Annotated in this window: 195 protein-coding genes, 1 tRNA gene and 3 pseudogenes; 106 read left to right on the top strand and 93 right to left on the bottom strand. The window is 64.7% G+C overall.

Annotated elements, in window-relative coordinates:
- The 5 genes and pseudogenes from ABWY06_RS05300 to thrS form a co-directional block, all read right to left on the bottom strand.
- Window positions 1-107: pseudogene (locus tag ABWY06_RS05300) on the bottom strand (phenylalanine--tRNA ligase subunit alpha); the annotation flags it as partial.
- A 107-nt stretch (window positions 108-214) separates the two neighbouring features.
- On the bottom strand, window positions 215-571 hold the full coding sequence (rplT, locus tag ABWY06_RS05295) for a 50S ribosomal protein L20 (RefSeq protein WP_007905879.1): 357 nt from the start codon (window positions 569-571) through the stop codon (window positions 215-217).
- Window positions 572-601: 30 nt separating this feature from the next.
- Window positions 602-796 (bottom strand): 50S ribosomal protein L35, encoded by a 195-nt coding sequence (gene rpmI / locus ABWY06_RS05290; protein WP_003442181.1) that lies wholly within the window; start codon window positions 794-796, stop codon window positions 602-604.
- 60 nt (window positions 797-856) lie between these two features.
- The gene (gene infC / locus ABWY06_RS05285; protein WP_172979313.1) at window positions 857-1,408 is read right to left on the bottom strand and encodes a translation initiation factor IF-3; all 552 of its coding nucleotides are present in this window, start codon (window positions 1,406-1,408) and stop codon (window positions 857-859) included.
- Entirely contained in the window at window positions 1,408-3,330 is a 1,923-nt protein-coding gene (gene thrS / locus ABWY06_RS05280) for a threonine--tRNA ligase (protein WP_353924521.1), read from the bottom strand. The genes infC and thrS overlap by 1 nt, the downstream gene beginning before the upstream one ends.
- Before the next feature lie 703 nt (window positions 3,331-4,033).
- Between thrS and ABWY06_RS05275 the strand changes: the two genes are divergently transcribed.
- The 4 genes from ABWY06_RS05275 (at window position 4,034) to ABWY06_RS05260 (ending at window position 6,479) form a co-directional block, all read left to right on the top strand.
- Window positions 4,034-4,384: a hypothetical protein gene (locus tag ABWY06_RS05275; protein WP_353924520.1), complete on the top strand. Its 351-nt coding sequence runs from the start codon at window positions 4,034-4,036 to the stop codon at window positions 4,382-4,384.
- Between the two features lie 690 nt (window positions 4,385-5,074).
- On the top strand, window positions 5,075-5,401 hold the full coding sequence (locus ABWY06_RS05270) for a hypothetical protein (RefSeq protein WP_353924519.1): 327 nt from the start codon (window positions 5,075-5,077) through the stop codon (window positions 5,399-5,401).
- Window positions 5,391-5,753, top strand: coding sequence for a hypothetical protein (locus ABWY06_RS05265; protein ID WP_353924518.1), 363 nt, complete (start codon window positions 5,391-5,393; stop codon window positions 5,751-5,753). Before ABWY06_RS05270 ends, ABWY06_RS05265 begins: the two co-directional genes overlap by 11 nt.
- Before the next feature lie 432 nt (window positions 5,754-6,185).
- Window positions 6,186-6,479, top strand: coding sequence for a hypothetical protein (locus tag ABWY06_RS05260; RefSeq protein ID WP_353924517.1), 294 nt, complete (start codon window positions 6,186-6,188; stop codon window positions 6,477-6,479).
- 57 nt (window positions 6,480-6,536) lie between these two features.
- Here the strand turns inward: ABWY06_RS05260 and ABWY06_RS05255 are convergent, their stop codons facing one another.
- The 5 genes from ABWY06_RS05255 to ABWY06_RS05235 all read right to left on the bottom strand — a co-directional run bounded on the left by ABWY06_RS05255 (window position 6,537) and on the right by ABWY06_RS05235 (window position 8,888).
- Complete coding sequence (locus tag ABWY06_RS05255; protein ID WP_353924516.1) at window positions 6,537-7,004, bottom strand: hypothetical protein; 468 nt, start codon at window positions 7,002-7,004, stop codon at window positions 6,537-6,539.
- Window positions 7,005-7,021: 17 nt separating this feature from the next.
- Window positions 7,022-7,261, bottom strand: coding sequence for a DUF2188 domain-containing protein (locus ABWY06_RS05250; protein ID WP_353924515.1), 240 nt, complete (start codon window positions 7,259-7,261; stop codon window positions 7,022-7,024).
- 446 nt (window positions 7,262-7,707) lie between these two features.
- Window positions 7,708-7,923 (bottom strand): hypothetical protein, encoded by a 216-nt coding sequence (locus ABWY06_RS05245; protein WP_353924527.1) that lies wholly within the window; start codon window positions 7,921-7,923, stop codon window positions 7,708-7,710.
- A 114-nt stretch (window positions 7,924-8,037) separates the two neighbouring features.
- Window positions 8,038-8,298 carry a hypothetical protein gene (locus ABWY06_RS05240; protein ID WP_353924514.1) on the bottom strand — a complete coding sequence of 87 codons (261 nt, stop codon included), beginning with the start codon at window positions 8,296-8,298 and terminating at the stop codon, window positions 8,038-8,040.
- Window positions 8,299-8,399: 101 nt separating this feature from the next.
- Entirely contained in the window at window positions 8,400-8,888 is a 489-nt protein-coding gene (locus ABWY06_RS05235) for a hypothetical protein (protein ID WP_353924513.1), read from the bottom strand.
- Window positions 8,889-9,161: 273 nt separating this feature from the next.
- Here ABWY06_RS05235 and ABWY06_RS05230 point away from each other — a divergent pair, with 273 nt between their 5' ends.
- Both ABWY06_RS05230 and ABWY06_RS05225 read left to right on the top strand, forming a co-directional pair.
- Entirely contained in the window at window positions 9,162-9,884 is a 723-nt protein-coding gene (locus ABWY06_RS05230; RefSeq protein ID WP_353924512.1) for a YajG family lipoprotein, read from the top strand.
- A 409-nt stretch (window positions 9,885-10,293) separates the two neighbouring features.
- A complete protein-coding gene (locus tag ABWY06_RS05225) occupies window positions 10,294-10,968 on the top strand; it encodes a hypothetical protein (RefSeq protein ID WP_353924511.1) in 675 nt (224 codons plus the stop codon).
- A 135-nt stretch (window positions 10,969-11,103) separates the two neighbouring features.
- Here ABWY06_RS05225 and ABWY06_RS05220 read toward each other — a convergent pair.
- Window positions 11,104-11,180, bottom strand: a tRNA-Val gene (locus ABWY06_RS05220).
- Between the two features lie 185 nt (window positions 11,181-11,365).
- Here ABWY06_RS05220 and ABWY06_RS05215 point away from each other — a divergent pair.
- The gene (locus ABWY06_RS05215) at window positions 11,366-12,649 is read left to right on the top strand and encodes an NAD(P)/FAD-dependent oxidoreductase (RefSeq protein ID WP_353924510.1); all 1,284 of its coding nucleotides are present in this window, start codon (window positions 11,366-11,368) and stop codon (window positions 12,647-12,649) included.
- A gap of 60 nt (window positions 12,650-12,709) precedes the next feature.
- On the opposite strand, the gene ABWY06_RS05210 is transcribed toward ABWY06_RS05215, so the two are convergent.
- A complete protein-coding gene (locus tag ABWY06_RS05210) occupies window positions 12,710-13,375 on the bottom strand; it encodes a PA2778 family cysteine peptidase (RefSeq protein WP_353924509.1) in 666 nt (221 codons plus the stop codon).
- 410 nt (window positions 13,376-13,785) lie between these two features.
- Here ABWY06_RS05210 and ABWY06_RS05205 point away from each other — a divergent pair, with 410 nt between their 5' ends.
- The 8 genes from ABWY06_RS05205 to ABWY06_RS05170 all read left to right on the top strand — a co-directional run bounded on the left by ABWY06_RS05205 (window position 13,786) and on the right by ABWY06_RS05170 (window position 22,178).
- Window positions 13,786-14,694, top strand: coding sequence for a glutamate/aspartate ABC transporter substrate-binding protein (locus tag ABWY06_RS05205; RefSeq protein ID WP_353924508.1), 909 nt, complete (start codon window positions 13,786-13,788; stop codon window positions 14,692-14,694).
- A gap of 130 nt (window positions 14,695-14,824) precedes the next feature.
- On the top strand, window positions 14,825-15,568 hold the full coding sequence (locus tag ABWY06_RS05200) for an amino acid ABC transporter permease (protein WP_353924507.1): 744 nt from the start codon (window positions 14,825-14,827) through the stop codon (window positions 15,566-15,568).
- Window positions 15,565-16,233, top strand: a complete 669-nt coding sequence (locus ABWY06_RS05195) for an amino acid ABC transporter permease (RefSeq protein WP_353924526.1) — start codon at window positions 15,565-15,567, stop codon at window positions 16,231-16,233. Before ABWY06_RS05200 ends, ABWY06_RS05195 begins: the two co-directional genes overlap by 4 nt.
- Entirely contained in the window at window positions 16,230-16,964 is a 735-nt protein-coding gene (locus tag ABWY06_RS05190; protein ID WP_353924506.1) for an amino acid ABC transporter ATP-binding protein, read from the top strand. Before ABWY06_RS05195 ends, ABWY06_RS05190 begins: the two co-directional genes overlap by 4 nt.
- A gap of 124 nt (window positions 16,965-17,088) precedes the next feature.
- On the top strand, window positions 17,089-18,996 hold the full coding sequence (locus tag ABWY06_RS05185; RefSeq protein ID WP_353924505.1) for a sensor histidine kinase: 1,908 nt from the start codon (window positions 17,089-17,091) through the stop codon (window positions 18,994-18,996).
- The gene (gene aauR / locus ABWY06_RS05180) at window positions 18,989-20,329 is read left to right on the top strand and encodes a two-component response regulator AauR (protein ID WP_353924504.1); all 1,341 of its coding nucleotides are present in this window, start codon (window positions 18,989-18,991) and stop codon (window positions 20,327-20,329) included. Before ABWY06_RS05185 ends, aauR begins: the two co-directional genes overlap by 8 nt.
- 285 nt (window positions 20,330-20,614) lie before the next feature.
- Window positions 20,615-21,124 carry a hypothetical protein gene (locus ABWY06_RS05175; RefSeq protein ID WP_353924503.1) on the top strand — a complete coding sequence of 170 codons (510 nt, stop codon included), beginning with the start codon at window positions 20,615-20,617 and terminating at the stop codon, window positions 21,122-21,124.
- 301 nt (window positions 21,125-21,425) lie between these two features.
- Complete coding sequence (locus tag ABWY06_RS05170; RefSeq protein ID WP_353924502.1) at window positions 21,426-22,178, top strand: carbonic anhydrase; 753 nt, start codon at window positions 21,426-21,428, stop codon at window positions 22,176-22,178.
- On the opposite strand, the gene ABWY06_RS05165 is transcribed toward ABWY06_RS05170, so the two are convergent.
- The 5 genes from ABWY06_RS05165 to ABWY06_RS05145 all read right to left on the bottom strand — a co-directional run bounded on the left by ABWY06_RS05165 (window position 22,153) and on the right by ABWY06_RS05145 (window position 25,377).
- Entirely contained in the window at window positions 22,153-22,944 is a 792-nt protein-coding gene (locus ABWY06_RS05165; RefSeq protein ID WP_353924501.1) for a DUF72 domain-containing protein, read from the bottom strand. The genes ABWY06_RS05170 and ABWY06_RS05165 overlap by 26 nt on opposite strands.
- A 3-nt stretch (window positions 22,945-22,947) precedes the next feature.
- The gene (locus ABWY06_RS05160) at window positions 22,948-23,379 is read right to left on the bottom strand and encodes an HhH-GDP family DNA glycosylase (protein ID WP_353924500.1); all 432 of its coding nucleotides are present in this window, start codon (window positions 23,377-23,379) and stop codon (window positions 22,948-22,950) included.
- A 72-nt stretch (window positions 23,380-23,451) separates the two neighbouring features.
- Window positions 23,452-24,213 (bottom strand): OBAP family protein, encoded by a 762-nt coding sequence (locus ABWY06_RS05155; protein WP_353924499.1) that lies wholly within the window; start codon window positions 24,211-24,213, stop codon window positions 23,452-23,454.
- A 226-nt stretch (window positions 24,214-24,439) separates the two neighbouring features.
- Complete coding sequence (locus ABWY06_RS05150; RefSeq protein WP_353924498.1) at window positions 24,440-24,976, bottom strand: hypothetical protein; 537 nt, start codon at window positions 24,974-24,976, stop codon at window positions 24,440-24,442.
- Between the two features lie 83 nt (window positions 24,977-25,059).
- Window positions 25,060-25,377, bottom strand: a complete 318-nt coding sequence (locus ABWY06_RS05145) for an I78 family peptidase inhibitor (RefSeq protein ID WP_353924497.1) — start codon at window positions 25,375-25,377, stop codon at window positions 25,060-25,062.
- Between the two features lie 207 nt (window positions 25,378-25,584).
- Between ABWY06_RS05145 and ABWY06_RS05140 the strand changes: the two genes are divergently transcribed.
- From ABWY06_RS05140 to ABWY06_RS05085, 12 genes are all read left to right on the top strand, one after another.
- Complete coding sequence (locus ABWY06_RS05140) at window positions 25,585-26,589, top strand: D-cysteine desulfhydrase (RefSeq protein WP_353924496.1); 1,005 nt, start codon at window positions 25,585-25,587, stop codon at window positions 26,587-26,589.
- 113 nt (window positions 26,590-26,702) lie between these two features.
- The gene (gene tcyJ / locus ABWY06_RS05135) at window positions 26,703-27,503 is read left to right on the top strand and encodes a cystine ABC transporter substrate-binding protein (protein WP_353924495.1); all 801 of its coding nucleotides are present in this window, start codon (window positions 26,703-26,705) and stop codon (window positions 27,501-27,503) included.
- Window positions 27,503-28,162, top strand: a complete 660-nt coding sequence (gene tcyL / locus ABWY06_RS05130; RefSeq protein ID WP_353924525.1) for a cystine ABC transporter permease — start codon at window positions 27,503-27,505, stop codon at window positions 28,160-28,162. Before tcyJ ends, tcyL begins: the two co-directional genes overlap by 1 nt.
- 15 nt (window positions 28,163-28,177) lie before the next feature.
- Window positions 28,178-28,936, top strand: a complete 759-nt coding sequence (gene tcyN / locus ABWY06_RS05125) for an L-cystine ABC transporter ATP-binding protein TcyN (RefSeq protein WP_353924494.1) — start codon at window positions 28,178-28,180, stop codon at window positions 28,934-28,936.
- Window positions 28,937-29,217: 281 nt separating this feature from the next.
- Window positions 29,218-29,838: a gamma-glutamylcyclotransferase gene (locus tag ABWY06_RS05120; protein ID WP_353924493.1), complete on the top strand. Its 621-nt coding sequence runs from the start codon at window positions 29,218-29,220 to the stop codon at window positions 29,836-29,838.
- 374 nt (window positions 29,839-30,212) lie between these two features.
- Window positions 30,213-31,505 carry an SfnB family sulfur acquisition oxidoreductase gene (locus tag ABWY06_RS05115; RefSeq protein WP_353924492.1) on the top strand — a complete coding sequence of 431 codons (1,293 nt, stop codon included), beginning with the start codon at window positions 30,213-30,215 and terminating at the stop codon, window positions 31,503-31,505.
- Between the two features lie 3 nt (window positions 31,506-31,508).
- Window positions 31,509-32,717, top strand: coding sequence for an SfnB family sulfur acquisition oxidoreductase (locus tag ABWY06_RS05110; protein ID WP_353924491.1), 1,209 nt, complete (start codon window positions 31,509-31,511; stop codon window positions 32,715-32,717).
- Window positions 32,717-34,102 (top strand): LLM class flavin-dependent oxidoreductase, encoded by a 1,386-nt coding sequence (locus ABWY06_RS05105; RefSeq protein ID WP_353924490.1) that lies wholly within the window; start codon window positions 32,717-32,719, stop codon window positions 34,100-34,102. The genes ABWY06_RS05110 and ABWY06_RS05105 overlap by 1 nt, the downstream gene beginning before the upstream one ends.
- Before the next feature lie 35 nt (window positions 34,103-34,137).
- Window positions 34,138-34,953 carry a MetQ/NlpA family ABC transporter substrate-binding protein gene (locus tag ABWY06_RS05100; protein WP_353924489.1) on the top strand — a complete coding sequence of 272 codons (816 nt, stop codon included), beginning with the start codon at window positions 34,138-34,140 and terminating at the stop codon, window positions 34,951-34,953.
- A gap of 26 nt (window positions 34,954-34,979) precedes the next feature.
- On the top strand, window positions 34,980-36,065 hold the full coding sequence (locus ABWY06_RS05095; RefSeq protein ID WP_353924488.1) for a methionine ABC transporter ATP-binding protein: 1,086 nt from the start codon (window positions 34,980-34,982) through the stop codon (window positions 36,063-36,065).
- Window positions 36,049-36,699 (top strand): methionine ABC transporter permease, encoded by a 651-nt coding sequence (locus tag ABWY06_RS05090; protein ID WP_353924487.1) that lies wholly within the window; start codon window positions 36,049-36,051, stop codon window positions 36,697-36,699. Before ABWY06_RS05095 ends, ABWY06_RS05090 begins: the two co-directional genes overlap by 17 nt.
- Window positions 36,700-36,918: 219 nt before the next feature.
- On the top strand, window positions 36,919-37,098 hold the full coding sequence (locus ABWY06_RS05085; protein ID WP_353924486.1) for a hypothetical protein: 180 nt from the start codon (window positions 36,919-36,921) through the stop codon (window positions 37,096-37,098).
- Between the two features lie 78 nt (window positions 37,099-37,176).
- Here ABWY06_RS05085 and ABWY06_RS05080 read toward each other — a convergent pair whose 3' ends face one another.
- The gene (locus ABWY06_RS05080; protein ID WP_353924485.1) at window positions 37,177-37,509 is read right to left on the bottom strand and encodes a transcriptional regulator; all 333 of its coding nucleotides are present in this window, start codon (window positions 37,507-37,509) and stop codon (window positions 37,177-37,179) included.
- A gap of 372 nt (window positions 37,510-37,881) precedes the next feature.
- On the opposite strand from ABWY06_RS05080, the gene ABWY06_RS05075 reads away from it, so the two are divergent.
- Entirely contained in the window at window positions 37,882-38,187 is a 306-nt protein-coding gene (locus tag ABWY06_RS05075) for a hypothetical protein (RefSeq protein ID WP_353924484.1), read from the top strand.
- Window positions 38,188-38,637: 450 nt separating this feature from the next.
- On the opposite strand, the gene ABWY06_RS05070 is transcribed toward ABWY06_RS05075, so the two are convergent.
- From ABWY06_RS05070 to ABWY06_RS05050, 5 genes are all read right to left on the bottom strand, one after another.
- Window positions 38,638-38,856: a DUF2188 domain-containing protein gene (locus ABWY06_RS05070; protein ID WP_353924483.1), complete on the bottom strand. Its 219-nt coding sequence runs from the start codon at window positions 38,854-38,856 to the stop codon at window positions 38,638-38,640.
- Window positions 38,857-38,882: 26 nt separating this feature from the next.
- Window positions 38,883-41,444: a DNA ligase D gene (gene ligD / locus ABWY06_RS05065; protein WP_353924482.1), complete on the bottom strand. Its 2,562-nt coding sequence runs from the start codon at window positions 41,442-41,444 to the stop codon at window positions 38,883-38,885.
- A gap of 228 nt (window positions 41,445-41,672) precedes the next feature.
- Complete coding sequence (locus ABWY06_RS05060; protein ID WP_353924481.1) at window positions 41,673-42,059, bottom strand: hypothetical protein; 387 nt, start codon at window positions 42,057-42,059, stop codon at window positions 41,673-41,675.
- A gap of 179 nt (window positions 42,060-42,238) precedes the next feature.
- Window positions 42,239-44,362 carry a tail fiber domain-containing protein gene (locus ABWY06_RS05055; protein WP_353924480.1) on the bottom strand — a complete coding sequence of 708 codons (2,124 nt, stop codon included), beginning with the start codon at window positions 44,360-44,362 and terminating at the stop codon, window positions 42,239-42,241.
- 26 nt (window positions 44,363-44,388) lie between these two features.
- Window positions 44,389-45,132, bottom strand: a complete 744-nt coding sequence (locus ABWY06_RS05050; RefSeq protein WP_353924479.1) for a hypothetical protein — start codon at window positions 45,130-45,132, stop codon at window positions 44,389-44,391.
- Window positions 45,133-45,444: 312 nt separating this feature from the next.
- Between ABWY06_RS05050 and tauA the strand changes: the two genes are divergently transcribed.
- From tauA to tauD, 4 genes are all read left to right on the top strand, one after another.
- Window positions 45,445-46,425, top strand: coding sequence for a taurine ABC transporter substrate-binding protein (gene tauA / locus ABWY06_RS05045; RefSeq protein WP_353924478.1), 981 nt, complete (start codon window positions 45,445-45,447; stop codon window positions 46,423-46,425).
- Between the two features lie 65 nt (window positions 46,426-46,490).
- Window positions 46,491-47,288, top strand: coding sequence for a taurine ABC transporter ATP-binding subunit (tauB, locus tag ABWY06_RS05040; protein ID WP_353924477.1), 798 nt, complete (start codon window positions 46,491-46,493; stop codon window positions 47,286-47,288).
- A complete protein-coding gene (tauC, locus tag ABWY06_RS05035; protein ID WP_353924476.1) occupies window positions 47,285-48,109 on the top strand; it encodes a taurine ABC transporter permease TauC in 825 nt (274 codons plus the stop codon). Before tauB ends, tauC begins: the two co-directional genes overlap by 4 nt.
- Window positions 48,110-48,153: 44 nt before the next feature.
- Window positions 48,154-48,981 (top strand): taurine dioxygenase, encoded by an 828-nt coding sequence (tauD, locus tag ABWY06_RS05030; RefSeq protein WP_353924475.1) that lies wholly within the window; start codon window positions 48,154-48,156, stop codon window positions 48,979-48,981.
- Between the two features lie 21 nt (window positions 48,982-49,002).
- Here the strand turns inward: tauD and ABWY06_RS05025 are convergent, their stop codons facing one another.
- The 8 genes from ABWY06_RS05025 to ABWY06_RS04990 form a co-directional block, all read right to left on the bottom strand.
- Window positions 49,003-49,446 carry a hypothetical protein gene (locus ABWY06_RS05025; RefSeq protein ID WP_353924474.1) on the bottom strand — a complete coding sequence of 148 codons (444 nt, stop codon included), beginning with the start codon at window positions 49,444-49,446 and terminating at the stop codon, window positions 49,003-49,005.
- Between the two features lie 132 nt (window positions 49,447-49,578).
- A complete protein-coding gene (locus ABWY06_RS05020; protein ID WP_502948149.1) occupies window positions 49,579-50,721 on the bottom strand; it encodes a MalM family protein in 1,143 nt (380 codons plus the stop codon).
- Between the two features lie 5 nt (window positions 50,722-50,726).
- Window positions 50,727-52,319, bottom strand: coding sequence for an outer membrane protein transport protein (locus ABWY06_RS05015; protein WP_353924473.1), 1,593 nt, complete (start codon window positions 52,317-52,319; stop codon window positions 50,727-50,729).
- Window positions 52,320-52,337: 18 nt separating this feature from the next.
- Window positions 52,338-53,342: a transporter gene (locus ABWY06_RS05010; RefSeq protein ID WP_353924472.1), complete on the bottom strand. Its 1,005-nt coding sequence runs from the start codon at window positions 53,340-53,342 to the stop codon at window positions 52,338-52,340.
- A 52-nt stretch (window positions 53,343-53,394) separates the two neighbouring features.
- A complete protein-coding gene (locus tag ABWY06_RS05005) occupies window positions 53,395-54,156 on the bottom strand; it encodes a C39 family peptidase (protein WP_353924471.1) in 762 nt (253 codons plus the stop codon).
- A gap of 116 nt (window positions 54,157-54,272) precedes the next feature.
- Window positions 54,273-54,737 carry a DUF6160 family protein gene (locus tag ABWY06_RS05000; protein ID WP_353924470.1) on the bottom strand — a complete coding sequence of 155 codons (465 nt, stop codon included), beginning with the start codon at window positions 54,735-54,737 and terminating at the stop codon, window positions 54,273-54,275.
- A 240-nt stretch (window positions 54,738-54,977) separates the two neighbouring features.
- Entirely contained in the window at window positions 54,978-57,707 is a 2,730-nt protein-coding gene (locus ABWY06_RS04995) for a helix-turn-helix transcriptional regulator (RefSeq protein ID WP_353924469.1), read from the bottom strand.
- Window positions 57,704-60,418 (bottom strand): winged helix-turn-helix domain-containing protein, encoded by a 2,715-nt coding sequence (locus ABWY06_RS04990; RefSeq protein ID WP_353924468.1) that lies wholly within the window; start codon window positions 60,416-60,418, stop codon window positions 57,704-57,706. Before ABWY06_RS04990 ends, ABWY06_RS04995 begins: the two co-directional genes overlap by 4 nt.
- Window positions 60,419-60,577: 159 nt before the next feature.
- Between ABWY06_RS04990 and pabB the strand changes: the two genes are divergently transcribed.
- Entirely contained in the window at window positions 60,578-61,933 is a 1,356-nt protein-coding gene (gene pabB, locus ABWY06_RS04985; protein ID WP_353924467.1) for an aminodeoxychorismate synthase component I, read from the top strand.
- 54 nt (window positions 61,934-61,987) lie between these two features.
- On the opposite strand, the gene thrH is transcribed toward pabB, so the two are convergent.
- On the bottom strand, window positions 61,988-62,605 hold the full coding sequence (gene thrH, locus ABWY06_RS04980) for a bifunctional phosphoserine phosphatase/homoserine phosphotransferase ThrH (protein WP_353924466.1): 618 nt from the start codon (window positions 62,603-62,605) through the stop codon (window positions 61,988-61,990).
- Window positions 62,606-62,790: 185 nt separating this feature from the next.
- On the opposite strand from thrH, the gene ABWY06_RS04975 reads away from it, so the two are divergent.
- Window positions 62,791-63,525, top strand: a complete 735-nt coding sequence (locus ABWY06_RS04975) for a phosphoadenylyl-sulfate reductase (RefSeq protein ID WP_353924465.1) — start codon at window positions 62,791-62,793, stop codon at window positions 63,523-63,525.
- Window positions 63,526-63,627: 102 nt separating this feature from the next.
- Here the strand turns inward: ABWY06_RS04975 and cysB are convergent, their stop codons facing one another.
- From cysB to ABWY06_RS04950, 5 genes are all read right to left on the bottom strand, one after another.
- Window positions 63,628-64,602, bottom strand: a complete 975-nt coding sequence (gene cysB / locus ABWY06_RS04970; RefSeq protein ID WP_353924464.1) for an HTH-type transcriptional regulator CysB — start codon at window positions 64,600-64,602, stop codon at window positions 63,628-63,630.
- A 124-nt stretch (window positions 64,603-64,726) separates the two neighbouring features.
- Window positions 64,727-65,227, bottom strand: a complete 501-nt coding sequence (locus tag ABWY06_RS04965) for a universal stress protein (RefSeq protein WP_353924463.1) — start codon at window positions 65,225-65,227, stop codon at window positions 64,727-64,729.
- 83 nt (window positions 65,228-65,310) lie between these two features.
- Window positions 65,311-66,237, bottom strand: a complete 927-nt coding sequence (locus tag ABWY06_RS04960) for a 5'-nucleotidase (RefSeq protein ID WP_353924462.1) — start codon at window positions 66,235-66,237, stop codon at window positions 65,311-65,313.
- Window positions 66,230-67,186, bottom strand: a complete 957-nt coding sequence (locus ABWY06_RS04955) for a putative 2-dehydropantoate 2-reductase (RefSeq protein ID WP_353924461.1) — start codon at window positions 67,184-67,186, stop codon at window positions 66,230-66,232. The genes ABWY06_RS04960 and ABWY06_RS04955 overlap by 8 nt, the downstream gene beginning before the upstream one ends.
- Window positions 67,186-67,521, bottom strand: a complete 336-nt coding sequence (locus ABWY06_RS04950; protein WP_353924460.1) for a YbbN family protein — start codon at window positions 67,519-67,521, stop codon at window positions 67,186-67,188. Before ABWY06_RS04950 ends, ABWY06_RS04955 begins: the two co-directional genes overlap by 1 nt.
- Before the next feature lie 50 nt (window positions 67,522-67,571).
- On the opposite strand from ABWY06_RS04950, the gene ABWY06_RS04945 reads away from it, so the two are divergent.
- Together ABWY06_RS04945 and ABWY06_RS04940 are read left to right on the top strand one after the other, a co-directional pair.
- Window positions 67,572-67,991 (top strand): PilZ domain-containing protein, encoded by a 420-nt coding sequence (locus ABWY06_RS04945; RefSeq protein WP_353924459.1) that lies wholly within the window; start codon window positions 67,572-67,574, stop codon window positions 67,989-67,991.
- A 195-nt stretch (window positions 67,992-68,186) separates the two neighbouring features.
- Complete coding sequence (locus ABWY06_RS04940) at window positions 68,187-69,263, top strand: 3-deoxy-7-phosphoheptulonate synthase (protein ID WP_353924458.1); 1,077 nt, start codon at window positions 68,187-68,189, stop codon at window positions 69,261-69,263.
- Window positions 69,264-69,325: 62 nt separating this feature from the next.
- Here the strand turns inward: ABWY06_RS04940 and ABWY06_RS04935 are convergent, their stop codons facing one another.
- Entirely contained in the window at window positions 69,326-69,607 is a 282-nt protein-coding gene (locus ABWY06_RS04935; RefSeq protein ID WP_353924457.1) for a GNAT family N-acetyltransferase, read from the bottom strand.
- 18 nt (window positions 69,608-69,625) lie between these two features.
- Window positions 69,626-70,903 carry an aq_1923 C-terminal domain gene (locus ABWY06_RS04930; protein WP_353924456.1) on the bottom strand — a complete coding sequence of 426 codons (1,278 nt, stop codon included), beginning with the start codon at window positions 70,901-70,903 and terminating at the stop codon, window positions 69,626-69,628.
- A 353-nt stretch (window positions 70,904-71,256) separates the two neighbouring features.
- Between ABWY06_RS04930 and oprI the strand changes: the two genes are divergently transcribed.
- Complete coding sequence (oprI, locus tag ABWY06_RS04925) at window positions 71,257-71,508, top strand: outer membrane lipoprotei OprI (RefSeq protein WP_353924523.1); 252 nt, start codon at window positions 71,257-71,259, stop codon at window positions 71,506-71,508.
- Between the two features lie 137 nt (window positions 71,509-71,645).
- On the opposite strand, the gene ABWY06_RS04920 is transcribed toward oprI, so the two are convergent.
- The 3 genes from ABWY06_RS04920 to ABWY06_RS04910 all read right to left on the bottom strand — a co-directional run bounded on the left by ABWY06_RS04920 (window position 71,646) and on the right by ABWY06_RS04910 (window position 73,659).
- Entirely contained in the window at window positions 71,646-72,605 is a 960-nt protein-coding gene (locus ABWY06_RS04920) for a L,D-transpeptidase family protein (protein WP_353924455.1), read from the bottom strand.
- Window positions 72,606-72,718: 113 nt separating this feature from the next.
- Complete coding sequence (locus ABWY06_RS04915) at window positions 72,719-73,000, bottom strand: hypothetical protein (RefSeq protein ID WP_353924454.1); 282 nt, start codon at window positions 72,998-73,000, stop codon at window positions 72,719-72,721.
- Between the two features lie 56 nt (window positions 73,001-73,056).
- Window positions 73,057-73,659: an arylesterase gene (locus tag ABWY06_RS04910; RefSeq protein ID WP_353924453.1), complete on the bottom strand. Its 603-nt coding sequence runs from the start codon at window positions 73,657-73,659 to the stop codon at window positions 73,057-73,059.
- A gap of 10 nt (window positions 73,660-73,669) precedes the next feature.
- Here ABWY06_RS04910 and ABWY06_RS04905 point away from each other — a divergent pair, with 10 nt between their 5' ends.
- The 3 genes from ABWY06_RS04905 to greB all read left to right on the top strand — a co-directional run bounded on the left by ABWY06_RS04905 (window position 73,670) and on the right by greB (window position 77,412).
- Complete coding sequence (locus ABWY06_RS04905; RefSeq protein WP_353924452.1) at window positions 73,670-74,347, top strand: ABC transporter ATP-binding protein; 678 nt, start codon at window positions 73,670-73,672, stop codon at window positions 74,345-74,347.
- The gene (locus ABWY06_RS04900; protein ID WP_353924451.1) at window positions 74,347-76,848 is read left to right on the top strand and encodes an ABC transporter permease; all 2,502 of its coding nucleotides are present in this window, start codon (window positions 74,347-74,349) and stop codon (window positions 76,846-76,848) included. Before ABWY06_RS04905 ends, ABWY06_RS04900 begins: the two co-directional genes overlap by 1 nt.
- 66 nt (window positions 76,849-76,914) lie before the next feature.
- On the top strand, window positions 76,915-77,412 hold the full coding sequence (greB, locus tag ABWY06_RS04895; protein WP_353924450.1) for a transcription elongation factor GreB: 498 nt from the start codon (window positions 76,915-76,917) through the stop codon (window positions 77,410-77,412).
- Between the two features lie 45 nt (window positions 77,413-77,457).
- Here greB and ABWY06_RS04890 read toward each other — a convergent pair whose 3' ends face one another.
- Window positions 77,458-77,772 (bottom strand): class I SAM-dependent methyltransferase, encoded by a 315-nt coding sequence (locus ABWY06_RS04890; RefSeq protein ID WP_353924449.1) that lies wholly within the window; start codon window positions 77,770-77,772, stop codon window positions 77,458-77,460.
- Between the two features lie 585 nt (window positions 77,773-78,357).
- Here ABWY06_RS04890 and ABWY06_RS04885 point away from each other — a divergent pair.
- Both ABWY06_RS04885 and ABWY06_RS04880 read left to right on the top strand, forming a co-directional pair.
- Entirely contained in the window at window positions 78,358-79,302 is a 945-nt protein-coding gene (locus ABWY06_RS04885) for a triacylglycerol lipase (RefSeq protein ID WP_502948147.1), read from the top strand.
- 65 nt (window positions 79,303-79,367) lie between these two features.
- The gene (locus ABWY06_RS04880) at window positions 79,368-80,399 is read left to right on the top strand and encodes a lipase secretion chaperone (protein WP_353924448.1); all 1,032 of its coding nucleotides are present in this window, start codon (window positions 79,368-79,370) and stop codon (window positions 80,397-80,399) included.
- A 44-nt stretch (window positions 80,400-80,443) separates the two neighbouring features.
- On the opposite strand, the gene ABWY06_RS04875 is transcribed toward ABWY06_RS04880, so the two are convergent.
- The gene (locus tag ABWY06_RS04875) at window positions 80,444-80,878 is read right to left on the bottom strand and encodes a DoxX family protein (protein WP_353924447.1); all 435 of its coding nucleotides are present in this window, start codon (window positions 80,876-80,878) and stop codon (window positions 80,444-80,446) included.
- A 99-nt stretch (window positions 80,879-80,977) separates the two neighbouring features.
- A complete protein-coding gene (locus ABWY06_RS04870; RefSeq protein WP_353924446.1) occupies window positions 80,978-82,387 on the bottom strand; it encodes an MltF family protein in 1,410 nt (469 codons plus the stop codon).
- A 182-nt stretch (window positions 82,388-82,569) separates the two neighbouring features.
- Here ABWY06_RS04870 and ABWY06_RS04865 point away from each other — a divergent pair, with 182 nt between their 5' ends.
- The 3 genes and pseudogenes from ABWY06_RS04865 to ABWY06_RS25850 all read left to right on the top strand — a co-directional run bounded on the left by ABWY06_RS04865 (window position 82,570) and on the right by ABWY06_RS25850 (window position 85,022).
- Complete coding sequence (locus ABWY06_RS04865) at window positions 82,570-83,397, top strand: TatD family hydrolase (RefSeq protein ID WP_353924445.1); 828 nt, start codon at window positions 82,570-82,572, stop codon at window positions 83,395-83,397.
- A gap of 143 nt (window positions 83,398-83,540) precedes the next feature.
- Window positions 83,541-84,152 (top strand): annotated as a pseudogene (locus ABWY06_RS25855) (HAMP domain-containing protein); the annotation flags it as partial.
- A 321-nt stretch (window positions 84,153-84,473) separates the two neighbouring features.
- Window positions 84,474-85,022 carry a methyl-accepting chemotaxis protein gene (locus ABWY06_RS25850; RefSeq protein WP_502948148.1) on the top strand — a complete coding sequence of 183 codons (549 nt, stop codon included), beginning with the start codon at window positions 84,474-84,476 and terminating at the stop codon, window positions 85,020-85,022.
- Window positions 85,023-85,173: 151 nt separating this feature from the next.
- On the opposite strand, the gene ABWY06_RS04855 is transcribed toward ABWY06_RS25850, so the two are convergent.
- From ABWY06_RS04855 to selD, 8 genes are all read right to left on the bottom strand, one after another.
- Window positions 85,174-85,974, bottom strand: coding sequence for an acyl-CoA thioesterase (locus tag ABWY06_RS04855; RefSeq protein ID WP_353924443.1), 801 nt, complete (start codon window positions 85,972-85,974; stop codon window positions 85,174-85,176).
- 82 nt (window positions 85,975-86,056) lie between these two features.
- On the bottom strand, window positions 86,057-88,069 hold the full coding sequence (locus ABWY06_RS04850; protein WP_353924442.1) for a transglutaminase TgpA family protein: 2,013 nt from the start codon (window positions 88,067-88,069) through the stop codon (window positions 86,057-86,059).
- Entirely contained in the window at window positions 88,066-89,019 is a 954-nt protein-coding gene (locus ABWY06_RS04845; RefSeq protein WP_353924441.1) for a DUF58 domain-containing protein, read from the bottom strand. Before ABWY06_RS04845 ends, ABWY06_RS04850 begins: the two co-directional genes overlap by 4 nt.
- 94 nt (window positions 89,020-89,113) lie before the next feature.
- Window positions 89,114-90,031, bottom strand: coding sequence for an AAA family ATPase (locus tag ABWY06_RS04840; protein ID WP_353924440.1), 918 nt, complete (start codon window positions 90,029-90,031; stop codon window positions 89,114-89,116).
- A gap of 140 nt (window positions 90,032-90,171) precedes the next feature.
- Window positions 90,172-90,450, bottom strand: a complete 279-nt coding sequence (locus ABWY06_RS04835; RefSeq protein WP_353924439.1) for a hypothetical protein — start codon at window positions 90,448-90,450, stop codon at window positions 90,172-90,174.
- 224 nt (window positions 90,451-90,674) lie between these two features.
- Complete coding sequence (locus ABWY06_RS04830; protein WP_353924438.1) at window positions 90,675-91,859, bottom strand: aminotransferase class V-fold PLP-dependent enzyme; 1,185 nt, start codon at window positions 91,857-91,859, stop codon at window positions 90,675-90,677.
- Window positions 91,860-91,886: 27 nt separating this feature from the next.
- A complete protein-coding gene (gene mnmH / locus ABWY06_RS04825; RefSeq protein ID WP_353924437.1) occupies window positions 91,887-92,987 on the bottom strand; it encodes a tRNA 2-selenouridine(34) synthase MnmH in 1,101 nt (366 codons plus the stop codon).
- Entirely contained in the window at window positions 92,987-94,021 is a 1,035-nt protein-coding gene (gene selD / locus ABWY06_RS04820) for a selenide, water dikinase SelD (RefSeq protein WP_353924436.1), read from the bottom strand. The genes mnmH and selD overlap by 1 nt, the downstream gene beginning before the upstream one ends.
- Before the next feature lie 110 nt (window positions 94,022-94,131).
- On the opposite strand from selD, the gene ABWY06_RS04815 reads away from it, so the two are divergent.
- Window positions 94,132-95,160 carry a patatin-like phospholipase family protein gene (locus ABWY06_RS04815; protein WP_353924435.1) on the top strand — a complete coding sequence of 343 codons (1,029 nt, stop codon included), beginning with the start codon at window positions 94,132-94,134 and terminating at the stop codon, window positions 95,158-95,160.
- Between the two features lie 91 nt (window positions 95,161-95,251).
- Here the strand turns inward: ABWY06_RS04815 and ABWY06_RS04810 are convergent, their stop codons facing one another.
- The 13 genes from ABWY06_RS04810 to ABWY06_RS04750 form a co-directional block, all read right to left on the bottom strand.
- Window positions 95,252-97,966: a calcium-binding protein gene (locus ABWY06_RS04810; RefSeq protein WP_353924434.1), complete on the bottom strand. Its 2,715-nt coding sequence runs from the start codon at window positions 97,964-97,966 to the stop codon at window positions 95,252-95,254.
- Between the two features lie 449 nt (window positions 97,967-98,415).
- Window positions 98,416-99,324, bottom strand: coding sequence for a glutaminase B (gene glsB / locus ABWY06_RS04805; protein WP_353924433.1), 909 nt, complete (start codon window positions 99,322-99,324; stop codon window positions 98,416-98,418).
- A gap of 177 nt (window positions 99,325-99,501) precedes the next feature.
- Window positions 99,502-101,082, bottom strand: coding sequence for a YdgA family protein (locus ABWY06_RS04800; protein WP_353924432.1), 1,581 nt, complete (start codon window positions 101,080-101,082; stop codon window positions 99,502-99,504).
- A gap of 59 nt (window positions 101,083-101,141) precedes the next feature.
- Window positions 101,142-102,221 carry an AI-2E family transporter gene (locus ABWY06_RS04795; protein WP_353924431.1) on the bottom strand — a complete coding sequence of 360 codons (1,080 nt, stop codon included), beginning with the start codon at window positions 102,219-102,221 and terminating at the stop codon, window positions 101,142-101,144.
- A gap of 51 nt (window positions 102,222-102,272) precedes the next feature.
- On the bottom strand, window positions 102,273-103,094 hold the full coding sequence (locus ABWY06_RS04790) for a DUF4892 domain-containing protein (protein WP_353924430.1): 822 nt from the start codon (window positions 103,092-103,094) through the stop codon (window positions 102,273-102,275).
- Window positions 103,091-103,756, bottom strand: a complete 666-nt coding sequence (locus ABWY06_RS04785) for a glutathione S-transferase family protein (protein ID WP_353924429.1) — start codon at window positions 103,754-103,756, stop codon at window positions 103,091-103,093. Before ABWY06_RS04785 ends, ABWY06_RS04790 begins: the two co-directional genes overlap by 4 nt.
- A gap of 52 nt (window positions 103,757-103,808) precedes the next feature.
- Window positions 103,809-104,672 carry an alpha/beta hydrolase gene (locus ABWY06_RS04780; RefSeq protein WP_353924428.1) on the bottom strand — a complete coding sequence of 288 codons (864 nt, stop codon included), beginning with the start codon at window positions 104,670-104,672 and terminating at the stop codon, window positions 103,809-103,811.
- Window positions 104,669-105,478: an alpha/beta fold hydrolase gene (locus tag ABWY06_RS04775; protein ID WP_353924427.1), complete on the bottom strand. Its 810-nt coding sequence runs from the start codon at window positions 105,476-105,478 to the stop codon at window positions 104,669-104,671. The genes ABWY06_RS04780 and ABWY06_RS04775 overlap by 4 nt, the downstream gene beginning before the upstream one ends.
- A 134-nt stretch (window positions 105,479-105,612) precedes the next feature.
- Window positions 105,613-106,056, bottom strand: coding sequence for a hotdog fold thioesterase (locus ABWY06_RS04770; RefSeq protein WP_353924426.1), 444 nt, complete (start codon window positions 106,054-106,056; stop codon window positions 105,613-105,615).
- A gap of 52 nt (window positions 106,057-106,108) precedes the next feature.
- Complete coding sequence (locus ABWY06_RS04765; RefSeq protein WP_353924425.1) at window positions 106,109-107,776, bottom strand: AMP-binding protein; 1,668 nt, start codon at window positions 107,774-107,776, stop codon at window positions 106,109-106,111.
- Between the two features lie 175 nt (window positions 107,777-107,951).
- Entirely contained in the window at window positions 107,952-108,413 is a 462-nt protein-coding gene (gene sixA / locus ABWY06_RS04760) for a phosphohistidine phosphatase SixA (protein ID WP_353924424.1), read from the bottom strand.
- Window positions 108,410-108,751 (bottom strand): DUF4389 domain-containing protein, encoded by a 342-nt coding sequence (locus ABWY06_RS04755; RefSeq protein ID WP_353924423.1) that lies wholly within the window; start codon window positions 108,749-108,751, stop codon window positions 108,410-108,412. The genes sixA and ABWY06_RS04755 overlap by 4 nt, the downstream gene beginning before the upstream one ends.
- A 51-nt stretch (window positions 108,752-108,802) precedes the next feature.
- Window positions 108,803-109,825 carry an NAD(P)H-dependent glycerol-3-phosphate dehydrogenase gene (locus ABWY06_RS04750; RefSeq protein WP_353924422.1) on the bottom strand — a complete coding sequence of 341 codons (1,023 nt, stop codon included), beginning with the start codon at window positions 109,823-109,825 and terminating at the stop codon, window positions 108,803-108,805.
- A gap of 215 nt (window positions 109,826-110,040) precedes the next feature.
- Here ABWY06_RS04750 and ABWY06_RS04745 point away from each other — a divergent pair, with 215 nt between their 5' ends.
- The 5 genes from ABWY06_RS04745 (at window position 110,041) to fabB (ending at window position 116,950) form a co-directional block, all read left to right on the top strand.
- Entirely contained in the window at window positions 110,041-112,158 is a 2,118-nt protein-coding gene (locus tag ABWY06_RS04745) for a TonB-dependent receptor plug domain-containing protein (RefSeq protein WP_353924421.1), read from the top strand.
- 22 nt (window positions 112,159-112,180) lie between these two features.
- A complete protein-coding gene (locus ABWY06_RS04740; protein WP_353924420.1) occupies window positions 112,181-113,083 on the top strand; it encodes an ABC transporter substrate-binding protein in 903 nt (300 codons plus the stop codon).
- On the top strand, window positions 113,080-115,005 hold the full coding sequence (locus ABWY06_RS04735) for an ATP-binding protein (RefSeq protein WP_353924419.1): 1,926 nt from the start codon (window positions 113,080-113,082) through the stop codon (window positions 115,003-115,005). The genes ABWY06_RS04740 and ABWY06_RS04735 overlap by 4 nt, the downstream gene beginning before the upstream one ends.
- A 196-nt stretch (window positions 115,006-115,201) precedes the next feature.
- The gene (gene fabA, locus ABWY06_RS04730; RefSeq protein ID WP_353924418.1) at window positions 115,202-115,717 is read left to right on the top strand and encodes a 3-hydroxyacyl-[acyl-carrier-protein] dehydratase FabA; all 516 of its coding nucleotides are present in this window, start codon (window positions 115,202-115,204) and stop codon (window positions 115,715-115,717) included.
- A gap of 12 nt (window positions 115,718-115,729) precedes the next feature.
- A complete protein-coding gene (gene fabB, locus ABWY06_RS04725) occupies window positions 115,730-116,950 on the top strand; it encodes a beta-ketoacyl-ACP synthase I (protein WP_353924417.1) in 1,221 nt (406 codons plus the stop codon).
- A 423-nt stretch (window positions 116,951-117,373) separates the two neighbouring features.
- On the opposite strand, the gene ABWY06_RS04720 is transcribed toward fabB, so the two are convergent.
- A complete protein-coding gene (locus tag ABWY06_RS04720) occupies window positions 117,374-118,744 on the bottom strand; it encodes a DUF1329 domain-containing protein (protein WP_353924416.1) in 1,371 nt (456 codons plus the stop codon).
- Window positions 118,745-118,776: 32 nt separating this feature from the next.
- Window positions 118,777-120,723: a DUF1302 domain-containing protein gene (locus ABWY06_RS04715; RefSeq protein WP_353924415.1), complete on the bottom strand. Its 1,947-nt coding sequence runs from the start codon at window positions 120,721-120,723 to the stop codon at window positions 118,777-118,779.
- Between the two features lie 358 nt (window positions 120,724-121,081).
- Here ABWY06_RS04715 and ABWY06_RS04710 point away from each other — a divergent pair, with 358 nt between their 5' ends.
- On the top strand, window positions 121,082-122,275 hold the full coding sequence (locus ABWY06_RS04710; protein WP_353924414.1) for an MFS transporter: 1,194 nt from the start codon (window positions 121,082-121,084) through the stop codon (window positions 122,273-122,275).
- A gap of 25 nt (window positions 122,276-122,300) precedes the next feature.
- Here ABWY06_RS04710 and ABWY06_RS04705 read toward each other — a convergent pair whose 3' ends face one another.
- On the bottom strand, window positions 122,301-122,765 hold the full coding sequence (locus ABWY06_RS04705) for a DUF3859 domain-containing protein (protein WP_353924413.1): 465 nt from the start codon (window positions 122,763-122,765) through the stop codon (window positions 122,301-122,303).
- A gap of 207 nt (window positions 122,766-122,972) precedes the next feature.
- Window positions 122,973-124,010, bottom strand: coding sequence for an amidohydrolase family protein (locus tag ABWY06_RS04700; RefSeq protein WP_353924412.1), 1,038 nt, complete (start codon window positions 124,008-124,010; stop codon window positions 122,973-122,975).
- A gap of 208 nt (window positions 124,011-124,218) precedes the next feature.
- Between ABWY06_RS04700 and ABWY06_RS04695 the strand changes: the two genes are divergently transcribed.
- Window positions 124,219-124,638: an OsmC family protein gene (locus tag ABWY06_RS04695; RefSeq protein WP_353924411.1), complete on the top strand. Its 420-nt coding sequence runs from the start codon at window positions 124,219-124,221 to the stop codon at window positions 124,636-124,638.
- A 136-nt stretch (window positions 124,639-124,774) separates the two neighbouring features.
- Window positions 124,775-125,638, top strand: coding sequence for a pirin family protein (locus tag ABWY06_RS04690; protein WP_353924410.1), 864 nt, complete (start codon window positions 124,775-124,777; stop codon window positions 125,636-125,638).
- A 79-nt stretch (window positions 125,639-125,717) separates the two neighbouring features.
- Here ABWY06_RS04690 and htpG read toward each other — a convergent pair whose 3' ends face one another.
- Window positions 125,718-127,622, bottom strand: a complete 1,905-nt coding sequence (gene htpG, locus ABWY06_RS04685; protein WP_353924409.1) for a molecular chaperone HtpG — start codon at window positions 127,620-127,622, stop codon at window positions 125,718-125,720.
- 90 nt (window positions 127,623-127,712) lie between these two features.
- Window positions 127,713-128,957: an MFS transporter gene (locus ABWY06_RS04680; protein ID WP_353924408.1), complete on the bottom strand. Its 1,245-nt coding sequence runs from the start codon at window positions 128,955-128,957 to the stop codon at window positions 127,713-127,715.
- A 320-nt stretch (window positions 128,958-129,277) separates the two neighbouring features.
- Between ABWY06_RS04680 and ABWY06_RS04675 the strand changes: the two genes are divergently transcribed.
- Window positions 129,278-129,535: a hypothetical protein gene (locus tag ABWY06_RS04675; protein ID WP_353924407.1), complete on the top strand. Its 258-nt coding sequence runs from the start codon at window positions 129,278-129,280 to the stop codon at window positions 129,533-129,535.
- A 138-nt stretch (window positions 129,536-129,673) separates the two neighbouring features.
- Window positions 129,674-129,964 (top strand): hypothetical protein, encoded by a 291-nt coding sequence (locus tag ABWY06_RS04670; RefSeq protein ID WP_353924406.1) that lies wholly within the window; start codon window positions 129,674-129,676, stop codon window positions 129,962-129,964.
- Between the two features lie 48 nt (window positions 129,965-130,012).
- On the opposite strand, the gene ABWY06_RS04665 is transcribed toward ABWY06_RS04670, so the two are convergent.
- From ABWY06_RS04665 to uraH, 4 genes are all read right to left on the bottom strand, one after another.
- Window positions 130,013-130,405, bottom strand: coding sequence for an MAPEG family protein (locus ABWY06_RS04665; protein WP_353924405.1), 393 nt, complete (start codon window positions 130,403-130,405; stop codon window positions 130,013-130,015).
- Complete coding sequence (locus tag ABWY06_RS04660; protein WP_353924404.1) at window positions 130,402-131,136, bottom strand: DUF599 domain-containing protein; 735 nt, start codon at window positions 131,134-131,136, stop codon at window positions 130,402-130,404. The genes ABWY06_RS04665 and ABWY06_RS04660 overlap by 4 nt, the downstream gene beginning before the upstream one ends.
- Before the next feature lie 93 nt (window positions 131,137-131,229).
- Window positions 131,230-132,543 (bottom strand): branched-chain amino acid transport system II carrier protein, encoded by a 1,314-nt coding sequence (gene brnQ, locus ABWY06_RS04655; protein ID WP_353924403.1) that lies wholly within the window; start codon window positions 132,541-132,543, stop codon window positions 131,230-131,232.
- 263 nt (window positions 132,544-132,806) lie between these two features.
- Window positions 132,807-133,160: a hydroxyisourate hydrolase gene (gene uraH, locus ABWY06_RS04650; RefSeq protein ID WP_353924402.1), complete on the bottom strand. Its 354-nt coding sequence runs from the start codon at window positions 133,158-133,160 to the stop codon at window positions 132,807-132,809.
- Window positions 133,161-133,567: 407 nt separating this feature from the next.
- On the opposite strand from uraH, the gene puuE reads away from it, so the two are divergent.
- The 8 genes from puuE to plzR all read left to right on the top strand — a co-directional run bounded on the left by puuE (window position 133,568) and on the right by plzR (window position 141,167).
- The gene (gene puuE, locus ABWY06_RS04645; protein ID WP_353924401.1) at window positions 133,568-134,500 is read left to right on the top strand and encodes an allantoinase PuuE; all 933 of its coding nucleotides are present in this window, start codon (window positions 133,568-133,570) and stop codon (window positions 134,498-134,500) included.
- Complete coding sequence (gene uraD / locus ABWY06_RS04640) at window positions 134,497-135,012, top strand: 2-oxo-4-hydroxy-4-carboxy-5-ureidoimidazoline decarboxylase (protein ID WP_353924400.1); 516 nt, start codon at window positions 134,497-134,499, stop codon at window positions 135,010-135,012. Before puuE ends, uraD begins: the two co-directional genes overlap by 4 nt.
- 33 nt (window positions 135,013-135,045) lie before the next feature.
- On the top strand, window positions 135,046-136,041 hold the full coding sequence (alc, locus tag ABWY06_RS04635; RefSeq protein WP_353924399.1) for an allantoicase: 996 nt from the start codon (window positions 135,046-135,048) through the stop codon (window positions 136,039-136,041).
- Window positions 136,042-136,124: 83 nt separating this feature from the next.
- Window positions 136,125-136,628, top strand: a complete 504-nt coding sequence (locus ABWY06_RS04630; RefSeq protein ID WP_353924398.1) for an ureidoglycolate lyase — start codon at window positions 136,125-136,127, stop codon at window positions 136,626-136,628.
- A gap of 48 nt (window positions 136,629-136,676) precedes the next feature.
- Window positions 136,677-137,999 (top strand): urate hydroxylase PuuD, encoded by a 1,323-nt coding sequence (locus ABWY06_RS04625; protein ID WP_353924397.1) that lies wholly within the window; start codon window positions 136,677-136,679, stop codon window positions 137,997-137,999.
- Between the two features lie 303 nt (window positions 138,000-138,302).
- Window positions 138,303-139,772 carry a nucleobase:cation symporter-2 family protein gene (locus tag ABWY06_RS04620; RefSeq protein WP_353924396.1) on the top strand — a complete coding sequence of 490 codons (1,470 nt, stop codon included), beginning with the start codon at window positions 138,303-138,305 and terminating at the stop codon, window positions 139,770-139,772.
- A gap of 70 nt (window positions 139,773-139,842) precedes the next feature.
- Entirely contained in the window at window positions 139,843-140,643 is an 801-nt protein-coding gene (locus tag ABWY06_RS04615; protein ID WP_353924395.1) for an outer membrane protein OmpK, read from the top strand.
- Between the two features lie 224 nt (window positions 140,644-140,867).
- Window positions 140,868-141,167: a PlzR type 4 pili assembly inhibitor gene (gene plzR / locus ABWY06_RS04610; RefSeq protein WP_353924394.1), complete on the top strand. Its 300-nt coding sequence runs from the start codon at window positions 140,868-140,870 to the stop codon at window positions 141,165-141,167.
- 21 nt (window positions 141,168-141,188) lie between these two features.
- Here plzR and ABWY06_RS04605 read toward each other — a convergent pair whose 3' ends face one another.
- The 6 genes from ABWY06_RS04605 to ABWY06_RS04580 form a co-directional block, all read right to left on the bottom strand.
- Entirely contained in the window at window positions 141,189-141,467 is a 279-nt protein-coding gene (locus ABWY06_RS04605) for a YceK/YidQ family lipoprotein (RefSeq protein WP_353924393.1), read from the bottom strand.
- Between the two features lie 181 nt (window positions 141,468-141,648).
- Window positions 141,649-144,648 carry a bpX6 domain-containing protein gene (locus tag ABWY06_RS04600; RefSeq protein WP_353924392.1) on the bottom strand — a complete coding sequence of 1,000 codons (3,000 nt, stop codon included), beginning with the start codon at window positions 144,646-144,648 and terminating at the stop codon, window positions 141,649-141,651.
- Window positions 144,641-146,470 carry a hypothetical protein gene (locus ABWY06_RS04595; protein WP_353924391.1) on the bottom strand — a complete coding sequence of 610 codons (1,830 nt, stop codon included), beginning with the start codon at window positions 146,468-146,470 and terminating at the stop codon, window positions 144,641-144,643. Before ABWY06_RS04595 ends, ABWY06_RS04600 begins: the two co-directional genes overlap by 8 nt.
- Window positions 146,457-146,909, bottom strand: a complete 453-nt coding sequence (locus ABWY06_RS04590) for a bpX5 domain-containing protein (protein ID WP_353924390.1) — start codon at window positions 146,907-146,909, stop codon at window positions 146,457-146,459. Before ABWY06_RS04590 ends, ABWY06_RS04595 begins: the two co-directional genes overlap by 14 nt.
- A complete protein-coding gene (locus tag ABWY06_RS04585; protein WP_353924389.1) occupies window positions 146,906-148,081 on the bottom strand; it encodes an AAA family ATPase in 1,176 nt (391 codons plus the stop codon). The genes ABWY06_RS04590 and ABWY06_RS04585 overlap by 4 nt, the downstream gene beginning before the upstream one ends.
- 266 nt (window positions 148,082-148,347) lie before the next feature.
- A complete protein-coding gene (locus ABWY06_RS04580) occupies window positions 148,348-150,054 on the bottom strand; it encodes a cation:proton antiporter domain-containing protein (protein ID WP_353924388.1) in 1,707 nt (568 codons plus the stop codon).
- A gap of 480 nt (window positions 150,055-150,534) precedes the next feature.
- Here ABWY06_RS04580 and ABWY06_RS04575 point away from each other — a divergent pair, with 480 nt between their 5' ends.
- From ABWY06_RS04575 to ABWY06_RS04560, 4 genes are all read left to right on the top strand, one after another.
- The gene (locus ABWY06_RS04575) at window positions 150,535-151,488 is read left to right on the top strand and encodes a DMT family transporter (protein ID WP_353924387.1); all 954 of its coding nucleotides are present in this window, start codon (window positions 150,535-150,537) and stop codon (window positions 151,486-151,488) included.
- Window positions 151,475-152,152, top strand: a complete 678-nt coding sequence (locus ABWY06_RS04570) for a nitroreductase (protein ID WP_353924386.1) — start codon at window positions 151,475-151,477, stop codon at window positions 152,150-152,152. The genes ABWY06_RS04575 and ABWY06_RS04570 overlap by 14 nt, the downstream gene beginning before the upstream one ends.
- A gap of 352 nt (window positions 152,153-152,504) precedes the next feature.
- Complete coding sequence (locus ABWY06_RS04565; RefSeq protein WP_353924385.1) at window positions 152,505-153,200, top strand: DUF2846 domain-containing protein; 696 nt, start codon at window positions 152,505-152,507, stop codon at window positions 153,198-153,200.
- 126 nt (window positions 153,201-153,326) lie between these two features.
- The gene (locus tag ABWY06_RS04560; RefSeq protein ID WP_353924384.1) at window positions 153,327-153,992 is read left to right on the top strand and encodes a hypothetical protein; all 666 of its coding nucleotides are present in this window, start codon (window positions 153,327-153,329) and stop codon (window positions 153,990-153,992) included.
- A 260-nt stretch (window positions 153,993-154,252) separates the two neighbouring features.
- On the opposite strand, the gene ABWY06_RS04555 is transcribed toward ABWY06_RS04560, so the two are convergent.
- Both ABWY06_RS04555 and ABWY06_RS04550 read right to left on the bottom strand, forming a co-directional pair.
- Window positions 154,253-154,777, bottom strand: a complete 525-nt coding sequence (locus tag ABWY06_RS04555) for a YcjF family protein (protein ID WP_353924383.1) — start codon at window positions 154,775-154,777, stop codon at window positions 154,253-154,255.
- Window positions 154,778-154,896: 119 nt separating this feature from the next.
- Window positions 154,897-162,480, bottom strand: a complete 7,584-nt coding sequence (locus ABWY06_RS04550; protein ID WP_353924382.1) for a non-ribosomal peptide synthetase — start codon at window positions 162,478-162,480, stop codon at window positions 154,897-154,899.
- A gap of 183 nt (window positions 162,481-162,663) precedes the next feature.
- Here ABWY06_RS04550 and ABWY06_RS04545 point away from each other — a divergent pair, with 183 nt between their 5' ends.
- The 14 genes from ABWY06_RS04545 to ABWY06_RS04480 all read left to right on the top strand — a co-directional run bounded on the left by ABWY06_RS04545 (window position 162,664) and on the right by ABWY06_RS04480 (window position 187,255).
- Window positions 162,664-163,404, top strand: coding sequence for a thioesterase II family protein (locus ABWY06_RS04545; RefSeq protein ID WP_353924381.1), 741 nt, complete (start codon window positions 162,664-162,666; stop codon window positions 163,402-163,404).
- Window positions 163,401-164,075: a 4'-phosphopantetheinyl transferase family protein gene (locus ABWY06_RS04540; RefSeq protein ID WP_353924380.1), complete on the top strand. Its 675-nt coding sequence runs from the start codon at window positions 163,401-163,403 to the stop codon at window positions 164,073-164,075. The genes ABWY06_RS04545 and ABWY06_RS04540 overlap by 4 nt, the downstream gene beginning before the upstream one ends.
- Window positions 164,063-165,229: a cytochrome P450 gene (locus ABWY06_RS04535; protein ID WP_353924379.1), complete on the top strand. Its 1,167-nt coding sequence runs from the start codon at window positions 164,063-164,065 to the stop codon at window positions 165,227-165,229. The genes ABWY06_RS04540 and ABWY06_RS04535 overlap by 13 nt, the downstream gene beginning before the upstream one ends.
- Window positions 165,226-166,140: a hypothetical protein gene (locus ABWY06_RS04530; protein ID WP_353924378.1), complete on the top strand. Its 915-nt coding sequence runs from the start codon at window positions 165,226-165,228 to the stop codon at window positions 166,138-166,140. The genes ABWY06_RS04535 and ABWY06_RS04530 overlap by 4 nt, the downstream gene beginning before the upstream one ends.
- Window positions 166,137-167,723, top strand: a complete 1,587-nt coding sequence (locus ABWY06_RS04525; protein WP_353924377.1) for an AMP-binding protein — start codon at window positions 166,137-166,139, stop codon at window positions 167,721-167,723. The genes ABWY06_RS04530 and ABWY06_RS04525 overlap by 4 nt, the downstream gene beginning before the upstream one ends.
- Window positions 167,701-167,964, top strand: a complete 264-nt coding sequence (locus ABWY06_RS04520) for a hypothetical protein (RefSeq protein ID WP_353924376.1) — start codon at window positions 167,701-167,703, stop codon at window positions 167,962-167,964. The genes ABWY06_RS04525 and ABWY06_RS04520 overlap by 23 nt, the downstream gene beginning before the upstream one ends.
- On the top strand, window positions 167,961-169,463 hold the full coding sequence (locus ABWY06_RS04515) for an alpha/beta hydrolase (protein ID WP_353924375.1): 1,503 nt from the start codon (window positions 167,961-167,963) through the stop codon (window positions 169,461-169,463). Before ABWY06_RS04520 ends, ABWY06_RS04515 begins: the two co-directional genes overlap by 4 nt.
- 2 nt (window positions 169,464-169,465) lie before the next feature.
- Complete coding sequence (locus ABWY06_RS04510; protein WP_353924374.1) at window positions 169,466-170,761, top strand: hypothetical protein; 1,296 nt, start codon at window positions 169,466-169,468, stop codon at window positions 170,759-170,761.
- A complete protein-coding gene (locus ABWY06_RS04505; protein ID WP_353924373.1) occupies window positions 170,758-174,171 on the top strand; it encodes a non-ribosomal peptide synthetase in 3,414 nt (1,137 codons plus the stop codon). Before ABWY06_RS04510 ends, ABWY06_RS04505 begins: the two co-directional genes overlap by 4 nt.
- The gene (locus ABWY06_RS04500) at window positions 174,168-178,190 is read left to right on the top strand and encodes a non-ribosomal peptide synthetase (RefSeq protein WP_353924372.1); all 4,023 of its coding nucleotides are present in this window, start codon (window positions 174,168-174,170) and stop codon (window positions 178,188-178,190) included. The genes ABWY06_RS04505 and ABWY06_RS04500 overlap by 4 nt, the downstream gene beginning before the upstream one ends.
- Window positions 178,187-182,539 carry a non-ribosomal peptide synthetase gene (locus ABWY06_RS04495; protein WP_353924371.1) on the top strand — a complete coding sequence of 1,451 codons (4,353 nt, stop codon included), beginning with the start codon at window positions 178,187-178,189 and terminating at the stop codon, window positions 182,537-182,539. Before ABWY06_RS04500 ends, ABWY06_RS04495 begins: the two co-directional genes overlap by 4 nt.
- Before the next feature lie 40 nt (window positions 182,540-182,579).
- Window positions 182,580-185,705, top strand: coding sequence for a type I polyketide synthase (locus ABWY06_RS04490; RefSeq protein ID WP_353924370.1), 3,126 nt, complete (start codon window positions 182,580-182,582; stop codon window positions 185,703-185,705).
- Between the two features lie 168 nt (window positions 185,706-185,873).
- Entirely contained in the window at window positions 185,874-186,080 is a 207-nt protein-coding gene (locus tag ABWY06_RS04485; protein ID WP_353924369.1) for a hypothetical protein, read from the top strand.
- Window positions 186,077-187,255 carry a prohibitin family protein gene (locus ABWY06_RS04480; protein ID WP_353924368.1) on the top strand — a complete coding sequence of 393 codons (1,179 nt, stop codon included), beginning with the start codon at window positions 186,077-186,079 and terminating at the stop codon, window positions 187,253-187,255. The genes ABWY06_RS04485 and ABWY06_RS04480 overlap by 4 nt, the downstream gene beginning before the upstream one ends.
- Before the next feature lie 411 nt (window positions 187,256-187,666).
- Here the strand turns inward: ABWY06_RS04480 and ABWY06_RS04475 are convergent, their stop codons facing one another.
- The 3 genes from ABWY06_RS04475 to ABWY06_RS04465 form a co-directional block, all read right to left on the bottom strand.
- On the bottom strand, window positions 187,667-188,791 hold the full coding sequence (locus ABWY06_RS04475; protein ID WP_353924367.1) for a TAXI family TRAP transporter solute-binding subunit: 1,125 nt from the start codon (window positions 188,789-188,791) through the stop codon (window positions 187,667-187,669).
- A 121-nt stretch (window positions 188,792-188,912) separates the two neighbouring features.
- Window positions 188,913-190,529, bottom strand: a complete 1,617-nt coding sequence (locus ABWY06_RS04470; RefSeq protein ID WP_353924366.1) for a cyclic peptide export ABC transporter — start codon at window positions 190,527-190,529, stop codon at window positions 188,913-188,915.
- Entirely contained in the window at window positions 190,526-192,172 is a 1,647-nt protein-coding gene (locus tag ABWY06_RS04465) for a cyclic peptide export ABC transporter (protein ID WP_353924365.1), read from the bottom strand. Before ABWY06_RS04465 ends, ABWY06_RS04470 begins: the two co-directional genes overlap by 4 nt.
- Before the next feature lie 344 nt (window positions 192,173-192,516).
- Here ABWY06_RS04465 and ABWY06_RS04460 point away from each other — a divergent pair.
- From ABWY06_RS04460 to ABWY06_RS04450, 3 genes and pseudogenes are all read left to right on the top strand, one after another.
- A pseudogene (locus tag ABWY06_RS04460) lies at window positions 192,517-192,867 on the top strand (transglycosylase SLT domain-containing protein); the annotation flags it as partial.
- 166 nt (window positions 192,868-193,033) lie between these two features.
- Window positions 193,034-193,486 (top strand): hypothetical protein, encoded by a 453-nt coding sequence (locus ABWY06_RS04455; protein WP_353924364.1) that lies wholly within the window; start codon window positions 193,034-193,036, stop codon window positions 193,484-193,486.
- A gap of 263 nt (window positions 193,487-193,749) precedes the next feature.
- On the top strand, window positions 193,750-194,040 hold the full coding sequence (locus ABWY06_RS04450; protein WP_353924363.1) for a hypothetical protein: 291 nt from the start codon (window positions 193,750-193,752) through the stop codon (window positions 194,038-194,040).
- Between the two features lie 167 nt (window positions 194,041-194,207).
- On the opposite strand, the gene ABWY06_RS04445 is transcribed toward ABWY06_RS04450, so the two are convergent.
- A complete protein-coding gene (locus tag ABWY06_RS04445) occupies window positions 194,208-195,050 on the bottom strand; it encodes a hypothetical protein (RefSeq protein ID WP_353924362.1) in 843 nt (280 codons plus the stop codon).
- A gap of 219 nt (window positions 195,051-195,269) precedes the next feature.
- Here ABWY06_RS04445 and ABWY06_RS04440 point away from each other — a divergent pair, with 219 nt between their 5' ends.
- A complete protein-coding gene (locus ABWY06_RS04440; protein ID WP_353924361.1) occupies window positions 195,270-196,817 on the top strand; it encodes a sensor domain-containing diguanylate cyclase in 1,548 nt (515 codons plus the stop codon).
- 10 nt (window positions 196,818-196,827) lie between these two features.
- Here ABWY06_RS04440 and ABWY06_RS04435 read toward each other — a convergent pair whose 3' ends face one another.
- Window positions 196,828-197,748: a LysR family transcriptional regulator gene (locus tag ABWY06_RS04435; protein ID WP_353924360.1), complete on the bottom strand. Its 921-nt coding sequence runs from the start codon at window positions 197,746-197,748 to the stop codon at window positions 196,828-196,830.
- Window positions 197,749-197,903: 155 nt separating this feature from the next.
- Here ABWY06_RS04435 and ABWY06_RS04430 point away from each other — a divergent pair, with 155 nt between their 5' ends.
- From ABWY06_RS04430 to ABWY06_RS04405, 6 genes are all read left to right on the top strand, one after another.
- On the top strand, window positions 197,904-201,230 hold the full coding sequence (locus tag ABWY06_RS04430; protein WP_353924359.1) for a carboxyl transferase domain-containing protein: 3,327 nt from the start codon (window positions 197,904-197,906) through the stop codon (window positions 201,228-201,230).
- 427 nt (window positions 201,231-201,657) lie between these two features.
- Window positions 201,658-203,280: a methyl-accepting chemotaxis protein gene (locus tag ABWY06_RS04425; protein WP_353924358.1), complete on the top strand. Its 1,623-nt coding sequence runs from the start codon at window positions 201,658-201,660 to the stop codon at window positions 203,278-203,280.
- A gap of 23 nt (window positions 203,281-203,303) precedes the next feature.
- The gene (locus ABWY06_RS04420) at window positions 203,304-204,461 is read left to right on the top strand and encodes a hypothetical protein (protein WP_353924357.1); all 1,158 of its coding nucleotides are present in this window, start codon (window positions 203,304-203,306) and stop codon (window positions 204,459-204,461) included.
- 11 nt (window positions 204,462-204,472) lie between these two features.
- The gene (locus ABWY06_RS04415) at window positions 204,473-204,877 is read left to right on the top strand and encodes a type 2 periplasmic-binding domain-containing protein (RefSeq protein WP_353924356.1); all 405 of its coding nucleotides are present in this window, start codon (window positions 204,473-204,475) and stop codon (window positions 204,875-204,877) included.
- A 393-nt stretch (window positions 204,878-205,270) separates the two neighbouring features.
- Entirely contained in the window at window positions 205,271-206,632 is a 1,362-nt protein-coding gene (gene chrA, locus ABWY06_RS04410) for a chromate efflux transporter (RefSeq protein WP_353924355.1), read from the top strand.
- Window positions 206,633-206,760: 128 nt separating this feature from the next.
- The gene (locus tag ABWY06_RS04405; protein ID WP_353924354.1) at window positions 206,761-207,756 is read left to right on the top strand and encodes a CE1 family esterase; all 996 of its coding nucleotides are present in this window, start codon (window positions 206,761-206,763) and stop codon (window positions 207,754-207,756) included.
- 154 nt (window positions 207,757-207,910) lie between these two features.
- Here the strand turns inward: ABWY06_RS04405 and ABWY06_RS04400 are convergent, their stop codons facing one another.
- Together ABWY06_RS04400 and ABWY06_RS04395 are read right to left on the bottom strand one after the other, a co-directional pair.
- On the bottom strand, window positions 207,911-209,014 hold the full coding sequence (locus ABWY06_RS04400) for a DUF2855 family protein (protein ID WP_353924353.1): 1,104 nt from the start codon (window positions 209,012-209,014) through the stop codon (window positions 207,911-207,913).
- A gap of 76 nt (window positions 209,015-209,090) precedes the next feature.
- Window positions 209,091-209,519 (bottom strand): nuclear transport factor 2 family protein, encoded by a 429-nt coding sequence (locus tag ABWY06_RS04395; RefSeq protein ID WP_353924352.1) that lies wholly within the window; start codon window positions 209,517-209,519, stop codon window positions 209,091-209,093.
- A 190-nt stretch (window positions 209,520-209,709) separates the two neighbouring features.
- Here ABWY06_RS04395 and ABWY06_RS04390 point away from each other — a divergent pair, with 190 nt between their 5' ends.
- The 11 genes from ABWY06_RS04390 to ABWY06_RS04340 all read left to right on the top strand — a co-directional run bounded on the left by ABWY06_RS04390 (window position 209,710) and on the right by ABWY06_RS04340 (window position 222,833).
- A complete protein-coding gene (locus tag ABWY06_RS04390; RefSeq protein ID WP_353924351.1) occupies window positions 209,710-210,336 on the top strand; it encodes a TetR/AcrR family transcriptional regulator in 627 nt (208 codons plus the stop codon).
- A gap of 866 nt (window positions 210,337-211,202) precedes the next feature.
- Window positions 211,203-213,041 (top strand): S8 family serine peptidase, encoded by a 1,839-nt coding sequence (locus ABWY06_RS04385; protein ID WP_353924350.1) that lies wholly within the window; start codon window positions 211,203-211,205, stop codon window positions 213,039-213,041.
- A 14-nt stretch (window positions 213,042-213,055) separates the two neighbouring features.
- Window positions 213,056-213,916 (top strand): cyanobactin maturation protease PatG family protein, encoded by an 861-nt coding sequence (locus tag ABWY06_RS04380; RefSeq protein WP_353924349.1) that lies wholly within the window; start codon window positions 213,056-213,058, stop codon window positions 213,914-213,916.
- A 64-nt stretch (window positions 213,917-213,980) separates the two neighbouring features.
- Window positions 213,981-214,229, top strand: coding sequence for a hypothetical protein (locus ABWY06_RS04375; RefSeq protein WP_353924348.1), 249 nt, complete (start codon window positions 213,981-213,983; stop codon window positions 214,227-214,229).
- A 431-nt stretch (window positions 214,230-214,660) separates the two neighbouring features.
- Complete coding sequence (gene arcD / locus ABWY06_RS04370) at window positions 214,661-216,088, top strand: arginine-ornithine antiporter (protein WP_353924347.1); 1,428 nt, start codon at window positions 214,661-214,663, stop codon at window positions 216,086-216,088.
- 24 nt (window positions 216,089-216,112) lie between these two features.
- On the top strand, window positions 216,113-217,369 hold the full coding sequence (gene arcA, locus ABWY06_RS04365) for an arginine deiminase (RefSeq protein WP_353924346.1): 1,257 nt from the start codon (window positions 216,113-216,115) through the stop codon (window positions 217,367-217,369).
- Between the two features lie 65 nt (window positions 217,370-217,434).
- Window positions 217,435-218,445 (top strand): ornithine carbamoyltransferase, encoded by a 1,011-nt coding sequence (locus ABWY06_RS04360; protein ID WP_353924345.1) that lies wholly within the window; start codon window positions 217,435-217,437, stop codon window positions 218,443-218,445.
- A gap of 92 nt (window positions 218,446-218,537) precedes the next feature.
- Window positions 218,538-219,467 carry a carbamate kinase gene (gene arcC, locus ABWY06_RS04355; protein ID WP_353924344.1) on the top strand — a complete coding sequence of 310 codons (930 nt, stop codon included), beginning with the start codon at window positions 218,538-218,540 and terminating at the stop codon, window positions 219,465-219,467.
- Between the two features lie 70 nt (window positions 219,468-219,537).
- Window positions 219,538-219,900 carry a DUF5064 family protein gene (locus ABWY06_RS04350; RefSeq protein ID WP_353924343.1) on the top strand — a complete coding sequence of 121 codons (363 nt, stop codon included), beginning with the start codon at window positions 219,538-219,540 and terminating at the stop codon, window positions 219,898-219,900.
- Window positions 219,901-220,539: 639 nt separating this feature from the next.
- The gene (potE, locus tag ABWY06_RS04345) at window positions 220,540-221,880 is read left to right on the top strand and encodes a putrescine-ornithine antiporter (protein WP_353924342.1); all 1,341 of its coding nucleotides are present in this window, start codon (window positions 220,540-220,542) and stop codon (window positions 221,878-221,880) included.
- 47 nt (window positions 221,881-221,927) lie between these two features.
- On the top strand, window positions 221,928-222,833 hold the full coding sequence (locus tag ABWY06_RS04340; RefSeq protein ID WP_353924341.1) for an amino acid ABC transporter substrate-binding protein: 906 nt from the start codon (window positions 221,928-221,930) through the stop codon (window positions 222,831-222,833).
- A gap of 240 nt (window positions 222,834-223,073) precedes the next feature.
- Here ABWY06_RS04340 and ABWY06_RS04335 read toward each other — a convergent pair whose 3' ends face one another.
- Window positions 223,074-223,562: a winged helix-turn-helix transcriptional regulator gene (locus ABWY06_RS04335; protein ID WP_353924340.1), complete on the bottom strand. Its 489-nt coding sequence runs from the start codon at window positions 223,560-223,562 to the stop codon at window positions 223,074-223,076.
- Between the two features lie 104 nt (window positions 223,563-223,666).
- Between ABWY06_RS04335 and fabF the strand changes: the two genes are divergently transcribed.
- Entirely contained in the window at window positions 223,667-224,935 is a 1,269-nt protein-coding gene (gene fabF, locus ABWY06_RS04330; RefSeq protein ID WP_353924339.1) for a beta-ketoacyl-ACP synthase II, read from the top strand.
- Between the two features lie 188 nt (window positions 224,936-225,123).
- On the opposite strand, the gene ABWY06_RS04325 is transcribed toward fabF, so the two are convergent.
- On the bottom strand, window positions 225,124-225,831 hold the full coding sequence (locus ABWY06_RS04325; protein WP_353924338.1) for a glutathione S-transferase N-terminal domain-containing protein: 708 nt from the start codon (window positions 225,829-225,831) through the stop codon (window positions 225,124-225,126).
- A 443-nt stretch (window positions 225,832-226,274) separates the two neighbouring features.
- Here ABWY06_RS04325 and ABWY06_RS04320 point away from each other — a divergent pair, with 443 nt between their 5' ends.
- Window positions 226,275-227,543: an alpha/beta hydrolase gene (locus ABWY06_RS04320; protein ID WP_353924337.1), complete on the top strand. Its 1,269-nt coding sequence runs from the start codon at window positions 226,275-226,277 to the stop codon at window positions 227,541-227,543.
- Between the two features lie 284 nt (window positions 227,544-227,827).
- Window positions 227,828-229,541, top strand: a 1,714-nt coding sequence (locus tag ABWY06_RS04315; protein WP_353924336.1) for a DUF6531 domain-containing protein, incomplete at its 3' end; no start/stop codon positions are given.

Raw genomic sequence — 229,541 nt, 5'->3', positions numbered from 1 at the left:
CCTTTCTTGCCAAGGTATTGAACCCGGATTTGCTCCAGGGCATTGATATCTTCAGCGCTCTGCACAGCCTCAAGAGCTTGCGAGACCAGCGCGTCCAGGTTTTCCATGTACAGACTCCAGATACGAAATAGGGGAAGAGCTTTAAGGCTCTTCCCCTATTTATGACGTTTAACACCGGGTCCGGAAAAACCGGAACCCGGTGATTGTCGGGGACTTAGGCCAAAGTGGCTTTAGCTTTCTCGACAATCGCAGCAAACGCCGCTTTTTCGTTCACTGCCAGATCAGCCAGAACCTTACGGTCGATCTCGATGGACGCTTTTTTCAGGCCGGCGATGAAACGGCTGTAGGACAGACCGTTGATACGTGCACCAGCGTTGATACGAGCGATCCACAGAGCGCGGAACTGACGTTTTTTCTGACGACGGTCACGGTAGGCGTATTGGCCTGCCTTGATTACCGCTTGCTTGGCAACACGGAATACGCGTGAACGCGCGCCGTAGTAGCCTTTAGCAAGTTTCAGAATTTTTTTGTGACGCTTACGGGCAATGACGCCACGCTTTACACGAGCCATGAGTTACTTCCTCTATTCTTGATCAAAAAATCAGCAAAGGCGCAGCATGCGCTTGACTTTTGCAACGTCAGACGGATGCAGCAAGCTGCTACCGCGCAGTTGACGCTTACGCTTAGTCGACATTTTGGTCAGAATGTGGCTCTTGAAAGCGTGTTTGTGCTTGATGCCGTTAGCAGTTTTCAAAAACCGCTTAGCTGCACCACTTTTAGTCTTCATCTTTGGCATGTTCGGATACTCCGCATTCAGTTGATAAACATAACCGCAAGGCCTGCCGTGCCCTGGTGGTCATTTCTTCTTTTTGGGGGCGATGACCATAATAAGTTGGCGTCCTTCCATCTTCGGATGCTGTTCGACCGAGCCGTATTCGAGCAGGTCACCTTCGACCCGCTTCAACAGCTCCATCCCCAGCTCCTGGTGGGCCATCTCACGGCCGCGGAATCGCAAGGATACCTTGGCCCTGTCCCCATCACTCAGGAAACGTACCAGGTTGCGTAGTTTTACCTGGTAATCCCCTTCTTCCGTCCCTGGACGAAACTTGATTTCTTTTACCTGAATCTGCTTCTGGTTTTTCTTCGCCGCAGCGACCTGCTTCTTCTTCTCGAAGATCGACTTGCCGTAGTCCATGACTCGGCAAACCGGCGGGATCGCATCCGCGGAAATTTCGACCAGATCCAGCTTGGACTCTTCGGCGATTCTAAGCGCTTCATCAATCGAGACGATGCCAATTTGCTCGCCGTCAGCGCCAATTAACCGAACCTCGCGTGCCGAGATATTCTCGTTGATCGGGGCCTTCGGTGCAGCTCGTTTATCTTGTCTCATTTCACGCTTAATAATAATTACTCCGAATCATGGCGACCACGCCGGGAAACCGCCTGAGCGAGGAAATCAGCGACTTGGGCGATGGGCATCGAGCCCAGATCAGCACCTTCTCGCGTACGCACGGCGACGGTTTGCATCTCCACCTCACGGTCCCCGATAACCAGGAGATAGGGAACCTTGAGCAAAGTATGCTCGCGGATTTTAAAGCCGATCTTCTCGTTTCTCAAGTCACACTTGGCACGAAAACCGCTTTGAGTGAGGTTTTTTTCCACTTCGAGGGCAAAATCGGCCTGCTTATCGGTGATATTCAGGATAACGGCCTGGGTCGGCGCCAGCCACGCAGGGAAAGCCCCCGCGTAATGTTCGATCAGCATGCCGATGAAACGCTCGAAGGAACCGAGGATGGCGCGGTGCAACATCACCGGCCGCTTGCGCTGGTTGTCCTCGGCGATAAAGCTGGCATCCAGGCGCTCCGGCAGGTTCGGATCGTACTGCAGGGTACCGCACTGCCAGTTACGCCCCAGGCAGTCGCGCAGGGTGAATTCGATCTTCGGCCCGTAGAAGGCGCCCTCGCCCGGCTGGTATTCCCAGGTCAGGCCGGACTCGTTCAGCGCGTCGGCCAAGGCCCCTTCGGCGCGATCCCACAGCTCGTCGGAACCGACGCGCTTGACCGGACGGGTCGACAGTTTCATGGCGATGTCGCGAAAACCGAAGTCGGCATAGACCTTGAGGGTCAGCTTGATAAAGTCGGCCGCTTCCTTCTTGACCTGCTCTTCGGTGCAGAAGATATGCGCGTCGTCCTGGGTAAAGGCCCGTACGCGCATGATGCCGTGCAGCGCGCCAGACGGCTCGTTGCGGTGGCAGGCCCCGAACTCGGCCATGCGCAGCGGCAGGTCGCGGTAGGATTTGAGGCCCTGGTTGAAGATCTGCACATGGCAGGGGCAGTTCATCGGCTTGACCGCGTAATCGCGGTTTTCCGACGAAGTGGTGAACATGTTCTCGGCGTAGTTGGACCAGTGGCCGGACTTCTCCCAGAGGATGCGGTCGACCACCTGGGGCGTGCGCACCTCGACGTAGCCGTTCTCGCGCTGCACCTGGCGCATGTACTGCTCCAGCACCTGGTAGAGGGTCCAGCCGTTGGGGTGCCAGAACACCATGCCCGGCGCTTCTTCCTGGGTGTGGAACAGGTCGAGCTGCTTGCCGATGCGCCGGTGGTCGCGTTTTTCCGCTTCCTCGATGCGCTGGATATAGGCGGCCAGCTGCTTCTTGTCGGCCCAGGCGGTGCCATAGACGCGCTGCAGCTGCTCGTTCTTCGAGTCGCCGCGCCAGTAGGCACCGCTGGTCTTGGTCAGCTGGAAGGCCTTGAGGAAACGCGTGTTGGGCACGTGCGGACCACGGCACATGTCGACGTATTCTTCGTGGAAGTACAGGCCCATGCTCTGGGTCTCGGGCATGTCCTCGACCAGGCGCAGCTTGTAGTCCTCGCCACGGGCGGTGAACAGCTCGATGACCTCGGCGCGCGGCGTCATCTTCTTGATGACGTCGTAGTCCTTGTCGATCAGCTGCTTCATGCGGGCTTCGATGGCCGCCATGTCGTCAGGGGTAAACCCGCGCTCGAAGGCGATATCGTAGTAAAAGCCGTCCTCGATGACCGGGCCGATGACCATCTTGGCGGTCGGATACAGCTGCTTGACGGCATGACCGACCAGGTGGGCGCACGAGTGACGGATGATCTCCAGCCCCTCCTCGTCCTTGGCGGTGATGATCTGCAGCGTGGCGTCATCGCTGATCAGGTCGCTGGCATCCACCAGCGCCCCGTTGACCTTGCCGGCGATGGTGGCCTTGGCCAGGCCCGCGCCAATGGATAAAGCCACCTCGGCTACGGAAACCGGGTGATCGAATGTACGCTGACTGCCGTCGGGAAGAGTGATAACAGGCATGGCGCTTCCTCTCCTAGTGGTGACCCCTACCAAAGGTCACGTGGGTTGGGTTGTGCCAGTACGCGATTCGGCGGCACCAACCCCGGGAAAACCGCGGCGCCAGGCCAGGTTCACTCCAGCCAGCGCGGACTGCCCCTTTCGGTGCATCCGTGCTGACCAGGCGTCGCCTGACCTAACGCGCTGCGTTTTCCCAGCGTCGGGTAACCCGCCTTACAGTGGCAGGAGCCTTGCGGCTAACCTGAACCGAACCGCAGTCACTGGAAATGGATAATACACAGGCTCCATAGCGCGCGAGAGGCGCCGCTTGCGCGCACCCCCTGATCGACCCGGACACGGCCGCCACAGCGACCGCAACGCGGATTCAACTCGTTGAAAACAAAGAATAAATAATCAACGACAGCGAAACAGAGGCGGTACTTTAGCACAGCCCAGCGACCAAGGTACGGTTGTTGGCATACAGCACCCGCGCCAGGCGCGCTACTACCACGACGGATATTTATTTTCTGCGACCTCTATAGGGTTTTTGCACAGCGAACCGATAAACTGCGCAACGCGAGATCACCGGGGCACAGGTCGCCTGGCGTACTCGCGCAAGCCCAGCTATAAAAATCGAGAAACCCAGGTTTTTGCGACGGCCTCGCGCCGTCGCCCGCCCCGGGTGGCCATAACACTGAATGCTCCATTTACCTCCCGAAGGACTCCCATGAAGCGCATTTTCTCTGTCGGCTTATCCCTCTCCATGCTGATTGCCCTGCCTGCGCTTGCCGCGGAGGTGAAGGTCAAGAACGAATCATCGTGGAACATCAACGAAGTCTATTTCGCCCCTAGCAGCGAAACGGAATGGGGCCCGGACCACCTGGGTGAAGAAGTGCTGATGTCCGGCATGACCCTGACCCTGACCGGCGTCACCGCCGGCAAGTGGGACGTGCGCCTGGTCGACGAAGAGCAGGACGTCTGCGTGGTCAAGGAAGTGAAGATCAAGGCTTCCGAAACCTGGACCATCACCGACGACGACCTGCTCGGCTGCCAGGCCGCCACGCCTGAAGAAGAATAACGGCGCGGCCTGACCGGCCAGAAGCCCACCCCACGCGGTGGGCTTTTTTTTGCCAGGTGCCTGCCTGCCGCGCATCTGGTGCATGCTCGCCCTCTCTTTGCCGGCCCTGCGTCGAGCGGGCAACGCCCACGAATCCTGACGACCTAAATGCGCGGGATTCTCCCGCCCTACCCAAGCGCCCCAGGCCGTGGCTCTTGTAGGGCGGGCAACGCCCGCGAACCCTGGCGAAATCGCCGCCCCTCCCCAGCCCCCCCTGCCTGCAGGCATGGGCAGACACCCTGCCCCAGGAGCGACAGCAGGTGGCGCCGGCTTCCGCCTGCCGGCGCCAGGCTGCTAGAGTGAAGGACGGCCGGCCATGGTCGACCGCTTCCAGGGGCGCAGGAGCGCCTTTTTTCACGCACGGACACGCGTATGCACAGACAGCCAACGCCCGCCCCAGCAGGGCCCTGCCTCCATCTGCCGCTCCGCCGCGCAGCGCGGTCGTCCAACGACCAGCCGCCCCGGCGCCCGCAGCATCGCCTTCCACACCCTGCCGACCCGGGCCCACCCAGCCCCGGACGCTATCCGCCGTGTGAACCCACGGCCGCGGCGCTCGCTCCCGAGCCCAAGCCGCCCGCCCCTGCCGCGACCCCGTTACTGCCCGCAACAAGACCCACGCGACTCGTCCGCTGCGCACAGGATGCCTTACCCATGGACCAAGAACCTCAAGACCAGATTTCCCTGAACTACCCGATGATCGAACTGACCTTTCCGGCCAGCAAATTCATGAGCTACCTGGCCTCGGTCGGGCGGGTCAATAAATGCCCGCTGTGCCCGCACGAGGGTGAATGGGTGTTTTTTACCGAAATCGACGGCGATGACCCGAATATGCTGGTCTATAAACTGCCCCAGGCATTCGGGCCGGCCGACTTCACCCCCTGCGCCTTGATGGAATGCCCGCGCTGCGGGTTCCTGGTGCACACCTCACTGATCAATGTCCACGCCCACTTCCAGATTGGAGGCCCCGATGAACCCTAATATCGCCCCCATCCGCAAAAGCATGGACTGGACCTACCGCACGCGTGGCGGTAACGTCGCAGGAGATAGTACCGGTGGACAACCGCCTGGAGACGGTGACTTGAAAGAGCGCGTGGAGAAACTCGAAGCTGTATTACCCGATATACAGCTTCGCTTGGTTCGCGTTGAAAGCAAACTTGACGCCCTGGGCGCCAATACCACCACCAAGGCGGAAATGGCCGCGGTCGGCATTATGATCGCAGAGCTCAAAGGCACGGTATCCGAGACCATGCTGGCGCAAACCAAATGGTACATTGGCACCGCTGCCGTACTGGCCGGCCTGGCCTTCGCCGCCGCGCGACTGGCAAGTTAGCTGCGTCGACAGCGGCCGTTACGGCCACAGGGTGCGAACGACTGCTGTTTCAAGGGGCAGGCTGCTTGTGTAGGCAGACCAATAACGCCGGCTCCTGCGGATAAGAAAACCGTTATTCCCGTATTTAAAATCACCCAGGACGAACAATCTCTTGCTTGTCCTGAGCGGCAGTCGAGATGGACGGCAACAGCACTCCGCTCACACCCCGTCGACTTATCGCCATCGTATTAAACCCAACGAAACATTAAATTGTCGGGCCACTCACGCTTAAACACGTGAACACCATCGGCCACACCACCCCTTACAAGCTTGGTTACGCCACGATTATTTTTATTATTGGCAAAATACAGAAACTCGGCCAATCGCCACTATTTACAGAATAACGCGTCCTGCTAAGTTTGACTTCTCAAGGCAGTCTTATCGGAGGCTTCCATGACTATCCAGCTTCATCCCCATGAAATCGAGAAACTGCTGGAAGAGTGCATGCCCAGTTACCAGGCGGTATGCAGTCGGCTGACCGATGGCAGTCTGGTTTTCCAGTTCAAGGGACGCGCCGACAATGACTCGTTCTCGATCGTCGGCATCCGCTCGGACGACTGCTGCAGCCAGGAGAAGGTGCGCTCGCTGGGCAAGGCCTTTCTTGAAGACCTGGCCTTTGCCCAGGCCGAAATCAGGACCCAACAGCCGAACCCGGCAAAGGACACCACGCTCGCAGCGGCACACTGACCCCCTGCGCTGCCCCGCGCTTGCGCCGGCCGACCGCACCAGTACCGCCCGACCGGGTTAGAATCCGATCTTGTGCTCGGCCAGCAAATCGATCGAATGGTCACAGCGACTGATCAGGAACCGACCCAACTCGGTGTTGAGTACGGTTTCATTGAGCGAAGCCAGCTCGGCGGTGAACTGGGTCGACTCACCCTCCACCCGCTGCTCATAAACAACCCGCCCCAACTGCCGGTCGGCTTTGATGCAATAACAATGCTGGGCCGGCTCGGGCTGATATACCCCAGCCAACTCGACACACAAGGCCACTCGCACCAGCCCGTCAGGCCCGGTACCGTGTAAGACATGAGCCGCGACACCCTGGGCATTCAATAATTGACGCGCCCGCTCGAATATCGGTAACGCTACAGCCTGCAGACGCTGCTCATACAACAGGGCAAACTCGGATTGCGCTGGGCTTGGCCAAGCGGCCGCCGACGACGGACCCCGATCCGGGTGCGCAGGCATACCCTCTGAATTAAGCACCATACTAGACTCCTGTACGGTTAAGACGCCGATGCCGAATCGAACGAACCGAACGTACCGAACGAACGCTCTTCCAGCAACGAGCCATCGGCACGGTAGATCTTGATGGAGTCGAACTGATCGCCCAGCAACTCAAAGGCCAGGCGAATAATTTCCTCTTTGCTGTCGGCAACGCGAGTTGCGCGGGGGTTTCCGCCCTTACGCAGCTTCCAGCCAAAAGGTGTTTGGTAAATACGATAGTGATCCGTTTCCCTGACCATAACTAATAACCTCGCGCGCTGAAGGTTATTTTTGGAGCACGGACCTCCTAAAGAGTTCGAGCGAAGTTTAATGGAGCATTAATATCATTATGATATTAAACATCGACGATGATTTTGATGCGCAGCCCTACCGCCCGAGGACAAGACATACGCCCCGCGTACAGCATGCCGCTGCGCAGATGTAGGGCGGTCTCGACGCGCCTTGGCGCGGCAGCCCGCCCCCGCTCCGACGCGCCGGTACCAACCCGCATCAAGCACCCCGGCGCACGGGCAAAAAAATACCCGGCGCGCGGGCCGGGCATAGGGAGCATGGATCACACTCAACACGTACCTACTCAGGGAATCAATCTGAGACCTTTTTTTGGACCGCAGCATCTTGTCAGCTGTCGGTAAAGACTAAGTAAAGAGCACAAATATGTCAGAACGGCGAGCGCTAGCCAGGCGCTTCACGCGCGGCGACTCGACACGTCCTGCACCTCGCCCTTGGCGACGCGCAACTCGTCGGCGTCCTGGTTGAGGCGATGCACCACATTCAACAGGCGCTGGCGCAGCAGTTCGTCGTCCAGTCGGTCGATGGCGCGCATCACCTCGAGCGCCGCACTCTCGTTGTGGCTGGCGACGGCGTCGAGGGTTTTGCGCAATGTGCGTACTGTTCGGCTCACGGGGGTGCCCTTGATAAGGTGAACGAGCAGTCTAGGACGTTCAGATTGCAGATAAATTTCAATGATCTGCATCTTCTCTCCTGCTCTCCAGGCGCCGCACATGAGGTGGCGCACTCAGCCGCCGCGCATCAGGCCACGCAGGATTCGCAGCGTCTCCGCCTGCGCACGCTCCTGGGCTTCATGCCCACAACAGAGTATGGCCATGGCCTCGATCAGCTTGTTCTGGCTCTGCTCGCTGAGCCGCTCCCAATCCTGCAGCAGCGCGAAGAACAACGCGTCAGCGGCCTTGTTGGGGTCCGAGGGGATATGCGCGGTGGTGCGAATGTAGTTGCGCACCTTGGCGATCAGCACGTATTTGCGGGTCTTGATGTCCATGTTCAGCCCTCGTCAGGGTGGCCTTCCTGGCCGACGATGCCCGGTGGCATCCCCTGTAGCGTAGCGCGCATGGGCGAACGTCACAGGCGAACCCTGACGCCCTACTTCAGCAGCAACTGCAGCGCGTACCCCTGGCCGTCCGGTGTATCGACCCGGGTCATATAGACGGAGCCGGAGCCGACCACGAACATGGTGGGCGCCACGCCGTCGGCAATCACCTTGCGCGCCTCACTGGACAGCGGCGCGCCAAGGACCTTGACCGCCATGTCCGAGGCCGCCGCCCCCAGGATGTTGCGCAAGCTGAATTCCTGGCTCGATCCGGGCAAACTCGGCATATCCAGCACCAGCAGAACCTGGGCCACCTGCGTGACATCCCCCGCAGCGGAAAAACTCAGGGTACTGTTGGTGGGCTCAAAGGCCACACGATCACTGGTGCAACTGAAGCCTCCTGCTCCCTCCTGCCACTCGCGCCCCTCCAACCCCAGGTTCAGCAACGTCGGGCAGACCTTGTCCGGTATGGACTCGACCAAACCGGCAACGGCTGGCAACGCCGCCCACACCCCCAGGGTAACGACCATAGCTTTCCACATACGACTGCTCCTGCCTTATTGAAATGCCCTGACCGCCCAGCCGCACCTCGCCGACCGGCCAAATACGCCGGGGCGCAGCTGAAGACCGCACGGCAGCTATACCTCGACCGTGCGTCGAGCAGCGCGCATGCGTTTTGGATTATAAAAACCCGAGCGCCCTATGGTAAATTGCCATTACCCAAATGCGTACCTGATCAGCAGCCGACGCAGTGGCCAAGGGCATGAGCCCCGCGACAGTCGTCGCGACGCTATTAAAGAAACGGGAGTGATGGGATGGCGATGCTCAGGGCGTTTTTGTTGCTGATGGCGGTTATGCAGTTGACCGGCTGCGCCTTTGGCCAACGCGTGGATTACACCCAGTCCGTCCCAACCCTGGCCCTCAACTCCGACAAGACCATTGCGGTGTCGGTGGTCGACGAGCGCCCCTATGTCCTGTCTGGCGGCAAGGAACGAAACTATGTCGGAACGGTACGTGGCGGTTACTACAACCCGTTCAATATGAATACCTACAGCGGCCTGCCGCTTGCCACGGATCTGCAGAAAGCGGTGATTGCCGGCCTGAGGAAGGCTTCGGTCAACGCCCAGGATCAGAATTACCCGGGCAGCAAAGCCGAAGACGCCAGCCAGCGCCTGCTGGTCCTGCGCATCAAGCAATGGAAGAGTGACACCTATATGCGCGCCCGCTTCGATTATGACCTGACAGCGTCCGTGTACAACGAGCAAGGTGAGCAGCTGATGACCCAGGACGCCACCTGGTCCGGCCAGATAACCGACTACCTGGAGGGCGGCCGCCAGGCCCTGGGCACAGTATTGAGCGGAGCCAAACTCAATGCTGCTCTCTCCACCTCCTCGCAGCTACCTGTCGCCACCACCAAGGCGCCACCCATGGGCACTGCAACCTCGCCAGGCTACGACCAGTGCATGCGGCGCGTGTTACGCATTTCCGACCCAGCGCTGCGCCTGCGGTCGATGCCAGCCTGCGACCAGGTGAAATAGCTCGGCGCACCCACCGCCGTACCCAGCAGCGCGCCGGCGGCCTACACCGGCAATGACGACTGCATGGCGCGGATCATGACCTCCTGTGACAGCGCCCGGTCATTCAGGCCGCAGCCCCCAAGAACCCGCGAGTGCGGGTTTTTTATGGGAGTTACAGCAGCTGCTTCCCCTGCTGCGACCCCAGCATGGATCAGGGCCGAGCAGGTTCCAGATCGACACCGCCTCAAGGCGGGGCTCCGCAGCGCCCAGGCCACCATCGTCTTTTCCGACAGCAGCCATTAGCATCGGCTTCCAACTTGATGGAAGAACCCGAATGAGCCTGGACCCGACTGAAAACCCAGACAGTGGGCCGGCGTGGCTGCCCGACCTCGCCAGGCGATTTATCGAGTCAGCCGTCGTGACAGGCGACATGGCGCTGCCCTTCCACTACCCACGCCTCTCGCATCTGGACGCCTGGCAGAGCGGGTTTCGCCAGCACGGCCTCACCGGCGAGAGCCTGCTGTCCTGCGCGCCGGGGGCCTGGCAGCCGGGCTGGCAGGTAATCGCGCTTAACGGCTTCGACGATCCGTTTTTCATCGACCTGGGCGAGCAGGCGCGCGGCTTTGCGGTGTACTACGCACCGCTCGGCGCGGGGCGCTGGGACGCGTCGGAGGTGGCGCCGAACATCCTCCGATTCGGCGAGCTGCTGTCGGCCCTGCGTGACCTGGCGCACGACGCCGCCGCAGCCCTGCACTACCTCGAAAGCGAAACCGGGCTGAACTGCGCGCTGTGGCGCGAGGTGCACGAAGAGCGACGCAGCCGCCCAGCCCTCGAAGCGGAACTGGCCCACCACGACACGCCGCACGACCCGCACACCTGGCAACGGGGTACCCTGGTCCTTATCGATGCCGGCCCGCAACGCATCAAGGTCGCGCAGGTGCTCAAGCAGCTGTTGGGCCTGTCGCCGCAAGGGGCCCTGGCACTTATGGCAACAGGGGACGTCATCCTGGCTGAGGGCCACCGGGTGCACCTGAGCGGCACCCAGGCCCAGCTGAGCGGCCTCGGCGCGACCCTGGAGTTCCGCGCGCAAGACCCGAGCCCCTAGACCCTGCGCCGGGAGGCATGGTGGCGGACCGCAGCGCGGATGGCCGGATTCGGCAGCAGGCTTTTGTTTCGACCACAAAAAAGGGCCCACCTTTCGGTGAGCCCTTCTAGACCGCCTTGCAGAGCGGATTTTGTTTGGTAGGCGCGATTGGACTCGAACCAACGACCCCCACCATGTCAAGGTGGTGCTCTAACCAACTGAGCTACGTGCCTGCAATGACGCGCATTATACGGAATCGGCCGAGGGTGTCAACCCCTTTTTTATCGCTAACCTGCTGAATAACCAAATTTTTTACTGTTGACGCGAATGTTCGGGATTTCCCACGGGCCACTAGCCGGGCATTTTCAACTCGGGTAGCATCCCTGAACCGTAAAAAATATAAAACAGAGGTTGCAAGATGGCACACACTCCCTATCCGCAGTCCTTCTATGCCGCGTCCGCCAACCCGGTGCCCGCGCGCCCCGAATTGCAGGGCGAAGTGGAAACGGATGTCTGTGTCATCGGCGCCGGCTATACCGGCCTGTCCACGGCGCTGTTCCTGCTGGAGAACGGCTTTAAGGTCTGCATCCTGGAAGCGGCCAAGGTCGGCTTCGGTGCCTCGGGCCGCAACGGCGGGCAGATCGTCAACAGCTACAGCCGCGATATCGACGTGATCGAGCGCAGCGTCGGCCCCAAGCACGCCCAGTTGCTCGGGCAGATGGCCTTCGAGGGCGGACGCATCCTGCGCGAGCGCATCGCCACCTACAACATCCAATGCGACCTGAAAGACGGCGGCGTGTTCGCCGCGCTCACCGGCAAGCAGATGGGGCACCTGCAGGCCCAGAAAAAACTCTGGGAGCGCTACGGCCACACCCAGCTGGAACTGCTCGACCGGCAGCGCATTCGCGACGTGGTGGCGTGCGAGAACTATATAGGCGGCATGCTCGACATGAGCGGCGGGCATATCCACCCGCTGAACCTGGCCCTGGGCGAAGCCGCCGCCGTGGAGTCCCTGGGCGGGACCATCTATGAACAGTCACCGGCCGTGCGCCTCGAACGCGGCGCCAACCCGCTGGTGCACACCCCGCAGGGCCGGGTGCGCGCCAAGTTTATCGTGGTGGCGGGCAACGCTTATCTCGGCAACCTGGTTCCGGAGCTGGCCGCCAAGTCCATGCCCTGTGGCACCCAGGTGATCGCCACCGAACCGCTGGACCCGGCGCTGGCCAGCAGCCTGCTGCCCCAGGACTACTGCGTCGAGGACTGCAACTACCTGCTGGATTACTACCGCCTGACGGCCGACAAACGCCTGATCTTCGGCGGCGGCGTCGTCTACGGCGCCCGCGACCCGGCCAATATCGAGGCGATCATCCGCCCGAACCTGATCAAGACCTTCCCCCAGCTGAAAAACGTAAAAATCGAGCACGCCTGGACCGGCAACTTCCTGCTGACCCTGTCGCGCCTGCCCCAGGTCGGCCGCCTGGGCGATAACATCTACTACTCCCAGGGCTGCAGCGGGCATGGGGTGACCTACACCCACCTGGCCGGCAAGGTGCTGGCCGAGGCACTGCGTGGCCAGGCCGAGCGTTTCGACGCTTTCGCCGGGCTGCCGCACTACCCCTTCCCCGGAGGGCAGCTGATGCGCGTGCCCTTTACCGCCCTGGGCGCCTGGTATTACAGCCTGCGCGACAAGCTGGGGTTTTAACGCCGAGGCCGTAGGGCGGCCTCGGCGCGCTGTCCAGCGTCAGCCCGCCGCGCTCCAGGATCAGGGAGCAGGCAAGGCGGCCGCCGCGCGGTAGGCATTGCTCGCGGCCAGGGCCTGGCCGGCGTTTTCCAAGTCGGCCGCGGCGGCTCGCCAGCGCAGCGGATCGACGTCGGCGGGCAGCTGCGCCGGCGGCTGGGCCAGCAGCGCCCAGTGCCCCTCGGCCTGCCAGGCCGCCTGGAAATCGTCGAAATCCACCACCCAGCGGCGGCTGGTGCCGGCTCGCAGCAACACGGTCTGCTCCCCCCGGTCATAACCGACCAGCACCGCATAGCGCGGCGCACCCATCCAGCTGCCGCCCTGGCCATAACGCACCAGCACCGGGAAGCCGGCTGCCACCTGGCTCAGCAGTTCGGACAGGCCACCGCTGAGCGGGTACACCAGCAGCCCGTGCCCACGCACCACCTCGGGTATGCGCTGCTGCAGCTGCGCCTCCTGCTCCGGCAGGTGCAAGGCCTTGGCGACCAGACCCGGCGTGGTGGTCACACCCTGTTGCAGCAACAGGATCGCCAGCGCGCCGGGCGCCCCCTGGTAAGCGGTCTGGGCGAAAAAGGGTACGGCGCTGAGTTCGACCCGCTCGGGCAGGCGCGCGATGCCCGGGGGCAAGGGGGCGCTGCTGCAGCCACCCAGCAGCAGGACCAGCAGCAAGCCGCAGAGATTTCGGGGCACGCAACGGGGGCGAGGCACAGGCAAGGTCTTCTCTCCGCAAGAGTGCCGGGGCAAGGAGCCGCCGGCGGGCACGACGATCATACGGCCTTGCGCCCCATTCCACTCCCGTTTCGGCGCTGCCCGGCGGCCCATTCCGTTAATCCCCCCATCGAGTCGTTCGGATAACCGAACGCCAACCCCGTCCGCATTCGGAAATCCGCGCATCGCGATCGGTATTGCCGCTGCACACTTTATAAATAACCTTATTTTTCAGTTAGTTACGAACTACCGATAAGCACCTGCGAACTGGTACGGTTTCTGCTCTAGGGAAAGGCGTGATAGCGATATGGCTCCCTGTTGGGGGCGAGACAGGAAGTCCGATCGGCATCGCACCCTGGCACACCTAAAAAAACAACAATTGAGGACACACCATGCGCAAGGCTCCCCTGCTGCTCAGCACCGCCATCGCGGTCGCCCTGCTTTCCACCCAGACCCTGGCGAACGAGCTGACCGGCACGCTGAAGAAGATCAAGGACAGCGGTACCATCACCCTCGGTCACCGTGACGCCTCCATTCCCTTCTCCTACTTCGGCAATGACCCGCAGCAGCCGATCGGCTACTCCCACGACCTGCAGCTGAAAGTGGTCGAGGCGATCAAGAAGGAACTGAACCTGCCGGACCTGAAGGTGCGCTACAACCTGGTGACCTCCCAGACCCGCATTCCGCTGGTGCAGAACGGCACCGTGGACATCGAGTGCGGCTCGACCACCAACAATATCGAGCGGCAGAAGCAGGTGGACTTCTCCATCGGCATCTTTGAAGTCGGCACCCGTCTGCTGACCAAGAAAAGCGCCGGCATCCAGGAGTTTACCGACCTGGCCGGCAAGAACGTCGTGACCACCGCCGGCACCACCTCCGAGCGCCTGATCAAGTCGATGAACGCCGACAAGGAGATGGACATGAACATCATCTCCGCCAAGGACCATGGCGAGTCCTTCCTGATGCTCGAGTCCGGCCGCGCCGCCGCCTTTATGATGGATGACGCGCTGCTCTACGGCGAAATGGCCAAGGCCAAGAAGCCGGATGACTGGACCGTGACCGGTACCGCCCAGTCCTATGAAGTCTATGGCTGCATGGTGCGCAAGGGCGACGAGGCCTTCAAGAAAGTGGTCGACGGCGCCATTGCCGCCACCTTCGCCTCGGGTGAAATCAACGTCATTTACGACAAATGGTTTATGCAGCCCGTGCCGCCGAAGAACCTCAACCTGAACTTCCCCATGAGCAACGAGCTCAAGCAACTGATCGCCAAGCCCACCGACAAGTCTGCCGAACAGATCTGAGTCGACCCCCGGCTGCCTGGCGGCATCCACCCCTGCAAGACAGCTCACCGAGCGGCCCCAAGGCCGTCCGGCGGGCCATCGGCTGGACGTTCGCCAGCACCTCTGCGCTTGAACCCGACGGGAGATCCGTATGACGTACAACTGGGACTGGGGCGTGTTCTTCAAAGCCACCGGCATCGGCAAGGAAATCTACCTGGACTGGTTTATCACCGGGCTGGGCTGGACCATCGCCGTGGCCGGCGCGGCCTGGATCATCGCCCTGCTGCTGGGTTCGCTACTGGGCGTGATGCGCACCGTGCCGAACCGCTGGATCGCCGGCATCGCGGCGGTCTATGTCGAAGTCTTTCGCAACGTGCCGCTGCTGGTGCAGCTGTTTCTCTGGTACTTCCTGGTGCCCGACCTGCTGCCCGAGCCTCTGGAAATGTGGTTCAAGCAGGACCTCAATCCGGCCACCTCGGCCTACCTGAGCGTGGTGGTATGCCTGGGCCTGTTCACCGCCGCACGAGTCTGCGAGCAGGTGCGCACCGGCATCGAAGCCCTGCCCCGCGGCCAGTTGGCGGCCGCCCGCGCACTGGGTTTCCGCATGCCCCAGGTCTACGGCAACGTGCTGCTGCCCCAGGCCTTTCGCATCGTGATCCCGCCGCTGACCTCTGAGTTTCTCAACATCTTCAAGAACTCCTCGGTGGCCTCGCTGATCGGCCTGATGGAGCTGCTGGCGCAGACCAAACAGACCGCCGAATTCTCGGCCAACCTGTTCGAGGCCTTCACCCTGGCGACGCTGATCTACTTCACCCTGAACATGGGGCTGATGATGCTGATGCGCGCGGTCGAGAAGAAGGTCGCGGTACCTGGCCTGATCACGGGGGCCAAATAATGGACTTCAGTGGAATCATTCCGGCGTTGCCGGGGCTTTGGGAAGGTCTGTTGATGACCTTCAAGCTGCTGGTGCTGGGCGTGCTGGGCGGGGTCTTGCTGGGCACCTTGCTGGCACTGATGCGCCTGTCCCACAGCCCCAAGCTGGCGCTGCTGGCGACCCTTTACGTCAACTATTTCCGTTCCATCCCACTGCTGCTGGTGATCACCTGGTTCTACTTCGCAGTGCCCTTCGTGCTGCGCTGGATCACCGGCGAGGACACCCCGGTGGGGGCGTTCACCTCCTGCCTGGTGGCATTCATGCTGTTCGAGGCGGCGTATTTCTCCGAAATCGTCCGCGCCGGCATCCAGTCCCTGCCCAAGGGCCAGATGTCCGCCGGCCTGGCCATGGGCATGCGCTACGACCAGGTGATGCGCTACATCATCCTGCCCCAGGCGTTTCGCAAGATGACCCCGTTGCTGCTGCAGCAAAGCATCATCCTGTTCCAGGACACCTCGCTGGTCTACACCGTCGGCCTGATGGACTTTCTCAACGCGGCACGCTCGCGGGGCGACATCGTCGGCCAATCCCACGAATTCCTGATCTTTGCCGGTCTGGTGTATTTCACCTTCAGCTTCGCCGCCTCACGGCTGGTGAAACGTCTGCAACTGAGGTTTGCCGTATGATTTCGATTCAGAACGTCAGCAAGTGGTACGGGGATTTCAAGGTCCTCACCGACTGCACCACCCAGGTCAGCAAGGGTGAAGTGGTGGTGGTCTGCGGGCCGTCCGGCTCCGGCAAATCCACCCTGATCAAGTGCGTCAACGCCCTGGAACCCTTCCAGCAGGGCGATGTGGTGGTCGACGGCACCTCGATCGCCAACCCCAAGACCGACTTGCCCAAGCTGCGCTCGCGGGTCGGCATGGTGTTCCAGCACTTCGAGCTGTTTCCGCACCTGTCGATCACCGAGAACCTGACCATCGCCCAGGTCAAGGTGCTTGGCCGCAGCAAGGACGAGGCCGTGGAAAAGGGCCTGGCCCTGCTCGACCGCGTCGGCCTCAAGGCCCATGCCCACAAGCACCCCGGCCAGCTTTCCGGCGGCCAGCAGCAGCGCGTGGCCATCGCCCGCGCGCTGGCCATGGACCCGATCGTCATGCTGTTCGACGAACCGACCTCGGCGCTGGACCCGGAAATGGTCAACGAGGTGCTGGACGTCATGGTGCAGCTGGCCCAAGAGGGCATGACCATGATGTGCGTGACCCACGAGATGGGCTTTGCGCGCAAGGTCGCCAACCGGGTGATCTTTATGGACGCCGGACAGATAGTCGAGGACTGCTCCAAGGACACCTTCTTCGGCGACGTCTCGGCCCGCTCCGAGCGCGCCCAGCAGTTCCTGGCGAAGATCCTGCAACACTGATGGTCCGCCCCGCCACGGCCGCCATGCCGCGGCGGGGTGCTGAGCTGGCCAGGCGTCCGCCCTGGCCACTCTTTCCTGCGCATCGGGCACCTATAGCCAAACTGGCCGCACCGGAGCGAGTATGATGCAATGCGTCTCCCCGCCCGCGCGCGCCATGCCCCCCGCCCTCACCGTGAAGCCTCGCCTGCTGCGCCATATGCTGTTGCCCATTCCGCTGATCGTGCTGATGCTCGGCCTGGGTTACCTCGGCTACCGGATCAGCGAGCAGCGCGGCATCGGCAGCCTGGTCGCCAGCGGCGAACGGCAGCTGGAACTGCACGCACGAGCGGTGGAAAGCGAGATCAACAAATACACCTACCTGCCCAGCCTGCTGGAGCTGCAGCGGGATGTCGCCAGCCTGCTGGAGGCGCCCACGCCCGGCGTGCGACGCCAGGTCAACCTCTACCTGGAAGGCCTTAACCAGCGCAGCGGCAGCCGCGCCACCTATGTGCTGGACACCCAGGGGCGGGTCCAGGCCACCAGCAACTGGCGCGACCCGGACAGTTTCCTCGGCGAGGACCTGGCCTTTCGCGCCTATTTCCAGGAGGCCCTGGCCGGTCGCCAGGGACGCTTCTACGGCATCGGCAGCACCCGTGGCGAGGCCGGTTACTACCTGGCCCATGGCTTGCGGGCCGGTGGCCGGATCATCGGCGTGGCGGTGGTCAAGATCCGCCTCGACGCGCTGGAAGCACGCTGGGCCCGCGCGCGTCTGGAAGCATTTGTCAGCGACGAGAACGGCATCATCATCCTCTCCAGCGATCCGGCGCGGCGCCTCAAGTCGGTGCGCCCACTGACCGCCGAAAGCCGCGAGCGCATGGCGCGCAGCCTGCAATATTACTGGTCGGAGCTGAACGAGCTGCAACCGCTGTCGCGCCAGCCCATCGCCGACGGCGTCGAGCAGCTGGATTTCGCCGGCCGCCCGCAAGCCGGCCGCGAACCCCAGGTGCTCAGCTACTTGGCGCAGACCCGACGGCTGCAGGACAGCCCCTGGGACTTCACCCTGCTCACGCCCCTGACCGACCTGCGCCGTGAAGCCACCACCCATGGCCTGTTGGCCGCAGCGGCGTTCGCCCTGCTGAGCATCCTGCTGATCGCCGGCAACGAACGGCGCAAGGTGCTGTCGACCCGCCTGGCGGCCCGCGAGGCGCTGCAGGAAGCCAACAACGAACTGGAGCGTCGGATTTCCGAACGCACCGTCGACCTGCAGGCCAGCAACACCCGCCTGACCGCGGAGATCCACGAGCGCAGCCAGGCCGAGCGGACCCTGCGCCGGGCCCAGGACGAGCTGGTGCAGGCCGGCAAACTGGCGGTGATCGGGCAGATGTCCACCAGCATCGCCCATGAACTGAACCAGCCCCTGGCCGCGCTGCGCACCCTGTCCGGCAACACCATTCGTTTCCTGCAGCGCGGCGCCCTGGACACCGCCAGCACCAACCTGGTGACCATCAACGAGCTGGTCGATCGCATGGGCCGCATCACCGGCAGCCTGCGCGCCTTCGCCCGCCGCTCGGACGACCGCGGCCAGGCCTCGCTGGGCCAGGCGGTGACGGCGGCGCTGGGCCTGCTGCAGACCCGCCTGGAGCAGCTGCCGGTGCAACTGCACCCGGACTTTAGCGAGGCAGCCCTGGCCATCGACCAGACCCGCCTGGAGCAGATCCTGGTCAACCTGATCGTCAACGCCCTGGATGCCCTGAACGGCCAGACCGATCGCCGACTGTGGCTGCAGGGGCGCGTCGACGGCGACCGTTACCGCCTGAGCGTGCGCGACAACGGGCCGGGCATCGCGCCCGACGCGCGGGTGCACCTGTTCGAGCCGTTTTTCACCACCAAGACCGGCGAACATGGCCTGGGGCTGGGGCTGACATTGTCCGCCAGCCTGGCCGCCGCGGCCGGCGGCAGCCTCGGGGTGCAGCACCCCGAGGACGGCGGCACCGCCTTTGTCCTGGAATTGCCCATGCTTTCCACCTCCGACCCGAGCCCCACCCATGACTGAACCGCTCTGCGTGCTGATCGTCGAAGACGACCCCCATGTGTTGCTGGGCTGCCAGCAGGCACTGGCCCTGGAAGACATCGCCAGCGAAGGCGTGGCCAGCGCCGAGCAAGCCCTGGCGCGGGTCGGTGAGGACTTTGCCGGCATCGTCATCAGCGATATCCGCCTGCCCGGCATGGACGGCGAAGCCTTGCTCGAACGGCTCAAGGCCCGCGACCGCAGCCTGCCGGTGGTGCTGATCACCGGCCATGGCGATATCTCCATGGCGGTGCGCGCCATGCGCAACGGCGCCTATGACTTTATGGAAAAGCCCTTCTCCCCGGAGCGCCTGGTCGAGGTGGCGCGCCGGGCCCTGGAGCAACGCGGCCTGGCCCGCGAGGTCACGGCCCTGCGCCGCCAGCTGCATGGCCGGCAGTCCCTGGAGCAACGCATCATCGGCCGTTCGCCGGCCATGCAGCAGCTGCGCGAGCTGATCGCCAACGTCGCCGACACCTCGGCCAACGTGTTGATCGAGGGCGAAACCGGCACCGGCAAGGAGCTGATCGCCCGCTCGCTGCACGACTTCAGCCGCCGCCAGCCCCAGCAGTTCGTCGCCCTCAATTGCGGCGGGCTGCCGGAGCACCTCTTCGAGAGCGAGATCTTCGGCCACGAGGCGCACGCCTTCACCGGCGCCGGCAAACGGCGGATCGGCAAGATCGAGCACGCCAATGGCGGCACGCTGTTTCTCGACGAGGTCGAGAGCATGCCGATCAACCTGCAGATCAAGCTGCTGCGGGTGTTGCAGGAACGCACCCTGGAGCGTCTGGGCTCGAACCAGTCGGTGGCCGTCGACTGCCGGGTGATCGCCGCCACCAAGGCCGACCTCGAGGCGCTGGGGCAAGCCAAGGCATTTCGTAGCGACCTCTACTACCGCCTGAACGTGGTGACCCTGGAGCTGCCGCCCCTGCGCGAACGTCGCGAGGATATCCGGCTGCTGTTCGAGCACTTCCTGCAGCAGTCGTCCCTGCGCTTCGACCGCGAGGCGCCGGCCCTGGACGCCCAGACCCTGTCGCGCCTGCTGGCCCACGACTGGCCCGGCAATGTGCGCGAGCTGCGCAACGTGGCCGAACGCTTCGCCCTCGGCCTGCCGGTCTTCAAGGCCAGCAGCCTGACCCCCGAGAGCGCCGGCCCGGGGTTCGCCGAGGCGGTCGAAGCCTTCGAGAAGCACCTGCTGCTCGAAGCCCTGGAACGCCATGCCGGCAACCTGTCCCAGGCCAGCCAGGCCCTGGGCCTGGCCAAGACCACCCTGTTCGACAAGGTAAAAAAATACGGTCTGCGCCTGCCCAGCGAGGGGTGAGCGGCAGCAGCTCCGGGCACGGGGCGATCTTCTCGTGATCGACTCAGGATCCGGTATCCGCAGGCCCGGGTCGCACAGCTACCCGGCATGCCAGGGCCTCGCGATTCAAGCGTGGCACTGGCTGCGCGTCACCGTGCCGCACCGTCCGTGCTTGCCGGTCCATCATGCTTACGCCATGGTGCTCGGCACGTATTAAGCATCAACAGGCGTGCATTGCCACACACCGGCAATAGAACACCCTGCTTACCGCTTCAAGCCATCGTTAGCACCTGATCGAGCTCGGCCATGCGCAAGAAAATCCTGCTGACCTGCACCCTGACGATGTTTCTCGCGGGCATCGCTTTGGCTGCAGCGCCATTTTTCTGGTCAATGGCGCCTTCCGCCAAAGCCAAGGCCGCCAGGTCTCAGCACGACATTTCCACCCTACAACCAGGCGACTACCGCTTTGAACCCTTTGGGCGCACGAGCCCATGGGACGAGATGGTTTTAATCATAAAGGACTGGGACGGCTCGATATATGCGCACCTCCTTCCCACGGACAAAGGCCGAGTCGTGTTACCCGAAAATTTTTGGGGACTGGGCTATTATTTTTGCGAAAAATTCGCCCCGGAAACCGTCCCCGACGGCAAACTCAAAAAATCAGGAAATATTAAATGTCATGACTCGAACCTTCCCGAGTGGAGCGAGGATCGATGGCAATGGTCATACAATGGAACATCGCAGAAGCGCTGGACTATTGACATGTACACACCCGGCCATGAGATCAAGGGCAACTATTTGTATATTGATAACTAGCGGGACCTCCAAGCCCGGAGCCTGCTCTGCAGTTCAAAGTCCGTAGGACAAGTGCCTGCCATAACACCCGGCCACGGAACGGGGCTCGGCACGCCATGCCCCATGCCGGCACGCGTTCACCAACCTACCCCTCTTTATACCGCCGATCGGCGCGGGGGCGATGCGCGGCGACCTCGCGCCTCAGGGCACCACAGCCTTGGCGCTTGTCGGCCGCTTTCTTATACCTAAATCATTGCCCCGCAGGCGGCCAATCCTGCACGGCGCGGCTATCGTTGCGGGCTCTGACACAGGAGGTGTAAGCATGAATAGGTTGAAGCTATCGTTCCCCTGGCTACTGGGCAGCGCCTGGCTGATCGCGGCCACCAGCGTAGCGGCCGAGGCCCCACACTGGGACTACCAGGGCCATGCCGACCCCAGCCATTGGGGCGAGTTGAGCCCTGACTACGCGACCTGCGCACTCGGCAAGATCCAGTCGCCGATCGATATCCGCGGCGCGGTCAAAGGCGCCTTGCAGCCCATCGAGTTCCACTACCAGGACAGCCACGTCAGCCTGTGGAACAACGGCCACACGCTGCAGGTCAACCCGGACCCGGGCAATTTTATCCAGGTGGCCGGGACGCGCTACGACTTGCTGCAGTTCCATTTCCACAGCCCGTCCGAAGAGCAGATCGAGGGTCGCGCCTTCAGCATGGTTGCGCACCTGGTGCATAAAAACGCCACGGGTCAACTGGCCGTGGTGGCCGTGCTGCTGGAAGAAGGCGCCCAGGACAACGCGTTTCTCCAACCGGTCTGGAGCCACCTGCCACCGACGCCATCGGAGCCCCAGCCGTTGGCGGAGCCAAAGCTGAACCTGACGCAGCTGCTGCCCCGCGAACAGGGCTATTACAGCTACCAAGGCTCGTTGACCACCCCGCCCTGCAGCGAAGGCGTTTCCTGGCTGGTACTCAACCACCCGGTGACGCTCTCGCCCCAGCAGCATGCCGCGTTCCAGGCACTGTTCAAGACCAACGCCCGCCCGATCCAGCCGCTTAACGGACGGGTGATCTACCAGTAGTAGCGCTCGACCCGCTGGCCGTTTCAGGGGCTGAAGCGGCCAGGGCCTTCAGCAGCGCGCACAGCGTCCGCGCATTGGCCAGGGCGGCGCCGTAGACCGTGTTGTCGAAGATGCACCAGACCTCACGCCCCGCGGTGGCCATGGGTCGCAGTCGCAGGCTGAGCTGCTCCAGGTAGGCCGCGCTGTAGGAAGACTGGTAGATCTTCGGCGAGCCGTGCAGGCGGTAATACACCCGTCCCGGCCAGCCGCCCGGCTGGCCGTCGCCCAGGGCGCGCGGCGGATCGGCCGCCACCCGCGCCAAGCGGTAGTCCTGCAGCAGCGCCTCGACCTCGGGTACGAACCAGCTGGAATGCCGCGCCTCGAGCGCCACCGCGCCGGCATGGCGGTCACGCAGGGCCTGCAAGAAGGTCGCGACGACCCGCGGCTCGAACCCCAGCGAGGGTGGCAACTGCAGCAGCAGGCAGCCCAGCTTGGAACCGAGCCCGGCCACCTGGCTGAGAAACCCGTCGAGCAGCGCTTCGCTGTTGCACAGCCGCTGCTGATGACTGAGGGCCTGGGGCATCTTCACCGAAAAGCGAAAGGTTTCCGGCACACTGGCCGCCCACTTGGCATAGACGCCAGGCTGATGCGGCCGGTAGAACGACGAATTGATTTCCACCGCCGGCAACACCGCCGCGTAACGTTGCAGGTGCGTGCCCTCCAGCGGAAAACCCGACCACTGGCTGCGCGGCAGGCTCCAGCCGGCCGTCCCCACATGGACTGGCACGGCTCAGTACCAGAGCGGCGCGACTTCCGCCATAAAGATGGCCAGGGTCACCGGGCCGATGCCATCGAATTGCAGCAGCCGCCCTTCGCACTCGGCCCGGCTGGCACTGACCTCGCGAATCGTCGCTACCCGACCGGCGTACTCCTGTTGCAACCGAAGGGCCAGGCGCTGCAGGCGTTCAGCGGTCGAGTGGTCGTAGCGGGTGTAACCCGCCTCGCCTAGCACGCTCACCAGCCGCCCACGGGAGGCCGCGGCCAGTTTGGCGGGCGTGTCGTACCCCTGGGTGTCCACCAGCAGCCGGTAGGCGCGGGCGGCGACCGAGCGGCGAATCGGCTTGCCCATCAGGAAACTGGCCAGCAACCACTTGAACAGGGCCGGCTCGTTGCCCTCCGCCAGCGGGATGTCCAGGTCCGCCGCTGCATAGTCCACCGTCATGATCCCGCTCCTGTTGCTCCCTGCACCTGTGAGGGGGCGAGCGGCACAAAAGTTCGCGGCGGTGCGCGTGGGTCAATGGGCGGGCGCCTCGGCACCTCGCGGATCCTGCAGTTGCAGGGCCGACTCGCGCTGCCAGGCATCCGCCTGCGGGTCGATCGCCGGCGCGACGATATCGGCGCGCTGGCCGGCCTTTTCCCGTGAGTCGATACCCAAGCGCCGGTCGCGGCCAGCGAGCATGCGTGGATGCAATTGACCGTCAGCCGTAAAGCCCATCATCAACTGCGGGATGCCCTGTGGCAGCGCCAGTTGCTGGTCGGTATGCCAGGTGTGCCAGGTCTTGCCGTAGGTACCGACCAGTTGCGCCATCAGCGCGTGTTCGGCGACAGCCGGGATACCGGGGGCCAGCAGTTGCCCGGATTTCACCTCGTGCACATGGCTGTGCCAGAAGGTCTTTTCCTCGGCGGGCAGCGACTGGAACAGGCGCGCGCTGAGGATATATTCGACACCCATCAGCTTGGCATCGCCGCCGTTACCATCGAAGATCACGCACTGACGGACTTCGTCGTTGACCTGCGAGCAATAGTGATGGGCTTCCATCTGCTGGTCAGCACGGCCATTGTAGAAATGGAACCCGTCCAGGTAGGCGTTGAGCGCCTCGATCGGCGGCTTGTCCTGCAGCAGCGCCGCACCCGACTCCAGCATTCGGGTTTTCAGGGACTCCGCCTGCCCCGGTGCGGCCACATTGGACGCCCGATCGTCGCCGCCACAGGCGCCGAGCAAGGTCGCCACTATCCACCAGCCTCCCCGCCACCCCCTGCACCCCTTGCCGTCCATGGCCATCTCCCTTGGTCATGGGTCCTGTGCGACGCGGGTTGGCGCCAGTGGACCCTGGATTCACGGGTATAGAACGGGGGACGCAGAAGGGGTTCAGCCAGCGGTTCGACCACGGCGCTCGCGTAAGCTATGGCACCCTGGGCCGCTGGACGCCGGAGCGCCGGAGGCCGCATTCCCACACGGAGCGTGGGAACGATCTTAGGAGCCGTTACACAGCGCGGGGCTGCTACTGGGTTTGGGTCTGGGCGTCCCGCAGGCTGGCATAGGCCGGCGCGGCGTAGATACCGACCTCGACACACAGGGCCATCACCCGCTCCAGGTCGTGGCCGTAGACCAGCACCGCCTGCAAGGCATCGTCCAGGGGCTCGCTGAAATCCAGCAGCACATAACCGCCCTGCTCGGGATTCATGCTGCCGAGCTGCACCTGGATCCGGTTCAACGCGGTCAGCGGCTCGACCTTGAGCAACTGCTTGGGCTTGATATTAAAAGGGACGTCCTTGCCAAAGGAGTCGACCACCTGCTGGAACAGCTGGGCATGGTCGTCGCCCTGAAACAGCACGGTGTCGGGCAGGCTGCCGACCACCACCCATTCGCCCAGCGGAATGGGAAAGCTGTCGTCGTAATTGACGTCCGGATTGGCCGTCAGAAACGCCTGGGGGTCGGCATAGGCCTGGGACGCCTCGTCGGCGATGCGCAGGACCTCGTCCGCCGTCATGCAGCCGGCGCTGATTTTACCGATCAGTTCGGCGAGCTGGTTTTTCATGGAATTTCCGCGATCAGGTCAGGGGCAAGGCGCCCATGATAACGCGAAAAGCGCCCGGCCCAGGGTGGGTGCCCCGCCGGGCCTCAGCCGCAGCGGGCGTCGGTGACCGTGTCCTCGTCGTCCACGTGCAGGTTCAGGCGTTCGGCGTCGAAGTCCATGGTGATCGGCTGGCCCGCGCGCACCACCCGCACCCGCTGGGCGCCGGCGTGCACCCGCGCGGCTTCCTGCAGCTCGGCGCTGAGCGTTTCGCCCAGGGTGAATTGCGCCCGGCCGGCCTTGCAGGCCTGATCGGCGGGCGCCGCCGCGTCAACCTGACCAGCAGTGGTGGAGTCTGGGGCCGAGCCCGTGGTGCAGCCGGCCAACAGGAGCAGCGTGCCGCAAATCAGGAGGTGACGGCTCATAAAGGATGTCCCTATCGTCTCGATTGAAGTGAACGGAAGAAGGCCGATGGCAATCGGCCGGCAAAGGCTATCCGCCTGCGCCCGCCGACGCAAAGAAAAACGCGACGGAGGGCCACTCGTGTCGCCCACGCGGCACGCGCATCGGTTGCACCCTGCCGGCTCGCCTGCTTATAGTCCAAGGCTTGCCCGTTGCCGCAGTGTCTACCCATGCTCCGCGAATTGCTTGACCGTTTTCCCCGCCTCGACCTGCTCGGCGCGCCCACGCCGCTGGAACCGCTGCCACGCCTGTCCGAACAGCTGGGCCGGGAGCTATGGGTCAAGCGCGACGACCTTACGCCACTGGCGTTGGGCGGCAACAAACTGCGCAAGCTCGAGTACCTGGCCGCCGACGCTCTGGCCCAGGGGGCCGATACCCTGATCACCGCCGGAGCGATCCAGTCCAACCATGTGCGCCAGACCGCCGCCGTCGCCGCCAAGCTGGGGCTGCGTTGCGTCGCCCTGCTGGAAAACCCGATCGGCACCGAGGCCGCCAATTACCTGGGCAACGGCAACCGCCTGTTGCTGGACCTGTTCGGCGCCGAGGTGCACGACGTGCCGCATCTGAACGATGCCGACGCGCAACTGGCGGCCCTGGCCGAGCGCCTGAAAGCGGCCGGCCGCCGCCCCTACCTGGTGCCCATTGGCGGCTCCAATGCCCTCGGGGCCTTGGGTTATGTACGCGCCGGCCTGGAGCTGGCCGAGCAGATCGCACGCAGTGGCCAGACCTTCGCCGCACTGGTCCTAGCCTCCGGCAGCGCCGGCACTCACGCCGGCCTGGCCGTGGCGCTGGCCCATTGCCTGCCGCAGTTGCCGGTGATTGGCATTACCGTCTCACGCACCGTCGCCGAGCAGGCGCCCAAGGTCCAGGGACTGGCCGAACGCATCGCCGAACTGCTGGGGATAGCACTGCCAGCATCTTTCCGGGTCGAGCTCTGGGACCGCTATTTTGCCCCGCGCTACGGCGAACCGAATGCCGGTACCCTGGCCGCGATCCGGCGCCTGGCCCGCAGCGAAGGCCTGCTGCTGGACCCGGTCTATACCGGCAAGGCCATGGCCGGCCTGCTCGATGGTCTGCAACAGCAGCGCTTCGCCGAGCCGGGACCCTTGCTGTTTTTACACACCGGCGGCGCTCCGGCATTGTTCGCCTATCCTCCTCAGGTCGCGATCGAATAATAAAACGCCCCATTAAATCAAAAAGAAATAAGCAAATTACTTTTTATTATTTTAAAGTATAAAAAACCCGTCCTATAGTTGCGCCATCCTAACCGCTGCTGGAGTACGCCTTGATGACTTCGTTCCTTGCCCTGCCCCTTCGTCGTGCCTTGCTGCTGGGCAGTCTGGTATTGGCCGCGGGTGTTGCCACACCGACCTTCGCCGGCGACCAGCTCAAGCAGATCCAGGCCCAGGGCAGCCTCAGCGTGGGCCTGGAAGGGACTTACCCACCGTTCAGTTTTCAGGACGAAGACGGCAAACTGACCGGCTTCGAAGTCGAGTTCGCCCAGGCCCTGGCCAAGCAGCTGGGCGTCGACGTCAAGCTGCAGCCGACCAAATGGGACGGCATCCTCGCGGCGCTGGAATCCAAGCGCCTGGACCTGGTGATCAACCAGGTGACCATCTCCGAGGAGCGCAAGAAGAAATACGATTTCTCCGTGCCCTACACCGTGTCCGGGATCCAGGTGCTGACGCGCAAGGGCCAGGAAGGTCAGTTCGGCTCGGCGGCCAGCCTGGCCGGCAAGAAAATCGGCGTGGGCCTGGGCACCAACTACGAACAATGGCTGAAAGAGAACGTGCCCCAGGCTGATGTCCGCACCTACGACGACGACCCGACCAAGTTCCAGGACCTGCGCGTGGGCCGTATCGACGCCATCCTGGTCGACCGCCTGGCCGCGTTCGAGATGATCAAGCAGACCGGCGACGCCCTGGCCGTGGCCGGTGAACCCTTCGCCCGGCAGGAAGCCGGCATCGCCCTGCGCAAGGGCGAACCGGAACTGCTGGCGGCCCTCGACAAGGCCATCGAGGCCCTGCGGGCGGACGGCACCCTGGCGCGCCTGTCGGAGAAATGGTTCAAGGCTGACGTGACCCGATGATCGAGGCAAGCCTGCAACTGGCGCTGGATTCAGCGCCATTTTTGCTCAAGGGTGCCCTCTACACCGTGGTACTGAGCCTGGGCGGGATGCTCTTCGGCCTGTTGCTGGGCTTTGCCCTGGCGCTGATGCGCCTGTCGCGCTTCAGGCTGCTGAGCTGGACCGCGCGCATCTATGTCTCCTTTATCCGCGGCACCCCGCTGCTGGTGCAGCTGTTTATGATCTATTACGGGCTGCCGCAGCTGGGCATTCAGCTCGATCCGCTGCCCTCGGCCCTGATCGGTTTCTCCCTGAACATGGCCGCCTACTGCTCGGAAATCCTGCGGGCGGCGATCGCCTCCATCGACAAGGGCCAGTGGGAAGCCGCCGCCAGCATCGGCATGACCCGGGCGCAGACCCTGCGCCGGGCGATCCTGCCGCAGGCCGCGCGCACCGCCCTGCCGCCACTGGGCAACAGTTTTATCTCGCTGGTCAAGGACACCTCGCTGGCCGCTACCATCCAGGTCCCGGAACTGTTCCGCCAGGCTCAGTTGATCACGGCGCGGACCTTCGAGATCTTTACCATGTACCTGGCCGCGGCACTGATCTACTGGATCCTGGCCACCCTGCTGTCGACCCTGCAGAACCACCTGGAAACCCGTGCCAATCGGCATGACACCTGACTTGGGCCGCCGCCGATGATCGAAATTCGCAACCTGCGCAAGGACTTCAACGGCCAGGCCGTTCTCAAGGGCATCGACCTGGACGTGGCGCCCGGCGAGGTGGTGGCCATCATCGGCCCCAGCGGCTCGGGCAAGACCACCCTGCTGCGTTGCCTCAACCTGCTGGAAGAACCCAGTGGCGGCAGCATCCGTATCGGCGGCGTGCAGATCGACGGCGACCGGCCACTGGCCGGGCAAAAGGCCAACATCCGCACGCTGCGCCAGCATGTGGGCTTTGTCTTCCAAAACTTCAACCTGTTCCCTCACCGCACCGCCCTGGAAAACGTCATCGAAGGGCCGATCGTGGTCAAGCAGGAGCCCCGGGCCGTGGCCGTGGCCCGGGCCCGCGCGCTGTTGGCCAAGGTCGGCCTGGCGGGCAAGGAAGACGCCTACCCCAAACGCCTGTCGGGCGGTCAGCAGCAACGGGTGGCAATCGCCCGGGCGCTGGCCATGGAGCCGGACGTGATCCTGTTCGACGAGCCGACCTCGGCCCTGGACCCGGAGCTGGTCGGCGAAGTGCTGGCGGCCATCCGCGCCCTGGCCGAGGAGCAGCGCACGATGATTATCGTCACCCACGAAATGGGCTTTGCCCGCGACGTGGCCAACCGGGTGATCTTTATCGACCAGGGGGTAATAGTCGAACAGGGCGAAGCCAAGGCGCTGTTCGCCGCGCCCAAGGAAGAGCGCACCCGGCAGTTCCTCGGCAAGTTCCTCGGTGATGGGCGGGTCCGCTAGCGCTGTTTCGCGGCCATGGACCGCCCGTACAAGCGCCTTCCCAGGGCCACTCACCTTCGCGCGCCCCTGTCCGCGAAACACCGTGACCAAGGCGTGATGCCCCGCTGGCGGCCCCTACCCTCCGCCACCTTTAGCCATTTATCGAATAAATACATACTTCTTTATTCTTTTTGAATAAAGAGCAAAGCGATTAGTCTGCGTTGAGCTCCGCTGATCGGCATTCACCTGCCCTGGCGCGGAATCTGCATTCCCTCTGGAAACACTCGGTCCGCGATCAGCCCATGACGACCCACGCCGCCTACCCGCCTGAACTCTCGCCACCGGTCAAGCTGACCCCGGGGCAGCTGCAGGCCTCCCTGGCGGCGACCATGGCGACCCGTGACGCGGGCCCGGTCTGGCTGTTCGCCTACGGCTCGCTGATCTGGCGGCCGGAATGTCCGGCGGTGGAAGTGCAACGGGCCCGGGTGCACGGTTATCACCGTGGCCTCTACCTCTGGTCGCAATTGCACCGCGGCACCCCGGAATGCCCCGGCCTGGTGCTGGGCCTGGACCGCGGCGGTTCCTGTGCCGGGTTCGCCTACCGCCTGCCGGACGAAGGTCTGGATGAGCACTTGGAGGCCCTGTGGCAACGAGAAATGCCCGACGCGGCCTACCGCCCGACCTGGCTGCACTGCCGGGTGGATGGCGGTCAACGTATCCGCGCCCTGGGGTTTGTCCTGCAACGCGAGCTGCCCTGCTATGCCGGCACGCTGCCGGACAGCGTCCTCAGCCAGGTGTTCGCCGACGCACACGGCCAATTCGGCAGCACCCGCGACTACGTGCAACAGACGGTCAACGCCTTGCGCGCCCATGCCATGCCGGACCGCAAGCTGGAGTCGGCCCTGGCCCGCTGCGGCTGCTGATCACCCCAGCCAGCCCCCATACAAGAGCCTCTCGTAGGGCGGCCTCGGCGCGTTGTTTAGCGACAGCCGTCCCCCCAAGGCCTGGTCGCGCCTTCTAGCGACAACCCACCACCTCCTGGCCTTGCGGCAGCCCTCTGGCAAGCCCCGCTGGCGTACTGCCCGCGGCGAATACGCCCTACGGAGGTCGCCACAGGCCTATCGCCAGCTTGTTTAAGGCTCTATTAATATACCAAAAAGCTATTTATAAATATTTAAATCATGGTTTAGGGTATATACACCGGACCACCGGAGCATCGCGATTTTTTCCACGCCGATCTCCGGTGCCTCGTTTCAAGAGGCGCCTGCACGGCGCCCATCCTTGAAACGAGGTGTGCATGACCCGTCCGAACCCTACCCCTCCGGACATCACTCCGTACCCCGGAGCTCCCGCGACCCGCGACTCGGCCTTATCCGGCCAGGCGCTGGACCGCGCCCCCGCGCTGTTTCCCGCCGCCCTGCTGCGCACCGACCAGCAGGCCCTGGCCGCGGCCAGGCAGGTCGCCACCTTCGCTGCGGAAAACGCCGCCCGACGTGATCGCGAGCGCCTGCTGCCCTGGGCGGAACTCGAGCGGTTTACCGCCAGTGGCCTCGGCTCGATTGCCATACCCCACGAATACGGCGGACCGCAGCTGTCGTTTGTCACCATCGCCGAGGTGTTCCGGATCATTTCCGTGGCCGACCCGGCCCTGGGGCAGATCCCGCAGAACCAGTTCGGCCTGCTTAACCTGCTGCAGCACTGCGCCACTGAGTCGCAAAAACAACGGCTGTTCCGCACTGTCCTGGACGGCTGGCGCATCGGCAACGCCGGGCCCGAGCGAGGCAGCAAGAACACCCTGGAGCTCAAGGCCCGGCTGACCGTGGAAGGCGACGGCTTTCGCCTGAGCGGGCAAAAGTTCTATTCCACCGGGGCCCTGTTCGCTCATTGGGTGGCGGTCAAGGCGTTGAACCAGGACGGCCGCCAGGTACTGGCGATGGTTCGCCGCGGCACTCCGGGACTGCGCATCGTCGACGACTGGTCCGGCTTTGGCCAACGCACCACCGCCAGCGGCACGGTGCTGTTGGACCAGGTGCGGGTCGAGGCCGAGGACGTGATCGACAGCGCCCAGCTGGGCGAACAACCGACCACCCAGGGCGCCTTTTCTCAGTTGATCCAGGCGGCCATCGACGCCGGCATCGCTCGCGGCGCGCTGCAGGACAGCATCGCCTTCGTCCGCGAACGCTCGCGGCCCTGGATCGAGGCCAAGGTCGAACGCGCCAGCGACGACCCCTATGTGATCGCCGACATCGGCAAGCTGACCATCGAGCTGCACGCCGCCGAGGCCCTGCTGACCCGCGCCGGACGGGCGCTGGACCAGATCAATGCGCAGACGGTGGACGCCGACGCCGCGGCCCGGGCCTCCATCCTGGTCGCCGAAGCCAAGGTGCTGACCACCGAGATCGCCCTGCAGGCCAGCGAGAAGCTCTTCGAGCTGGCCGGCAGCCGCGCGACCCTGGCCGAGTTCAATCTCGACCGCCACTGGCGCAACGCCCGCACCCATACCCTGCACGACCCGGTGCGCTGGAAAGCCCACGCGGTGGGCGCCTATTACCTGAACGGCGCCAAACCGGCGCGGCACTCCTGGATCTGACTGATGAACGCACCTGCCAAACCCACGCGCAGCCCCACCGCGCTGATCCGCAGCGACGCCCAGGCCCTGGAGGTCGCCACCCAGCTGGCCGCCGAGTTCAGTCTCGAGGCGGCCACACGCGACCGCGAGCGACGCTTGCCCCTGGCCGAACTGGAGGTGTTCTCCCGCTCCGGTCTGTGGGGCATCAGCGTACCCAAGGCCTACGGCGGCGCCGGGGTTTCCAACGTCACCCTGGCCCAGGTGATCGCCCTGATCGCCCAGGCCGACGGCTCCCTCGGACAAATCCCACAGAACCATTTTTATGCCCTGGAAGTGCTGCGGGTCAACGGCAGCGATAGCCAGCAGCAACGCTTCTACCGCTTGGCCCTGGCCGGCGAGCGGTTCGGCAATGCCCTGGCCGAACTGGGCACCAAGACCGCCCTGGACCGCAACACCCGGCTGATCCGCGACGGCGCCGGCTACCGCCTCGACGGTCGCAAGTTCTACGCCACCGGCGCCCTGTTCGCCCAGCGCATCCCGACCCTGGCGGTGGACGATCAGGGCATCGGCTACCTGGCCTTCGCCGCCCATGACGCGCCGGGGCTGCAGGTGATCGACGACTGGTCCGGCTTCGGCCAGCGCACCACCGGCAGCGGCTCGGTGCTGTTCGACCAGGTGTACGTCGAGGCCGAGGACGTGCTGCCCTTTCAGTCCGCGTTCGAGCGGCCGACCACGGTCGGCCCGCTGGCCCAACTGCTGCACGCCGCCATCGACACCGGCCTGGCCCGCGCGGCCTACGAGGACGCCCTGCGCTTCGTTCGCGAACGCTCGCGGCCCTGGATCGACTCGGGGGTCGACAGCGCCCGCGAGGATCCGCTGACCCTCAAGGCCTTCGGTCATCTGGCCATCCGCTTGCACGCGGCCGAGGCCCTGCTGGAGCGCGCCGGCGAATTCGTCGACCGGGCACAGGCCGAGCCGACCGCCCAGAGCGTCGCCGAAGCCTCCATCGCCGTGGCCGAGGCGCGCGCCCTCAGCACCGAGATCGCCCTGGCCGCCGGCAGTCAGCTGTTCGAGCTGGCGGGCAGCCAGGCCACCCTGGCCGAACACAACCTCGACCGCCACTGGCGCAATGCACGCACCCACACCCTGCACGACCCGGTGCGCTGGAAATACCACGCGGTGGGCAACTACTACCTCAACGACGAACTGCCACCGCGCCGGGGAACCATCTGATGGGCCGTAAACAGATCCTGCTCAACGCCTTCAACATGAACTGCGTCGGCCATATCAACCATGGCCTGTGGACCCACCCCAACGACCGTTCCACCGAGTACAAGAGCCTCGGCTACTGGACCGAGCTGGCGCAGTTGCTCGAGCGCGGCCTGTTCGATGGCCTGTTCCTGGCCGACATAGTCGGGGTCTACGACGTCTACCAGCAGTCGGTCGACCTGCCGCTCAAGGAGTCGATCCAGCTGCCGGTCAACGATCCGCTGCTGCTGGTCTCGGCCATGGCCGGCGTGACCCGCCACCTGGGCTTTGGCCTGACCGCCAACCTCACCTATGAAGCGCCCTACCTGTTCGCCCGGCGCATGTCGACCCTGGACCACCTCAGTGGCGGCCGGGTCGGCTGGAACATCGTCACCGGTTACCTGGAGAGCGCCGCCCGGGCCATGGGCCTGCAGCAGCAAGTCGAGCACGATCGCCGCTACGACCAGGCCGACGAGTACCTCGAGGTGCTCTACAAACTCTGGGAAGGCAGCTGGGAAGACGACGCGGTGCTCAACGACAAGCAGCGACGCATCTATGCCCAGCCGGGCAAGGTGCACAAGGTGCGGCACCAGGGCGAGTTCTACCAGGTGGAGGGTTATCACCTCTGCGAGCCGTCGCCGCAACGCACCCCGCTGCTGTTCCAGGCCGGCTCCTCCGAGCGCGGCCTGCGCTTCGCCGGCCAGCACGCCGAGGCGGTGTTTATCAGCGGGCAGAACCAGGCGGCGACCCGCGAACAGGTCGACAAGGTGCGCGACAGCGCCCGTCGCGCCGGCCGCGACCCGACCGCGGTCAAGGTTTTTATGGGCATCAATGTGATAGTCGCCGCCACCGAACAGCAGGCCCGCGCCAAACACGCCGAGTACCTGCGCTACGCCAGTGCCGAGGCCGGGGTGGCGCACTTCGCCAGCTCCACCGGGATCGACTTCGCCGCCTACGGCCTGGACGAGCCCATCGGTTACCGCAAGACCAACGCCATCGAATCGGTGGTCAAGACCCTGACGGTGAAGAACACCGACTCGACCCGGCGCAAGCTGCTCGAGCAGCACGCCCTGGGGGGCCGCTACATCACCCTGATCGGTGCGCCCGAGCAAGTGGCCGATGCACTCGAGAGCTGGATCGCCGAGACCGGCCTGGACGGCTTCAACCTGACCCGCATCGTCACGCCGGACAGTTACCGGGACTTTATCGACCTGGTGATTCCCGAACTGCAGCGCCGCGGTTCCTACAAGACCGCCTATGCCGAAGGCACCCTGCGCCACAAGCTGTTCGGCCAGGGTCCACGGCTGCCCGACACGCACACGGGCGCGCAGTGGCGCCCAAGCGTTACGCCCGCACAACGCCACGCATGACCGCGCACGATCCCCATCACTCCGAGGACACTCCCATGCCCTACCGCACGACACCCCGCCGCTGGCTGAAAACCCTGACCCTCGGCGCCCTGTTGCTGGGCACGGGCCTGGCCTTCGGCGCCACGCCGCCGCTGAAGCTGGGCACCACCGCGGCCTTTGCCATTCCCCTGGAAGCGGCCGTGGCCGAGGCGGCCAAGGAAGGCCTGCAAGTCGAGCTGGTCGAGTTCACCGACTGGATCGCGCCCAATGTCAGCCTGGCCAGCGGCGACCTCGACGCCAATTACTTCCAGCACATCCCCTTTCTGGAAAACGCCCGGCAGGAAGGCGGTTACGACCTGGTGCCCTTCGCCCCGGGGGTGATCAATAACGTCGGCCTCTATTCCAAGGCCTACCGCAGCTTTGAGGCGCTGCCAAACGGCGCCAAGGTGGCCATCGCCAATGACCCGATCAATGGCGGCCGTGGCCTGCTGCTGCTGGAAAAGGCCGGGCTGATCAGCCTTACACCCGGAGTCGGCTACAAGGCCACCTTGCAGGACATCACCGCCAACCCCAAACAGCTGCAGATCATCGAACTGGAAGCGGTGCAGCTGGTGCGCGCCTACGAGGACGTCGACCTGGTGCAGGGGTACCCGGCCTATATCCGTCTGGCCAAGACCTTCGATCCCAACGGCGCGCTGCTGTTCGACGGCCTCGACCACCCGGAATACGTCATCCAGTTCGTGGTCCAGCCCGAACACCGCGACGACGCGCGCCTGCGCCGCTTCGTCGAGATCTACCAGACCTCCAAGGTGGTCCGTGCCGCCCTGGACCAGACCCATGGCTCGCTGTACCAGGCTGGCTGGGAACACTGAGCGCGCGGTCGACAAGGAATCCCGCCATGAGCAGTTTCAATCACCGCCTCGACCTGACCCGCGCCGCCCAGGCGCAGGTCCAGCTGATCGGCGTGGGCAAGACCTACCCCGGCGCAACTGCCCCGGCCTTGCAGGACATCGACCTGGCGATCGCCACCGGGGAAATATTCGGCATCATCGGGCGCAGCGGCGCCGGCAAGTCGTCGCTGATCCGCACCCTCAATCGCCTGGAACGCCCCACCCAGGGGCAGGTGGTGATCGAGGGCGTCGACCTCGCCGCGCTGGACGAGGAACGGCTGGTGCTGCAGCGCCGGCGCATCGGCATGATCTTTCAGCATTTCAACCTGATGTCGGCCAAGACCGTGCGGCAGAACGTCGAACTGCCCTTGCGGGTCGCCGGCATGCCCGCCGCCATGCGGCGCCAGCGGGTCGACGAGCTGCTGGAGCTGGTGGGCCTGCAGGACAAGCACCAGGCCTATCCCGCGCAGCTGTCCGGCGGGCAAAAGCAGCGGGTCGGCATCGCCCGGGCCCTGGTGCATCAGCCGCGCCTGCTGTTGTGCGATGAGGCGACCTCGGCCCTGGACCCGGAAAGCACCCAGGCCATTCTCGAGCTGCTGCGCGAGATCAACCGTCGCCTGCAGCTGACCATCGTGCTGATCACCCATGAAATGGCGGTGATCCGCGACCTCTGCGATCGCGTGGTGGTGCTCGACCAGGGCCGGGTGGTGGAACAGGGTCCGGTCTGGCAGGTCTTTGGCGACCCGCAGCACGAGGTCAGCCGTGCCCTGCTGACCCCGGTCCAGCGCGACCTGCCGGCCGAGCTGCGCGCACGCTTGCGGGCCGCGCCCGCCAGCGCGCGCGACAGCCTGGTGCTGGACCTGCACTTTACCGGCCTGGGCGGCCAGGCCCCGGACCTCGCCGGCGTACTGGCGGCCCTGGGCGGCGGCTCGGTGACGCTGTTGCAGGGCGGTATCGAGCGGATCCAGGGCCATGCCCTCGGGCACCTGCGCCTGGCCCTGGTCGGCTCGCCCCACGGCCCGTTGGACCTGCTCACTCGGGCCCGCCAGGTGGCCCAGCACGCGGAGGTACTGGGCTATGTCGCTGCTGATTGAGCGCTTGCTCCAGGCCGGCCTCGACACCCTGCTGATGGTCGGCCTGTCGGGCGCGCTGGCCCTGCTGTTCGGCCTGCCGTTGGCGGTGATTCTGGTGACCAGCGGCCAGGGCGGCCTGTACCAGGCCCCGCGCTTGCATCGGGTGCTCGGTGGTCTGGTCAACCTGTTCCGTTCGGTGCCGTTCCTGATCCTGATGGTGGCGCTGATTCCCTTTACCCGACTGATCGTCGGCACCACTTACGGCGTCTGGGCCGCCGTGGTGCCGCTGACCATCGCCGCCACGCCGTTTTTCGCGCGGATCGCCGAGGTCAGCCTGCGGGAGGTCGAGCAGGGGCTGATCGAAGCAGCCCAGGCCATGGGCTGCAAACGCTGGCATATCGTGCTGCACGTGCTGCTGCCCGAGGCACTGCCGGGCATCGTCGGTGGTTTCACCATCACCCTGGTCAGCCTGATCGGCTCCTCGGCCATGGCTGGCGCCATCGGCGCGGGCGGCCTCGGCGACCTGGCCTACCGCTACGGCTATCAGCGTTTCGACAGCCAGGTGATGCTGAGCGTGATCGCCCTGCTGGTGGTGCTGGTCAGTGTGATCCAGTTGGGCGGCGATCGGCTGGCCAAAGGCCTGAATCACCGCTGAAGGGCGCGGCGGACCCGCGGCCTTGCGGGTCCCCAGCCTCTCGACTAGGGTCAGCAGAGCCTGGTGAAATATGCGGGCGGACCGCGCCGCAGCGGCGCTATCTGCCCTGGGTCGGTCTCGAGGCCAGGTGCAACCCGCGGTAAAAACGCCATACCCGGTGGCCAGGGCGCGCCGTCCGGGGGTTGTCTGCGACGGCGACCCATCTCAAGGAGAGAGAAGATGATCCGATACATAGGCCCATTGACTTGGGCGTACGCGATTCTGATCGGTGGCATGCTGTTGATCACCCCCGAAGGCATCGACCCCATTGTCTACCGTGTCGCGGGTGGGGTATCCGCCTCGCTGGGCATGGTGGCGTTGCTGCTGTCCGCCTCGGCACCGGCCACCAGTCGCGGATAACGCTACGGCCGTGGCGGCAATCGAGGGGGGATTGCCGCCCGCTGTCGGGACGCCCATGGCGTCCGTCCCTGCCGTGACCTACTGACCCTGAGCCGCTTTCAGCAAACCTCGACCGGCCGCTTCCTCGGTGAACTCCTTGAGCCAGCGCAGCACATCCACCGCCTCCCAGCGCAAGGGGTCGTAGAGCGCGTAGATCAGGCCCTGATACCCCACCACGTCGAGCGGACGGTGATAGCCGGCCCGCTGGAAAAGCGCCTCGATCTCGGCGAAACAGGTGTTGAAATGCACGCGGTTGAACGGCGTCTTGCCTTCGGTCACCAGACCGTCCAGACGCAGTTCGGCAATGGCCTCGCGCACCCGCTCCACCGGCATGCGGTTCACCGTGTACTTCAATTGCTCGACGTTGAGCATCGGTGTAACTCCCTGGCTTTTCGAAAAGAATGGACCGTCCACAAGACGCTTGTATGACGGTCCAAGGGGCGTATGCGCAGCGGTCGAGATACCCGATGAAGTGCCATCGGCGATGTTCGAGAGCCATGGGCACACGCGAATACTGTGTGCATATACAGTATCGCGACCACCCCCTTCTCGGCAACCCGACCCGCTCGAAAAACCGCAGTGCCTCGGCCAGGCGTCCCGCCCCATGCCGCCTGGCAGTCGCCAGACGGGCCACGGATCACCGGCTTTTTACCGGGATGCACCGTCCATCCGATAGCGACGAACCCTTTTCGGGCAGCCGTACCCTACTAGCTGGTAGGCCTTTCTGCCTGGGAGGATTGGATCATGGGTATTCACAGTGGTGGCGCGTTAATCCTGAGCGGCCTGTTGCTGTCGAGCGCACTGGCCGGCCTGCCCCCTTCCCTCGATCCCCTGGAGCGACAGGCCCCGCCCGCACCTACGGCCGAGCCAATGGCACCGGTCCTCGGCAACGCTGCCGAAGGGGGTGGTGGCGGGAGCGGCGACGGCCCGGACCTGAACGACCGCGGTTGGAAAAGCGGCGACAGCGGGTCAAGCGCTACGAAGGGCAGCGCGAGCGACGACGCGCAACCCGACGACCGCGCAGATACAGAGGAAGAGGCTGAGGAGTGACCTGCCGCTGGAGGTGCTGACTGCTCGGGATGGCGTTCTTTTAGCCCTGGCGGTACAGGTATCGACGTGCAGCATGGGTATTGCTGCGCAGCATGGGTTTCTCTGGACAGCATGGCTATTGCTGGCAGCGTGGGTTTCGCTGGGCAGCATGGGTTTCGCGGGCAGCATGGGTTTCGCTTCGCTCAACACCATCCTACACACCATCCTACACACCATCGCACCGCCATCGTACCGCCATCTACCGCCCTTCTACCGCCCTGCCGCGTGTCAGTCATTCAGGCAAGGCGGGGCCGTCGGGCTGCGGATCTTCCGGTCTTGCCGGCGGTTGCGTGGGGACAACCGGCGGCACCTGCGGCGGCGGGTGCGCCGGTGCGGGCGGGATGGGCCATTGCGGTACAGGATCGCCAGGCAGCGGCAGGGACATGGTGGCTCCTTCTCGGTGGCACGGCGTCAGTGGCCGTTTTCGTTAGCTTCAGGGGGAAAATGGCGCTCTTCCTCGAGGCTGCCATCGGCATGATACAGGCGCACCCGCGCCGGTCTGTCGCGCAGGAAGTCGGCTGTCAGCCTTAACAGCGCCTCGCGGCTGGAGGCTGTTTTGGAGGGCCGGGTCGCGCCCTGTTTGCGCAACTCCCAGCCGCGTTCCGTGTGGGTAATATGGTAGAGATTCATGGTCGTTGTCACTGTCGTGGGCAGCCTCAAGCGTGGCCGCCGAGGCGTTTTCGCATCTCGGCGCTGATGCTCTGTCGGGTGTTGGCCATAGCCCCCCAGGGATCGTCAGTGCCCAGGGCGTCGAGGCGCTGCAGCAGGTTGCGGATGGTCCAGGTCGCCGCGCCCTGGAGGTCAGCCAGTTCCTCGCGGTAAATGGGCACGGACACCGGCAGGCCCGGACGGGCCCGCGCCGAAAAAGGCGTGACCGTGCTGGCGCCGCGGCCATTGCGCAGGTAGTCGATAAAGATGCGTCCCAACCGATTTTTTGGTCCGGCAGTGGCAGTAAAACGCTCCGGCATCAGACGGGCCAGGTACCGCGCGATGTCCTGGCTAAACGCTTTGACGGTTTCCCAGCCCTGGCGCCGGGTCAGCGGTACCCGGATATGAATGCCCTTGCCGCCGCTGGTCTTGAGAAAACCCACCAGGCCGATCTCGTCCAGCAGCGTCAACACCAGCTGCGTGGCCTCGATCATGCGCGCCCAGGGCAGCGCCGGATCGGGGTCGAGGTCGAGCACAAAACAATCGGGTTTTTCCAGGTTGGGCAGGCTGGCATTCCAGCTGTGCAGCTCCAGCATGCCCATTTGCGCCGCGCCCACCAGCGCCTCCGGGCGATTGATCACCATCAGCGCCGCGTGATCGGGATCCAAGGCGCTGTCCAGTTGGGTGATACCGGGAATTTCCAGACGGTTCACGTGTTTCTGAAAAAACAGCTCCCCCTCGATCCCCTCGGGGCCGCGCACCAGGGCGATCGGACGCCCCTTGAGCCTGGGCAGGATCCAGGGTGCGACCTGGGCATAAAACTCCGCCAGTTCGCGCTTGCTGATGCCGCAGCTGCGGTCGATGATGCGATCGGGGTGGGTGATCCGCAGGGCCGTCTGATGGCGGTCGACTGTGGTCGTGTCGGCCTTGGCCGGAGCCTGCTCCGACACGGCGGACAGCGGCTGTTCCAGACAGATCGCCTGGGCCGGTTTGTCGGCACGCAGGCCGTGAAACACCGCATGGCGTACGGCGCCATCACGGGTCAACTCGGCATAGGCCACCTCTGCCACCAGTTCCGGCTTGAGCCAGTGCACACCACGGACCGGTTGGCCATGGGGCGGGTTGCTCAGCGGTGTTTTCTTGCTAAGCAGCGATTGGAAACGCGCCTGCAGCTGCCGCAAGGTCTGCTCGCTGAAACCGCTGCCGACCCGTCCGGCATAACGCAGTTCGCCGGACTCCGGGTGGTACAGCCCCAGTAGCAATGCCCCGAGAACGCTGCGCGTGCCCTGGGGATCGGTGTAGCCGGCGATGACGAACTCCTGACGATGCTGGCATTTGAGTTTGATCCAGTCGCCATTGCGCCGGGAGGCGTAGGGGCTACCGCAGCGCTTGCCGATTAGGCCTTCGAAACGCAGCTGGCAGGAGCTGGTCAGCAACTGTTCCGGGCTCTCGCTGAACGTCTCGGAGAACCGCAAGTGGCTGTGCGGCTGCTGCGCCAACACCGTGGCCAGGGCCACCCGGCGCTGCTCCAGCGGCACCTGACGCAGGTCCACGCCATTGAGGTACGGCAGGTCGAACAGGTAATAATGAATCGGCAGGTCCTGGCCCGACTCGAAGGCATTTTGCAGGTGCTGGAAACTGCTGACACCGTCCTCGCCTGCGGCCACGATCTCGCCGTCGAGCCAGGCCGATTCCAGCCCCAGTTCGCCCAGGGCCTGGGCCAGCCCCGGCAACTTGCCCGTCCAATCGTGGCCATTGCGGGTGAACAGGCAGACCTGGTCGCCGCGAATCCGGGTGAGCAACCGGTACCCATCGAACTTGATTTCGTACTGCCAGGCGCCTTCCGGTACCCGTTCTACCAGGGTCGCCAGCTGCGGTGCCAGTGCATCCGGCATGGGAGCCGCTACCGCGCCACGCAGCGCCTCGTCCGGCCCGTTGACCTTGCTGGCAGCGCGGCGACGCGGGCCCTTAGCGACGGGCTTGGCATCGGCCGCGCGCTTGCGGGGCACCAGCACCCTTTCGCTCAGGACGCTGTCGGGCCGCTCGCTGAGCACGTCGAATTCGCCCAGGGCGCGGGCCTCCGCATCTCTTGACTTGACCAGGAACCACTGGGCTTTTTTACCCGCCATGCGGGTACGTACCAGGCTCCACACGCCACTGAGTTTTTCGCCGCGCAGCTCGAACTTCAGCCGACCCCTGGCATAGTCCATTTGGGGGTCCCCCAAAGGCAGCCAGCTCCCGCGATCCCAGACGATCACTTCGCCCGCCCCGTAATGCCCCTTGGGGATACGGCCCTCGAACTGCGCATAGTCCAGGGGATGGTCCTCGACCTGCACAGCCAGGCGTTTGACCGTCGGATCCAGGCACGGCCCCTTGGGCACCGCCCAGCTTTTCAGAGTGCCTTCCAGTTCCAGGCGAAAATCGTAATGCAGGTGGCTGGCGTCATGTTTTTGGATGACAAACTGCAGGGCCTGGGCACGTCGGGTGGACATGGCACGCATGCTGCCGGACGGCTCGGGGGTGGCGGCAAAATCGCGCTTGCGCTGGTATTCATCGAGGGGTTTGGCCATGGAAACAGTCTCTGCGCTGCTCAGAGCTTGTAGAGCGACGGCCTCGCGCAAGGGTTCAGTTTATGCATCGACCAGCCTCCCTGCGCCAGGACCGCGAGCAGGCCTCGCTCCGACAGGCCAGCCATGGCCCGCGTGCAGTCGCTGCAAACACGCCGCCGCGGCCCATCGGGTCCGCAGGGCAAAGGATCGGCAACGCCCAAGTCACCACCGAGCAGCCGGCAGCCTGCATCATTCGGCCAACGCCGGCGGCACATCCCCCGGCAAGGGGTCTTCTCGGGGTCGACCGGCGTCCTGTGCCCGGCCCTGCTCTGGATTGGCATCTGGGCTGGGGCTGGGCCTGGGTTGGAGCGGTGGCGATGGTGAGCGAGCGTCGTCCTGCTGCTTGTCCTGCGCAGGTTGCTGGGGGATACCTCCAGGGGTACCCAGACCGGGAAGCAACGGCGGCGCCGGAGCGTCCGCCGCAAGCCCGCGGGCGTTTTGCGCCAGCATGGGTTCGCTGGGGTGCGGCTCGCTACTGGACCAGGGATCGAGATCGTCGGGCCGTGGTGAATCGGCATGGGCCGCTGCGAACGGCAGGCTGCACAGCATCAGGACCGCCAACAGGGTGCGTTTCATGGGAAAACCCTCGTCCTGGAGTAAAGACGTACAGTTCTCAGGCAACGCACGGGCGCAAGGGTTTCGCCGCAGCTGACTAACGGACGGCGGCCCCGGCACGACGTCGGCAGGCCAGGCGAGCCGGCCACCGCCCTGGACAGTGGACGGTGCCCGTCAGCGCCAGCCCTCGCCAGCCCGTCTTAGGGCTTGACCCGATCTTCCAGGCGCTGCAGCCGGGCTTCCAGGGTCGCCAACTGGGCATCCTTGGCCTGGAGCTGCCGCTCCAGCGCGTCGATGCGCCGCTGTTGCGCCAGGTCGCGTTGATCCAGCGCCTGCACCCCCGCCAGGGCCACCCCGTCGGGGTCGATGGTGCTGATCTGGGTGTCGCTGTCGCCCAGGCCGAAGGCGGCGGAGAAGTCCTGGGCCATGGGTCCCATATGGCGGATACGGGCGGCCTGGGCCTTGTAGTTCCAGGTGCTGACCGGCACCTGACGCAGCCGTTGCAGCAGGTCCTCACCGTCGACCGCAGCGAAGTTTTCCTTCTTGTTACGGTCCGAGATGGTGGTCCAGGCGCCACCCCCCGGGGCCAAGGATACCCCCGCCGTCATATCGGCGTTGGAGTAGAGGTTGTAGCCGCCGCTGGCGCGGAACACCGTCTGGTTGCTCTGGGTCGGCCCCACGCTGGTATCGCTGGAACGGTCGCTCCAGACGAAGGAGCCATGGTTCAGCGTGTCGCTGGCCAGGCCACTGAGGCGCAGCCCGGTGCTGGCACCGGTGTTGGTCCGCAGCACATAGCCCCCAATGGCACGCGCGTTGAAGGAATAGTTGTTGGCCGCGCGAAAGGCTTCGTCGGTCATGAAATTACCGTCGTCGAGCACCGAGGTGTCGGAGAAGACAAACGACCCCTGCCGGGCGTTGGTGTGGGCGTAATAGCCCAGAGCGACGGAAGCAAAGCCGGATGCGGTGCTGTAGGCACCCAACGACACCGAGTTGGTCTGGGCCGCCACCGTGTCCTGCCCCACGGCAAAGCCGTACTTTCCGGATGCCCGGGCATTGTAGCCAAAGGCCGTGGAATACAGGCCGATGTTGGCATCGTCCCACTGGGTGCCATTGACATAGCCCGCCCGGATCGCGGCCTTGCCGCCGTACCACAGCAACCGCGTGCCCTCGCCCTCGGCGGGTGCCTGGCCGGCACTGCCGTTGTAGAAATGCCCCACACTGAGCAGGGAGCCGTCGTTTTCCACCCGGAAGCGTTCGGCATCCAGGGTATCGCCATTGCTATAGGTGCCGCTGGCGCTGAGGGAGAGCAAGGGATTGACGCCGGCGTTGCCCAGGGTACCGGCGCTCACCAGCTTGAGGTTGATCAGCGGCTGGGCACTGCCCGTGACCTGCTGGGCCGCGGGCGCGAGCTCCACGTCACCGCTGACATGCTGGCTGTCGATCGCGCTGGCGCTGGCCTGAATGGCCGCGACCAGGTTGCTGCCCGTCGCGTCCGTGGCGGCGATGGAAGGGTTGGGGTAAGTGCCGCTCAGGTCGCCCCCCGCCGCCACCCCGGTGATCCCCCCGGCCGCGCCCGTAGCCCCGGTGGGACCGGCCGGCCCCGCGGGTCCGGTGGGACCGTCGGCGCCATCCACACCGGCCGCGCCATCTGCCCCGGTATCGCCCTTGGCCCCTGCCTGCGCCACCAACTGCCACGTCGTGGGCACCAGCGTCGGATCGGCCCCGGTCGATGGCGCGGCGGCCGCTTGCAGGTAGGTCGAGCCCGCGTGGGTCACCAGCGCCCCGGGGGCATAGGCGACGGCATTGTCCCAGGCGCCGGCAAAACTGCTGGCGAAACTGCCTGCCGCACCCGTGACGCCGGCAGGACCGGTCAGACCCGTCGGGCCTGCCACACCTGCCACGCCTGTAGGCCCCGCCGGCCCCGTGGCCCCGCTTGGCCCTTCAGGGCCGGTCAGACCGACCGGCCCGGCCACGCCTGCCGGCCCCGCCGGGCCGCTTGGCCCAGCCGGTCCCGTGGCCCCGACAGGCCCGATCGGCCCCGCAGGCCCCGTCGCGCCGACCAGCGCCCCGGCGGCGCAAGGACCGAGCAGGCCGCTGCCGGCGTCGAAGCACAGCACACTCTGCTGTTGCGTCGCCGCGGCCAGCGCGGGCAACAGCACGGCGCGGTCGGCGTTGACCCGCAGCGACGGACTGCCCGGCGCGGCCTGCACCAGGAAACCGCCGCCGGCAGGTGGGGTGACGGTGACGTCCTGGGCGACCGCCAGGTTCAGGCCGAGGCCCAGGACACTGGCGATCACCAGTGCGAGTTGGTTGGGTAATGACATGCTTGGTTTCCGGGCAAGACGGTTGATCAAGGGTGTACGGCGCCACGCCGGCGCGCAGCGGCACTGGCCAGCATCAGCCCGCCAGCCAGCAGCACCAGGGCCAGATTGGACAGGCTGGGAATCGGCCGCAGGGTATCGACCAGCAGGCCGAACCAGCCCAGGGCATCGCTGCCGCCCCGGTTGCTCTGCCCGCGGGCCAGGGGTTGCCCCGTGGCGTGGACCGCGGTGACACCGAGGTCCTGGATCGCTTGGCTGCCGCCAGGCAGCAGGTTCACATAGGCCGCTTGGCCGGGTTGGCTGCTGGTCAGCAGCAACGGCTGGGCGCCGCGGCCGTGCAGGGTCAGCAGCCCACTGATGGTTTGGCTGCGACCACTGGCGAGGCGCCAGGTCTTGCCGGTCAGGCTGATCAGCGACAGGTCATGAAAGGCGTTATCGCCCAGGATGCTGGCACTGGCGGCGCCGTCGACGAAGCTGACCTGGCCCGCGCCGGCATCGAACTGACCCAGGTTGCGCCAATCCCCCGCCAGTGCGATCGTGCCGCTACCGACCCAGAGCTGGCCCACAGCGCCGATGTCCAGGTCGTCCAGCCCGCTTAATTGACCGTTATCGAGCCTGAACAGGCCGTCGACCACCAGGCTGCCGCCCGCCAGATCGAGCTGACCCGGGTGCTGCCAGCTGCCACCGGCCGGCACCTCGATGCCGGCCGCCGCGCCGGCATGCAAACCCATCGCGACCAGGCCGGCCATCAACCGCTGTCCCCACTGCCCCATGCTGTACCGGCTCCCCTGGCCCCTGGTGATGCCGACAACTCACGGCGACTGGCCATTATATCAAGGAACTTTTCCTTTTTCTTGCGGTCACGACCGGCGCTTCAGGCCATCGCGGTCAGGACACTGCGACGTGGCGGCTGCCATGGCAGCAGAAAGCCTTATATAAGCTAATTCCAAAAAGGTATTTATTTTTAGTTTTTTATATCCATTAAATTAGTTCTACCGGACCACCGGACGCTGCTTTCTCCCCAGTCCCCTTTTGTGGTCCGGCCTCTTCGAAGCCGGTTAACCCGTTGTCGAGGAGCTTTATCCATGAGCCGTTTCCGAATTCCCTTGCCCCTGCTGGGTCTGCTTGCCGCCAGCAGCGTGGCGCTCAGCGTCCAGGCCGTCGAACTGACCGTGGCCTACCAGACCACCGTTGACCCGGCCAAGGCCGCCCAGGCCGATGGCCTGTACGAAAAAGCCAGTGGCGCCACGATCGACTGGCGCAAGTTCGACAGCGGCGCCGAGGTGATCACCGCAGTCGCCTCCGGTGACGTACAGATCGGCTACGTCGGTTCCAGCCCGCTGGCGGCCGCGGCCAGTCGTCAGCTGCCGGTGCAGACCTTTCTGATCGCTACCCAGATTGGCGCTGCAGAAGCCTTGGTGGCGCGCAATGGCGCGGGCATCAGCAGCCCCGCCGACCTGATCGGCAAGAAAGTCGCGGTACCCTTCGTCTCGACCGGCCATTACAGCCTGCTGGCGGCGCTCAAGCACTGGAAGATCGATCCCAAGCAGGTGCAGATCCTCAACCTGGCACCGCCGGCCATCATCGCCGCCTGGCAACGGGGCGACATCGACGCCACCTACGTCTGGGACCCGGCCCTGGGCCGCACCAAGGAAACCGGCCAGGTGCTGATCACCTCCGCCGAACTGAGCCACCTCGGGGCCCCGACCTTCGACGCCTGGATCGTGCGTAAGGATTTTGCCGAGGCACACCCGGACGTGGTCCGCGCGTTTGCCCAGGTGACCCTGGCCGCCTATGCCGATTACCGCCAGAACCCCACGGCCTGGGCGGCGGATCCGGCCAATATCGCCAAGGTCGTCAAGCTCTCGGGCGCCAAGGCCGAGGACATCCCGGCCCTGCTGGAAGGCAATGTCTTTCCGCTGGCCGCCGATCAGCAGCTGGCGCTGGGCGCGCCCACCACCCAGGCCATCACCGATACCGCGCGCTTCCTCAAGGAACAGGGCAAGGTCGATGCCGTGTTGGCGGACTACGCCCCCTACGTCAACGCCCGGTTCGTCACCCCCTGAGTGCAGCCCGGCGGGGGACGGGCAAAACGGCCCCGCCTCCGCCCCGTCAATCCGGAGTATATTTTATGGCTCGCCTACGCCTGGAGCACGTCAGCGCCTGGTATCCCGGCGGCACCGAGCCGGTGCTGGCCGACCTCAGCCTCGAGCTGGGACCGCAGCAGCTGCTGGTCGCCCTGGGGCCTTCGGGCAGCGGCAAGACCACCCTGCTCAACCTGATCGCCGGTTTTGTCAAACCTGCGCGCGGCCGAATCGAACTCGACGGCCAGGCCATCGAGGGGCCCGGCGCCGACCGCGGCGTGGTGTTCCAGGACGACGCCTTGCTGCCCTGGCAGGACGTGTTGGCCAATGTCGCCTTCGGCCTGGCGCTGGCCAGTGTGCCGCGGGCCACCCGGGAAGCTCGCGCTCGCGAACTGCTGGCCCTGGTCGACCTGGCCGGCTTCGATCAACGGCCGATCTGGCAATTGTCCGGCGGCCAAAAACAACGGGTGGGCCTGGCCCGCGCGCTGGCGGCCGACCCACGGTTGCTGCTGATGGACGAGCCTTTCGCCGCGCTGGACGCCTTTACCCGCGAACAGATGCAGGAACTGCTGCTGCAAGTCTGGCAACGCACCGCCAAGCCGGTGCTGCTGATCACCCATGACATCGAGGAGGCGGTGTTCCTGGCCACCGATTTGGTGCTGCTGGCACCGCACCCCGGCCGGATCGTCGAGCGCCTGTCCCTGGACTTCGGACGCCGTTATGCGGCAGGCGAGTCGGCACGGGCAATCAAATCCGACCCGGTGTTTATCGAAACCCGCGAGCATGTGCTGGCGCAGGTCTTCACTCGCCACCCGGCGTCGCGCCGCCAGGAGTCCCTCTCATGAGCAGCATCGACCTGCCCCTGATCCAACCGGTCGCTGCGCCGCCCGCGGCACACGCCCATTCGCGGCACTGGCTGAGCGGCCTGAGCCTGGGCAGCCTGATCCTGCTCTGGTGGGCCGTGACCGCCAGCGGACTGATCGAACCGCTGTTCCTGCCGCCGCCCTCGGCGGTCCTGCAGAAAGCCGGACTGCTGCTGACCCAGGGCTACATGGAGTCAACCCTTTGGCAGCACCTCGGCGCCAGCCTGCAGCGCATTGGCCTGGCCTTGCTCGCGGCAGTGCTGAGCGCGATACCCATCGGCATCGCCATGGGCCGCAGCGCGGTGGCCCGCGCGTTGCTCGACCCGCTGATCGAGTTCTACCGGCCGATTCCGCCCCTGGCCTACCTGCCGCTGATCGTAATCTGGTGCGGCATCGGTGAGTTCTCCAAGGTCCTGCTGATCTACCTGGCGATGTTCGCCCCGATCGCCATCGCCACCGCCACCGGGGTCCGCACCGTCGACCCGGGCAAGCTGCGTGCCGCTCTCTCCCTGGGCGCCAGCCCCGTGCAACTGATTCGCCACGTGATCCTGCCCAGCGCCTTGCCGGACATCCTCACTGGCGTGCGCATCGGCCTTGGGGTCGGCTGGTCGACCCTGGTGGCGGCCGAGCTGATCGCCGCCACCAGCGGCCTGGGCTTTATGGTCCAGTCGGCCGCGCAATTCCTGGTCACCGATGTGGTGGTGCTGGGCATCCTGGTGATCGCCAGCATCGCCTGCGCCCTGGAGCTGGGCCTGCGCTGGCTGCAGCGCCGGTTGGCGCCCTGGCATGGCCAGGGCCATTGATCCTGCTCGATATCCCCCGCTGCCCGCGTTAACCGGAGTCCCTTATGCGCATCACCCCCCTCAGCCCCGCCCTCGGTGCTCTGGTCGAAGACCTGGACCTGCGCCAGCCGCTGGATGATCAGCAACAAGCCGGGCTGGAAAGTGCCCTGCTCGAACACCAGGTGCTGTTCCTGCGCGAACAGCCGCTGAGCCCGGTCGAGCAGGCCGCCTTCGCCCGACGTTTCGGCCCGCTGCATATCCACCCGATTTTCCCCCGCAGCCCCGAGCAGCCCGAGGTGCTGGTGCTCGATACGGCCGTCACCGACGTGCGCGACAATGCCATCTGGCACACCGACGTGACCTTCCTGCCCACCCCGGCGCTGGGTGCGGTGCTCTGTGCCAAACAGCTCCCGACCTGCGGCGGCGACACCTTGTGGGCCAGCGGCATCGCGGCCTTCGAGGCCTTGTCCACGCCCCTGCAACGGTTGCTCGATGGCCTGACCGCGACCCACGATTTCGTCCGCTCCTTTCCCCTGGAGCGGTTCGGCACCCGTGAGGCGGACCGGACCCGCTGGGACCAGGCGCGGCAGAGCAACCCACCGCTGTCGCACCCGGTGATTCGCACCCACCCGGTCAGCGGACGCAAGGCGCTGTTCGTCAACGAGGGTTTCACCAGCCGCATCGACCAGCTGGAGCCGGCCGAAAGCGAGGTGCTGCTGAAGTTTCTGTTCAGCCACGCGACCCGCCCGGAATTCACCCTGCGCTGGCGCTGGCAGCCAGACGACCTGGCCTTTTGGGACAACCGGGTGACCCAACACTACGCGGTCGACGACTACCGACCGCAGCGCCGGGTGATGCACCGCGCGACCATTCTCGGCGACGCGCCCTACTGACAGTGTGCCTGTGAGGGGACGTCACACGGGACTTAAAAACCCCTGCTCCTCGACAAAGACCCCCTGTTGGCAGGCATACCGATAACCATGGGGCGCGTCCCTGTGGTCGCCTTCGATCTCGAACTCCAGCCCCGGGCACAGGCTGTAGAGGAACAACGCCAGGTCCTCGGCGATTTCCGGGGCACTCTCGACGAACCGTCGCTGCAGGGGGCCATGCGCCGGCACTGGCCAGGCCCGCGGGCCCTCCTGGGCGCGCAAGTCGGCGCGGTGCTCGCAGGCCAGGTGGGCCAGAAAGCCGCGTGCCAGGGTTTCGCCATGCTGCTGGTTAAGCTCGCGCGCGGCCTCGATAAAGGGCGCGCTGCTTTCAGGGCGGCTGCGTTGGCAAGGTGTGCCCAACAACCGCGCCACGGCCTGCAGGGTCCAGGGAGTGGCCGCCTTGAAGGTGATCGAAAATGCAAAGTCCATGTGCCGGTCCTGTTCGTCGATTCGCGGCCGCCTGCCGCGTCCATCAGCGTCCGGCAAGCCGGCGCTGATCCCGGGTCACAGCTTATCCAGGATGCGCGCGCGGGCACTTGGCTGTTATGTCAACCCACGGCCCTAGCGTTCGATAGCCAGCTCGAAGGCACCTTCGTCGGCATGGGCGTGGGCCTGCATGCCGCGCGGGTCCAAGGCCAGGTCCTGCAAGGGACGCTTGAAGGGCTTGTTGTCCAGGGTCTGCAGCTGGCGGTCCTGGTCGGTGGTCAGCAGCAGCACATAGCGCTCACCCTCCGCCGCCCTGACCGGCACCGTGCCCTCGATAAAGGCATAGCGATACCAGGTCTCGGCGTGCAACTGGTAGACCGCATCACTGACCAGGCGGGTCGGTCGCTTGGCCGCATCGAGAAACAGCAGCGAGGGGTACACCAGCTGCTTGTTGGCGAAACTGCGCACCCGCAGCCCGTAGGTACGGTGCGCCGCAGGCAACTTAAGCGCCGCATAGGCACTGCGCCCCATGGGAAAATCGAAGCTCGGTGAATAACGGTCGAGCTCTGCATAACGCGGTTCGTCGGCCGACAGCTCGATAAAGGTGCTGTCCGCCAGTTGCCCGCAACACTGCTCCACCAGGCTTTGGTAGAGCCCCTCGACCGATCCGGGGCTGCCCTCGAGCAAGGCTTGCAGCGCCGCACTGGGTTGGCCGTCCAGGCCGGGCAACAGCGCGGCCTTGCGGCTGAATTCGACCTGGCGACCCTCGGTAAAACGGATTGCCGACGGGCTGTCCGACGCGGCCGCGCCGGCCGCCTGGGGGTTGATCGGGGCATTGCGCATGCGCCCCTGCTCGTCGACCCAGGTGTAGTAGCCGGGCGCTTGCCCTGGGCGCCGATAGCCACGGCCTTCGAGGACATCGGCGTCGATGTAGTCGTCGGGACGCTGGCCATTGCGCAACAGTCCTTGCGCCGCGTGGTCCTGCGCCTGCCGAGGGCCGGCATAGAAACTGTTTTGCAAGGTGCCGTTGCCATCGACCCAGGTGAAGTAGCGGCGTTTGCTCTCGCCGCTGGCCGTCCCCTCGCCCACCTCCCCGGCCGGGTCGGTCCGCTCGACCGGACGGGCGGCGCGGTTGGGCTGCCCCAAGTCGCTGCCCGCGACGAAACTGTTGTACAAGCGGCCTTGGTCGTCGATCCAGGTCAGGTAGCGACCCTCCCCGGCCTGCACGACCGTCGCCAGCAGGCACGCCAGCAGGACGCCGGACGGGTAACGGGCCACGGCGTTCAAAAGCGGGTCCTGTAGGTCAGGGCGAGAATGTAGGCCTGCACGCGCGTCTCGATATTCAGGTCGGAATAGGGGTTGTACACCATGCTGTCGATGCCCGAGCAGTTGGCGTTGCAGCTGGATCCGGCGGGAATGCTCTGGGTGCTCACCAGGTAGTTGAAGCCCAGGTCGATCACGGTGTCCTGGTCCCAGCGGTAACCGACCCCCAGGCCATACAGGTCGGCATCGCCCAAGGGCGCCAGCACGTCCGCCTTGTCGCCGGGAATGGCCGAGGGGCGCGGCTCGTAGCCGGCGCGCAGGCTCAGCCGGTCATTGACTTCGTACTGCACCCCCAGCGCCCAGCTCCACACCGATTCGTAGCCGCGATCCAGGGTGATGCTGGTCGCGGTGGCGTTCTCGGGGGAAAACAGGCTGGCGATCCGCAGGACGTCCAGCGGTTGGTCGAACTCCAGCTTGAAGGCGTTCCAGGCCGCGTAGTCGGTCCATTTCAGGTCAAAGTTGAGCTGCCAGCGCGGGTGCGGCTTGAACTTGAGGCCGGCGGCGAAATGCGCCGGGTAGGTCATGTCCATGGAGACGTTGCCGTGCTCCTCGTCGAAGACGCCATCGGGGGTGATGCTGTTGAAGATCGCGCCGACCAGGGAACTGTCCAGGCCGCGCCAGAACCCTTGCCAATCTTGGGTGTAATCGATGTTGTACTTGCCCTGCAGGTGCATGCGCGCCTCGCTCTGGTAGACGGCGCCGAGGGCGAACCAGTCGTTCGGCTCCCAGAGCACGCCCAGGTTCCAGGTGGGCGACAGCGTCTGCTGCATGTCGATATCCAGGTTGGCGATGTCGGTGAAGGGCCCCAGGTCGCCGCCACAGAGGTTCAGCAGCACATCGAACGGGTTGCCCTGCACGGTGCACAGCGCGTTCTGCGCCGCGCCGGTAAAGCCGGTCAGCACATTGGGCGCGCGAAAATCCTGGTTCAGCGCCATGGCCTGGTGCGAGAAGCCGATCGACAGCCCCAGCGCCAGCTGGTCGTTGACCTGGTAACCGACCGACGGCGAAAAATAGGTGATGCGCTGGATCACCACATCCTTGCCCTGGTAGCGTCCGGGATCGTCATCGTCGCGGGAAAAACCCAGCGCCTGGGGCGCGTAGATATTGGTGGCGAAGGTGAATTTCGAGCCCGGCGGATTGATCGACACCCCGCCCAGGGGCGCGAACAGCAGCGGCAATTCAGTGGCCCCGCCCATGCCCGGCAGGTACATGGCGGCGGCGGTGGTGCGACTCGACGAGTTGGCCACCGGGTCGTCCTTGAGGCCGAGGAATTTATCGCCGTAGTTGGCCGGCGCGTCGAAATCCGCACGGATATCCATGATCCCGGTAATGAACTTGGTGGTGGTCTGGCGGCCCTTGAGCTTGGTCAGCGCCGCCGGGTTGTAGTGCACCGCATCCACCCCGGTGGAATCGGCCGTGACGGCGTTGCCCAGGGCCATCGCCTTGGGGTTGCCGATGGTCAGGTTCTGCGCCAACTGCGCCTGCACCCCACCGGCACCGAGCCACAGGCCTGCCGCAGCCGCCCGGGCCAACGGCGAAATACGTCGTTTCATCAGGTGCTCGCTCGCAGGTTAGGGGGCTTTGAGGCCCTTGATGTCCAGGGGCAGGGAAAAGCCCAGAAGGACATCCGGGGAGTCCTCGGTCATGCCGAAACCGGCGTTGACGTTGACGATGTAGTCCGGCGAGGTGCGCAGGCCCAGGGAGAAGTTCATGATCGCGCTGGTCTGTTCCGCCCCCTCGAGGCGGGTGTCGGCGAAGGTAAAGGTGGGCGCCAGGCTGTGGGCCATCTGGAAGGAGGTGGCCAGCGACACGTCGTAGGACAGGGCATAGGCGAAGCCCATGCTCAACGACAGGGTCGAACCCGGCTCGACCTCCTCCAGGCGCCGCCCGCCCCGGGTCTGGTTGATATCGGTGGATGGCAGGTTGTAGGTGTAACCGAGGGAGCCAAAGAGCACCACCGGGTCGATCACATAGGACAGGTTCGCCCCGCCGCCGAGGCTGTAATAGCCACTGCCGGTGGCCAGGTCGCGGTCGACGTTGATGTCGTAGGGACTGCTGCCCGTCGGCAGCCCCAGGCTGGCGTACAGGGTGGTGACCGGTTTGCCGCGCAGCGAAGTCCAGGGCTGCCAGCGCAGGCTGGCGGAGATATCGCCCAGGCTATAGACGTCCAGGTCACGCTCGGTGTCGTACTTGGCCACCAAGGGCAGGCGTAAACTGAAGGTCAGGTTGTCCCAGACCCCGTAGTCGAAGGTGAAGGAATTGGTGAAGCTGTGCTGCGCCTCGCTTTGTCCAACGACGCTGTAGACCTTGTCGCCGGTGCGGATGGTTTCGATCAGGGTGTCGCGCACCAGGGAATAGTCGAAGCCGTAGGTCAGGGTCCGCTCGCCCTGCTTGAGCAGGGTGTAGCTTTTTTCCGCGGCCTGGAACACCTCCTCCAGGGCCTTGGCGCTGTCGGCATCCTCCTCTTTTTTACCCAAGGCATCACGCGCCTGCTCCACCGACGGCTCGTCGGCCAGCACCGGCGTGCATGCCAGCGCCGCACACAGCGCGAGCGCTGTCCCTCGCCTAACTCCCATGACGTTATCCCCCACTTTTGATTTTCTTCTTATGCCGGGCAAAACCCGCGATCTACTTGCGCCGGATGTGTTGAATATCGCCGCTGGACCCCAGCTCGGTGGCTTGGTCCTCGGTGAACTTGCTGATCTGCGGAAACTCGCGAAAGGCCAACAGGCTGACCGTGCGGTCGTCGATGATGCGCAGGTCCCGATCGGTCAGGACCAACGCATTGCGCGGTTGCTGGCCGCTGGGAAAGATCGCGAACAGCACGTTCTGGTCCCAGATGGCCTCGAAGCGGACCCGGGTAAAACTGATGTTGCCCAAGGCCGGATCGGCCACGAAGACGTGGTCGTTGTAGACCTCGCGCACCACCACGAAATGCTTGAAGCCGGCGTACTCGATCGGCACGATCGCCGGGTGCTCGAGGCCCTCGAGGTCGGCGAATTCAGCGCGAAAGCCACCGCTTTTGTAGCCCAGCGCACCGACATAACGCTTCATGTCCAGCAGCGAGAAGCCGCGCCGCTCGACGATCTTGTCCGCCTCGCCGTAGCGCAGCAGCCCTTCCATCACCTGTCGTTCCTGCAGGTTCTGGCCGAGGAAATAGTCGAGCAAGGTGGTCAGCGCCGCCGAGCCGCAGCTGTAGTCGTAGGCCTGGCGAATGACGTTGCGAAACTGCAACTGGCTCATCGGCTCGAGGGTCACCGCTTCGCGAAAGGGGCCGTTGGGCTGCAGCGGTTGCGTCAGATTGACCGTGCCCTGGGCGGGCGGCTTGGTCTCGACCGCTTCGGTGAAACCCCATACCCCCAGCAGGCTTCCCACTAGTATTTCGATCATGGACGGCCCTGGCCCCGCGCGGTCTGTGCCGGCTCGGTGAATAGAAAATCGAGTCGCACGAAAGCCCCGAGCAGCGGCGCTGGTCGGGTCTTTCGGCTCAACTCACACGAACGGGATCAGTGACCCCAGACCTTGACCGTGGTACCGGCCATGTTGATGTCCGAGATCGCCAGCGAACCGATGCTGGCGGCGCCGGTGGTGGCGCCGGTGGCATAGGTGCCGCCGACATAGATACCAGCGACCGCCACGGTGCCGGTCATGGCGGGCAGGCTGATCGCCAGCTGCTGAACGTCGTTACCGCCAATCGCGGTGGTGACCACGTCGACCTTCAGCGGCGCGCTGTCAGAGATGGTGAAACCGGTGAAGCTGATGCCGGTGATGTTCAGGCTGCCACCACCGGTGTCGTTGTCGGTGTAACGCAGGTTACCGATGGAGCCGGCGAAGTTGCCGGAGATGCTGATACCGTCCTGGCCGGTGACGCTCGACAGTGCCGAATCATCCAGGGCGTGCAGATCGGCCTGGGCCATGAACGGAGCGGCCAGCATGGCGGCGGCCAGCGCCAGTTGTTTGAAGCTTTTCATTGTTGTTATCTCCAAAGGTCACAGGTGGGTTTGCCCCGAGGCACTGCCAGCGACTCCTGTCAGTGGCAGCCGAACCGGCTTGCGCCGATTTCCGCACCCAACGCTGCACTCCCTGGTCGCGTCGGGCCCGGATACGTGAAGCGGCTGGCTTCGCGTCCTGGGCACAAACTACTGGCGCCGCCCCAGGCTGCCAGCCCATCCAAGGGATGGAGCGGGCCAGGTGCCAGCGTCCGACGCCGCTCAGGCCTCGCTCAACAACCCCATGCTCTTGCCGCGCAGTACGGCCTGGGTCCGACTGCGCACCCCCATCTTGGCGAACAGGTTGTGCAGGTGCCATTTGATCGTGGCCTCGGAGAGGTGCACCGCCTGGGCGATATCGCGGTTCGACAAGCCGGCCGCGACGAACCGCAAAATTTCCCGCTCCCTGTGGCTAACATCATGATTTTCATCAAATTTATCTGGATCAATGGCCAGCCGGCGGCACTGCTCGCGCAGGTGCAGCAGCAGGCCTTGCCAGGGTTTCGCCGGGCGCGGCTGCGCCAGTTGCCAGGCCTCCAGCAGCGGCAGCAGCCACAGGGCATCGTCCTGGAACAGGCGGCGATAACCCAGGTTCCAGCTTTCTTCCAGCGTCGCCTGCAGCAAGCCAAAGGCTTTTTCACTGTTACCCTTGCGCCAGTACGCTACCGAGAGTAACAGCGACACCCGCAACCGACGGTCACGCTGGTGCTCGGCGGTCTGCTTCAGCAACACGCCTTCCAACCCGAGCTGGGCCTTGTCGGGACGCCGCTCGCACAACGCCAGCCGCGCCTGGGCCAAGACCAGCGCGGTGTGCGCATCGGGGTAGCGGCCCACCGGCAACAGGCTGAGGTGCCGCTCCAGCTGCAGGCAGACTCGCTCAGCCTCGTTCGGACGGCGCAGCCACAACAGAAACTGCACCTTGCAGCTCATACCCAGGGCGAAGACACGCTCGTAGCCCGGCCCCTGCAGGCCCGCGAGCCAGGCGTCCAGCTGCAGCAGCGCAGCCTCGGTCTCCCCGGCAAAAAAGCGCGCCCGGGCCATCACCAGATGACCGCGACTGATCAGCTCAACCGGCGTCGCAACGTCCCGCCAGGTGGTCGCCAGGGGCAACTCGGCGAGTACCGCGCCATGCCGGTCCTGCTCGTAGAGCAGGTCGGCGTAGGCCAGCGCCAAGGGCCCGCCGACCCGGCTGCAGCGCCCGAACACCCGTTCGACCCGCGCCCGGGCCAGCTCGGCGATGCTGCGGCCGCGCTCCAGTTCGCCACTTTCCTTGCAGATCAACGCCTCGATCAGGCTGGTGACCACGTGCAGGTATTCACTGTCGACCTGCTCCAGGCAGGCGCGGGCTGTGGCGATGGAACGGCCCGCCTCGCCGAATTCGCCCAACAATGCATACGCAGCGGCCTGCACGCACGACAGGCTGGCGTGAAATACCGGCTGGTTATCCGGGACCATTTTCAGCCAATGGCGCGCCACCTTGAGGCACGCTTCGAGTTTGTCCTGATACAGCAGCACCAGCGCCTTGAGCAGATGCGCGGCGGCCAGCAACTCGGCCAGGCCGAAGTGCAGGGCCTTGCCCCGCCCCTGCAGCAGGCGGCCACTGACCTCCTCGATCAGGGCCTCGGACTCGGCGAATTTCTGTTCGAACGCCAGCTGCCAGGCGTAGAAGATCTGGAACACCGCATGCTCGCGAATGACCTCGGCCGGCATGCCCTTGAGCAGGGCCAGGATGCCATAGACCCGGTTGCCGGCGATCAGCCGCGCGCCCTGGCGTTCGAGCAAGGCCGCGGCAAAACCGTAGTCGCGGCCACGCAAGGCGTACTTGATGGCGCGGTCCGGCCACTCGTGGTGTTCGCACCAGCGGGCGGCGGCATGCAGCAGCGGCGTCGAATCACCGCGGCGGGCCAGACGGCCCTGGAGGAACTCGGCGAACAGGTGATGATAGCGCAGCCATTCCCCCTGCTCATCCAGGCGGATCACGAACAACTGCTCGCTCTGCAGGCGACTGAGCATGTCCTGGCCATCGCGGCGACCGGTCAAGGCGTTGCACAGGTCGGCGTTGAACTCGTCGAGCACCGAGGTTTGATCGAGGAACAGCTGCAGCGCCTCCGGCAGGCTGGCCAGCACATCCTCGGTCAAGTAGTCGGCGATATTGCGCTCGGTGCCGGACAATCCGGCGAGAAAGGCCGGACGGTCGACATGCCGGGCCAAGGCCAGCGCAGCCAGCTGCAGGGCGGTGATCCAGCCCTCGGTACGGGCCTGCAGCAGGTCCAGTTCAGCAGCGCTGAGCGCCAGTTGCTTGACGTCGCGCAGGTAGGCTTCGGTTTCCTGGCGCGAAAACCGCAGGTCCTCGGCATTCAGGCCCCATGCCCAGGCGGCCAGTGTCGCTTCGGCCGAAATAAAGCGCGGGCTGTAGCGACTGCTGGTGATCAGGTGCACCTTGCTCGGCAACCGCTCGACCAGGTAGCGCGACCCCTGGCCCAGGGCCGGATGGCGGATGCGATGGAAGTCGTCCAGCATCAGGTACAGGGGGCTATCGAGGCGCTTGAGGTCGGCGATAAAGGCGTCGATCACCGCTTCGATCGGCCAGCTGACATCGCCCTGCAGCAAGCCGGCGGTGTTGCTGCCGAACCCCGGCGCCACGGCATCGATCGCGGCGATCAGGTACTGCAGCAGCCGTTGCGGCTCGCTGTCCGCTTCATCACAGGTCAGCCAGGCGACACGGGCGCCCTGGCCCAGCAGGCGCTGGCGGAACTGGCTGAGTACCGTGCTCTTGCCAAAGCCGGCCGGCGCGCTGAGGACCACCAGGCGTTGTTCGCGGGCGGCGTACAGCCGTTCGATCAAGGCCGCGCGCATCAACAGTGGCCGTGCGCCCGACTCCGCGGGAAACAACTTGGTACGCAGCACGGGGCTGGGGGACGGCTGCGACGACTGCAGGGTCGGGCCGCTCATGAGGGCAGCAAGCTCAGCTCGCGGGCGCGGCGTATCGCCTGAGTGCGATTGCGCACCTTGAGCTTCTCGTAGATGTTGTGCAGATGCCATTTTACCGTTCCCAGGGCCAGCGACAGCTGCTGGCCGATTTCATCATTGGAAAGCCCCTTGGCGGCCAGACAGACCACCTCGCGTTCGCGTTCGGTCAGCCCTTCGTCCAGCACCGTCTGCGAACGGCGGGCGTCCTGGCCGGGCCAAAGCGCCAGCACCTCGCGGATAAAGCCCTGTAGCGCCGGTTGCCGCTCCGCCGCTTCGAGCTGCACCAACAGCACCCGAATGGCTTCGCCTTCCTCGATAAACAGGCTGCGCGCGTCCTCGCGCTCGGCCTGACTCAGGCACTGCACCAACAGGGTCTGGGCGCGCTCCTGATAACCCAGGCGCTGGTAGCTGAGGGCCGCCAGCAGCTCCAGACGCAGCCGCTGCAAGCCATGCCAGTCCGCCTGCAGCTGGCCGCGCAACTGGGTAATTTCATGCAGGGCTTCGCTGTAATGCCCACGGGCCTGCTGCAACCGAATACGGGTCAGGCCCTGGACCCAGAGCACCGGGTTGAAGGACGCCTCCTTGTAGGCGCCCGCCAGCTTGTTCCAGTCCACACTCTTGAGCCGCAGTTCGGCCCGCTGCAAGCGATCCGCGCTGGACTCCATCAGGATCAGGGCGATTTCCTCGCCCACCGCCTGGGCATAAAATCGCCAGGACTGATTGCGCGCGGCCAGGTTCTGCATCAGCACCAGGCTGGCCAGCGACTCCTTGGGCCGGTTCTGCAGGCGTTGGACACGTGCCAAACAGAGCATGCCCTGGGCGTAAAGGTCGATCGGATTGATCACGTCCACTGTGGCCAAGGCCCAGCGCAAGCGTTCCTCCAGGCCCTCCAGGCGCGTTTGCTGGTAAGCGATCAGGCACTCGGTCAAGGTGGGCAGCACCCGCGCCCGGGATTTGTCGCCAAACCAGGGCAGGACCCGCACCCGCAGCTGCTCGGACAGCAGCTGCGCCTGCTTGAGCTGCCCCTGTTCGAGCGCCAGGAGGATTTCCACGTTGGCCAGTTGCATGTCCAGGAAGCGCCCTTCGAGGAAATGATTGCGCTGCTGGGCCAGCGCCAGCAACCGCCGCGCCGCATCGCCCTGCCCCAGCACCACCTGAGCCAGGGCACCGGTCAGCAGCAGCGCCACTTCGAGAAAGGCGGTGTGCTGGCCCAGCTGGATTTCGGCTTTGCGCGCCAGCACGATGCACAGCTCCAGATCATCCTTTTGCAGGGCGATCACCGCCTTGACGGTCAACGCGGCCAGGTAGCTGGGATTCAGTGGCGCATCGGCCTTGGCCTTGGACCACCGCGCCAGCAGCTCATCGAGCATCCGGTTGGCCTCCGGCAGCGCCAGGCTCGCGGCCTTGTCCCAGACATCGGCCAACACCAACACCGGGTAGCGCGCGGCGATAGCATCGGGGATGTGCTTGCGCCAGCGATAGATCTGTCCCAGCTGGCCGCGGTTGATCAGCTCCAGGCCACAGCCATCGACCAGCGCCGCGAGCATTTCCGGGTCCTCGGCGCGGCAGGCGTGGTGCAGGGCCAGGTTCTGCATATGGTGATTGGTGAACCACAGACTGGCGTTGAAGTGCAGCTGCTTGAGGCGCTCGGGATCGCGCTCTTGCAAGCGCCCCCGAAGAAAATCGGCGAACAGGTTATGAAAGCGGTACCACTGCCGATCGCGGTCCAGAGGCAGCAGGAACAGTTGCAGACTTTCCAGCTCCTCCAGCAGCGCCTGGCCGTCCTGGCGACCGGTCAGCGCGTTCGCCAGGTCACCACTGAGTTGACTGGCCACGCCCAGCGCCAGCAGCACCTCCTGACGCTCGCCCGGCAACTGCTCGAACACTGAACGCAGCAGGTAGTCGCCGACGGCCAGTGGCGTGCCGCCCATCTGCCGGATCGGCCCCTCGGCCGCCGGCTGGTGGCGCAACCAGAGACTGGCCAGGTGCACACCGACCATCCAGCCCTCGGTCTGGCCATGCAGTGCACGCAGGGTCGCGCTGTCCAGCTGCAGGCCATTGCGGTCGAGGTAGTCGCGGGTTTCGCTTTCGGTCAGGCGCAGTTCTTCGGCGCCAATTTCCAGCAGCAGGTCCTTGGCCCGTAGGGTCGCCAGGTTCAGCGCCGGCTGGCAACGACTGCCGATGGCCAGCACGAATCCGCCGGGCGCGTGCTGCACCAGACGATGCAGCGCCGTCAGCAGTTGGCCGTCGCTGATCAGGTGCAGGTCATCGAGCACCAGCAGCAGCGGTTGCGCGTGCTCGGCCAGGTCTGCCAACAGGCTTTCCATGACCGCCGCGACCGGCACCCGCGAGCTGTTGTGCAGGTAGCCCAGCGCGTCCTCGCCCAGCCCGGGAACCACCTGGCGCAAGGCGCCGATCAGGTGCCGAAAAAAACGCGCCGGCTCGTCATCCTCGCCATTCAGCGAACACCAGGCCACCGGGCTTCCGGCAGCCTGGCGGGCAGCGGCGAGGGCTGCCAACACCGAGCTCTTGCCGAACCCCGCCGGAGCGGCGAACAGCAGCACGCGGGCGTGCGGCTGGGCCTCGAAGGCCGCCTGCACCTGCGGCCGGGCCATGTAATCGGCCGCCACCTGCGGCGGCGTCATTATTGAGCGCAGCAGACTGCCTGCGGCTGGATTGAGTGCTGCATCCACGACCTGATCCCTTGTTCATTCTTGTTGTAGGACTAAAGTTCAACTCCCTGTCACCCTTGCATACTAATCAGCGCAGCCTCCCGGAGTAAACCGCTGCGGTGCTAGGCCGAATCCTGGCGAGGGTCTACAATCGCGTTCCGCGCCCGTCCGACCTTCCGCATGCCAATCTGCTCCGTTTACCCGCTGCCCTATCGCGCCGACCCCGCCGACTATTTCGCGGCCCTGTGCCATGCCCCTGGCGCGGTGCTGCTGGACGCCGGTCGGCCGCAAGCGCAGCGTGGACGCTACGACCTGGCCAGCGCCTGGCCATTGGCGCAGTTGTCGGCGGCACCCGACGAATCGGCCAACGACTTTCTGCAACGCCTGCGCGACGCGCTCGCGACCCTGGGTCCGGCCAGCGCGCCGGACGCGCTGGAGCTGCCATTCGTCGGTGGCCTGATCGGTTACCTGTCCTATGACTTCGGACGGCGGCTGGAAAGCCTGCCCAGCACGGCAGTGGCCGACCTCGAACTGGCCGACGCGCGGTTCGGCCTGTATGCCTGGGCCCTGGTCAGCGACCATCAGGCGGGCACCACCCAACTGGTCTGTCATCCCAGCCTGGCCGACGGCGAGCGCCAGCGTGTGCTACGCCTGCTCGAGCAGACACCCACCCCGGACGAAGCCCCCTTCGCCCTAAGCACGCGGTTTTCCGCCGACCTCAGCGAGGCGCAATACCGCCAGGCGATCGAACGCATCCAGGCCTATATCCAGGCCGGCGACTGCTACCAGGTGAATTTTGCCCAGCGCTTCCGTGCGCCCTGCGTGGGTGAGCCCTGGACCGCCTACCGGGCCCTGCGTGCCGCTTGCCCGACGCCCTTCGCCGGTTTCCAGCGCCTGGCCAGTGGGGGCGCATTGCTCAGCCTGTCACCGGAACGCTTTCTGCGCCTGCACCAGGGGGCGGTCGAGACCCGTCCGATCAAGGGCACGCGCCCCCGCGGACAAACGGCGCAGCAGGATCGGGCCGAGGCCGAGGCCCTGCTGGCCAGCAGCAAGGACCGCGCCGAGAACCTGATGATCGTCGACCTGCTGCGCAATGACCTGGGGCGTACCTGTCGCATCGGCTCGGTGCGGGTGCCGGAACTGTTCGCGCTGGAGACCTACCCGAACGTCCACCACCTGGTCAGCAGCGTGACCGGCGAACTGGCGGCGGGCAAGGATGCCCTGGACCTGCTGGCAGGCAGTTTTCCGGGGGGTTCGATCACCGGCGCGCCGAAAATCCGCGCCATGCAGATCATCGACGAGTTGGAACCGACCCGCCGGGCGTTCTATTGCGGTTCGTTGCTGTACCTGGACGTACGGGGCGAGATGGACAGCTCGATCGCCATCCGCAGCCTGCTGATCGAGCATGGCCAGGTCAGCTGCTGGGGCGGCGGCGGCATCGTCGCCGATTCCCACTGGCAGGCCGAGTACCAGGAGTCGATCACCAAGGTAAAGGTGCTGCTGCAGACCCTGGAGCGCCTCAGCGGCTTCGCGTGAGGCGCCGCCCGGGCAAGCCCGCGGGCACGGGCCAACAGGGCTGCCGCAAGCGCGCTACAGGCTGAGGTCGCGGTTGGAAGCCTTGATAAACTCCAGCTTGAGCGCAGCGTAGCTGTGCACTGCGGGGAACTGCGGGAACTCGCGGATCACGTTGTCCGGCGCATGGAACAGGATGCCGGCATGGGCCTCGGCCAGCATGGTGGTGTCGTTGTACGAGTCGCCCGCGGCAATCACCCGGTAGTACAGGCTTTTGAATGCCAGCACCGACTGGCGCTTGGGGTCTTTCTGGCGCAGCTGGTAACCGGTCACCCGGTCGCTGGCATCGGTCAGCAGCTTGTGGCAGAGCAGGGTCGGAAACCCCAACTGACGCATCAGTGGCTGGGAAAACTCGTAGAAGGTGTCCGAGAGAATCACCACCTGGAAGCGCTCGCGCAGCCAGTCGACGAACTCCAGCGCGCCGTCCATCGGCTTGAGCGTCGCGATCACCGCCTGGATATCGGAAAGCTTCAAGCCGTGCTCGTCGAGAATCCGCAAGCGTTGCTGCATCAGCACGTCATAGTCGGGAATGTCCCGGGTGGTGGCCTTGAGGGCTTCAATGCCAGTTTTCTCGGCAAAGGCGATCCAGATTTCCGGCACCAGCACGCCTTCCAGATCGAGACAGGCAATTTCCACGGCACGCTCCTCGCGAGGGATTTGAAGGCGGCACTCTAGCGGCTCCACCGACCCGCCGCAACGCGGTCTTTTATATTCAAAACATGCAGTCGACCTCGTTGTTGGTTATTTAGTTGTATAACTGCCTTTTTGCTACCATCGGCCCATAGAGCGCCCAGCGCCACCCCACCGAGGAAGCCTGCCTGATGAGCACCCCCTTCGACGTCACCGAACTGGCCACGACCTACGCCAGCCGATCCCCCCAGGACCTCCTCAAGCTGGCCTTCGCCGAGTTCGGCGACGACCTGTGGATTTCCTTCAGCGGCGCCGAGGATGTGGTGCTGCTGGACATGGCCTGGAAGCTGAACAAACAGGTCAAGGTGTTCAGCCTCGACACCGGTCGCCTGCACCCGGAGACCTACCGTTTTATCGAGCAGGTACGCAGCCATTACGGCATCGTCATCGAACTGCTGTCCCCGGACCCCAGCCGCCTGGAGCCGCTGGTACGGGAAAAGGGCCTGTTCAGCTTCTACCAGGATGGCCATGGCGAGTGTTGCGGCGTCCGTAAAATCGAGCCGCTGCGGCGCAAGCTATCGAACGTGCGGGCCTGGGCCACTGGCCAGCGCCGGGATCAGAGCCCGGGCACCCGCAGCGAGGTGGCGGCGCTGGAAGTCGACAGCGCCTTCTCGACCCCTGATCGGCCGTTGATCAAATTCAACCCGCTGGCGCGCATGACCAGCGAGGAGGTCTGGGGCTATATCCGCATGCTCGAGTTGCCATACAACAGCCTGCACGAACGCGGTTTTATCAGCATCGGCTGCGAGCCCTGCACCCGTCCGGTACTGCCCAACCAGCACGAGCGTGAAGGTCGCTGGTGGTGGGAGGAAGCCACGCAGAAGGAGTGCGGCCTGCACGCCGGCAACCTGATCAGCAAAGCCTGAGCCCGACCGCGGCGCCGGTACGCCAGCGGCCTGCACCTCCACAGCGCCCATAAAAAAGCCCGCTGCAATCAGCGGGCCTTGGCGTGACAGGCGAACCGAGGCTCAGTGGACCGGCAGGTCCACTCCCTGGAACATCTCTTCCAACTCCGCCTTGTTGTGGCACTGCACCGCCTTGGCCATCACCTCCCGCGTCAGGTGCGGCGCGAATTTCTCGATGAAGTCGCACATGAAACCGCGCAGGAAGGTGCCCCGCCGGAAGCCAATCTTGGTCACGCTGGCCTCGAACAGTTCGCCGGCATCGAGCACCACCAGGTCTGGATCGAGCTTGGCATCGACCGCCATCTTGGCCACGATCCCGACCCCCAGTCCGAGCCGCACATAGGTCTTGATCACGTCGGCGTCGGCCGCGGTGAACACCACCTTGGGCGTCAGGCCGCGGTGACTGAAGGCCTCATCCAGTTTCGAGCGACCGGTAAAGCCGAACACATAAGTGACGATCGGGTACTCGGCCAATGCCTCCAGGGTGAGCTTGGGCAACTTGGTCAACGGATGCCCCTGGGGTACCACCACACAGCGATTCCAGCGGTAGCAGGGCATCATGATCAGGTCATTGAACAGCTCCAGGCCTTCGGTGGCGATGGCGAAATCCACTGTGCCATCCGCCGCCATTTCGGCGATCTGCATCGGGGTGCCTTGATGCATGTGCAGCGCGACGTCCGGGTATTGCTTGATGAAACTGCTGATCACCGGCGGCAGCGCGTAACGGGCCTGGGTGTGCGTGGTGGCGATGGACAGGGTGCCTTTCTTCTCGTTGGAGAACTCCTGGGCGATCTGCTTGATACTCTCGACCTTGCGCAGGATCTCGCCGGCCGTGGTGATGATGCGCTCCCCCGCCGGCGTCACCCGAGTCAAGTGTTTGCCACTGCGGGCGAACACCTCCACGCCCAGCTCGTCCTCCAACAGGCGAATCTGCTTGCTGATGCCCGGCTGCGAGGTGTACAGGCTTTGCGCCGTCGCCGAGACGTTTAGGTCGTGGTGCGCCACTTCCCAGATATAGCGCAATTGCTGGAGTTTCATAAATAGCCCTCAACGCAAATAGACGACGCCTGCACTGCCAGCGGCGATATATAACCATATTAGTAGTTTGAACAATAAAACTAGACGTTTTTTTCAAATTTGCTGGTGCGAGCCCCAGAGGGCCTCAGAGCTCGCCACGGCCTCGATGCTGCAGCATTGGCACCAGATACACGGGCACCTCGGACAATTGCACCAGGCGAGCCGCGGTTCGCCCCAGCGGCGTATCGGCCAGCGCGCCATGGCTGTGACTGCCTACGACCAGCAGGTCGACGCCGAGTTTCTGGGCTTGCTCGAGAATCACCAGCGGTGGATCGCCCTGCACCACCCGTACCGCCCGGATCAGTGCCATGTCCTCCTGCGCCTCGCCCAACTCGTCGCGAAAGCCTTCCAGCACCCGCTGCTCGATACTGGCCATGACGGTGCTCAAACCCTTGCTGCGCATTTCGTTGAGCGTTCCCTGGTCAAGGTAGGTCTGCAGCACCGACTCGGCAAACAGGCCCATCGGCTCGACGGCGTGAATGACATAGAGGTCGGCCTGGAAGGAACGAGTCAAGGCCAGCGCATGTTGCAACACGTAAGGCGCGTAGAGCCCCAGATCGGTGGCATAGAGAATCGAGCGAATCATGCGGCCTCCGTGACTGCCTAGTGATCAGGCCTCGCCTGAGCTTAGCAGTGCCAGACTGATATCGGAGAGAGCCCGCGAGCAGTTCAGCCGGGGCAGGGCCCCGGAATTTCGTTGCTCACGCCGTGCGGCACATGACCGGTGGCGACCACCGCGCGCGCGCGGTCGCAGTGCCCGGTCTGATCGTCGAAGAACAGGTCGGCGCCGAACGCCTCGAGGAAGGCGGATTTGTCCAAACCGCCCAGGAACAGCGATTCATCCAGGCGGATATCCCACTCACGCAAGGTCCGGATCACCCGCTCATGGGCCGGCGCCGATCGGGCCGTGACCAACGCGGTGCGAATCGGACAACTGTCTTCGGAAAACTCACGCTGCAACAGGTTCAATGCCGCCAGAAAGGGTTTGAACGGCCCGCCACCCAAGGGCGCCCTGGCGGCCTGGCGCTCATAGGCCTGGAAGGCCAGCAGCCCGCCCTGCTGATAGACCCGCTCGGACTCGTCGGAAAACAGCACGGCATCGCCGTCGAAGGCAATGCGCAGCTCGTTACTGCTGGCCCGTCGCGTGCCGCCGGACAACAGGGTGGCGGCGGCGAAACCGGCGTCCAGGGCGCTGCGCACGTCCTCGGCGTGGGTCGAGAGGAACAACTGGCAACCAAAGGCGGCCAAATAGGGGTACGGGCTGCGCCCGCCAACAAAGGCGGCGCGAGCGATGCCCAAGCCATAATGCTGGATCGAATTGAACACCCGCAAACCGGTATCGGCGCTGTTGCGCGACACCAGGATCACCTCTACCCGCTCCCGCCTCAGGCGCTGGTTGAGGCCCAGCAGCTTCTCCACCAGGGCAAAGGCTTCGCCGGGGGGCAGAATCTCGTCTTCATGGGCAATCTGGTAGTGCCGGTAGGCCTCCACCCCTTCACTTTCATAGATCTGGTGACTGTCGCGCAGGTCGAATAGCGCTCGCGACGAAATCGCCAGGACCAACCTGTCGATGGCGCCCCGCGGGGTCTCAGACACGGTTGCGCGCGTCCAGAAAGGTCAAGGCCTGATACAAGGCCTCGGTACGCGGCATGCTCCCGCCCACCGCGGCGGCCGCGGCCAGTGGCGCCGCGTAGATGGCCTGCAGTTCCAGGGGGCGTGCCTGCTGGAAGTCGTGGGCCATGCTCGGCTGGTAGTCGGGCATACGCGCCGTGGCAGCCAGCATCTTGCCCACGAACCCGTCGGGCAGCACATGTCCACAGAGCAACGCCGCCTGCTGCACCTCGAGCATGATCGCCTCGATCAGCGAACGACTGGCAGCCTCGGCCATCAGCGCCGTGGTCCCGGCCTGCAGCAGCACGGCCAGGCCATTGTACGGCACGTTCCACACCAGCTTCTGCCAGCGGGCCTGTTCCAGGTTGGGCATGGCGGTCGAGTCCAAGCCGGCGGCCTTGAACAGCGCAACGCCCTCCTCGACCAGCGCCTGGCGGGCCTCGGCATCTGCCGCCGGCCCCGAGTGGTAGCCCAGGTTCACCGCGCCCAGCGACTGATGCACGATCAGCCCCGGGGCCGCCCGGTGGACACAGATAAAACACAGCCCGCCCAGCAGATGCAGGGTCGCGGGCAGCAACGGACGCAGCTCATCTTCCACTCCCAGGCCATTTTGCAGCAGCACCACCTTGGCGCCACTGGCCGCCGCCTGGGTGATCAGTGGCGCCAGGGCCACATTGCTGGTGGTCTTGGCGCCGACCAACAGCCAATCGCAGGGCGGCATGTCGCCCGCGTCGCGGTAGGCCTGCAAGGCCGGCAGGTGCACGGTGCCAAACACCGCACTGTCCAGCCGCAAACCCTCGGCCGCCACCGTGGCGAACTCGCTGCGCAGCAGAAAATGCACATCGAACCCGGCACGCGCCAACAGCAGGCCGTAGAAGCCGCCGATGGCACCCGTGCCGATAATGCCGATACGCGGCCGGATCGTTGCAGACATCAGGGTAACTCCTCTGCAGGGCGCTGCAACGCGGCGGCCAGCGCCAGGGCCAGCTCGACGGGTTTCAGCGGGGCGCTGAGCGCGCCATGAAATTGACCATTGTGCACGACAAACAGCGCCGGCAACCCCAGCACCTCATAGCGCTGCACCAGCCCGCCATTGTCCGCCGCGTCTATCCAGCACAGCCGCTGAACCGGCAGCCCCCACCCAGACAGGTGTAGGCGCACCCAGCGGCAAGCGGCACAACCTATGCTTGTGAAGATCACCAGGGAGGTACCCGGCAGCGCCAGCAAAGAACGGTCTGCATCAAAATCAGACAGTTCCAGCTGAATCACTATACTGGAGAGGATGATATCAATTGGACACTATTCCTAAGGCGTCAAAGATGCGTCGATTTTTACGTCACCCCAGCGATATGCCTGTCGAGCTGGTGCCCCGTCGACAGGCCCTGGTGCCGCGCCAACGCCTGAACAATATCAGCTTGGGTGGGGTGGCATGCAACTCGCCGCGTGGTTTTCGTCGTGGCACGGCCATCGAGTTGCGCATTCCCCTGCTGGGACAGCACGCCCACTGCCCGGGCGTGGTCGCCTGGTGCCGCAAGGGGGCCAACGACTACCTGGTCGGTATCGCCTTTGTCGATGAAGATGCCTTGTTTCGCGCGCGCATGGTCGAGCAGATCTGCCAGATCGAGCATTATCGCCTGCAGCGGGAACAGGAACTGGGTACCCCGCTGGCGGTTGAAAGCGTCGCTGCGGAGTGGATCGCCCGCCATGCGGCGCAATACTCCAATGCCAGCCTGAACTGAGCCCAAGCGAGCCCTCGTTGTGGCGCCCGGCCGCGGCATCCCGGATGCATTCGAGGGCCAGGGCCATTGTCGAGCCCGGGCATTACGCGCTAAGGTTCTTACCCCCGTTGCGCCCTTAATGCTGTGCACCGCCGCACGGGGATCGCTGGCGGCCGGCATCCGTGACCTGACGACCCTGACCTGATGAAGAGCACGATGGCTGATCTACAAATCGACGACCTGAACGTTGCCTCCAACGAGACCCTGATCACGCCGGAGCAACTCAAACGCGAAATCCCGCTCACCGCGGCCGCCTTGCGCACCGTGGCCCATGGCCGCGAGGTAATTCGCAATATCCTCGACGGCAGCGACCCCCGCCTGTTCGTGGTAGTGGGCCCCTGCTCGATCCACGACCTCAAGGCCGCCCATGAGTACGCCGAGCGGCTCAAGGGCTTGGCGGCGGAAGTGGCCGACAGCCTGTTTCTGGTCATGCGGGTGTATTTCGAAAAACCGCGCACCACGGTGGGCTGGAAAGGCCTGATCAACGATCCCTACCTGGATGACTCGTTCAAGATCCAGGACGGGCTGCATATCGGCCGCCAATTGTTGCGGGACCTGGCTGAAATGGGCTTGCCGACCGCCACCGAAGCTCTGGACCCGATCTCTCCCCAGTACCTGCAAGACCTGATCAGCTGGTCCGCGATCGGCGCACGCACCACCGAATCGCAAACCCACCGCGAGATGGCGTCCGGCCTGTCCTCGGCGGTTGGCTTCAAGAACGGCACCGATGGCGGCCTGACCGTGGCCATCAATGCCTTGCAGTCGGTCTCCAGCCCGCACCGCTTCCTCGGCATCAATCAACTGGGCGGCGTGTCCATCGTCACCACCAAAGGCAATGCCTATGGCCATGTGGTGTTGCGTGGTGGCAACGGCAAGCCCAACTACGACTCGGTCAGCGTGGCCGTGTGCGAGCAGGAGCTGCGCAAGGCCGGCATTCGGCCCAATATCATGGTCGACTGCAGCCACGCCAACTCCAACAAGGACCCGGCCCTGCAACCCTTGGTCATGGAAAACGTGGCCAACCAGATACTCGAAGGCAACCAGTCGATCGTCGGCCTGATGGTCGAGAGTCATCTGGGCTGGGGCAGCCAATCGATCCCCAAGGACCTCAGCGCCCTGAAGTACGGGGTGTCCATCACCGATGCCTGCATCGATTGGGACAGCACCGAAAAGACCCTGCGTGGCATGCACAACAAACTGCGCGAGGTGTTGCCCAAGCGCCAACGCGGCTGAGGGTAACATCCATGAAAAAGCCGGGCATCGCCCGGCTTTTTTATGCCACCCCAACGTCCGCTTCAGTCCTTGAGGGCATGGCGCTGACGCCGCTCCATGTAGCGTTCGACGTAAGAGCAGGACGGGATGACCGTGTAGCCCATACGCTCGGCATATTCCAGGGCTTGCTCGGTCAGCGCCGCCGCAATCCCCCGGCCACGCAAGGCGTTGGGCACGAAGGTGCGATAGATGTCCAGCGTCTGTTTGCCCAGGTCCATATAAGCCAAGTAAGCACGATCACCGTTGATAATGGTTTCGAACTGGTGACCGGCCTGGTCATGGTGGATGGCTAACGCCTGGTTCATCGCAACTCCTAGTGGGCCTTATAGACTGACCCGCACCTTATCAATCTTTTCCAAGCGCAGGGACATTTCTGCAGTGCCATTACCAGCCTGGAGGCTCAAGTACGCCTTGCCGTTGGCCAGCTTGGTCAACACACCCTGATACTGCATGCCCTCGAAGGTCTTGACCCGCAAACGCTTGCCGATATGCTCTGGCAGGCTGGCGACACTGACGAAGCCTTGCGTAGCTACCACCTCTGGCGCCTCGGGTGATTCAGGCTCCTGCATCTGAACAGGGACCTTATCGGCATCGACGCCAGCCACCGCCATGGGATCGACCCAGGCAAATGCCAGCGGTTCCACCGGCTTTTGGTTAATCAGCAATACCGGCTTGAGCATGCCGACAACGTCCTTGGCCGCGAAAAACTGCAAGCCATCCCACACCATGCCTTCGGTCGGACTCAACTCCAGGCGCATCGACTGGGGGTCCTTAAGATAAGCCTCGTACGCGTCCAGAACCGGTTGCTCCAGGGCGATGCGCTGGCTGCGCAACACCTTGTCGAATTGCGCCACTGCGGTTTTCAAATACAGCTCGGTGGTTTGCCCGAGCTTACCCGCACAGTACTCCTGAACCTTGCGCTGGTATTGATTGTCGTCGAGCTCGAAGGTGACCTGGGATAACCGCGGCGGATTGGCCAGCAAATCGCCGGGCTTCTCGGACATATTAATCAACGCCATGCCCAGGCGCACATCGCCCATGTCACGGGTGTCCGCGCTCAAATTGAACGTGACTTTCTGCCCGCCAGGTTGAAAGACGTAGGAAAACTGTGCATCGGTTTCAAAAGTCCGATAGCCCATCTCCAGCAACTCGAGGGTACCGATACTACGTACTTTACCGCAGGCGACCTCGCTCATGGCGGTAAAAACGCTACGCTTCACAGGCGCCGCGTAGAGCTGTTGCATAAAGGGACCGTGAACGTCCAGGGTCAACCCCCTGAACGTAGCGGCCAGTTGCTCCGGGAACTTACCCTCAGCCAGGCGCTCCTTGAAACGCAACAGCTCGCCCAATCCATTGAACTTCAGCTCGGCATGGGCAATGCGGACACTGTCAGCCAGGACTGGAACCTGGATAGTTAGCTTTTCCAAGCCGACGCGGCCATCGAACGACGAAGTAATACCAGCGTATTGAATGGTCATAATGGGTGAGAGTTGCGCAATAGCGTCGTTCATGATCGAACGCACGGCCAGCCAGAGCGACAGCTTGATCAGCGCCGCAACAACCACCACCGACAATAGAGCCCATTTGAGAAGCTTCAACATCAATACACCCTTCGAACTGTACAGGTACGACCCGATTTGAAAGCCAATGAAGTCTAACAGCCGCCATGTCAATCAGCCATCCTGCGCTGAAAACCGCGACCAATAATGCCCAAGCACACATAAAACAGCACTGCAGAGACGGTCTCATGCCTCTAGAATGTCAAGCTGAGGCAACCCGGACGTACCCGCCCCACGGCGCGGCCAGCGCTCAAAAAACGATCAACGTAAAAAAAATGAACCCTGGCGCCTTCACCGAGTTTAATTTACTGCACATTGTGAGTAGTATGTAGGCCGGCTGATTTCCCACGATCGGGGAGTTGCTTATGGAAAAAGTCCACCTTAAGGGGAACACGATGAACAACGTTCTGAAATTCTCTGCTCTAGCATTGGCTGCCGTTCTGGCTACCGGCTGCAGCAGCATGTCGAAAGAAACCGAAGCACGCCTGACCGCTACCGAAGACGCTTCTGCCCGCGCTCAAGCCCGTGCTGACGAAGCTTACCGTAAAGCAGACGAAGCACTGGCTGCCGCTCAGAAAGCTCAGCAGACTGCCGACGAAGCCAACGAGCGTGCCCTGCGCATGCTGGAAAAGGCTAGCCGCAAGTAATAGCCCACAAGGCTATGAGGAGCCGACCCAGTTTCTGGGTCGGCTTTTTTATTGCCGGCCAATTACGCGGGGGACCACAGCTTACGCAAAGACCCGCGAGACTTGCGTCGTGACGGGCCGTCGCAAAAATCAAAACACTAAATACCCGTCGGCAGGCTATCGACCAACTCAGCCCTTGGCTCTGCTATTTCAATCGGCAGTCCGTCTTCAGCCGCCACCACTTCGCGCACCACTTCCCAATCCAGGCGCAGGTCGTTGACCAGTTGATCACGCTGCAACAGGGCATTGACCACCGCCGCGTGCTTATCGACCACCGAAGGCACGCCATTGTCATCTAACGGTGCATGAGCCTCCAGGTAGACCTTGCCGTTACTCAGCCCAAACTTGTAAGGCTCGTTGAGAATCCGCACCGAGGTGCCCACTGGAGCCATGGACGCCAGTTGCAACACATTGGGGTTCAGCATGCGAAAGCAGCCATGGCTGACGCGCATGCCGATGCCGAATTTCTTGTTCGAACCATGGATCAAATACCCCGGCACTCCCAAGGTGAACTTGAACGGCCCCAACGGATTATCCGGCCCCGGCGGCACCATGGTCGGCAAGGGGTCGCCATCGGCGGCGTGCTCCTCGCGAATCGATTGCGGCGGGTACCAAGCCGGATTGGCGGTCTTGGCCGTCACGCTGGTATGCGCGATGGGCGAACCCCACCCTTCGCGTCCGATTCCCAGCGGGTAGGTGTGCACGACGTTCTGCCCCTTGGGGAAATAATACAGTCGGTACTCCGCCAGATTGATCACGATGCCCTCACGCGGCCCGGGCGGCAGGATAAAACGCGTGGGCAGCAAGATGTCCGCGCCCGCCCCCGGCAACCAAGGATCGACACCAGGGTTGGCGGCGACCATTTCCAAATACCCGAGGTCATTGGCTTCACCTATATCGGCAAAGGTGTCCTCATAGCGGGCCTTGATCACCTGCACCTGACCGACGATGTCTTCGCCGGGCGGCGGCAAGGGCAACTCCAACGCCGCGACGGGACCGATGGCACAGAGCACGGCGAGGGGGAGCAAACGGGCAACAGCAGGCACACGCGGTGACATCCTGAAATCCTTGGCAGATCGACTGGGAAAAGACCCGGAATTGTACACCGATGGCAGTACCGCTTCCCAGTAGCCCCGCGCCAGTACGGGCGGCAGCTCAGTGAAGCGCTTCCCTAAGGAGCCGGCCAGCCCGCCCGCTCGCCGCGCCGCTGAGCCTGCAGGATCCCATGACAAGTGATGCACAGGCGGCGGTCGCGCAGCCGCAGCCGGTCCACGGCCAGCCAGCGCGGTTGCGCAGGGAGCAAGCCGCCACACAGCGTGCGATCGGCATAACCGGCCAGCTCGAACTGGCGCGCAACCAAATGCAGGCGAATTTCGCGGCACGCGAACAGGTCCAATTGCTCATCGGGCTCGATCAACTGATAAGCATGCAGGGACCAGGCGGGACGGGGCATTGACGACTCCTGAGCGGGGGCGCCACCTTAGCCGAAACGCTCGAACGGGAAAAGGTCTACAGCAGTGGTTCTAGCTTCGGCCAGGCATTCTCCAGCAGCCGCGGCTGGGCGATAAGCGCGGGATGAACGCCATCGGCCTGCATCATGCCGGGCACGCCCCCGACCCCCTCGAGGAAAAAGGGCACCAGGGTCACCGAGTGCTGCTGCGCCACGTCGGCAAAGACCTGGGCGAAGGCCTGGATATAACGCTCACCGTAGTTGGGAGGCAAACGCATGCCCAGCAACAGCACCTGCGCCCCGCTCGCCCGGGACAACTCGATCATCGCCGCAAGATTCTGTTGCAATTGCGCCGGAGGCTGCCCGCGCAGCCCATCGTTGCCACCCAACTCCAGCACCACCAGGTTCGGCCGGTGGGCTGCAAGTAGCGTGGGCAGGCGCGCCAAGCCCCCTGCGCTGGTGTCGCCACTGATCGAGGCATTGACCACCCGATGGGGCAAACCCTGCCGCTGCAGGCGCTCCTGCAGCAAGTTCACCCAGCCCTGGCGGGTTTCCAGGCCCAAAGCCGCGCTGATACTATCGCCCACCACCAGCACTGTGCCGGCCGTCGCGCCCTGGGCCCACAGCCATAAGGCCAAGGTCCATACCAACCATTTACGCATCGGATTCTCCATGAGCATTCTTACTGCGCGGCACCTTAGCAAAGTGGTTCCCAGCGCGGAAGGCGAGCTGAGTATTCTGCACGCGCTGTCACTGGACCTGCTTCGCGGCGACAGCCTGGCGATCGTCGGTCGCTCCGGCTCCGGCAAATCCACCCTGCTCGGTCTGCTGGCGGGCCTTGACCTGCCCAGCAGCGGCGAAGTGACCCTGGCCGGGCATGCCCTCAGCCAGCTGAGCGAGGACCAGCGCGCCCGCGTGCGCGCCGAACACGTCGGCTTCGTCTTCCAGTCGTTTCAGTTGCTGGACAGCCTCAACGCCTTGGAAAACGTCATGCTGCCATTGGAGCTGGAAGGACGCGACGATGCCCGCCAGCGCGCACGCGACCTGCTCGAGCGAGTAGGCCTGGGGCAACGCCTGCGCCACATGCCTCGGCAATTGTCTGGCGGCGAACAGCAGCGGGTCGCGATCGCCCGGGCCTTCGCGGCCGAGCCCTCGGTGCTGTTTGCCGACGAGCCGACCGGCAACCTCGACAGCCACACAGGCCAGCGCATCAGCGACCTGCTGTTCGAACTGAACCGCGAACGCGGTACCACCTTGGTGCTGGTGACCCACGATGAACGCCTGGCCCACCGCTGCCAACGCCTGATTCACCTCGAGGGCGGCCGCTTGGTCGACCGCGAGGAACCCTGATGGTCCGCCTGCCGCTGACTCGACTGCTGGCACTGGCCGTGCGCCAACTGCTGCGCGACGCCCGTGCCGGCGAGCTGCACGTGCTGTTTTTCGCCTTGCTGGTGGCGGTTACCGCCAGCACGGCGATCGGTTACTTCGGCGCCCGCTTAAATGGCGCCATGACGCTGCGCGCCACCGAATTTCTCGGCGCCGACCTGCTGCTCAGCGGCAGCGCGCCGGCCACGGATGAGCAGGTGCAAGCTGGCCTCGACTTACAGCTGGACCATGCCCGGGTCGTCGAGTTCTCCAGTGTCATCGCCACCGATCAGGGCATTCAGCTGGCCAGCGTCAAAGCCGCCGACACGGCCTACCCGCTGCGGGGCCAACTTAAAAGCGCCCCCGCCCCCTACCAGCCGGAAACCGCCGGCGGCGGCCCGTCACCGGGCGAGGCCTGGGCCGAAGCGCGGCTGCTGGTGGCTCTGGACCTGAAGGTGGGCGACAGCCTCGAGATCGGTGTCAAATCCCTGCGCCTGAGTCGCGTGCTGACCTACGAACCCGACCGCGCCGGTGACTTCTACAGCTTGACGCCCCGGGTATTGATCAACCTGGCGGACCTGGCCGACACCCGGGTCATTCAGCCGGGCAGCCGGGCACGCTACCGTGAACTGTGGCGCGGCGCCCCGAAGGTGCTGGCCGCCTACCGGGAAACCATCGAGGGCGGCATCGCCGCTCACCAGAAACTGGAAGACGCACGTGACGGCAACCAGCAGATTGGCGGTGCCCTGGGTCGTGCCGAACGTTACTTGAACCTGGCCAGCCTGGCCGCGGTGCTGCTGGCCGGCGTCGCCGTGGCGCTGTCCGCCGCCCGCTTTGCCGCTCGCCGCCTGGATGCCAGCGCCCTGTTGCGTTGCCTGGGGCTGTCGCGCGCCGAGACCCTCGGGCTGTTCAGCGTGCAGCTGGCGCTGCTCGGACTGCTGGCGTGCAGCAGCGGCGCGCTACTGGGGTGGCTGGCCCAGGAGGGGCTGTTCTACCTGCTCAGGGGCCTGCTGCCGCCCGAGGTGCCTGGCGCCGGACTGACGCCGGCCTTGGCGGGAATTGCCACCGGGCTGGTGGCCCTCGCCGGTTTCGCGCTGCCACCGCTGGCCGCCCTGGGTCGGGTGCCACCTTTGCGCGTGCTGCGCCGGGACCTGTTGCCGGTCCCCGCCAGCTCGTGGTTGGTCTATGGCGCCGCCTTGGGCGCCCTGGGCCTGATCATGTGGCGTTTGAGCCTGGATGTTCAGTTGACCCTGGCCCTGCTCGGCGGCGGCGTACTCGCCGCGCTGTTGTTCGGCGGGCTGCTGCTGGCCGCCCTGCAGGGCCTGCGCCGCCTGCTGGCCGGCGCGGCCCTGCCCTGGCGCCTGGGCCTCGGCCAGTTGCTGCGGCACCCGCTCGCGGCCGCCGGTCAGACCCTGGCCTTTGGCATGATCCTGCTGGCCATGGGGCTGATTGCCCTGCTGCGGGGCGAGCTGCTGGACACCTGGCAGGAACAGTTGCCCGCCGAGGCGCCCAATCATTTTGCCCTGAATATCCTGCCCGCCGACCGGGACGCCTTCGCCGCGCGCCTGGCCAGCGTTTCACCCCACCCGGCACCGCTGTACCCGGTGGTCCCCGGACGGCTGGTGTCGATCAACGGCGAAGCGGTGCGTCAGGTGGTCAGCAAGGACACTCGCGGTGACCGTGCGATCAGCCGGGACCTGAGCCTGACCTGGTCGAGCGAATTGCCCCAGGGCAACCAACTGCTCAGCGGCCGCTGGTGGGGCGGCGCAGCGCAACCGCTGCCCGGCGTCTCGGTGGAATCCGAACTGGCCGAAAGCCTGCAGCTGAAGCTGGGCGATCGCCTGACCTTCAGCGTCGGCGGCCTGGAACGTGAAACCCAGGTCAGCAGCCTGCGCAAGGTCGACTGGAACAGTTTCCAGCCCAATTTCTACATGGTCTTCGAGCCGGGGACGCTGGCCGACCTGCCCGTAACCTACCTCACCAGTTTTTACCTACCGCCCCACCAGGAACGGCAGCTGGTCGACCTGGCGCGGGCATTTCCGGCCGTGACCCTGCTGCAGGTCGAGGCCCTGCTGAGCCAGCTGCGCAGCATCCTGGCCCAGGTCACCCTGGCGGTGGAGTATGTGCTGCTGTTCGTGCTGGCCGCCGGCCTGGCCGTGCTGTTCGCCGGGCTGCAGGCGACGCTGGACGAGCGCATTCGTCAGGGCGCCCTGCTACGCGCCCTGGGCGCCCGCCGGTCACTGCTGATCCGTGCCCGCTGGGCCGAATTCGCCTTGCTGGGCGGTGCCAGTGGCCTGCTGGCGGCGCTGGGCTGCGAGCTGGTCAGCTTCCTGCTGTACCGTTTTGCCTTCAACCTGCAGTGGCAGCCTCATCCCTGGCTGCTGCTGTTACCGTTGAGCGGGGCGCTGCTGATTGGTGTGGCCGGTCTGATCGGCACGCGCCGAGCCCTTAATGCCAGCCCGCTCACGGTGCTGCGCGAAGGCTGAGCCCGGCGCCCGCCGGGCCCGGGGTTGCTGTTAAACTGTCGACCCCGTTTCACCAGCAGTAAAACCATGAGCCGCTACCGCCCTCCTCGCTCCGCCGGCACCGCCCTGATCACCCCCGAAGGCGAGGCCCGCATGCGCGCCGAATTGCACGAACTGTGGCACGTACGCCGACCGCAGGTCACCCAGGCAGTGAGCGAAGCGGCCGCCCAAGGCGACCGCTCGGAGAACGCCGAATACACCTACGGCAAGAAAATGCTGCGCGAGATCGACAGCCGAGTGCGTTTTCTCAGTAAACGCCTGGAAAACCTCAAGGTGGTCGGCGAACACCCCTCGGACCCGAACAAGGTCTATTTCGGGGCCTGGGTCACGCTGGAGGACCAGGACGGCCTCGAAGCCCGTTACCGCATCGTCGGCCCGGACGAACTGGACCTCAAGCAGCAGCTGATCAGCATCGACTCACCCCTGGCCCGCGCCCTGCTTGGCAAACCACTGGATGCCGAAGTGCGGGTGCAAGCACCCACGGGTGAGAAATGCTGGTATATCGTGGCGATCGACTACCCCTGAGGCCCGGCCAGGCGGAGCAGGCGCGGAGCGCGCCGACCGCCCACCTCAGTCGCGCGGCCGAACGATCAAGCCCTGACGCGCCACCCGGGTCAACTCCCGTACCAGCTCCTGCACCCGCTCGGCCGTTGGCGCCTGCACCACCGCCAGGTCGAAGCCGTTGCTGGGAAACTGCGCCAGGGATTCATCTTCGCGAACGAACTGGATCAGGAAGGTTCGCGGCCGACGCGACGGGTTGGGCCAGCCATCGAGGTAACGCAACAACGTCGGTTGATGACTGCCGGCCAGCAATATTCTGGGGCTGCGCTGCGCCGGGCTACAGGTAGAGGGTGTCGAAGGGTTCAGCGAGGGTGCAACTGTCATAAATCAGGGTCTCCGCCTCATGGATCCCGCTGGGCAGGGTGAGAGGCGACACCGAACCAGCGCTTTAGCGGTATTTCGGAGTCCCTTGCCAGGACTTCGTGGACAGCCTCAATCCTCTGGATCGAACCTGCCCTGCGCCCCGCAAGTAGCTGTTTAAATCGGCGCCCGGCTATCCTAGGGAAAGCCCCGGGATGCTGTCAAGCCAGCTGGCGCCGGGGCTTGTGGACACTCGCCACACGGCCGCCGCGCAGCGAACCCCTACCTTCGATTGGTCGCAAGCTTTTCAACCCGTCAACGGCGCTCGGAAGCCCCGTTCCGCGGCTTCTCGCCGGGTAGTTAGGTACTGTTTGCCGCCCCCCGTGGCGGCGATTCAACGTGGCCAGCCGTAACAAAACCCGTCGATAAACCCGCCCCGAGTCAGCCGGGAGCTGCTCGCAAACGCCCCGCCCATGGGCTCGTTCAGGGTTTTTCCGCACACTGGCACGGAATATGCGCGGTCGTGAGTGTTGAACGGCCGTTCCAGGCAGGAGCGGTTGGCTGGCCAGGACGGCACGGTAGCCCCCCTTCATCCTTTCGAGAGCGCACATGAACAAGAATAAAACCCTGCTCGCCCTCTGCATCGGCGCTGGCCTGATGGTCTCTGGTAATGTCCAGGCTGGCTGGTTCGGCTCCTCGGGTTATACCCAGACCCGCTACCCAGTGGTGCTGACCCACGGCATGCTGGGCTTCGACAGCATCCTCGGCATCGACTACTGGTATGGCATTCCAGCGGCCTTACGGCGTGACGGCGCCAGTGTCTATGTCACCGAAGTCAGCCAGCTCAACACCTCGCAGGCGCGTGGCGAGGAGCTACTGGAACAGGTCGAGGACATAGTCGCCATCAGCGGCAAAGCCAAGGTCAACCTGATCGGTCATAGCCATGGCGGCCCGACCATTCGCTATGTCGCCGCAGTCAGCCCCCACCTGGTCGCTTCCGCCACCAGCGTCGGCGGTCCGCACAAAGGCTCGGCCACCGCTGACTTTATCCGCCAGATTCCGCCGGGTTCCGCCGGCGAAGCGCTGGTGGCGGGCATCGTCAACGGCCTCGGCGCGCTGATCAATTTCCTCTCCGCCAGCAACAGCACCACACCGCAGAATGCCTTGGGCACCATCGAATCGCTCAACAGTGTCGGCGCCGCGAAGTTCAACGCCCAATACCCGCAGGGCATTCCCACCAGCGCCTGCGGCGAAGGCGCCTACAGCGTCAATGGCGTGCGCTACTACTCCTGGAGCGGTACCAGCCCGCTGACCAACTTCCTCGACCCCAGCGACCTGCTGACCGGCGCCGCTTCGTTGACCTTCAAGGGCGAAGCCAACGACGGCCTGGTCGGCCGTTGCAGCTCCCACCTGGGCAAGGTGATTCGCGACAACTACCGCATGAACCACCTGGACGAAGTGAATCAGACGTTCGGCCTGACCAGCCTGTTCGAGACCGATCCGATCAGCGTCTACCGCCAACATGCCAACCGCCTGAAAAACGAAGGCCTGTGACGGACTGCCGGGCCCTCGGGCCCGGCTTGCTGGCAGCCCGTTACCCGAACCGTGAAACCCTTGCCGTGAAGAAAGCCCTACTGCTGTTCCCGTTGTTGTTCGTCACCTGCGTGGCATTGATGCTGTACCTGCGCCCAGTCGACCCCGCGTTACCGCTAACCGCTACACCTGGCCCCCTGAGCACCGCCGCGCCGTTGCCAACAGCGGTACCCACGGCTGCCGCGCCCCAGCCCCTCCAGCTCGGCGCACCGCTCACCCCCATGCCGGCCTCGTTCGGCGGGACCCAAGTCGACGGTGTCTTTCATCTGGACGCGGCGGGCAACCTGCTGATCAGCGAAGATATCCGGCGCATCTTCGATTATTTCCTCAGCGCCGTGGGCGAAGAGTCACTCGAGCAGAGTGTTGAACGCCTGCACGCCTATATCACCGGCCAATTGGCGGAACCGGCTCGGCAGCACGCCATGCAACTGCTCGAGCAGTATTTGCGCTACAAGACCGAGCTGGTGGACCTGGAGCGGGATTTACCGCAGATCAGCAGCCTCGACGCCCTGCGCCAACGGGAAGCCGCCGTCCAGGCGCTGCGCGCACGCCTGTTCAGCCGCGAGGCCCATGAGGCTTTTTTTGCCCGCGAGGAAGGCTACAACCAGTTCACCCTGCAACGCCTGGCCATCCAGCAGGACAGCAGCCTCGACGCCCAAGGCAAAGCCCTGGCTGTCGACCGCTTACGTGCTGGACTTTCGCCGGCGCTGCAAGACAGCCTGCTGCCGCAATTGCAGGCCGACCTGCGCAGCCAGACGGCGCAACTGCAAGCCAGGGGCGGCAACCCGGCGCAACTGCGCGAGCTGCGTCAGCAATTAGTCGGTGCCGAGGCCACCCAACGGCTCGAAGCCCTGGATGGCCAGCGGCAAAGCTGGAAGCGTCGTATCGCGCTCTACCATGCCGAAAAAACCAGCATCGAAGGCAACCCTGGCCTGAGCGCGGCCGACAAGGCCACCGCGATCCGGGTGCTGGCCGCGGAACAGTTCGATGAACGCGAACGTTTACGCCTGGACGCCGCCCAGGAACTCGCCACGGTGCGCCAGCAAGCCAGCCCTTGAACGCAAAAAGCCCGCACGAGGCGGGCTTGTCGACGAGGGCAGGCTCAGCGGGCCAGGCGTTGATCCAGCGACAGCTTGCCCGCACCCTCAATCACCAGCGCCACGCTGATGGCCAGCAGGACCAGGGCGTACTCATAGCCGTTGGCGCTCATGAAAAAGCCATTGACCAGGTGCACGCTGAAGATCGCCACCAACATGGTCACCCCAAGGGCGGCGGCGGCCGGCCTAACCAGCAAGCCGATGACCAGCGCCAAACCGCCGAAAAATTCCGCGCTGCCCGACAGCAACGCCAGCTGATAGCCTGGCGTCAGACCGATGCTCTCCATCCACTGCCCCACCCCTTCGAGGCCGTAGCCGCCGAACCAGCCAAACAATTTCTGGGAGCCATGCGCCGCGAAGGTCAGGCCGGTGACGATACGCAACAAGGTGATGCCCAGGCCGGCGCGCGTCGAGAGCAGGGTGGTAAAGAGGGTGTTCATGGGCAGCAGTCCTTGTGTTGATGAGGTATGGGGACAGCTTAAATCATTTTATTAATAATGAAATCGCAATTATTCGGCAAAAACAATCTAGTAATTAGATCACTTAGTCGAGGTAAGGCTTTTACCTCCGGGCTCGAGGCGGGTGCGCTCGCGGTCGTAGGCCAGGTAATATTTGTTCACGCTGCTGACATAGGTGACTACCGCCATGCCCAGTTGCTCCATGGCGATGCGTTCCACTTGAAAAAACCACTGGTTGGCGTTCAGTCCACGCCGGCGCGCCTCGGCTCGCAAGCTCTGCACCCGCTGCGGACCCAGGTTATAGGCGGCCAGTACGAAGGCGAGCCGCTCGCGCTCGTTGAGCTGAGCGCTGCTGAAATACGTGCGCCGGATCATGGCCAGGTACTTCGCGCCCGCCTGCACATTGTTATCCAGTTGCTGAATACCGCCGACGCCGACACTGCGCGCCGCCGCCGGGGTGATTTGCATCAGTCCGGTGGCCCCGTTGGCGCCGCGGGAGGCCGGATTGAGCGTGGACTCCTTGAACGCCAGGGCCGCCAGGGTTAACCAGTCGAAATCCTGTTGTTGCGCGTGGCGCTGCAGCACCGGCCTGACCCGCTCCAGGCGCTGGCGATCGGCGCGGCCGAGCGGGTTGTGCACCCGGTACAGGCGTCGGTAGACCCGCTGAAACACCGCATCCTGGTCGGACGGGTTTTGATAGCCCTTGAGGAAGCGATCGATGCTGGCCCGCAGCATCGGCGCATCATGACTGACGAACCAGCCTTGGTCGCCTTCGCGGGACAGCACCAAGTGACGGTCGACGCGCAACTTCGGCATGACCTTGGCCCAACGTTCGGCGATCGGCTGCTCGACCGCCGTAAGGCTGAAAATGCCCGCCTGCACCATCTCCAGGACATCCTCCACTGCCAGGCTGGGATCGATCCACTCGATGACCATGGGCGCCAATTTGCGCTGCGCCAGTTGCTGGTTGACCTCGCGCAAGGCTTCGGCGACCGCGCTGCCAACCGGCAGGGCGAGGCTGCGACCGGCGAGCTGATCGAGGCTGCGGTAGCGGCGGTCGCCTTTGCGGGCCACCACGACCAAGGGCACATCGGGATAGATGGCGCTGCTGGCGCTGAGGTTCTGGGCACCGCGTACCGGCAGCAGCTCACCTGGGGCGATCAGGTCCCCCTCGCCCCGCTGCAAGGCGGCCACCAACTGATCCTTGGCCATGGGAATGATCGTCAACCGCAGACTGCGGCCATCCCGGGCATTGCGGTTGAGGTACTGCACAAAGGCCTGCAAGCGCTGGTGTTCCACCCCGAATGCCTGGCCCTTGACCTCGCCTGAACTGTTGCGGCTTTGATTCAGCAGGACCCGCAACTCACCGCTGCTACGGATTTGCGCCAGGTCACGGCTGGCCGTCGGCCAGCTCTGCGCGGGGCCCACCACACGGGCCTGCGCCGGCAGCGCCAACAGCAGGCCGAGCAGCAGCATCAGCACACGGCTCATCGCCCCGGCGCCCGCCAAAAGCCGCCGCTTAGCACTGCCGCAGGCCGACAGCGCCCACCGAGCGCGGCGACCCGAGGCGTCTCCCTGCGCACCAAAAATCCACTCAAGTGGCTGTTATGCTTGGTTTTTCTGATAAATAGTCGACTCTGATATGCTGAATGCCGGATTCCCGAGGTAGCACCATGCAACTCATCGACATCGGCGTCAATCTGACCCACCCCAGCTTCGAGCAGAAGCATGAAGCAGTCCTCGCTCGTGCCTATGCCGCCGGCATCTGCCAACTGGTGCTGACCGGTACCAGCCTGCCCGGCAGCGAGCAGGCCCTGGCCCTGTGCACACGGCTGGACCCGGGCGGCGAACGGCTGTTCAGCACCGCCGGCGTCCACCCCCACGATGCCAGCCAGTGGACCAGTCAGAGCGCGCAGCACCTGCGGGCCCTGCTGGAGGTCTCCTCGGTGCGTGCGGTCGGTGAATGCGGGCTGGACTTCAATCGCGACTTTTCACCGCGCCCCCAGCAGGAGAAAGCCCTGGAGGAACAACTGGCGCTGGCCGCCGACTTGCAGCTGCCGGTTTTTTTGCATGAGCGCGACGCCGATCAGCGCCTGCTGGCGATTTTGCGGGACTACCGTGACCATTTGCCCGCGGCGGTGGTGCACTGTTTCACCGGTGATCGACGGGCTCTGTTCGGCTACCTCGACCTGGACCTGCATATCGGTCTGACCGGCTGGATCTGCGATGAGCGCCGCGGCACCCACCTGCAGCCACTGGTGCGAGAAATTCCGGCTGGCCGGCTGATGCTGGAGAGCGATGCGCCCTTCCTGCTGCCCCGCACCCTGCGGCCCAAACCCAAGGACGGCCGTAACGAGCCGGCCTTCCTGCCCGAGGTGCTGCGCGAGGTAGCCCTGCATCGCCAGGAGAGCGAGTCCAGCCTGGCCAACCATACCAGCGCCTGCGCCCGAGCCTTCTTCGGTCTGCCAGTGCTGCCCGACGCGCCGCTCGACGACCATTGAACCGCGCAACTGCCGGCTACCGTCACCCAGGCGCCGGCTGACCGACCCAGGCATTGATCCGGATCAAGGTTCAGGACGGGGGATTGCGCGAGGCTAGTGGCCTCTTGCCAATATCGACCTTCGCCACGGGCTCACTGCATACCATGGGCAATTGGATTCGCGATCTTTCCCTGAAATACAAGTTCTGGGCTGTCAACGCGGTGGCCTTCGTCACCACCCTGCTGCTGGTGCTGTATGCCCTGCAAGCCGAGCATCAGGCGCGAATCGGCGAGGCACAATCCCGTGCCCAGGCCCAGGCGCGGATGCTGATGGCATGGCCGCCCGGCCTCCCGTTCCCGGCGCAACCTTCGCTGGTGGCATTCACCTCGGGTGACAGACCGTCCTTGCCCGACGACGTGGGGCAGCACCTGAGCCAAGCCAGCGGCTGGGTGGCGTTACCCTACGATGCATTTTCCCAGCAGTCGGTCTTGATCGGTGCCCAGATGCTCGACCTGGGCCAGGATCGACGCCTGGCGGTATTGGCCCACGCGCCCAGCCTGCGGCAGATGTTCAGTGAACGCGCACCCGGCTATGCGCTGGTCGTCGCGCTGCTGATGCTGTCGCTGCTGGGGGCCTCGCAATTGCTGATCCGCTTTCTACTGACCCACCTCAACACGCTCAAGGACGTTATGTTGCAGGTGGAAAAAAGCGGTGACCTGGCGGCACGGGTACCGCTGGATTGCCGCGACGAGGTGGGACAGATGGCCACCGCGTTCAATGCCATGCAGGCAGGCTACCAGCGCGTGGTCGGCCGCGTGGCGGAAGTGGCGGGCCACCTGGACAGCGGCGCCGACCAATTGGCCTCGAGCATGCACCAGGTACGCCAGGGCATGCTCGCGCAACAAAGCCAGAGCACGCAGGCGGTCAGCGCCATTCAGGCGATGTTCGCCACCGCGCAGCAGATCGCCCAGCACACCCGTGATACCCGCGATCGCTCACGAAACGTCGAAGACCTGGCCCGCAGCGGCCAGCAGGAGGTCAGCCGAGTCGCCCAGTCCATTGCCGAATTGTCCGGCGGCGTACAGCAGACCGCACAGATGATCGAGCGCCTGGCGGTCGACAGCCAGACAATCAGCGGCGTGGTCGGTGAAATCCACGGTATCGCCGAGCAGACCAACCTGCTCGCCCTGAATGCCGCCATCGAGGCCGCACGTGCCGGCGAAATGGGCCGCGGCTTCGCAGTGGTGGCCGATGAGGTGCGTAACCTGGCCAAACGAGTCCAGGCCTCCACCGCCGAAATCTCCCGGATGATCGCCGCGCTGCAAGGTGGCACCCGCGACGCGGTGGAATTCATGCGCGAGAGCTCGGCAGATGCCGACCGCTGCGTTCGGCAAGCCGACCAGGCGGGGCAGGCCCTGCTGACGATCAGCGCGGCCGTGACGCAGATGCGCGAAAGCAACACTCAAATTGCCGCGGCCGCAGAGCAACAGAGCCAGGTCGTCGAGGGGCTCAACCGCGCCGTCGCAGGAAGCCGCGACGTCACCGAACAGACGGTATTGCGCAGCACCCATTCGGCCGCCACCAGCGGCGAACTGGCGGCGCTGGCCGCCGACCTCACCAGCGCCATTCGGCAACTGCGGCTCTAGGACCTCTGGACACGCGCCACACGCGCCGTGTCGCCGCGAAAAATAGCCCCAGGGATGCCGGTACCCTGCCATTGCGCAGGCACGGATTGTGGCGGTGGAGGGCTGATGATCCGCAGAACGCCCACAGGCCCTAGGCAGAGCGCTGTCGCGTTCAGTCGAACACGGTCACCGTCTGCCGGCTGATCGCCAGCAGCTGTCCATCGGCCGTCCACAATGCCGAGGCGATATGCCCGTAGCCGTCACAGGCATGTTCGATCTGCGCCCGGTATTGGCACCAGTCCAGGGTCGTCAGCATCGGGGTGGGTTGCACGAACTCGATGGTCCAGGTCAGCGAACTGCCCGGCGCGGGCTCCCGCAGGTGGGCCAGCACCGCCGGCGGCCAGGCATCCACCAACGCCAGCAGATGGGCCTCATCGACCGGGCGCGCAGCCTCATCGGCCTGGGCGCGCAAGCGCACCCAACCGGCCATCTCCCGGGCCGGATTGGCCGTGAATGGCATCCCGCCTTCTGCCCAGCGCATCGCCAAATGGCGGGTAAACTCCGGTGTGACGCCTTGCATATAGGGCAGTTCGGCGCAATCCTCGAGCGCTTTCAGGGCCGGTGCCGGGAGCGCCGGGACCCGCACATTTGACAAGCGAGGTGCGCCAAAACTGCCCTGCACCAGCGTCACTACCTGGCCCTGTTGCACCGCGCGCCCCAGCACCTGGCTGACCGCCTTGCCTTCGCGCAACACCTCAACTTCGACACTCAGCGGCACATCGACCAGCATCGGACCGACGAAGGTAATGGCCAGCGAGCGCACGGGACGGCCAGCCGGCACTTTGGCCTGCATGGCCTGATATACCAGCGCCGCCGCCAGGCCGCCAAAACCGGCGCGCCCCTGTCCCCAACTAGCGGGTACTGTTACCTCTGATGTGCTGCCAGCGGCCTGCATCAGCTCGAAGAAGGACATGAGCGCCTCGCATACGGAATCCAGTAGCCATCTTACGGCATCGTGCTTGCAAAGCGTGAGAGCCAGGCGCAGGGCACACTGGTCAACCGGGTGGTGTTTCGCCCCGCACATCTTGGCCCGGGCGCATCAGGCGCCAAGGCAGGGCCGTACGCAGGCGCTTGAGCAGGTGACGCAACTCCGCTACAGAGCCGGTGCTGCCCGCGTAGCGCTGCGCTTCGAATGCCTGGGCAAAGGCATTGATGGCGGCAGCCTGGGACGGCAGCCGCAGCACCGCACGCGCCGCGAATGCCCGAGGCCCCTCGCCGGGGCTACGCCACACACCCTGCTGTGCCAGCAACCGTTCGAAACGCAGGAACAGCCGCTGCTGCATATCCTTCGGACGCGCCCAAGGCCTGAATAAAAACAACGCCACCAGCCCCAACAACAAGGCACAGCCACCCACCATCATGGCCGCAAGCAAGCGACTATCCCGCTGGCCGAACCAGCGTTGCATCAGTCCCGACTGTTGGTCGAACTGGTAACCGAGCACCCATCGATCCCAACCGTAGTTGATATCGTCCCAGTGCTTCTGCAGGTTATTCAGCCAACCGAGTTTGCGGTAACGCAACGCCGCGAACGGTGAATCCTGTAAGAAACTTTCCTCATCGACCAATGCCTGCTCGAGTCCCTGTTCAATACGCTGCGGCGCCACTTGAAAGGTGGGATCGATCGTGGTCCAACCCTGTTGCGGCCGCCAATACTCCACCCACGCATGGGCGTCGAACTGACGCACCTGGACATACTTGCCGGCGTTCGCCACCTCTCCGCCCTGGTAGCCGGTGACCACTCTCGCCGGAATACCGGCGGCGCGTAAAACGAACGTCATGGCACCCGCGTAGTGCTCACAGAACCCTCGGCGCGTCACAAAGAGAAATTCATCGATACTGTCGTCGCCCAGCCTGGGGGGTTTTAGGGTGTAGACAAACGGCTCACGGTTGAAATGTTGCAGCAGGGCCGCAACCAAAGCCTCGGCCTGTGGATGCTGGGCCTTAAGCTCGGCGGCCAGCTGTCTGCTGCGTGGATTGCCTTGAATAGGTAGCTGCAGCCCTCGACGCGACAGGCGAATGGAGGCGTCGGGTTCACGTAGCACCTCCGGCCAGGAGGTGACTTGGTAGAACAGCGAAGTCTCCACGGGGCGTCGACGCTCCAGTCGAAAGTCGCTCATTTGACGGGTCTGATCCAACTGCGTTTCGGCCACATCGAGGCTGTACAGCCAGGGACGTGAACTGGGCTGCATGACGATGCTATAGCGCAGCGCCGAACCACGCTTGTCCCAGGCGGGTACACCGGCGAGCTGCGCCAGCGAGGACTGCGACCAGCGCCGACCGTCGAAATGCTCCAGGGTCAGCGCTCGCCAATACAGGTCGCGGCGATCAGGCAGGGGTCCATCGAAGCTGGCACGGAACACCAGCTCGGGGGATAGGCTCAATTGCGCAATATCACCGGGGCTCATGCTGTCGGACAAACCGACCTGAGCTTTATTGCTCGGAAGGGGCATGGACCAGATCGGTCCTAGGCGTGGAAAAAAGAGAAACAGCAACACCATCAGCGGCGCTGCCTGCAGCAGCAAGCCAGTTGCCAGGCGCAAGGTCGGCCAGGGCCTGGCGGCAAACGCACTCTGCTGCAAGCCAATCAACGCTGCCAACAAGCCTATGACCGGAAGCACGCAGTACAGCGCCATAAGCATGCTGTCATTGAACAGAAATCCTATGGTGATTGCAAAGAAGCCCAGATAGATCAGTACCAACGCGTCGCGACGCGTGCGCATCTCCAGCAATTTCAACAGGAATGCGGCAATCAGCAACACCGTGCCAGCGCTCAAACCGAGCAGGCTGCCATGGGAAAAAAACACACCGATACAGACCAGTACCAATAAGCTGCCCTTGACCCAACTCGAGGGGTACCCGGCGCGCATACGGAATATCTGGATTCGCCACCCCGCACAACCCAGCCAGAGTGGCACAACCCACAGCGGCAAGTGCAATAGGTGCGGTAGTACCACCAGCACTTGGGCGACCAATAGCCAGAGCAAGCTGATACGCGGAATCGCGATCATGCCTGGCTCCCGAACAGTGCCAGGGCGCGCAGGCAGGCCTGGCGATGGTCGCCTCCAGACGCGACAACCGGGTCCACGCCGGGTAAACGCAGCGCAAAGGGCTGCCCGCGCGCCGACAGCTGCAGTACCCAGTGACAGAGCAGCGATAGCCGGCTCTCGGTCTCACCATCCAATACGTCGAAATCCAGGTACAGGTCACCTCCAGATAACGCCACAAACTCCTTAACCAGTAAACCGTGACCGCGTGAGTAGGCTTTCCAGTGCAGTCGGCGCTTGGAGTCTCCCGGTTGATAGGCCGTCAGGCCCTGGAAGTCGTCTACCCCGCGCACACGCGATTGCTCGCCGGGATCTGCATCCTCCTCGCCCCCGTGACTCATTGGTAAATCGCCGGACCGCGGGCGAGGATAGACCAGCACCGCCTGATCCAGATCGACCCAACTCCAAGCCACTAACAGGCCCAGCGGAAAACGACTTTCCACCCTTAAGCGCGGCGGCCGCAACCAGCCTCGGCGCGGAGCGGGCAAGGTCAACTCGCACTCTTTCAACTGCAGCGCATCAAGATCCACGGCCTGCAATGGCGCCGGTGGCCAGCCAAAAGCAATGGCCTGATGGGCACGCCCGGCACTTTCCAGGTAGAGACGAAAACTGGCCTGCTCCCCGACAAAGACCGCATTACCGCCCCCCGCTTTCAGCACCAGACCAGCCAAATTGCGGTAGGTGTGCAAAATGGCCACCACATAGACCGATGCCAGCAGGAATGTCAGGCCGTATGCCAGGCTGTTCTGGTAGTTAATCGCCGCCAGCAACATCAGTAGCAAGGCCAGGATAAATGCCCCCCCAACCCGTGAGGGAATAATAAATATCCGACGCTGGGTGAGTTCCACACGTGCAGCAGGGGGGATACGCCGAACCAGCCAGCGGTTCCAACGGGCTTTGAGCAAACCACTCACGTTAGAGCTTCCTGAGCGTACGGATAACGCCGGCGGCGTGCTGTCAGGCCAGGCATGCCGGACGACCAGCATGTGACTCGGTACACCGGAAGGCTCACAGCGCGGGCACCTCGCGCAGCAGCCATTGCACCAGCGAACCACCACTTTGCCCGACCGAATCGGCCCGTTCGCGCAGCCGATGGCCCACGACGGAGGGCAGGACCACCTGCACGTCTTCGGGAATCACATAGTCACGCCCGGCTAAAAAAGCCCAGGCGCGGGCCGCGGACAACAGCGCCAAGCTGGCCCGCGGTGACAGCCCGGAGGCGAATTGCGGCTGCGTACGGGTCGCTTCCACCAGGCGCAAGACGTACTCGACCAGCGCATCGCTGGCGCGCACCTGGGGGATTTCGACTTGCAGCTTTCTTAGCTCGACATGGCTGAGCAATGGCTCCAGACGCGGCAACAATGCGCGGCGCGATTCGCCCAGTAACAAGGCCTTCTCCGCGGCCTTGCCCGGGTAGCCCAATGACAGGCGCATAAGGAAACGGTCGAGCTGGGACTCGGGCAAGGCAAAGGTGCCCCCCTGGCTCACCGGGTTTTGCGTGGCGATCACGAAAAACGGCTCAGGCAACGGACGGGTTGCGCCCTCGATGGTCACCTGGCCCTCTTCCATGGCCTCCAGCAAGGCACTCTGGCTTTTCGGCGTGGCGCGATTGATCTCGTCCGCCAATACCAGCTCGGCAAAGATCGGACCCGGATGAAAAACGAACAACCCGCTGTCCTTGTCGAACACCGAGGTGCCGAGGATATCGCCGGGCAGCAAGTCCGAGGTGAACTGGATGCGTTGAAAGCTCAGGCCCAGGACCTTGGCCAGGGCATGGCTGAGCGTTGTCTTGCCCATGCCAGGCAGGTCTTCGATCAGCAAATGCCCACGGGCCAGGAGACAGGTCAACGCCAATCGCACCTGGGGCTCCTTGCCCAGCACCACCTGATTGACGGCCTGCAGAACCGCATCCAATTTTGCGCGCATGTAACTCTCCTCGAGACAGACTCGGGATGCTACTGCGACGAGCCGCGACGGGATAGTCTTGGCAATCTTTGCTGACTAAAGTTGTGGGCTTGGCCTTGCTATGGGATTCAATCGGCAAACAGCAGGCTCTGATCAGGGCTTCAACGCCCGGCGCGGGATTCACGAATGTAGAAGCGTGCCTTCTCGGCCTTGCGGGTGCAGCCTTCGAACGCCTCGAACTGCTGCTGGGTCTTCGCACCGGTCAGCAACGACAGCGCCTTGGAATAACTGACGGTCCCGGCGAAGCCCTCGGCCTTGGCGATATCCAGCTCACGCCAGGCGGCGTCCAGCTGACTCCCGCAGCTCTGGCGGTAGGCAGTCCGCCCTGCGCAACCGCCTAACAACAGCGCCATCAGGAACAGGCAGGTCCAGGCTTTCATCGGTTTTTCCTCGTTGAACAGGGCAAGGCTGAAGCACCAGCGCCTGCCTAAGACGACTGGATCCGGCGAAAGTGCCCGGGGTGCCTGACAGGCAGAAGCGGCCGGCGCCCCCCCTGGCAACTGTCAACGCCCAGGCTTGAGGGCCGCCTGGCAACCTGCACGGCGCCCAGGGACAGCATGAGCGATCTCGCGTTTGTGATCGGCTTGGCGTTTGCGGTCAGACCTCAGGTCGCGGCTAGCGTACGCAGGGCAGCGATCAAATGCGCGATCTGCTCCGGGCGGGTGGTCAGCGCAGGGGTGATACGGATGCACTCGCCACAGGCCACCGTCTGGCGCAACACGGTAAAGATCCCGAACCGGTCGCGCAGCTGCTCGACCATGGCTTGCTGGTACGACTGCCGGGAAAAACGCAGCGCCGTGATGCCGCAGTACAGCCGTGGATCGTCAGGGGTCAGCACCTCGATCCCGCGATCGGCCCGCAGGGCATTGACCCAGAGGTCGCGCAGGTACCGCAAGCGCGCCCCTTTGACTGCGGCGCCGCCAAGGGCCGCATGTTCCTCCAGGGCCAGTGGCAGGGTCATCAACGCCGGAATGTTAGGGGTGCCATAGGGCGCCCGGGAGCGGATGTCATCGGAGGGGTAACGCGTGTCGGCCATGTCGGGATCGATGCGCGACAGCCGCGCTTCGGCGACATAGATAAAGCCCAGGCTCAGGGGAGCGCCTATCCACTTGTGCAGGTTGAAGGCGGCAAAAGGCACGCCCAGCTCCGCCAGCTTGAAATCGATCTGCCCCAGTGAATGGGCGCCGTCGAGCAGCACATCGATCCCCCGCGCGGTGGCCTCGCAAGCGATAGCCTGGACTGGCAGGACCAGCCCGGTGCGGTGGCTGACATGGGTCAGGACGATCAATTTCAGCCGTGGATGGCGCTCGAACAGCTGGATGTACGCCTGCAGCAGGCTGTCGTGACTGGCCGGATGGGCATGCACAACCCGTATCAATTCGATGCCACGCTGCTCCACCAACCACTGCAGTCCGCTTTGCACGCTGTCATATTCAAGATCGCTGAACAGTACCTGATCACCCGGTCGCAACCGATTGTAGTTTCGGATCAGGCTGTGCAGCGATTCGGACGCACTGCGGGTCAGTGCGATGCAACGGGCGGAGACCCCGAGCGAGCGCGCCAAGCCATCGCGGATTTGTTGGTGCTCCTCGGCGTCGAAACGCTCGCGCACATACAAGCTATTGCTGCGGTTGACCTGCTCGATCGCCTGTTGATAACGGGCCAGCACGCTGCGGCTCATCCGCCCGAAATAGCCGTTCTCCAGGTTGATCAACCGATCGTCCGGGTCGAACCCCCGAGCAAATTCCCCCCAGAACGCCTCGTCCCGGGCCAATGGCATTTCCGACATGCGGCACTCCTTGCTGTGGCTCAACGCTCAGCGCGATGCCCGGTCCCGCAGGTACGCCAGGACCTCCGCCGGGTCACCGACGAACTCGATGCGTTCTGCCTTGCTGTCGCGCTGGTAGGCATACATGGGGTCATAGTATTCGCGCAGCAGGCCCTCGATCCAGTCGCGGTGCAGGTGCACCTCGCCACTGCGCAACTGCTGCTCCAGGGCGGTCTCGAGCAGCGCCGAGAACCGCTGGTAACGCTCGCCCCCCAGGCGCTTGAGAATATTGCTCAAGCCCTGCCGCAAGCGCTCGGCGAACGCCGCAAAACCCAGTTCCTCACCCTGCACGACGATAAATTCGGCGCTCAGCTGGCAGACATAGTCCTCGAGAATGCGGCCGACCCGGTGGTCGAAACTGTCCTCCAGCCACACCAGGGGGTAATGTTTCATGCCATGGTGCAGCGCCAGCGGCAGCGAGCAGCTGCCCACGGTGCGGCCCTCGTCCTCCAGCACGAACTGCTCGATGCCCCGCGCGCGTTTCTTCAGGACATCCACTGCCAGGGCATTCTCGAAGGCGATCTGCGGCGGTTGCGCGGTGGCGCGCTTGCCGAAACTGGAGCCTCGATGATTGGCGTGGCCTTCCAGGTCCAGGCCGTTGTCCAACTGGGCGATGACCTCTGTCTTGCCGGTGCCGGTCAAGCCGCCGAGGACCACGAAGCGGCACTCGGCGATCGCCGCCTCGCTGGTCTGCAGCAAAAAGCCGCGCATCGCCTTGTAGCCGCCCAGCACCCGTGGGAAGTCGATACCCGCCTCGCTCTTGAGCCATTGCTGGACGATCTGCGAACGCAGGCCGCCGCGAAAACAATAGAGATAACCCTCGGGATGGCGCCTGGCGAATGCGGCCCAGGCCTCGATTCGTTCAGCCTTGAGCGCCCCGCTGACCAACTGATGGCCCAGGTCGATCGCCGCCTGCTGCCCCTGTTCCTTGTAACAGGTCCCCACCCGCTGACGTTCGCTGTCGTTCATCAAGGGCAGGTTGCACACCCCGGGAAAGGCGCCCTTGGCAAACTCAACCGGCGCGCGCATGTCCATCATCGGGGTGTCGTCGAGAAACAGTTCGCGGTAATGCTCGGTATTGTCGCGCATCAGATCACCTCGACCGCGTACCCCTGTCGCGCCACCAGCTGGCCGATCGGCGCCAGGTCGAGCCCCAGCTCGGCGGCGACGGCAAGAAACTCTGCCTCGCCCTCCTCGCACACCGCCACCAAGAGTCCACCGCTGGTCTGCGGGTCGCACAACAGCTGCTGCTGCATGACGGACATGGGCGCGATCTTCTCACCGTAACTGTCGAAATTGCGCAGCGTGCCACCGGGCACACAGCCTTGCTCGAGGTAGTAAGGCACGCTGGCCAGGCGCGGCACCGCGGCAAACTCCAGACGCGCACTCAACTGGCTGCCCTCGGCCATTTCCACCAAATGGCCGAGCAGGCCGAAACCGGTCACATCGGTCATGGCCAGCACCCCGGCCAATTTGCCGAAGCGGCTACCGGGCGTATTGAGGGTACACATCCAGTCCCGCGCCACGCCGCTGTCCTCGGGGCGCAACTTGCCCTGTTTTTCCGCGGTGGTGAGGATGCCGATACCCAGCGGCTTGCTCAGGTACAGGCGGCAGCCGGCACGCGCGGTATCGTTACGCTTCATATGCCGACGTTGCACCACGCCGGTCACCGCCAGGCCGAAGATCGGTTCCGGCGCGTCGATCGAGTGTCCACCGGCCAGGGGGATGCCCGCCTGGGCACAAATCGCTCGACCGCCGGCAAGCACCGCACCGGCCACTTCCGGCGGTAACAGGTTGATCGGCCAACCGAGGATGGCGATGGCCATCAGCGGGTCGCCTCCCATGGCATAGATATCGCTGATGGCATTGGTCGCCGCGATTCGACCGAAATCATAAGGGTCGTCGACGATCGGCATAAAAAAATCGGTGGTGGAGACCACCCCGCGCTCGTCGTCCAGGGCATAGACCGCCGCGTCATCCCGGGAGGCGTTGCCGACCCAGAGCTTGGGATCCAAGGCCTGGGTGCCACTGCCCGCCAGGATCTGGTCCAGCACCTTGGGCGAGATCTTGCAGCCACAGCCTGCACCGTGGCTGTACTGGGTCAGGCGGATGGGCGGATTCATGCTGGGACCTCGTTGGATTCGGTGGCGGACGCCGATTCTAGCAAACCCCGGCCTTGGCGCCCGTGACGCCTGCGCGTATCGTCGGCGCACGACCTGAGGGGGACGGCTGCATGAATAAACGAATCGCCTTGGTACTGGGCTCCGGCGGCGCCCGCGGCTACGCCCATATCGGCGTCATCGAGGAACTGGAAGCGCGCGGCTATGACATCGCCTGCATCGCCGGCTGCTCCATGGGCGCCGTGGTCGGCGGAGTCTATGCCGCCGGCAAGCTGCCGGCCTACCGTCAGTGGATCGAAAGCCTGGACTACCTCGACGTGCTGCGGCTGGTCGACGTCAGCTTTCGCCTGGGCGCCATTCGCGGCGAAAAGGTTTTTGGGCAGATCCGCGACATTGTCGGCGAGATCAACATCGAGGACTTGCGCATTCCCTATACGGCGGTGGCCACCGACCTGACCAACCAGCAGGAGATCTGGTTTCAGGAAGGCTGTCTGCACCAGGCCATGCGTGCTTCGGCGGCCATCCCCAGCCTGTTCACCCCGGTGATGCAGGGCAACCGGATGCTGGTCGATGGTGGCCTGCTCAACCCGCTGCCGATCGTGCCGGTGGTGTCCAGCCACTGTGACCTGATCGTGGCGGTCAACCTCAACTCCACCACTCACAAGCATTATCAACTGCCAGTGATCGAGCGTCCGCCAGCAGCCAAGGGCCGCTTTGACCTGCTGATGAACTCCCTGGGCGCGCGCCTGCCGTTCCGGCGCAAACCGGGCGACGCGGGCCTGGACAACGAGGTGGCGCTGCTGGCGGAGCAACTGGCCGAGGCCGTGCCCAATCCCTGGCTGGACGAAACGCCGGCGCCACGGGTCGCCGAGGAGCGGACGGCGCCCCGTTCGGCCAGCGGCTCGGTGGTGATCGATGCCGTCGGACCGGCCTCGCTGCTGGACCTGATCAACCAGAGTTTCGAAGTGATGCAAACCTCCCTGGCCCAATACAAGATCGCCGGCTACCCACCGGATATCCTGATCAACGTGCCCAAGCGTGTCTGCCGCTTCTTCGAATTCTACAAGGCGCCGGAACTGATCCAGCTGGGTCGGCAGATCGCCCGCGACAGCCTGGACAAATACGAGGCCGATCCTCACTGAGGGGGAGCGACCCCGTACCGAGCGTCAAACGCACGGGCGGATGGCCAACCAGAAAAAAGCCCATAAACTGGGCTTTTTTTTGTTTCGCTGATTACTGCCAGTTGGCGGCTATCACCGTATTCAACTGCTCACGTTGGCTGATCGTCAAATCAAGCTCCGCACCCGCCGGCACGGCAAATGCCGCCATCGCATCCACCAGATTCTGCACCTGGCTGTCGAGCAGGGTTCGCCCCTCGGAGGTCTTGAACTGGTCGAGATGGAAGTCCGCGCCGGCATACCAGTTGCTGAGGATTGCCTTGTCATCGTGACCGATCAGACTGACTTCCAGATGGGCGCCGTTCTGACGGAACCAGAGGTCTTCTGCAGCTACCCCCTCGCCCAGCAGCAAGGTATCCAGGCTTGTCGGGGACAGGTCCTGGTTATCCAGCGTGTCCTGCTGTGCACCGCGGCCGAACAGATAGGTATCCGATCCCGCCCCGCCGACCAGCAGGTCGTTACCCGCGCCGCCTTGCAGGGTATCGTTGCCGTCCTTGCCCAATAGGGTATTGGCCGCATCATTGCCCTTCAGCAGATTGTCGCTGCCATTGCCGATGCCGTTGATCTGCGCGGAGCCGCTCAAGGTCAGATGCTCCAAGGTGGACATCAAGGTGTAGCTGACGCTCGACTCCACCGTATCGATGCCTTCGTTGGTCATCTCCGACACCTGGTCACCGACCGCATCCACCTGGTAGACATCATTACCCGTGCCGCCATAGAAAGTGTCGTTGCCCGCGCCCCCCAGTAGCCAGTCATCACCCGCTGCACCGTTGAGGTTATCGTTGCCGGCACCGCCGTAGAGCGAGTCCTGACCGGTACTGCCTTGCAGGCTGTCATTGCCATCCTGGCCAAACAGCCGGTCATCGCCCAAGCCCCCGATCAGGCTGTTGGCTGCAGCGTTGCCGGTGATCTGGTTGTTCAAGGCGTTGCCGTAGCCACTGATGCTTCCGGCGCCGGTCAGGGTCAGGTTCTCGAAGTGGTTACCCAGGCTGAACGCGACACTGGACTCGACACTGTCGATCCCTTGGTCCGCGCTTTCCACCAGGATGTCCAGGGTCGAATCCACCTGGTAACGGTCGTCGCCCCCCTCTCCGCGCATCTCGTCATTACCGCCATCGCCCTGCAGCAGGTCGTTTCCGGCCCCCCCTCGCAGGTAATCGTTGCCCTCGCCCCCTTGCAGCCAGTCGTTGCCCAAATCGCCACTCAGGGTATCGTTGCCCAGCAGACCCGTCAGCAGATCATCGGTGGCATAACCCAACAGGCTGTCGTTGCCCTCCCCACCTTGCAGCAGCATCTGTTTGACCTGTTCCACCGACCACCGGGTACCATCGGCAAAACGGATTTCCTCGATCCGGAATTGGCTATTGCCATCGTTATGAAAATAATTGGCGACGGTGATCTTGTCGCTGCTGCCGTTGAGCGTCAGTACCAGGCCCAGGTAGGCATTGCGGCTTATCAGAATGTCGCCAGGGGCGATGTCGGCGGCAAACTCGATCGCGTCGACTTTTGCCGTGCTGTCGAGGTCGGAGTTCGACAGGTAATCCTGGCCCCAACCGCGGCCGAAGAAGTAGACATCGCTGCCCACCCCACCTTGCAGGTTGTCGTTACCTGCGCCGCCCACAAGACGGTCATCACCCTCACCGCCTTTGAGCGTGTTGGCGGCACCGTTACCCAGCAGCACATTGGTCAGCGCATTGCCCGTGGCGTCGAGGGCGGCGCTACCGGTCAGCGTCAGGTTCTCCAGGTTGCCCGCCAGGCTCAGAGACACACTGGACTCGACGGTATCTATGCCTTCCCCGGCATTTTCCAGCAAAGTGTCTGACAAACCCTCTACGACGTAGGTGTCATTCCCAGCGCCCCCACGCAGGGTGTCCGCGCCCTCCCCACCCAGCAGCCTGTCGTCACCCATGCCACCGTCCAGGCTGTCGTTGCCGGCGCCGCCTTGCAGCAGGTCGTTGCCTGCCAAGCCGCTGAGCTGATCGTTGCCCAGCCCCCCTGCCAGGGTATCTGCACTGTCAAAGCCCATCAGGTTATCGTTACCGTCGGTGCCCTGCAGGAAGGACGACCTGATCTGTTCGTAGGTCCAGACGCTGCCGTTGGCGAAGCGAATCTCCTGCAATTTTGAGCGATCGGTAAAATAGTCGTACAACCAAACATAATCGCTTGCACCCTTGAGGCTGAGTCTCAAGTTATTACCGCTGCGGCTGAAAGCGATATCTCCGGGGAGAATGTCGGCCGCGAACTCAATGACATCAACACTTCCGCTGGTGCTGTTTTCATTGTAAATATGATCCTTTCCCCAGCCGCGGCTGAAACGGTAAGTATCCCGGCCATTGCCGCCGTCCAGCACATCATCGCCGACTCCGCCCTCCAGGATATCGTTGCCGTCGCCACCCTGTATTTGATCGTCACCCGCGTCGCCTTGCAGCAGGTCATCGACCTGGCCGCCGGAGATATTGTCATTACCCAGGCCACCCTGCATATGGGTCTTGCCCCAGCCACCGCTGAGCCAGTCATGTCCATCGCCGCCCAACAGGGTGGAATTGCCGCCGCTGTAGGCATGCAGAACGTCACTGCCGTCTCCGCCGTCCAGCAGGCTATTGCCGCCGGACGAATGCAAGGTGTCATTACCGGTGCCACCGTACAGTTGATCGTCGTCATACTGGCCGTTGTCCACCAGATAGTCGTTCCCTAATCCCCCACGAAGGATGTCCTGCTCATAATCGTTGCCCACCAGAGTATCATTGCCAGAGGTGCCAATGATTTCCATATCTACTCCTTGAGTTATCAATAACTGGCCCAATACCACATTGCAAACCCGTCAGGGCATTACAATAACAATTAGTAAACAGGCACAAATTGGCGTAACTACTGCTCGACCAACAACAGAGACTGGCAGTCGCTGACACTGACTTAAACCAACTCACGTCATACTTGAGTGACCCAAGCACCCGCCTTTAGGGGCACCTGGGCATTCAGCCCCCGGGCACCGACCATTGAATATAGAATTAATCACGCACGACTAAACCAGCCGACCTTGTACGGTGATTAGCACTGTTAAAGCAGTTCGCGGCGCCGAGTCCCAACCTGGGGTAATACTACCTTCACGCCGATAAGCGCCTCCCCCCCAAAGTGTCAACCGCCGCCCAAGAACGAGGCTGGTCGGGACCGCGCGCCCGGTGCGGCGTGGCGACGAGGCGCGACCGAATCGAGGTGCGGTTAGAACACCGACCAACCGATGCGCGCCGAGAGTTTTTCCAGCGCTGCCATACCGGCCAGGGAATTGCCGGCGGCATTCAGTTCCGGTGACCAGACACACACGGTGAACTGGCCTGGCACCACCGCGAGAATGCCGCCACCGACCCCACTTTTGCCGGGCAGGCCGACCCGGTAGGCGAAGTTGCCGGCCTCGTCATACAGGCCACTGGTGGCCATCAACGCGTTGACCTGCTTGACCTGGCGTGCACTGAGCACTTGTTCGCCGCTGTGCAGGCAATACCCCTGGTTGGCCAGGAAACAGAACGCCCGGGCCAGATCGGCGCAGCTCATGCGCAGCGCGCAATGGTGGAAATAACTGCGCAGCACCGCATCGACATCGTTGTGGAAATTGCCGAAGGATTGCATCAGGTAGGCCATGGCGGCATTGCGCGCCCGGTGCTGGTATTCCGAACGGGCTACCACCTCGTCGGAATTGAGCTGCGGATTACCGCTCAAGCGCCGGACGAAATCACGCAGCGATTGCGCTGGAGAGGCGAACCGCGATTGGTTGATGTCGCAAATCACCAGCGCGCCGGCATTGATAAAGGGGTTGCGCGGCACACCACGCTCGAACTCCAGCTGAACCAGCGAATTGAAGGGCTGCCCCGAAGGCTCCTGCCCCAGCCGCTGCCAGATCTCCTCGCCGGAATGCTGAATAGCCTGCACCAGGCTGAAGACCTTGGAAATACTTTGGATGGAAAACGGCAGAGCGCCGTCACCGGCGCAGTAGAGTTCGCCATCGTTGCTGTAGACCGCGATGCCCAGCTGCTCGGCCGGCACCTTGGCCAGTGCGGGAATGTAATCGGCCACCTTGCCCTGGCCAAGCAGCGGTCTGACCTCAGCCAGAATCTCGTTCAACAGTTCCTGCATGACATCCTTCACCCGAGTCCACGCGGAGAATTTCCGCACTACCGCAGCTAGACGCTTATGCCGCGCCGAGCATCACAGTGCGGCGGTGCTCTACGCGCTGCGCAACCGCGAGCGACACCCCAATAAAAAAGCCCCGGCACGATAGCGTCGTGCCGGGGCTTGTGCAGCCGCTAGGGGTTACTCGGCTTCTTCGGTCTCGGCACTTTCGTCCGATTCGTCGGTGATGCCCGACTCGGCTTCTTCACCCTCATACTGTGCATCGGCATCCGCACCCGGCATGCCCGCAGCAGCACCTGGCGCCATGGCCGCCATCATGCCGATGAATTGTTCAAGCGGCATCTTGTTGCCGTTGAAGTCCACCTGGCCGTCGGCGTACTTGACGCTGGACACGATATCGTTGCCTTCGACGGTCGCCATCTGCGTGCTGACTGCCATCATGCCGGCCATTTCAGACATCTGCTCGGCTTCCTGGGCGACTGCCGCCGGATCGGCGCTGGGGTCCAGCACCGCCTTGGTGAGCACCACATCCTTGATCATCAATTTGGACACCGCCAGACGCGCATCCAGCGACGCCAGGATCTGTGTGGCCATCTCTTGCGGTGGCAATTCGAACGAAGTGGGTTTGTTCAGGCCCAGGCTCAGTTTGAAGCTGCTTTCGCCATTGGCGGTTTTGAACGCCAGGTTGTCCAGGGCCAGCACCGGCTTGCCGGCCAGCAGGGTGCCGAGGTCCGCCTCGAGCTTGGTTTTCTGCTCCGGTGTCAGGTCGAAGCTGGGATTGGCAGCGTCGTAATTGGCGGCCTCCAACTTACCCAGCAGTTCCTTATACAAATCGACCAGGCTCTTGACCGCCGCAATGTCGAGGTTTTTTAGGCTACCGGCCATTTTCATGGAGCCGATATCCTTGCCCGCATAGTTGAAACTGCCAACGTCGTAAGTGAATCCACCGGCGATGCCCGCGCTGCCTTCGCTCAGATGGCCTTTCTGCAGCAGATCCTTGATCAACAGCGGCTGTTGCTCAGGCAGCGTCACCTGAATCTGCTTCAGGCTGGATTCGCTGGTCCCCAGGTACAGGCCGGACGCGCCCAGCTCGGAGTTGTTGACCAGGCTCAGGCCGGAAAACTCGACATGGGTCTTGTCTGGGGCGGTAAACACCAGGCTGTCCATGCGGCCTTCGACATCCACCTGTTTTTTATCATCAGCCACCGCGACATCGAATTCCATCCCGGAAAACTTCAGCGTACCTTCGGCCTCAGTGATTTCCACCGGCTGAAATTGCAGGGTACCCGTGACGTCCTGGTTGTAACCCAGGTTGGTCGTGCCGGTCAGTGGCGAGGAGCCTTTGGTGGCAGCAAACCATTTTTCCACCAGGGGTGTCTTTTCCAGCTCGAAATTGCTTTTCGCCATGACTGGCAGCCACTTCAGGCTGACGAGGCGCGACAGCGGGAAAGGTCCGTGTTCCATATGGTCAACGAACAGTAATTCGCCGTCGACCGGGGTCCCTTCATCACCGTTCAATTTACCCGCAACCTTCAGGCGATAACGCGCGGTGCTGCTGAAAAAACCACGCTCCAAGGAGACCAGTTCAAGCGAGGGCGTAATACCGGTGCCCGGTAGCAGTGCTTTCAGCTCTTTATTGGCATCGCTGATCGAAGTGTTCAATACCGGCTCAAGCTTAGTGCCGGTATACCAGGCGCCGCCGGTGACAACAGCACCTGCAGCCACAACCAGACCAACAGCAATCCCTACTGACTTTTTCATGAAGAAACTCTAATAATTATGGGAAATGTTAAGTGTGTGCCGCAGACCCGTTCCGCCGATCAAGGGCCTACCGCTGGATCGGAAGGTTCTTCCGCCACCAGTGCCGGTTTCCGATCAGCCACCCAGTCATTGAGCAAGCTATAGGCCACCGCCAACAAGGTTGGCCCAAGGAACAAGCCCATGAATCCAAACGCCAGTATGCCGCCAAAAACCCCGAGCAGCACCACCACCAGCGGCAAATTGCCGCCACGGCTGATCAGGTAAGGTTTGAGGACGTTATCCACCCCGCTGATTATAAACATGCCCCAGATGCCAAGGAATATCGCAAAGCCATAATCCCCTTGCCAGAACAGCCAGGCGGTAGCGGGAACCCAGACCAGCGGCGGGCCCATGGGGATCAAACTGAGGATAAAGGTGAGAATGCCCAGGACCAACGCCCCAGGCACGCCGGCAATCAGAAAGCCCACCATGGCCAGAATGCCCTGGGCCGCCGCCGTACCTATGACCCCGTTGACCACCCGTTGCACTGTGCCCGACACCAGGCCGAGGTAGTGTTGCGCCCGATCCCCAATCAGTCGCTGCAGGAGGCTGAAGACAAACGCCGACAGGCGGGGACCATCTCGATAGAAGAAAAACACCAGCACCAGACTCAACGTCAGCTCCAACATGCCCCCGCCGATCTGCGCGCTGCGCGCCAGCAGCCAGTTACCCACCTGCCCCAGGTAAGGGCGAACCGAAGCGAACAGCGCGGCGCCCTGCTCGTCGATGGTCAGCCATAGGCGCAACAATCGCTCCCCGACCAACGGCAGGGACCCCAGCCAACCGGGCGGCGACGGAAGCCCGTCCACCTGCACATCCTTGAGAAAGACCGTGGCATCACGAATGTGGTCGGCCAAGTTGAAGCCGAGCCACACCAGGGGCACGGCCACCAACACCATCCAGCCCAGGGTCAGCAGGGCGGCGGCCGTGGTTTCCCGCCCGTTCAACCAGCGCGTCAGCAGGCGCATCAGAGGCCAACTGGCGAACGCCAGCACCGCAGCCCAGAACAGGGCCGACACAAAGGGCGCCAACACCCAAAGGCAGGCGCCGAGCAAGGCCAGCAGCAGAATCTGCGCCAGCAAGCGGTCATTATTCAACATAGGTATCGTCCATAAAGTGAGCAGCTGAGGACGCCGCAGCGCGCCCTCGCATCAGCGCAGCAATTGCAAATTAAGACCCGTGGTATCGCTGGCATTCAGTTCGAGGCGTGCCGCGCGTACCCCCTCTTCTATCAGGGCGTCCCGCCACGCGTTCGCATTCACCCCGGCCAGGCTGATGCGCAGGCTGCTGTCCTGATTCAAGGTGCGCGCCAATAGAAGGCTCCAGCGCTCGCTGGGGGCGGTCAATTCAGGCAGTTTCAGCTCGCCCTGCTCGCGCAATAGGCGTAACAGGGTACCCGGGGTGGGCAGAATATTCGGCAACGGCGCAGCGCTTTGCAACTGCTCGACATGCAGGACGGCGCGCTGGTTGCCTCGGGTAGTGCCGTACACCACCAGCAAACTGTCTTGCCGCGGCTCGGCCAGGCGAGCCAGCAGGTACGCCTGCTGTTCGTCCACGCCGGAGAGCTTGCCACTGCCGAACACCTCGTTGGCCCACAAGCTGCTCGACCCGCACTCCCGCCCCTGACACCAGTAGAGCAGTTGCGCGCCTTGCCGCTGCAAGGTCTGGCGGGCGGCTTGGAACGCCTCGCCGGCCGAATGACTGGCCGGCAATTGGTAGGTCAGCGCGGTCAGGTGCCCCTGCACCAGCACCTGCGATTCAAGACGCAGCTGCCCACTGATCCGGCGCACGGCCCCCTGCGGGTAGATTCGCTCCTGGTTGGGGCTGTCTTGAAAGTCGCTGACCTGGGACTGGGCGAAGCGCGGCAGGAACGGCAGATCCTGACTCCCCGGCACCTCATCGGCCACCACCGAGCCGCCGCCGGTTGCCAAGGCCAACAGGAGCCAGGCTGAAAATCGCACGATTGAGTTCATCGCATCAGCATGGATTGAGCGCCAGCGACCCGCTTTTCACTGTCTTCTTCCCGGCGCTTGGGCACCTGCAGGCCGCGCTGCACCGCCGGCCGGCTCTCAAGTGCGCTCAACCAACGTTGCAGATGGGTCAGTCCGTCGATCGGGACACCAGCCCACTCGTGGATACGCACCCAGGGAAAACTGGCGATATCGGCGATACTGTAGTCCCCCGCCAGGTATTCGACCTCACCCAGGCGACGTTCCAATACTTCGTACAAACGGCGCGTTTCGTGCTGATAGCGGTCGATGGGCCCCTGGAGCTTTTCCGGGTAATAGCGGAAAAAGACATTGGCCTGGCCCTGCATCGGACCGATTCCGCCCATCTGGAACATCAACCACTGGATCGCCGTCGAGCGCCCCTTGGCATCCTCAGGCAGCAGACGCCCGGACTGTTCGGCCAGGTAGAGCAGGATGGCGCCGGATTCGAACACCGCGAAGTCACCGTTAGCGCGGTCGACGATGGCCGGAATACGTCCGTTGGGGTTGATCCGCAGGAAGGCCGGAGTTTTCTGTTCATGCTTGTCGAAACTCAGGGTGTGCGCCGCGTACGGCATACCCAACTCTTCCAAGGCAATCGAAACCTTGTGGCCATTGGGCGTGGCAGCGGTATACAGCTCGATCATGGTCGACACTCCTGTGACTATCGGGCAAGCCTCCGCAGTTGGCCGATACAAGTCAAGGCGCGGCGAAGAACCGATTGAAACAGGCTGCTACAGACGCGGCACCGAGCTCGTCATCCAGGTGCAGATGGTGGCCACCGGCCAGGCGTTGCAAGTCGAATGGCAGCCCTTGCAACAGCCCCGACAGGCTGGGGTGGCCGAGCAGCAACCCCTGTTCAGCCAGGACCAGGCTGACCGGACATTGCACCCGGCGTACGAACGCCTCGGCATGCTCGCGGGTCAAGCGTAACGGCGACGGCAGCGTCAGACGACTGTCAGTGCGCCAGGTGTAGCCACCCGGTACCGGCATCAGGCCACGCTGGGCCAGCAGCTCGGCCGCCTCACGGCTCACCGCGCCCACCCCTTTCATACGCGCTTCGACCGCCTGCTCGATGCGCGCATATACCGGCTTGCGCTTGCCGGCCAGCGCCAGCTGCGCCTTGAGGGCCTCGCCGAGCTTATCCGGCGCCGAGTCCGCTTCGCCGGTAAAGGGTAACAAGCCGTCGATCAAGGCTAATCGCTCGACCCGCTCGGGCAACGCGGCGGCCAGCAGCACCGAGACGATAGCGCCCATGGAGTGGCCCAGCAGGGAAAAGCGCTTCCAACCGAATTGCTCGGCGACCTGCAGGACATCCAGCACATAGTCCCAGATCGCATAGCCGGCACCCGCCGGGCGGTGTTCGGAATGGCCATGACCGGCAAAATCCAGCGCGACGATACGCAGCCCCTGCAGTCGCGGGGCCAGCCGGGTGAAACTGGCGGCATTGTCCAGCCAGCCATGCAGCGCGATGACCGGTAGACCGTCCTGGGGGCCGTACAAGTGCGCGGCCAGCTCGCTATGCGGCAGACTCAGGCGGACTTCCTCGAACAAGTCGCTCATGCGCACTCCTGGGCAGCGGAACGGTCGTACCAACGGCCGAAAATTGCCTTGAGCAGCTCGGCGGTGGCCTGCGGACGCTCCAGCGGAAACATGTGGCCGCCGGGCAAGGTCAGGTACTCGCCACGCGGCACCCGGCGCACCAGGCGCGCGTGGTGTGGCAGTACCACCCGGCTGTGCCGACCCCGCACCACGGCCAGGGGCACCTGCAACTGATGGGCGCGCCCCGGGCTGGTGTGGGGTACGCTGCGATAGATGTCGATCTCGGTCGCCGGATCGAAACGCAGTCGCAAGCCCGCGCCGCTGGGATGCAGACCGAAGTTCACGTAGGCCTCCAGGCAATCGGGATCGAAACGACGAAACAGCGACTTGCCGGCGAAGTAACGGCGTGCCTGCTCCAGGTCATCGAAGGCCTCGCGCCGCCCTAACGTGCGGCCGGCCGGCGTCAGGCGATCGATAAAACCGAAACGCTTGGCCAGCCGGATCAGCCAGCGATCGGCCAGCGTCAACACCGGCGAATCGAGCATCACCACGCCGCGGTAAAGCTCCGGCCGCAGCAGCGCCGCGTGGTAATGCAGGACCCCACCCAGCGAATGGCCAACGCCCAGAATCGGCTCCCCCAGCGCCTCCAGGTGGTGCAGCAATTCCTCGACCAGGTTGCCCCAATTGTCGTCCACCGGAAAACGCGGGTCGTGACCATGCTGTTCCAGGTGCTGGACCTGGTATTCAGGTGCCAGGGCCGCGAACAACTTGCCATAGGTGGCCGAGGGAAACCCATTGGCGTGGGCGAAAAACACTTGCTGCGACATACCATCCACTCTTGTTCCGAACATCTGACGGTCATTGTGAGCAAGACCTCCAGTGCCGACAACGTTCGTAACCGCCAGGAATGATGCCGCTCCGGCCAGGCTTATAAACCTCGCGGCAGTGATTCGCCCGATTGTCAGGCCCCGGGGGCACGCCCGCCCAGGGCAACGATGGCCATGGTCAGCCGTGAGATGCAACTTGGTTTGCCATCCTCGCCGCTCAGGCGAATGTCCCAGACATGGGTCGTCCGCCCCAGATGCACGGCCCGCGCCACAGCGATCACACGGCCGCTGCGCAGCCCGCGCAGGTGGTTGGCGTTGACCTCCAGCCCCACGCAGTAAAATTGGCTGCTGTCGATGCACAGGTGGCTGGCGGTGGAACCGAGGGTTTCGGCCAGCACCACCGAAGCGCCGCCATGCAACAGGCCATAGGGTTGATGGGTACGGGCATCGACCACCATGCTGGCGGTCAGCGATTCGTCGTCGAACGCCTCGAAACGGATATCCAGTTGCTCGCCAATGGTGTTCCTAAGCGAGCCATTGAGCTGTTGCAGATCCGGTGTGCTGCGCCATAACGCCATGCTGTCATCTCCTGTGGGTAGCGCGGCCAGCCGGGGGGCCGGCCGCGGGAGTTCATTCGTGCCAGAGCAGGGCCTGCCCGCGCGTGCCCCACTCCTGGAACTGCGCGCCATACACGCCTTCGACCACATTGCGCTTGATCTTCAGCGTCGGTGTCAGAAAGCCGTTGTCCACCGCCCAGACGTCCTTGACCAGCACCAACCCCAACAGGCGTTCGTGCTTGTCCAGTGCGCCGTTGACCTCCTCGAGCAAGGCCGTCAGGCTACCCTCCAGGGCGGCCCGTCCGCCGTTGAGCGCCTCACGTCGCCCGACCTCGGACAACACGCACAAAGCCAACGGCTGCGGCAGCCCATCGCCGACCACACACACCTGCTCGATCTGCGCATGCACCGCCAGACGGTTCTCGATCGGGGCCGGCGCGACATATTTGCCCTTGCTGGTCTTGAAGATTTCCTTGATTCGCCCGGTCAGGCGCAAGGTGCTCAGGGCATCCTGCTCACCCTTGTCGCCGGTACGCAAAAACCCGTCTTCGGTGAGGGTCTGCGCCGTCAGCTGCGGATCCTTGTAATAGCCTTGCATGGTTGCCTGGCTGCGCACCTGGACCTCACCCAGGTCGCTGATGCGCACCTCCACGCCGGGGCTGGCCTGGCCGATCCAGCCGCTGCGCTGCTGGCCCTTGCGGCAGACATGGGAATAGCCACAGTTTTCGGTCATGCCATAGACCTCCAGCACATCCAACCCCAACCGCCGATACCACTGCAGCAGCGAATCGGGGACCGGTGCGGCGCCACACAGCGCGTAACGCACCGCGTCAAGCCCCAGGCCGGCCAGCACCTTGCGCCCCACCAAGGGGCCGAGCAGTGGCAACTTAAGCAGGAAATCCAGCCGAGTCGCCGACGTGCGAGCGTAGACCCCCATTTGGAACTTGCTCCAGATCCGCGGCACGCCAAACATGACGGTGGGGCGCGCGCGCTTAAGGTCCTGCAGAAAGGTGTCCAGGCTGTCGGCGAAGTAAACGGTCAACCCCGAATAGAGCGAGGCCATTTCGACGAACATCCGCTCCGCCACATGGCACAGCGGCAGATAGGACAGCACCCTATCCTCCTCGCTCACGCCGAACAGCTGCCGACCATGGGTTGCGGCAAAGGCGAGGTTGGAAAAATTGTGCATCACGCCCTTGGGTGTGCCGGTGGTGCCCGAGGTGTAGATCAACGTGGCCAGTTGATCGGCACCCCGCACAGGATCGTCCTGGATCGGTGCACAGGCCTGCAGCTCGCTCCAGGCAAGGTCGAAATGACCCGGCGGGTGCAGCGGCAGGGCCAGCGTGCGCAACCCGGCCGGCATCCCGGCGGCCATGCCCGGCCAGTCATCCAGCTTGCCGACGAAGGCCAGGGAGGCCTGCGAATGCTCCAACACCTGGCGCGCCGAATCGGCCGTCAGGTTGGGGTACAACGGTACCGACACATGGCCGGCCATCCAGATCGCCAGATCGGCCACTATCCAGTGGGCGCAATTCTTCGAGATCAACGCGATGCGACTGCCCGGCGGCAGCTCCTGGCTGCGCAGCCAGTTGGCCGCGCGACGCGCCTGGTCGCCGACTTCGGACCAGGTCAGCTGTTGCAGCTGACCGTCGGGCTGGGGTTGCACCAAATAGGTCTTGTTCGGGTGGCGTGCCTCGCGCTGATAGAACAGCTCCAGCGGCAAACGGACGGCATGGGTCACGGGGCCTCCTCCTTTCATTGTTATTCTGCGGGGAAACAACCAAGCACTTGCTTGGTGCAATATTCCACGCAGACAATGGAGGCGCAAGTTAAGAAATGTTGCGTATTGACGGCGCCTACTGTTCAGCGGCCCCATCTGCAATTGAACCCGTTGGCCGGGGTAGGTTTGCCCCACCTCAAACGATCGGGTGCAGCTGCTGCACCAGGCGCATCTGGCCGGCGGCCAGCCACTCCCCTTCCAGCTCGACGAGGCAGGCGGTGCCCATGGCCAGGGGTTCCTGACGGTGGCCATGAAGCAGCCACCCGGCCAGATCACCCAGCAACGGCTGATGACCGACCAGCAAGCGCGGTCGATCGTCCAGGGCATCCAGCTGGCGCAGGACCTCGCGCAGATCACTGTCGGGGGTCAACCAGGAGACTGTGGCCAGCGGCAGTGGCGGGTCCAGCGCCAACTGGACCTGCTGCGCGGTTTGCTGGGCGCGCACATAAGGGCTGACCAACATGGCGCCAATGTCCTGCCCCAGCAAGCGCTGGGCACTCTGCTGCACCTGCGCGATGCCCCGGGCGGTCAGGACGCGCTCGGCGTCGCTACGGGCGTGAGCCTGAGCTTCGCCGTGGCGCAGCAACCAGAGTTTCACAGCCGCGGCTCTTCGTCGCGCACCGGGTGCGGCGCGGGCGGCACGCTGTGGGGTGGCTCGCCCTCGGGCGAACGGGGGATGGGCCAATCGGCAAACGGCCAGGGTTTTTCATCGCTGTTAAAGGTGCCGAAACGGCCGATGTGCGCCAGGTACTGGCACAGGCTGTCGCCGAACCCCAACAAGGCGGCGCTTGGCGCCCCGTAGAACAACCGGTACAACAATTGGCCCAGGACGGTTAGGCCGAGAAGAATTTCCGCCAGTTGCCAGACCAAGGTGAAACACAGCATCCAGAGGACACGCAGGCCCAAGGATTCAGGGGCAGAAGTAGGTTCGCTCATGATGATCTCCGTATACCGCGAATGGACAACGCAAGGGCCCCGAATGCACCATCAAAAGCCACTCAAGGGGATGAAATCGACGTCAGTCTTCGGCTCGCCGCGCATCAGCGCCTCGATGACCTGGGCCAGCGTGCGCCCCTCGAACAGGATGGCATGCAAACCGGCCACCAGGGGCATATAGACCTGCAGCGCTTCGGCCTTGGCCTTGAGCACCTTGAGCGTATTGACGCCTTCGGCGACCTCACCGAGCCGGGCCACGGCGTCTTCCAGGCTGAGCCCTTCGCCCAGGGCGAAACCCACTTGATAATTGCGGCTCTTGGACGAGGAACAGGTGACGATCAGGTCGCCCACCCCCGCCAAGCCGAGAAACGTCATGGGATTGGCGCCCAGACGCACCGCGAATCGGGTCATTTCCGCCAGGGCCCGGGTGATCAGCATGCTTTTGGTGTTCTCCCCCATCCCCAGCGCCACGGCCATACCGGCAATGATCGCATAGACGTTTTTCAGCGCCCCACCCAACTCAACGCCAAAGCGGTCGGCGCTGGCATAGACGCGAAACGTACGCCCGTGCAGCGCGGCTTGCACCTGCTGGCAGAGCGACTCATCTTCACTGGCCACCACCGTTGCGGTCAGGGCATGCTCAGCCACTTCACGCGCCAGGTTGGGGCCTGAAAGCACACCGATACGTGCCTGGGGCGCGATGTCCTCGAGAATCTGGCTCATCAGCAAGAAACTCTGCGCCTCGATACCCTTGGTTAGGCTCACCAAGAGTTTGCCGGACAGCTGATCCGCCAACGGTTGCAGTACCGTGCGCAGCGCACTGGACGGCAGCGCGACAAAGACCAGCTGGCAGGCGCCCAGGGTCGCGGGCAGGTCGGTCACCGCCTCTACGCCCGGATGCAACTTGATGCCCTTGAGGTAGCGAGGATTTTCACGATTGACCCGAATGGCCTCGGCCTGATCAGGATCGCGCATCCATTGCCTGACCGAGTGGCCGTTTTCCGCCAGCAGGTTGGCAATGGCGGTACCGAAGCTGCCGCCGCCGAGTACCGCGATGGGTTGCTGTTGAGTCATAACGAATCCAGGGTCGACGCTGATGGCGCATTATACGGCGTGCCTCGTCAGCGACCAGTGCCATGCGCGTCGATGACGCCTCGCCGCGCTCAATTGTGCGATTTTCCGGCAATTTTGAGAAAATTGCCGCTTGCGCGCGTGCATCCACATGGCAAAGCGCAGCGCCTCGGTTAACATGCCCGCCTTCCACTCGCGATCCAGGTTGCTGCCTGCCCATGGGTTTCTGCCGCGCGCCTTTGCCCCTTGCCATTCTGGCCCTGCTGGGAACTGCCCCGGTGTTCGCCGACGACCTGTTCGTGGACACCCAGGCATTGCCCGAAGTGCTGACCGCAACCCGCCTGAAACAGGCCCCTGCGGCGGTCCCCGGCAGTATCACCGTACTGGACGCCGGGCTGATCAAGGCCAGCGGCGCTCGTGACCTGGCTGAGTTGCTGCGACTGGTACCGGGCATGATGATCGGCTACCGCAATGGCAATCAGGCCACCGCCAATTACCACGGCAGCAACGTCACCGAGGCGCGACGCCTGCAAGTGCTGGTGGACGGTCGGTCGGTGTACCGGCCTGGGCTGGCCAGCGTCGACTGGAACGATATTCCCGTGGCACTGGAGGACATCGAGCGGATCGAGGTGTTCCGCGGGCCAAATTCGGTCAGTTACGGCGCCAATGCCTTGATGGGCGTGATCAATATCCTCACCCGTGCGCCTGCGGACAGCCAGGGCACCCGCTTGAAGGTCACCCAGGGGCAACGCGGCATCCGCGATTGGTACGCCAGTCAGGGCCTGAGCGGGGACGCCAGCCACATGCGCCTGTCCCTGTCCGGTCTGGAGGACACTGGCTTTGACCACAACGCCGCCGGCCAGGACTATCGCGACGGTCGCCGGGTCAATCGTTTCCAGCTGTCCAGCAGTCATCTGCTCGATGAGCGGCAAACCGTCGACTGGCAACTGGCCGCCAAGGAGGGCACCAATCAGCGCCCCTACAGTTACCAGACGGTGTTCGGCGCCCGCCCTCCGCAGGGGCAAGATTCCGACCTGCAGGCCAAGGATTATGCGGCCTCCACGCGCTGGACCCTCGACCTCGACCCCGACCACAGTATCCAGGTGCAGGGCCAGGCGCAGCACTGGGAACGCCAGCAAGAATGGCAAGCCTGCGAAGCAGCCATCGCCTTCAGTCCGCAGCTGGGCCAACTGTACGAGCTGTCAAGCCGCTACACCCAAAGCCTCTTGCAGGGAATCCGCCAGGGCCGGCTGCAGCCGCCACCGGGCAGTCCCGAGCAGTTGGCGCTGGCCAGCGAGGTCCTGCGTCAGTTGGCCAATGGCGGTAGCCAACGCGTCTGCGGAGACATCGATCACAATATCCGCGAAACCCGCTATGAGCTTGAGCTGCAGGACACCTACAGCTTGTCCGATACCCTGCGCCTGGTCAGCGGGCTGAGTTACCGCTACGACCGCACGCAGTCCCAGACTTTTCTCAATGGCGCCCTGGATAATGAATTGTGGCGTCTGTTCGGCCATCTGGAATGGCGCCTGGACGAGCACTGGCTGCTACAAGGCGGCGCCATGCTGGAGTCGGACCAGCTCAGTGGCAGTTCCCTGAGCCCGCGGCTGGCACTCAACTATCTGATCACGCCGCGCCATGGCCTGCGGGCGGTCTACTCGGAGGCGGTACGCTCCCCCGACATGTTCGAGAATCAGGCCGATTGGCGCTATCAGGTGAGCAACCTGAGCCCCGTGCCACAAGGCCATAGTGGGGCGACATTCTTCATGCGAGCACGTGGCCCGGGAGACCTTGAGCAGGAACTCATGCGCTCGCGGGAGTTGGGGTACAACGGCTATTTCCCGTCGTTGGCGTTAAGCATGGACCTCAAGCTGTTTTATGACGAAATTTCCCAAATGATCAGCGAGCCGCTGCGGATCAACGACTTCGCACCCAGCAACAACAACCAGATCCGCTTCAGCGGCGCGGAGGCGCAGCTGGATTGGCAGGCCAGCCTGACGGATCGGCTGCGACTGACCTATGCCTATGTCGACGCCAGCGCCAGCAGCGCCCTGGATCAACGCTTGACCGCCCGTCACAGCGGCTCGGCCGGCTGGCTGCACGACTGGAGCGACAACTGGTCGAGTGCCCTGTTCTACTACGGGGCCGATGTGCTGAACGAACATCGGTTCGAACGCCTTGACCTGCGGCTGAGCAAAAAACTCCACCTGGGCCCCGCCCAACTCGAGCTGGCCGGCACTTTGCAACAACGCCTTGACGACGAACCCACGACCTGGGGCGACAACCGCTACGACGCTCGCCACCTGTTGTATTTCAGCGCCGAACTCGAGTTCTGACATGTCCCGGACGATCTCAAGGATGAGCCGTAAAGCAAGCCTGCGCTGGCTGCTTGGCGGGGTCATCGGCCTCCTTTGCGCCAGCGGCCTGCAGGCCGCCCCGGTGCTGTTAAGCGGCGAAGACAGCCCTGCCGCCCGTGCTTTCAGCCTCGCCCTGGCGCAGCAACGTCCCCAGGACCAGGTTCAATTCGTGTCGTTGGACCAGCTGAAACGCGCCCCCAGCCTGGAACCGGACACGCGCTTGGTACTCTTTGGGGAGAACGCCCTGGCCTGGCGCCTTGCCCTCCCCCAGGCCCCACCCACGCTGGTGCTGCGGGTCAGCCGAGTCCAGGCCCAGTCACACTTGGGCACGGTGCGACCGAACGGCCTCAGCTTGCTCTGGAGCGACCCACCACCCGCGCGCCAATTGCAATTGGCCCACTTGCTGGTGCCGCAAGCCACCCGCATCGGCGTATTGCACGACGAGCACAGCCGTTTCCTGCTCGACGAATTGCGTCAGGCGGCCAAACCCATGGGCTTGACCATCGTCGCCCAATCATGGCCCGACACCCGGGACACCCGCCCGCTGCTGGCCCTGCTAAAACAGAGCGATCTGTTGCTGGGACTGGACGACACGGACCTGTTCAACCCACAAACGGTCAAAAGCCTGCTGCTCACCAGCTACGCCCAGGAACGCGCGTTATTGGGCCCCAGTGCCGCATTCGTCAAGGCCGGCAGCCTGGCCAGCAGCTACAGCGATCAGGCGGACTGGCTGACCACGCTGGACAGGCTGCTCGACCAGGATCCGCGCCACTGGCCGGCAGAGCTGTACCCCTCGCACTTCAAGGTACTCGGCAATCGCCAGGTCGCCCGAGCCCTGGGCATCCGCCTGGACACCGATACCGACCTGGCACGGCAACTGACTGCAGGAGAACAGACGCCATGAGCCTGCGTCGAGGTTGGGACATCCATGCACGCACCCAGCTGATCAGTGTCGGTCCGGCGCTGCTGTTGACCCTTCTGCTGACCGGGTTTTTCACCTATGCGCGCATCCAGGACCTGCGCCAGGAGCTCAACCATACCGGGCAACTGATCGCCAACCAACTGGCGCCCGCCACGGAGTACGGGGTGATTTCGGGCAACGTGCAAGTGCTCGACAGCCTGCTCAAAGCGACGCTGGGCACTGCCCATGTGCGCTTTCTGGAGATCCGCGACCGCGAGGACAAGGTCCTGCTGTATGTCGAACAACCGGCGCAAAACCAGGCACAAGCGCAGGTCGAGGTGTTCCACGCCCCCATTCGCCTGCAACGCATCGTCCTGGACAATGACTTCCTGCCCCCGGCCAAGGACATCGGTATTCAGCCGGCCGACGATTACCTGGGCCGGGTCGTGGTCGGCATGTCCAACGATGCCTTCAACACCCGCCAACAGGGGATTCTGTTCAAGGCCGCGGGACTGGCACTGCTGGCCCTGCTGCTGACCTATTTGCTGGCGCGCCGCCTGGCCCGGCGTATTTCCCAACCGATCAGCGCCATGGCCGGGGCGGTGAAGGCCATTCAGGCCGGCGACTACCGCCGCAGCTTGCCGGAGGTCGCCGATGCCGAATTGGGCGACCTGGCGCGGCACATCAATAACCTGGCCCACGGGCTGGAGCAGGCCAGCAGCGATCAGCAGCACGCCATCGCCCAGCTGATCCGTACCCGTGAGGATGCCGAGCAGGCCAACCGCGCCAAATCCGACTTTTTGGCAATGATGAGTCATGAGTTGCGCACCCCCATGAATGGCGTCCTGGGCATGTTGCAGTTGCTGGAAACCACCGAGATGACCCAGGAGCAAGCGGAGTATTCGGCCCTGGCCACCGAGTCCACGGAACACCTGCTCAAAGTCATCAACGACATCCTCGACTTTTCGCGCATCGAACGCGGCGCCCTCGAACTGGAATCCATTGCCTTCAACCTGCTGGAGTTGCTGCAGGGTTCGGTTCAGGTCTTCCACCACAGCGCCCAACAACGTGGCCTGGACCTGCAACTGGACACCCAGCCCGGGCTGGAAGGCCTGGAAGTCCTCGGCGACCCGACTCGGATACGGCAGATCCTGGTCAATCTGATCGGCAATGCGCTGAAATTCACCGAACACGGCGGGATTCGTGTGCAAACGCGCTGGCACCCCCTGGATCATCAGGTGCTGTGGTTCAGCTGTGCGGTTCACGACAGTGGCATCGGCATCTCCCAGGAACGCCTGGAACATATGTTCGATGCCTTCCAGCAAGCTGACAGCTCGATTTCTCGCCGTTACGGTGGTACCGGCCTGGGCCTGCCGATTGCCCGTACGCTGGCCGAACGCATGGGCGGCACCCTGCGGGCCGAGAGCCAGGCGGGCAGAGGCTCGATCTTTACCCTGGAAATCCCGCTGCCCTTCACCCGCGCGGCAATCGCCGTCGCCCCCGGCGCCGTGCTGACCCACGAGGCTGGCAACGGCCAAACGGTGCTGGTGGTGGAGGACAACCCGGTCAACCAGACCGTGATCGAGGCCATGCTGCGCAGCCTCGGTTACCAGACACACCTGGTCGGCGACGGCCCGGAAGCCGTGCAGCAGGTGGAACGTCGGCTGTTTGCCGCGATCCTAATGGACTGTCGACTGCCGACGATGGACGGTTATGAAGCCACCCAACGGATTCGAGCCTTGCCGGGTGGTGCCGAGCTGCCGATCATCGCGCTGACCGCCAATGCACTGCAGGGCGACCGTGAGGCCTGCCTGGCAGCGGGCATGGACGATTACCTGGCCAAGCCGTTCAAACGCGCAGAGCTGCAACACACCCTGCAGCGCTGGTTGGGTGCGCGACCTTCGCCCAGTAGCCCACCGCCCTGAGCGGTGGCAAGCTGCACCCCAGCACCTCGGCGGGCTGGATCGGCGCTGCGGGGCTGGTGTACAACTGTACTCAGCAGGCTGTGACTTTCACCACAACGCAACAGTCTATGACTAGGCTGCCAGCTGACACCTCGAGTGCGCAGGCCGCCGGATGATTCGTCCAGCCCTGCGCCACGGGGATTTTTGAGGAGCTCGCATGACCAAACAAAACGCCTTCACCCACGAAGATCTGTTGCGCTGCAGCCGTGGCGAGCTGTTCGGGCCGGGTAATGCGCAATTGCCCGCCCCCAACATGCTGATGATCGACCGCATCACCCATATCAGTGAAACCGGCGGCAAATATGGCAAGGGCGAGTTGGTCGCCGAGCTCGACATCAACCCGGACCTCTGGTTTTTTGCCTGCCACTTCGAAGGCGACCCGGTCATGCCCGGCTGCCTGGGACTGGACGCCATGTGGCAACTGGTGGGGTTCTACCTCGGCTGGCAAGGCAACCTGGGGCGCGGTCGAGCCCTGGGCTCCGGCGAAGTGAAGTTTTTCGGTCAAGTCCTGCCCACCGCCAAAAAGGTCACCTACAACATTCAGATCAAGCGCACCATCAATCGCTCGCTGGTGCTGGCGATTGCCGACGGCACCGTGAGTGTCGATGGCCGCGAGATCTACAGTGCCGAAGGCTTGCGCGTCGGCCTGTTCACCTCTACCGACAGTTTCTAAAGGATCTTCCCCATGCGTCGCGTCGTGATCACCGGTCTGGGCATCGTTTCCTGCCTGGGCACTGATAAAGACACCGTCTCCGCCAACCTGCGTGCTGGCCGTGCCGGTATCCGTCACAACCCTGCCTATGCCGAAATGGGCCTGCGCAGCCATGTGTCCGGCTCCGTCGACCTGAATCTGGAAGAGTTGATCGACCGTAAGGTGTTTCGCTTTATGGGCGACGCCGCGGCTTACGCCTACCTGTCGATGGAACAGGCGATCAAGGACTCAGGCCTCACGCCCGAGCAGATTTCCAACCCGCGCACCGGGTTGATTGCTGGTTCGGGCGGCGCCTCTACCGTCAACCAGATGGAAGCCATCGATACCCTGCGGGAAAAAGGCGTCAAGCGCATCGGGCCTTACCGGGTGACCCGGACCATGGGCAGCACAGTGTCCGCCTGCCTGGCCACGCCGTTCCAGATCAAGGGGGTCAATTTCTCGATTTCCTCGGCCTGCGCCACCAGCGCGCACTGCATCGGCCAGGCCATGGAGCAGATCCAACTGGGTAAGCAGGACGTGGTCTTCGCCGGCGGCGGCGAAGAGGAACACTGGAGCCAAAGCTGCCTGTTCGACGCCATGGGCGCCCTCTCCACCCAGTACAACGACAGCCCGGAAAAAGCCTCGCGCGCCTATGACGCCAAACGCGACGGCTTCGTGATTGCCGGCGGCGGCGGTATGGTGGTGGTCGAGGAACTGGAGCATGCGTTGGCGCGTGGTGCCAAGATCTACGCGGAAATCGTCGGTTATGGCGCGACATCCGACGGCTACGACATGGTTGCGCCGAGCGGCGAAGGCGCGATCCGCTGCATGCAGTTGGCGCTCGCCACCGTCGATGGCCCGATCGACTACCTGAATACCCATGGCACCTCTACCCCGGTGGGCGACGTTGCCGAAATCAAAGGCGTACGCGCGGTGTTCGGTGACAAGGCGCCCCCCCTGAGCTCGACCAAGAGCCTCTCGGGCCATTCGCTGGGCGCAGCCGGGGTGCACGAGGCGATCTACTGCATGTTGATGATGGAGGGTAACTTCATCGCTGCCTCGGCCAATATCGACGAGCTTGATCCGGAGGTGGCAGACCTGCCGATCGTGCGTGAAACCCGTGAGAACGTGACCCTCGACAGGGTCATGAGCAACAGCTTTGGCTTTGGCGGCACCAACGCCACGCTGGTGCTCAAGCGCTGGCAGGGCGAATAGCCCAAGGCGGTCATCGACAAAGGCGCCCCAGGGCGCCTTTGTCGTCTCAAGGGTTTGTTGCCCCTGGCTTTCGCCAGTGCGCAACGGCGCTTATTTAGCATTGCCGCGCGGCTGCTCCTCCGTCATGCCCGCACAGGCGCTCAGCCGTCATTCCCGCGAAAGCGGGGATCCAGTCGACGGCCAATGGTGCGATGCACCCTGGTACGCCAGCGCTTCGCCAAAGTAATCACGCCGAGCTGCCTGGATACCCGCCTGCGCGGGTAAGACGAGGGTGTGGTGGGCCTGCGCGCCTGGCCATGACGCGGTCAAGAAACGGTGGTATCGGTCTGCGTCCACAAGGCGCGGCCATGCCCGTAATCCTCCATCGTCATGCCCGCCCAGGCATAAGCACTGCGCCGCCATCGTGCAGGGGCGGTGCCCCCGTCAACGCGAGGCTTTGCGGCGCAACGCCGCGGGGCTGAAGTTGGACTCGTCCGGCGAGGGCTTGCTGAAGTCCACAGTGCCGGGCTCCTCATTGTCCAGCCACTGCACGCTGTAGCGCCGCGCCTGCAGGTCGTGAAAGGTATCCAGTGCGGTCCAGACGGTCGGCACTTCATAAAAAGTCTTCAGATAGGCCATCGAGACCCGCCACAGCTCACCGCGGCCATCGTATTGATCGACCACCGCCGCCCCCCAGCTGTCCTCGTCGAGAAACAGCGTCCGTCGCGAGTAAATGTGCCGCGCGCCGGGCTTCAGTTTGCCGTCCACCACCCAGACCCGGTGCAGCTCGTAGCGGGTGTGGGCCGGGTTGACATGGCCCGGGGTCAATACTTGGTCATAGGTCAGCTCGGCACTGCTGATGCGGTAGTTGTTGTAAGGAATGTAAATTTCCTTCTTGCCCAGCAGGGTCCAGTCGTAGCGGTCCGGCGCACCGTTGTAGAGGTCGGTGTCATCGGCGGTGCGCAGGCCGTCGGAGGCTTCGATGGGCGTGTCGTAGGCCAGCGTCGGAGCCCGCCGCACACGCCGTTGCCCGGGGTTGTAGCCCCAAGCCTGACGGGGCTCGCGGACCTGATCGAGCATCTCCTGGACCAACGAGCCGCCGCCGGCCAGGCGCGCCGGGGCGGTGGTGAAGCTGATGTAGTAGAACAACAGGTTGTTCAGCTGGGCGAAACTGCCCTTGGGGTCGTAGAAGCGGAACAGCGCTTCGTCCTCGGAGGTCACCAGCGAGTAGGCGCCATTGCGCTGCACCCCGGCCTCGGCGGACCGGCGCACCAGGTAGGTGCCGCGAAAGCGCACGATATGGTTCCACAGCACTTCGACGCCTGTTTGCGGTATCGGAAAGGGAACCCCGCCGTAGGCGTCGGCAAAGCCGTTGCCGCCGTCCAGCAGGCGCGCCGTCGCCGCGTTCTTGCGGATGTTGTCGTAGACCCACTGGGGCGCGGCCCCCGAGCGCCGGGTCGGGTAGACCGGCATGCTGAAGGTCTCCGGGTAGGCCGCGAACAAGGCCAGTTGCCCGGCGGTCAGGCGATCCCGGTACTGCTCCAGGTTGGCGTGGGTGATGCTGAACAGCGGTTTGTCCGCAGCAAAGGGATCGACGTGGTGGCGCCCCGGGCCCTGATACCCCGCCGGCGGAGTGGTCAGGCCGCCCGTCCAGGCGGGGATACTGCCGTCGGCATTGCCCGCCCGTTCGGCGCCCATGGGGGTCAGTTGGTTGTCCAGACTGGCGATCTGCGCCGCACTCAGGGCAGCCACGCTGGGGCTGGCTGGCAAGCCGATCAGCAACAGTGCCAACAGGGATAATTTGAAGTTCGACATCGGGTGATTCTCCGCAGACGGGCCCAGGGGCATCAGAACGAATATTTGGCACTCAACGACATGTTGTCGCGGTCGCGCAGGCCGTTATTCAGCCCGGCCCCGTAGTAGTCGGTGTACTGCAGCCCCACTTCGAAACTGTTCAGGTAGCTGGCGTCTATCCCCAGGGTGTGGGCCTTGCGGCCTTCGATAAAATTGCCGGTGCGATCGGAGTTGCCCTGGAAGTCATGCTGAAACACGGCATAAGGGGTGAGTTTGACCCCGCGGTAGACGTCGTTCCAGCTACCGGACAGCAGCAGCGTATAGCCGTAACTGTCGCGGTCGATCTGCTCCTTGTCGCCATGGGCCGGGTCGACATAGGCCTTGTCGGCGGCACTGGTGAACTGCCGCTCGGAACCGTCCCAGGCCAGGTAACTCAAATCGCTGCCACGGATGTGCTGGGACGCCAGCTCGGCGACCCCGAACAGCGAATCGAAACTCAGCAAGGGGCCGAAATTGTAGACACCCGACAGCGACAGGTTAAAGGTCTCGGCCCGCTCGTAGTTCTCGAACAGGCTGCCGCGGCACAGCGACTTGCCGGCCACCGGAGTACAGGCCTGGGCGCCCGGCGTGGCGCGGTCCCAGACCTGACTGACCCCGGCAAGGCCGGGCAACAGCACGTCGCCCAGAATGTCATCGGTGGCGGCGATGCTGATCGGCGTGTTGGGCCGGTAGGCCACTTCACCGGACACCGACATGTCCCCCAGGGTGGTATTGAAGCTGAAACCATACAGGCGGATGTCTTCCACATAGTCACGGCGCGCCTGGGCGTTGCCGGCCAGGTCCAGCGTGGCCAGGCCCGGCAGCGCCTCGGCGGGCAACACCGCCCAGATCGGGTCGCTGCCATCGACGCCCTGGTAACCGCTGAGGTCGACGGCGAGCTGGGGCTCCTTGGCGTGGTAGTTGATCAGGTAAACGGCAAACTCGGTGGCATTGAGCGACTCGGCGACGTAACGCAAGGTCACGCCGAATTGGCCGCTGTCGTCGGCTTCGATATCCTCGCCGACATTGGCCACCTTGAAGGTGCCGGTGCTGCCATTGGTGTAGCTGTTGGGACCAAAAGGGCCCTGGCCGATCCCACCGATCTGCAGGCTCGAGGCCAGCGCATAGTTGTTCAATAACTCCGCCAGCAAGGGGTTGCTGTCGGTGCTGTACACGGTCTGGCCACCGTCGGCGAACAGATCGGTGTCGGAAAAATAGGTGCCCACCGGATCCAGCCGCGACTCTTTCCAGCGCCACTGGTAAAACGCTTCCATGGACAGGTTGTCGCTAAGCCCCAGGTTGAAACTCAGCGCCTCCATGGGCACCAGGACTTCCTTGAGCTCCGCACCCGGCAAGTGGAACTTGCTGGCATCCACCGGATTGGTGCTGTTGATGCCGCCCCGGTAAAAAACCCCTTCTCCCCAACTGAACACCTGGCGTCCCACCCGTGCGCTCAGGGGCAACTCGCCCAGGTCCCAATTGCCGGACACGTAGGCATCGAGTATCTGCCCGGTACGCCCGGCAGTGTGGCGCGTTTCCTCGGTAAAACGCTGATCGTCGGGAAACGACTGGCTGGGACGCTCGATGCCATCGACGGTGTCCAGGTAGTCAGTACGCTTATCCATGATCTGGGTGTCGTAGTGGGCCGTGCCACGGAGAAACAACCCGTAGTTTTCATACCGCGCGGAAAGATCGGAGGTGACCTTGTAGACTTCGGACACCAGCCCGGTATCGAAATTACGATTGCCATCGTCGGCGTTGATATCGGTGATGTTGTCCGCATCGCGCCCCTGCACGCGCCACATCGAGCCGTACGACAGAGTGGTGTCCAACGAGCCGCTGAGCTGGTTGTCGAATACGCTGAACTCCATCGCCGGCGCTGTTCCCGCGACCAGCAGCGGCAGCCACCCCAGGGCCAGGTAACGCCCCTTGCAGCCGTGATAACCCCTTGGCACCTTCATCGACACACTCCTTTTTTGTTTTTTTTATATTTTTGTCAGTGGTGTTGTTGCCGGTCTACTCGCTGTTCAGGCGCCACGCCGCTGGCGAGGCCAATCGGCACCAGGGGTGAATCCATCGCGCTGCTTTATCGCGCCCCAAAGTTGGCACTATAGTTCCGCTACGGTAACAAAGTGTTGCACGGCTGCCAACCGTTGTGCAGCGGATCCCTTCGCCGCGGCCTGTCGATCCGGCCAACCCGCCTGCACGTGCTGAAACGCTCTCCCACGCCCCTCAACGCCACCGGCCACCGGCTGAAAAGGGGTACCATGCACGGCTATTCAATGGGCGCCAAGCCCCGACCTGGAAGCCTGCCGCCCGATGGATGCCCGAACCCTGCTGTCCCTTCCCTTGTTGGCCCTGGCGCTCGGGGGCTTTGTCGTCGGCAGCAGCGAATTCATCATCATGGGCCTGTTGCCGGAATTGGCCGGCGACTTGCGCGTCGACCTGGCTGACGCCGGCTTGCTGGTCAGTGCCTACGCCCTCGGCGTGGTGATCGGCGCCCCCCTGCTCGGCCCGCTGCTGGCCCGCCTGCCGCGGCGCCAGGCGCTGCTGGCGTTGATGAGCGCGTACAGCCTGGGCAACCTCGCCTGCGCCCTGGCGCCCGACTACGGCTGGTTGCTGGCCGCGCGCCTATTGACCGCCATCAGCCATGCGGGTTTCTTCGGCTGCGCGACCCTGTTGGCGGTGGAACTGGCACCGGCCCATCGGCGCGCCTCGGCCATGGCCCTGGTGATCAGCGGCCTGACCATCGCCAATGTACTGGGGGTACCCCTGGGGGCCTGGCTCGGCCAGGCAACGGGCTGGCGCACAACCTTCTATGTGGTGGCCGGGCTCGGCCTGGTGACCCTGCTCGCGCAGTTCCTCTGGCTACCGGCGACCGCAGCGCCAGCGCGCGCCGCGGGCGGCGCCTGGAGCGGTATCCTGCGCCCCCCGGTGCTGCACGCCCTGCTGGTCTGCAGCCTGTCCTCGGTCGCACTGTTCAGCGTGTTCACCTACATCAGCCCATTTTTGCGCGATGTCACCGGTCTGAGTCCGGATCAGAGCAATGGCGCGTTACTGCTGATGGGCATCGGCCTGACCCTGGGCAACCTGCTCGGCGGCCGACTGGCGGACAGGGGCCTGCGCCATGCCCTGCCGTTCGCGTTCGGCAGCGGCGCCCTGTGCATGCTTGGCTTGTATGGATGGGGCGATGCCATAGTCCCGACGCTGCTCATGCTGGCGCTCTGGGGCACCGCCAGTTTTGCGATTTCCTCACCGCTGCAGCTGCTGCTGGTGGAACAGGCCGGCGAATCCGCCAGCCTGGCCGCGACCCTCAGCCATGCCGCCTTCAACCTGGGCAATGCCGCCGGCGCCTGGTTCGGCGGCCTATGGCTGAGCGCCCAGTTGGGGCTGCCTCAGTTGCCCCTGTTTGGCCTGGTCCTGCTCTTGCTGGCCTTGCTGGTGTCCTGGCCCTTGCCGCGCCTGCAGGCCACGCGAGCGCGTCTGGCGGGCGTGGGCGCCAAGGGTAACTGACGGTTGGCGCCAAAGCCCGGGGCGCCTACTGCACCTGGAAGCGCTGTTCGGCCAGCTTGCGGTCGCCCTGAAACACCAGGAACCGCCACTCGCCCGGCACCACCTCGTAGGGCTCACTGAACTCGAAGGCCATCAGTTCGTGAGGGGCTCCGGGCACCAGTTTCTGCACCACCTCGAAGCGGTCATGGCGCACGCCATCCGGCGTCACCACCCCGGGGGTCAGGTAGAGCAGGGTCAACGGCAGTTCATTGTCCGCCTTGCCTGTCAGCGCGAAGCGCAGGCCAAAGCGGCTGCCCAGGCGCGCCGGAACCTGGTCGGTGGCCTCGAGGTGGATATCGGCGCGCGTAAGCAGCCGCTCGCCCGGCTGCGGGTTGTCGATACGTCCGCTGAGCAGCCCGTATTCCACCGCACCTTCGACCTGGGCCTGGGCCTGGCACAGGCCGGCCGTAAGCAGCAGGCCGATCAGCAGACTCAATTCTTTGGCTTTCATGTCGCGCTCCTGTCAGGGCAAAAACGCCACCCTATGACATGCCCGTGACAACTTGATGAACCCAAGGCTACGGGGGCCTGTGGACACTGACCACAGGCGCCACGCTGCTGCGAAAAAGGCTCCAAGGCATGGCATGGGACGCCGGCACCCTGCCACCGTGACGGCAGGCCTTGTGGAGGTGGAACCTTTAGGAGGCGCAACCATGGATCACCCACCACCGCTTCGGCCCGAGGGCAATTGCGCCTGCACCCGACGCGGCAGCACCGCGAGAAAATTGTCCCTAGCCACCTGCCGGGCCACTGGCGCGGACAAGGCATCGAGAAACGGGTCGAATGCCTGCAGTCCCTCGCCGAGCTTGTCGAACTTTCCGACCAGGTCGGAGCCCAGCATAAAACGCGTCGGGAAACGGCTGACCAGGTCGACCCAGGCCGGATCAGCGCGGCCCTGGGCATCGAGCAAATAAGGGTGCAGCACGCTCCAGGACAGGTCGATATACAGGTTCGGGTAGTCCTCCAGCAGACGCTCGAGGGTCGGCAGCAGAAAGTCCAGCTTCTGCTGGTGGCGGTGAATCTCCAGGCTGGTGCCGGCGTGGGCCCAGATAAACCGCACGTTCGGATGATTACGCAGCGGCGCCTCGATTTCAGCCAGGTACAGCGGGTTTTTCTCGCGTTTCGAGGTGACGTTGGCGTGCAGCAACACCGGCAAATCGTACTCGGCCGCCAGGTGATAGACGCGCGCCAGCGCTTCGTTGTCGGCCCGCGGCGTATCGCCCTGGATCAATGCCGTCAGGTCATCGTGGCGGGTGAAGATCTCACCTATCCCCTGCCATAGGCCCGGGTCCATTTCCAGCATGCGACGGATATGCGCATCGGCATTTTTGTCGTTCGGATTGAAGCCGGAGAGAAACGGATGAAAACGCTGGCGCTGCTCGGTCGGCAGCTTGTTCAGCGCCGCCGCGACTATGACGTCGGTCGCGCTGTACCAGTAGGCATCCGCATCGTCGCCGGCGTAATAGCGCGGACGCTTGGGTTCGTCCTCGTGCCATTTCTTCGCCACCGGTATGCCGCTGATCAGTACATGCTCGACCCGGGCCGCGGCCATATTGGCCAGCAGCGCATCCATGCCGGCAGTTTCCTGGAAAAAATCCACATAGTGCAGGTGCGCGTCACTGTAGGCGTAGTCACGCGCCTGGACGGACGCCACCGCCAAGGTCAATCCGCACAGCAGGAGGGGAATTCGAGGCAAGGGGGCAGCTCCGGAAAAAGTCGCAGCATAGACTGGTGGCGGTACGTCGGGTTCAATAAAGCGTCCCGCTCTCAGCGGGTAGCCGGGCGTTGCGGTGGGCAATGCTCCACTCGCCTGGCTGCACTTGGCCGGTGAGGGAACGCTTGGCATTCGTCGGGCTCCAAGCATAAACAGCACGCGGCTCCATTGTTCACCCCAGAGGTCCTCCATGCCCATTTCCATCACCACCGAATCCAGCGACAGCTTTCGCCACCGTATCGAGGTCGACGACCGCCATGAACTGCTCACCGACCTGCCCAAAAGCCTGGGCGGAGAAGATTCGGCGCCCGACCCCCATGATTACTTCGACACGGCGCTGGGTGCCTGCAAGGCCCTGACCCTGATGCACTACGCGCGCGCCCACGACATTCCCCTGACGGGCGTGACGGTCGAGGTCAGCCATGACAGCAGCCAGGAGAAGGACGGCCGTTATGCGATCAGCGTCGAGCTGACCCTCAAGGGCGTCCTCGACGATACGCAACGCGCGACCCTGCGGCGGGTGGCGGACCGCTGCCCGTTGCACCGTCTGATGACCACCAGCGAAGTGACCATCGAAACGCGGCTGGCTCAGGGCGCCTTTAGCCAGTAGGTTTCAGGGCTGACCTGGGGCGACGCACGACGTAAAAATCCGCCCTCGGAGGGTCAACCCGCCCAAGCTGCACCCTGGGTTCAGCCACCCAGGCAAACGCGCTATGCTCGCGTTTTCCTAACGAGCGACCGCGGTGATGTCAGACCTTCCGCTGATCCAGCCCCGCGCCGAAACGGTAGCCGGCCAGCCCATCCTGCGCGCCCTGCCATCCGCACGCGTGCGCAGCATTGGACCCTTCGTCTTTTTCGACCATATGTTGCCGCATAGGTATCCGCCCGGAAGCGGCATGAACGTGCGCCAGCATCCGCACATTGGTCTCTCCACCCTCACCTATCTGTTCGAGGGGCAACTGCAGCACCGCGACAGCCTGGGTTCCGATCAGCAGGTGCTGCCCGGTGACGTCAGCTGGATGACCGCCGGGGCCGCGGTGGCGCATGTCGAGCGTACACCGGACGCCTTGCGAGCCACGGGTTCAGCCGTGCACGGCGTGCAAGTCTGGCTGGCGATGCCCCGTGGCCAGGAACAGTCCGCGCCAAGCTATCGGCATGTTCCCGCCGCGCAGCTGCCCTTCAGCGAGAGCCTCGGCGTGCGGATCACCCTGATCGCCGGTACGGGTTTCTGCCTGGAGTCGCCGGTGCCGGTGCTCTCTGCGACGCTCTACGCCGAGCTGCAGTTGCAAAGCGGTGCGACCTTGCTGATCGACACCGAACACGCCGAGCGGGCGCTCTATGTACTGGATGGTGAACTGGAGCTCGACGGTGTGACCTTGCCGCCACGCACCCTGGCGATCTTGCCCGCCGGCCTGGACTGCCTGTTGAGCGCCCGCGGCGCCGGCCAGGCGATGTTGATCGGCGGCGGTGCCCTGGACGGCCCGCGACGGATGAACTGGAATTTCGTCGCCAGCGACCCGATCCTGATCGAGCAGGCACGGCAACGCTGGGCCCTGGGCGATTGGCCGCGGGTGCCGGGGGAAGACGAGCGGATCGAATTGCCGAACTGAAAAGCGGCTTATGCAGGGCCGCCGAAAAATAAAAAAAAAGGCCCGCGTCTGCGGGCTTTTTTTCAGTCTGGCGGATGCCTCAGGCGGAGAGTTCCACCAGCAGCTTGTTCAAGCGCTGCACATAGGCGGCCGGGTCCTTGAGACTGTCCCCCGCCGCCAGCGCGGCCTGGTCGAAGAGGATGTGCGACAGGTCGGCGAAACGGTCCTCGTCCGGCTCTGCATCCAGTTTCTCGATCAGCGGGTGCGCCGGATTGAATTCGAAGATGGGTTTCGAATCCGGCACTTTCTGCCCGCTGGCTTCCAGGATCTGCCGCATCTGCAAGCCCAGGTCCTGCTCGCCGATGGCCAGAATGGCTGGCGAGTCGGTCAAGCGATGGGAAACCCGCACTTCGGCCACCTGCTCACCCAGCGCGCTTTTCAGCCGTTCGACCAGCCCTTCCTTGGTCTTGGCGATTTCTTCCTGGGCTTTTTTGTCTTCCTCGGAATCCAGTTTGCCCAGGTCCAGGTCACCGCGGGCCACATCCACCAGTTGCTTGCCGTCGAACTCGGTCAGGTAGCTCATCAGCCACTCGTCGATACGATCGGTCAGCAACAGCACTTCGATGCCCTTCTTGCGGAAGACTTCCAGGTGCGGACTGTTTTTCACCTGCGCATGGGACTCGCCGGTGAGGTAATAGATCTTGTCCTGACCCTCCTTGACCCGACCCAGGTAATCCGCCAAGGCTACGCTTTGCTCGCCGCTGGTATCGCTGGTGGAGGAAAACCGCAGCAGGCCGGCGATTTTTTCCTTGTTGGCGAAGTCCTCGGCGGGGCCTTCCTTGATCACCTGGCCGAAGTTTTTCCAGAAACCCTTGTATTGCTCGGGCTCGTTTTTCGCCAGTTTCTCCAGCATGTCCAGCACACGCTTGGTCAGCGCCGACTTCATCGAATCGATGATCGGATCCTTCTGCAGGATCTCACGGGAGACGTTCAGCGACAGGTCGTTGGAGTCCACCACGCCTTTGACGAAGCGCAGATACAGCGGCAGGAACTCGTCGGCCTGGTCCATGACGAACACACGCTGCACGTACAGCTTCAGACCCTTGGGCGCTTCGCGCTGGTACAGGTCAAAGGGCGCGCGGCCAGGCACGTAGAGCAGCGAGGTGTATTCCAGCTTGCCTTCGACCTTGTTGTGGCTCCAGCTCAGCGGGTTTTCGAAATCGTGGGCGACGTGCTTGTAGAACTCCTGGTACTCCTCGTCCTTGACCTCGGTACGCGGGCGGGTCCACAGCGCGCTGGCGCGGTTGACGGTTTCCCACTCCAGTGCCGGCGCGGCTTCACCTTCGGCAGCGGCCTGTTCCTTGGGCAATTCGATCGGCAAGGCAATATGGTCAGAGTACTTCTTGATAATATTGCGCAGGCGCCAGCCATCGGCGAACTCGTCTTCAGCGGCCTTCAGGTGCAGCACAATACGGGTACCGCGTTCGGCTTTTTCAACTGTGGCGACCTCGAAGTCACCCTCGCCCTTGGAGGACCAGTGCACACCCTCGCTGACCGCTGTCCCCGCCCTGCGGCTGAACACTTCCACCTGATCGGCGACGATAAACGCCGAATAGAACCCCACGCCGAACTGACCGATCAGGTGCGAGTCTTTTTTCTGGTCGCCAGACAGGTGTTTCATGAAATCCGCGGTGCCGGACTTAGCGATGGTACCCAGGTGGGTGATTGCGTCCTCGCGGCTCATGCCGATGCCGTTATCCTCGAGGGTAACGGTCTTGGCTTCTTTGTCGAAGCTGACGCGAATGCGCAGGGCGTCCCCGCCTTCGAGCAGCTCGGGTTTGGCCAGGGCTTCAAAACGCAGCTTGTCGGCAGCGTCCGAGGCGTTGGAGATCAACTCCCGCAGAAAAATCTCTTTGTTGGAATACAAGGAATGGATCATGAGGTGCAGCAGTTGCTTCACCTCGGTCTGGAAGCCCAGGGTCTCTTTTTGAGTCTCCACACTCATCGTTTTCTAACTCCACACTGATGGCATAAGCCGCGAATCGCGGCGGATGACCATGAGGTGGGGGCAAGCAACGAGATTTCAAGGTCAGATTCAGGGTTCGAGCAATTCGATGCTTGCGATCTCCTCGGGCCGCAGAACGAAACTCGCCTCGCCCTGCCCGCCCATGTTGCGCCGGATATCGATACGGCCCTCACTGTCGACACCATTGAAACGCCCCTCAACCGTACTGCCGCGCTTGGTCACCAGACGCACCGCCAGACTCTGGTAACGGCTGGGGTTGGTCTGTAAACGCTCCAGGCTGAAACGTTGACGCCGGTCAAGCGGCCGGCTGGGCCGTACCGGCGGCGCCTCGATCGCCGCAGCGCCCGTGGACACGGGGGCCGGCACCGCCGCCAGAGGCGGAAAATGGTCCTCTTGCACCACCCAGCCGCGCAGCTGATGCTTGCTCAACCGCACCGGCAGGCGTTGCACCTGCCCGGCGATCGTCGCTTCCACCTCCAGCTCCAACTGCGTCGCGGGCCAGGCTACGGGGGGCAAGCCCGCCAGCTGCACCTCACGGGTCGTGAAACGCCGCTGCAAATAATCGAGAACGACATGGCTGAGCGTGTCGGTGGAGTCGTAACCGGTATCGACCTTGCCGTCGCGGTAACGCAAACGATCGGTGAACAACTCGACTTTGCCACTCAAGGTGGTGGCGAACTGCGGCGGTAGCACCAAGTGGAAGTCGCCGACCAGCCGATTGGGGGCGACTGGCTGCAGATCCAGGTGCAGGGTGTAACCGTGGTCCAGGCGACGCGCCTCCGGCAGGTCCTGTTCCGGCAACAGCCAGCTGACCTCAACCTCCGGTAGCGTCCCTTTATCCTGTGGCAGGACGTCAAATCGCACCGGGCCCGACCGCGGCGGGTTCAAGCGGATGCTGATTTCGCGGCGCGCGAAAAAATCCTGTCCCTCGCGCAGGATCAGGTTGCCATCGATCAATTCCCCCTGTTGTGGCGAGAAGGGTTGGCCATTGAGTTCGCCGCGCAATTGGATCGCCAGCTGCGGAGGCTCCTGCACCACGGGTTTCAGCCAACTCAGGCTGACGATGGCCTCCAGACGCTGCGCATCCTGGGTCGCCATCAGCGTCAAGCCGACAATTAACGGGATAATACCCAGGGCACTGAGCAACAGGGCCTTGCGCGCGACCCGCCAGTGGCTAAAGACGTAGAGCAGCGTCAGAGGTGGCAGCAGGCTGCCGATCCCCCACAGCAGGCTGGTCCCGAACGCGAGGGTGACCAGCCATACCAGGCCTACCAATACCAGCACCAGCCCGCCGAGGATCAGTAACGCATCCATTGCTTTTTTCCTTATTGTTTTAGCACCTGTGAAAACCGGGTCGAACAACGTACCGCCACAGCGACCAGCGCTGTGCGTTCGCGGGCCGCCGCGCGGCGCCCACGATAATGATCCAGGTCTCGGTATTCTACCGAGGGGTCGATAATTTTTGATCAACACCCGCGAAACCCTGCCAACAAGGGCCCAGATTCAAGCCAATCGACCCGCCGGCAGACAGGCCGCTGCCGCCTGTGGGCGAAACGCACCTATAACCGACTGAACTTTGAAAACCGCTCAAGCTCGAATTTTTGCTGTGTTTATTTCTTACAGGAGAACCCCTCATGCAGAAGTGTCTCGCATATGCCTTGATTCTGACAGCCGGCTTGGGTCTGGCCGCCTGCGACAAAGCCTCCGAAAACAAGGCGGAAGATGCCCGCGAATCCGCCAAGGAAGCCCGCGAATCGATGAATGACGCGGTGGATAAAAGCAACCAGGCGGCGAAGGAAAACGCCGAAGCCGCTCAGGAACGCGCCAAGGAAAATGCCGAGCAAGGTCAAGCGCCAGTCGCTCCGACCACGCCGGCGCCCACCACGCCCTGAACCGGTGCCCGGCCCCGGGGCTGCTAGCAACAAGCCCCGAAGGCCGGTGCAAGCGCGACCTGGCGGAACTTCGCCCAGGGTTTGCGGTTCAAACCGAGCGCAATCCCAGAATTCCCCGTCCTTCCAGGAGCGATTATCGTGTCAAAACCTTTTGCTTATGCAGTGTTGTTGGCCGCCACCCTGGCCCTCGCGGCATGCGAGAAGGAGCCAGAAAGCAAGCTGGAGTCAGCCAAGGAGTCACTGTCCGAAGGCATGGAGTCGGTGGGTGATGCCGGCGAGAAAACCGGCGAAGCCATCGAAAAGAAAACCGATCAGCTGACGGGTCACAAGCCGACCACGGGTGAAAAAATTCAAGACGCTGCCGACGATGCCGCCGATGGGCTGGAAGCCGCTGGCGACGAAGTCAAGGATACGCTCGAAGGCAAATAGTACCGCCGCAAACAAACCCGCCTTGGCGGGTTTTTTGTCGCCCGTCGATCAACGCAGCGCCGGGGTCAGCATCAGCAGCAGGCAACACAACAGGCCGATGATCCACACCAGGCTGCGTTGCCAGTGCAGATCGGCCCAATAACAGAGCAAGTACAGCACCCGCGCGATCACGAAGGTCACCGCCAGCCCGTCCACCAGGTACCCCTGGGTCTGTGTGACGTGCGCCATCAGCACGCCCGCGGCAAACAATGGAAACGCCTCGAAGCTGTTCAGGTGTGCCGCCAAGGCCCGCGCTCCAAAGCCGGTTAATCGGGCCTGCTGAGCCCGCGGATGATGATTGTCGTAGTGGCCATTTTCCGCCTGCATGGCTTTGGCCACTGGGGCCTTGGCCAGGTAGATCAGCAACGCGCTGATAAATACACACCAGAATGGCAGACTCATGCCGCTTGCTCCTTGGGCGACTCAGCCGCCTGCGTGGGGGTATAGACCATGACTTCAAGCACGTCGGAGTGAAACTCCCGACGGTACAACACCAGCACCACTCCGGTGGATACCAGCATGAAAAACCAGGGATTGATAAACCAGGCCAGGGTCGCCATGCCAAAATAGTAGGCCCGCAGACCGAAGTTGAACTGGTTGGCCGCCATGGAAATCACCCGTGCCGCCCGCGCTGCAAAGGCGTTCCGTTCCTGTTCGGTGACGTGCCGCTCTCCCAGCATGGGCGCCGAACCGATCAGCACCGCGGCAAAATTGTATTGGCGCATGCACCAGCTGAAGGTGAAAAAGGCGTAAACGAACACCAGCGCCAACCCGAGCAACTTGATCTCCGACAGTCCCCGGCTGACCGACTGGACCCAGGGGATGTCAGCCAACAGCGACACCGCACGCTCGGAGGCACCGAGCACGGTGAGGATCCCCGCCAGGATGATCAGGGTGCTTGAGGCAAAAAAAGAGGCGTTACGCTCCAGGTTGCCCACCACGTTAGCGTCGGCGATACGGTTTTCCCGCAACAGCATGCGCCGCATCCAGTCCTCGCGGTACAGATGCAGCACGCTCGCCAGGCAGGCCGTCGAACGCCCTTTCCAGGTCGCGTAACGGCTGTAACCGGCCCAGCAGCAAATAAACCAGAAAACCGCCAGCACATTGGACAGGTAGGGTTCGATGACGGACATGCGCACTCCTTGAAAGCTGCGCCGATTATAGCCAGACGCCGCTTTCAGCAGGCCAACAAAAAGCCGCTCGAAGGCGGCATTTTTGTCCGTTTCTCAGGCAGGCTGCAGCTGCGGCCTGCCTTGCAACCGATCCAGCAGGGCCGCCCCGGCCAGGGTGATCAACACTGGCACCAGCCAGCCCAGGCTTTGTGCTGCCAAGGGCAAGTGCGCGAAAAACCCTGGCACCAGCGCCTCGAAACCGGCCGCGCCTATCGCATCGACCAGGCCAAACAGCAAGGCCACGGCCATCACCGGGACAAAGACCCGACGTGGCGACAGCCACAGCCGATCCAGCAGGCACAGACCGACCAGCACGATCGCCAAGGGATAGAGCCCCACCAGTACCGGCACCGACACACTGATCAGTTGGTCCAAACCCTGGTTGGAGACCAGCAGGCTGAACACACCGAACACCAGTACCACGGGGCGATAAGGCAACGAGCACAACTCGCTGAAAAATTCGCCGCAGGCAGCCAGCAGGCCAACAGCCGTGGTCAGGCAGGCCAGGGTGATGACCACGGCCAACAACAGGCCTCCGGCCTTGCCGAAGGTATGGTGCACGTAAGTGGTCAATATCTGCACGCCGTTCAGCGCTTCCCCGGCGATCCCATGGCTGGTCGCGCCCAGGTAGAACAGCGAGAGATAAACCAGCGACAACCCCAGCGCGGCAATCAGGGCCGCCACCACCGAATAGCGGGTGACCAGGCCGGGCTCGCTGATGCCGCGGTCGCGAATCGCCGTGGCGATCACGATACCGAACACCAACGCCCCCAAGGCATCCATGGTCAGGTAACCCTGCAGGAACCCCTGGGCAAAGGGCGCAGCCTGATAAGCGCCGGTGGCGGGGCCGATATCCCCGGCGGGCAGCAGCAGGGCCGCGCCACCCAGCACCAGCAACGCTACCAGTAAGACTGGGGTGATCACCTTGCCGATCCGATCGATCAATTGCCCCGGGTTGAGCGCCAGGTACAGGACCACCGCGAAGTACAGCAGGCTGTAGACCAACAAGGGCGTCCCGCCCGTGCCGGTGAACGGCGCGATGCCCATTTCAAAGGACACCGTGGCCGTGCGCGGCGTGGCGAACAGGGGGCCCACCGTCAGGTAGACCGCCACCGCAAAGGCGCTGCCAGCCAGCCTGCCGAGGGGCGCCGTCAGGCGCGCCATACCGCCGCCAACCCGGGCCAGGGCGATGATGGTCAGCAGCGGCAAGCCGACGCCCGTCACCAGGAAACCCAGCGCGGATATCCATACCTGCTCGCCCGCCGCCATCCCGGCGCCGGGTGGGAAGATGATATTGCCCGCGCCGAGAAACAAGGCGAAGGTCATGAATCCGAGGGCGAACAGGTCCGAAGCTTTCAAGCGTGTCATGTAGGGAGATACCGAACTGGGGGAAGACCCGGCGTTGCGCGGTGCGCAGAACACCCGGGCCGGGTACGACTGAAGGCGCGCACCTTAATGCAATCCGGGTGCTGCGGCGACCAACCCCGTCCGAGGCGTCCAGTCGCTGAACAAGGATGTCGCAATGGCGTAACTCTTGCGCGCCAGATGGGACGAACGAACGGGCAAAAAAAGGCCCGCAGTGTGCACGGGCCGAAAGCTGAAGGAATGGGGGGGCTGCAGGCAGCAGCGCGCTAGCTGCCGCGGTAGGTCGAGTAACTGTAGGGCGAAATCAACAGGGGCACATGGTAGTGCTCCTGGGTCGCATCGATGCCGAACCGCAGCACCACCAGGTCGAGAAAGGCCGGCTCGGGCAGGGACAGGCCCCGGGCCCGGTAATAGTCACCGGCGGCGAACTGCAACTGGTAGACGCCACTTCGATACGTCTCGCCCTGCAACAATGGCTCATCGCAGCGACCATCCTGGTTGGTCGCTACCCGGCTGAGCAACGTCAGGTGCTCACCCTCGACCCGATACAACTCGACCTGGACGGCGCTGCCAGGGCAGCCATGCGCGGCATCCAGTACATGCGTGGTTAAGCGTCCCATAGCGTCTGGGCGCCCGTGCGCAGCAGCACGAACACCGCCTCTCCTCTAGTCTGTGAAAAGAAATACACCGTCCGGCATTCAACACCCGGGCTGGGTGCAGAATAGCAAGTTGAGGTCAAAATAATAGACATTTTCACATTATTTTGTACACAATAATCACCGCAAATTCTTTTGTACGCGTCCTGCCAGCACGCGCTGGGCAATGCGCACCGGGCGAGTGGCAGGCGTCAAACGCAAAATATCTGACCGATCGGACAATTTTTAACCTGGCAGTTGTCGCGGAATACGGATTGCGTTTAGGATTCACAAAACGTCTTATTAATTGTATACAATCGACTCTGCACGACGACCGACCCCGGCACTTAACATGCCCGCGTCGTCGCCGCCCCCCTAGAAGGAACACTGCAGTGAGCGCTGACTACCCACGCGACCTGATCGGCTATGGCAATACCCCGCTGCACCCACACTGGCCTGGGCAGGCCCGCCTGGCAATTTCCTTCGTGCTCAACTACGAAGAAGGGGGCGAACGCAACACCCTGCATGGCGACCCGGAGTCCGAATCCTTCCTGTCGGAAATGGTTTCGGCGCAACCCCTGCCGGATGCACGCAACATGAGCATGGAATCGCTCTACGAATATGGCAGCCGCGCCGGCGTATGGCGGGTGCTCAAGCTGTTTCAGAAGTTCCAGATCCCGCTGACGGTCTTTGCCGTGGCCATGGCCGCACAGCGCCATCCGCAATTGATCAAGGCCATGGTCGCGGCCGGCCACGAGATCTGCAGCCACGGCTACCGCTGGATCGACTATCAGTACATGGACCCGGCCGAGGAGCGTGAGCATATGCTCGAGGCCATCCGCATCCTGACCGAGCTGACCGGGGAACGCCCGTTGGGCTGGTACACCGGCCGCACCAGCCCCAATACCCGGCGGCTGGTGATGGAGGAAGGTGGCTTCCTCTACGACTCGGACACTTATGACGACGATCTGCCCTATTGGGAACCGCGCAACCCGACCGGCAAGCCCCACCTGGTGATTCCCTACACCCTGGACACCAATGACATGCGCTTCAGCCAGGCCCAGGGTTTCAACACCGGCGACGACTTTTATCACTACCTCAAGGACGCCTTCGATGTGCTCTACGAGGAAGGCCTGGACGCCCCGAAAATGCTCTCCATCGGCCTGCACTGCCGGCTGATCGGTCGCCCCGCCCGCCTGGCCGCCCTGCAGCGGTTTATCCAATACGCCCAAGGCCACGATCAGGTCTGGTTCGCCCGACGGGTCGATATCGCCCGCCATTGGCAGACCACCCATCCCTACACGCCCCAGGAGCGCGCCCAATGAGTCGCTTCCGTAGCCTCAGCCCCTCGCAGCTGTCCCGCCAGGCGTTTGTCACGGCCTTTGCCGATATCTATGAACACTCCCCCTGGGTCGCCGAACGCGTGTTCGACCTGGGCCTCGATGCGCGGTGCGACCAGGTCGAGGTGCTGCATCAACGCATGGCTGCCGTCCTGCTGGAAGCCGACGAAGCAGACCAACTGGCGCTGATCAAGGCCCACCCGGACCTGGCCGGCAGGGCCGCCGTGCGCGGCGAACTGACCGAAGCCAGTACTGCGGAGCAGTCCGGTGCCGGCATCAACCAGTGCAGTGCCGAAGAGTTCCAGCGTTTCACCGCGCTCAACGACGCCTACAAAGCCAAGTTCGCCTTCCCCTTCATCATGGCGGTCAAGGGCAGCAATCGGCAGCAGATCCTCGCCGCATTCGAGGAGCGCATCCATCACTCGCCACAGGACGAGTTCAGCCGGGCCCTGGCCGAAATCAACCAGATCGCGCTGTTCCGCCTGCAAAGCCTCTAATCCCGTTCGCCCTCACTCAAGGCAGATATCCCCATGAAAGCGTACGCCGCACCCTTCGAGAAATTCGTCAACCTGGCCGACGCCCGCCTGGGCACTCAAGCCCTGTCGGTCACCGACGACTGGTTCGCCGACGTCAATCGGTTGTTCCAACCGACCCCGGCGGTTTGGAAAGAAGGCGTGTTCGACGATAACGGCAAATGGATGGATGGCTGGGAGTCGCGGCGCAAGCGTTTCGAAGGTTACGACAGCGCGGTCATCCGCCTGGGCGTGGCGGGTTCGATCAAGGGCGTGGACATCGACACCAGCTTCTTCACCGGCAACTTTCCGCCGTCCGCCTCCCTGGAGGCCTGCTTCCTGGCCGAGGGGAATCCCGATGACAGCACCCAATGGACCGAGGTGCTGAGTGCGGTCGAGCTCCAGGGCAACAGCCATCATTACCATGCCATCGACAACACCCAACCCTTCAGCCATCTGCGCTTCAATATTTACCCCGACGGTGGCGTCGCCCGCCTGCGGGTATATGGGGTGCCCTATCGCGACTGGTCCGCCGTCGCCGACAACGAGTCGGTGGACCTCGCCGCCGCCCTGAACGGCGGACGTGCCCTGGCCTGCTCGGACGAACACTTCGGGCGCATGAGCAACATCCTCAACCCTGGCCGCGGCGTGAACATGGGTGACGGCTGGGAAACCGCCCGCCGCCGTACGCCGGGCAACGACTGGGTGATAGTCGCACTGGGGCATGCCGGGGAAATCGAGCGGGTCCTGGTCGACACCCTGCACTTCAAGGGTAACTACCCCGACAGCTGCTCGCTTCAAGGCGCCTTTGTCAAAGGCGGCACCGACAGCCAGATCGAAACCCAGAGCCTGTTCTGGCGCGAACTGCTGCCCAGCCAGAAGCTCTCGATGCACGCCGAACATGAGTTCGTCGAACAGCTCAAGGCGCTGGGGCCCATCACCCATGTCCGCCTGAACGTCTTCCCCGACGGCGGCGTCAGTCGCCTGCGCCTGTTCGGCAAGGTCGCGAAATAACGGCGAAAGCCGACGACACCCACGGCAAGGCGGTCGGCCTTAACGGGGCGGATACGCCCCGTTGTATTGAAGTGAGAACCCTTATGCGCCAATTGATCATCGAGCCGTTGAGCAAAGCCGCATTCGCCCCGTTCGGCGATGTGATCGAAACCGAAGACAGCGACTTCTTCATGATCAACAACGGCTCCACCCGGCGTTACCACCGCCTGGCCTGCGTCCAGACCGCGCAGCCGGAGGATCAGGCGATCATCAGCATTTTCAGCGCCGAGGCGCTGCCGATGCCGTTGACCGTGCGTATGCTGGAACGCCATCCGCTGGGCAGCCAGGCCTTCGTGCCGCTGCTTGGCCACCCCTTTCTGGTCGTGGTCGCGCCACTTGGCGATGCACCCGAGCCGGAGTTCGTCCGCGCCTTCCGCAGCAACGGCAGGCAGGGCGTCAATTACCATCGCGGCGTCTGGCACCACCCGGTGCTGACGATCGAAAAGCGGGATGACTTCCTGGTGGTTGATCGCAGCGGCCCCGGCCACAACTGCGATGAGCATTTTTTCGACGAGGCGCAGTACCTGCTCCTCGACCCCCACCAATAAGAGAAGACCGACGGCTGCCGTTGCGGCCGCGGGCAAGAGGTACATATCGTGGAAGCACACCTGATTGAATGGCTGAACCTGAGCATCCGCTGGGTTCATATGATCACCGGAATCGCCTGGATCGGCGCCTCGTTTTATTTCGTCTGGCTGGAAAACAACCTCAACCGCAGCAACCCGCGCGACGGGCTGGCAGGCGACCTGTGGGCCATCCACGGCGGCGGCATCTATCACCTGGAAAAGTACAAGCTGGCCCCCCCGAAAATGCCGGACAACCTGCACTGGTTCAAATGGGAGGCGTACTTCACCTGGCTCTCGGGAGTCGCCCTGCTCTGCGTGGTGTTCTACCTCAAGCCGGCGCTCTACCTGGTCGCGCCGGGCAGCGATCTGGACCCGGGCGCGGCGGTAGCGATCGGCATCGCGACGCTGATCGGCGGCTGGTTCGTCTATGACTTCCTTTGCGATTCGCCCCTGGGCAAGCGACCCGCCGTGCTCGGCCTGGTGCTGTTTATCCTACTGGTTGCCGCCGCTTACGGCCTGAGCCAAGTGTTCAGCGGCCGCGGCGCCTACATCCACGTCGGCGCCATTATCGGCACCATCATGGTCGGCAACGTGTTTCGCACCATCATGCCGGCCCAACGTGCCCTGGTGAAGGCCATCGAGGAAAACCGCACACCGGACCCGGCCTTGCCGGCCAAGGGCCTGCTGCGTTCGCGCCACAACAACTACTTTACCCTGCCCGTGCTGTTTATCATGATCAGCAACCACTTCCCCAGCACCTATGGCAGCCAGTACAACTGGCTGATCCTGGCGTTGATCGCGGTACTGGCGGTGCTGGTCCGCCACTATTTCAACACCCGTCACAACAGCAACAGCTTCGCCTGGACCCTGCCGGCCGCCGCGCTGGGCATGATCTGCCTGGCTTTCATCACCTCACCCAGTTACAAGGCCAGCGGCGCCCCAACCGCTTCGGTGGCCCCGACACCGGCGATGGCGAGCCAGCCGGCGGCTGCCACGCCAGTAGCGGCCGTCCCTGCCACGCCGGCAAACCCCGCGCCCAGCCCTGGCGCACCGATTGCCCAAACTGCTCCTGCACCCGCTGCAGGTGGCTCGGCGGACTTCAACCAAGTCAATCGGGTTATCCAGGAACGTTGTGCCGTCTGTCACGCGGCTAAACCGAGCAGCCCCATGTTCAGTGCCGCCCCTGGCGGCGTGATGTTCGATACGCCCCAGCAGATCCAGTTGCTGGCGGCCCAGATCCAGGCACAGGCGGTGACCTCGCAAGTGATGCCCTTGGGCAATATCACCCAGATGACCCAGGCCGAACGGGACCTGATTGGCGCCTGGATCGGCGCCGGAGCACCCGTGAACTGACTGTCGCCTCTCCTCCTGGCACCAAGTGGAGCCCGCCCGATGGCGGGCTTTTTATTGCCTGTCGCTGCGCCCGCCCTCTTGCGACGGAGCAGGCCCGACAGCCCTCGCGACGGGACTCGCACAGCGGGAAACAACCTCTTCTTTTTTTGTACACAATTTATAAAATATTTGTTATCTATATTGTTCACAATTGCTATAGTCGACAGCGCTGACGTACGGCCCACTACGCCGGAATCAGCAGCGGAGGTGGCAACGTCACCCCAACAAGCCCATGACCGAACAAAAACAATTGGCAGGCTATCCATGACCCTCCCCACCCGTTCAACCGGTACTCGCGGTTCCGATCTGATCTACGGTCTCGAAGACCGCCCGCATTTCAGCGCGGCACTCTTTGCCGCGTTGCAGCACGTGCTGGCGAGTTTCGTCGGCATCATCACCCCGACGCTGATCGTTGGCAGCACCCTGGGGCTCCAGCAGGAAATACCCTATCTGATCAGCATGGCGCTATTCGTCTCGGGCCTGGGCACCTTTATCCAGGCCCGGCGCTTCGGTCCGATAGGTTCCGGCCTGCTGTGCCTGCAAGGCACCAGCTTTGCCTTTCTCAGCGTGATTCTCAGCGCTGGCTTTATGGTCAAGAACCGCGGTGGCGGCACCGACGAGATTCTCTCGACCATTTTTGGCGTGTGCTTTTTCGCCGCCTTCGTCGAGGTGATCTTCAGCCAGTTCATCGGCAAGCTGCGCAAGCTGATCACCCCGGTGGTCACCGGCACCATCATCACCCTGATGGGCCTGTCGCTGATCAAGGTGGCAGTCACCGACATGGCCGGCGGTTTTGGCGCGGCTGACCTGGGTTCGTTGAGTAACCTCGGCCTGGCGGCGCTGGTGCTCGGCAGCATCGTGCTGCTCAACCGCTTCGACGTGCCGCTGCTGCGCCTGAGCGCGATTATCGTCAGCCTGCTGCTGGGCTTCGCCGTAGCCTGGTACCTGGGCAAGGTGGATTTCGCCGCCATGCCGCAGGTGCCGGCCTTCAGCGTACCGGTACCGTTCAAGTACGGATTCTCCTTCGACCTGCTGGCCTTTATCCCGATCGCGGTGATTTTCCTGATCACCCCCCTGGAAGCCGCCGGCGACCTGACGGCCAACTCGATGATCTCCCAGCAGCCGGTCAAGGGACCGCTGTACCTGCGCAGAATCAAGTCCGGGCTGTTGGCCGACGGCTTGAATTCGGCCCTGGCGGCCGTGTTCAACAGCCTGCCCATGGTGACCTTTGCCCAGAACAACGGGGTGATCCAGCTGACCGGGGTCGCCAGCCGCTATGTCGCCTATTTCATTGCCGGTTTGCTGGTGTTGCTCGGGCTGTTTCCGGTGATTGGCGCGCTGCTGCAGCTGATGCCCAAGCCAGTGCTCGGCGGTGCCACGCTGATCATGTTCGGCACCGTGGCCGTGGCGGGCATCAAGATCCTTTCCGAGGCCGGATTGCACCGGCGCAACATGTTGATCGTGGCCATTTCCCTGGGCCTGGGCCTAGGCGTGGCGGCCGTGCCGGAGGTGCTGCGCGAACTGCCCGAAGCCCTGCATAACATCTTCGAGTCGCCCATCACGGTCGGCGCCTTCTGCGCCATCCTGCTTAACCTGTTTCTGCCCGAGGAACACCTCGAGGAAGAACAGGCTTTCGACCCGGAAGCCAGCATGCTGCAGGTCCTGCAAAACCCCAGCGACGACGAACACCCGGGCGCACCGAACGAACGCCTCGCCCCCGGCCTGCCTCGCTGACGCCACCCCGGGCGCCGCATGCGGCGCCCGGTCGTCCTTGTCCGTAATCCCTCGCCACCAGGAGACTTCCATGTCCTGCACACCCCTGCACGCCTGCCTAACCCTGTGCACCGGCCTGTTCGCCGCCAGCCATAGCCTGGCCGGCGATCTGCTGCACTGGCAGAACAACAGCCTGACTTACCTCTACGGCCAGAACTTCAAGATCGACCCCGCCATCCAGCAGACCGTCACCTTCGAACATGCCAACGGCTGGAAATACGGCGATACCTTCCTGTTTCTCGACTCGATCCATTTCAACGGCGACGTCCAGGACGACAGCAGTTTCTACGGTGAACTGTCGCCACGCCTGTCGTTCGGCAAGCTGCTGGCGCGCAAGCTCGAACTCGGACCGATCAAGGACCTGCTCCTGGCCACGACCTATGAGTTCGGCGAAGGTGACGTCGAGTCCTACCTGATCGGCCCCGGTTTCGACCTGGCCATTCCGGGCTTCGACTTTTTCCAGGTGAACCTGTACCACCGGCAAACCGATGGCGACCGTCCTGGGGACAACGTCTGGCAGATCACGCCGGCCTGGAGCTACACCCTGCCAGTCGGCCGTTCCGATCTGGTGATCGACGGCTTTATGGACTGGGTGGTGGACAACGACAGCAATGCCCGGGGCGATTACCACGCCAACCTGCACTTCAATCCCCAGATCAAGTACGACCTCGGCAAAGCGCTGAGCTGGGGCGAAAAGCAACTGTATGTCGGTCTGGAATACGACTACTGGAAAGACAAGTACGCCATCGATAACAGCAGTTTCCTCGGCGACGTGATCCTCGATGGCACCGACCAGAACACCGCCAGCCTGTTGCTCAAGGTGCATTTCTAGCTCACCCCGCCTTGGGCACCTGCAATCGGTTCCGGCACCCGGCCGCTACAGGTGCCGGGGCCAGACCGTCTCGGACGGCGCTCCGTGCAAGCTGGCTACGCGATGCCGACATTGAGCTAGGCTGGGTTTAGTCTGCCGGTCAACGGAGCCGATCCCGCTCCCGCGACTCTGAAGCCCGAACCCACGGGCTTGGCTGTAACGAGCATTGCTCCAAGGAGTATCGAATGGACGCAAAAAACCTGGACATCACCAAGCTGACCCAACTGCTTAGCCTCAGTACCCGCAGCCTGACCCACCTGACTGCTGCCATGGCCGCCATGGCCTTCGAAATGATGCGCAGCGAAGATCGGGCGACCAAAGCCGCCGGTCAACGCATGATCGATCACCTGAGCTCGATCGGCGCGGAGCTCGACCAGCAATGGCAAATACTCGGCGAGCTACCGGGCGCGCCCCTGCAGCGCGACAGTAGCGAGCCGCTGGAAGAGATCGACCTGAAAGCGGCCCCGTCCATGTGCGAAAGCTGAGCATAACCTCCACAACAGGCCCTAGGGCCTCTGCTCTGCGGTCGCATCCCGATACAGGGTATACGGCAGGATCAGGGTGTCGGCCACCAGGCTGAACGGCAGGTCGATCAGCGCGATTGGCCAGAGCGCGCGCAAAACTCCGGCGTCCTGATCGGTCGCAGCTGAAATCAGCAAGGCATCCACCTGGGTCCCGCAGTACGCCAGGCGACCTGGGCAGCGAGGCGGATCGCTGAAGGTTTCCGCCACCGTCGAACAGCCCGAGAGCAAGCCTGCCACTACCACCCAACCGTACGGACGCATGAGATTCCCTGAGTACTGGACAAGCCGGTGCGGATTGACCCGGTGACAGGATCCCCAGAAATCGCGCGGGATCCCAGGTTTCCATGAAACGCTGATGATGAGGCGTGCCCGCTCAGGGCCCGCGTGCCGATGCCAGCCCCGCGTACGGGCCGGTTCCAGCCCAGGGTGCGCGCGAGGCGATTCAAAGCAGCGCCAGGGACAAGGTCCGACATGTACCGAGGTCGACTCTGAACAAGCGGCCCTCGGCATCAAAGGCCACCAACTGCTCGTCGACGATTCGCAGTGTCCCGTTCGTCCATGATGGCCAGTTCAGGCACGCACGGGGCGCACCGCCGACGCGGTCGCCTGAAAAAAATTGCCACTGCATGGCACGGTCTGCTTGCGGCACTCCAAGCAAGACCCAACCGTGCTCGAAGCGCACCTCGAGCTGCGATCGCTGTTGGAGGTCCAGCGCAGGTAGTGGGAGTACGCCGGCGCAGTGATCAGCCCTCCCCAGCTGCAGGCTCAAGGCTCCTGTACCATCCTCCTTCAGCTCGATCTCGATCAGCTGGCCACTGGGGCCGAACAGCAGCGGCTGATCGCCAGGCGTCAGCGGCGTACGCGACGCGAGACGACGCTGAGGCAGGACATACGTCCACAGCTCCAGAGCGTCTTTGCCAGCTCCGATCAACCAGAGCTCCTTCTGCTTCATACGCTTGTAACCCAGCACCGGCCCCGGCAGATCACTGACATGCCAAGTGCTGGCGAAGGCCTTATCGACATCGACAACCCTTATCTGGTTGCCACTGGCGATCACCCAGTGGGTGCCATCGAACATCTGTTCATGGAAGTCCAGGACAAGCACGCCGAGGTCACGAACCGTGCGGCTCACCAGGTCGAGTTTGCTGACGCGCCATACCTGGTCGCGCCGAGCGAGGGCCAGGGCGGTCAGGCCGCTATGGGCGATCACGATTCGATAGGCCGGTACGGCGAAGCGGAACAGACTATTGCCGTCACGGCCGACGATCAAAGCGCCCCCCTCGCCCAGTGCCAACAAGCTGCGGTCGTCGTGCAAGGGTACGGCGTCCAGGATGGCCTGGCGACCGGCCTCAGGGGCGTACCACTGCGCAGTCTCCCGCCTGTCGGCCAGGGACATTAGCGGTTTGCTGGATAATTTCTTCGGCAGATCGGCCTGCAGCAATGGATCACGGCTCAGGGCAATCAGGTTTTGCAGCTGGTGATTCTCCAACGGCGCGCGCAGGCTGGCATGGTCTTCGAGAGCCGGACCTATCACCACCCGTGCCAACCGCGCGAAGGCCTCGAGCTGATCCTGGGATTTCTTCTGAGTCTGCTTGTACACCGTACAAAGGCCGTGAATGAGTGCGGCACGCTCAGGATAGCATTGCGGATCGTCACGCAGCCGGGTCAGGTAGTCGGCATAGGCTTGCAAGGTATCCGGCAACAACAGCGCGCGCTTGACCAATGCTCGCCCGGACAGGGTGCCGCCCGCGCTTTCCGCCTGGCGCAACCAGTGACAGGCGCGCTCGCGCTCCTGCGTCAGGCTCCAGATCGCCTCCACCGCCTCCAGCCATTCCCCGCGGGCACCAAGCATCTCGGCCCACTCCAGGCGCAAGCGGTTTGCTACGTCCGGCCATTTGTCCTGCAGCATCGGTATGGCGTCGGCAAAGGCATTGTCGCGCCGGGCTACCTGAAGCGCCCGCTGCCAATCATCGGCCAAACAGTGCAAGCGCACGATGGTGGCGGGCGAGCTGTCCCAAAACAGGGCCAGGGCAGCCGCTTGCTGGAAGCGCTGGTGCTTTTCCAGATAGTCCAGAGCTTCCTGGCGGGCGTTGAGCAGTTCAGCAAGAACGAACACCGCTTCATCGACACGTCCGGCGCCATCGAGCTTCTCGAAATGCCTGCGGTACACCGTACGCAAGTACCGTTCGAAATCGCCACCGAAATCCATGCTCGCCGCTGCGCCACGGGGTTGTCCCACTCTCAGGCTACCTCGCGGCCTGGGCGTGCCGAAGGACTGGCCAAGGCTACCCAAGTCGCCCCCCAAGGGAATGGCATGGCGCAGTGCTTCTTCGATATCGCCTTTCTCGAACATCGCCAACACACGCCGCATATAGACGGCCTGGCGCCAACCCAGTGCCTTGTTCAGTCGGGTAAGCGTAGCCAGCGAGGCCAACCGGCTGCGCCAGGCTTGTAGCGTGACAGGCGACGCGCGCGGCTGGAGCCGGGTGGCGGGGGCGGCCTCCATTGCGCGACGCCTCGAGGGCCTCGCCGAGGTCCAGCCTGCCGCTTCAGGCGTCCCGCCCCGGCGAATCAACCAGCAGATAACGAGGACGAGGGTCAGGCCGATCGCCCCCATCGCTATCATCGACCCCGGCAGCAGCCCCGACACCGCCGGGGACTTCATCCCTGAAACGCCGGGGTCGCCGGTCACAGGCGTTGTGGCAACCTTCGTCCCCCCCTGCTGCGCCATCACCAGAGGACTGGTGTCAGGTACGGGCCCAGTACGGATCAGGTGAATAAGGGTAAAGGTGGTCACCACCATGACCAGGCTGTAAAAAGCCAGGTAAGCGATGACTTTACCGATTGAACTCCCGGGCTGATTTACCGCGAGTGCCTTGCGGGTCAGGCCCTGTCGGCGCAGCCGCAACGCCCGCAGCATCTCATCGCGTGCAGGGCTGGCCGGCGCGACGGCATCACCGAGCGCGTCGCGAATATCACGCAGTGTCGGCGCGGGCTCGTGAATCGGTGCTGGCACGACTTCGCTGCAATCGTAGGTATCGAGCAAGCTGTAGTCATCTATGTGGAGCCACGCCTGCAACTCGAGTGGGATCGCCTGTGCCAGGTGCCGGGCGGCGACCTGACCACCGCGTACCAGCCAGACGTCCGCCGGGGCCAACGCCCCTCGCTCATGATCCTCAAGTACGGCCGAGCACAGGTTGCTGCCCACCCGCAGCAACGGCCAGGCGCTCAGGCGCTCGCAATCCAGTTGGCGAGCGTTGGCGAACTGCAACAGATCGCCATCATCAAAACGATGGGCCTGGCAGCCGGCCTCCCAGTAGGCCAGCATGCAGCCAATGCGCTCGGCGGCGCTAAAACGCTCGGCGGGGAACCAGAGCCCGGCGACGTACTGACGCCCCCTGAGCAGGGGGCGGCGAATGAGCGCGCTGGTGGGTTCACTCATTCTGGGCCTCCTTGCCAGCGGCTTGGGTACAGTGCAGATGCAAGCGTGCCCCGCGTTGCTCAAGCGAATAAACGATCAGTTCGCGGGTTTCGGTCAGTATCACCACCTGCCCTGACGAGGGGCAGACACTGACTTTGGCCGCCGGCGCCGGCGCCGTATAAACCAGTTCGTTGTTGCCATCGAGGAACAGGCTGACGCTCTGTCGATTGGCGCCCAACAACACAAAAAACGCCTGGTCGCTCTCCTGGGGACGGTACAAGCCGATGACGCGCCAATTTTCCGGCACATGCACTTCGTGATAGGGCTGCCGCGCCGCTAGGTACAGTTGCCAAATCTGCTGCGAAGCGCCGGTCTGGCTAACCGCCAGTGCGCCAAAATTCGTGTTCCACAGCGAACCACCGCCGAACAGCACCCGGCTGCCTTGCGGTGCCGCACCCAGCGCCAAGGTCGTGCCACTCTTGCCACTGGGGCAGGCCATCCGTAATTGCAGCTGTCCGTTGTCGCGACGCAGGTAGATCAGGTCCCGGCCATTGGGCAAGGCAGCGAAGCCAAGCACTTGGTCGTCCAGCAAATGCGTCGCCCCCACCGCCAACGCCTGAGATGGCGGGGTATTAGGTATCCAGCACACCAGCCGACCTTCGCTGTCCAGGGCATAAAACCGAGCGCTCTTGCCTTCCTGCAACCAGGCACTGGGCAGCAAGCGGCCGGTACCGGCGGGAGCCAGCAGGGCTTCGCGCGGGGGGCGCGGAGTGGTCACCAGCCCTCGAAGCTGCCAGAAAAACAGCTTGTCACCACTGCCGATCATCGCGCCCAACACTTGACCGGCGAAGGTAATTGCCAGGGGCTGCTGGTAACCGCTCCACTGGGTGGTATGCATTTTGGGTGGGGCGTTTCGCCGAGACAGGGAGGGCAACTGGATCACCAGTGCGCCATGTTTGTCCAGCAAGGGCACGGCGATGCGCGAACCGTTACAGGACAACACTGGCGCGATGGTCAGGGCAACCCGCTCGGTAGCGCGTTGGTTGGTCGGCTGGGGCCCCTCGGCCTTGAAGTGCCCGTTCAGCAGGTCGGTAGCCGCTTGTGGGGTCGGCAAAGGCAGAAGCAGCCGGTAGCTGCCGAGGCGCTGACGGGTTTCAACCTGCAGATGAGTGCCGTCCAACCCGGGCGTCACTGCCATGCTGTGACTGCAACCCAGGGGCTGAGCCATTTCGACCGGCAGGTGCTGGCCAATCACCCAACATTCATCGGGGATTTGCGCCAACTCATCCATGCGCAGGGCCCAGTCGCGGCAATGGTCGGGATCGACGAGGTCGAAGGTCCGGGCATTGAGCAGCCACTTCAGCTGCACTGCCGACTCGACGGATTGCGGTGCGGCCGGACGCTGCAAAACGCCCCAGAGCAGTTCACCACCCGCTTGCCGAGCGCGACGTGCCAGAAGAATCAGCATCGCCAGATGAACCAGGCGCGGCGCGCCGAGTTGCCGAGGACCTGCATCGAACAGGGCTACGATCAGGCGGTTGGCCTGTCGAGCCCGCTGTTGCGGGGCCAGGAACAGATGTTCGCCGCCCGCAGCGCGGCGCAGAAATTCGTCGGGCAGTTCGTCGGCCAGTAACCATTCGCTGCTCAGCAGGCGCTCATAAGGCCCGCGTCGCTGCAAGTCGCCCAGCCCCTCGGGCTCCGGCTGCCCACCGGACTGCCGCTCGCGCATGGGTCCAAGCAGGGTGTTGAGGCGGCCAAGCAAATCGCCCAGCGCGGAGGCCCGCTCCGGGGCGAACCACTCCAGCCATTCACTCCAGGGCTGCAGCGAGTCAGGCAGTTGCATGGCGGCACCCCGTCCACTGCGCATGGATACGGGTCAGCAGTTCAGGGCTCAGCGGCAATTGGCGATCGAGCGGAATACAGGTGGCAGGACGATGCCAGAGCAGCAGCGGAAGACGCGCGTAGCGTTCGCTGAACGCGCGGGCCAGCAGGTCGACCGGTACGTTCGGCTGCCAACGGGTCGGCATCCAAAGCGCCGGGGCCTGCGGGCAGGGTGCCGCATAGTCGATCCCCTGGACCCAGGGCAACAGGCAGGCGTCGCCCAGTACAACCAACACATCGCGATTGGCCGTGGCCTGCAATCGCGCCTGTTCCTCGCCGCTCATCTGCGCCAAGCGGTTCAGCAGGCGTGGCGCGGCATCGCCCCAGGCGACCGCGGCCGCGGGTTCCCTACCGGGCGCGCGGGGCTGCCAGCCCCAGTCAATCAACGCCGCCGAAGTCATGCTGGCGAGAGCAGCTGAGCCATCAGGCGCAGGCGCACGGCGTCCAGCGCGGGCGGGATATTGTCCCTGGAAAAATTGGCGTCGAGTTCACGCAGCAAGGCCTCCATCTCCAGGCGGCGCTCTGCACTGTCACCGCCCAGACAATTGCGTGCGGCCTCCAGCAAGCGGCTGACACGGGACAAGGGCTGCTGGGAAGCCTCTTCAACGACACTGAACAGGTTGTTGTTGCAGGCCTTGGCAAACAGCTCGCGCAGCAACTCGCGCCCCTGTTGCTGGGCTTCGCGGGTTGGCAACACGTAGAGCAGCGGCCATAGGTCCGCTTCGCCGGCCTCGGTTCGTCCCCCCAGCAGCGCGGCGGCGGCGATCAAGCGCTGCGCCTTGACAATACGCCGATCGGACAACGACACACCCGCCTGGCGCAGGGTGCGGATGGCATTGGCCAATGCGGGCCTGGCGTGGGACAGGTCGACGGATTTCAGCGCCTGGCTGAGGGTATCCAGGTGTTCCAGGTCAAGGTGCTGGACGATGGACCGCTGCTCCGAGTGCCAGCCGCCGCTGAGCATGGCTTCCAATTGGTGATCCGGCACCGGATCAACGAACAGGTGAAGCAGAAAACGGTCGGCGAAGGCCGCCAAGGCTTCATCTTCCGGTAGACCGTTCGCCGCCCCGACACAGACTCGCAAGGGGCATTCGATCTGGGTATGGCCGCGGCGGAAACGGCGCTCGTTAAGCACCCCCAGCAAGCTATTGAGGATGGCGGTGGAACCGAGGAACACCTCGTCGAGGAAAGCGATGTCAGCTTCCGGAAGCATACCGCTGACGTCGGTTTCAACCCTGCCCTCACGCAGCTTGCGCAGGTCCACCGGACCGAACAATTCAGAGGGCTCGGTAAACCGACCCAGTAGGTATTCAAAATAACGGCCGCCCATGGACTGGGCGACCCGGCGTACCACGGCGCTTTTCGCAGTTCCCGGTGGGCCAATGACGAGCAGGTGTTCTTGAGCCACTGCGGCGAGCATAATCAGTTCGGCCAACTGTTCACGCCCAATAAGACCGACAGTTGCGAAACGAACGCCATCGCGGATTTTCTCCGCAGCGTGGGAAATGGAGATGCTCAAGAGATCGCTTACCCTGGATAAAAGCGCGGATAATGCCGGAAAAATCCAAGGCATCAAAGCGCCATCTCTGCTCCTGAATGCGCGTCATCGAAACCAACCCTCGCCGGCTATCGACTCAGTGATCGCTTGGTGAGAGGTGAATCGCATCCAGCAGGTAGTCGATACACCAGCCGAGATGCAGGCGAGGCCGGGCAACGCTGCGTACCCCTGCCGCGAAAGCGTCCCGGGTGTGCACGGTTATTTGAGGCTTCCCCCACTTTGGCCTCGCGCGCCATGCAGCGCGCGGTTCCTCCCGCACTTGGCGACAGCCGCCCGATCATTTACGCCACCGATTCCTGCGGGGCGAACTTGGAGAGGATATGGCTTTTCATGCCGCGGGCCAGCTCCTCCTCGTCGAAGAACACCTCGCCCAGCTGCTGCTTGCGGAAGATCTCCGCCGCGTCGGCGCTGTGGGTCCGGATCACCACGTCGATGCCGGGGTTGAGCGCCCGCGCGGTTTCCACCATGCGCTGTACGTTCAGCGGGTCGGGCGTGGCGATCACCAGCATCGCCGCGGTGGCGATATGGGCCTGAATGAGGGTACCGGCCTCGGCCGAATCGCCACTGACCGCCGCCAGACCCTGGCCGCGAATCTGCTCCACCCGTTCGCGTTTCTGCTCGATCACCACGAAGGGAATATTGCACTCGCCCAGGGTGGCGGTGATGCGCCGCCCCACCCGGCCATAGCCGACCACCACCACCTGGCCGCTGAGGTAGCGGTGCTCGGTGCTGAGGGGCAGCACCGCCAGCGGATCCTCGCGGTGCTCCAGCGTGCGGGCCAGCGCCGAACGGCGCAGGGCCAGGTCCTTGAGCGGTTGAACCAGGCCGAACAGCGCCGGGTTCAGGGCAATGGAAATCAGTGCTCCGGCCATCACCAGGCTCATGCCTTCCTGAGGCATCAGCCCCAGGCTCAAGCCCAGGCCGGCGAGAATAAAGGAGAACTCGCCGATCTGCGCCAGGCTGGCGGCCACGGTCAGCGCCGTGTTCAGCGGGTAGCGCAAGGCCAATACCAGGGCCGCGGCCGCCAGGGTCTTGCCGACCACGATGATCGCCACCACCGCGAGCACATGCAGCGGTTCCTCGATCAGCACCAACGGGTCGAAGAGCATGCCCACCGAGACGAAAAACAGCACCGCAAAGGCATCGCGCAAGGGCAACGACTCTTCGGCGGCACGATGGCTGAGCTCCGATTCACGCATCACCATGCCGGCGAAAAAAGCACCCAGGGCAAAGGACACCTGGAACAGTGCCGCGGCACCGTAAGCGATGCCGATGGCCGTGGCGATCACCGCCAGGGTAAACAGCTCCCGCGAGCCAGTCTTGGCCACCTGCAAGAGCAACCAGGGCAACACACGCCGCCCGGCCACCAGCATCAGGGTGATAAACAATGTCACCAGCAGCAGTGTCTTGCCCAGGGTGTACCAGAGCGGATCGGCCGAAGCCCCTGCCACCGGTGTTCCCCCCAGCACCCCCGCCAGCGGCGGCAGCAGCACCAGTACCAATACGGTCACCAGGTCCTCCACCACCAGCCAGCCGACGGCGATGCGCCCATTCATCGAATCGAGGATGCCCCGCGCCTCCAGGGCCTTGAGCAGAACCACGGTGCTGGCACAGGACAACGACAACCCGAAGATCAACCCGGCGCCAAAACTCCAGCCCCACCAATGGGCGAAACCCATGCCCAGCAGCGTTGCCAGGCCCATCTGCACCACCGCGCCGGGCAAGGCGATCTTCTTTACCGAAAGCAGGTCGTCCAGGGAAAAATGCAGGCCGACGCCAAACATCAGCAGCATCACGCCGATCTCCGACAGCTGCGAGGCCAGGTGCTGGTCGGCGACGAATCCCGGGGTGGCCGGGCCGATCAGGATGCCCGCCACCAGGTAACCCAGCAACGCCGGGAGCTTCATCTTCTCGGCCAGGAAACCGAAGATAAGCGCCAGGCCGAACCCGGCGGCCAGGGTAGTGATCAGGGGTATTCCATGGTCCATGGTCTGTCGATCCTGTGCGAGTGGATAAATGCCAGTGGCCAGCTACTAATGGACCTCAAAAGATAATCCGGACGCTCCGATGATAGAGACAGAAGCTGCGGAACCGCGTCCCGCTGAAACCCTTTGACACCATTTGCTCACTCGCCAGTGCCACTCCCTCATTCAACTGAACCGGTAGCCAACCCGTTTTTAATAGCTTTATTGAATAATAAAATCACTACTTAGATCAATTGAAATATAATTTCAAAATATTCCGCCGCTGCTAACTGCCTTTACCGAGCGCTGGACCCACCCAGCCGGACTGCGCGAGGCCAGCGCGCAGGTTGCCAAGCGGCGCGGGGGAGCGCGGCGGCCAATCTGCGGTCCAGGACGGCGCGAATACCCCTGGACGCCCAGCCTGCTCCACGTCGAGGATAGGGCCATCGGGACGACCTGACGCCAGCCGGTTTGTCCCTTGGATCGCCACCCCACGGGATCATCGTGAATTCACCCTCGCCCGACAGAGTTACCGGCAGCCCGGCATTCGACGCCAGCATGCCGGCGCTGTTCGTCTGCATCTGGGCCACCGGCTTTGTCGTGGCGCGGTTGGTAGCCCCCCATGTCGATCCATTGACGTTCCTGGCCTACCGTTTTGTCGCCTGCGCCGCGCTGTTCAGCCTGATCGTCGTCGCGGTCGGCGCACCCTGGCCGCAAGGCTGGCGCGGCTGGTGGCAGGCGGCGGTGGCCGGTGTGCTGTTGCAGGGCCTGTACCTCGGGGGCGTGTTCTGGTCGGTGAACCAGGGCCTGCCGGCGAGCATCTGCGCTCTGCTGGCGGGCTTGCAGCCCTTGCTGACGGCCTTGCTGGCCGCCCCACTGCTGGGCGAACGGGTCGGCGCCGGGCGCTGGTTGGGCATCCTGCTGGGCTTGGTCGGGGCACTGCTGGTACTGCTGCCCACGCTCTCGGGGCATGTGTCCGCCCTCCCGCTCGGGCCACTGCTGGCCGCCGTGATCGCGGTGCTGGGCATTACCTTCGGCACCCTCTGGCAAAAGCACACCGCGGCGAGCAGCGACCTGCGCAGCCAGGCGGCGGTGCAGTTCATGGCCGCCGCGCTGTTGATCACGCCCATCGCCCTGCTCACCGAGCAGGGGCGCTTCGACATGAGCTGGCAAAGCTGGAGCGGCTTGCTCTGGGCCGTGTTCGGCTTGTCGATGGGTGCCATCTCGCTGCTGCTGATCATGATCAAACGCGGCGCAGTCACCCGCGTGGCGTCCCTGTTCTACCTGGTGCCGCCCCTGGTGGCGGTGATGGCCTACCTGCTGTTCGATGAACAGCTGTCCACCGCGCAGATCGCCGGCATGCTGCTGGCTGCGCTGGGCGTCGCCATCGCCAGCCGCGCCCCGCCGCCGGTGCCACTCGCCGAACCCTTGAGGAAACCCCAGCATGTCCGTCAGTGACGCCCTGAAAAATCGCATCTCGACACGCGCCTACCTGCCGACGCCGGTTGCTGCCGCCACCGTCCGCGCCCTGCTCGACACGGCGCGCTGGTCGCCCTCGGGCGGCAACCTGCAGCCCTGGAAAGTCCTGGTGGTGGCCAACGAAGCCAAGGCCCAGCTGGAGCGCTTGGCCGTCGAGACCCTGCTGAAAAACCCGCTGGGTGAAGTCGGAGACCACCCGATCTACCCCGCGGGGCTAAGCGAACCCTACCGCTCGCGGCGGTTCAAGGTCGGCGAAGACCTGTATGCCCTGCTCGGCATCCCCCGGGAAGACAAGGCCGCGCGGCTGCGCAGCATGGCGCGCAACTTCCAGTTTTTCGGCGCCCCGGTGGGGGTGTTTTTTATCATCGACCGCAGCATGGGCCATGGCCAATGGGCGCACCTGGGCATGTTTATGCAGTCCCTGGCGCTGCTGGCCGAGGAGCAAGGCCTGGCCACGTGCCTGCAGGAAGCCTGGGGCATGCTGCGCGACCGCCTGCACCGCCACTTCGCCCTGCCGGACAACGAGCTGGTGTACTGCGGCATGGCGCTGGGCTACGCGGACGCCAGTGCGGCGGTAAATCAGATGCGCTCCGAACGCGCGCCGGTGGAGGACTTTGCACGCTTCAGCGGCTTCGAGTCGTGATGGGTGCAGGCCTTTGAGTGATTGAACGCCGGGCCTTTCCAGGCGTGAGCATTCGACGCGACCCGGCTGGCTGTGGTGGCGCGAACACCCCGAGGGAGTGACCAGCCCCTCGGCGGTCACCCTGGGCAGCGATCTCCTGCCACCGAAGCAAAGCCAGTGCCCGGCACCCAAAAGATAAAAACGGCCCACCACCGCGCAATCACGCCGTGGATGCAGGCGCATGCCGGGCGTTGCGGTTACAATCCCCCCGCCTGTCATCGGGCATCAAGCATCGTTCAGGCATTCGCGGGATAAGAATAAGCAGTCATGCTTACAGCTCCGCACCTATATCCAACACTTGCAAGGGCTGAATATGTCGAAAAATTTTTTGTGCGCAATCGCCATCGGATTGGCACTGCTGTCGGGATGTGCATCCGTGCCCATGGCGCCGAAAGAGCGCGACGCTGAACTCAAGACATTTAAGGCGCCACCACAAGACCAGGCAGCACTGTATATATACCGCAACTCCATGGTCGGGCAGGCGCTGAAGAAAGGAGTCTCGATCGATGGCAAAATGATCGGCGAGACAGCCAACAATGTTTACTTCTATCAACTGCTCAGTCCCGGTACCCATACACTGGCGACTGAGTCCGAGTTCAGCGATAACGCAATCAGCCTGAACGCCAAAGGCGGCGAAACCTATTTCGCCAGGCAGGCAATTAAAATGGGGGCGTTCGTGGGCGGCGCCAAACTGGAAATGGTGACAGCCGCCGTGGGCCGTAAGGAAGTGCTGAGGTCTCAACTGGCGATTTCAACCCCCGTCTCGGGCACACCTGCGCCTGCTGCTGCGCCCGTACCTGCAGTCGCAGCACCTACCGCCGCACCCGTCGCGAAGCCATTAGCCGCGGAGCGAGCATCTGCACAGCCGGTCGCCGCCACCCCTGCGCGAGCACCTGCCGCCGCAGTTGCTTCGAGTAAAAGCCGAGCACAGCAACTCGACGAGTTGGCTAAAATCCCGGGACTGTCCTACGAGGAATATCAGCGCCGCTATCGCCTGATTACCCAGTAAGACATTTCCGTCGGTTAACGGACTGGGGCGAATCAAACTGATCGCCCCAGCCAGGTCACAGCGCACATCCCGAGCAAAAAGTTGTACTGGGGGCCGTGCCGAGAAAGTACCTGCGCAGGAAAAACCATGGCAAAACGGACAGTCGCACAGGCCATATTGAGAGAGATAAAGTTACAGCTCGGGATGCACGATTACAGTTTCGCCGAAGAAGCCTCCTGCCAAGAGCTCAACATCTTTAAAAAAGAAACAGAAACAACCCGCATCGCTTTTCAATATACCCTCAGTGGTCGCGGCGCCTACTCTGCATCGGGGACCTTAAAAATAATTTATCCAGATCTTACGACGATTTTGCAGAAGCTCTTCGAAGGAACCGCCTTTGCCGCGCATTATGAGTCAGACAGCCTCAGCAACCCTTGGTCAGGGGTCGGCATTGAGTCGAATATTGAGCGCTTTTCAAACGAGAGCCTAACCTATCGCTGCGCCAGCGAAGACGACGCGACTGCGTTTTCGAAATATTTCGTTCGGCAACTCCTAGCGGCTGAACAGGCTTTTGTGCTGCCGCATTTGGATCCGGCGATTACCGTGCAGGCCTTTATGAAACCCATGCATGGGTTCTGGCCTGGACCCGTCAGGACATTTCTCGAACACCTGATCGCCTACGGCATTAAAACTTCCGATGCGCCAATGATCAGCTACGCGTTGCAAAAGGCAGCGGATGTGTGCGGGAAACTGGTTCCCGAAGCGCGACCCTTGGCATTTATCGCCACACTCAAGCGGCAGATCGAGCAGTAGGGTTTTGTTCGGGACGCGCGCGCCTAGGGCCTAAGACAACCGAACTGAAGAAGCACGCGTGTCGTAGCAACGGCAGCCCCTTCAGCCCTGATTAAGGTGGTTCGACTGTCGGAGCCTTTACGCTGGATCAGGATGAGTTCAGACCTGAGCTAAAACCGCCGCCGGTGCTGCGTGGGATCGCCCTGGCAGGCCAGGGCCCTGCCGGTGGGTGCTTTCGACCACAGGCAGCAGGGCCGTAGCCCGGCCCTGCTCGTGAAGGACTAGGCGGTCTTGGTCTTGCGCGCCGAGAACTCCTTGGACACCTCGTCTTTCATTTGCTCGACGTTGATGTCCAGAAGGGTACCGCCCGAAGCCAGGTGCTGGGAAAACACCGAGCCAACGGCGAAGGTCGAGGCCGCGGCGAAGGCTGGCAGGGTCACCACCGACAGCAGCGATCCCACCAGGGGTACTGAGCGAATCGCCGCGCCCATGGCGCCCATGGTCAGTGAGCTCGGTGCGATGGTACCCAGCAGGGTCACCAAGGCCATGCGTCCGCGGTTCTCTTCGAACGGCACCTTGTACAGCCGCGACAGCTCGGTGAGCATCTTGATCTGCACACCGGCAATGGCAGCCGCGTCCAGGAAAGGCACCGGGATAAAGCCTGCCCCGCCACCCCATTTGCTGTAGTAACCGACGATGGCTTCGGCCTGACGCGCGGTATCCGGACCAGGTCGAGTAGCGGTATCGGCAGTCACGGCGTCATCCGCCACGTCTGTGTTCTGCGCTGCACCTTGATTGCTAGACATGTCACTCCCTCGAATTGGCCGGCCCGACACTGGATGAGCCTTGCTCGGCGTGATTCAACACCGCTTATGACTGTATCAGCATTTTCCGCACACGCCAGGCAGCCAGTCAAACCCCGCGGTTACTCCACCCGCGCGTCCACCAAGCGTTGCAACTGTTGCAAGACGGCCTGGGCCCAGGACTGCGCCGTGTCTTCGAAGATCAGCGCGGCGTTGTACTCCAGGCGCAATGACAGTTCTTGCCCCGCCCGGCTGAACTCGAACACCAGGTCGTAGCCGGAGGGCGGTCGCCGCAACGTCAACGCCGTTACCACAAGCCCTTCCAGCCGCAGCGCCGGGTTGTCCTCGTGTAACACCAGCAGCACGTCGAACAACGGCATGCGCCCGGCTTGCCGCACCGGCGCGAAGTCCGCCAGCAGTCGCGTAAAGGGATAGGCCTGGTGCAAGTGCGCACCCTGCAGGGCCGCCTGGGCGGCGGCAACGCCTTGGCGCGCGGCGAAGTACAAGGGTACGGGTGTGGCGAAACTGCCCACCAGGCGGGTGGTTCTGGCATCGGCCCGCCCGGCGAGAATGGTACCGATTACCGTATCTTCGCCGATCAGCGCGTGCAGCCACTGCGCCAATCCGCTCGCCAGCAGGCTGAGCAAGCCCGCCCCGGCAGGTTGCCCCAGTAGCGCAACGCTGAGCGCCGTGGGCAGCGTCCAGTCGAGCCAGCCGGCCAACGCCGGCTCGCCACTGCGAAACAGGTCCAGCGGCAGCTCCGGCTGCGGCTGCTTCCTGGCGCTCAGCAGGCCATGCCAGTAACCGCGGGCCTGCAGGCCCAGGGACCCGGCCGCCTGCTGGTCGAACCAGGCGGCGGCGTCACGGTATTGCCAGAGCAGCGGTGCCAGTGACGGGGTATGGCCTGCCTGGAACGCCGCATAAGCCTGGCTCAGTTCCTCGCCGAGTATGCCCATCGAGACGCCATCACTGGCGACGTGATGAACCACCAGCAACAGGCAATGGTGCCGCTCGGCCAGACGCACCAGTACGGCGCGCAGCGGTAGTTCATCCAGGCCGATGGGCCAGCGGGCCAGGCGTTCCAGTTCCCCGGTCAAGGCGCCGTGAGGACTGAGCTGAACGGACAGGTCCAGGTGCTGCAGCAAGGCCGTGGGCACCGCCAGCACCCGTTGGCGCAACTCGCCCTGCTCGCTCAACACCAGGCTGCGCAACACCTCGTGGCGCCCGAGCAGCACGGCCAACGCGCGCTCCAGCGCCGCGTTGTCCAGCTCGCCGTCCAGGATAAACGCCGAAGGCCGGTTGAACACCCCGGGCATGCGCGCATCCAGCAAGGCATATTGGCGCTGGGTTTCGCAGGCGGGCCAGGAGGCGGCCGGGGCAAGCCGCGGCAACGCCTCTGACTGGCGCTTGCCCAAGGCAGCAGCCAGCCGGTCCAGGCGCGGAAAGCGGAACAGGTCGTTGAGGCTGAGTTGCAGCCCGTGCTCACGGCGCAACAATTCGATCATGCCCAGCGCCTTGAGGGAGTGGCCCCCGAGGTCGAAAAAATCATCCTTGGTCTTTACCGGCTGCCCCAGTACCTGGCTCCAGGCCACGATCAACGCCTGCTGCACCTGCGGGTCCGACGCGCTGGCGACTTCGTCCCCGTCAACCTGCTCCTGTTCCTGCGGCCACAGGCGTAAGCCGGCCGCCGCGAGGTTAATCCGCGGCAGCTCCCGCAACGGCCTCGTCGCATCCCCGGCAAAGGCCTCGGCCAGGCTCAACAAGGTCTCGAACAGCAACCCCGCTGTCTGCGGCCCATACAGGTCGCGCGCGTACTCCAGTTCGAAGACCAGCCCGGAATCACCGATACGGGCGGTCAGCATCAAGTCGAACTTGCTCGCCACGGCCGCCACGGGCAACACCTCGACCTCGAGGCCGTCCAGGCAGGGTGCGGTCGCCTCACCTTCCTCCAGCGCCAGGAACAAGTCGAACAGGGGCCCACGGTCGGCCTGGCGCCGATCGCCCAACTGATCGACCAGGGCGTCGAAGGGATAATGACGATGGCGCAGGGCGAGCGTCAGGGTGCGGGCGGCTTGGTCGACCAGGGTCCGCACATCGTCCTCGTCCAGCACACGACCGGACAGGCACAGGGTGTTGGCACAGAAGGCGACCACTGACTCCAGGCGCACATCGTCGCGCAGGGACACCGGTGAACCGACCAGCACCGGGCTCGCCCCCGTAAGGCGTTGCTGCCATGCCCAGGTCAGCGCCAGCAACACGGCGAACAAGCCGCAGCCATGCTCGCGGGCCAGCCGTTCGAGCCCCTGGCGCACCGCGGGCTCCAGGGTCGCGGTCAGACGCCCCGCGCTGTGCTGGCGCTGCGCCGGGCGCGGGTATTGGCTGGGCAACTCGGGGGCACGAATGAGCGCCAGGCGGTTCGACCAATAAGCGCGGGAGGCCGCCAGTTGCTCGCTCTCGGCCAGCTCGATCTGCCACAGCGCGGCGTCGCCCGCACTCAGGCCGGCGGGCGCCAGGGCCGCTGCGGTCTGGTGGCAGGCGGCGCGATAGTGTTCACCCAAGTCGTCCAGCAACACCCTGACGGACCAGCCATCGGCCGCGATATGGTGCAAGCACAGTACCAGCACGTGCTGCTGTTCATCGAGGCGGAACAGCCGGACGCGCAGCAGCGGATCGCAGGCCAGGTCGAAGGGCACGGCGAAGGCCGCGGTGAGGCTCGATTCGCCTGACCAAGGCAGCAGCGCCCAGTCCGCCTCGGCATGTGGATCGACCCTGACCTGCAGCGTCGCCCCCTCCAAAAAAAAACGGCTGCGCAGGGCATCATGGCGCTGTGCGAGGGCCTGCACGGCCGCTTCCAGGGCCGCCAGCTGAAGAGGACCGCTGAGCCGGTAGGCACCGCCGATGACATAGGCGGCGTCTTGTCCCGCAGTCTGCGCCAGCACCCAGATACGCCGTTGCGCCGCCGAGGCGGCATAGGCCTGCGGCGCCGTGGCCCGCAGCGGTGGCAACCTGAGGCTGGTGCGGCGGTGCTGCAGGCGCCGGGCAAAATCATCCAGGTCGGCGGCGGCGAACAAATCCGCCAGCTCGACGGCCCAGCCCTGTTCGCGCAGCCGGTTGATCACTTTCATGGCGCTCAGGCTATGGCCACCCAGGTCGAAGAAGTTCGCCTGGCCGCCCGGCACCGGCACCATCAGCACCTCGGCCCAGATGGCCGCGACACGGGCCACCTGGGGTGCCAGCGGGGTCGACGGTCGCAGCTCCGGTACGACGCCGGAACGCGCAGGGACCGCCGCCAGGGAGCGCGGCACCAGGCGCAGTGGCAACAGGACCGCGGCGAGCAGGGTGGCGGGCGCCTGCGCCAGGGTTTCGAGCACTATGACCAGGCCCTCCAGCAGGTCGCGCGCCGTGGCCCGGTCGAAGATATCGGTGGCGTAGGACAAGCTCAGTTCAAGGGTCTCGGCCCCGTCCACGGCGGTCAGCAGCAGGTCGGCCTTGGCGAAGGCCGCCTCGAGCGGCAGCGGCTGGACCTGTACCCCGGCAAACCCGGGCACGGCGGCCGGCCCCTCGGCCAGCACCAACAGGACGTCGAACAGCGGCTGGCGACCCGCCTCGCGCGCCACCCCGCATTCGGCCACCACCGCGTCGAACGGCAGGTGCCGATGATCCAGCGCCAGCGCCAGGTCCTCGACGCTTTGTGCCAGGGCCTCTGCCAGCGAACCCCGAGGATCCGGCGAGGCGACCAGGCACAGGGTATTGGCCAGGAAAGCCACAGTGTCGGCCAGCCGCGGGTCGTCACGCAGGCTGACCACCGTCCCCAGGGTCACGCACTCGGCCCCACTGGCACGTTGCAAGAGCATCTGCAGGGACGCGATCAGGGCGGCAAACAGCCCCCCGTTGTGCACCCGAGCCCGGTCGTGCACGGCATCGCGCAAGGTCCGTGGCAAGGCCAGTTGCACACTGGCCGCCGCATGACGCCGCGGCCGTGGCCGGGGCCGGTCCAAGGGCAGCTCGCAGGGTCGGACAGCCGCCAGGCGGGCGCGCCAGTACGCCGCGTCGTGGCGGTGATCGAGATTTTGTTCCCAGGCACCGAGGTCGGCGGGACTCAAGGCGGGCGGAGGCAGGCGCGGCGCGGCGCCTTGGCCGAAGGCGGTGTAGGCGACTGTCAGGTCGCGTACCAGGCAGTCCAGCGCCTGGGCGTCCACGGCACTGTGGTGCAACAGCAGCGCGAAGGCATACTCGCCATCACCCCACCAATAAAGGCGCGCGCGCAACAGCCGTCCATTGGCAAGATCGAAGGGCTCGGCAGCGTCATCGCGCAGCCGTGGGAGCAGGCCGCTGGCCTGAGGCAACGCCACCACAGCCCAATCGGCATCGACCTGCAACGGCCGTTGTCGCAACCCCTGGGGGCCGTCCAGCAGGCCGCTGCGCAGCGCCGGATGGCGCTGCAGCAACCAGCCCACGGCTTGCTGCAACGCCCGCCCATTCAGGGTACCGCTGAAGCGCCAGGCGGCACCCGCGGTATAGGCCGGGGCGACGCCCGCTTGCGCCAACAGCCAAAAACGCCGCTGCGCCGCCGTGGCCGGGTAATCATCAGCCACGGCGACCGCCACCAACGGCGGCACCGACGCCTGGCGGCGCACCAGGCGCGTGGCCAGGTCGGCCAGCACCGGTGTCTCGAACACATCGGCGAAGCGCAGCTCCAATCCCTCACGGCGCAAGGTCCCGAGCAAGGCGACGATATGCAGGCTGTGCCCGCCCAGCAGAAAAAAATCGTCGTGGGCACTGATGCCTGACTGCCCCAGGGTACTTTCCCAGGCCGCGGCCAGGCGCAGCTGTGCCTCGCCCCGGGGCGCAGGGCCACGATCGGCGCCCTGCCCGCCGCGGGCCAGCGGCAGCTGCAGCGCTGGGCGATCGACCTTGCCCGAGCGGTTCAGCGGCAGTCGCGCCAGCGGCACCACATGGGTCGGCACCATGTAGGACGGCAGCCGGCCGCGCAATTCCCGCCGCAGTGCCGCCGGATCGACGGTCCCGGTGACAAAGGCGGCCAGTTCCGCCACACCCTCGCTGTGCACCAGGGTGACGGCGGCGCCGGTAATACCCTCGAGCCGGCGCACGGCCTGGGCCACCTCTTCCAGCTCGATGCGGTAGCCACGCACCTTGACCTGGTCATCGTTACGCCGCAGGTAACGGATCTGCCCCGCCTCGTCCCACCAGCACAGGTCACCGCTGCGGTACCAGCGGCGTCCGTCGGCCAGGACAAAGCGGGCCTCGGTCAGGTCGGGACGCCCGACATAGCCGGACGCCAGGCCAAAGCCATGCTCGCCCGCGGCGATCCACAACTCGCCTAACGCGCCGATTGGCAGCAACGCGCCAGAGGGGTCGCGTATCGAGGCAAAACGACCCGGCATCGGCTTGCCCAGGGCCACCGTGCCGGTGCCCCGGGCCCCGACCTGCAGCGTCAAGGCGGTGACATCCACGCAGCATTCGGTCGGGCCATACAGGTTGGTGACTGCCCCGCCGTGGCGACCGAGGTAGTCCAACAACACGGTCCAGGGCAGCGCCTCGCCGCCAATCAGCAGGTGCCGCGGTGGTGCGACCATCGCGGTCGCGGCGAGCAGACCGAGCAGCGCCGGGGTGCCATCGCTGAGGCCGATGCGTCGCTCCTGGTAGAAGCGAGCCAGGCACTCGGCATCCCGTCGGCTGGCGTCGTCCACCAGCACCAGGGTGTGTCCGCCGCCCAAGGCGGCGAAGATCTGCTGCACCGAGGCGTCGAACCCCACCGAGGCCACCAGGGCCACCCGCTGCGGCCCCGGGTAACGCGCGTAGATCTCCTGCTGCAGGCCCTGCACCAGTTGCAGCACCGAGCCATGCTCGATCATCACGCCCTTGGGGTCGCCGGTCGAGCCGGACGTAAAAATCAGGTAGGCCAGGTCCTGGGCGCAGGCTTCCGGCAAAGGCTGCTCGCCAACCCCGTTGCAGGCCTGCTGGATGTCCAGGCAACGGCCCGGGTAGTCCAGGCCGTCGCTCAGCACCTGCACGCAGCCGGCCTGGGCGACTATGCCCTGCACCCGTTCGAGCGGGTGCTCGGGATCCAGTGGCACATAGGCGGCACGCGCCTTGAGGATGCCCAGCAGGCCGATGATCAGGCGGCAGCCACGCACGGCGTACAGCCCGACCCGCTCGCCGGGTTTGACCCCCTGACGCCGCAGCTGCCCCGCGACGGCGTCGCTAAGTCGGTCCAGCTGGGCATAATCGAGGGCACGATCGCCCGCCTCGACCGCGACCGCGTCGGGCGTGCGCCGCGCGGCCTGGCGAAAGGTGGCGGTCAGCGAGGCACTGACCATCGGCAAGCAGCCGCCCTGTCCCCACTCGTCCAACTGACACTGTTCATCGGTCGAGACCCGCATCAGCAGCGCCAGGGCGCTCTGCGGCGCCTGCGCCGCGCGCAGCAGCAATGCACAGAATTGCCGGTGCAGGCGGGCGATCTCGCCCTCGGCGAAATAGCGCAGCTGATGTTCGTACTCGACCCGGATTGCGGTGCCCGCGTGATGATCGCGCACCTGCACCACCAGCGGCAGGAGCTGTTCGCCGGCGTAGAAGGCCTCGGCCTGGCTGCGCAGCCCGGTGAAAGACTGGCCGTAATCGAGCCGCTCGACCGACAGTGCGACATCGAACAAGCCATCCGCCGCCTGGGTATCGCGAGCGATATCGGCGGATGACAGGCGCCGGTGGCGATAGGCCCGGCGCAGGCCCATACGGGCCAGGCCAATCAGCTCGGCCAGGGACATGTCATCGGACAGCGCCAGGGCCACCGGCACGGTCGCCACGAACATGCCCACCGTGGCGTGTTCGGCGGCACCGACGCGACCCTGGGTGGTGTAGCCGACGCTGGGCCGTGACACCCCGTAGCGGCGCCCCAGCAGCAGGCTGAACAAGGCCAGCAATACCTGGGCGCTGGACGCGCCCAGGTCCTTGCCGAGCGCGGCAAGGGCCGCCACCTCGGGGACGGCCAGCGTGAAGCTGCTGCGGCGCCCAGCCAGCAGCGTGCAGTCGCCGTCCCCACGCGGGTGCAGGAAGGGGCCGGAGGCATCGGCCAGCATGTCCTGCCAAGCCTCGATCGACCGCGCCAGGGGTGGCGACGCTCCAGCCTGCTGCCGTACCAGCACCTGCTCCAGGCTGCCCAGGGCGCCGGCCTCGGGCACACCACCCAGCTCGCCATAAAGCTGGCCTTGGCGGCGTACCAGCAGGCCCACGGACAGGCCATCGGCGCAGATATGGTGAAACTTCAGCAACCACAGGTGCCGGTGCGCCGACACGCGATACAAGCCGAACTGGAACAGCCGACCCTCAAGGGCAAAGGGTTCCCGCGCGGCGGCTTCGACACGGCGTCGCACCTCGGCCTCGGCATCGTCGCGGCCGGCGAGGTCCTCGTAGGGGCAATCGTAGGCGGAGTCCTCGACGAACCCCTGCAAACACTCGGCACCTTGCGGGTAGAGGCGCTGGCGCAAACTGTCGGTGTGCGCTACCAACAGTCGCAACGCCTGCAGAAAACGCGGAACGTCCAGTGGGCCATCCAGGGTCATGGTGCCGCCGAGATTCCAGCAAGCGCTGTCAGGGAAACGCAGCTGCTGCAGCCAGACCTCCTGTTGCGGCGCTGAAAGCGCCAAACGCGCTTGCGCACAGTGGCCAGCGAAGTCGAGTGGGGACACGGTTCAGGGCCCTTGGCGTACGGATCGGCGGGGTCAGCCTAGCGGAGTTTTCGTTTCTTACGATAGCCCTTGTGAGACCTGAGTCTCATCACCTATTCTGCCAATGCGCTACGAAAATCGACATCGGGCCTGCCGGCGGTACCAGGCCTGTGAATTTTGGGTGAGGCAGGAGGCATGGCGAGTATGCAGGATGCAGTGCAGGCTACCGTTATCGCACTACCCTTCGCCGGCGGCGCCGGCCACTGTTATCGCGATCTCCAGCTGGCACTGCCAGCGACCTTGCCATTGCTGACCCTGGAGCTTCCCGGCCACGGCCGGCGCATCGCCGAACCCGCATTGCCAAGCCTCGCCGCCATCGCCGCGGACCTGCTGCCCGCCCTGTTCGAGATCACCCACCAGGGCCCCTATGCGCTGTTCGGCCACAGCATGGGGGCCTACCTCTGCGCCCTGTTGTTGCGTCGCCTGGCCGCTGACAATCTGCCGCTGCCGGTGCATGTGCTGGTGTCCGGCGCGGGCGCCCCCGGATTGCCCCGCCCGGAACCGATCAGCCACCTGCCGCCTGCGGTGTTTCTGGCCCGGGTGCGCGAGCTGGGTGGCATGCCGGACGGGCTGCTGAGCAATCCGCTGTTGCTGGAGTTGTTCACGCCAATCCTGTTGGCCGACTTTCACGCCATCGAAACCTACGAACACCCCGTCGCACCGGCCCTTCGACTGCCCATCAGCGTATTGCGTGGCGAAGCGGACGAGGTGTCGCAAGCGGCGGCGTGCGCCTGGGAACAGGAGTGCAATGGGCCGCTGACCCTGCGCAATTATCCCGGTGGGCATTTCTTCCTGTTGGAACAAACCGCCGCCGTGGCCCGTGATATCGCCAGCGATATCACCCGCAGCCTGCAGCGACGAGTGCGCGGACCGGTCAGCGCATGAAGGTGTTCTGGCTGGCGAATGACAGGCCCTGGCCGGCCCGCCTCGCGGCGCGCATCAGCGCCCGCCTGCCCGCCACGCTGGTGGCGCGGGCCGACCGCCTGCAGCGCTGGCAGGACCGCCAAGCCAGTCTCGCCGGCAAATTGCTGCTGGCCAGCGCGTTGCAGGATGCCCAAGTGTCGGTCGACCTGGAGACCCTGCGTTGGAGTCCTTACGGCCGCCCGCAGTTACCGGGCCAGGGCGACTTCAATATCGCCCACACGGACGGCCGGGTGCTGTGCGCCTGGTCGGCGCAAGGCCGCGTCGGCGTGGATATCGAACGCCTGCGGCCAGTGCGGCTGGACGATTACCTGGGCTTTTTTTCCACCGCCGAGCAGCGCTGTATCGCCGTCGCCGCGCGCCCCGAACACGAGCTGGTGCGACGCTGGACGATCAAGGAAGCCGTGACCAAGGCCGCCGGCCTGGGTATCGCTTCCGGCGCCTTGCCGGACACCATGGGCGAAGGTCCGATCGCCTTCGACGGCTGCCACTGGTGGGTCGAAACCGTGGTCAGCGAACACTATGCCCGCACCCTGGCCAGCGACACCGCCCTGGGCGGGGTGCCGCTGCTGGAGATGGGCCTGGACGAGCACGCTGACCTGCACCCGCGGGGTGAGCCTGCATGCTGGCATTGAGCGAACCCATCGATTTCAGCGGCGCGGCCTTCCTGGAAAATCCCTGGCCCCTGTATGCCCAGTGCCGCCGCGAGCAGCCGGTCTGGTATTCCCCCCTGACTTCGACCCTCTGCGTATTCCGTTTCGCCGACGTCGTGCAGGTCCTGAGCAGCGACGACTTTACCACCACCTACCCGTTCAAGCGTACCAAACAGGCGTTCGGCGAGACCCTGCTGGACATCGACGGCGAACGCCACAAGGCCCAGCGCCGTGCCCTGGCGCCGGCCCTGTACCTGCCGGCGATCGACGCTACCCTGGCGCAGGTCAGCGAGCCGCTGCTGGCGCACACCCTCGACAGTTTGCCGCTGGGCGAGGCCATCGACCTCGGGGCGCGGCTCTCGGCGCCACTGGCCTTTGGCTCGATGCTCGGCTTGTTCGGCCTGGACCCGAGCGACGGCCCCTGGATCGCCGAGCGCCTCGAGGTGCTGAACGCCTTCGTTGGCCGCCAGCACCAGGACGCCGCCGCCGTGACCGACAACCGCCAGCGTCTGGACGAGCATTTGCGGCGTTTCCTTGCCAGCGGCACGCTGCCCGCGGCGCCGGCCCTGGCCGAGGCAATGGGCAGCCTGCGCACGGAACTGGATGAGGATGCCCTGCTGCGGCTGATGGTGCTGATGCTGGCCGCCGGGGTCGAGACGCCGCTGTCGGCGATTTCCAATACCCTGGCCACGGTCATCGCCCGCCCCGACTGGTTGGCCCGCGCGGCCGATCCCCAGCAGGCCATGTACCTGGCCGCCGAGACGCTGCGCTGGCAGCCGCCCCAGCACGATACGGTACGCTTTGCCGTGCGCGCCACCCAGGTGGGCGCCGTCGAGGTGGCCGCCGGCACCGCGGCGCGGGTGTTCCTGGCCAGCGCCAACCGCGACGAGGCACGCTTCGACGACCCTGAGCGGTTCAACCCCTTGCGCAGCCGCAGTAGCAGCGCATTGTCCTTTGGTGCCGGACGGCATGCCTGTCCCGGACGCGCGCTGGCCATGCGCCTGGTCACCACGGTACTGGCCGGGCTGGCGCAACGTTATGCCGTGCGCCCCACGTCCAACGCCGACTTGCGCGTGGTCGGCAGCACCTTTCGCCGCCCCGTGCGGCTCGAAGTCGTCCTGGAGCGCCGCCGGTGAACCTCTGCATCAGCCAACCCGCCTACCGCCTGGGCGAACCCCGTCCCGTCGCGGAACTGCCCGAGCTGGCCGGGGATGCGGCGGGACTCGGCTACCTGCGCAGCCTGGGCATCGAACAGTATGCACGGGCTGAACGGCCGCTGGCCGAGTTGATGCGCGAGGCGGCGGCCGAGGCCCTCGACAGCGCCGGTTGCGCGCCGCTGGATATCGGCGCCATCGTCTACGCCAGCTCCCGCTACGACCCCCACAGCGACCTCGACAGCCTGCCGGTGCTGGCCCAGCGGCTGGGCATGGACCGCGCCGTGCCCTACGGCGTATTCCTCGGCCAATGCGCGAACTTCAGCCATGCCCTGACCCTGGCCCGGGCGCTGATCGAACTCGAAGGCCGCGGACCGGTGCTGGTGATCATCGCCGACGCCCTGCCCAGCCTGGCAGGCCGGATCCTGGCGCGGCGCACCTCGGTGCTGAGTGACGGTGCCTGCGCCTTTGTCGCCGGTGGCCGTGCCCAGGTGCGGGTCCACGGGCTGATCACCCAAGCCTCGCCGGCGCTGGTCGCGCTCGATCCGATGGGGGGATTGCTGGCGTTTATCGAAGGCGTCTCCCAGGGTTTTCGCAGCACCTGCGCCGCCGGCCTGGACGCCGCCGGGCTCGGCGCCGAAGCCTACCGCTGGTTACTGGTCGGCAACTACAACCTCGCAGTGCAGCGCAACTTCACCGCCCTCGCCGGATTCGCCGACGCTCAGCTGTTCAGTGCCAACCGCAGCCGTTTTGCCCACTCTTTCGCCGCCGACCAGATGATCGCCCTGGCCGATCTGCTGAGCAGCGACCAGCTGCAGGTGGGGCAGCGCGCCTTCTGCGTCGGCACCGGCCACCACCTGTGGTCCGCCATGAGCCTGGAGCGCCTGCCGTGAACCTCCCCTTCAGCCGTGTCGAGCAATTCGTGCTGGCCGCCGCGGTCGAGGCGCCCGACCGGGCAGCGGTGATCGGCGTCGACCAGCAGCTGAGCTACGGCGAGTTGGCCACGCTGTGCGAGCACTACGCCGGGCAACTGAACGGCGCCGGTTATCGCCGCAGCGACCGGGTATTGTGCGCACTGCCGGCAACCCCCTCGGCGATCGCCCTGCTTTGCGCCCTCTGGCGAGGCGGCCTGGTCTATGTGCCCGTCAACCCGCACCTACCGCCGGCGCGCCTGCAGGCGCTGATCGAAAGCGCCGACCCGGCGCTGCTGCTCAACGCCACGGGCCAGCCCTGGTCCGAACTGTCGCAGCGTCCCTGTGGCAGCCTGATCGGCACCCAACTGAGCGTCGACAGCGTACCGTCGCGCAGCCGCGTCGAGGGCCCGGTGCTCGACAGCGACCTCAGCCATATCATCTTCACTTCGGGCACCACCGGGCAGCCCAAGGGCATCATGATGAGCCACCGCGCGGTGCTGTCGTTCTTCCACGGCATGACCGCCAGCGTACCCTTGGGTAACGAGGACCGGGTCGGTTCCATCGCGCCACTGCATTTCGATTTTTCCCTGCTCGACCTGGGCATGGCCAGCGGGCATGGCGCCACCCTGGTGCAAGTGCCCGCCCTGTTGCCCCATCACCCCCGGGCATTTCTGGATTACCTGCGGGACAAGGCGGTGACCCAGATGCAGGGAGTGCCCTCGATCTGGCGCACGGTCATCGCCCAGGCCCTGGATGGGCTGGCCACGCTGCCACGGCTGCGGACGCTGCTCTATGGCGGCGAAGCCTTCAGCGCCGAGGAGATCAACCGCCTGCACCGCGCCCATCCGACGCTGCGGATCATCAACACCTTCGGCCAGACCGAGTCCATCGCCTGCAGTTTCCTTGCCCTGGACCTGCCGCTGGACGAGCAGGGCCCTGGCGTACCCTTTGGCCCGGCTCACCCGCTGGCACAACTGCTGTTGCTCGACGAACAGGGCCACGCCGTGGCGGACGGACAGACCGGTGAAGTTTACCTGCGCGGTTCGAGCCTGTTTTCCGGCTACTGGCGCGACCCGGCGGCGACCCAGGCACGCCTGGTGAGCAATCCACTGGCACCCGACCATCAGGAACTGCTGCTGCGCAGCGGCGATCTGGCCCAGTGCATCGGTCCCGGGCAGTACGTCTTCAAGGGGCGCCGGGACCTGCAGGTGAAGATCCAGGGCAACCGCGTCGAGGTCGAGGAAATCGAGCGCCTGCTGTGCGCCCATCCGGACCTGACCGGCGCCTGCGTGGTGCCGGTGGCCGGCGCCCAGGGACTGCAACTGGCCGCGGCGCTGGTCGCCAAGGCTGGCGTCGACGACAACCTGCTGCCGCGGTTGCGCGAGCACCTGGCCAACAACCTGCCACGCTACATGCTGCCCAGTCTGTTCGAAACACTCGGCGCCCTGCCGGTCATGGCCTCGGGAAAACTCGACCGTCGCGCCGTGATTCAGCACTTCGAGGCATGCCTTGACCACCCGCCCACCAGGAATGGATTGCATGAACCCGACCACGCCCTCTGACAGCTTTCTCGCCACCATCCAGCGGGCACTGAGCGAGGTGCATGGCGCGCCCGTATGCCTGCCCCAGGACGAAAGCGCAAACCTGTTCAACGCCGGCCTGGTGGACAGCTTCAAGCTGCCGCGCCTGGTCGCGGCGATCGAGCGTTTCCGTGGCGAAGCGCTGGACCTGACGCGGCTCGATATCGAAGCCTTCTACTCGATCGCCAGCATGCGCGCGGCGTTCCTGACCGCCCATCCATGAACCCGCTGGCCGCCTGTTCGAGCCTGCTGCTGGCGGCCCTGCTGGGTGCGGTTGCGCCCGCCGCCCAGGCCTTGGCGGCGAGCGCGCCCTGCCCCTTCAGGGTGGCAGACGGGTTGTCGGTGAGCTGTGGCCAACTTGAGCTGCCCGCCAGTCGCAGCGAGCGAACCCTGCGCCGCATCCAGTTGTTCTATGCCCGGGTGGCGGCGGCCCATGACAGCGGACTGGAGCCGCTGCTGGTGCTGACCGGCGGACCGGGTATCGGCGCCAGCCAACTGCTCGAGAGCGGGCCCACCGCTTTGCTGGCGGTACAGGCCACCCGTGAACTGATCTTCGTCGACCAGCGCGGCACGGGCCGATCGCTACCGGACCTGCGTTGCCCGGACATGGACCCGGTGGCGCTGTATCACGACAGCCTCAGCGCTGATGAAGTACAGGCCTGCCTGAAGCGGCTGCGTGAGCAGGGCTTTCGCACGGCCTGGTTCGACACCCAGGAAAGCGCCCAGGATCTCCAGGCCCTGCGCCAGCACCTGGGCATCCAGCGTTGGGCGCTGCACGGCACCTCCTATGGCACGGTACTGGCGCTGGAGCTGCTGCGCCGCGACGCCGCGGCGGTCAGCGCGCTGGTGCTGATCTCGCCGACCCAGGCCAACGCCTACCTGCTGGAGCCGGATGCGTTAGGCAATATTGGCGCGGTATGGCGACGCATCTTCGTCGACTGCGCCGCGCAACCCGAATGCGCCAGGGCCTACCCGGACCTGCAGGGGCGTTTTCTTTCCCTCGCCGCGCACCTCACCCGCCAGCCGCTGCACTTCACGTTCAAGGACCCGCGCAGCGGCCAGCCACGCCGCGCGCAGATGGGCATGGCGCAGCTGCTGGCGGTGCTCAACGGGGTCGTCGGTTCCGAGGGCAACGGCGTGCTGGCACCGGCGCTGATCGACTATATGGAACGCGTGGCCAGTGGCCGCAGCCGCCAGGACGACGACAAGCTGGCACAACTGTATCTGCCGCCCGGCTCGGCGCAGGCCGCCGCCAGTACCGCCCCGGGCCTGAACCTGTCGATTACCTGCCGCGAAGCGCGCCCCCGGCACGACGAACCCGCCCTGCTGCGCGTCGCCAGCGCCTTCGAACCCTATGCCTATGCCGACGATGCCCAGCAGTACAGCCTGGCTTGCCCGCTGTGGCAGGCCGGCGACGCCGCCGCCAGCCTCTACCAGGCGCCGCGCAGCGCGGTGCCGACCCTGCTGCTGACTGGCGACTACGACACCCTGGCCGGCAGTTATCACGCCGCCCGCCTGCAGGGCGGCCTGAGCCGCTCGCAACTGCTGTCGATCCGTGGCGCCGGGCACGACGTGACCCAGGGCAACGCCTGCGCCAGCGCCGCGGTGGTGAGTTTTCTCGCCGCCCCGCTGACGCCGCTCGCGGCCCCTTGCCTGAGGCTGGCCGCGCCACCGGCCTTCCAGGTATTCGACTTTGGCGCCCCCCCTGCAACAGGACGATGACAATGATGGCAAAGGTGATGGTGAAGGTGTGCGGCATCCCCCTGCTGACGGCGTGCCTGCTGCTGGGCCAGAACGCCCGGGCCGAGGACGCCTGGCAGATACCGGCAGTGAACGCGGAGAACAAACTGCAGTCGCTGCAGCAGGCCGACCAGTTCGCCTGGCGTTTGTTCGTCGCCCTCAACTGGCCGGCCGACCTGGCCAAACGCGAAGCCGATGGTCAGCAGAGCCTTGCCAGCCAGGCCCCGGCGGTGTGGGAAACCTGGCCGCGCACCGAACTGGTGTACCTGCCCCTGGCAGCCGAACCCCTCGCCTGGGATGCCCTGAAGGTGGGTACCGATCACCGCATCAAGGCCGGTGAAAACGACAGCGACCAGCTGCAGAGCCTGATCGACTTGCGGGGCGTGCCGCTGACCAAGGACAACTTCGCCCAGTACGAGGTGCGCTACAACCGCCTCACCCACGACTATATCCGCAGCAGTCGCCTGTATGACGCCTCGATCCAGGAGTACTACTTCTACCACGACATGCCGATCCGCTTTCCCGACGGCGCCATCATCATCAAGGCGGTCTGGCGCCTGATTCCCGAGGACCACAAGGCCTACTACCGCTGGTCCGAGTTCACCCAGGAAGACGGCTCGACCCAACTGCTGGGCCTGACCGGCATGCATATCATGGCCAAGTACTCGACCGGCTGGCACTGGTCGACCTTCGAGCACGTCGACAACCCCTACCGCACCGGCATCATGGACGAGGGCTGGATGCTGCCCTCGGTCGACGCCTTCGCCTGCCCCCAGCGGCCGCGTGGCTGCAACGACGCGCCGAAGGATTTCGGCCTGGAAAACACCCCGTTCAACTACTACCGCCTGCGCGGTGCGATGGTCGACTACATCGACGAGCTGGGCAATCCGCTGCTGATCGCCAACTCGCAGATCGAAACGGGCCAGCAGGCCAGCTCCTCCTGCATGGGTTGCCATACCCGCGCCAGCATCGGCCCGCGCATCAGCACCTTCCGCGAAAAACTCTTCGCCGACGCCAAGGCGGCGCAGGACTTCCAAAAAACCGGGCAGATCGACAACCAGCACAGCCAAAGCCGCCTGCCCTTGTTCAAGAGTCAACCCGACGGCAGCCTGATCGGCTATTTCGGCGCGCCGCAGGCGGGCAGTTTCGCCCTGTCCCAGGTGTTTCCCGGCGTACCGGGCGACTTCGCGCGGATGGACTACGTCTGGTCGCTGGGGGATGCCCAGTCGAGCAAGATCAGCGTCGACCCGGCGCCCACCGCACCGGCGAAAGCCCCATGAGCGCCCTTACCGAACGCCCCGGCGACTCCCTCGAGCTGGCGCTGACCGAGATCTGGCGCGACGTCCTGGCGGCACCGCAGCTGCACGCCGACAGCGATTTCTTCCACGCCGGCGGCCACTCGCTGAGTGCCTTCGACATAGTCGCGCAAGTGGCGCATCGCCTGGGCCGCCCTCTCGGCATCGAGGACGTGTTCCTCCACCCGACCCCCCGTCAGTTGGCCGCGCGACTCGCCGAACGGGCGAGCGGCCCGCCGCTGGCGGCACCGGTTGCCCGGGCGGCGGAATGTGAGGACTACCCGCTGGGCCACGCCCAGGCGGGACTGTGGGCCCTGCATCAGCGCTGGCCTGGCTCCCAGCGGGCCTACAACGTGCCCGGCGCCTATCGCCTGCGCGGCCCATTGGATGTGACGCGGCTGGAGCGGGCGCTGAACGGCGTGGTGCAGCGCCACGAAAGCCTGCGTACGGTCTTTTTCGACAGCGAACAGGGACCGCGCATGCGCGTGTTGCCGCCACGCCGTGTGCACCTCCAGCGGAGCACGGCGGGCGACGACCTGGACCAGACCCTGGTCGACCTGGCCAGCCAGCCCCTCGACCTCGGCCGACAACCCTTGCAGGCGCACCTGCTCTGCCTGGGGGACGAGGACCACCTGCTGCAACTCACCCTGCATCATCTGGTTGCCGACGGTGCCAGCGTGCCGCTGTTGATGAACGACCTGCTGGCGCTGTACGCGGCCGGCAATACCAGCCCCTTGCCGATATTGCCGCTGCGCTATCGGGACTATGTGCTGTGGCAGGCGGACTGGCTGAGCAGCCCCGCGGCCGCCGCCGCCCGCGACCATTGGCGCCAGGCGCTGACCCCGGTACCGCCGCGCCTGGACCTGGCGCCGGGCCTGCCGCGCCCTGCCACGCGGGACTTCGCCGGGCACACCCAGGTGGCGCATGTCGATGCGCACACGCTGGCCACCCTCGGCGCCCTCGTCCAGGCCGAACAGGCCAGCCTGTTTATGGGCCTGACCGCACTGGTCAAGGCCCTGCTGCATCGCCTCACCGGCGAATTCGACATCAGCGTCGGTACGCCGGTGGCCGGGCGCGAGCACCCGGACCTGGCCGGCATCGCCGGGCTCTTCGTCAATACCCTGGTGCTGCGCGACCACCTGGTCCCCGGCATGACCTTTCGCCAGCTGCTCGGCGCGGTCCGTGACACCAGCCTGCTCGCGTTTACCCATGGACGTTATCCCTTCGACCAGGTGGTGGCCGAGCTGGACACGGCACGCGAACCCGGACGCACGCCCTTGTTCGACGTGATGGTGATCCTGCAATCGCCAGGCGCCGCCCTGAGCACGGCCGACCTGGCCATCAGCGACCACCCCTTCGGCTTCCCGGTCGCCAAGTTCGACCTGTCCTTCGAGTTCCGCCCGCTGGCCGACGGCGGCCTGGAAATGGCCCTGCCGTGCCGTGGCGCGCTGTTTAGTCCGGCGCGGACACAGGCCCTGGCCGAACAGGCGCTGGTGCTGTTGCGCGCCGCTCTGGAGCAGCCGGATGCGCCGCTGCAGGACCTGCCGCTGCTGAGCCTGGCGCAGCAACAGGCGCTGCTCGAGCGGCTTAACCCGGATTACCGGCCTCCCGCGGGGACCACCACACTGCTGGCGCGCCTGGGCCACTGGGCACGGGAGCAGGCGCAGGCCATTGCCGTCAGCGGCGAGGATGGCATGCTTACCTATGCCGATCTGGAGCAGCGCGCCAATGGTCTGGCGGCACTGCTCGGCGCGGCGGGCGTGGGCCCGGGCACGCGGGTGCTGATGCTGCTGGAACGCGGTTGCGACCTAGTGGTGGGCATGCTCGGCGTGCTCAAGAGCGGCGCCGCCTATGTCCCGCTCGACCCGGGCAACCCGGACGCACGCCTGCTGGCCATCGCCGCCGACTGCGGTGGCCTGGTGCTGACCCAGGCCGGCCTGGCCAACCGCGCGGCGACACTTGGGCTGCCGCTGCTGCACCTGGAGGCGGCCGTGACCAGCGCGCACTGCGCCTCTCCCCCCGCCACGCCGGACAGTACCGCTTATGTGATCTTTACCTCCGGTTCCAGTGGCACGCCCAAGGGCGTCTGTGTCAGCCACGCCAGTCTGCAGGCCCTGCTTGAAACCGGCGAACAGCGCTTTGGCTTCGACAACCAGGACGTCTGGACGCTGTTCCATTCCACCGCCTTCGACTTTTCCGTATGGGAAATCTGGGGCGCGCTGTTCAGCGGCGGACGCCTGGTGGTGGTGCCCAGCGCCATCGCCCGGGCCACCGACGCCTTTCGCCGGTTGCTGGCCGAGCAGCGGGTGACAGTGCTCAACCAAACGCCCTCGGCCTTTCTCCAGCTGATCGCCGCCGATGCCCGGGACAGCAGCCCATTGGCCTTGCGCTGGATCCTGTTGGGCGGCGAGGCACTCGAGCCGCGCAGCCTGCTGCCCTGGTTCGAACGCCATGGCGACTGTCGACCGCGGCTGGTCAATCTGTATGGCATCACCGAAACCACCGTGCACGTGACGGCCCGTGCGCTTAGCCACGCCGACGCCCGCGACGGCGGCGGCAGTCCGATCGGTCGCCCGCTGCCCCATATGCGCCTGTACCTGCTGGACCCGCAACGGCGCCTGGTACCGGCCGGGGCGATCGGTGAACTGCATGTCGGCGGCGCCGGGGTGGCTCAGGGTTACCTGGCGCGGCCGCAGCTGACTGCAGAACGCTTCAGCGACGACCCCTTCAGCCGCGACCCAGGCGCGCGGCTGTACCGCAGCGGCGACCTCGGGGTGGCGACTGCCGAGGGTGAAATCCTTTACCTGGGCCGCGCCGACGAACAGCTGAAGATCCGCGGCTACCGCATCGAACCCGCTGAGGCGGCGCGCCAGTTGCTCGAGCACCCGGCGCTGGAGGCCTGCGCGGTGGCCGGTTGGCGGCGTCCCGACGCAGACCTGGCGCTGGCCGCCTGGTTCGTCAGCAATCGCCCGACACCGCCCAGCGCCGCCGAGCTGCGCAGCCACCTGGCAGGCCGGCTGCCGGACTACCTGATCCCCCTGGCTTTTGTTGCCGTGGCCCGGTTGCCCTTGACCAGTAACGGCAAACTCGACCACGCGGCGCTACCGGCACCGATCCTGGCGGCCGCCGAGGACAGCCTGCAGGCGCCGCTGAACCCCCTGCAACGGCAGATCGCGGCGATCTGGAGCGAGGTGCTGGCACGGCCCTCGATCGGCCTGGACGAGGACTTTTTCGCCATTGGCGGCCACTCGCTGATGGCCACCCAGGTGGTCGCCCGCGTACGCGTGCAGTTCGCCCTGGAGATACCGCTGGCAGCGCTGTTCGAGTACCCCAGCTTGCGCCAGTTCAGCCAGTTGATCGTCGACCGACTGGCCCCACCCGCGGTGACCGCGTGACCCCCGAGCAATTGCAGCGCCTGGCCGAGCGCCGCCGGGGCGGCGCCGCCACGCCGGTCCGCCCGGCCATCGTCCGCCGCGGCCACGGCGCCCTCGCGCCCCTGACGCCGACCCAGGAGGCACTGTGGTTCGTCGACCAGGTGGCCGACAGCAGTCCCTTTGTCATGTTTCACGCCAACCTGCTCAAAGGTCGACTCGACCGCCTGCGCCTACGTGCCGCCCTGGCCGCTGTCGGCCTGCGCCACGAGCTGCTGCGCAGCCGTCTCGTGATGCGCGATGGCAGGCCGTTTTTGGCGGCGGATGCTCACGCCGCCGACCTGCTCGAACAGCCGCCGGCGTGCCGCCAGACCCTCGACGCGCGGCTGGCCGAGGCCCGGCGTCCATTCGACCTGACCCGCGAGCAACCGCTGCGGGTCGGATTGATCCCCCTGGGGCCCGAGGTCCAGGTGCTGTATGTCGCCCTGCACCACCTGGCGGGTGACGCGGCGTCCCTGGAAATCCTGTTGAGCGAGATCGCCGCGGCCTATGCTGGCAAGCCGCCCACCGCGCCGCTGGCCATCCAGTACGGCGACTACGCCGCCTGGCTGGCCACGCCGGAGCAGCGCGCGCGCTGTGTCCAGGAGGTCCATTGGTGGAGCGATCAGCTGCAGGATTTCGAGCCGTTCAGCCTGCCCGGCGATTCGACCACAGAGACGCCAGGGCAGACGCAGGCGGACCGGGTCGAGATGCAGTTGGACGAGGCCGACACCCAGGCCTTGCTGGGTTTTTGCCGCGGCGAAGGGCTGAGCCCCTTTGTCGTCTGCCTGGCCGTGTTTGCCGTGCTGCTCGCTCGCCATGGCGGGCGCACCGACCTGGCCGTGACCAGCACCCTGAGCCAACGCGAACAGCCCGAACTACGCCCCTTGATCGGGCTGTTGGTCAACAAGGTCGCGCTGCGCCTGCGCCTGTCCGGCGAGGGCGATTTCCACGCCCTGCTCGCCCAGGTGCACCAAGTGGTGATGGACGCTTTCGCCCACAAACACGCGCCCTTTGCCGAGGTGGTGCGCGCCCTGCCCCAGGCTGACAGCGGACTGGAGCGCAACCCCAGTCGTATCAGTTTCCTGTTGCACAGCGTGGCAGCCGGCACCGCCCCCCTGGCGGGTCTGGAGGTCGAGCCGTTGCCGGGCGCGTTGGTGGCCAGCGAGGAAGACCTCGAGTGCCACCTGTTCCTCGGCGAGACGCAGCTGCGCCTGCTGCTGGTCTACCGTACCCAGTTGTTCCAGCGTGCCACGGTCGAGGCCATGACCGGGCATTTCGGCCAGCTGCTGCGGGGCCTGCTGGCCACGCCGGGGCGCCCGCTGCGCGAGGTCGGCATGCTCGGCGAGCGCGAGCGCGCGGCGCTGCTGGCCCTGGGTCAAGCTTCGCCAGCACTGCTGCCGCACGCCAGCCTGCAGCATTGGTTCGAGGCCCAGGCCGCGGCCACCCCCTGCGCCATCGCACTGGAGTGGACGGATGGCCAGATGGATTTCGCCGAACTGCGCCGTCGTGCCCATTGCCTGGCCGCCTACCTGGGCCAGACCGGTACGCCACCCGCAGCCCGGGTGCTGGTGATGCTGGACCGCGGCTGGCCGCTGGCCGTGGCCTACCTGGGCGTGCTGATGGCCGGCGCGGTCTTTGTTCCGCTCGCGCCGCAGACGCCTGGGCAACGCCTGCGCCAACACCTGCAGGACTGCCAGGCCGACCTGCTGCTGTGCGACCGTCACGGCGCCGAGGACATCGACATTGGCCCGGCGCGGCAGCTCGACCTCGAGGGCGCCTGGGCGCAGATCGAGCAGGCACCGGCGCGGGCGCTGCTGCCGGCGTCGCCCGACGCCATCGCCTATGCCATCTACACCTCGGGCTCCAGCGGCCTGCCCAAGGCGGCCTTGTTGCCACAGCGGGCCATTGTCAACCATATGGCCTGGTGGCTGAGCCACTGGCCGCTGACCGCCAGCGATGCCGTGCTGCACAAGACCTCCATCGGTTTCGATGCCTCGATCTGGGAGATCTTCGCACCCCTGCTGTCAGGCGCACGCCTGGTGTTCGCCCCACCGGATGCCGAACGCGACCCCCAGGCCCTTATCCATGCCCTGCAGCGCCACCGCATCACACACTTGCAGGGAACCCCCGGCTGGCTGGCGCAGCTGTTCACCGACCCTGGCATCGCCGCTTGCGGTGCCCTGCGCCAGCTGTTTGCCGGCGGCGAGGCGCTGACCGGCGAGGTCTGCGCGCGCATCCGCCAACGCCTGCCCACCGTGCGCATCTGCAACCTGTATGGACCAACCGAAGCCTGTATCGATGCGCTCTGGCACGACTGTACGGCGGACAGCAGTAGCCGTTTGCCGATCGGCCGCCCGGTGGCCGGCATGGGCGCCTGGGTGCGCGACCTGTGGGACGACCTGGCGCCCTTCGAGCGTCCCGGGGAGTTGTGGCTAAGCGGGCAGAACCTGGCCGAGGGCTACCTCAACCGGCCGCAACTGAGTGCCGAGCGGTTCCAGACCACTGCCCAGGGCCCCAGCTACCGCACCGGCGACGTCGCCCGGCTGCGTGCCGACGGCCTGTTCGAATGCCTGGGCCGGCTCGACCGGCAGCTTAAAATCAACGGCCGACGCGTCGAGCCCGAGGAAGTGGAACAGTTGCTGCTGCAGCAACCCGGGGTCGCCGCCGTCAGCGTCGACCTGGGGCCCGATGGCCGCCTGCGGGCCCATCTGGTGGCGCAAGCCGGTATCACGCTGCACGCCGCTGAACTGGAGCGGCGCCTGGCCGTGCTGTTGCCGCCTTACCTGCGGCCGATCATTCAGCAACTGGCCGAACTGCCGCGCTTGCCCAACGGCAAGCTCGACCGGCGCACCCTGGCGCAAAATGCGGCGCCCTCAGCCGCCGCGCCCTACCGCCCAGCCCGGAGCGCCAGCCAGCGCCTGCTGGCCGACTGCTGGGCCAGGCTGCTCGGCCGTAGCGCGGCCGACCGAGCGCGGCCCGAGCTGATCCAGTACGGCCTGGACGACGATTTTTTTGCCTGCGGCGGTCATTCGCTGCTGGCCATGGAATTGCTCGGCGAGTTGCAGGCTCACTACGGCCCGGTGGTCGGCCTGGCCGAGCTGTTGCGTTACCCGCGCCTCGAGTCTCTGGCCGCCTACCTCGACGCGCCATCGCGCGTCGCCGTGCGCACCGCCCTGGTGCCGCTGGCCGCGGGCGCGCGGCCGGGTCTGGTGATTTTTACCCACGATGTCGCCGGGTCGATCTTTCCCTGCGTGGCGCTGGCGCGGCAACTGTCCGGCGGTCGCCGGGTACTCGGCGTGCAGCAGCCGGAGGGCGAGGAAACGGACGCCACGCTGCAACAGCGCGCCCAGGCACTGGTGACGCAACTGGCGGCCGACCTGACCGAGCTGAAGGGCGCCGCGGTGTGCCTGGTCGGCTACTCCTTTGGCGCCGCCCTGGGCTGGGAGCTGGCCGGGGCACTGCTGGCGGTCGGTGTACGGGTGGCCGGTGTGCTGGTGCTTGACCAGGAGGTGGCGGACGCGACACGCCTGGCCAGCGTCGTCCAACCCGATGAACTGGATCTGCTCGAGCACATCATCGGCGCCACCGCACGCCACTGCGGCCAACCGGGCCCCGGCCGTACGGAATTGGCCGCGCTGGCCAGCGAGGCACGCCTGAATCGGGTCGCCGGGTGGATCCAGCAGGTCAGTGGCGTCCAGGTGCAATTGCCGGCGCAACTGCGTCGTTACCGCGGCAACCTGGCCGCCGCGCGGCACTGGACGCCACCGACCCTGGCCTGCCCCGTAACGCTGCTGGCCAGCCGAGCATTGCTCGCGCGCCATGCAGACGATCCCAGTTGTGGCTGGGCCGCGCTGTCCCAGCAGCCTGTGGCGATGCTGCCGCTGGCCGGCGACCACTACAGCCTGCTGCAGCCACCCCTGCTGGAGCAGACTGCCACGGCGCTCGACCAGGCGCTGCAACGCCTGTTCGCCGCCGCCGAGCCCTTGGAGCGTCAACCGTGAATGACCTCACCCAGCCCGACCTGAACGTGCCGCATGCCTGCCTCACGCGGACACTGGGCGAGCCGTTGCGCCTGTCCTTCGCCGAGCAACGCCTGTGGTTCACCCAGCAGCTCGACCCGTTGTCACCGGCCTACAACATGCCGATCGCCAGCCATGTCCAAGGCCCGCTGGACGTAGCGGCGCTACAGGCCGCTTACGCCGAATTGCAGGCTGACCAGGCGGTGTTGCGCAGCCGCTACGCCGCGAACCAGTTTGCTGACGGCGCACCGGGCCGGCAGGTGCTGGCCGAGGACCGGCTGCCCTTTACCCTGATCGACCTGAGCAGCCAGCCCGAGCGCCTCGAGCAGCAGGTGCAGGAGGCGGCCATGGCGCCCTTCGACCTTACCCGCACGCCCCCGCTACGGGTTACGCTGCTGCGCCTGGGCGCCGAGCAGCATGTGCTGGTGACGGTGCTGCACCATATCGCCGGCGACGGCTGGTCCATGGGGCTGCTGCAGCAACGGGTGGCGCAACACTATGCCGCGCACCTGGCCGGCCACCCCGGGCCAGCGGCGCCACGCCTGGCCTATGCCGACTATGCCGACTGGCAGCGCGAGCAGGCCCAGCGTGGCGAGCAGGACGCCCAGCTGGCTTACTGGTGCCGTCAACTGCAGGGGCTGCTACCCCTCGATGTGCCCACCGATCGCCCGCGCGGCGGCGGCACCCACTCGCGCGGCGCCGCCGTGGGCGGCTGGCTCGACAGCGGGCTGCTGGCGCGCCTGGATGCCTGCGCACGCCAGCACCGGGTGACCCGTTTCATGCTGCTATTCGCTGTCTATGGGGCGCTGCTGGCGCGCTGGTCGCGTTGCCCGGATGCCGCCATCGCCATTCCCATCGCCAACCGGCGCTGGCAGGAATTCGAGGACATCATCGGCTTTTTCGTCAACACCCTGATCATACGGATCGACACCGATGCGGCGCTGACCTTCGCGCAGTTGCTGGTGCAGGTGCGCCACACCACACTCGAGGCCTTCGCCCATCAGGACCTGCCCTTCGAACGGCTGGTGGAGACCCTGAACCCGGAACGCACGCCGGGGCGCAATCCGCTGTCCTCGGTGGTCTTCGCCCTGCAGAACGCCCCCATGACCGGCGCCCAGGTGGCAGGGCTGACGCTGACGCCCTGCCCGCTGGAGCACGTCAGCACCCGGGCCGACCTGGAGCTGCACCTGTTCGAAAAAACCGACGGCATCGAGGCGCTGCTGTTTTATGCCGAGGAGCTGTTCGACCGCAGCAGCGCCGAGCGCCTCTGGCAGGCCTATGTCCGGTTGCTGGACGGCGTGCTGACCGAGCCAAGTCGACCGCTGGGCCAGTTCGATCTCAATGACGCCACGGACAACGCGCGCCTGGCCGCCTGGGAAAATGGCCCCGAGGCCGACAGCCTGCCGCTGCTGCAGCTATTTGCCGAGCAGGTGCGCAGCCGCCCCGACAGTCCGGCGGTCAGCCATGGCCACCAGCAGCTGAGTTTTGCCGAGCTGGACCGCCGCGCCCGGCACCTGGCCGCGGGCCTGCAGGCCCATGGCGTGGCAGCGGGTGATCGGGTAGCGCTGTGCCTGCCCCACGGCCTCGAGCGGGTCATCGCCGCGACCGGGGTGTGGCTGGCGGGTGCGGTCTTTGTCTCATTGGAGCCGAACCAGCCGGCGGAACGCCTGCGGGCCCTGCTCGCCGATGCGGCGCCCGTCCTGACCCTGGGCGAATGCGATGGGGACGCTCCCGGCATCAGCGTGGCCAGCCTGCTCGCCCGCCCCGGCGCGCCCTGGCACGCTGCGGCGACAGCGGCGCCCGAAGCGCTGGCCTATATCATCTACACCTCCGGCTCCACCGGCCAACCCAAAGGCGTGGCCATCCCCCACCGCGGCCTTGGCAACCTGGCCGCGGCCCAGGCCGAGCTGCTGGGCATTGGCCCTGGCAGCCGCGTGCTGGCCTGGGCCTCGCCCGGCTTCGATGCCTCGGTGTTCGACCTGGTGATGATGTGGGGCTGCGGCGCCACGCTGGTGGTGGCATCGACCAGCCTGCTGGGGCCGGCGGCCCTGGAGGCGGCGCTGGACCAGGGCCGTGTCAGCCACCTGACCATCACCCCTTCGGCGCTCGCCGTGCTCGATCCGGCGAACAGCCGGCTCGACAGCCTGATGGTGGCGGGTGAAGCCTGCCCCGAGGCCCTGGCAACGCGCTGGGCGACGCGGCTGCGGCTTTACAACGGCTATGGGCCGACCGAGGCGAGTGTCTGGACCAGTTGGGAACGACTCGACGGGGCCAGCGTTACCCTCGGCAAACCGATCCGCAATGTCCAGATCCGGCTGCTCGATCCGGCAGGCCAGCGAGTGCCCCTGGGCGCCCTGGGCGAGCTGTGCATCGGCGGGGTCGGCCTGGCCAGCCACTACCTCAATCTGCCCCTGGCGACCGCCGCGGCCTTTACCGGAGAAGCGCCGCAGCGCCTGTACCGCAGCGGTGACCTGGCGCGCTGGCGCAGCGACGGGCGCCTGGCGTTCCATGGCCGCGCCGACCGCCAACTCAAGGTGCGCGGCGTGCGCATCGAGCCGGCCGAAATCGAGGCCCGCATGCTGCAACACCCCGAGGTCGCCGACGCCGCGGTGGTGCTGGTCGCCGACGCGGCCGGTGGCCATCTGGCGGCCTTTGTCAGCGCCCGCCCCCAGGGGGGCCATGCTGCAGGCCTGGAGAACGAACGGGTGGCGCAGTGGCGCGCCCTGTACGAGGCGACCTACGCCGGGGCGACGGACCCCGACCCGACCCTGCTATTGACCGGCTGGGCCAGCCGCCTCGACGGCCGACCGATGCCCCGGGACAGCATGCGCCGCTGGGCCGAGGCCACTGCCCAGCGGATCGTGGAACTGGGTGGGCGGCGCATCCTGGAAATCGGCTGCGGCTCGGGGCTGATCGCCTTCCGCCTGCTGGCCCACTGCGAGCGTTATCAGGGCATCGATTTCAGCGCCGCGGCGCTGCACCATATCCGTCAGCACCTGCCCGCACCGCTGGCCGACCGTGTCAGCCTGACCCTCGGCGACGCGCTCAGCGTGCCACTGGCTGACGGTGCCTGGGACACCCTGGTGCTGAATTCGGTGGTGCAGTACTTCCCGGGTGCCGACTACCTGCTGCGGGTCATCGAGCGTGCCCTGCGGGCACTGGCACCGGGCGGCCACCTGTTTATCGGCGACCTGCTCAACCTCGACCTGGAACCGGTTCTGGCCACCGTCGCCAAGGCCACCACCGCGCCGCGCACCTCGCTGCTGGAGGCCAGGCACTACGCCGCAGCGAGCGCCGCCGGCAACGAAGAGCTGCTGGTCGCGCCGGCCTATTTTGCCAGCCTGCTCGGGCGCCTCGGCATGCTGGAAAGCGTCTTCGTACTGGGCAAGGACGGCGACCCGGACAACGAACTGACCCGCTTTCGCTACGACGTGGTGCTGCGCAAACGCGGCGGTCCGACGCCAGTGGAGCGGATCGAGGAGATCCCGACAGCGGAGCGGGTGCAGCAGCGGTTGCAGCATTCAGACGCCCGGGTATTGCTGCTGCGCGACCAGCCACGGACCTGCCTGAGCGGCGACCTGGCGCTGTATGACGGCCTGCTGAACGGCGACCCGCAAGCGACCCTGGGCGAGCTGTTGCTGCCAACGTCCCCCGCTCGAACCCTGCAGCAGTGGCACGCGCTGGCCCCAGGCTGGCGCCTGTATGAACTCTGGACAGGCGCTGCGGCGGCACCCGATCGCTGCGACCTGGCCTTTGTCCGTGGGCCCCTGCCGGCGGGCCTCGGCGCGGCCCCGCGGCCAGCGGCCGAGCATTATACCAACCAGCCGTTGCGCGAGGCGAAACGCCTGGCGCTGGCCCAGCTGGTGCTGGCGCAGTTGCGCCAACAGCTGCCGGCGACCCTGGTGCCAAGCAGTTGCACGGTGCTCGAACGCTTGCCGGTGACCGCCAGCGGCAAGCGCGACCAGGCCGCCCTGGAGCGCCTGGCCAGCCGCGCCGTGGTGAAACAGGCGCCGCTGCCCCTCGGCGACAGCACCGCTCAGCGGATCGGCGCGATCTGGCGCAGCGCCCTGCAGCTCGACAGCATCGGCGCGGAGCAGAACTTTTTCGAGATTGGCGGCCATTCGCTGCTACTGGTACAGGTGCATGCCCGGCTCGAGCAGGTGTTCGATCGTCGCCTGCCGCTGCTCGAGCTGTTCAGCCACGCCAGTATCCGTGCCCTCGCCGCCTACCTCGACGGCCAGACCGCCGCCCCCGAGGACGATGCCCAGGCGCGCGCCGCCCGGCAAACCGCGGCCCGCGCGCGCCGACGCAGCCCCCGGGAGAACAACTGATGCCCGATCACCGCCCTTCACACCCCAGAGGCCGTCACCCATGAGCAGTGAAATTCCCGTGGATGCCATTGCCGTAGTGGGCATGGCTGGACGTTTTCCCGGCGCCGCGGATGTCGACGAATTCTGGCGGCGGCTGGTGGCCGGCGAGGAGCTGACCACCCGCTTCAGCCTCGAGGAGCTGGCGGCCAAGGGCGTCGACGAAGGCCTGCGCGATCACCCCAACTATGTGCCCGTGCGCGGCGTGATCCCGGACTACGACTGCTTCGACGCCGAGCTGTTCGGCTACACCCCGCGCGATGCGGCCCTGACCGACCCCCAGCAGCGTCTGCTGCTGGAGACCGCCTGGACCGCGCTGGAACACGCCGGCTACGACCCCAGCCGCTACCCAGGCCTGATCGGTGTCTATGCCGGGGTCAAGCTCAGCTCCTACCTGTTCAATCTGTTGTCGCAGCCGGGTATCGCCAGCACGGTCGACCCGCAGCAGTTGGCGATCGCCAACGACAAGGACCACGCCGCGCTGCAGATCGCCTACCGCCTGAACCTGACCGGCCCGGCGGTGGCGGTGCAGACCACCTGTTCCACCTCCCTGGTGGCGGTGCAGATGGCCTGCCAGAGCCTGCTGGGCTTCCAATGCGACATGGCCCTGGCCGGCGGCGCCGCCCTGCGCGTACCGGCCGAGTCCGGTTACCTGCATGTGCCGGGCGGGGTAATGTCGCCCGACGGCCATTGCCGCGCCTTCGATGCCCAGGCCGCCGGCACCGTGCCGTCCGACGGCGTTGGCCTGGTGCTGCTCAAGCGCCTGGAAGACGCACTGGCCGATAACGACAGCATTCACGCGCTGATCCTCGGCGCGGCGATCAACAACGACGGTGCGCGCAAGGTCAGCTACATGGCCCCCAGCCCCGCCGGCCAGAGCGACGCCATACGCGCCGCCCATGCCATGGCGGGCATCGACCCGGCCAGCATCAGTTATGTCGAGACCCATGGCACCGCGACTCGCCTGGGCGACCCGATCGAAATCCAGGCGTTGACCCGTGCGTTCCGCCAGCGCACCCAGGCCAAGGGGTTCTGCGCCATCGGCTCGTTGAAAAGCGCCGCCGGACATATCGACGTCGCCGCCGGGGTATCGGGTCTGATCAAGACGGTGCAGGCCCTGCGCCATCGCACGTTGCCGCCGAGCCTGCACTACCACAGCCCGAACCCGGCCATCGACTTCAGCCAGACGCCCTTCTACGTCAACACCCAGGCCAGCGCCTGGAACCCTGTCGACGGCGTGCGCCGCGCCGCCGTGTCGTCCTTTGGCTTTGGCGGAACCAACGCCCATGTGGTGTTGCAGGAAGCGCCCGTTCTGGCGGGTTCTCCCAAGCCGACGCGCGCCTGGCAGCTGCTGCCACTCAGCGCGCGTACTCCAGCGGCGCTCGACGCCCTGGAACACCGTATGCTCCTCGCGCTGAAAGAGGCCGAACCGGGCGCCCTGGCCGACGCGGCCTGGACCCTGCAGCAGGGCCGTGCGCGGCAGAGCCTGCGCCGGGTGTTGGCGCTCGGCCCCATGGGTCAGTGCCTGCGCCTGGACGCGCCAGCCGGCAGCGAGGCGCGCGCAGTCGCCTTCGTCTGCGGCGGCCAGGGCGCCCAGTTCCCGGGCATGGCACGGGCACTCTACGACAGCGAGCCGCTGTTCCGCGCGGCGCTCGATCACTGCTGCGCACAGCTGGCGTTGCACCTGCAGCAGGACCTCACCCCCTGGCTGCTGGACCCCGCGGCCGGGGCCGCAGCCCTGCAACGCACGGCGCTGGCCCAACCGGCATTGTTCGTCCTGGGTTATGCCCAGGCCCAGCTGTGGCGCGCCTGGGGGATCGAGCCGGCGGCGCTGATCGGCCACAGCCTGGGCGAGCTGCTGGCCGCGACCCTGGCCGGGGTGTTCGACCTGGACGATGCGCTGCGCCTGGTCGCCGCCCGCGGCCGGCTGATGGACGCCCAGCCCGAGGGCGCCATGACCGCCGTGAGTCTGGATGAAACCAGCCTGCGCGCGCACCTGGGTGACGGGCTGGAATTGGCGGTGTTCAACGGCCCCCACCTCTGCGTGGTGGCCGGTCCGTTTGCCCGCCTGGCCGCGCTGGAAAATCGGCTGAGCGAACAGCACATAGCCTGGCGCCGCCTGGACACCTCCCATGCCTTCCACACAGCAATGATGCAGGAGGCCGCTTCAGCCTTCGCCGAACTGTGCCGCGGCGTCACCCTGAACCCACCACGTATCCCTTTTCTGTCCAATATCAGCGGCACCTGGATCGAGGCGCACGAGGCGACGGACCCGGCGTACTGGGGCCGGCATATCCGCCAACCGGTGCGCTTCTACCAGGGCATCGAGCGCCTGCTGGCGGACGGCGATTACGCCTTGCTGGAAATCGGTCCGAGCGATGCCTTCGGCGGCCTGCTGCGCGCCCAGGCCCCGCTCGGCGCGCGGCTGATCCTCTCGTCCGCAGCCAGCCGCGATGCCGCGGCGTCGGCCCAGGGCGCGATGCTGCTGGCCTTGGGTGGTCTCTGGGCGGGCGGATTCGAGCCGGACTGGCGTCTGTTGCACGACGGCCAACCGCGCCGGCGCGTACCGCTGCCCAGCTACCCCTTCGCACGCCAGCGGCACTGGGTCGAGCGCGGTACCGGGCTGCACGAGGTGAGCTTGGGGTTTGGCCCGGCCCAGCATCACTGGTCGTCCAAACCGGCTGCCGAGCAACTGGCGCAATTGGCGCAGCTGCCCACCACCACGCGGGTGACGCTGGACGCCGGCACCTTGCTGGCGCTGCTCGATGGGATCGCGCTGGCGCCAGCGCCGCAAGCCGCCAGCCCCATGGCTGCAGTGCCCGCCGTGACGGACCTGCCGAGCCTCGATGAGCGAGGGGAACTGCAGGCGCGGGTCGCCGCGGTCTGGCGTGAGTACTTGGGCGTGACCGAACTGGGGCTGGACGACAATTTCTTCACCCTGGGCGGGCATTCCCTGGTCGCCCTGCAGATCATCGCCCGCCTGCGCAGCGAGTTCGCCGTGGAGATCCCCGCCGCCAGCGCCTATGCGGCGCCCACGGTCAAGGCCATGGCCCAGGTGATCGACGATCTGTTGGTGGCGCAGATCCTGGCCGAAGACCAAACGTCCTGCGATGTCGATGCGCCGGTCTAGGCGAATGACGCGTCGGCCCGTTGGCCAGGGCGCCGAAGGTCGGCGCCCGGCTGCCCGGCGTTGGCAAATTCAATTGAATTCACGCCGTCGATCGGCAATAGTCCATGGCGCAGGCGCCTTGGGCTGGCCACGGCGAATGCCCCTGCTGGACCCCTTGGAGTAGTGCAGATGTCCGCCGCCGTCGGTTTACTCTACCTGTTGGCCTGCAGTGTCTGCGGGATCATGGGCCGCAAGACCACCATAGGCTTCGTCGGTCACCTGGTGCTGGCGTTTTTCCTGACCCCACCCATTGATTTTCTTGTCCAACTGGCCTGTCGACCGTCCCAGGCCGTCCGCCAGCAAATGGAAGAAGCCCGTCTGCGGGATCGCCGATGAGCTCGACAACCCGCGAGTCCGTGCCCATGCCCACGCCCCACGCCCACGCCGGTATCCGCCAGGCCGTGCATACCTGGTGCGTGCGCAACGCGATACAGCTGTATGCCCTGGTGCTGATGCTGCTGCTGGGGCTGATCGCCCTCGCGCCTTACATCTTCATCAGTGTCCCGGCGGGGCATGTCGGCGTGCACTGGAAACGCTTCCAGGGCGGCACCGTGACCGACTACCACTTCGATGAGGGCGTCAACCTGATCCTGCCCTGGGACAGCGTGATCCTTTACGACGCCCGTTTGCAGAACAATGCGCGCATCTACGACACCATCTCGTCGGACGGCCTGAGCATGCAGGTGGAGATCGCGGTCCGCTATCGGATCAACCGCGACAGCGTTGGCGACCTGCACCGACTGGTGGGGCCGGACTACCCGGAAGTCATGGTCTATCCGGAGATCGGCTCCCATGCGCGCTCGTTGATTTCCACCTACACCCCCGAGCAGCTTTACACCAGCGCGCGGGCGTTTATCCAGGCGCAGATCCTGCAGCGCATGGTGCATGAACTGGCTTCTCCGGTGGCCCTGCAAAGCACCCATGGACGGCTGATCGAGGTCGAGGACGTGCTGATCCGCAGCGTCACCCTGCCCGAGTCCATCGCCGGCGCCATCGAGCGCAAGGTCGAGCAGTACCATGTCATGCTCGAATACGATTTCCGCATCGAACGGGAGAAGCGCGAACGCGAGCGCAAGAAGATCGAGGCCGAAGGCGTGCGTGAATTCCAGGACATCGTCTCGCATACCATCACCGAGGAATACCTGCGCCTGCGCGGTGTCGAGGCGACCCTGGCCTTGGCTACCTCCAACAACAGCAAGATGATCATCATCGGCGGTCGCGACGGCCTGCCGGTGATCCTCAACACCGGCGATACCGGCGCCCTGCAGCCGGACAAGGTCGAGGCCAACGAGCCGCTGCCCATCACGCCACCGAACGCCACACCGGCCGCCGGCGATTTGCGCCAAAGCCCCGGCCCGGCCACTGCAACGGCCGACGATCCGGGCCACCCCCTGGCGACGCCCATCGCCGGCAGGCGAACAGGGCCGCCGGAATTGCCGGTCCCTGCCGCGCCAACCGTGCCGCAGGACCACCGCGCGACCCAGGTGGAACGCCGCAGCGCCGAGGATTGAACCACCGCCCGAGGTGCCTGGCGTGGAGACTGTCTTCACTGCAAGTGCGCAGGGCTGCGGATACCCGCATTCGCGGGCATGACGGGTCCCTCGGTGCGCCACTGCCTGCGTGTGTAGGCTGCATGACGCCTTAATGCATCCATCGTGCGGAGCGGCGGTGGATAAGAAATCACTCTTTTCCTGCGTCGCTGATCAGGCGCGATCATTGCCCCTGCCCGCCTGGATTGCCGCATCCCCGCCAGCCGGCAACACCCGTGCGCCTAACCCATCCGTTAGCGCCCGCGCACTCCATGGCTGCAGGGTTTTTGTAGGGCAGGTCAGCGGCGCCTAACGTCGACCTGGCACCGCCGCATCGCCGTATGGCGGAGTCGAACAGCCGGGCCTGGCCCCCAAAATCCCTGGCCCTACGCGCTACCGAGCGGCCGCCGACGATGCCGCCACGGGGACGCTCTGGCCCGGCGGATGTTCTCGCCAGTAACGCTCGGCGCCGGGATGGAACGGCAGGAAATTACCCTCGCTGAACATCCGCCGCGGTTGCAGCGCCGCCAGGGCCGGGTGTTGGGCCCGCAGGTAGTCGACATGCTCGACCGTCGACCGTACCAGCCAGTAAGCGATGTCCTCCTCCATTGGGGCATAGGCGATCAACGAAGCCTTGATGCCAAAACTCTGCACCGCTGCGGCCTGGTCGGCATAGGTGCCGGCGTCCAGCTGTTGCCGCGAGAGAAATTTGCGTTGTTCGAGCAAGGGGGTCAGGCGCTCGTCCCATAAACCGATCAGCTCGGCGTCGCAGTGTCGCAGCAGCTGCTCGAGCCCTGCTTCCGGATGGCCGCTCCAGACGGCCAAGCCATCGATACGCTCATCGCACAAGGCCTGGCGGTCGAGTGGCTGCGGCAGGCCATCGATCTGAACGAGATCCTCCTGCGCGACCCCCAGGGCCTTGAAGTAGTCGTGCCAGAGGCTGTGCCCGGCACCCCGCCGCGGGCCCAGGTCGATGCGCTTGCCGGCCAGGTCCTGTGGGCCCTGGATACCGCTGCCCCGGCGCACCACCAGCATGCCGGTTTCTTCGTGCAGGGACATCAGCGAGCGAGCTCCCGGTGCCGACAGCGCACCGGACTGCAGCAAAAAATTGGTATCGGACTGTTCCAGTATCACCTGCGCCCGTCCCTGGCCCAACAGCTGCAGGTTGCTGGTGTCCCCCGCCGACGGCAAGGCGACGCAGCGGATGCCATGTTGCGCGTAGTCCAGGGCCATGGCCCGGCACAGGGCGCTGGCGACCTGGTAATGGATTCCGCTGGTCGAGCCGCTGTAGATCGCCAGGAAACGGTCCTGAACCACGGAGCGCTCGAAGCGCGTCCGGTCCTGCAGCGAAGTCGGGTCATACTGCGCGACTGGAATCGCGTCGGGTCGATACGGCAGGGCCGCCCCGGCAACGGCCGGGCGCGGCTCGGGCGCCGCCACTGCATGGCCCGCCACAGGCAACAGCAGGTAGCAGAGAAGAAAACGAAGAAAACAACTGGCGCGGTAGCAAGTCTTCATAAGCGTCCGGTGGAGCCTCTGCTCGGTGGCTGACAGCCAGGCGATCCGGCGCTGCCCGCTGATTTTCGACGGTACGCGGTCGCCTGTCTCAAGGCAAGCCAGCCGCCATGGCGGGCCGTGGCTATTGACGCAACCGGCCTTCGTCCAGGTGCAGCACCTGGTCCGCCACGGCAAAATAGCGGTCGTCGTGGGTCACGCAGATCAGCAATTTGCCGCGCGCGCGCAACGCCGGCAGGATCTGCTCATAAAAGACCTGACGGAAATGCGGATCCTGGTCGGCGGCCCATTCGTCGAGCACGATAATCGGGTGATCCTCCAGCTCCACCAGCAACAGGGCCAAACGTTTACGCTGACCGCTGGACAACTCCGTGGTACTGAAACGCCCCTGCTCCAAACTGACCTTGCCCCGCATCTCCACCCAGTCCAGTAGCGCCTCGGCCCGCTCCGGGGTCGGCGGCGTGATGCCGTAGAGCTGGCGAAACAGGTGGAAGTCGGAAAACACCGCTGAGACCTGGTCGCGGAACGCCTGCGCCTGCCCCACCGCCAGCGGCTGACCGTTGACCAGCAGCTGCCCCGAGCGCGGCTGCAGCAGGCCGGTGAGCAGCTGCAGCAGGGTCGATTTACCCGCCCCATTGCCGCCCGTGATAAAGGTGACCTGACCGCTGTCGAAACGCGCCGAAATAGGCCCCACGGCAAACCCTGGTGTGCCGTCGCGTTCCGCATGGCGGAAACGCAGGTCGCGCAACTCGATGTGGGTGACCCGCGCCGCAAGCGGCTGGCCATCTTCTTCCGGCTCGGCATCCAGGGCCTCGCGCAACTGGCGGCGCAGCGCGTCGATGCCCCGCAGTGCGTTTTCCACCTCGCCCACGGCAGGCAGCACCATGGCCAAGGTCGAGATCGGACCCAGCATGAACAGAACGGCGGTGGTAGCCGACACCGCCACCGACTGGTAGTGCTCGACCAGCAGCGGTGCGACGAACACCATGATCCCGATCAGGCCATGGAAGATGATCTGCACCAGGGCATACTGCCGACCCCAGCGGCGCTGAATCGAACTGTTGGCGTCACAGGTACGTTCGGAGGCGCGGGCCATGGCCTCGGTCAGCGAGGCACGGCGAGCGCGGCTGAGCTTGAGTTCCTTGAAGCCACCGAGCATGTCCCGCAGCCCGTCGAACAGCTCCGCCTCGTCGGCCACCGCCTGGCGCTTTTCCTGCGCCAGCACGCCCATACGGTGGCTGTGAAAGCCCAACGCCAGGGCCGCGAAGAATGCTGCGGCGACAAACGCCATCAGCGACAGGTAGGCCAGGTAGAACGAGACGAATACCAGCAGCACCGCCTGCTGCAACCCCATGAGTATCATCGGCAATTGCTGCGCAACCAGTTGGGTATCGCGCGTCAGCATGGCGTGCAGCGGCTGGCGTCCGACACTGGCCAACACCGTCGGTGTCGCCTGGCGAATGTCCTGGAAAATCGCCACCCGTTGCCGATGGACAAAGGCCCCCATCTCCTCGGCCAGGGTACCCAGCAGGCTGGCCTGGGTGGCGGCGAACAACAATACCGTCAGTATCAGGCCCAGTAACCACAGCAGGTTCGGCGTACCGGCCTGGGCGTTCTGCGCGGACAGGGTGAGGATCATCAGGGTCGCGGTGGTACTCACCGCGCCCAAGAGGCTGTGGGTCACCAGCAGCTGCTGCACCCTGCGCGGCAAGCCTTCGACCAATCGACGCAGATGCTTCATGACGGGCGCTCCGCGCTGTCCAGGACCGCCCGTAGCTGACCCGACTCCAGGTGCAGGCGTCGATCGGCGACATCGAAATAGTGGTCGTCATGGGTCACCGCGATCACGGCCCGCCCCTCCGCCCGCAGGCGTGGCAGCAACTCCCGATAGAACTTGCGCCGGAAACGCGGATCCTGGTCCGCCGCCCACTCATCGAGCAGCAGGACAGGACGGCGTTCCAGCAAGGCGGCGATCAGCGCCAGGCGCTTGCGCTGCCCGGCGGACAGGTCGACCCGGGTGAATCCTCCGGCCTGCAGTTGCGTCACCTGATCCATCTCCAGCAGCGCCAGCAGGCTGGTGGCGTACTCGAGGTCCAACGGCCCCAGCCCGTGGAAACGGCGGAACAGGTGGTAGTCGGAAAACACCGTGGCGATCATCTCCCGGTAGCGCTGCAACCCCGCCGCGCCTACCGCCCGGCCATCGATCTCGATCGTGCCTTGCTGCGGCGCGTAGAGCCCCGCCAGCAGCTTGACCAGGGTGGTCTTGCCCGAACCGTTGCCGCCGGTGATAAAGAGGATTTCTCCGGGACGCAGGCTGAGCTCCAGCGGCCCGATGGCGAATGGCCGTTCGCCGTCGGCGGCCGGGTAGGCGAAGGCGATATCACGCAGGCACAGCTGTTCGAAGTCATCGTCAGGCCGCGCCGGGTCGTCCGCCGCGGGTTCGGCCATCGCCTGCAATTGCTCGTCGAGCTGAAACATCTGCGCTGCCGCCGCCTCCGCCGAGGCCAGCAGCGTGACCGATTGCAACACCGACGACAGCGGCCCGATCATAAACAGCGCGGCGGTGGTGACCTTGACCACGTCGGCACTGAACCCGGTCGAGTAGGCCGGCGCGACGAAGACGATGACCCCAAGCAGGAAGAAAAACGCCACTTGGCCGAAGATCGACTGTTGAAAGGCACTGCCCTGCACATCGACCGCCGCGTGCCGGGCCTGCTCCGAAACCCGCCCGAACGCCTCGCCCAGGTCATGGCTGCGGGTGCTGCTCAGGCGGACCTCCTTGAAGCCGTCGAACAGGTCGGTGACGCCCTCGAACAGCTGGGTCTCCTGGTGCAGCATATCGCGGTAACGCGCCTGTACCCGGTGGGTCATCCGCAGGTAGACGCGACCGGCCAGGACGATGACCAGGACCACCAGCAACAAGGCGATCCAGGACAGCATGCCGATATAGCCCATGATCGCCGCCACCAGAATGATCGAGCGAAAATTCATCGCCAGATAGGGTGCATCGCGGGATATCGTTGCACTGGTCTGGGTGATGCTCTGGTACAGCCGGCCTTCGCCGAACCGTTCCACCTGCAACAGGTCGGCACGCCCCAGGTGGTCGACCAGCGAGCCGCGCAGGCGATGCAGGGCCCGTTCGATATCGCGGCTGACCCTGCCGATCAGGTAGCTTTCACCGAAGAAACAGGCGCCGATGCAGCCGAGGAAGAGCGCCGCCAAGGTCCAGTCGACGCCGCGATGCTGGCCGGACGCGATTTCCTCGGCCGCGGTATTGACCAGCGCCAGAACCAGCGTGCTGCTGAGCGCCGACAGCGCCGCACTGGCGACCAGTCGATAACGCGGCGTCGCCCCGGCGTCGCGCAGCAGTTGCAGAAGTTTCATGGAAATCCCCGTTGCGAATCCAGCCTGCCCAGACGGGCCGGTATGTCCTGCTCGACCACTCGAGGCCACAAGCCGGTGGTTCTCACGCAACCCGCGTGGGCAACGTCCATCTTGTACGACAGCAGTCCAGCAGAATGCCGCAGCTTTTCCAGCCGCGAGCCGAAGCTGTGCCAGTAAACCCGAAACCGCCCCCGTGCGTCGACCGCTGACGCATTCCGGGAACGCTGCACGGATCGGGGCGGTGAGGCGGATAAAACGCCGCCTGGTCGCATCGCTACCCCCTCCCGGCAAAACGGCGACGGACCGGCCCGATCGCGCCGGCAGCGTCCTAGCTTCGCCGCCAGGCCGTCGGCCCCAGCGTTGGCATCAGCGGGATCGCTGGCAGCGCCGACCGGAACATCGAAGCCGGCAGCAAATACATGCGCGTGCTCGCGGACAAGTACCTGGACGACCCCGGACTGACCCCACTCAACAAGACGCTGATGGTCTTCGCCGCCTATAACGCCGGGCCTGGCAACCTGCGCAAGTTTCGCCGGCTCGCCGAGAAATCGGGCCTCGATCCCAACATCTGGTTTGGCCACGTCGAGCACGCCGCCGCTCGGGTGGTCGGCCGGGAGACCGTCGACTACGTGGGCAATATCTACAAGTACTACGTGGCCTACAAACGGGTGAGCGAGAAAAACCAACGGCTGTAGTCGCCTTCGTGTCTGGCGAGCGCAGTCCACCGCGCCTACGGATCGGCATTGATTTAGTTGGCCAGTCGCAGGGGCCAGCGCACAAAAGCCGGGGGCCAGGGTTGGCACCCGGAAACCCGCGCGGCAAGATGCTGAGCCCTCCTGTTGACTTCGCGAGTCCGCATCCATGCGAGTGCACCCCGCCCTCACCCTGTTCGGTGTCCTGACCTTGCTCGTCAGCGGCAGTCTGCTGGCGCTGACCGCCTACCTCTTCTCCGAGGAGGATTACCAGCCCCTGCCCGGCTCGTTAAGGTTCTACCTGGGCCTCTCCGCCCTGGTGCGCCAGGCGCCCTTCGACCTTGGAACGCTACCCGCCTACTACGGCAGCATCGGCGACGGCAATAAACCGGCGCAGTCCCAGGTGAGTATCCAGGGGCCGGCGGCGCAGGCGCAGGCTGCCTGGCAGGACTGGGAGCGCTACCTGTACCAGCAGGGATGCTCACGTACCGAAGCCCGCGTCTCAGGCCTTTCGCCCCTGGCGGCGCAGTACCTGTGCCGGGATCAAGGCCTGGTGGTGCTGGAGCGGGTCACGCTACCTGGCGACTCCGCTGCCCGGGTCAGCCTGACCCATTACGAGTGAAAAACGCCCCGTCGGCGCTCCAGTCGTTTGAACGCCGCCTGCCCGTCGCCGCGAAAGATTTTAGCAAAAGCCCTTGGCCCCCTTCTTCATCACGCTCAAGGCCCGGGAATCCAACCGCCGTTAGCCAGCCTCGGCAGATCCTGGGTAGGCTGGCGGATGCGGTTGGATGCGAATCGACGCCAGGTGGCGAACATCAGCTACGCCCGCCAGCTGCTGGGTGGTGTGCTGCTGATGGCCTTTAACACCCGCCCCGCACGATCTGGGTGGGTATCGTCCTATTCGGCGCGGGTATTGGTAACGCCTCCTCCCTGCCGCCGCTGATGGTCCGGGTCAAGTTTCCTCAACAACAGCGCCAGCGCGTGGATGCCCTGATCGTGGCTCTTGCCCAAGGCTGCTACGCCTTCGCCCCGGGAGCGTTCGGCCTGCTCAGCTCATCAAGCCTTGGCCTCTACTCGGCAACGCGGCTGTTTGGCCTGGTGGCCGAGCTTCAGGCTGCGATCGGACTGTTGCTACTGAGCAGTCGAGGCTTACGGCACGGCTTGAGCGGGACTTGACGTACCTAAGGCAGGGTGGACCACGCGGACCGCGCTTGCCGGTGCTTGACCCGGAGTTCGCGGGCGTCGCCCGCCCCACCACAGCGCATTCGCGTGGAGTTCCAGACAGTGCGAGGCAGCCACTAGTGATTCAGTCGGACGCAGGGACTTGCGGTTCCGCGTCCCATCTACCACTCACGCCACTCATCCACTGAGTCCATCAGCTCGGGGTAACGCACCACCGAGACCACCAGGTCCAGCGCCTCGTCGATATCCTCGCGATGGGTGGTTTGAATAAAGGCCTTGGCCGCCTCCAGTGTATTAAACGCTTCCACACAGTGCCGCAGCTCGCGGCGCACCACCACCTTGGACAGTTTTGGCAGGGCCCGCAGCGTCTGGACAAAAGCCAGGATCAGGCCCTCGGCCTGCTGGCGGAAGGGCGCCTCCCAGGCGTCGTCCCAGTGTTCGAACCAAGGGCGCGTGGCCAGGCTGTCCAGCGTCAGGGTCCGGAGGATTTCCGCTTGTCGCTCGCTATGGAGGCGCGCACTTTCTTCGATCCGCAGTTCCTCCTCATTTTCCTCGCGCAGCAGGTTGTCGCGATCGTGCTCCCAGCGCCATTGCAGCAGCGGCTGCAGGCACAGGCTGGCCCAGTCACCGTAATCCTCACCCTCGATCAGTGCGTCCTGTTCGGTGATGTCGAGCCGTCCGGCAGCGATAAAATCGCCGGGGGGCGGTTCGGCTATCCAGGTGGCTTGCGGCTCCTCGCACCAGCTGTGATGAGTCAGCACCAGTTGCCGAAGAATGTCCTCGTCGGCGGGCCGCTGCGCCTCGACACCCACCCATGAAGAGGGCACCACCAACACCCGGGACGTCCAGACCGGCCGCGTCAAGGTCGACAGCACGGGGTCGACGGCGGTAATGCGGCTGACCACCCGGGCAATGCCAACGCGGCCATCGTCCAGTGGCAGAAAATACAGGCTGCCGGGTGTGGGAAGGTCTTCCTCGCTGTAGCGAGGACGCTTGACTGCCATGTTGTATTCACCCGCCCTAAATTGACTGAAACCGGAAAAAGCTTGCGCCGCTGGGACGCGGCAGGGTAACGCGCAGCGGAGGCTGCTGGCCACGGCAAGCACCTGTCCTTTCCCTGCCCGTTGCATGACCTGACGCTGCGCCGCCCCGCGTCGCCCCCGCCAAGCCCTGGGCAAATAGGTCTACACTGACCCGGCTAGCCGGAGAAACAGGGTGCTCCAATGCCGATGATGTTTATGGACCCAGCGACCCGCACGTTCAGAAACACCCCACTCAAAGTCCAACATATCATCCTGTTTATCGTCGCTGTCTGCCTCTCGCTGGCCTTGGTCACCGCCAGCGGCGCCTGGAACGCCAGAACCGCCCAACTCAACGACACGCAAAAGGCGATGGCCAACCTCGCGCAGACGCTGGCGTCCCAGGTCGAGGCCAGTATATTTCAGGCCGACATCTTGCTGTTCGGGCTGGTCAACCAGATTGAAGCGGATGGTTTAAGTCCCAAGCAGGTGGAAAAACTGGAACACAGTTTGAGACTTCAACGCAGTGAAATGCCGCAGTTGCACGGGGTGTTCGTGTATGACCGGGATGGCAACTGGATCATCAACTCCAACGGCACTACCCCCGCCAACGCCAATAACGCCGATCGCGAATACTTCATTTACCACAAGACCCATACCGACCGTGGTGTTCACCTGGGGAAGTCGATACGCAGCAAATCCACCGGCGAATGGATTCTGACGGTCACCCGCCGCCTTGACAATCCGGATGGCAGTTTCGCCGGCGTGGCGCTGGCCACCATTTACCTCAATCATTTTCTTAAGCTGTACAACAGTATCGACGTGGGCAAGAACGGCGTTATCAGCCTTATGTCGATGGACGCCAAGATCATCGTGCGCCGCCCGTTTAAAGAGGAAGACATCGGCACCGACCTCTCGAAAGGCCCGCTCTTCTCCCAGTTGCTGCCCAATGCACCGTCCGGGACGGCGATCAGCGTGTCGTCGGTCGATCAGGTGGAGCGGATCGTCGGCTTTCGTGTCATCGATCCGCTACCGCTGATCATCTTTATCGCCGTCGACAAGCATGAAAGCCTGGCGCAATGGCGAGAGGAAACCTGGCGCAGCCTGGTGATAACCTTGCTGCTGCTGAGTCTGTTGGGTGTGTTTGGCTACCGCATCATTCGCTTGATGGCCCAGCAAACCCGGGTCCAGGAGGCGTTGGAGCGTGCGCAGAATGAACTGCTGGTGGCGAATAAATCCCTTGAATTGCTGGCGTTGGAGGATGCCCTGACCGGGCTCGCCAATCGCCGCCAGTTCGATATCTTCATTGAAAACGAAACCAATCGGGCCCGGCGAAACCTTAGCGCGTTGTCCTTGCTGATGATCGATGTCGATCACTTCAAATCCTATAACGACAGCTACGGCCACCTGATGGGCGACAGTTGCCTGCGCACCGTCAGCCTGACCGTGCAAGGCATCATCAAGCGCCCTGCCGATCTGGCCGCACGTTATGGCGGCGAAGAGTTCGCGGTCGTTCTGCCGAACACCGATTCCACTGGCGCGTTTATCGTGGCGGAAAATATTCGCAGGGCGGTAGTGGCGGCGCAGATCCCCCACAGCGAGAACCCCGACCATATCGTCACCATCAGCATTGGCGTCAGCCAACTGACCGCCACCCAGGACGCCACGGCCCAGGACCTGATAAAAGCCGCCGACAAGGCCCTGTACATCGCCAAGACCTGCGGCAGGAACATGAGCGTCATCGTCACCTGATCGGCGCCCGCTACAGGCCGTCGGACAGCGCCATCAATTCACCGCGCAGCCACTGGCTGCCGGCCTCGCTATCGGTCTGGCGCGACCAGTAGAGGTTGAGCGTCACCGGCGGCAGCTCCAGCGGCATCGGCAACAGCCGGTTGCCCAGCCCCTGGTTGATCAATGCGGCGTACCCCCGGGGCAAGGTCAGCAACAGCTCGCTTTGCGCCACCCACAGCGCAGCTGACAGGTAGTGCTGGCAGCGCTGGCGAACCTGCCGCACCAAACCCAGATGACCCAGGGCCAGGTCCTCCACGCATATACCCCGTTGCCGCGACGTGACGGCCACATGCTCGGCCGCCAGGTACTGCTCCAGGGTCAGCTCGCCGGCCCAGCCAGGCCCCGCCATCACGCACAGGGGGTCGGCCATCCAACGCCGTTGGTGCAACTCGGCATCACTGGGCCGGGCGATCTCGATCGCCAGGTCGATCCGCCCCGCCAGCAGTTCGCGCTTCAGGTGTGCCCAATGCAGGCTGCTGCTACGGATCTCCACCTGGGGTGCGCGACGTTGCAGCTGCGCCAGCAGCCTGGGCAAGACCGCCGGTTCCATCTGTTCCGGCATATTGACCGTGAACCGCCGCCGATCAACCCGGGGGTCGAAGCCGCGCCCGAGGTCGACGCTGCGGCGCAGGCCGCTCAGCGCGTCCTGGATACCCGGCGCCAGCATCTGCGCCACCTGGGTCGGCGCCACGCCACGCCCTGCGCGAACGAACAGCGGATCGCCGAGTTGCTCACGCAACCGACCCAGGGCATGGCTGACCGCCGACTGGCTGAGGTGCAGGGTCACGGCCGCGCGGGTGAGATTGCGCTCCAGGTAGATCACCTCGAACACCCGAAACAGGTTCAGGTCGAGCCGGCCCATCAGGGCCGTGCGCTCATGCTGGGGTTTCATGAAAGGGTCCGCGCGAGTCCAGGAGTGCGACCCTAACACGCCCCATCCCGGGCGCTCACCATGCATACGCTGCATGGATAGCCATGAATAAGCATCAGTTCTTGCCAGGGCCGCCCTTCCCTATGATCAGGGCCACACAGACAGGGGAGATGGCCATGAATAAGCGGCGGCAAGGTGACGAACAGATCACGGGAGTGTCCGGGCGCCTGCCCTTTAGCGCCCTGCTGATTGCCAACCGCGGCGAGATCGCCATCCGCATCGCCCGTGCCTGCGCCGATCTGGACATCCGTTCGGTGGCCGTGTTCGCCGAGGACGATGGCGCCAGCCTGCACACCCGCCAGGCCGACCAGGCCGTGCCGCTCAAGGGCCGCGGAGTGCCGGCCTACCTGGACATGGACCAGCTGATCGGCCTGGCCCTGGCCCACGGCTGCGACGCCCTGCACCCGGGCTACGGTTTTCTCGCCGAGAACGCCGAGTTCGCCCGCCGCTGTGCGACGGCCGGGGTGCGCTTTATCGGCCCGGCCCCGGAGGTGCTGGACGTGTTCGGCGACAAGGCCGCCGCCCGCCTGTTGGCCGAACGCTGCCAGGTGCCGCTGGTCGCCGGCGTGAACCAGGCCGTCAGCCTGGAGCAGGCCCAGGCGTTCTGCGCCGAGCACGGCGCCGTGATGCTTAAGGCGCTCGCCGGGGGCGGCGGGCGTGGCATGCGCGCGGTGCGGCAGGTCGATGCCCTGGCCGAGGCCTATGCCCGCTGCCAGGCGGAAGCCGAGGCCGCCTTTGGCAATGGCGCCCTGTATATCGAACAGCTGGTCGGCACTGCCCGGCATATCGAGGTGCAGGTACTGGGCGACGGCACGGGCGCCGTCAGCCACCTGTGGGAACGCGACTGCAGCCTGCAGCGGCGCCACCAAAAGCTGCTGGAAATCGCCCCCAGTCCCGGCCTGGATCCCGGCACCCGCGAGGCGATGATCGCCGCGGCCTTGCGCCTGGCCCGCGAGGTTCGCTACCAGGGCATCGGTACCGTCGAGTTCCTGCTGGATGAGCAACGCCCGGGCCAGTTCTACTTTATGGAAGTCAACCCGCGGGTGCAGGTCGAGCACACCGTGACCGAGCAGGTGACCGGGGTCGACCTGCTGCACACGCAACTGCGCCTGCACGCCGGCCATTCGCTGGCCGAGCTCGGGCTGCTGCAGGCCCCTGCCCCGCGCGGGTTCGCCGTGCAGGCGCGGATCAACCTGGAGACCCCGCAGGCGGACGGCAGCAGCCGCCCGGCGATCGGCACGCTGAGCGCCTATGAGCCCCCCAGCGGCCCGGGCTTGCGCGTGGACGGCTACGGCTATGCCGGCTACCCGGTCAGCCCCTGCTACGACTCGCTGCTGGCCAAGGTGGTGGCCCATGCCGACAGCTACTCGGACGCCTTGCGCCGCGCCTATCGCGCGCTCTGCGAGTTTCGCCTCGAAGGCGTGGCGAGTAACCTGCTGCTGCTGCAGAACCTGCTGCGTCATCCGATGGTGCAGGCCCATCAGGTCGACACCGGCTTCGTCGAGCGCCAGCTCAGCGTGCTGCTCGCCGTGCAGCCGCAGCCTCCTGCGCCGCGTTACTTCAGCGAGACGCCGGTGGCAAGCTCGACCCAGGACAGTCCGACCGAGGCCCCACCCGGCACTGCACCGTTGCACGCCCCGGGCACCGGGGTCCTGGTGTGCCTGGAGGTGGCGGAAGGTGACGAGGTCGTCAGCGGCCAGACGGTGGCGATCCTGGAAGCCATGAAAATGCAATTCGAGGTCAAAGCCGGCCTGAGCGGTGTCGTGCGGCGCATCGCCGTCCAGCCTGGCGACGCCCTCGGCGAAGGCCAGGTGCTGTTGTTTCTCGAACCGGGCGAGGTGGCGCGCGGCCGGGTCCAGACCGAAGCGCAGCTGGACCTCGACCATCTGCGCGCCGACCTGGCCGCGGTCCTGGAACGCCATGCCCGCCTGACGGATGAGCACCGCCCCGCCGCCGTCGCCAAGCGGCGCAAGAGCGGTCAACGCACGGTGCGCGAGAATCTTGCTGACTTGCTGGATGAGGGCAGCTTTATCGAATATGGCGCCTTGGCCCTGGCGGCCCAGCGCCAGCGCCATACGGTCGAGGCCCTGCAGGAGCTGAGCCCGGCCGACGGCCTGGTGACCGGCATCGGCACGGTCGGCGCCAGCCAGTTCGGCAGCGAAGCCGCTCGCTGCATCGCCGTGGCCTACGACTACACGGTGTTCGCCGGCACCCAGGGGGTCATCAACCACAAGAAGACCGACCGGATGTTGGGCCTGGCCGAGCAATGGCGGCTGCCCCTGGTGCTGTTCGCCGAAGGTGGCGGTGGCCGGCCGGGCGACAGCGATTTTGTCGGCGTGGCCGGCCTGGACTGTCACACCTTCGTCGCCATGGCCAAGCTGTCCGGCCTGGTCCCCTTGGTGGGCGTGGTGTCGGGGCGTTGTTTCGCCGGCAACGCCGCCCTGCTCGGCTGCTGCGACGTGATCATCGCCGCCCGGGACACCAGCCTCGGCATGGCGGGTCCGGCCATGATCGAGGGTGGCGGTCTGGGCCGTTTTGCCCCCGAAGAAGTCGGTCCGGTCAGCGTGCAGGGCCCCAACGGCGTGATCGACGTCATAGTCGAAGACGAAGCCGAGGCGGTGCAGGTGGCGCGTCGGTACCTGGGCTACTTCCAGGGCCCGCTGAGCGACTGGCAGTGCGCCGACCAGCGCCTGCTGCGCCAGGTGATTCCGGAGAACCGCTTGCGGGTCTACGACATCCGCACGCTGATCGCCACCCTGGCCGATACCGGCAGCGTGCTGGAGCTGCGTCGGACCTTCGCCCCGGGACTGGTCACGGCCCTGGTGCGCATCGAGGGCAAGCCCTTCGGCCTGATCGCCAATAACCCGGCCCACCTCGGCGGTGCTATCGAAGCCGCCTCGGGCGACAAGGCCGCGCGCTTTATGCAGCTGTGCGACGCTTTCGACCTGCCACTGGTGTCACTCTGCGACACCCCAGGTTTTATGGTCGGACCGGAGGCGGAGAAACACGGCACCGTGCGTCACGTCTCGCGCCTGTTCGTCACCGCGGCGAGCCTGTCGGTGCCCTTCTTCACCGTGGTGCTGCGCAAGGGTTATGGCTTGGGTGCGCAAGCCATGGCCGCCGGCAGCTTCCATTCGCCGTTGTTCACCATCGCCTGGCCCAGCGCCGAATTCGGCCCCATGGGCTGGGAAGGTGCAGTGCGCCTCGGATTCGCCAAGGAACTGGCGGCCCAGCCCACCGCCGAGGCGCAAAAAGCCCTGTTCGACCTGCTGGTCAGCAAGGCCTATGCGCAAGGACAGGGCATGAACATGGCCAGCTACCTGGAGATCGATGCGGTAATCGATCCTCAGGAAACCCGCGGCTGGTTGCTGCGCGGCCTGAACGCCGCACCGCGGCCGGCCCGGCGCGAGGGCAAGAAACGCCCGTTCGTGGACACCTGGTAGGTCCTGCCCGCGCCGCGCCCAGCCCTCCGCTGGCTGGACGGCGGCGACCTTTTCAAGGGAACTGGCCAGCCCATGGCGGCTGACGCCAGCCGTTGGGCGACCGCGCACAGCGTGCCGGGGGGCATCCGATGCGCCACCCGCCTGGCCCGTAACCCGCGCACCTGAGGCACCTCCTCGCTGTCCCCTCAGCGCATCCTCGCGCCGCCAAGGCCGGAATTCCCAGGCTTTACTTCAGGGCACTCGTCGCATCGCGAGGGGATGCAGGCGCCCTTTTCGGGCGCTCGTGGGTATTTCAGGCTATAGCAAAGGGGGTGTGCGCCGATAAGAACAATAACGAGGGGTTGTAAGGGTCAGGGAGTGACCAAAATTATGGCTATATGCCATCACTTCTTTTCTGTACTCTACGCGCCCCACATTGGAGCACCCCATGCTCAAGAACCTCTCGCTGACGCTGAAATTGTCGCTACTGCCCGCCGTCGCCTTGCTGGGCCTGCTGGCCTATGTGGGCTATAACGCCCTGCAGCTGTCGCACAACGACAAGCGCCTGCTGGTGCTGGAAACCCGCAGTTATCCGAGTCTGGAAAAGGCCGACGCGGTGATCTTCCAGTTCTCGCGGATTCCCGGACTGCTCAACAGCGCCGTGGCCGCGGGTGAGGAAACCACCCTGGAAGAGGCTCGCGGCGTGCTGCGGGAGATCGGCACGCGCCAGCAGGAGCTGCAGCGGCTGACCCAGGGACAAGCACAACGCAACGAGGAACTGGAGCAATGGCGTCGGTCGATCCAGGCCTATGCCGACAACGCGTTGAGCGCCTCCTCGCAGCTGGTCAAGGGCAGCGCGTCCTTTGAGGACCTGCGGCCGAGCCTGGACCGCATGGCACTGGACCTGGCCGAGGCGCAAAAGAGCGGCGCGGCCTTCCGTGCCCATGCCTATGAAGACTTCCAGCAAACCCTGATGCAGACCCGCACCGACAATGCCACCACCACGCGCCTGGGCATTGGGTTCAGCCTGCTGCTGGTGCTGCTGGTCAGCATCGCGTCCTGGCTGGTCATCCGCGGCATCATGCGCAACGTCAATGGCGTGATCCACTCGCTGCGGGGCATCGCCCGGGGCGACGGCGACCTGACCCAGCGGGTGACGGTGGAAGCCAATGACGAAATTGGCGCCATGATCGGCCTGTTCAACGGCCTTCTGGACAAGCTGCAAGGGACCTTGCGTCAGATCATCGACGCCGCCAGTCCCCTGGGGCAGATGTCCACCGAGCTGTACCGCCTGACCCAAGGCGCCGAAGAGAACGCCAAGTCGCAGCAAGGCCGCACCGACTCGATCGGGCGCGATATCCAGACCATGACCAGCAGTATCCAGGAAGTGGCGCACCGCTCGCAGCAGGCTGCCCACGAGGCGGGCGCGGCGGCGCAGCAGGCCGATACCGCCCGGCAGAACATCGGCAACCTGTCATCCAGCATCAGCGACCTGGGCAGCAGCGTGATGGGCGCGGTCCAGGCCATGCAACAGTTGGAGGAAGAAACCCAGCAAGTCGGTTCGGTGCTGACGGTGATCCGCAGCATTGCCGAACAGACCAACCTGCTCGCCCTCAACGCGGCCATCGAAGCCGCTCGCGCCGGCGAACAGGGCCGTGGCTTCGCCGTGGTGGCCGACGAGGTGCGCAACCTGGCGCAAAAAACCGCGGCCTCGACCGCGGAAATCCAGCAAATCATCCAGCGCCTGCAAAGCAGTGCCAATGGCGTGCTCAATGTGATGACCAGCAATGGCGCCAAGGCCCAGGCCAGTATCGAACGTTCGGTCGAGGCGACCCAGGTGCTCGATGCCATCGCCCAGGCGGTTGGGCAGATCAACCAGCTGAACGCCGGTATCGCCCAATTCACCCAGGAACAGATCGGCCTGTCCCACTCCATCCAACAGGATACCCAGGTCCTGCAGCAGGACACCCAGCGCACCGCCCAGGGCGCCGACGCCACGGCCCGCCTGGGCGAGCAGCTGGTCAGCACCGGTGATCACCTGCGCGCGGCCACCGCTCAATTTCGCGTTTAACGCAGTCCACAGGAGTCCCCCCGATGACGACCCTCCGTTTACTCACGCTGGCCATGACCCTGGCCTCCGCCCCGGCGCTGGCGCTGGAGCCCGGCGAATACCGCTTCAATGGCTTTGGCAGCCTCGGCGCCACCTACCTGGGAGGCGAGGACGATGGACGCAGTTACGGCGTCAACGGCCAGACCACCGACGCCTGGCGCGGCGATCAGCTGTCCAAACTCGGCGGCCAGCTGCAGTACGGCCTGACCGAGCGCCTGGGCCTGACCGCACAAGTGACCGCCAAGGCCGCTCAGGACACCTGGCAAGGCAATCTCGAGTGGCTTTACCTGTCGTTTCAGGCCAACGATGAATTGATGCTGCGGATGGGCCGTCTGCGCACGCCGGTCTACATGTATTCGGAAACCATCGATGTCGGCTTTACCTACCCCTGGCTGCGCCTGCCGGACGAGGTCTACAGCCAGGTCCAGCTCTCGAACTACGAAGGCTTCGACGGCGTCTACAGCCTACCGCTGTCCTTCGGCTCGCTGACCCTGCAAGTGGCCGGTGGCCAGGCCGAGAACCGCGACTATTTCGCCCTCGATGACATGCACGACATCGATTACAAAAAGATATTCGCCAGCAACCTGAGCCTTTCCACCAACGATTTCGGCACCTTCCGCCTGGGGTATGTGGAAGCCGATATCACCACCGATATCGAAGCCACCGTCCTCACCCCGTTCGGCACCTCGTTGCGCCAATCCTTCAACAAGCTCGACGACAACAAGGGCAAGTTCACTTCCCTGGGTCATCAGTTCGACGACGGAACCTGGCTCACCAGCAGCGAATGGACCAGCCGCGTCATCGAGCAAGACGCCTCCGGCAGTGTCGATGCGTTTTACATGATGGGCGGTCGGCGCTTCGGTGATTTCCTCGCCCACGTCACCTACGCCCAACTGGACGACGATGACGGACGGCAGAACTCCTGGACCTATGGCCTGAACTACAACGTGCTGCCCACCGTAATCGTCAAAGGTGAATACAAACGCGTGGACACTTCAGGCGGCTACGACGGCGTGTTCGTTCGCGGCGCCCAGGAAGCCTTCGACAATGCCATTCATGCCGCTTTCAACGGGGCAGCGGGCACTCCAGCACGTAACTACGATGGCGATATCGTCAGCGTCGGCGTCGATTTCGTATTTTGAGGAGTACCCCGATGAACCTTTTTATCCGTGCTCTGGGCGCCGGAGCCTTGCTGGCGAGCTGCAGCCTGACACAGGCCGAGGTGGCGGTGATCGTCAACCCCACGGCCAGCGCCGCGCCCACCCAGGCCGACGTGGCGAATATCTTTCTGGGTAAGAACAAGTCGTTCAAGGGCGTCGACCAAAAGGACTGGAATGCCACCAAGGAGAAGTTCTACGGCAGTGTCGCCAATAAAAACGAGTCCCAGCTCAAGTCCTACTGGTCCGGCCTGGTGTTCACCGGCAAAGGCCAGCCGCTGGCCAGCGTCGCGGACGATGCCGCCGTCATCGCCCACGTCGCGGGCCAAGCCGACGCCATTGGCTACGTCGATGCCGCCGCGGTGACCGATCAGGTCAAGGTGCTGTTCAAGCTGCCCTGAACGACAGTCTCCACCCCCACGAGCCAGTGCGGTGCCACTGGCTTGCTTTTGCAAGCCGCCGTCTGGACGCTCTGGCCCGATCCAGGTGCCCTCGCCGACGCCGCAACGCACCCGGTCCCCGGCCTGCAGGCATTCGGCATGGGCCCAGCTCGCCACTCGCGCCCCGCGCGTGGGTGAGCACCGATACCTGTTTGCTCGGAACCGCCAAGACGATATGGTAGAAAAACCTCCTTGCCTGGCTGGACCCGATGAGTTGTTGGCACCTTCTGATCCTCACCCTGGCGCCCTGCAATGCCCGCGCACCCATGCTTGGCCGCTGTGAACAAACCACGTCGCCGCCGCGGGCGCCTGGCCTGACCTGGCCTACGCGGCCATGCCCAGGAACGGCGCACCATGAGTGATATCGCCCCGCAGGCCGTGCACGACAATCTCCCGCCGCCCGCCGCGGTCTCCCTGCTGGAGGCCTTCTGGTTCTGGTTGAAGCTGGGCTTTATCAGCTTCGGCGGCCCCGCCGGACAGATTTCCATCATGCACCAGGAGTTGGTCGAGCGCCGGCGCTGGATTTCCGAGCGGCGCTTTTTACACGCCTTGAACTACTGCATGCTGCTGCCGGGTCCGGAAGCCCAGCAACTGGCCACCTATATCGGCTGGCTGATGCACCGGACCTGGGGTGGCGTGATCGCCGGGGTACTGTTTGTGCTGCCGTCACTGTTTATCCTGATTGGACTGTCCTGGCTCTATATCGCCTTCGGCGACGTGCCCCTGGTGGCCGGGCTGTTCTACGGCATCAAGCCCGCGGTCACCGCCATCGTGGTGCAGGCGGCTCAGCGCATCGGCTCGCGAGCCCTGCAAAACAACTGGCTGTGGGCTATCGCGGCGGCCTCCTTCGTGGCGATCTTCGCGTTCAACCTGCCCTTTCCGCTGATCGTCCTGGCGGCCGCGCTGATCGGTTTCCTCGGCGGACACCTCGCCCCCGAACACTTCGCCGTTGGCGGGCACGGCGTGGCGAACCACAGCTATGGTGCGGCGCTGATCGATGACGATACGCCCACACCCGAGCATGCACGCTTTCGCGGCTCGCGCCTGGCGCTGTTGCTGGGGGTCGGCGCGCTCCTCTGGCTGCTGCCGATGGGCATCCTGCTCGGTACCTTTGGCTGGCAAGGCACCCTGACCCAGATGGCCTGGTTTTTCACCAAGGCGGCGCTGCTGACCTTTGGCGGCGCGTATGCCGTCCTGCCCTATGTCTATCAAGGCGCCGTCGAGCAGCATGGCTGGTTGACGCCAACCCAGATGATCGACGGGCTGGCGCTGGGGGAAACCACCCCGGGGCCGCTGATCATGGTGGTGGCGTTCGTGGCCTTCACCGGCGCCTACCTGCAGCCGGTGCTGGGCCCCAACCAGGCGTTGCTGAGCGGTGCGCTGGCGGCGGCGCTGGTCACCTGGTTCACCTTCCTGCCGTCATTTCTGTTGATCCTGGCCGGCGGCCCGCTGGTGGAATCGACCCACAACGAACTGAAATTCACCGCACCGCTGACCGCGATCACCGCCGCGGTGGTGGGCGTGATCCTTAACCTGGCGCTGTTCTTCGCTTATCACGTGCTCTGGCCCGCCGGCTTCGCCGGCCGCTTCGACTGGGCCTCGGCCCTGATCGCCCTGGCCGCCGCGGTCGCGCTGCTGTATTTCAAGCGCGGGGTGATTCAGGTGTTGGCCCTCTCGGCGCTGGCGGGGTTGGCGGTGTACCTGCTACGCGTCTGAACAGTGCCGCCCTCTGGCGCCCACCCTGCACGCTAGGGCTGATGGGGCGGCACTTTTGCCGCAATGGACCACTGCTGCCTAACATGACGCCAAGGGATGACGAACCCCTGCTGCCCTTGTGAGCTCCGATGAATACAATAAGAACACTGAAAAAAGTGCTGATCGTTCTGCTACCGATCGCCGCCCTGCTGGCCGGCCTGTACGGTTATTTCCTCCATGCGCCCGCCCCGCAGCAACCGCAGTTAAGTGCCAGCCTGCAACACGCCAGCATTGAACTGGGCGGCCTGCGGCGCGAGTACGCGTTTTACCTGCCGGCGAAGCTGCCGCCCCATGCGCCGCTGGTCTTCGTTCTGCACGGCTCGCTGCAGACCATCGACGATGTCCGCACCTTCAGCGCCTATGCCTTCGAACGCCTGGCCGACACCCAGGGCTTTATCCTTATCTATCCCCAGGGTTACCAGAAAAACTGGAACGACTGCCGCCGCCTGGCGGACTACCCGGCGCGCGCGCAAAATATCGACGACAAGGGCTTGATCGCCGCCCTGATCCAGCGCTTCGCCGAGCAACAGGGTGCCGACCCACGCCGCGCCTTTCTCGCCGGCTATTCCAACGGTGGCCAGCTGGGTCTGCGCATCGCCCTGGAACAACCGACGCTGCTGGCGGGGATCGCTGCCGTGTCGGCCAACTTGCCCAGCGACGATAACCTGGCTTGCCACGTCGTCGGCCAGGCCGTGCCTGTGCTGTTTATGAATGGCACGCGCGACCCGATCAACCCCTACGGCGGCGGCGAAGTCACGCTGTTCGGCTTTGCCAACCGCGGCGCGGTACGCTCGGCCCAGGCGTCGGCAGAGTACTTCGCCACCCAGGCGGGTTATCCGAGGGATGCCGCGCACCGCAGCACGCCATGGACCGATCCCCTTGACCTCGGGAATTCCGTAAACCTCGCGCAATGGCACGCCACGGAGCGTGCCGAGGTGGCGCTGTTTACGGTGATCGGGGGCGGCCACCTGTTGCCCCAGGGCGGCTTTCGCGCCCCGCGCCTGCTGGGGCCCACCCTGGGATTCGATGGCCCCCAGGCCATCTGGGACTTCTTCGCCCGCCAGCGCTCCGCGCCGGCACCCTGATAGTCGGACCGTGCCATGCCGCATTTGCGGATCGAGCCCCCCACGCAGATCCTCGATGAATCTGGTGGCATCCGGCACCCGGAAGGTCCGCTAACGCGGCACCTGGGAAGGCTCAAACCAGGCTCGAGCAAGAACCTAAACAGCCAGGACAGGGCTACTCGGCAAACAGCGACAACACCAGCCCTTGCTTCGGCGAGGCCTGGCCCGCCAACACCTCCCGATACCCGTGCAGCAGCGCGTCAGGTCCCAGGCGCGTCTCCACCTCCAGCCAACCCGTCACAAAGACGAGAAAGGCGTGCCAGCTTTCAGCCAACCGCTGCTGGAATACGGCGCCGCCCCATTCAGCCAGGCGCTTTTCCGCTTGGGAAGGGGCAAAAAACGGGCTGGGTGTCGGTCCTGGCAAGGCTTTCGGTCGCCCGCCTCGCTGGGTCCAGTGGGAAGCGCCTACCCGGCAGCTGTAGCGCAGCTGCCCAAGGTGCGCATGTAAACGCTCCATCAGCTCGGCATTTCCGGAAAAATCGACGAGCACGCTGGCGCGGCCCGGCTCAAGTTCGCGCCACTGGTCGTAGCCCAGGACCTGGTCATAACAGCCGAGCCCTTGGGTAAAGGCCAGATTACCCGGTGAAGTGAGCCCGATGACGGTGCAGGATTGTCCAAGCTGGGCACGCTGGCGCTGCAACAGAAACGCCAAGCCGATCGCCGTTTTGCTGGAGGCGCTGGTCACCACCAGGCATTCGGCGCCAAAGTGCTGGTTGTCGCGAAGAAAGTCTTCCAGCAGGAAAGACGTCGTGAACAGCGGACGCAGCAGCATCTGCAAGGCCTCGGTCTCGCGGCGGTATAGCGCATCCGTGCTACAGCGCAGGTACTGGTTGTAAATGCTCGGCAGCAGCGCGCGGTGCGCGCAGCCATCGGTAAAGCCACCCGCCTTGACCTGTTTGGGCATTACCAGCAAATGGCTCGCCATCGGGTAGTAGCCATAGAAACGCTCGCCCGGCTCGATTCCGGCACAGTGCGAAGCGACCACCTCGGCAAAGCCCCATACGGGGATGATGCCCTGGCCGGCTGGGGCTGGGAAAAATTCCCAGTAGCGCAGCGCCTCGCCCAATACCGCGTAGGTGATGTTGTTGGCGGTGAAAGAAAAGCGCTGGACCTGGAGCAACACCTGCCCGTCCAGCTGCTTATCCGCCTCCATACGCCCGTGCTGCACGCCGCAGTCGTCCAATGCGGTGCGACTGACGACGAACTCCAATGTTTGCATGCCTCTCCCCTTGACGGCTAAACCGGTGGAACGGACGCCTCGGGCACTCGCGCGCCGAGGCGTCCCCCTGCGTGTGTCAGCCCTTGTTCGCCGCCAGGTAAGGCGCAAGCCGGCTGGCCATCTCCGCGCCCAAGGCCTGCAAACCACTCATGGGGCGGATCATCACCTCGAATTCGACGATCTTGCCGCTCTCGTCGAAGCGGATCATGTCGATGCCCTTGAGCTCCTTGTCGCCCACGCGCGCACTGAACTCCAGCACGACATTAAGTCCGTCGGCGCTCGCCAACTCGCGGTGATAGGTAAAGTCGGCGAAAACCTTGCTGACCGTGTTGAGGATCATCGATACCACCGGCGCCCCCGGATAGGGGGTGTGGGCCATGGGCGAGCGGAACAGCACATTCGGCGCCAGCAGGGCGGGCAATTGGCTCAGGTCGTTTGCGGCTAGCATGACGTGCCAGCGCTGCAGCGAGGCGGCAGCCGGGGCTTGAAGCTCTAAGGTGCTCATGGTGGTTACCTTTATGGGTAGGGAACAAAGGACCTGCACGCTCGACGAACCCTGGCCGCTGGCGCCGCGGCAGCGGTGCCTGGGATCTGGCAGAGGCGAACGCGACGAGACTACGAAGCAATCTTAGCGGTGTCAAGATTCTTTGCCGTGATAGGATTGCACCTTCCCAAACCGGCGCTCCAGCAGCTCGATGACCCGTACAACGATCACACCCTCCTCCGCCAAGCGCGACACCTACCATGTGGGCAACCTCGCGCCACAATTGCTGAGCGCCGCCCGGGAGATGCTCGAGGCAGTCGGCCCCGCCAAGTTGTCGCTGCGCGCCGTATCCGAGCGGGTAGGCGTCAGTTCCACCGCCGCCTATCACCACTTCGCCAATCGCTCCGTGCTGGTGGGGCATCTGGCCGCTCAGGGGTTTCGCGAGCTGACCGAAGCGCTTTCGCACGAGACCGCCCAGCCGGACAAGCTGCAACAGGCCAGCCTGGCGTACTTCCGTTTTGCCCGCGGCAACCCGGCGCTGTACCAGCTGATGTTTGGTGCGGAATGCCTGGACGCAGAAGCGCTACCGGCGCTGCTGGAGGCAAGAGCCGAGGCCTTTGGCCGCCTCGAGCAAACCCTCGCCGAGACGCTCGAACTGCCCCTGGACTCCAGCCAGGTCCGAGGCGCGGCGCTGGCCAGCTGGTCCTATATCCATGGCCTGGCCTCGCTACTGATCCACGGCGTGATGCAGGTGCCGGAGGGGGTGAGCGACGAGCGCCTGGTCGAAATGACCTTGCTCGGTTTCCTGAATATTTACCGGGCGCGCACGGGCGAGTGACGGCTCGATTGCAAAACACCGCCGGGCACGGGCAGCCGACGGCGTTAACGCCCCGCGGTGGCTCAAGGGCCGTTAAGCGGGGCACTCACGTACTACCTTTAGCCGGAGCCCATGTGTAGCTGCCGCGGCTGTGCCGACAGGTGCACTGGTTTGCTGGGCCGGGCCCTGTATCCCGATATCGCCTCCAGGCCAACCCCACTACACGACTGCATGACACCCTTGTTACCGCCCTGACCGTTATTGGTTGAATTATTATAGGCTCCGTCATTTGACATTCGCGCAGACTGGCTTATGTTGTAAGCCAATACCCGACACCACTTTAACTCGATAGCCCTGCACACAAGTATTGACCGTCGTCACAGCCCTCTTTATCGGACGTGATTATTGGTGTGCAGATTGGCCTGCAAGAATAAATCGCACTGACAAATAGAACTTGTAAGGTTTGTAAACGGAAGCAGGATAAGGGAATCTGTCCATGAGTCACTATAAGTCCACGGCGTTCTCACCCCTCGTACAATTGCCTCCTCCTTCGGCTGTCGTGTCTGTCGCGCGGCGGCTGATCAGCCCGCCCGCCTGCCTGCACTATCGACCCAGCCGAACCGGCTAAGCCTCCCCGAAAGTCCGAGTTTGAGCCCGCGACGCCGCTAGCCCGGTGGATACATGCAGCCCGTCGCTTTGCACAACCACTCGGCAAAAACCGGCATCCGCCTGCACGCGCCAACGCCGGAACAGCAATTATCAGAAAACTTTCACGGCCGCTGCCGCGGGGCATTTTTTTTATTTTATAAATATACGCTCAATTAAAACAGATACCGCTCAACAGCCCGACATCTTCCCGTGCAAATTCAGCTCACAGGGTTATCGCTATGGCTTGGCTTAAAAATAATTATATGGGCGATCATTTCAATTCCCCGGGCGACCCGCGCATTATCGTTGCATTACTCGACGGCAGGGTGGAGATTACCCACCCTTGTTTTAACGGTGCCCAGCTGTCCCAGGACCCGTCGCTTCTTGTGTATAACAACAACATCGTGATCGACGCCAGCCAACGGCATGGCACCGCGATAGCCAGCATCATTATTGGCCAATCGCACGATACGGTAGCGGGCATCGCACCCGGAGTCTCCCTGGTGTCGATTCCGATCTTCTCCGCCCAGCCCTCCGGACAAACCCGACCCGCCACTCAGCTGGACCTGGCCCGGGCGATCAACCGCGCACTGGACGCCGGTGCGCACCTTATCAATATCAGCGGCGGCCAATTGACGGAGGCCACGGAAGCGGGCCCGCACCTGCAGCGCGCCCTGCAATCCTGCGTCGAACGGGACGTGCTGGTGGTGGCCGCCGCCGGCAACGACGCCTGCGACTGCTTTCACCTGCCCGCCGTGGTGGCCACGACCCTGGTGGTCGGGGCGATGGACATGGCCGGCGAGGCGCTGCCGTTCAGTAACTGGGGCGCGCCCTACCGTGACCGAGGCCTGCTCGCCCCGGGCCAGGACATTCCCACCGCGCTGCCCGAGGGCGGCATCACCCACAGCACCGGCACCAGTTTCGCCGCGGCCATCGTCAGCGGTGTCGCCGCGCTGCTACTCAGCCAGCTGGTGGTCGCGGGCCGGCCACCCAGTGGTAGCCAGGTCAAGGCGGCGCTGCTGGACAGCGCCATCGATTGTGAGCAACACGCCGCCCAGGAATGCAGCCGACTGCTACGCGGTCGATTGGACCCGGGCGGCGCATTGCGGGCATTGCAGGCCCTCGATGCCACCGCGCAGGACACCGTCACGCCCCGTTACACCCTAACCGCCACCCCTGGAGCCGTTATGCTAGACAGCCTCGATCCGTCCTCCCTGCCTGTCGCCGACGAGGGCCTGATGCCTTCGGCCTGCGCCTGTGACACCCCGAAAACAGCCCTCGACACCGCGGCCAAACCCGCAGTGCGTTCCGCGCCGTCACTGGCCTACGCCCTGGGCCAGATCGGTATCGATTTCGCCAGCGAGGCGGTGCGCGACTCCTTCGTGCAGCGCGGCGTGCAAAACCCCTATGACCCGGCCCATATCCTCGCGCACCTGGAGCAGAACCCCTGGGCGGCCGAGGCCATCACCTGGACCCTGCAGCAGGACGGCACGCCGATCTACGTGCTGCATGCCTTGGGGGCGTACGCGGCGGAAACCTACGGCCGGATCGCCAGCTACCTGGCCCGCCAACTCGACGGCAGCATCGACCTGGTCGCGGTACCGGGTCGGGTCGGCATGCTCGCCACCCTGGCCAACGGCCAGACTGCCCCCTACCTGGTGCCGGAGCCGCGCGGGCTGTTGTGCTGGGAGACCCACGGACTGATGCAGCAGGTCGCCGCGCAGCACGGCGATAAACACGCGAGTGAAATGGGCAACTTCCTCGAGCGGGTGTTCCACGAACTGCGCAACCTCGGCTCCAGCCCCGAGGAACGGGCCTTGAACTACGTCGCGACCGAGGGCATCCACGATGCCGCGGTGTTCGCCGACGCCATCGGCAAGGGCATGACCCTGGAGTCCACCAAGGTGTCCCGTGGCCCGGCCGGTCGCAAGGATGCCGACAACTGGAACGTCGAACTGGCCTTCTTCGACCCCGGCCAGCGCCTGACCCGCGCCCGCCATGTCTACCGCCTGACGGTGGATGTCAGCGCTGTGCTGCCGGTCCGGATCGGCTCGGTTCGCCATTGGGATGTTTTCTGAACAGGGATTGCCACATGCTCGCCGAACGCACCGAACGCTTTGCCCCTGTCGATAGCGAGACCACGCCGGGCATCCTGCCCGCGGGCTGCGGCTGCGCCAACGCTGGCGCGCAGCCCTACACGGCCTACGTGCTGGGTCAGCTAGGCTACGACTTTGAAACCGAAAACAACTGGGACTCCTTTGTCCAACGCGGGGTGAAAAACCCCCAGGACCCCGTCCAGTTGCTGGCGCACCTGGACAAGGAGCCCTGGGCCGCCGCGGCGCTGGCCTGGACCGTACTCCAGGAAGGCGTGCCGCTCTACGCCATGTATGCCGGCGGCCCTTATGCCCGCGACCTGGACCTGCGCTTCCGGCAGCTGTTGCAACTGCAACTCGAGGGCAAGGTCGAGATGCTCTCGTTTCCGGGTGACGCCGGCGGCAGCGCGACCCTGCGCCAGGGCCAGGAGGTCCCGATCCTTACGCCTAACCTGCGTGGGGTGTGTGCCTGGACCACGGCGGACCTGAGCCAGTCGCTGGCGACCCAGGGCAGCGAGGCCGCGGCCTACCTGGAGAACTTCCTGCAACGCATCTACTACGAGTTCCAGAACCGCGGCGCCACGGCACGCGAGCGGGCGCTCAACCATGCGGCGACCAATGCCTTCCAGGCCGCGAGTGTGTGCCAGGACGCCCTGGGTCGCGGCATGACGCTGGACACGGTGGATGCCAAGCCCAGCCGCATCGGCCGCGTCGACTCCGACTGCTGGGACGTGGAAATGACCTTCTTCGATCCGGCGAACCGCCTGACCCGGGCCCGCCACATCTACCGGTTCACCATCGATGTCAGCCAGAGCATTCCGGTGACCATCGGCACGCTACAACATTGGGATGCGTTTTGAGTGTTGCCCAATGCCTGCCGCACGACGCGGCATTACCCAGGAAGTAAGAGAGGATCTCATGACAATGTTCGCACCTCAACAAACCCGCCCCGTGATGCGCACCCGCCCCATGGCCGGGCTCGCCGGTAGCGGCCTGCTGCCCTCCGCCTGCACCTGGAAAGGCACGGCGCCTTTCTGCTCGGGCGAATGCGACAGCACTTACAAATACTTCTGCAGCGGCGACACGAGCGCCCACTCCAGCGACGGTAGCAACGAACACGGTTGCATCACCGGCATCAAGAAACTCTGTTGCACCCAATCCAACTGCCGCTGACGCGGTCAGGGGCCGGCCCGTGCCGGCCCCTTGGGCGGCGCCCTCGCCTGCGCTGATGCACTCGCCGTGCCCACCGGCCGGGTTGGTCGCCCACACCGATAGGGGCCTTCCTGGCAGGAGGTATTGGCGGACCGTACTGGTCGTTCCAGGCTTGGAAGCGCCTGCGAAACAAGAGGAACTCATCCTCTATCCAAAACCGCAGTTGAAAATTTGCCAACGCCTAAATACCAACTAGCGTTCAAGCCAGAAACTCGTTTGCCAACCCCTTGGAAGTCGCTTCCTGCGACACAGAGATATCGCACCGCAACCGCCCTGTGTGATTACAAGCTCTTCAATAATAAAGAAATAAGCGACACGAACCGTCAATTTGCCTTGCACTGGCGCATCGTTAATCGAAGTGCTTTGTTCATCCTCTTCGATGGATACCTGCAATGTCGGCAGCCCCCGAAAAACTTAAACTTGGCGCGTTGGTTGCTCTGGTCGTCGGTTCGATGATCGGTGGCGGCATCTTTTCGTTGCCGCAAAACATGGCCGCCAGTGCGGACGTTGGCGCTGTGTTGATCGGCTGGGCAATCACGGCCGTCGGCATGCTGACCCTGGCGTTCGTATTTCAGACCCTGGCCAACCGCAAACCGGATCTGGACGGCGGTGTATATGCCTACGCCAAGGCCGGTTTCGGCGACTACATGGGGTTTTCATCGGCCTGGGGCTACTGGATCAGCGCCTGGCTGGGCAACGTGGGCTACTTTGTCCTGCTGTTCAGCACCCTGGGTTACTACTTCCCGATCTTCGGTGAAGGCAACACCCTGGCGGCGATAATCGGCGCGTCGGCGCTGTTGTGGGGCGTGCACTTCCTGGTGCTGCGGGGCATCAAGGAAGCGGCCTTTATCAACCTGGTGACCACGGTCGCCAAGGTCGTGCCGCTGCTGCTGTTTGTGCTGATCGCGCTATTCGCGTTCAAACTGGAGATCTTCACCGCCGACATCTGGGGCCTGAAAAACCCGGACCTTGGCAGCGTGATGAACCAGGTGCGCAATATGATGCTGGTCACCGTCTGGGTGTTTATCGGTATCGAAGGCGCGAGCATTTTCTCCGCCCGCGCGGAAAAGCGCAGCGACGTGGGTAAAGCCACGGTCATCGGCTTTGTCACGGTCCTGCTGTTCCTGGTGCTGGTGAACGTACTGTCGCTGGGCATCATGACCCAGCCGGAATTGGCCAAGCTGCAGAACCCGTCGATGGTGGCGGTGCTGGAGCACGTCGTGGGTCACTGGGGCGCGGTGCTGATCAGCCTTGGCCTGATCGTGTCGTTGCTGGGTGCCCTGCTGTCGTGGGTGCTGCTGTGCGCGGAGATCATGTTCGCCGCCGCCAAGGATCACACCATGCCCGCCTTCCTGCGCAAGGAAAATGCCAAGCATGTGCCGGTCAACGCCTTGTGGCTGACCAACGCCATGGTTCAGCTGTTCCTGATCATCACCCTGTTCTCGGCCAGTACCTACCTTTCGCTGATCTACCTCGCCACCTCGATGATTCTGGTGCCGTATCTGTGGTCGGCGGCCTATGCCCTGCTGCTCGCGGTGCGCGGCGAGAGTTATGAGAACGCCGCAGCCGAACGCCGCAGGGACCTGCTTGTAAGCGCCCTGGCCGTGACCTATGCGATCTGGCTGATCTATGCCGGCGGCGTCAAGTACCTGCTGCTCTCCGCCCTGCTCTATGCCCCCGGTGTCATTCTGTTCGCCAAGGCTAAACTGGAACTGAAAACGCCGGTCTTCACCAATGTCGAGAAGTTGATTTTCGTGGCAGTCGTCTTGGGCGCCCTCGTCGCGGCCTACGGGCTGTATGACGGCTTCCTGACCCTGTAACAGTTCATCTGGAGGATTACTGTAATGACCACCGAAAAAGTTAAGTACGGAGTCCATTCCGAAGCCGGCAAACTGCGCAAGGTCATGGTGTGCGCCCCAGGCCTGGCTCACCAGCGGTTGACCCCGAACAACTGCGACGAACTGCTGTTCGACGATGTGCTGTGGGTCGCCCAAGCCAAGCGCGACCATTTCGACTTCGTATCCAAAATGCGCGAGCGAAACGTCGATGTGCTGGAAATGCACAACCTGTTGACCGACATTGTCGCCCTGCCCCATGCCCTGGACTGGATCCTCGAGCGCAAGGTAACCGCCAACTCGGTCGGCCTCGGCCTGATCAACGAAACCAGCTCCTGGCTGCGCAGCCTCGAACCGCGCAAGATCGCCGAATTCCTGATTGGCGGTGTGTCCGCCGATGACCTGCCGAGCAGTTTCGGTGGCAAGACCATCGAGATGTTCCGCGACTTCCTCGGCCACTCCAGTTTTATCCTGCCACCGCTGCCCAACACCCAGTTCACCCGCGATACCACCTGCTGGATCTATGGGGGGGTGACACTGAGCCCCATGTACTGGCCGGCACGCCGTCAGGAAACCTTGCTGGCCACCGCGATCTACAAATTCCATCCGCAATTCACCGAGGCCGATTTCCAGGTCTGGTACGGCGACCCGGATCAGGAGCATGGCAGCGCCACCCTCGAGGGCGGTGACGTGATGCCGATCGGTAACGGCGTGGTCCTGATCGGGATGGGCGAACGCACCTCGCACCAGGCGATCGGCCAACTGGCCGCCAGCCTGTTCAAGCACCAGGCCGTGGAGAAAGTGATAGTCGCCGGCCTGCCGAAATCCCGTGCGGCGATGCACCTGGACACGGTGTTCAGCTTCTGCGACCGCGATGTGGTGACCATCTTTCCGGAAGTGGTGAACCAGATTGTGTCCTTCACCCTTCGTCCTGACGAAAGCAAACCGGCGGGATTGGACATCCGTCGCGAGGAGAGCAACTTCCTCGACACCGTGGCCCAGGCCCTTAACCTCAAAACGTTGCGCGTCGTGGAAACCGGCGGCAACAGCTTCGCCGCCGAACGCGAGCAGTGGGACGACGGCAACAACGTGGTGGCCGTGGAACCGGGCGTGGTCATCGGCTACGACCGCAATACCTACACCAACACCCTGCTGCGCAAGGCCGGGGTGGAGGTCATCACCATCAGCGCCGGCGAACTCGGTCGCGGCCGGGGCGGCGGCCACTGCATGACCTGCCCGATCATCCGCGACCCGATCGACTACTAACCTATTAACCTTGGCCCGCGCTGACCCAACGCGGCCTGGGTAACCGTCACCTAGGGAGATCAAAAATGGCGTTCAATATCCATAACCGCAATCTGCTGAGCCTGGAACACCACACCCCTCGCGAATTGCGCTACCTGCTCGACCTGTCCCGCGATCTCAAGCGCGCCAAATACACCGGTACCGAGCAGCAACACCTCAAAGGCAACAACATCGCACTGATCTTCGAAAAAACCTCGACCCGCACCCGCTGCGCGTTCGAAGTGGCGGCCTATGACCAGGGCGCCCACGTTACTTATATCGACCCCAACTCCTCGCAAATCGGCCACAAGGAGAGCATGAAGGACACCGCCCGCGTGCTGGGGCGCATGTACGACGCCATCGAATACCGCGGCTTCAAACAGGAAATCGTCGAAGAACTGGCCAAGTTCGCCGGCGTCCCGGTATTCAACGGGTTGACCGACGAATACCACCCGACCCAGATGATCGCCGACGTGCTGACCATGCGTGAGCATGCCGACAAGCCCATCCACGACATCAGCTACGCCTACCTCGGTGACGCCCGCAACAACATGGGCAACTCGCTGCTGCTGATCGGCGCCAAGCTCGGCATGGACGTGCGCATCTGTGCACCCAAAGCCCTGTGGCCGACGGACGACCTGGTGGCCCGCTGCAAGGAATACGCCGAGGAAAGCGGCGCCCGTATCACCCTGACCGAAGACCCGAAAGCGGCCGTCAAGGGGGTGGACTTTATCCACACCGACGTTTGGGTGTCCATGGGAGAGCCGGTCGAAGCCTGGGCCGAACGTATCCAGCAACTGCTGCCCTATCAAGTCAACGCCGAGCTGATGAAAGCCACCGGCAACCCGCGCACCAAGTTCATGCACTGCCTGCCGGCTTTCCACAACAGCGACACCAAGATCGGTAAGCAGATTGCCGAGCAGTATCCGCACCTGAGTAATGGCGTCGAAGTGACCGATGACGTGTTCGAGTCGCCGGCTTGTATCGCCTTCGAGCAAGCGGAAAACCGCATGCACACCATCAAGGCGATTCTGGTGTCGACCTTGGCTGACTTGTAGCGAACGGCAAAACGTTCGCTGCGGGAGCGCGCCCAGGTGCGCTCCCGCCAAGCGCAGCCACCGCCACTTCTCCGTTTAGGAAGGACAGCACCATGCGTATCGTCGTCGCTCTGGGCGGTAACGCCCTGCTCCGCCGGGGTGAGCCCATGACCTCGGACAATCAGCGCGCCAATATCCGGATCGCTACCGAACAAATTGCCAAAATCCACCCCGGCAACCAGTTGGTCATCGCCCACGGCAATGGCCCACAGGTCGGACTGCTGTCCCTGCAGGCGGCGGCCTATACCTCGGTGCCGGCCTATCCGCTGGACGTGCTCGGTGCCGAAACCGAAGGCATGATCGGTTATATCATCGAGCAGGAACTGGGTAACCTGCTGGACTTCGAGGTGCCCTTCGCCACCCTGCTGACCCAGGTCGAAGTCGACCCCAACGACCCGGCCTTCAAGCACCCCAGCAAACCCATAGGTCCGGTGTACAGCCAGGCCGAAGCCGAAAAGCTCGCCGCCGAAAAAGGCTGGGCCATTGCCCCGGATGGCGACAAGTATCGCCGGGTGGTCGCCAGCCCCAGACCGAAACGCATCTTCGAAATCCGCCCGATCAAGTGGTTGCTGGAAAAGGGCAGCATCGTGATCTGCGCCGGCGGCGGCGGCATTCCGACCCAGTACAGCTCACCCGGCAAACTGGAAGGCGTCGAAGCGGTGATCGACAAGGACCTTTGCTCGGCGCTGCTGGCCGAGCAGCTCGAGGCCGATCTGCTGGTGATCGCCACCGACGTCAATGCGGCCTTTATCGATTTCGGCAAACCGACGCAGAAAGCCATCGCCCAGGCGCACCCGGACGAGATGGAAAGGCTCGGCTTCGCCGCGGGCTCCATGGGACCCAAGGTGCAGGCCGCCTGCGAATTCGCCCGCCATACGGGAAAAGTCGCGGTGATCGGCTCGCTCTCGGATATCGAAGCGATCGTTCAGGGCAAGGCCGGCACCCGTGTCAGCACGGCGACAGCGGGCATCACATTCCTGTAGAACAGCGTAACGCCAGGGGCCGGCCAAAGGCTGCCCCTGCTTCACGCTCTTTTGGACGGAGGACAAGACCATGGCAACTTTCGAACCCGGTCACCTGCACATCGAGCGCCATGCGCTGAATAAGAACGATGTCAGTTACAACCTGTATATAGATTATGCCGTTACGCAGGACCCTAAAGAAGGTAAAGGGATGCAGTTCACCCTGCACGGCAGCATCCAGGGCAAGGATATGACGGAGTCCTTCTACCTGCCCAAGGATCAAGCCTGCAACTTTGCCAGCAACGTGACGAAAATCGTCGAGAAGTACGGGATTCCCAAAGAACACAGCAGTGTCGGTTCGATCCACAAACCCTACGACAAAATGTTCGAGGATGTACGGCTGCAACTGGGTATTAAATCCGGCGACCCGGTCAAACCTGAACATCTGGAATGACCCAGGCGCCCGGCGCCAACAGTTCGGACAGCCCGTGCTATCGCTGCTGCCGAGTGCTGTAGTGACCTGACCCGGCTCTTCGGTTCGGCCTGTAGTTGCCTTCAATTCATTAGCGGGTCCGGCCGCTCTACTTCACTGTCAGTGGGTATCGCCGATCCGATTCAGCAGACCGACGCGTTGCGTAGCTTATCCGCCTTGCGCAACTTGCCTACAGGATGAAAAACGCCAGCTACTATTGAAAGGCTGGATGCCGGACGGAGCCTGTTCCACGCCGACTTGAGTTATGGGTTCGGTGTTGAATGCCATGGCCGACCGTTACACGACAACGGAGGACGGTTGGATGAGTGAAGTTGATAACTTGACCACCACGGCTGGCAGGACACAACAGCGAACACGCATTAGGCAGTGCATATCGCGGACAGCTGTCACTGTTGCTGAAAAAGACCTGTTGGCCTTCTGTTTCGACTCGCTAAAGCACTCTCGCGAAGCGGCCAGTGCCAGGTTCGATGGGTGCTCCCCGCCACTGCCAATAGTACGGAATTGAACCTGAACGTCTAAATATCCAGCCACCCCGATGGCGCCGGACAGCAGACGGCCGCACTCAGGGTCAACGCGTTGAACCTGGCAAGGAGTTTTCCGATGGCCGACTCAAGCAAAAAAATGAGCCTGATGGGGCTCACCACTCTGGTTACGGTCAATATGATGGGCTCCGGCATTATCATGCTACCCACCAATATGGCCCAGTTGGGTGCCGTCTCGCTGTTGTCGTGGATTTTCACGGCGATCGGCTCGATGGCCATCGCCTACTGCTTCGCCCAGTGCGGGGTGTTCTGCTCACGTTCCGGCGGCTTGTCCGCCTACACCGAAGAAGCCCATGGGAAGTCGGGGTTCTTCCTGTGCTCGTACCTGTACTTCCTGTCCCTGGCGATCGCCAACGTCGCCGTCGCGATCTCGGCGGTCGGCTACTTGACCTCGTTTGTCCCCTGGTTCGGCACCGGCGCGGTGCCGCTGTTCGTGGGTACGGTCGGGCTGATCTGGATAACCATCCTCGCCAACTTCGGCGGCCCCAGCATCACCGGCAAGATCGGGGCGTTCACCGTGTGGGGCGTGATCATTCCGGTGGCGGGCCTGAGCATCATTGGCTGGTTCTGGTTCGATTCCAAGGTGCTGGAAGCCGCCTGGAACCCCAACGACCTGGCCATCTCCGATGCCATCAGCAAGGCCATCCCCCTGACCCTGTGGGCCTTCCTCGGCATGGAATCGGCCGCCCAGGCGACCGATGCGGTGGAAAACCCCAAGCGCAACGTACCCCTGGCCTGCCTGTTCGGTACCCTCGGTGCAGCCACAGTCTATGTGCTGTCGACCACGGTGATCCAGGGCATCATTCCCAACGCCGAGCTGGCCAATTCCTCGGCACCTTTCGCGCTGGTCTACGCCAAGATATTCAACCCCTTGGTGGGCAACATCGTCATGGCCCTGGCGGTTATGGCGTGCGTCGGCTCGCTGCTGGGCTGGCAGTTCACCCTGGCCCAGACCGCCAAGATGACCGCCGACCAGAACCTGTTCCTCAAGCTGTTCAGCAAGGTCAACGCCAGCAATGCGCCGGTGATCGGCATGATCGTCTGCGGCGCGCTGCAGACGATCATGGCCATATCGACCATCTCGCCCGACGCCGCTGCGCAGTTCAGCAAGCTGGTGAGCCTGGCGGCGGTGACCAACCTGATTCCCTACGTGACGGCACTGACGGGCCTCTTGGTCATCATGCACAAGGCCGGCGTCTCGACGGCCATCTATACACGCAACACGGCGGTGTTGCTGATTGCGGTGGCCTACTCGTTGTATGCGCTATACGCCTGCGGCAAGGATGCGGTAATGGGCGGCACGCTGGTGCTGGCCTTCGGCTACCTGCTCTATGGCTTCCTCGCCAAACGTTTTGTCAACGAGGCGCCCGCCGTGCCGCTTAGGGCCGGCAATCCTTAATCGTTGTCTTGGTGAATGAAAAGACATCTGAATTTGGAGAACAGAATATGAGCGTACCCATGAACACATCCACCCGTCTGCTGCTCGCCTGCCTGCTTTCGATGGTCTCGGCACTCGCCTGCGCCAATACCCTTGAGCGCGTGCGTGCCAGCAACACGCTGACCCTGGGCTACCTGCCGGACTTCGCCCCCTTCAGTGCCCAGGACGGTGACAAGGCCAACGGCTATGCCATTGACCTCTGCCTGAAAATCGCCGATCAGGTGAAGACGGAGCTGGGCTTGCCGGCGTTGCAGGTGCGTTACCAGTCGGTTCCGGCCACCGACGCAATAAGTGCCGTCGACGCGGGCAAGGTCGACATCCTCTGTTCACCCACCCCCCCCACCCTGGAACGGCGCAAGGCGGTGAGTTTCACGGTGCCCATCTACACGGCCGGCCTCTCGGTCGTGGTACGCCAGGGTGCGCCCCAGACACTGCTTAATGTGCTCAACGGCCATGTGGCCCGCACCGGACCGACCTGGCGCGCGACCATCAATCAGGGGCTGACGAACCAGACTTTTGCCGCTACCGCCGGAGCCGTTACCGAGACCTGGATCCGCCAGCAAATGCGATCGCTCGGGGTGGTCGCCACCCTGGTTACGGCCGAAACCACCGACGCAGGCCTCAAGCTGGTTGCCGATGGCAAAGCCGATGCGTTCTTTGCCGAGCGCATGCTGCTGGAACACCTGCTCAACACCAAATCCTCCGCGGGCGATCTGGTGTTGCTGGAGCGTATTTTCGAGTACGCACCGGCTGCAATGGCGGTGGATCGCGACGACGATGATTTCCGCTTACTGGTCGACTCCGCGCTGAGTGAAATGTACCGGACGGGGGACATTGATCGGGCCTACGATAAATACCTGGGGGGCGCCAACGACACGGACAGGAAACTGTTCAAGGTCTATGCACTGCCCTAGGGCCTAAGGGCACTAGCCACACGGGCCGCGTTGCCACGAAAAATGCCCCCAGGCCAGGCGCGGCACCCCTTGTGAGGGGGAACCGGTGGGTGGTGTGCCCACGCCGAAGGGGGCCGCGGTATCTAGGTGTAGCAGGGATCACCCCACCTCGGCTTCGGCCCGGGGGCGGGCCTCCTACACAATCAAAAAGGGTCGTAGTGAATCACCTGATTCACTACGACCCCTTTAGGTGCGACCCCGTTAGGCACCCGCCTTGGATCCCAGCCGCTGACGCATGCCCGCGCTGGCGGCGGGTCCGGCCTGCACGCCGCACTGGTCCACAGGCACCAGGTGGCCATCGGCGATATCCGCCATCATTGGCCGCACCGGCCGCCCCGTCTTGCGCTCGACAATCTGCACACTTTCCCCTTCCGGCGCGTAATGGCGATTGCCCCAGGCCACAAAGGCCATAAGCACCACGCGGAAATCTTCACCCTTGGCCGTCGGCACGTACTGGTAGCGCAACGGGCGCTGGTTGTAGGACTGCCGCTCGAGCAGGCCCGCCTCCACCAGCGAGTTCAAGCGCCTGGTAAGCATGTTTGGGGCAATGTCCAGGCTGCGGGAAAACTCCTCAAAGCGCCGCAGGCCCTGCAGGGCATCGCGCATGATCAAAATGCTCCACCACTCGCCAACCCGTTCCAGGCTGCGGGCAATTGGGCATTCGGCATGGAGAAGGGTCTTGCGCTGCATGGCCGTTCCTTGCTCAAACAATTGTCGAAGAGGCATGTTACTTTCATCATGATAGTAACGTCCATAGAGCGCTATCCCCTATCAGCAGAAGGAGCCGGTCCCTTATGAACACACGTATCGTCGTTACAGGCATGGGCGCACTGACCCCACTGGGCTGCGGGGTCGAGCAGATCTGGCAACGCCTTCTGGCCGGGCAGTCAGGGATCCGCCGTTTGCCGCCGGAGCTTATCGGCGACCTGGCGATCAGCATTGGTGGCCAAGTTCCCGACCGCACCCAAGACCCTGAGGCCGGCTTCGATCCGGATCTGCTGCTGGCGCCCAAAGAACAGCGCAAGATGGATCGCTTTATTCAGTTCGCCCTGGCAGCGGCCCATGAAGCCTTGACCCAGGCCCGCTGGGCGCCGCAGACCCCGCAGGCGCAGGAGCGCACCGCCACCATCATCGCGTCGGGCGTGGGCGGATTTCCGGCGATTGCCGAAGCCGTGCGAACGGCGGACAGCAAGGGGCCGCGGCGCTTGTCGCCTTTTACCATTCCGTCATTTCTCAGCAATATGGCCGCCGGCCATGTCTCGATCAGTCACGGTTTCAAGGGACCGCTGGGGGCTCCGGTGACGGCCTGTGCGGCGGGTGTCCAGGCCATCGGCGACGCCGCACGGATGATCCGCGCGGGGGAAATCGACGTGGCACTCTGTGGCGGGGCGGAAGCGGCCATCCATCGGGTCAGCCTGGCTGGCTTCGCTGCCGCACGCGCCCTGTCGAGCGATTTCAACGACACCCCGGAGCGCGCCTCGCGCCCCTTCGATCAGGCCCGCGACGGTTTCGTCATGGGCGAAGGCGCGGGCCTGCTGGTCATCGAAGAACTGCAACATGCCCTGGCGCGCGGTGCCAGGCCCATCGCCGAGCTGGTGGGCTATGGCACCAGCGCCGACGCCTACCATATGACCGCCGGGCCAGAAGACGGCGACGGCGCCCGCCGGGCCATGTTGCAGGCCCTGCGCCAAGCCGGCGTGGACGCGTCCCAGGTTCAGCACCTGAATGCCCATGCCACCTCGACCCCGGTGGGCGACAGTGGCGAGCTGGCGGCCATCAAAGCCCTGTTCGGCACGGGCAGCGGCCTGGCCATCAGTTCGACCAAATCCGCCACGGGCCACCTGTTGGGTGCCGCGGGGGGGATCGAGGCGATCTTTACCATCCTTGCCCTGCGCGATCAGGTGGTCCCGGCGACACTCAACCTGGAAACCCCGGATGCCGCCGCCGCAGGCCTTAACCTGATTCGCGGCCGGGCCCAGCAGCTGCCCATGGACTATGCACTGTCCAATGGCTTCGGTTTCGGCGGGGTCAACGCCAGTGTGCTGTTCCGGCGCTGGAGTTAAGGCTGAGTTTGCAGTCCGGCGGTACTGCCGTTGAGGCATCAACTCCGGTGCGTCGAGACCTCAAGACATGGGTCTCTAGCCCCCATCGACCACCCACGGCTCCGCTAGGGGGGCGTTTCGACCTTAAAAATCCCGCACTCCCTGTCCCTGGCAGCGCGGGATAATCCTCTCGGCCGGAGTTTGCATTTCTAGGCCGGGCGCTTGGGAATCTCCAGCCCACGGATCACCGCCGGACGCGCGACAAAGGCGTGCAACACCCGGGTGACGTTTGGGAAACGCTCGATCTCGACCAATTCGCCAGCCTGGTAGAAGCCGACCAGGTTACGGATCCAGGGAAAGGTGGCGATATCGACGATGCTGTAGGCCTCGCCGAGGATCCAGGCGCGGTCGGCCAGCTGCCGATCGAGTACCCCCAGCAGGCGCTTGGACTCGTCGACGTAGCGCTGCAGCGGGCGCTTGTCCGCGTAGTCCTTGCCGGCGAAGACGTTGAAGAACCCCAGCTGGCCGAACATCGGGCCGATGCCGCCCATTTGGAACATCAGCCATTGCAGGGCCTGGTAGCGTCCACTGGCGTCCTGGGGCAGCAGCTGTCCACTCTTCTCCGCCAGGTAGATCAGGATGGCCCCGGACTCGAACAGCGCCAGGGGCCGACCGTCCGGTCCGTCCGGGTCGAGAATCGCCGGGATCTTGTTGTTCGGGTTAAGCGAGAGAAAGGCCGGCGACAGCTGGTCCTGGGTCTCGAAGCTGACCAGGTGGGGTTCGTAGGCCAGGCCGATTTCCTCCAGCATGATCGACACCTTGACCCCATTGGGCGTGGGCAGCGAATACAGCTGCAAGCGCTCCGGGTGGGCGGCGGGCCATTTCTCGGTGATGGGAAAAGCGGACAGATCGGGCATGGCGGGCTTCTCAGTAGCAGGCGGGGAGGTGAAACGCCGGGACTTTCCAGACCGTCTCCAGGCGTTGGTAGTCGTTGGTAGCGGCTCAAGGACGACGTGCGGGCGCTTAGGGTTATAAACCATCTCAATGGACTCGAACATATCGCCGCCCGCCGCTTCGCGCGTCTCAGGGATTTTCCGCGTGATCCGCTCCGTCTCAAGTCAGGGTCCGATGCCCCCTGCGCGGGACCGTGTCGGGGCCTGTTGGGACGCCGGCCCCGGCACGGGTGGCGAGCGGTGGTTACTGGGCCGTATTGCGCCCCAACAGGTCTTAGGACCTTGCCAGGGTGGTAGCAGCGCGCTCGTCCTCAGGCCGCTGGAGCATGTTTCTCAACGTTCGAGGCTCGGCTAAACCGAAACGCCCGCTACGCTTTCTACGTCGAGATACTGACGGAGGCCGACCGATGAACACACGAGCGCTCTGGCCTGCCCTGCTGCTGATCACCAGCGGCGGATGCAGCCTGCTCAAGGTGGACACGGAAATACAGCAAGCCCGTGTGGACCTGGTCCAGGTCGTCGGCAAACTGCTCGACTCGCCATCCGGCCGTAGCGCGCTGGTGGCGTTGTTGAACGAGCAGGGCAAGCTGCAGAACTATCGTATTGCCGCGCCGGGAGAGCTGTTCTATTTCACCCTGCCCCCCGGCAGCTACCAACTGCTGGCGTTCGATGACCGCAACGGCAACTTCAGGCTGGACGCGGACGAGCCTCGCCACTGGCAGCCGCAGGCAACTACCAGCGCGCTGCAGATTCAGCCCAGTCAGGAGCAACGGGAGCGCCTGAGCCAGGCCAACCTTATCAGCCTCGCCACCGATGACCTGGCCCCCGCGCCCGCGCTGGACCTGAGCCTGGACCTGCTCTATCGCGAGCAGCCGCGCCTGCAGCGCAACTACCTGCAAGTGGTCGGCTTCGCCGATCCGCGATTCGACCCCGCCCAAGTACAACTCGGCAGCTGGCAACCCCTGACCTTTATGCACGACATCGGCTACGGCCTGTACTTGCTGGAACCCTGGGATGCCAAAAAGGAACCTATCGTTCTGGTGCACGGCATCAACTCTTCGCCGCGCACCCTGCAGGCCCTGGCGGCCAGTATCGATACTCGGCGTTTTCAGCTGCTGCTCTACCATTTTCCTGGCGGCCTGCCACTTAACAACAGTGCCTACATGCTCGGCGAAGCCATGGGCGATGTGCTGCGCCGGCTCAAGCCAACGCGCATGCATGTGCTGTCCCACAGCATGGGTGGGCTGGTGGCACGGCGGGCAGTGCAACTGCTGAGCGAAGCCGATAGCCAGCAACTGTGCCTGTTTATTTCCCTGTCCACACCCTGGGACGGGCACCCGTCCGCCGCCTCCGGCGTGGATAATATCCCCCTGGACATTCCCATCTGGCGCGATATGGCCCCTGGCAGCGCCTACCTGCAGACGTTGTTCGCCTCGCCACTCCCGGCCCCTATCCGCCAATGGATGCTGGTGAGCTACGCCGGGCACAAACCGCTGCTGGGCGAATTGAACGACGGCGTGGTGCCGCTTGCCAGCGAGCTGCGCAGCGCCGCCCAGGATGAAGCCGCACACCTTTACCTGCTGAACGAAAACCACACCAGCATCCTGGCTAGCCGGCGCACTGCCGAACTGCTCGCTAGGGCCTTCGACAGCCTGCCGGCCAAAGGCTGCGACTGACCACCGCAACTCAGAGGCCGGCAGCCTGCTTTCCGGGGATGGCTCAACGCACGGGTACTGGCGTTTCAATTCATTTTTTGCGACAGCCGCCTCGGACCCTACCGGCCCTATCACCCAGACTTGCCGCCGCTTACGCTCGCCAGCACTCGCGCTGCGTGACGTTTTCCAGGGACAGGAACATTCGACGTATGCCCCCTTCGCTCGCTGTCATCCTTGTATCGCCGCCAGTCAATCCGCCCCTGCGCCTGAAGGCCCTCCTCCAGCCGTTGCCAAGACGTTAGACCATGGGCGATCCGATCAAGGCCGAGCAATCGGTCAAGCATTTTGCCGTGGCGGTCTCCCCGGCCCTGGCCGCCACACCTTTCGGCCAGCGCCAGGTGCCCAGTGTGCCAGCGGTCAGTTTTGCCGTGGCCGTGGCCGCGGCGCAGAAAAGCTTCGGGCATGACAACTCGCTGTTTCTGTTGCGCTCCACCGCGGTCGACATGGGCAAGACCTTCAAGCCCACCGAGTTCCTGCCGCAAAACCCGGTGGAAGGCAGCCATTCCACCAGCCACGGCCATATGGGCGTCATCACCTTCGCCTCGGGCGGTAGCTGCCCGGGGGCGATCAACTGCGGCGTGCTCAGGGGCGGCAACGCCGAGTGCGGCGCCGACCTGGCCAACGCCCTGGACGCGCTGGTCGAGCGCATGGTCAACGAGCTGATGGCCAGCCCGCGGGATTTCTACAGCAACTACCGCAAGGGCGAGAGCACCGTCGCCGCCGTGCTGGCGGAAAACGCCGGCAAGATGCTCGACGGTGTTAAAAATGGCTGGAACAAGGTCAGTGACTATTTTTCCGCTTCCAGCTATGCGCAGATCGGCCAAGATGCGCTGAAAGCCTCCGAGACCCTGGCCAGTTTTGTCCCCGGGACCCCACAGTTCAACCAACGGGCGGCCCGCGCGGCCCAGCAGGCGGCCGATTGGGTCAAGGGCACCTACAACGAGTTCAAGGACCTGAACCGCGAGGACCTCAAGGCGGCCTGCAAGGCCTGGCTGCTAGGCCTGCTCGGCGAGCTGACCTGCTCGATGGTCGACCTGCTGGCGGGGATGGCCGGCAACCCAAAACCGGTGGCCGAACAGCTGGGCGAGGCGGTCGCGGTGGCCGAGGCCATGGCGGTAGAAACCGCGGCGGCGGCGGCGGTCGATGTGCTGGTGACCAAGGGCGCGACTTCGGCCTCGGCCAAGATCGGCAAGGTGCTCTACAAGGTGGGCGGCAAGCTGGACGATGCCGGCGCGGCCTTGTACCGCGAGCTGAAGAAGGTCCAGGCAGCCAAGCGCAAACCCACGCCGCCGGGGCCGCGCAAGGAGGGTCCGGTGCTGGACAAGCCCTCGGGGCAAACGTCCACACCGTCCAAGCCGACGACGGTCGAGCCGCAGAAGCCGACCCCCAGCAACGATTCCAGCCCAGGAGGTGCGGACGGTCAGGCTAAACCCAAATGCCTGACCTGCGTCCCGGGCTCCCCTCACCCGGTCAACGCCATCTATGGCGCCAAGTTGCTCGAGGGCGACCAAGACCTGGACTTTGTCATCGAGGCCCCCCTGCCCTTGGTCTGGCAACGCACCTATGCCTCCAGCAACGCCCACGAGGGCTGGTTGGGACACGGTTGGAGCGTGCCCCTGGCCTTCCGTCTGGACGTCACCGATGACGCCATCGTCTTCGTCGATATGCAGGGTCGGCGCACCGTCTTCCCATCTGTCTCCGTGGGCCAGCAGTTTTTCTCCAAGTACGAGCACACCACCCTCAAGCGCACCACCCGCAATCAATACGAGGTGCTCAGCCCCGATGGGCTGCGGTTGATCTTTGGCCTGGGCCCGTCGGACCAGGCGCGCCTGGAAGCGCGCGAGGCCGACGAGGCCAAACAGGCCGCTTACGAGGCCCGTGCCTGGGAGCGCCTGCTGGCGGACCGCGCCGCTCAGGGCGAAGACCCCCTGCCGGCGCCGTCTGCAGATACGGGAGAAC

The sequence above is a fragment of the Pseudomonas sp. genome (assembly GCF_040514055.1).
Classification (GTDB): domain Bacteria; phylum Pseudomonadota; class Gammaproteobacteria; order Pseudomonadales; family Pseudomonadaceae; genus Aquipseudomonas.
The sequence above is the reverse complement of the archived record's forward strand: the minus strand, read 5'-3'. Positions and strand labels throughout refer to the sequence as shown.

Bases quoted from the DNA above. Each gene is read 5' to 3' on its own strand.
- ABWY06_RS04795 (WP_353924431.1), bottom strand. From the start codon at position 102,221: ATGTTGAATAATGACCGCTTGCTGGCGCAGATTCTGCTGCTGGCCTTG.
- ABWY06_RS04565 (WP_353924385.1), top strand. From the start codon at position 152,505: ATGTCGAAAAATTTTTTGTGCGCAATCGCCATCGGATTGGCACTGCTG.
- ABWY06_RS04715 (WP_353924415.1), bottom strand. From the start codon at position 120,723: ATGAAGGTGCCAAGGGGTTATCACGGCTGCAAGGGGCGTTACCTGGCC.
- ABWY06_RS05200 (WP_353924507.1), top strand. From the start codon at position 14,825: ATGACGTACAACTGGGACTGGGGCGTGTTCTTCAAAGCCACCGGCATC.
- ABWY06_RS04770 (WP_353924426.1), bottom strand. From the start codon at position 106,056: ATGGCGTTATGGCGCAGCACACCGGATCTGCAACAGCTCAATGGCTCG.
- ABWY06_RS04660 (WP_353924404.1), bottom strand. From the start codon at position 131,136: ATGTCCGTCATCGAACCCTACCTGTCCAATGTGCTGGCGGTTTTCTGG.
- potE (WP_353924342.1), top strand. From the start codon at position 220,540: ATGGCCGACTCAAGCAAAAAAATGAGCCTGATGGGGCTCACCACTCTG.
- ABWY06_RS04480 (WP_353924368.1), top strand. From the start codon at position 186,077: ATGAGCTCGACAACCCGCGAGTCCGTGCCCATGCCCACGCCCCACGCC.
- ABWY06_RS05205 (WP_353924508.1), top strand. From the start codon at position 13,786: ATGCGCAAGGCTCCCCTGCTGCTCAGCACCGCCATCGCGGTCGCCCTG.
- tauA (WP_353924478.1), top strand. From the start codon at position 45,445: ATGAGCCGTTTCCGAATTCCCTTGCCCCTGCTGGGTCTGCTTGCCGCC.
- ABWY06_RS05190 (WP_353924506.1), top strand. From the start codon at position 16,230: ATGATTTCGATTCAGAACGTCAGCAAGTGGTACGGGGATTTCAAGGTC.
- rplT (WP_007905879.1), bottom strand. From the start codon at position 571: ATGGCTCGTGTAAAGCGTGGCGTCATTGCCCGTAAGCGTCACAAAAAA.
- arcA (WP_353924346.1), top strand. From the start codon at position 216,113: ATGACCACCGAAAAAGTTAAGTACGGAGTCCATTCCGAAGCCGGCAAA.
- ABWY06_RS05175 (WP_353924503.1), top strand. From the start codon at position 20,615: ATGCGCAAGAAAATCCTGCTGACCTGCACCCTGACGATGTTTCTCGCG.
- ABWY06_RS04475 (WP_353924367.1), bottom strand. From the start codon at position 188,791: ATGAAGACTTGCTACCGCGCCAGTTGTTTTCTTCGTTTTCTTCTCTGC.
- ABWY06_RS05270 (WP_353924519.1), top strand. From the start codon at position 5,075: ATGGACCAAGAACCTCAAGACCAGATTTCCCTGAACTACCCGATGATC.
- ABWY06_RS04875 (WP_353924447.1), bottom strand. From the start codon at position 80,878: ATGAACACCCTCTTTACCACCCTGCTCTCGACGCGCGCCGGCCTGGGC.
- ABWY06_RS05185 (WP_353924505.1), top strand. From the start codon at position 17,089: ATGCAATGCGTCTCCCCGCCCGCGCGCGCCATGCCCCCCGCCCTCACC.
- glsB (WP_353924433.1), bottom strand. From the start codon at position 99,324: ATGCAGGAACTGTTGAACGAGATTCTGGCTGAGGTCAGACCGCTGCTT.
- ABWY06_RS04680 (WP_353924408.1), bottom strand. From the start codon at position 128,957: ATGGATGCGTTACTGATCCTCGGCGGGCTGGTGCTGGTATTGGTAGGC.
- ABWY06_RS05090 (WP_353924487.1), top strand. From the start codon at position 36,049: ATGTCGCTGCTGATTGAGCGCTTGCTCCAGGCCGGCCTCGACACCCTG.
- tauC (WP_353924476.1), top strand. From the start codon at position 47,285: ATGAGCAGCATCGACCTGCCCCTGATCCAACCGGTCGCTGCGCCGCCC.
- ABWY06_RS04350 (WP_353924343.1), top strand. From the start codon at position 219,538: ATGGCAACTTTCGAACCCGGTCACCTGCACATCGAGCGCCATGCGCTG.
- ABWY06_RS04780 (WP_353924428.1), bottom strand. From the start codon at position 104,672: ATGAGCGACTTGTTCGAGGAAGTCCGCCTGAGTCTGCCGCATAGCGAG.
- ABWY06_RS04465 (WP_353924365.1), bottom strand. From the start codon at position 192,172: ATGAAACTTCTGCAACTGCTGCGCGACGCCGGGGCGACGCCGCGTTAT.
- ABWY06_RS05140 (WP_353924496.1), top strand. From the start codon at position 25,585: ATGCTCCGCGAATTGCTTGACCGTTTTCCCCGCCTCGACCTGCTCGGC.
- selD (WP_353924436.1), bottom strand. From the start codon at position 94,021: ATGAATCCGCCCATCCGCCTGACCCAGTACAGCCACGGTGCAGGCTGT.
- ABWY06_RS04600 (WP_353924392.1), bottom strand. From the start codon at position 144,648: ATGAGTGAACCCACCAGCGCGCTCATTCGCCGCCCCCTGCTCAGGGGG.
- ABWY06_RS04965 (WP_353924463.1), bottom strand. From the start codon at position 65,227: ATGATTCGCTCGATTCTCTATGCCACCGATCTGGGGCTCTACGCGCCT.
- ABWY06_RS05075 (WP_353924484.1), top strand. From the start codon at position 37,882: ATGGGTATTCACAGTGGTGGCGCGTTAATCCTGAGCGGCCTGTTGCTG.
- ABWY06_RS04790 (WP_353924430.1), bottom strand. From the start codon at position 103,094: ATGAACTCAATCGTGCGATTTTCAGCCTGGCTCCTGTTGGCCTTGGCA.
- fabF (WP_353924339.1), top strand. From the start codon at position 223,667: ATGAACACACGTATCGTCGTTACAGGCATGGGCGCACTGACCCCACTG.
- greB (WP_353924450.1), top strand. From the start codon at position 76,915: ATGAGCCGCTACCGCCCTCCTCGCTCCGCCGGCACCGCCCTGATCACC.
- ABWY06_RS04865 (WP_353924445.1), top strand. From the start codon at position 82,570: ATGCAACTCATCGACATCGGCGTCAATCTGACCCACCCCAGCTTCGAG.
- arcC (WP_353924344.1), top strand. From the start codon at position 218,538: ATGCGTATCGTCGTCGCTCTGGGCGGTAACGCCCTGCTCCGCCGGGGT.
- ABWY06_RS05275 (WP_353924520.1), top strand. From the start codon at position 4,034: ATGAAGCGCATTTTCTCTGTCGGCTTATCCCTCTCCATGCTGATTGCC.
- ABWY06_RS04885 (WP_502948147.1), top strand. From the start codon at position 78,358: ATGAACAAGAATAAAACCCTGCTCGCCCTCTGCATCGGCGCTGGCCTG.
- ABWY06_RS05095 (WP_353924488.1), top strand. From the start codon at position 34,980: ATGAGCAGTTTCAATCACCGCCTCGACCTGACCCGCGCCGCCCAGGCG.
- ABWY06_RS04665 (WP_353924405.1), bottom strand. From the start codon at position 130,405: ATGAGTCTGCCATTCTGGTGTGTATTTATCAGCGCGTTGCTGATCTAC.
- thrS (WP_353924521.1), bottom strand. From the start codon at position 3,330: ATGCCTGTTATCACTCTTCCCGACGGCAGTCAGCGTACATTCGATCAC.
- ABWY06_RS04850 (WP_353924442.1), bottom strand. From the start codon at position 88,069: ATGATCGCGATTCCGCGTATCAGCTTGCTCTGGCTATTGGTCGCCCAA.
- ABWY06_RS05070 (WP_353924483.1), bottom strand. From the start codon at position 38,856: ATGAATCTCTACCATATTACCCACACGGAACGCGGCTGGGAGTTGCGC.
- ABWY06_RS04470 (WP_353924366.1), bottom strand. From the start codon at position 190,529: ATGAAGCATCTGCGTCGATTGGTCGAAGGCTTGCCGCGCAGGGTGCAG.
- ABWY06_RS04560 (WP_353924384.1), top strand. From the start codon at position 153,327: ATGGCAAAACGGACAGTCGCACAGGCCATATTGAGAGAGATAAAGTTA.
- ABWY06_RS04945 (WP_353924459.1), top strand. From the start codon at position 67,572: ATGCGTCGATTTTTACGTCACCCCAGCGATATGCCTGTCGAGCTGGTG.
- ABWY06_RS04320 (WP_353924337.1), top strand. From the start codon at position 226,275: ATGAACACACGAGCGCTCTGGCCTGCCCTGCTGCTGATCACCAGCGGC.
- ABWY06_RS04595 (WP_353924391.1), bottom strand. From the start codon at position 146,470: ATGCAACTGCCTGACTCGCTGCAGCCCTGGAGTGAATGGCTGGAGTGG.
- ABWY06_RS05260 (WP_353924517.1), top strand. From the start codon at position 6,186: ATGACTATCCAGCTTCATCCCCATGAAATCGAGAAACTGCTGGAAGAG.
- ABWY06_RS04485 (WP_353924369.1), top strand. From the start codon at position 185,874: ATGTCCGCCGCCGTCGGTTTACTCTACCTGTTGGCCTGCAGTGTCTGC.
- ABWY06_RS25850 (WP_502948148.1), top strand. From the start codon at position 84,474: ATGATCGAGCGCCTGGCGGTCGACAGCCAGACAATCAGCGGCGTGGTC.
- ABWY06_RS04555 (WP_353924383.1), bottom strand. From the start codon at position 154,777: ATGTCTAGCAATCAAGGTGCAGCGCAGAACACAGACGTGGCGGATGAC.
- ABWY06_RS05250 (WP_353924515.1), bottom strand. From the start codon at position 7,261: ATGGTCAGGGAAACGGATCACTATCGTATTTACCAAACACCTTTTGGC.
- ABWY06_RS05120 (WP_353924493.1), top strand. From the start codon at position 29,218: ATGACGACCCACGCCGCCTACCCGCCTGAACTCTCGCCACCGGTCAAG.
- ABWY06_RS04415 (WP_353924356.1), top strand. From the start codon at position 204,473: ATGAACCTTTTTATCCGTGCTCTGGGCGCCGGAGCCTTGCTGGCGAGC.
- ABWY06_RS04775 (WP_353924427.1), bottom strand. From the start codon at position 105,478: ATGTCGCAGCAAGTGTTTTTCGCCCACGCCAATGGGTTTCCCTCGGCC.
- ABWY06_RS04755 (WP_353924423.1), bottom strand. From the start codon at position 108,751: ATGAGCGAACCTACTTCTGCCCCTGAATCCTTGGGCCTGCGTGTCCTC.
- ABWY06_RS05150 (WP_353924498.1), bottom strand. From the start codon at position 24,976: ATGAAAAACCAGCTCGCCGAACTGATCGGTAAAATCAGCGCCGGCTGC.
- ABWY06_RS05240 (WP_353924514.1), bottom strand. From the start codon at position 8,298: ATGGACATCAAGACCCGCAAATACGTGCTGATCGCCAAGGTGCGCAAC.
- ABWY06_RS04335 (WP_353924340.1), bottom strand. From the start codon at position 223,562: ATGCAGCGCAAGACCCTTCTCCATGCCGAATGCCCAATTGCCCGCAGC.
- ABWY06_RS04910 (WP_353924453.1), bottom strand. From the start codon at position 73,659: ATGCGTAAATGGTTGGTATGGACCTTGGCCTTATGGCTGTGGGCCCAG.
- ABWY06_RS04405 (WP_353924354.1), top strand. From the start codon at position 206,761: ATGAATACAATAAGAACACTGAAAAAAGTGCTGATCGTTCTGCTACCG.
- arcD (WP_353924347.1), top strand. From the start codon at position 214,661: ATGTCGGCAGCCCCCGAAAAACTTAAACTTGGCGCGTTGGTTGCTCTG.
- ABWY06_RS05170 (WP_353924502.1), top strand. From the start codon at position 21,426: ATGAATAGGTTGAAGCTATCGTTCCCCTGGCTACTGGGCAGCGCCTGG.
- ABWY06_RS04440 (WP_353924361.1), top strand. From the start codon at position 195,270: ATGCCGATGATGTTTATGGACCCAGCGACCCGCACGTTCAGAAACACC.
- ABWY06_RS04915 (WP_353924454.1), bottom strand. From the start codon at position 73,000: ATGCCCCGTCCCGCCTGGTCCCTGCATGCTTATCAGTTGATCGAGCCC.
- ABWY06_RS05080 (WP_353924485.1), bottom strand. From the start codon at position 37,509: ATGCTCAACGTCGAGCAATTGAAGTACACGGTGAACCGCATGCCGGTG.
- ABWY06_RS04920 (WP_353924455.1), bottom strand. From the start codon at position 72,605: ATGTCACCGCGTGTGCCTGCTGTTGCCCGTTTGCTCCCCCTCGCCGTG.
- ABWY06_RS05060 (WP_353924481.1), bottom strand. From the start codon at position 42,059: ATGAAACGCACCCTGTTGGCGGTCCTGATGCTGTGCAGCCTGCCGTTC.
- ABWY06_RS05025 (WP_353924474.1), bottom strand. From the start codon at position 49,446: ATGGACTTTGCATTTTCGATCACCTTCAAGGCGGCCACTCCCTGGACC.
- ABWY06_RS04690 (WP_353924410.1), top strand. From the start codon at position 124,775: ATGTCAGACCTTCCGCTGATCCAGCCCCGCGCCGAAACGGTAGCCGGC.
- ABWY06_RS05115 (WP_353924492.1), top strand. From the start codon at position 30,213: ATGACCCGTCCGAACCCTACCCCTCCGGACATCACTCCGTACCCCGGA.
- fabB (WP_353924417.1), top strand. From the start codon at position 115,730: ATGCGTCGCGTCGTGATCACCGGTCTGGGCATCGTTTCCTGCCTGGGC.
- mnmH (WP_353924437.1), bottom strand. From the start codon at position 92,987: ATGCGCGACAATACCGAGCATTACCGCGAACTGTTTCTCGACGACACC.
- ABWY06_RS05235 (WP_353924513.1), bottom strand. From the start codon at position 8,888: ATGTGGAAAGCTATGGTCGTTACCCTGGGGGTGTGGGCGGCGTTGCCA.
- ABWY06_RS04360 (WP_353924345.1), top strand. From the start codon at position 217,435: ATGGCGTTCAATATCCATAACCGCAATCTGCTGAGCCTGGAACACCAC.
- ABWY06_RS04430 (WP_353924359.1), top strand. From the start codon at position 197,904: ATGAATAAGCGGCGGCAAGGTGACGAACAGATCACGGGAGTGTCCGGG.
- ABWY06_RS04935 (WP_353924457.1), bottom strand. From the start codon at position 69,607: ATGAACCAGGCGTTAGCCATCCACCATGACCAGGCCGGTCACCAGTTC.
- ABWY06_RS05100 (WP_353924489.1), top strand. From the start codon at position 34,138: ATGCCCTACCGCACGACACCCCGCCGCTGGCTGAAAACCCTGACCCTC.
- ABWY06_RS04455 (WP_353924364.1), top strand. From the start codon at position 193,034: ATGCGAGTGCACCCCGCCCTCACCCTGTTCGGTGTCCTGACCTTGCTC.
- ABWY06_RS05000 (WP_353924470.1), bottom strand. From the start codon at position 54,737: ATGAAAAGCTTCAAACAACTGGCGCTGGCCGCCGCCATGCTGGCCGCT.
- ABWY06_RS04570 (WP_353924386.1), top strand. From the start codon at position 151,475: ATGTCCGTCAGTGACGCCCTGAAAAATCGCATCTCGACACGCGCCTAC.
- ABWY06_RS04605 (WP_353924393.1), bottom strand. From the start codon at position 141,467: ATGCGTCCGTACGGTTGGGTGGTAGTGGCAGGCTTGCTCTCGGGCTGT.
- ABWY06_RS04905 (WP_353924452.1), top strand. From the start codon at position 73,670: ATGAGCATTCTTACTGCGCGGCACCTTAGCAAAGTGGTTCCCAGCGCG.
- ABWY06_RS05215 (WP_353924510.1), top strand. From the start codon at position 11,366: ATGGCACACACTCCCTATCCGCAGTCCTTCTATGCCGCGTCCGCCAAC.
- plzR (WP_353924394.1), top strand. From the start codon at position 140,868: ATGGACGCAAAAAACCTGGACATCACCAAGCTGACCCAACTGCTTAGC.
- ABWY06_RS04835 (WP_353924439.1), bottom strand. From the start codon at position 90,450: ATGAAAGCCTGGACCTGCCTGTTCCTGATGGCGCTGTTGTTAGGCGGT.
- ABWY06_RS04890 (WP_353924449.1), bottom strand. From the start codon at position 77,772: ATGACAGTTGCACCCTCGCTGAACCCTTCGACACCCTCTACCTGTAGC.
- ABWY06_RS04445 (WP_353924362.1), bottom strand. From the start codon at position 195,050: ATGGCAGTCAAGCGTCCTCGCTACAGCGAGGAAGACCTTCCCACACCC.
- ABWY06_RS04420 (WP_353924357.1), top strand. From the start codon at position 203,304: ATGACGACCCTCCGTTTACTCACGCTGGCCATGACCCTGGCCTCCGCC.
- ABWY06_RS04830 (WP_353924438.1), bottom strand. From the start codon at position 91,859: ATGTCGGAAATGCCATTGGCCCGGGACGAGGCGTTCTGGGGGGAATTT.
- ABWY06_RS04520 (WP_353924376.1), top strand. From the start codon at position 167,701: ATGAACCCGACCACGCCCTCTGACAGCTTTCTCGCCACCATCCAGCGG.
- ABWY06_RS04855 (WP_353924443.1), bottom strand. From the start codon at position 85,974: ATGTCCTTCTTCGAGCTGATGCAGGCCGCTGGCAGCACATCAGAGGTA.
- oprI (WP_353924523.1), top strand. From the start codon at position 71,257: ATGAACAACGTTCTGAAATTCTCTGCTCTAGCATTGGCTGCCGTTCTG.
- ABWY06_RS04580 (WP_353924388.1), bottom strand. From the start codon at position 150,054: ATGGACCATGGAATACCCCTGATCACTACCCTGGCCGCCGGGTTCGGC.
- ABWY06_RS04400 (WP_353924353.1), bottom strand. From the start codon at position 209,014: ATGCAAACATTGGAGTTCGTCGTCAGTCGCACCGCATTGGACGACTGC.
- ABWY06_RS04870 (WP_353924446.1), bottom strand. From the start codon at position 82,387: ATGAGCCGTGTGCTGATGCTGCTGCTCGGCCTGCTGTTGGCGCTGCCG.
- ABWY06_RS04630 (WP_353924398.1), top strand. From the start codon at position 136,125: ATGCGCCAATTGATCATCGAGCCGTTGAGCAAAGCCGCATTCGCCCCG.
- ABWY06_RS04590 (WP_353924390.1), bottom strand. From the start codon at position 146,909: ATGACTTCGGCGGCGTTGATTGACTGGGGCTGGCAGCCCCGCGCGCCC.
- ABWY06_RS04745 (WP_353924421.1), top strand. From the start codon at position 110,041: ATGGGTTTCTGCCGCGCGCCTTTGCCCCTTGCCATTCTGGCCCTGCTG.
- ABWY06_RS04750 (WP_353924422.1), bottom strand. From the start codon at position 109,825: ATGACTCAACAGCAACCCATCGCGGTACTCGGCGGCGGCAGCTTCGGT.
- ABWY06_RS05015 (WP_353924473.1), bottom strand. From the start codon at position 52,319: ATGAAACGACGTATTTCGCCGTTGGCCCGGGCGGCTGCGGCAGGCCTG.
- ABWY06_RS04340 (WP_353924341.1), top strand. From the start codon at position 221,928: ATGAGCGTACCCATGAACACATCCACCCGTCTGCTGCTCGCCTGCCTG.
- tauB (WP_353924477.1), top strand. From the start codon at position 46,491: ATGGCTCGCCTACGCCTGGAGCACGTCAGCGCCTGGTATCCCGGCGGC.
- ABWY06_RS05105 (WP_353924490.1), top strand. From the start codon at position 32,717: ATGGGCCGTAAACAGATCCTGCTCAACGCCTTCAACATGAACTGCGTC.
- brnQ (WP_353924403.1), bottom strand. From the start codon at position 132,543: ATGACACGCTTGAAAGCTTCGGACCTGTTCGCCCTCGGATTCATGACC.
- ABWY06_RS04325 (WP_353924338.1), bottom strand. From the start codon at position 225,831: ATGCCCGATCTGTCCGCTTTTCCCATCACCGAGAAATGGCCCGCCGCC.
- ABWY06_RS04810 (WP_353924434.1), bottom strand. From the start codon at position 97,966: ATGGAAATCATTGGCACCTCTGGCAATGATACTCTGGTGGGCAACGAT.
- ABWY06_RS04900 (WP_353924451.1), top strand. From the start codon at position 74,347: ATGGTCCGCCTGCCGCTGACTCGACTGCTGGCACTGGCCGTGCGCCAA.
- ABWY06_RS04930 (WP_353924456.1), bottom strand. From the start codon at position 70,903: ATGTTGAAGCTTCTCAAATGGGCTCTATTGTCGGTGGTGGTTGTTGCG.
- ABWY06_RS04735 (WP_353924419.1), top strand. From the start codon at position 113,080: ATGAGCCTGCGTCGAGGTTGGGACATCCATGCACGCACCCAGCTGATC.
- ABWY06_RS04385 (WP_353924350.1), top strand. From the start codon at position 211,203: ATGGCTTGGCTTAAAAATAATTATATGGGCGATCATTTCAATTCCCCG.
- ABWY06_RS05225 (WP_353924511.1), top strand. From the start codon at position 10,294: ATGGCGCTGCCCTTCCACTACCCACGCCTCTCGCATCTGGACGCCTGG.
- alc (WP_353924399.1), top strand. From the start codon at position 135,046: ATGAAAGCGTACGCCGCACCCTTCGAGAAATTCGTCAACCTGGCCGAC.
- ABWY06_RS05255 (WP_353924516.1), bottom strand. From the start codon at position 7,004: ATGGTGCTTAATTCAGAGGGTATGCCTGCGCACCCGGATCGGGGTCCG.
- ABWY06_RS04995 (WP_353924469.1), bottom strand. From the start codon at position 57,707: ATGAGCGGCCCGACCCTGCAGTCGTCGCAGCCGTCCCCCAGCCCCGTG.
- ABWY06_RS04545 (WP_353924381.1), top strand. From the start codon at position 162,664: ATGCAGGATGCAGTGCAGGCTACCGTTATCGCACTACCCTTCGCCGGC.
- fabA (WP_353924418.1), top strand. From the start codon at position 115,202: ATGACCAAACAAAACGCCTTCACCCACGAAGATCTGTTGCGCTGCAGC.
- ABWY06_RS04375 (WP_353924348.1), top strand. From the start codon at position 213,981: ATGTTCGCACCTCAACAAACCCGCCCCGTGATGCGCACCCGCCCCATG.
- cysB (WP_353924464.1), bottom strand. From the start codon at position 64,602: ATGAAACTCCAGCAATTGCGCTATATCTGGGAAGTGGCGCACCACGAC.
- ABWY06_RS04395 (WP_353924352.1), bottom strand. From the start codon at position 209,519: ATGAGCACCTTAGAGCTTCAAGCCCCGGCTGCCGCCTCGCTGCAGCGC.
- ABWY06_RS04785 (WP_353924429.1), bottom strand. From the start codon at position 103,756: ATGATCGAGCTGTATACCGCTGCCACGCCCAATGGCCACAAGGTTTCG.
- ABWY06_RS04585 (WP_353924389.1), bottom strand. From the start codon at position 148,081: ATGCCTTGGATTTTTCCGGCATTATCCGCGCTTTTATCCAGGGTAAGC.
- ABWY06_RS04540 (WP_353924380.1), top strand. From the start codon at position 163,401: ATGAAGGTGTTCTGGCTGGCGAATGACAGGCCCTGGCCGGCCCGCCTC.
- ABWY06_RS05160 (WP_353924500.1), bottom strand. From the start codon at position 23,379: ATGACGGTGGACTATGCAGCGGCGGACCTGGACATCCCGCTGGCGGAG.
- ABWY06_RS04620 (WP_353924396.1), top strand. From the start codon at position 138,303: ATGACCCTCCCCACCCGTTCAACCGGTACTCGCGGTTCCGATCTGATC.
- ABWY06_RS04380 (WP_353924349.1), top strand. From the start codon at position 213,056: ATGCTCGCCGAACGCACCGAACGCTTTGCCCCTGTCGATAGCGAGACC.
- ABWY06_RS04720 (WP_353924416.1), bottom strand. From the start codon at position 118,744: ATGTCGAACTTCAAATTATCCCTGTTGGCACTGTTGCTGATCGGCTTG.
- ABWY06_RS04675 (WP_353924407.1), top strand. From the start codon at position 129,278: ATGCAGAAGTGTCTCGCATATGCCTTGATTCTGACAGCCGGCTTGGGT.
- ABWY06_RS04940 (WP_353924458.1), top strand. From the start codon at position 68,187: ATGGCTGATCTACAAATCGACGACCTGAACGTTGCCTCCAACGAGACC.
- ligD (WP_353924482.1), bottom strand. From the start codon at position 41,444: ATGGCCAAACCCCTCGATGAATACCAGCGCAAGCGCGATTTTGCCGCC.
- ABWY06_RS04975 (WP_353924465.1), top strand. From the start codon at position 62,791: ATGAGCACCCCCTTCGACGTCACCGAACTGGCCACGACCTACGCCAGC.
- ABWY06_RS04695 (WP_353924411.1), top strand. From the start codon at position 124,219: ATGCCCATTTCCATCACCACCGAATCCAGCGACAGCTTTCGCCACCGT.
- ABWY06_RS04955 (WP_353924461.1), bottom strand. From the start codon at position 67,186: ATGTCTGCAACGATCCGGCCGCGTATCGGCATTATCGGCACGGGTGCC.
- ABWY06_RS05110 (WP_353924491.1), top strand. From the start codon at position 31,509: ATGAACGCACCTGCCAAACCCACGCGCAGCCCCACCGCGCTGATCCGC.
- htpG (WP_353924409.1), bottom strand. From the start codon at position 127,622: ATGAGTGTGGAGACTCAAAAAGAGACCCTGGGCTTCCAGACCGAGGTG.
- aauR (WP_353924504.1), top strand. From the start codon at position 18,989: ATGACTGAACCGCTCTGCGTGCTGATCGTCGAAGACGACCCCCATGTG.
- ABWY06_RS04435 (WP_353924360.1), bottom strand. From the start codon at position 197,748: ATGAAACCCCAGCATGAGCGCACGGCCCTGATGGGCCGGCTCGACCTG.
- ABWY06_RS05230 (WP_353924512.1), top strand. From the start codon at position 9,162: ATGGCGATGCTCAGGGCGTTTTTGTTGCTGATGGCGGTTATGCAGTTG.
- ABWY06_RS04490 (WP_353924370.1), top strand. From the start codon at position 182,580: ATGAGCAGTGAAATTCCCGTGGATGCCATTGCCGTAGTGGGCATGGCT.
- ABWY06_RS04505 (WP_353924373.1), top strand. From the start codon at position 170,758: ATGAGCGCCCTTACCGAACGCCCCGGCGACTCCCTCGAGCTGGCGCTG.
- ABWY06_RS04515 (WP_353924375.1), top strand. From the start codon at position 167,961: ATGAACCCGCTGGCCGCCTGTTCGAGCCTGCTGCTGGCGGCCCTGCTG.
- ABWY06_RS05145 (WP_353924497.1), bottom strand. From the start codon at position 25,377: ATGAGCCGTCACCTCCTGATTTGCGGCACGCTGCTCCTGTTGGCCGGC.
- chrA (WP_353924355.1), top strand. From the start codon at position 205,271: ATGAGTGATATCGCCCCGCAGGCCGTGCACGACAATCTCCCGCCGCCC.
- ABWY06_RS04710 (WP_353924414.1), top strand. From the start codon at position 121,082: ATGGATGCCCGAACCCTGCTGTCCCTTCCCTTGTTGGCCCTGGCGCTC.
- ABWY06_RS04535 (WP_353924379.1), top strand. From the start codon at position 164,063: ATGCTGGCATTGAGCGAACCCATCGATTTCAGCGGCGCGGCCTTCCTG.
- ABWY06_RS05265 (WP_353924518.1), top strand. From the start codon at position 5,391: ATGAACCCTAATATCGCCCCCATCCGCAAAAGCATGGACTGGACCTAC.
- ABWY06_RS04740 (WP_353924420.1), top strand. From the start codon at position 112,181: ATGAGCCGTAAAGCAAGCCTGCGCTGGCTGCTTGGCGGGGTCATCGGC.
- ABWY06_RS05155 (WP_353924499.1), bottom strand. From the start codon at position 24,213: ATGGACGGCAAGGGGTGCAGGGGGTGGCGGGGAGGCTGGTGGATAGTG.
- tauD (WP_353924475.1), top strand. From the start codon at position 48,154: ATGCGCATCACCCCCCTCAGCCCCGCCCTCGGTGCTCTGGTCGAAGAC.
- ABWY06_RS04840 (WP_353924440.1), bottom strand. From the start codon at position 90,031: ATGCGCGCAAAATTGGATGCGGTTCTGCAGGCCGTCAATCAGGTGGTG.
- rpmI (WP_003442181.1), bottom strand. From the start codon at position 796: ATGCCAAAGATGAAGACTAAAAGTGGTGCAGCTAAGCGGTTTTTGAAA.
- ABWY06_RS05055 (WP_353924480.1), bottom strand. From the start codon at position 44,362: ATGTCATTACCCAACCAACTCGCACTGGTGATCGCCAGTGTCCTGGGC.
- ABWY06_RS05010 (WP_353924472.1), bottom strand. From the start codon at position 53,342: ATGGGAGTTAGGCGAGGGACAGCGCTCGCGCTGTGTGCGGCGCTGGCA.
- ABWY06_RS04705 (WP_353924413.1), bottom strand. From the start codon at position 122,765: ATGAAAGCCAAAGAATTGAGTCTGCTGATCGGCCTGCTGCTTACGGCC.
- uraH (WP_353924402.1), bottom strand. From the start codon at position 133,160: ATGGGACGCTTAACCACGCATGTACTGGATGCCGCGCATGGCTGCCCT.
- uraD (WP_353924400.1), top strand. From the start codon at position 134,497: ATGAGTCGCTTCCGTAGCCTCAGCCCCTCGCAGCTGTCCCGCCAGGCG.
- ABWY06_RS05005 (WP_353924471.1), bottom strand. From the start codon at position 54,156: ATGATCGAAATACTAGTGGGAAGCCTGCTGGGGGTATGGGGTTTCACC.
- tcyN (WP_353924494.1), top strand. From the start codon at position 28,178: ATGATCGAAATTCGCAACCTGCGCAAGGACTTCAACGGCCAGGCCGTT.
- ABWY06_RS04425 (WP_353924358.1), top strand. From the start codon at position 201,658: ATGCTCAAGAACCTCTCGCTGACGCTGAAATTGTCGCTACTGCCCGCC.
- ABWY06_RS04510 (WP_353924374.1), top strand. From the start codon at position 169,466: ATGATGGCAAAGGTGATGGTGAAGGTGTGCGGCATCCCCCTGCTGACG.
- ABWY06_RS04390 (WP_353924351.1), top strand. From the start codon at position 209,710: ATGACCCGTACAACGATCACACCCTCCTCCGCCAAGCGCGACACCTAC.
- ABWY06_RS05085 (WP_353924486.1), top strand. From the start codon at position 36,919: ATGATCCGATACATAGGCCCATTGACTTGGGCGTACGCGATTCTGATC.
- ABWY06_RS04615 (WP_353924395.1), top strand. From the start codon at position 139,843: ATGTCCTGCACACCCCTGCACGCCTGCCTAACCCTGTGCACCGGCCTG.
- ABWY06_RS04800 (WP_353924432.1), bottom strand. From the start codon at position 101,082: ATGAAAAAGTCAGTAGGGATTGCTGTTGGTCTGGTTGTGGCTGCAGGT.
- pabB (WP_353924467.1), top strand. From the start codon at position 60,578: ATGCCAATCTGCTCCGTTTACCCGCTGCCCTATCGCGCCGACCCCGCC.
- ABWY06_RS05050 (WP_353924479.1), bottom strand. From the start codon at position 45,132: ATGGGGCAGTGGGGACAGCGGTTGATGGCCGGCCTGGTCGCGATGGGT.
- ABWY06_RS04815 (WP_353924435.1), top strand. From the start codon at position 94,132: ATGAATAAACGAATCGCCTTGGTACTGGGCTCCGGCGGCGCCCGCGGC.
- tcyJ (WP_353924495.1), top strand. From the start codon at position 26,703: ATGACTTCGTTCCTTGCCCTGCCCCTTCGTCGTGCCTTGCTGCTGGGC.